Source organism: Enterobacter sp. DSM 30060 (genome assembly GCF_013375955.1).
Lineage (GTDB): Bacteria > Pseudomonadota > Gammaproteobacteria > Enterobacterales > Enterobacteriaceae > Enterobacter > Enterobacter intestinihominis.
Window position 1 is genome coordinate 629,733 of sequence record NZ_CP056118.1, and the last position, 229,446, is coordinate 859,178.

The 229,446-nt window shown below is 56.4% G+C and carries 213 protein-coding genes, 4 tRNA genes, 1 other RNA gene and 3 pseudogenes (2 of these 221 running past the window's edge); 79 read left to right on the plus strand and 142 right to left on the minus strand.

Going from position 1 to position 229,446, the window contains the following annotated elements; genetic code table 11:
* The 6 genes from recA to mltB all read right to left on the minus strand — a co-directional run.
* Positions 1-511, minus strand: partial view of a recombinase RecA gene (gene recA / locus HWQ15_RS02950; protein ID WP_022649140.1) — the beginning only. The gene continues 548 nt to the left of window position 1, outside the view; the window shows 511 of its 1,059 coding nt (coding positions 1-511); it begins with the start codon at positions 509-511; its stop codon lies beyond the left edge, outside the window.
* A gap of 89 nt (positions 512-600) precedes the next feature.
* The gene (pncC, locus tag HWQ15_RS02955) at positions 601-1,098 is read right to left on the minus strand and encodes a nicotinamide-nucleotide amidase (protein ID WP_003862172.1); all 498 of its coding nucleotides are present in this window, start codon (positions 1,096-1,098) and stop codon (positions 601-603) included.
* 130 nt (positions 1,099-1,228) lie between these two features.
* On the minus strand, positions 1,229-2,107 hold the full coding sequence (locus tag HWQ15_RS02960) for a metal ABC transporter substrate-binding protein (RefSeq protein ID WP_045308762.1): 879 nt from the start codon (positions 2,105-2,107) through the stop codon (positions 1,229-1,231).
* A 14-nt stretch (positions 2,108-2,121) separates the two neighbouring features.
* Positions 2,122-2,982, minus strand: a complete 861-nt coding sequence (locus tag HWQ15_RS02965) for a metal ABC transporter permease (RefSeq protein WP_022649142.1) — start codon at positions 2,980-2,982, stop codon at positions 2,122-2,124.
* Positions 2,979-3,632, minus strand: coding sequence for a metal ABC transporter ATP-binding protein (locus HWQ15_RS02970; protein WP_063148640.1), 654 nt, complete (start codon positions 3,630-3,632; stop codon positions 2,979-2,981). Before HWQ15_RS02970 ends, HWQ15_RS02965 begins: the two co-directional genes overlap by 4 nt.
* A gap of 266 nt (positions 3,633-3,898) precedes the next feature.
* Positions 3,899-4,999 (minus strand): lytic murein transglycosylase B, encoded by a 1,101-nt coding sequence (mltB, locus tag HWQ15_RS02975; RefSeq protein ID WP_022649145.1) that lies wholly within the window; start codon positions 4,997-4,999, stop codon positions 3,899-3,901.
* Positions 5,000-5,250: 251 nt separating this feature from the next.
* Between mltB and srlA the strand changes: the two genes are divergently transcribed.
* From srlA to gutQ, 7 genes are all read left to right on the plus strand, one after another.
* Positions 5,251-5,814: a PTS glucitol/sorbitol transporter subunit IIC gene (srlA, locus tag HWQ15_RS02980; RefSeq protein ID WP_003862164.1), complete on the plus strand. Its 564-nt coding sequence runs from the start codon at positions 5,251-5,253 to the stop codon at positions 5,812-5,814.
* Complete coding sequence (locus tag HWQ15_RS02985; protein WP_022649146.1) at positions 5,811-6,770, plus strand: PTS glucitol/sorbitol transporter subunit IIB; 960 nt, start codon at positions 5,811-5,813, stop codon at positions 6,768-6,770. The genes srlA and HWQ15_RS02985 overlap by 4 nt, the downstream gene beginning before the upstream one ends.
* A gap of 12 nt (positions 6,771-6,782) precedes the next feature.
* Positions 6,783-7,145, plus strand: coding sequence for a PTS glucitol/sorbitol transporter subunit IIA (gene srlB, locus HWQ15_RS02990; RefSeq protein WP_063148641.1), 363 nt, complete (start codon positions 6,783-6,785; stop codon positions 7,143-7,145).
* Between the two features lie 14 nt (positions 7,146-7,159).
* Positions 7,160-7,939 (plus strand): sorbitol-6-phosphate dehydrogenase, encoded by a 780-nt coding sequence (gene srlD / locus HWQ15_RS02995; RefSeq protein WP_023306810.1) that lies wholly within the window; start codon positions 7,160-7,162, stop codon positions 7,937-7,939.
* A gap of 67 nt (positions 7,940-8,006) precedes the next feature.
* Positions 8,007-8,366 carry a transcriptional regulator GutM gene (gene gutM / locus HWQ15_RS03000; protein ID WP_063148642.1) on the plus strand — a complete coding sequence of 120 codons (360 nt, stop codon included), beginning with the start codon at positions 8,007-8,009 and terminating at the stop codon, positions 8,364-8,366.
* 63 nt (positions 8,367-8,429) lie between these two features.
* On the plus strand, positions 8,430-9,203 hold the full coding sequence (locus HWQ15_RS03005; protein WP_015571676.1) for a DNA-binding transcriptional repressor: 774 nt from the start codon (positions 8,430-8,432) through the stop codon (positions 9,201-9,203).
* The gene (gene gutQ, locus HWQ15_RS03010; RefSeq protein ID WP_023298458.1) at positions 9,196-10,161 is read left to right on the plus strand and encodes an arabinose-5-phosphate isomerase GutQ; all 966 of its coding nucleotides are present in this window, start codon (positions 9,196-9,198) and stop codon (positions 10,159-10,161) included. The genes HWQ15_RS03005 and gutQ overlap by 8 nt, the downstream gene beginning before the upstream one ends.
* Here gutQ and norR read toward each other — a convergent pair.
* Positions 10,158-11,672, minus strand: coding sequence for a nitric oxide reductase transcriptional regulator NorR (gene norR, locus HWQ15_RS03015; RefSeq protein WP_032625943.1), 1,515 nt, complete (start codon positions 11,670-11,672; stop codon positions 10,158-10,160). The two genes, gutQ and norR, sit on opposite strands and share 4 nt — an antisense overlap.
* A gap of 187 nt (positions 11,673-11,859) precedes the next feature.
* Here norR and norV point away from each other — a divergent pair, with 187 nt between their 5' ends.
* Positions 11,860-13,308: an anaerobic nitric oxide reductase flavorubredoxin gene (gene norV, locus HWQ15_RS03020; RefSeq protein ID WP_022649152.1), complete on the plus strand. Its 1,449-nt coding sequence runs from the start codon at positions 11,860-11,862 to the stop codon at positions 13,306-13,308.
* Positions 13,305-14,438 (plus strand): NADH:flavorubredoxin reductase NorW, encoded by a 1,134-nt coding sequence (gene norW, locus HWQ15_RS03025; RefSeq protein WP_058646237.1) that lies wholly within the window; start codon positions 13,305-13,307, stop codon positions 14,436-14,438. Before norV ends, norW begins: the two co-directional genes overlap by 4 nt.
* A 113-nt stretch (positions 14,439-14,551) precedes the next feature.
* On the opposite strand, the gene HWQ15_RS03030 is transcribed toward norW, so the two are convergent.
* From HWQ15_RS03030 to HWQ15_RS03045, 4 genes are all read right to left on the minus strand, one after another.
* Complete coding sequence (locus HWQ15_RS03030) at positions 14,552-15,574, minus strand: HoxN/HupN/NixA family nickel/cobalt transporter (protein ID WP_022649154.1); 1,023 nt, start codon at positions 15,572-15,574, stop codon at positions 14,552-14,554.
* A 1-nt stretch (position 15,575) separates the two neighbouring features.
* Entirely contained in the window at positions 15,576-17,792 is a 2,217-nt protein-coding gene (gene hypF / locus HWQ15_RS03035; protein ID WP_176587377.1) for a carbamoyltransferase HypF, read from the minus strand.
* Positions 17,793-17,798: 6 nt separating this feature from the next.
* Positions 17,799-18,344, minus strand: coding sequence for an electron transport protein HydN (gene hydN, locus HWQ15_RS03040; RefSeq protein WP_017382793.1), 546 nt, complete (start codon positions 18,342-18,344; stop codon positions 17,799-17,801).
* Between the two features lie 133 nt (positions 18,345-18,477).
* Positions 18,478-19,491: a LacI family DNA-binding transcriptional regulator gene (locus HWQ15_RS03045; protein ID WP_063148645.1), complete on the minus strand. Its 1,014-nt coding sequence runs from the start codon at positions 19,489-19,491 to the stop codon at positions 18,478-18,480.
* Between the two features lie 213 nt (positions 19,492-19,704).
* Here HWQ15_RS03045 and ascF point away from each other — a divergent pair, with 213 nt between their 5' ends.
* Positions 19,705-21,156 carry a PTS cellobiose/arbutin/salicin transporter subunit IIBC gene (gene ascF, locus HWQ15_RS03050; protein ID WP_022649157.1) on the plus strand — a complete coding sequence of 484 codons (1,452 nt, stop codon included), beginning with the start codon at positions 19,705-19,707 and terminating at the stop codon, positions 21,154-21,156.
* Between the two features lie 18 nt (positions 21,157-21,174).
* Positions 21,175-22,599, plus strand: a complete 1,425-nt coding sequence (locus HWQ15_RS03055) for a 6-phospho-beta-glucosidase (protein ID WP_063148647.1) — start codon at positions 21,175-21,177, stop codon at positions 22,597-22,599.
* 59 nt (positions 22,600-22,658) lie between these two features.
* Here the strand turns inward: HWQ15_RS03055 and hycI are convergent, their stop codons facing one another.
* From hycI to hycA, 9 genes are all read right to left on the minus strand, one after another.
* A complete protein-coding gene (gene hycI / locus HWQ15_RS03060; RefSeq protein WP_022649159.1) occupies positions 22,659-23,144 on the minus strand; it encodes a hydrogenase maturation peptidase HycI in 486 nt (161 codons plus the stop codon).
* A complete protein-coding gene (locus tag HWQ15_RS03065; protein ID WP_058676739.1) occupies positions 23,137-23,547 on the minus strand; it encodes a formate hydrogenlyase maturation HycH family protein in 411 nt (136 codons plus the stop codon). Before HWQ15_RS03065 ends, hycI begins: the two co-directional genes overlap by 8 nt.
* The gene (locus HWQ15_RS03070; RefSeq protein WP_022649161.1) at positions 23,544-24,311 is read right to left on the minus strand and encodes an NADH-quinone oxidoreductase subunit B family protein; all 768 of its coding nucleotides are present in this window, start codon (positions 24,309-24,311) and stop codon (positions 23,544-23,546) included. Before HWQ15_RS03070 ends, HWQ15_RS03065 begins: the two co-directional genes overlap by 4 nt.
* Positions 24,311-24,853 carry a formate hydrogenlyase complex iron-sulfur subunit gene (locus HWQ15_RS03075; RefSeq protein WP_003862138.1) on the minus strand — a complete coding sequence of 181 codons (543 nt, stop codon included), beginning with the start codon at positions 24,851-24,853 and terminating at the stop codon, positions 24,311-24,313. The genes HWQ15_RS03070 and HWQ15_RS03075 overlap by 1 nt, the downstream gene beginning before the upstream one ends.
* Positions 24,854-24,862: 9 nt before the next feature.
* Positions 24,863-26,572, minus strand: a complete 1,710-nt coding sequence (gene hycE / locus HWQ15_RS03080; protein ID WP_032660327.1) for a formate hydrogenlyase subunit HycE — start codon at positions 26,570-26,572, stop codon at positions 24,863-24,865.
* Between the two features lie 15 nt (positions 26,573-26,587).
* Positions 26,588-27,511 carry a respiratory chain complex I subunit 1 family protein gene (locus tag HWQ15_RS03085; protein WP_032625965.1) on the minus strand — a complete coding sequence of 308 codons (924 nt, stop codon included), beginning with the start codon at positions 27,509-27,511 and terminating at the stop codon, positions 26,588-26,590.
* 1 nt (position 27,512) lies between these two features.
* Positions 27,513-29,327, minus strand: a complete 1,815-nt coding sequence (hycC, locus tag HWQ15_RS03090) for a formate hydrogenlyase subunit 3 (RefSeq protein ID WP_063148648.1) — start codon at positions 29,325-29,327, stop codon at positions 27,513-27,515.
* Positions 29,324-29,932 (minus strand): 4Fe-4S dicluster domain-containing protein, encoded by a 609-nt coding sequence (locus HWQ15_RS03095; protein ID WP_022649166.1) that lies wholly within the window; start codon positions 29,930-29,932, stop codon positions 29,324-29,326. Before HWQ15_RS03095 ends, hycC begins: the two co-directional genes overlap by 4 nt.
* Positions 29,933-30,005: 73 nt before the next feature.
* Positions 30,006-30,470, minus strand: coding sequence for a formate hydrogenlyase regulator HycA (gene hycA / locus HWQ15_RS03100; RefSeq protein ID WP_022649167.1), 465 nt, complete (start codon positions 30,468-30,470; stop codon positions 30,006-30,008).
* A gap of 210 nt (positions 30,471-30,680) precedes the next feature.
* Here hycA and hypA point away from each other — a divergent pair, with 210 nt between their 5' ends.
* From hypA to flhA, 6 genes are all read left to right on the plus strand, one after another.
* The gene (gene hypA / locus HWQ15_RS03105; RefSeq protein WP_022649168.1) at positions 30,681-31,031 is read left to right on the plus strand and encodes a hydrogenase maturation nickel metallochaperone HypA; all 351 of its coding nucleotides are present in this window, start codon (positions 30,681-30,683) and stop codon (positions 31,029-31,031) included.
* A gap of 3 nt (positions 31,032-31,034) precedes the next feature.
* Positions 31,035-31,898 carry a hydrogenase nickel incorporation protein HypB gene (hypB, locus tag HWQ15_RS03110; RefSeq protein WP_023298470.1) on the plus strand — a complete coding sequence of 288 codons (864 nt, stop codon included), beginning with the start codon at positions 31,035-31,037 and terminating at the stop codon, positions 31,896-31,898.
* On the plus strand, positions 31,889-32,161 hold the full coding sequence (locus HWQ15_RS03115) for a HypC/HybG/HupF family hydrogenase formation chaperone (RefSeq protein WP_003862132.1): 273 nt from the start codon (positions 31,889-31,891) through the stop codon (positions 32,159-32,161). Before hypB ends, HWQ15_RS03115 begins: the two co-directional genes overlap by 10 nt.
* A gap of 3 nt (positions 32,162-32,164) precedes the next feature.
* Positions 32,165-33,286 (plus strand): hydrogenase formation protein HypD, encoded by a 1,122-nt coding sequence (gene hypD / locus HWQ15_RS03120; RefSeq protein ID WP_045620860.1) that lies wholly within the window; start codon positions 32,165-32,167, stop codon positions 33,284-33,286.
* On the plus strand, positions 33,283-34,293 hold the full coding sequence (hypE, locus tag HWQ15_RS03125; protein ID WP_063148649.1) for a hydrogenase expression/formation protein HypE: 1,011 nt from the start codon (positions 33,283-33,285) through the stop codon (positions 34,291-34,293). The genes hypD and hypE overlap by 4 nt, the downstream gene beginning before the upstream one ends.
* A 63-nt stretch (positions 34,294-34,356) precedes the next feature.
* Positions 34,357-36,429, plus strand: coding sequence for a formate hydrogenlyase transcriptional activator FlhA (gene flhA, locus HWQ15_RS03130; RefSeq protein WP_023330179.1), 2,073 nt, complete (start codon positions 34,357-34,359; stop codon positions 36,427-36,429).
* A gap of 130 nt (positions 36,430-36,559) precedes the next feature.
* On the opposite strand, the gene HWQ15_RS03135 is transcribed toward flhA, so the two are convergent.
* Complete coding sequence (locus HWQ15_RS03135; protein ID WP_022649174.1) at positions 36,560-36,904, minus strand: nitrous oxide-stimulated promoter family protein; 345 nt, start codon at positions 36,902-36,904, stop codon at positions 36,560-36,562.
* Positions 36,905-37,069: 165 nt separating this feature from the next.
* Between HWQ15_RS03135 and HWQ15_RS03140 the strand changes: the two are divergent.
* A pseudogene (locus tag HWQ15_RS03140) lies at positions 37,070-37,301 on the plus strand (SymE family type I addiction module toxin).
* Between the two features lie 113 nt (positions 37,302-37,414).
* Positions 37,415-39,976, plus strand: coding sequence for a DNA mismatch repair protein MutS (mutS, locus tag HWQ15_RS03145; RefSeq protein WP_022649176.1), 2,562 nt, complete (start codon positions 37,415-37,417; stop codon positions 39,974-39,976).
* Positions 39,977-40,116: 140 nt separating this feature from the next.
* On the opposite strand, the gene HWQ15_RS03150 is transcribed toward mutS, so the two are convergent.
* The 3 genes from HWQ15_RS03150 to HWQ15_RS03160 are packed head-to-tail and all read right to left on the minus strand — an operon-like array spanning position 40,117 to position 42,368.
* Positions 40,117-40,338 (minus strand): non-oxidative hydroxyarylic acid decarboxylases subunit D, encoded by a 222-nt coding sequence (locus HWQ15_RS03150; protein ID WP_003862116.1) that lies wholly within the window; start codon positions 40,336-40,338, stop codon positions 40,117-40,119.
* Positions 40,339-40,348: 10 nt separating this feature from the next.
* Positions 40,349-41,776 (minus strand): non-oxidative hydroxyarylic acid decarboxylases subunit C, encoded by a 1,428-nt coding sequence (locus HWQ15_RS03155; protein WP_022649178.1) that lies wholly within the window; start codon positions 41,774-41,776, stop codon positions 40,349-40,351.
* Entirely contained in the window at positions 41,766-42,368 is a 603-nt protein-coding gene (locus tag HWQ15_RS03160) for a non-oxidative hydroxyarylic acid decarboxylases subunit B (RefSeq protein ID WP_003862111.1), read from the minus strand. The genes HWQ15_RS03155 and HWQ15_RS03160 overlap by 11 nt, the downstream gene beginning before the upstream one ends.
* A 174-nt stretch (positions 42,369-42,542) precedes the next feature.
* On the opposite strand from HWQ15_RS03160, the gene HWQ15_RS03165 reads away from it, so the two are divergent.
* Positions 42,543-42,950 carry a MarR family winged helix-turn-helix transcriptional regulator gene (locus HWQ15_RS03165; protein ID WP_022651767.1) on the plus strand — a complete coding sequence of 136 codons (408 nt, stop codon included), beginning with the start codon at positions 42,543-42,545 and terminating at the stop codon, positions 42,948-42,950.
* Here the strand turns inward: HWQ15_RS03165 and HWQ15_RS03170 are convergent.
* Positions 42,947-43,834 carry a LysR family transcriptional regulator gene (locus HWQ15_RS03170; RefSeq protein WP_063148650.1) on the minus strand — a complete coding sequence of 296 codons (888 nt, stop codon included), beginning with the start codon at positions 43,832-43,834 and terminating at the stop codon, positions 42,947-42,949. The two genes, HWQ15_RS03165 and HWQ15_RS03170, sit on opposite strands and share 4 nt — an antisense overlap.
* Positions 43,835-43,943: 109 nt before the next feature.
* On the opposite strand from HWQ15_RS03170, the gene HWQ15_RS03175 reads away from it, so the two are divergent.
* Together HWQ15_RS03175 and HWQ15_RS03180 are read left to right on the plus strand one after the other, a co-directional pair.
* The gene (locus tag HWQ15_RS03175) at positions 43,944-45,146 is read left to right on the plus strand and encodes an MFS transporter (RefSeq protein WP_063148651.1); all 1,203 of its coding nucleotides are present in this window, start codon (positions 43,944-43,946) and stop codon (positions 45,144-45,146) included.
* A complete protein-coding gene (locus HWQ15_RS03180; protein WP_023306830.1) occupies positions 45,143-45,520 on the plus strand; it encodes a DUF4440 domain-containing protein in 378 nt (125 codons plus the stop codon). Before HWQ15_RS03175 ends, HWQ15_RS03180 begins: the two co-directional genes overlap by 4 nt.
* Before the next feature lie 50 nt (positions 45,521-45,570).
* Here HWQ15_RS03180 and rpoS read toward each other — a convergent pair whose 3' ends face one another.
* Both rpoS and nlpD read right to left on the minus strand, forming a co-directional pair.
* On the minus strand, positions 45,571-46,563 hold the full coding sequence (rpoS, locus tag HWQ15_RS03185; protein WP_022649182.1) for an RNA polymerase sigma factor RpoS: 993 nt from the start codon (positions 46,561-46,563) through the stop codon (positions 45,571-45,573).
* A 60-nt stretch (positions 46,564-46,623) separates the two neighbouring features.
* Positions 46,624-47,697, minus strand: a complete 1,074-nt coding sequence (gene nlpD, locus HWQ15_RS03190; protein ID WP_306307778.1) for a murein hydrolase activator NlpD — start codon at positions 47,695-47,697, stop codon at positions 46,624-46,626.
* Between nlpD and HWQ15_RS23435 the strand changes: the two genes are divergently transcribed.
* Entirely contained in the window at positions 47,639-47,770 is a 132-nt protein-coding gene (locus tag HWQ15_RS23435) for a peptidase (RefSeq protein ID WP_306173474.1), read from the plus strand. The genes nlpD and HWQ15_RS23435 overlap by 59 nt on opposite strands.
* Positions 47,771-47,864: 94 nt before the next feature.
* Here HWQ15_RS23435 and HWQ15_RS03195 read toward each other — a convergent pair whose 3' ends face one another.
* From HWQ15_RS03195 to cysG, 11 genes are all read right to left on the minus strand, one after another.
* Positions 47,865-48,491: a protein-L-isoaspartate(D-aspartate) O-methyltransferase gene (locus HWQ15_RS03195; protein ID WP_022649184.1), complete on the minus strand. Its 627-nt coding sequence runs from the start codon at positions 48,489-48,491 to the stop codon at positions 47,865-47,867.
* A complete protein-coding gene (surE, locus tag HWQ15_RS03200) occupies positions 48,485-49,246 on the minus strand; it encodes a 5'/3'-nucleotidase SurE (RefSeq protein ID WP_023298480.1) in 762 nt (253 codons plus the stop codon). The genes HWQ15_RS03195 and surE overlap by 7 nt, the downstream gene beginning before the upstream one ends.
* A complete protein-coding gene (gene truD, locus HWQ15_RS03205) occupies positions 49,227-50,276 on the minus strand; it encodes a tRNA pseudouridine(13) synthase TruD (RefSeq protein ID WP_063148652.1) in 1,050 nt (349 codons plus the stop codon). Before truD ends, surE begins: the two co-directional genes overlap by 20 nt.
* A complete protein-coding gene (gene ispF, locus HWQ15_RS03210) occupies positions 50,273-50,752 on the minus strand; it encodes a 2-C-methyl-D-erythritol 2,4-cyclodiphosphate synthase (RefSeq protein WP_003862097.1) in 480 nt (159 codons plus the stop codon). Before ispF ends, truD begins: the two co-directional genes overlap by 4 nt.
* Positions 50,752-51,462, minus strand: a complete 711-nt coding sequence (ispD, locus tag HWQ15_RS03215) for a 2-C-methyl-D-erythritol 4-phosphate cytidylyltransferase (RefSeq protein ID WP_000741569.1) — start codon at positions 51,460-51,462, stop codon at positions 50,752-50,754. Before ispD ends, ispF begins: the two co-directional genes overlap by 1 nt.
* A 19-nt stretch (positions 51,463-51,481) precedes the next feature.
* Complete coding sequence (gene ftsB / locus HWQ15_RS03220; protein ID WP_003862095.1) at positions 51,482-51,793, minus strand: cell division protein FtsB; 312 nt, start codon at positions 51,791-51,793, stop codon at positions 51,482-51,484.
* Positions 51,794-51,872: 79 nt separating this feature from the next.
* A complete protein-coding gene (locus HWQ15_RS03225; protein ID WP_006811767.1) occupies positions 51,873-52,199 on the minus strand; it encodes a DUF3561 family protein in 327 nt (108 codons plus the stop codon).
* A 58-nt stretch (positions 52,200-52,257) separates the two neighbouring features.
* Entirely contained in the window at positions 52,258-52,863 is a 606-nt protein-coding gene (gene cysC / locus HWQ15_RS03230; RefSeq protein ID WP_063148653.1) for an adenylyl-sulfate kinase, read from the minus strand.
* On the minus strand, positions 52,863-54,287 hold the full coding sequence (gene cysN, locus HWQ15_RS03235; protein WP_063148654.1) for a sulfate adenylyltransferase subunit CysN: 1,425 nt from the start codon (positions 54,285-54,287) through the stop codon (positions 52,863-52,865). The genes cysC and cysN overlap by 1 nt, the downstream gene beginning before the upstream one ends.
* A gap of 9 nt (positions 54,288-54,296) precedes the next feature.
* Complete coding sequence (cysD, locus tag HWQ15_RS03240; protein WP_006811770.1) at positions 54,297-55,205, minus strand: sulfate adenylyltransferase subunit CysD; 909 nt, start codon at positions 55,203-55,205, stop codon at positions 54,297-54,299.
* Positions 55,206-55,214: 9 nt separating this feature from the next.
* Complete coding sequence (gene cysG, locus HWQ15_RS03245) at positions 55,215-56,573, minus strand: siroheme synthase CysG (protein WP_045308744.1); 1,359 nt, start codon at positions 56,571-56,573, stop codon at positions 55,215-55,217.
* Between the two features lie 237 nt (positions 56,574-56,810).
* On the opposite strand from cysG, the gene HWQ15_RS03250 reads away from it, so the two are divergent.
* On the plus strand, positions 56,811-57,854 hold the full coding sequence (locus tag HWQ15_RS03250) for an aminopeptidase (RefSeq protein WP_023298484.1): 1,044 nt from the start codon (positions 56,811-56,813) through the stop codon (positions 57,852-57,854).
* A 93-nt stretch (positions 57,855-57,947) separates the two neighbouring features.
* Here the strand turns inward: HWQ15_RS03250 and cysH are convergent, their stop codons facing one another.
* From cysH to cysJ, 3 genes are all read right to left on the minus strand, one after another.
* A complete protein-coding gene (gene cysH, locus HWQ15_RS03255; RefSeq protein ID WP_023298485.1) occupies positions 57,948-58,682 on the minus strand; it encodes a phosphoadenosine phosphosulfate reductase in 735 nt (244 codons plus the stop codon).
* Between the two features lie 99 nt (positions 58,683-58,781).
* Positions 58,782-60,494 (minus strand): assimilatory sulfite reductase (NADPH) hemoprotein subunit, encoded by a 1,713-nt coding sequence (gene cysI, locus HWQ15_RS03260; protein ID WP_063148656.1) that lies wholly within the window; start codon positions 60,492-60,494, stop codon positions 58,782-58,784.
* Entirely contained in the window at positions 60,494-62,299 is a 1,806-nt protein-coding gene (gene cysJ, locus HWQ15_RS03265; protein ID WP_063148657.1) for an NADPH-dependent assimilatory sulfite reductase flavoprotein subunit, read from the minus strand. Before cysJ ends, cysI begins: the two co-directional genes overlap by 1 nt.
* A 303-nt stretch (positions 62,300-62,602) precedes the next feature.
* Between cysJ and queD the strand changes: the two genes are divergently transcribed.
* Positions 62,603-62,968: a 6-carboxytetrahydropterin synthase QueD gene (gene queD / locus HWQ15_RS03270; RefSeq protein WP_006811776.1), complete on the plus strand. Its 366-nt coding sequence runs from the start codon at positions 62,603-62,605 to the stop codon at positions 62,966-62,968.
* On the opposite strand, the gene HWQ15_RS03275 is transcribed toward queD, so the two are convergent.
* Positions 62,953-65,307 (minus strand): helix-turn-helix domain-containing protein, encoded by a 2,355-nt coding sequence (locus HWQ15_RS03275; protein WP_063148658.1) that lies wholly within the window; start codon positions 65,305-65,307, stop codon positions 62,953-62,955. The two genes, queD and HWQ15_RS03275, sit on opposite strands and share 16 nt — an antisense overlap.
* A 171-nt stretch (positions 65,308-65,478) precedes the next feature.
* On the opposite strand from HWQ15_RS03275, the gene HWQ15_RS03280 reads away from it, so the two are divergent.
* Positions 65,479-66,648, plus strand: a complete 1,170-nt coding sequence (locus HWQ15_RS03280) for a M20 aminoacylase family protein (RefSeq protein ID WP_023306836.1) — start codon at positions 65,479-65,481, stop codon at positions 66,646-66,648.
* A gap of 27 nt (positions 66,649-66,675) precedes the next feature.
* A complete protein-coding gene (locus tag HWQ15_RS03285) occupies positions 66,676-68,073 on the plus strand; it encodes an MFS transporter (RefSeq protein ID WP_032626005.1) in 1,398 nt (465 codons plus the stop codon).
* Positions 68,074-68,090: 17 nt separating this feature from the next.
* Here HWQ15_RS03285 and queE read toward each other — a convergent pair whose 3' ends face one another.
* Genes queE through HWQ15_RS03300 form a run of 3 tightly spaced genes read right to left on the minus strand, consistent with a single transcriptional unit; the run spans position 68,091 to position 71,083 of the window.
* A complete protein-coding gene (gene queE, locus HWQ15_RS03290) occupies positions 68,091-68,762 on the minus strand; it encodes a 7-carboxy-7-deazaguanine synthase QueE (protein ID WP_006811780.1) in 672 nt (223 codons plus the stop codon).
* A 54-nt stretch (positions 68,763-68,816) separates the two neighbouring features.
* A complete protein-coding gene (locus tag HWQ15_RS03295) occupies positions 68,817-69,524 on the minus strand; it encodes an N-acetylmannosamine-6-phosphate 2-epimerase (RefSeq protein ID WP_023298492.1) in 708 nt (235 codons plus the stop codon).
* Positions 69,524-71,083, minus strand: a complete 1,560-nt coding sequence (locus tag HWQ15_RS03300; protein WP_063148718.1) for a PTS transporter subunit EIIC — start codon at positions 71,081-71,083, stop codon at positions 69,524-69,526. The genes HWQ15_RS03295 and HWQ15_RS03300 overlap by 1 nt, the downstream gene beginning before the upstream one ends.
* A 166-nt stretch (positions 71,084-71,249) precedes the next feature.
* Between HWQ15_RS03300 and HWQ15_RS03305 the strand changes: the two genes are divergently transcribed.
* On the plus strand, positions 71,250-72,074 hold the full coding sequence (locus tag HWQ15_RS03305) for a MurR/RpiR family transcriptional regulator (RefSeq protein WP_015571725.1): 825 nt from the start codon (positions 71,250-71,252) through the stop codon (positions 72,072-72,074).
* A gap of 52 nt (positions 72,075-72,126) precedes the next feature.
* On the opposite strand, the gene eno is transcribed toward HWQ15_RS03305, so the two are convergent.
* The 5 genes from eno to rlmD form a co-directional block, all read right to left on the minus strand.
* A complete protein-coding gene (gene eno, locus HWQ15_RS03310; RefSeq protein WP_022649201.1) occupies positions 72,127-73,425 on the minus strand; it encodes a phosphopyruvate hydratase in 1,299 nt (432 codons plus the stop codon).
* Between the two features lie 82 nt (positions 73,426-73,507).
* Positions 73,508-75,145: a glutamine hydrolyzing CTP synthase gene (gene pyrG / locus HWQ15_RS03315; RefSeq protein WP_022649202.1), complete on the minus strand. Its 1,638-nt coding sequence runs from the start codon at positions 75,143-75,145 to the stop codon at positions 73,508-73,510.
* A 223-nt stretch (positions 75,146-75,368) separates the two neighbouring features.
* Positions 75,369-76,160 carry a nucleoside triphosphate pyrophosphohydrolase gene (gene mazG / locus HWQ15_RS03320; protein ID WP_022649203.1) on the minus strand — a complete coding sequence of 264 codons (792 nt, stop codon included), beginning with the start codon at positions 76,158-76,160 and terminating at the stop codon, positions 75,369-75,371.
* 66 nt (positions 76,161-76,226) lie between these two features.
* Positions 76,227-78,458 (minus strand): GTP diphosphokinase, encoded by a 2,232-nt coding sequence (gene relA / locus HWQ15_RS03325; protein WP_022649204.1) that lies wholly within the window; start codon positions 78,456-78,458, stop codon positions 76,227-76,229.
* A gap of 51 nt (positions 78,459-78,509) precedes the next feature.
* A complete protein-coding gene (gene rlmD / locus HWQ15_RS03330) occupies positions 78,510-79,808 on the minus strand; it encodes a 23S rRNA (uracil(1939)-C(5))-methyltransferase RlmD (protein ID WP_022649205.1) in 1,299 nt (432 codons plus the stop codon).
* 57 nt (positions 79,809-79,865) lie between these two features.
* Here rlmD and barA point away from each other — a divergent pair, with 57 nt between their 5' ends.
* Positions 79,866-82,625 (plus strand): two-component sensor histidine kinase BarA, encoded by a 2,760-nt coding sequence (gene barA / locus HWQ15_RS03335; RefSeq protein ID WP_063148660.1) that lies wholly within the window; start codon positions 79,866-79,868, stop codon positions 82,623-82,625.
* Between the two features lie 50 nt (positions 82,626-82,675).
* Here the strand turns inward: barA and HWQ15_RS03340 are convergent, their stop codons facing one another.
* The 8 genes and pseudogenes from HWQ15_RS03340 to syd form a co-directional block, all read right to left on the minus strand.
* Positions 82,676-83,821: a glycerate kinase gene (locus tag HWQ15_RS03340; RefSeq protein ID WP_063148661.1), complete on the minus strand. Its 1,146-nt coding sequence runs from the start codon at positions 83,819-83,821 to the stop codon at positions 82,676-82,678.
* Positions 83,822-83,898: 77 nt separating this feature from the next.
* Positions 83,899-85,235 (minus strand): annotated as a pseudogene (gene gudD / locus HWQ15_RS03345) (glucarate dehydratase).
* A gap of 15 nt (positions 85,236-85,250) precedes the next feature.
* A complete protein-coding gene (locus tag HWQ15_RS03350; RefSeq protein WP_045308765.1) occupies positions 85,251-86,591 on the minus strand; it encodes an enolase C-terminal domain-like protein in 1,341 nt (446 codons plus the stop codon).
* Entirely contained in the window at positions 86,591-87,946 is a 1,356-nt protein-coding gene (gene gudP / locus HWQ15_RS03355) for a galactarate/glucarate/glycerate transporter GudP (protein WP_003862734.1), read from the minus strand. The genes HWQ15_RS03350 and gudP overlap by 1 nt, the downstream gene beginning before the upstream one ends.
* A gap of 308 nt (positions 87,947-88,254) precedes the next feature.
* A complete protein-coding gene (locus tag HWQ15_RS03360; protein WP_045308738.1) occupies positions 88,255-88,704 on the minus strand; it encodes a flavodoxin in 450 nt (149 codons plus the stop codon).
* A 15-nt stretch (positions 88,705-88,719) separates the two neighbouring features.
* The gene (truC, locus tag HWQ15_RS03365) at positions 88,720-89,505 is read right to left on the minus strand and encodes a tRNA pseudouridine(65) synthase TruC (RefSeq protein ID WP_045308737.1); all 786 of its coding nucleotides are present in this window, start codon (positions 89,503-89,505) and stop codon (positions 88,720-88,722) included.
* Positions 89,502-89,831: a YqcC family protein gene (locus tag HWQ15_RS03370; protein ID WP_063148719.1), complete on the minus strand. Its 330-nt coding sequence runs from the start codon at positions 89,829-89,831 to the stop codon at positions 89,502-89,504. The genes truC and HWQ15_RS03370 overlap by 4 nt, the downstream gene beginning before the upstream one ends.
* A 632-nt stretch (positions 89,832-90,463) precedes the next feature.
* Entirely contained in the window at positions 90,464-91,009 is a 546-nt protein-coding gene (gene syd, locus HWQ15_RS03375) for a SecY-interacting protein (RefSeq protein WP_022649215.1), read from the minus strand.
* A gap of 69 nt (positions 91,010-91,078) precedes the next feature.
* On the opposite strand from syd, the gene queF reads away from it, so the two are divergent.
* The 5 genes from queF (at position 91,079) to xni (ending at position 97,494) form a co-directional block, all read left to right on the plus strand.
* Positions 91,079-91,921 carry an NADPH-dependent 7-cyano-7-deazaguanine reductase QueF gene (queF, locus tag HWQ15_RS03380; protein WP_023298501.1) on the plus strand — a complete coding sequence of 281 codons (843 nt, stop codon included), beginning with the start codon at positions 91,079-91,081 and terminating at the stop codon, positions 91,919-91,921.
* A 116-nt stretch (positions 91,922-92,037) separates the two neighbouring features.
* Positions 92,038-93,402 (plus strand): nucleotide 5'-monophosphate nucleosidase PpnN, encoded by a 1,365-nt coding sequence (gene ppnN, locus HWQ15_RS03385; RefSeq protein WP_023298502.1) that lies wholly within the window; start codon positions 92,038-92,040, stop codon positions 93,400-93,402.
* A gap of 504 nt (positions 93,403-93,906) precedes the next feature.
* A complete protein-coding gene (locus HWQ15_RS03390; RefSeq protein WP_063148662.1) occupies positions 93,907-95,196 on the plus strand; it encodes an HAAAP family serine/threonine permease in 1,290 nt (429 codons plus the stop codon).
* 62 nt (positions 95,197-95,258) lie between these two features.
* Positions 95,259-96,626 carry an L-serine ammonia-lyase gene (locus HWQ15_RS03395; protein WP_022649219.1) on the plus strand — a complete coding sequence of 456 codons (1,368 nt, stop codon included), beginning with the start codon at positions 95,259-95,261 and terminating at the stop codon, positions 96,624-96,626.
* 112 nt (positions 96,627-96,738) lie between these two features.
* Positions 96,739-97,494 (plus strand): flap endonuclease Xni, encoded by a 756-nt coding sequence (gene xni, locus HWQ15_RS03400; protein ID WP_063147436.1) that lies wholly within the window; start codon positions 96,739-96,741, stop codon positions 97,492-97,494.
* Between the two features lie 57 nt (positions 97,495-97,551).
* On the opposite strand, the gene rlmM is transcribed toward xni, so the two are convergent.
* The 4 genes from rlmM to HWQ15_RS03420 all read right to left on the minus strand — a co-directional run bounded on the left by rlmM (position 97,552) and on the right by HWQ15_RS03420 (position 100,575).
* Positions 97,552-98,652 carry a 23S rRNA (cytidine(2498)-2'-O)-methyltransferase RlmM gene (gene rlmM, locus HWQ15_RS03405; RefSeq protein ID WP_022649221.1) on the minus strand — a complete coding sequence of 367 codons (1,101 nt, stop codon included), beginning with the start codon at positions 98,650-98,652 and terminating at the stop codon, positions 97,552-97,554.
* Positions 98,645-99,040 (minus strand): DUF423 domain-containing protein, encoded by a 396-nt coding sequence (locus HWQ15_RS03410; protein ID WP_003862756.1) that lies wholly within the window; start codon positions 99,038-99,040, stop codon positions 98,645-98,647. Before HWQ15_RS03410 ends, rlmM begins: the two co-directional genes overlap by 8 nt.
* 39 nt (positions 99,041-99,079) lie before the next feature.
* Positions 99,080-99,997, minus strand: a complete 918-nt coding sequence (gene gcvA / locus HWQ15_RS03415) for a glycine cleavage system transcriptional regulator GcvA (RefSeq protein WP_022649222.1) — start codon at positions 99,995-99,997, stop codon at positions 99,080-99,082.
* Between the two features lie 350 nt (positions 99,998-100,347).
* A complete protein-coding gene (locus HWQ15_RS03420; protein WP_015571738.1) occupies positions 100,348-100,575 on the minus strand; it encodes a YgdI/YgdR family lipoprotein in 228 nt (75 codons plus the stop codon).
* Positions 100,576-100,767: 192 nt separating this feature from the next.
* On the opposite strand from HWQ15_RS03420, the gene csdA reads away from it, so the two are divergent.
* Together csdA and csdE are read left to right on the plus strand one after the other, a co-directional pair.
* Entirely contained in the window at positions 100,768-101,973 is a 1,206-nt protein-coding gene (gene csdA / locus HWQ15_RS03425) for a cysteine desulfurase CsdA (RefSeq protein WP_063215951.1), read from the plus strand.
* The gene (csdE, locus tag HWQ15_RS03430; protein ID WP_023306844.1) at positions 101,973-102,419 is read left to right on the plus strand and encodes a cysteine desulfurase sulfur acceptor subunit CsdE; all 447 of its coding nucleotides are present in this window, start codon (positions 101,973-101,975) and stop codon (positions 102,417-102,419) included. Before csdA ends, csdE begins: the two co-directional genes overlap by 1 nt.
* On the opposite strand, the gene tcdA is transcribed toward csdE, so the two are convergent.
* Both tcdA and mltA read right to left on the minus strand, forming a co-directional pair.
* On the minus strand, positions 102,410-103,216 hold the full coding sequence (tcdA, locus tag HWQ15_RS03435; protein ID WP_006811804.1) for a tRNA cyclic N6-threonylcarbamoyladenosine(37) synthase TcdA: 807 nt from the start codon (positions 103,214-103,216) through the stop codon (positions 102,410-102,412). The two genes, csdE and tcdA, sit on opposite strands and share 10 nt — an antisense overlap.
* Before the next feature lie 75 nt (positions 103,217-103,291).
* A complete protein-coding gene (gene mltA / locus HWQ15_RS03440; protein WP_022649225.1) occupies positions 103,292-104,389 on the minus strand; it encodes a murein transglycosylase A in 1,098 nt (365 codons plus the stop codon).
* A 208-nt stretch (positions 104,390-104,597) separates the two neighbouring features.
* Here mltA and HWQ15_RS03445 point away from each other — a divergent pair.
* The 3 genes from HWQ15_RS03445 (at position 104,598) to HWQ15_RS03455 (ending at position 104,916) form a co-directional block, all read left to right on the plus strand.
* Positions 104,598-104,674, plus strand: a tRNA-Met gene (locus HWQ15_RS03445).
* A 44-nt stretch (positions 104,675-104,718) separates the two neighbouring features.
* Positions 104,719-104,795, plus strand: a tRNA-Met gene (locus tag HWQ15_RS03450).
* Positions 104,796-104,839: 44 nt separating this feature from the next.
* Positions 104,840-104,916: transfer RNA gene (locus HWQ15_RS03455), tRNA-Met, on the plus strand.
* Between the two features lie 89 nt (positions 104,917-105,005).
* Here the strand turns inward: HWQ15_RS03455 and amiC are convergent.
* Positions 105,006-106,259 carry an N-acetylmuramoyl-L-alanine amidase AmiC gene (gene amiC / locus HWQ15_RS03460; protein ID WP_022649226.1) on the minus strand — a complete coding sequence of 418 codons (1,254 nt, stop codon included), beginning with the start codon at positions 106,257-106,259 and terminating at the stop codon, positions 105,006-105,008.
* Positions 106,260-106,486: 227 nt separating this feature from the next.
* Here amiC and argA point away from each other — a divergent pair, with 227 nt between their 5' ends.
* Entirely contained in the window at positions 106,487-107,818 is a 1,332-nt protein-coding gene (gene argA / locus HWQ15_RS03465) for an amino-acid N-acetyltransferase (protein ID WP_022649227.1), read from the plus strand.
* A gap of 33 nt (positions 107,819-107,851) precedes the next feature.
* Here the strand turns inward: argA and recD are convergent, their stop codons facing one another.
* The 12 genes from recD to rppH all read right to left on the minus strand — a co-directional run bounded on the left by recD (position 107,852) and on the right by rppH (position 126,214).
* Positions 107,852-109,672, minus strand: coding sequence for an exodeoxyribonuclease V subunit alpha (recD, locus tag HWQ15_RS03470; protein ID WP_045308829.1), 1,821 nt, complete (start codon positions 109,670-109,672; stop codon positions 107,852-107,854).
* Positions 109,669-113,211, minus strand: coding sequence for an exodeoxyribonuclease V subunit beta (recB, locus tag HWQ15_RS03475; RefSeq protein WP_063215952.1), 3,543 nt, complete (start codon positions 113,209-113,211; stop codon positions 109,669-109,671). The genes recD and recB overlap by 4 nt, the downstream gene beginning before the upstream one ends.
* Entirely contained in the window at positions 113,208-116,090 is a 2,883-nt protein-coding gene (gene ptrA / locus HWQ15_RS03480) for a pitrilysin (protein WP_023298507.1), read from the minus strand. The genes recB and ptrA overlap by 4 nt, the downstream gene beginning before the upstream one ends.
* A gap of 139 nt (positions 116,091-116,229) precedes the next feature.
* Positions 116,230-119,604: an exodeoxyribonuclease V subunit gamma gene (gene recC / locus HWQ15_RS03485; RefSeq protein ID WP_063148665.1), complete on the minus strand. Its 3,375-nt coding sequence runs from the start codon at positions 119,602-119,604 to the stop codon at positions 116,230-116,232.
* A 12-nt stretch (positions 119,605-119,616) separates the two neighbouring features.
* Positions 119,617-119,940, minus strand: coding sequence for a prepilin-type N-terminal cleavage/methylation domain-containing protein (locus tag HWQ15_RS03490; protein ID WP_023298509.1), 324 nt, complete (start codon positions 119,938-119,940; stop codon positions 119,617-119,619).
* Positions 119,925-120,323: a DUF2509 family protein gene (locus HWQ15_RS03495; protein ID WP_058676760.1), complete on the minus strand. Its 399-nt coding sequence runs from the start codon at positions 120,321-120,323 to the stop codon at positions 119,925-119,927. Before HWQ15_RS03495 ends, HWQ15_RS03490 begins: the two co-directional genes overlap by 16 nt.
* On the minus strand, positions 120,320-120,880 hold the full coding sequence (locus HWQ15_RS03500) for a prepilin peptidase-dependent protein (protein ID WP_063148666.1): 561 nt from the start codon (positions 120,878-120,880) through the stop codon (positions 120,320-120,322). The genes HWQ15_RS03495 and HWQ15_RS03500 overlap by 4 nt, the downstream gene beginning before the upstream one ends.
* A complete protein-coding gene (locus HWQ15_RS03505; protein WP_023298512.1) occupies positions 120,871-121,335 on the minus strand; it encodes a prepilin peptidase-dependent protein in 465 nt (154 codons plus the stop codon). Before HWQ15_RS03505 ends, HWQ15_RS03500 begins: the two co-directional genes overlap by 10 nt.
* 184 nt (positions 121,336-121,519) lie before the next feature.
* Positions 121,520-122,314 (minus strand): thymidylate synthase, encoded by a 795-nt coding sequence (thyA, locus tag HWQ15_RS03510; protein WP_006811817.1) that lies wholly within the window; start codon positions 122,312-122,314, stop codon positions 121,520-121,522.
* A 6-nt stretch (positions 122,315-122,320) separates the two neighbouring features.
* Complete coding sequence (gene lgt / locus HWQ15_RS03515; protein ID WP_022649236.1) at positions 122,321-123,196, minus strand: prolipoprotein diacylglyceryl transferase; 876 nt, start codon at positions 123,194-123,196, stop codon at positions 122,321-122,323.
* 228 nt (positions 123,197-123,424) lie between these two features.
* Positions 123,425-125,671, minus strand: a complete 2,247-nt coding sequence (gene ptsP / locus HWQ15_RS03520; RefSeq protein ID WP_023306854.1) for a phosphoenolpyruvate--protein phosphotransferase — start codon at positions 125,669-125,671, stop codon at positions 123,425-123,427.
* Positions 125,672-125,683: 12 nt separating this feature from the next.
* Positions 125,684-126,214, minus strand: coding sequence for an RNA pyrophosphohydrolase (gene rppH / locus HWQ15_RS03525; RefSeq protein WP_032622373.1), 531 nt, complete (start codon positions 126,212-126,214; stop codon positions 125,684-125,686).
* A gap of 684 nt (positions 126,215-126,898) precedes the next feature.
* Between rppH and mutH the strand changes: the two genes are divergently transcribed.
* The 3 genes from mutH to HWQ15_RS03540 all read left to right on the plus strand — a co-directional run bounded on the left by mutH (position 126,899) and on the right by HWQ15_RS03540 (position 129,111).
* Entirely contained in the window at positions 126,899-127,591 is a 693-nt protein-coding gene (mutH, locus tag HWQ15_RS03530) for a DNA mismatch repair endonuclease MutH (RefSeq protein ID WP_022649239.1), read from the plus strand.
* A gap of 128 nt (positions 127,592-127,719) precedes the next feature.
* A complete protein-coding gene (locus tag HWQ15_RS03535) occupies positions 127,720-127,938 on the plus strand; it encodes a YgdI/YgdR family lipoprotein (protein WP_003862794.1) in 219 nt (72 codons plus the stop codon).
* A 132-nt stretch (positions 127,939-128,070) separates the two neighbouring features.
* Entirely contained in the window at positions 128,071-129,111 is a 1,041-nt protein-coding gene (locus HWQ15_RS03540; RefSeq protein ID WP_015571754.1) for an NADP(H)-dependent aldo-keto reductase, read from the plus strand.
* A 105-nt stretch (positions 129,112-129,216) separates the two neighbouring features.
* Here the strand turns inward: HWQ15_RS03540 and lplT are convergent, their stop codons facing one another.
* Entirely contained in the window at positions 129,217-130,410 is a 1,194-nt protein-coding gene (gene lplT / locus HWQ15_RS03545; RefSeq protein WP_022649240.1) for a lysophospholipid transporter LplT, read from the minus strand.
* Positions 130,403-132,562, minus strand: a complete 2,160-nt coding sequence (gene aas, locus HWQ15_RS03550; RefSeq protein ID WP_063148667.1) for a bifunctional acyl-ACP--phospholipid O-acyltransferase/long-chain-fatty-acid--ACP ligase — start codon at positions 132,560-132,562, stop codon at positions 130,403-130,405. The genes lplT and aas overlap by 8 nt, the downstream gene beginning before the upstream one ends.
* A gap of 617 nt (positions 132,563-133,179) precedes the next feature.
* Between aas and galR the strand changes: the two genes are divergently transcribed.
* Positions 133,180-134,202, plus strand: a complete 1,023-nt coding sequence (gene galR / locus HWQ15_RS03555) for an HTH-type transcriptional regulator GalR (protein ID WP_003862806.1) — start codon at positions 133,180-133,182, stop codon at positions 134,200-134,202.
* Here galR and HWQ15_RS03560 read toward each other — a convergent pair.
* From HWQ15_RS03560 to HWQ15_RS03575, 4 genes are all read right to left on the minus strand, one after another.
* On the minus strand, positions 134,157-134,633 hold the full coding sequence (locus tag HWQ15_RS03560) for a GNAT family N-acetyltransferase (RefSeq protein ID WP_038416627.1): 477 nt from the start codon (positions 134,631-134,633) through the stop codon (positions 134,157-134,159). The genes galR and HWQ15_RS03560 overlap by 46 nt on opposite strands.
* Positions 134,630-135,403, minus strand: a complete 774-nt coding sequence (locus tag HWQ15_RS03565) for a GntR family transcriptional regulator (protein WP_022649243.1) — start codon at positions 135,401-135,403, stop codon at positions 134,630-134,632. The genes HWQ15_RS03560 and HWQ15_RS03565 overlap by 4 nt, the downstream gene beginning before the upstream one ends.
* A 78-nt stretch (positions 135,404-135,481) precedes the next feature.
* The gene (locus HWQ15_RS03570; protein ID WP_048965690.1) at positions 135,482-136,909 is read right to left on the minus strand and encodes a glycoside hydrolase family 1 protein; all 1,428 of its coding nucleotides are present in this window, start codon (positions 136,907-136,909) and stop codon (positions 135,482-135,484) included.
* Between the two features lie 7 nt (positions 136,910-136,916).
* Positions 136,917-138,242 carry a PTS sugar transporter subunit IIC gene (locus HWQ15_RS03575; protein ID WP_006811828.1) on the minus strand — a complete coding sequence of 442 codons (1,326 nt, stop codon included), beginning with the start codon at positions 138,240-138,242 and terminating at the stop codon, positions 136,917-136,919.
* A gap of 299 nt (positions 138,243-138,541) precedes the next feature.
* Here HWQ15_RS03575 and HWQ15_RS03580 point away from each other — a divergent pair, with 299 nt between their 5' ends.
* Entirely contained in the window at positions 138,542-139,579 is a 1,038-nt protein-coding gene (locus HWQ15_RS03580; RefSeq protein ID WP_022649245.1) for a LacI family DNA-binding transcriptional regulator, read from the plus strand.
* On the opposite strand, the gene lysA is transcribed toward HWQ15_RS03580, so the two are convergent.
* Entirely contained in the window at positions 139,549-140,811 is a 1,263-nt protein-coding gene (gene lysA / locus HWQ15_RS03585) for a diaminopimelate decarboxylase (RefSeq protein ID WP_063148668.1), read from the minus strand. The genes HWQ15_RS03580 and lysA overlap by 31 nt on opposite strands.
* 120 nt (positions 140,812-140,931) lie before the next feature.
* On the opposite strand from lysA, the gene HWQ15_RS03590 reads away from it, so the two are divergent.
* Positions 140,932-141,858: a LysR family transcriptional regulator gene (locus HWQ15_RS03590; RefSeq protein ID WP_022649247.1), complete on the plus strand. Its 927-nt coding sequence runs from the start codon at positions 140,932-140,934 to the stop codon at positions 141,856-141,858.
* On the opposite strand, the gene HWQ15_RS03595 is transcribed toward HWQ15_RS03590, so the two are convergent.
* The gene (locus tag HWQ15_RS03595; RefSeq protein ID WP_023306862.1) at positions 141,853-142,545 is read right to left on the minus strand and encodes an aspartate/glutamate racemase; all 693 of its coding nucleotides are present in this window, start codon (positions 142,543-142,545) and stop codon (positions 141,853-141,855) included. The genes HWQ15_RS03590 and HWQ15_RS03595 overlap by 6 nt on opposite strands.
* 135 nt (positions 142,546-142,680) lie before the next feature.
* On the opposite strand from HWQ15_RS03595, the gene HWQ15_RS03600 reads away from it, so the two are divergent.
* On the plus strand, positions 142,681-143,004 hold the full coding sequence (locus HWQ15_RS03600; protein WP_022649249.1) for a cupin domain-containing protein: 324 nt from the start codon (positions 142,681-142,683) through the stop codon (positions 143,002-143,004).
* A gap of 33 nt (positions 143,005-143,037) precedes the next feature.
* Here HWQ15_RS03600 and wzz(fepE) read toward each other — a convergent pair whose 3' ends face one another.
* Positions 143,038-144,174 (minus strand): LPS O-antigen length regulator Wzz(fepE), encoded by a 1,137-nt coding sequence (gene wzz(fepE) / locus HWQ15_RS03605; RefSeq protein WP_023298520.1) that lies wholly within the window; start codon positions 144,172-144,174, stop codon positions 143,038-143,040.
* A gap of 542 nt (positions 144,175-144,716) precedes the next feature.
* On the opposite strand from wzz(fepE), the gene HWQ15_RS03610 reads away from it, so the two are divergent.
* From HWQ15_RS03610 to HWQ15_RS03625, 4 genes are read left to right on the plus strand one after another with little or no spacing between them, the layout of a single operon-like run.
* Positions 144,717-145,607, plus strand: coding sequence for a carbohydrate ABC transporter permease (locus HWQ15_RS03610; RefSeq protein ID WP_003862825.1), 891 nt, complete (start codon positions 144,717-144,719; stop codon positions 145,605-145,607).
* On the plus strand, positions 145,600-146,502 hold the full coding sequence (locus HWQ15_RS03615) for a carbohydrate ABC transporter permease (protein WP_022649251.1): 903 nt from the start codon (positions 145,600-145,602) through the stop codon (positions 146,500-146,502). Before HWQ15_RS03610 ends, HWQ15_RS03615 begins: the two co-directional genes overlap by 8 nt.
* Before the next feature lie 12 nt (positions 146,503-146,514).
* The gene (locus HWQ15_RS03620; protein WP_045308820.1) at positions 146,515-147,642 is read left to right on the plus strand and encodes an ABC transporter ATP-binding protein; all 1,128 of its coding nucleotides are present in this window, start codon (positions 146,515-146,517) and stop codon (positions 147,640-147,642) included.
* A gap of 13 nt (positions 147,643-147,655) precedes the next feature.
* Positions 147,656-148,942: an ABC transporter substrate-binding protein gene (locus tag HWQ15_RS03625; protein ID WP_023298522.1), complete on the plus strand. Its 1,287-nt coding sequence runs from the start codon at positions 147,656-147,658 to the stop codon at positions 148,940-148,942.
* Positions 148,943-149,012: 70 nt separating this feature from the next.
* On the opposite strand, the gene HWQ15_RS03630 is transcribed toward HWQ15_RS03625, so the two are convergent.
* The 3 genes from HWQ15_RS03630 to kduI all read right to left on the minus strand — a co-directional run bounded on the left by HWQ15_RS03630 (position 149,013) and on the right by kduI (position 152,402).
* Positions 149,013-150,428 carry a sugar porter family MFS transporter gene (locus HWQ15_RS03630; protein ID WP_176587378.1) on the minus strand — a complete coding sequence of 472 codons (1,416 nt, stop codon included), beginning with the start codon at positions 150,426-150,428 and terminating at the stop codon, positions 149,013-149,015.
* A 312-nt stretch (positions 150,429-150,740) separates the two neighbouring features.
* On the minus strand, positions 150,741-151,502 hold the full coding sequence (gene kduD / locus HWQ15_RS03635) for a 2-dehydro-3-deoxy-D-gluconate 5-dehydrogenase KduD (protein ID WP_003862835.1): 762 nt from the start codon (positions 151,500-151,502) through the stop codon (positions 150,741-150,743).
* Positions 151,503-151,565: 63 nt separating this feature from the next.
* Positions 151,566-152,402 (minus strand): 5-dehydro-4-deoxy-D-glucuronate isomerase, encoded by an 837-nt coding sequence (gene kduI / locus HWQ15_RS03640; RefSeq protein ID WP_017382863.1) that lies wholly within the window; start codon positions 152,400-152,402, stop codon positions 151,566-151,568.
* Between the two features lie 300 nt (positions 152,403-152,702).
* On the opposite strand from kduI, the gene HWQ15_RS03645 reads away from it, so the two are divergent.
* Entirely contained in the window at positions 152,703-153,878 is a 1,176-nt protein-coding gene (locus tag HWQ15_RS03645) for an oligogalacturonate lyase family protein (RefSeq protein ID WP_023298524.1), read from the plus strand.
* Positions 153,879-154,294: 416 nt separating this feature from the next.
* Here HWQ15_RS03645 and HWQ15_RS03650 read toward each other — a convergent pair whose 3' ends face one another.
* The 3 genes from HWQ15_RS03650 to HWQ15_RS03660 form a co-directional block, all read right to left on the minus strand.
* A complete protein-coding gene (locus tag HWQ15_RS03650) occupies positions 154,295-154,978 on the minus strand; it encodes an oligogalacturonate-specific porin KdgM family protein (protein ID WP_063148669.1) in 684 nt (227 codons plus the stop codon).
* A gap of 317 nt (positions 154,979-155,295) precedes the next feature.
* Positions 155,296-156,474 carry an acetyl-CoA C-acetyltransferase gene (locus tag HWQ15_RS03655; protein ID WP_022649256.1) on the minus strand — a complete coding sequence of 393 codons (1,179 nt, stop codon included), beginning with the start codon at positions 156,472-156,474 and terminating at the stop codon, positions 155,296-155,298.
* 92 nt (positions 156,475-156,566) lie between these two features.
* Positions 156,567-157,433, minus strand: a complete 867-nt coding sequence (locus tag HWQ15_RS03660; RefSeq protein ID WP_038416634.1) for a LysR family transcriptional regulator — start codon at positions 157,431-157,433, stop codon at positions 156,567-156,569.
* Between the two features lie 101 nt (positions 157,434-157,534).
* On the opposite strand from HWQ15_RS03660, the gene HWQ15_RS03665 reads away from it, so the two are divergent.
* Entirely contained in the window at positions 157,535-157,999 is a 465-nt protein-coding gene (locus tag HWQ15_RS03665; protein WP_063148670.1) for a multidrug/biocide efflux PACE transporter, read from the plus strand.
* 116 nt (positions 158,000-158,115) lie between these two features.
* On the plus strand, positions 158,116-159,345 hold the full coding sequence (locus HWQ15_RS03670; RefSeq protein WP_063148671.1) for an amino acid permease: 1,230 nt from the start codon (positions 158,116-158,118) through the stop codon (positions 159,343-159,345).
* 33 nt (positions 159,346-159,378) lie between these two features.
* Here the strand turns inward: HWQ15_RS03670 and HWQ15_RS03675 are convergent, their stop codons facing one another.
* Together HWQ15_RS03675 and yjdI are read right to left on the minus strand one after the other, a co-directional pair.
* Positions 159,379-159,651 (minus strand): GNAT family N-acetyltransferase, encoded by a 273-nt coding sequence (locus tag HWQ15_RS03675; RefSeq protein ID WP_006811846.1) that lies wholly within the window; start codon positions 159,649-159,651, stop codon positions 159,379-159,381.
* 10 nt (positions 159,652-159,661) lie between these two features.
* Positions 159,662-159,892: a 4Fe-4S mono-cluster protein YjdI gene (gene yjdI, locus HWQ15_RS03680; RefSeq protein ID WP_022649260.1), complete on the minus strand. Its 231-nt coding sequence runs from the start codon at positions 159,890-159,892 to the stop codon at positions 159,662-159,664.
* Positions 159,893-160,344: 452 nt separating this feature from the next.
* Here yjdI and HWQ15_RS03685 point away from each other — a divergent pair, with 452 nt between their 5' ends.
* The 7 genes from HWQ15_RS03685 to HWQ15_RS03715 all read left to right on the plus strand — a co-directional run bounded on the left by HWQ15_RS03685 (position 160,345) and on the right by HWQ15_RS03715 (position 166,698).
* Positions 160,345-160,533, plus strand: coding sequence for a general stress protein (locus HWQ15_RS03685; protein ID WP_022649261.1), 189 nt, complete (start codon positions 160,345-160,347; stop codon positions 160,531-160,533).
* A 90-nt stretch (positions 160,534-160,623) separates the two neighbouring features.
* On the plus strand, positions 160,624-161,121 hold the full coding sequence (locus HWQ15_RS03690) for a ferritin-like domain-containing protein (protein ID WP_003862851.1): 498 nt from the start codon (positions 160,624-160,626) through the stop codon (positions 161,119-161,121).
* 62 nt (positions 161,122-161,183) lie between these two features.
* Complete coding sequence (locus HWQ15_RS03695) at positions 161,184-161,690, plus strand: ferritin-like domain-containing protein (protein WP_022649262.1); 507 nt, start codon at positions 161,184-161,186, stop codon at positions 161,688-161,690.
* A 17-nt stretch (positions 161,691-161,707) separates the two neighbouring features.
* The gene (locus tag HWQ15_RS03700) at positions 161,708-162,580 is read left to right on the plus strand and encodes a manganese catalase family protein (protein WP_022649263.1); all 873 of its coding nucleotides are present in this window, start codon (positions 161,708-161,710) and stop codon (positions 162,578-162,580) included.
* A gap of 70 nt (positions 162,581-162,650) precedes the next feature.
* Positions 162,651-164,054, plus strand: a complete 1,404-nt coding sequence (locus tag HWQ15_RS03705) for a cytochrome ubiquinol oxidase subunit I (protein ID WP_063147423.1) — start codon at positions 162,651-162,653, stop codon at positions 164,052-164,054.
* Positions 164,054-165,064 (plus strand): cytochrome d ubiquinol oxidase subunit II, encoded by a 1,011-nt coding sequence (gene cydB, locus HWQ15_RS03710; RefSeq protein WP_022649265.1) that lies wholly within the window; start codon positions 164,054-164,056, stop codon positions 165,062-165,064. Before HWQ15_RS03705 ends, cydB begins: the two co-directional genes overlap by 1 nt.
* Positions 165,065-165,072: 8 nt before the next feature.
* Positions 165,073-166,698, plus strand: coding sequence for an alpha-amylase family protein (locus tag HWQ15_RS03715; RefSeq protein WP_063148673.1), 1,626 nt, complete (start codon positions 165,073-165,075; stop codon positions 166,696-166,698).
* Here the strand turns inward: HWQ15_RS03715 and HWQ15_RS03720 are convergent, their stop codons facing one another.
* Genes HWQ15_RS03720 through HWQ15_RS03735 form a run of 4 tightly spaced genes read right to left on the minus strand, consistent with a single transcriptional unit; the run spans position 166,699 to position 169,195 of the window.
* Entirely contained in the window at positions 166,699-167,685 is a 987-nt protein-coding gene (locus HWQ15_RS03720) for an SDR family oxidoreductase (RefSeq protein ID WP_023298529.1), read from the minus strand.
* A gap of 16 nt (positions 167,686-167,701) precedes the next feature.
* On the minus strand, positions 167,702-168,220 hold the full coding sequence (locus HWQ15_RS03725; RefSeq protein WP_058646267.1) for a 2-oxo-tetronate isomerase: 519 nt from the start codon (positions 168,218-168,220) through the stop codon (positions 167,702-167,704).
* Positions 168,221-168,235: 15 nt separating this feature from the next.
* Positions 168,236-168,682, minus strand: coding sequence for a DUF421 domain-containing protein (locus HWQ15_RS03730; protein ID WP_022649269.1), 447 nt, complete (start codon positions 168,680-168,682; stop codon positions 168,236-168,238).
* 9 nt (positions 168,683-168,691) lie between these two features.
* Positions 168,692-169,195 carry a hypothetical protein gene (locus tag HWQ15_RS03735; RefSeq protein ID WP_023298530.1) on the minus strand — a complete coding sequence of 168 codons (504 nt, stop codon included), beginning with the start codon at positions 169,193-169,195 and terminating at the stop codon, positions 168,692-168,694.
* Positions 169,196-169,334: 139 nt separating this feature from the next.
* Here HWQ15_RS03735 and HWQ15_RS03740 point away from each other — a divergent pair, with 139 nt between their 5' ends.
* A complete protein-coding gene (locus tag HWQ15_RS03740; RefSeq protein WP_022649271.1) occupies positions 169,335-169,724 on the plus strand; it encodes a YdeI family stress tolerance OB fold protein in 390 nt (129 codons plus the stop codon).
* A 61-nt stretch (positions 169,725-169,785) separates the two neighbouring features.
* On the plus strand, positions 169,786-170,670 hold the full coding sequence (locus tag HWQ15_RS03745) for an SDR family oxidoreductase (RefSeq protein ID WP_022649272.1): 885 nt from the start codon (positions 169,786-169,788) through the stop codon (positions 170,668-170,670).
* Between the two features lie 102 nt (positions 170,671-170,772).
* On the opposite strand, the gene HWQ15_RS03750 is transcribed toward HWQ15_RS03745, so the two are convergent.
* A complete protein-coding gene (locus HWQ15_RS03750; protein WP_176587379.1) occupies positions 170,773-172,755 on the minus strand; it encodes an alkyl/aryl-sulfatase in 1,983 nt (660 codons plus the stop codon).
* A 171-nt stretch (positions 172,756-172,926) separates the two neighbouring features.
* On the opposite strand from HWQ15_RS03750, the gene HWQ15_RS03755 reads away from it, so the two are divergent.
* On the plus strand, positions 172,927-173,325 hold the full coding sequence (locus HWQ15_RS03755) for a hypothetical protein (RefSeq protein WP_022649275.1): 399 nt from the start codon (positions 172,927-172,929) through the stop codon (positions 173,323-173,325).
* A gap of 58 nt (positions 173,326-173,383) precedes the next feature.
* Here HWQ15_RS03755 and HWQ15_RS03760 read toward each other — a convergent pair whose 3' ends face one another.
* From HWQ15_RS03760 to HWQ15_RS03790, 7 genes and pseudogenes are all read right to left on the minus strand, one after another.
* Positions 173,384-173,995: an outer membrane beta-barrel protein gene (locus tag HWQ15_RS03760; RefSeq protein WP_022649276.1), complete on the minus strand. Its 612-nt coding sequence runs from the start codon at positions 173,993-173,995 to the stop codon at positions 173,384-173,386.
* A gap of 100 nt (positions 173,996-174,095) precedes the next feature.
* Positions 174,096-174,725 (minus strand): winged helix-turn-helix transcriptional regulator, encoded by a 630-nt coding sequence (locus tag HWQ15_RS03765; RefSeq protein ID WP_022649277.1) that lies wholly within the window; start codon positions 174,723-174,725, stop codon positions 174,096-174,098.
* Between the two features lie 63 nt (positions 174,726-174,788).
* Complete coding sequence (locus HWQ15_RS03770) at positions 174,789-175,964, minus strand: OmpP1/FadL family transporter (protein ID WP_023298534.1); 1,176 nt, start codon at positions 175,962-175,964, stop codon at positions 174,789-174,791.
* A gap of 519 nt (positions 175,965-176,483) precedes the next feature.
* Positions 176,484-177,639 (minus strand): annotated as a pseudogene (locus HWQ15_RS03775) (IS3 family transposase).
* Between the two features lie 77 nt (positions 177,640-177,716).
* Entirely contained in the window at positions 177,717-178,142 is a 426-nt protein-coding gene (locus HWQ15_RS03780; protein WP_045308812.1) for a hypothetical protein, read from the minus strand.
* 2 nt (positions 178,143-178,144) lie between these two features.
* Positions 178,145-178,843 carry a hypothetical protein gene (locus HWQ15_RS03785; RefSeq protein WP_046618721.1) on the minus strand — a complete coding sequence of 233 codons (699 nt, stop codon included), beginning with the start codon at positions 178,841-178,843 and terminating at the stop codon, positions 178,145-178,147.
* 113 nt (positions 178,844-178,956) lie between these two features.
* Complete coding sequence (locus HWQ15_RS03790) at positions 178,957-179,322, minus strand: recombinase family protein (RefSeq protein ID WP_223861998.1); 366 nt, start codon at positions 179,320-179,322, stop codon at positions 178,957-178,959.
* Between the two features lie 240 nt (positions 179,323-179,562).
* Here HWQ15_RS03790 and HWQ15_RS03795 point away from each other — a divergent pair, with 240 nt between their 5' ends.
* The gene (locus tag HWQ15_RS03795; protein ID WP_063148675.1) at positions 179,563-180,369 is read left to right on the plus strand and encodes a DUF4225 domain-containing protein; all 807 of its coding nucleotides are present in this window, start codon (positions 179,563-179,565) and stop codon (positions 180,367-180,369) included.
* Here HWQ15_RS03795 and HWQ15_RS03800 read toward each other — a convergent pair.
* From HWQ15_RS03800 to actS, 3 genes are all read right to left on the minus strand, one after another.
* Positions 180,366-180,680 (minus strand): hypothetical protein, encoded by a 315-nt coding sequence (locus tag HWQ15_RS03800; protein ID WP_045308808.1) that lies wholly within the window; start codon positions 180,678-180,680, stop codon positions 180,366-180,368. The two genes, HWQ15_RS03795 and HWQ15_RS03800, sit on opposite strands and share 4 nt — an antisense overlap.
* Positions 180,681-180,953: 273 nt before the next feature.
* Positions 180,954-181,027, minus strand: a tRNA-Gly gene (locus HWQ15_RS03805).
* Between the two features lie 80 nt (positions 181,028-181,107).
* Positions 181,108-181,848, minus strand: a complete 741-nt coding sequence (actS, locus tag HWQ15_RS03810; RefSeq protein ID WP_048965622.1) for an amidase activator ActS — start codon at positions 181,846-181,848, stop codon at positions 181,108-181,110.
* A gap of 163 nt (positions 181,849-182,011) precedes the next feature.
* Between actS and idi the strand changes: the two genes are divergently transcribed.
* Positions 182,012-182,554 carry an isopentenyl-diphosphate Delta-isomerase gene (idi, locus tag HWQ15_RS03815; RefSeq protein ID WP_063137625.1) on the plus strand — a complete coding sequence of 181 codons (543 nt, stop codon included), beginning with the start codon at positions 182,012-182,014 and terminating at the stop codon, positions 182,552-182,554.
* 48 nt (positions 182,555-182,602) lie between these two features.
* Here idi and lysS read toward each other — a convergent pair whose 3' ends face one another.
* The 5 genes from lysS to xerD all read right to left on the minus strand — a co-directional run bounded on the left by lysS (position 182,603) and on the right by xerD (position 188,696).
* Positions 182,603-184,120: a lysine--tRNA ligase gene (gene lysS / locus HWQ15_RS03820; protein ID WP_022649302.1), complete on the minus strand. Its 1,518-nt coding sequence runs from the start codon at positions 184,118-184,120 to the stop codon at positions 182,603-182,605.
* Between the two features lie 9 nt (positions 184,121-184,129).
* Positions 184,130-185,228, minus strand: a protein-coding gene (gene prfB, locus HWQ15_RS03825; protein WP_096147815.1) for a peptide chain release factor 2 whose coding sequence is annotated in 2 segments (ribosomal slippage) — positions 184,130-185,152 and positions 185,154-185,228 — 1,098 coding nt in all. Because the reading frame shifts where the segments join, the coding sequence is not laid out codon by codon here.
* Between the two features lie 90 nt (positions 185,229-185,318).
* Positions 185,319-187,052, minus strand: a complete 1,734-nt coding sequence (recJ, locus tag HWQ15_RS03830) for a single-stranded-DNA-specific exonuclease RecJ (protein WP_063148682.1) — start codon at positions 187,050-187,052, stop codon at positions 185,319-185,321.
* A gap of 5 nt (positions 187,053-187,057) precedes the next feature.
* Entirely contained in the window at positions 187,058-187,771 is a 714-nt protein-coding gene (dsbC, locus tag HWQ15_RS03835; RefSeq protein WP_022649304.1) for a bifunctional protein-disulfide isomerase/oxidoreductase DsbC, read from the minus strand.
* Between the two features lie 28 nt (positions 187,772-187,799).
* Positions 187,800-188,696 carry a site-specific tyrosine recombinase XerD gene (gene xerD, locus HWQ15_RS03840; RefSeq protein ID WP_003863442.1) on the minus strand — a complete coding sequence of 299 codons (897 nt, stop codon included), beginning with the start codon at positions 188,694-188,696 and terminating at the stop codon, positions 187,800-187,802.
* Positions 188,697-188,797: 101 nt separating this feature from the next.
* On the opposite strand from xerD, the gene fldB reads away from it, so the two are divergent.
* Positions 188,798-189,319, plus strand: a complete 522-nt coding sequence (gene fldB, locus HWQ15_RS03845; RefSeq protein ID WP_015571793.1) for a flavodoxin FldB — start codon at positions 188,798-188,800, stop codon at positions 189,317-189,319.
* Between the two features lies 1 nt (position 189,320).
* On the opposite strand, the gene HWQ15_RS03850 is transcribed toward fldB, so the two are convergent.
* On the minus strand, positions 189,321-189,731 hold the full coding sequence (locus tag HWQ15_RS03850) for a protein YgfX (RefSeq protein ID WP_022649305.1): 411 nt from the start codon (positions 189,729-189,731) through the stop codon (positions 189,321-189,323).
* Positions 189,712-189,978 (minus strand): FAD assembly factor SdhE, encoded by a 267-nt coding sequence (gene sdhE, locus HWQ15_RS03855; protein WP_003863437.1) that lies wholly within the window; start codon positions 189,976-189,978, stop codon positions 189,712-189,714. Before sdhE ends, HWQ15_RS03850 begins: the two co-directional genes overlap by 20 nt.
* A 294-nt stretch (positions 189,979-190,272) precedes the next feature.
* Between sdhE and ygfZ the strand changes: the two genes are divergently transcribed.
* Positions 190,273-191,253 carry a tRNA-modifying protein YgfZ gene (gene ygfZ / locus HWQ15_RS03860; protein WP_032626101.1) on the plus strand — a complete coding sequence of 327 codons (981 nt, stop codon included), beginning with the start codon at positions 190,273-190,275 and terminating at the stop codon, positions 191,251-191,253.
* Between the two features lie 520 nt (positions 191,254-191,773).
* Here the strand turns inward: ygfZ and HWQ15_RS03865 are convergent.
* Positions 191,774-192,433, minus strand: a complete 660-nt coding sequence (locus tag HWQ15_RS03865) for a hemolysin III family protein (protein WP_022649307.1) — start codon at positions 192,431-192,433, stop codon at positions 191,774-191,776.
* Between the two features lie 266 nt (positions 192,434-192,699).
* On the opposite strand from HWQ15_RS03865, the gene HWQ15_RS03870 reads away from it, so the two are divergent.
* The 6 genes from HWQ15_RS03870 (at position 192,700) to HWQ15_RS03895 (ending at position 198,617) form a co-directional block, all read left to right on the plus strand.
* Positions 192,700-193,431 carry a MurR/RpiR family transcriptional regulator gene (locus HWQ15_RS03870; RefSeq protein ID WP_022649308.1) on the plus strand — a complete coding sequence of 244 codons (732 nt, stop codon included), beginning with the start codon at positions 192,700-192,702 and terminating at the stop codon, positions 193,429-193,431.
* Positions 193,432-193,547: 116 nt separating this feature from the next.
* Complete coding sequence (gene bglA, locus HWQ15_RS03875) at positions 193,548-194,981, plus strand: 6-phospho-beta-glucosidase BglA (protein WP_022649309.1); 1,434 nt, start codon at positions 193,548-193,550, stop codon at positions 194,979-194,981.
* 124 nt (positions 194,982-195,105) lie between these two features.
* A complete protein-coding gene (locus tag HWQ15_RS03880) occupies positions 195,106-195,465 on the plus strand; it encodes a hypothetical protein (RefSeq protein ID WP_022649310.1) in 360 nt (119 codons plus the stop codon).
* A 48-nt stretch (positions 195,466-195,513) separates the two neighbouring features.
* Positions 195,514-197,523: a protein-disulfide reductase DsbD gene (locus HWQ15_RS03885; RefSeq protein ID WP_063148683.1), complete on the plus strand. Its 2,010-nt coding sequence runs from the start codon at positions 195,514-195,516 to the stop codon at positions 197,521-197,523.
* Between the two features lies 1 nt (position 197,524).
* Entirely contained in the window at positions 197,525-198,127 is a 603-nt protein-coding gene (locus HWQ15_RS03890) for a DsbA family protein (protein WP_038416687.1), read from the plus strand.
* Positions 198,117-198,617: a protein disulfide oxidoreductase gene (locus HWQ15_RS03895; protein ID WP_063148684.1), complete on the plus strand. Its 501-nt coding sequence runs from the start codon at positions 198,117-198,119 to the stop codon at positions 198,615-198,617. Before HWQ15_RS03890 ends, HWQ15_RS03895 begins: the two co-directional genes overlap by 11 nt.
* 2 nt (positions 198,618-198,619) lie before the next feature.
* Here HWQ15_RS03895 and HWQ15_RS03900 read toward each other — a convergent pair whose 3' ends face one another.
* The 8 genes from HWQ15_RS03900 to HWQ15_RS03935 form a co-directional block, all read right to left on the minus strand.
* Positions 198,620-199,363: an SDR family oxidoreductase gene (locus tag HWQ15_RS03900; protein WP_063148685.1), complete on the minus strand. Its 744-nt coding sequence runs from the start codon at positions 199,361-199,363 to the stop codon at positions 198,620-198,622.
* 70 nt (positions 199,364-199,433) lie between these two features.
* On the minus strand, positions 199,434-202,307 hold the full coding sequence (gcvP, locus tag HWQ15_RS03905; RefSeq protein WP_045308801.1) for an aminomethyl-transferring glycine dehydrogenase: 2,874 nt from the start codon (positions 202,305-202,307) through the stop codon (positions 199,434-199,436).
* Positions 202,308-202,434: 127 nt separating this feature from the next.
* Positions 202,435-202,824, minus strand: coding sequence for a glycine cleavage system protein GcvH (gene gcvH / locus HWQ15_RS03910; protein WP_058646291.1), 390 nt, complete (start codon positions 202,822-202,824; stop codon positions 202,435-202,437).
* Positions 202,825-202,847: 23 nt separating this feature from the next.
* Positions 202,848-203,942, minus strand: a complete 1,095-nt coding sequence (gcvT, locus tag HWQ15_RS03915; RefSeq protein WP_003860107.1) for a glycine cleavage system aminomethyltransferase GcvT — start codon at positions 203,940-203,942, stop codon at positions 202,848-202,850.
* A 397-nt stretch (positions 203,943-204,339) separates the two neighbouring features.
* Positions 204,340-205,542, minus strand: a complete 1,203-nt coding sequence (gene ubiI, locus HWQ15_RS03920) for an FAD-dependent 2-octaprenylphenol hydroxylase (RefSeq protein ID WP_045308800.1) — start codon at positions 205,540-205,542, stop codon at positions 204,340-204,342.
* 12 nt (positions 205,543-205,554) lie between these two features.
* The gene (gene ubiH / locus HWQ15_RS03925; protein ID WP_063148687.1) at positions 205,555-206,733 is read right to left on the minus strand and encodes a 2-octaprenyl-6-methoxyphenyl hydroxylase; all 1,179 of its coding nucleotides are present in this window, start codon (positions 206,731-206,733) and stop codon (positions 205,555-205,557) included.
* Positions 206,730-208,043: a Xaa-Pro aminopeptidase gene (pepP, locus tag HWQ15_RS03930; protein WP_139153375.1), complete on the minus strand. Its 1,314-nt coding sequence runs from the start codon at positions 208,041-208,043 to the stop codon at positions 206,730-206,732. The genes ubiH and pepP overlap by 4 nt, the downstream gene beginning before the upstream one ends.
* A gap of 31 nt (positions 208,044-208,074) precedes the next feature.
* On the minus strand, positions 208,075-208,653 hold the full coding sequence (locus HWQ15_RS03935; protein ID WP_072201010.1) for a YecA family protein: 579 nt from the start codon (positions 208,651-208,653) through the stop codon (positions 208,075-208,077).
* A 167-nt stretch (positions 208,654-208,820) separates the two neighbouring features.
* Here HWQ15_RS03935 and zapA point away from each other — a divergent pair, with 167 nt between their 5' ends.
* The 3 genes from zapA to HWQ15_RS03950 all read left to right on the plus strand — a co-directional run bounded on the left by zapA (position 208,821) and on the right by HWQ15_RS03950 (position 209,996).
* On the plus strand, positions 208,821-209,150 hold the full coding sequence (gene zapA, locus HWQ15_RS03940; protein WP_003860096.1) for a cell division protein ZapA: 330 nt from the start codon (positions 208,821-208,823) through the stop codon (positions 209,148-209,150).
* Positions 209,151-209,191: 41 nt separating this feature from the next.
* Positions 209,192-209,375: non-coding RNA, 6S RNA (ssrS, locus tag HWQ15_RS03945), on the plus strand.
* 24 nt (positions 209,376-209,399) lie between these two features.
* Complete coding sequence (locus HWQ15_RS03950) at positions 209,400-209,996, plus strand: 5-formyltetrahydrofolate cyclo-ligase (RefSeq protein ID WP_063216172.1); 597 nt, start codon at positions 209,400-209,402, stop codon at positions 209,994-209,996.
* 34 nt (positions 209,997-210,030) lie between these two features.
* Here HWQ15_RS03950 and HWQ15_RS03955 read toward each other — a convergent pair whose 3' ends face one another.
* The 3 genes from HWQ15_RS03955 to rpiA all read right to left on the minus strand — a co-directional run bounded on the left by HWQ15_RS03955 (position 210,031) and on the right by rpiA (position 212,868).
* Positions 210,031-210,696 carry a hypothetical protein gene (locus HWQ15_RS03955; protein ID WP_139153374.1) on the minus strand — a complete coding sequence of 222 codons (666 nt, stop codon included), beginning with the start codon at positions 210,694-210,696 and terminating at the stop codon, positions 210,031-210,033.
* A gap of 14 nt (positions 210,697-210,710) precedes the next feature.
* On the minus strand, positions 210,711-211,943 hold the full coding sequence (gene serA / locus HWQ15_RS03960) for a phosphoglycerate dehydrogenase (RefSeq protein ID WP_022649321.1): 1,233 nt from the start codon (positions 211,941-211,943) through the stop codon (positions 210,711-210,713).
* A gap of 265 nt (positions 211,944-212,208) precedes the next feature.
* The gene (rpiA, locus tag HWQ15_RS03965; RefSeq protein WP_022649322.1) at positions 212,209-212,868 is read right to left on the minus strand and encodes a ribose-5-phosphate isomerase RpiA; all 660 of its coding nucleotides are present in this window, start codon (positions 212,866-212,868) and stop codon (positions 212,209-212,211) included.
* 127 nt (positions 212,869-212,995) lie between these two features.
* Here rpiA and argP point away from each other — a divergent pair, with 127 nt between their 5' ends.
* Positions 212,996-213,889 carry a DNA-binding transcriptional regulator ArgP gene (gene argP / locus HWQ15_RS03970; RefSeq protein WP_003860089.1) on the plus strand — a complete coding sequence of 298 codons (894 nt, stop codon included), beginning with the start codon at positions 212,996-212,998 and terminating at the stop codon, positions 213,887-213,889.
* A gap of 42 nt (positions 213,890-213,931) precedes the next feature.
* Here the strand turns inward: argP and HWQ15_RS03975 are convergent, their stop codons facing one another.
* The 7 genes from HWQ15_RS03975 to tkt form a co-directional block, all read right to left on the minus strand.
* Positions 213,932-214,654: an oxidative stress defense protein gene (locus tag HWQ15_RS03975; protein WP_022649323.1), complete on the minus strand. Its 723-nt coding sequence runs from the start codon at positions 214,652-214,654 to the stop codon at positions 213,932-213,934.
* A gap of 92 nt (positions 214,655-214,746) precedes the next feature.
* A complete protein-coding gene (argO, locus tag HWQ15_RS03980) occupies positions 214,747-215,382 on the minus strand; it encodes an arginine exporter ArgO (protein WP_003860085.1) in 636 nt (211 codons plus the stop codon).
* 143 nt (positions 215,383-215,525) lie between these two features.
* Positions 215,526-216,380 carry a small-conductance mechanosensitive channel MscS gene (locus HWQ15_RS03985; RefSeq protein ID WP_022649325.1) on the minus strand — a complete coding sequence of 285 codons (855 nt, stop codon included), beginning with the start codon at positions 216,378-216,380 and terminating at the stop codon, positions 215,526-215,528.
* Positions 216,381-216,568: 188 nt separating this feature from the next.
* Positions 216,569-217,648: a class II fructose-bisphosphate aldolase gene (fbaA, locus tag HWQ15_RS03990; protein ID WP_017692704.1), complete on the minus strand. Its 1,080-nt coding sequence runs from the start codon at positions 217,646-217,648 to the stop codon at positions 216,569-216,571.
* 92 nt (positions 217,649-217,740) lie between these two features.
* The gene (gene pgk, locus HWQ15_RS03995; protein ID WP_023298554.1) at positions 217,741-218,904 is read right to left on the minus strand and encodes a phosphoglycerate kinase; all 1,164 of its coding nucleotides are present in this window, start codon (positions 218,902-218,904) and stop codon (positions 217,741-217,743) included.
* A 49-nt stretch (positions 218,905-218,953) separates the two neighbouring features.
* Positions 218,954-219,973 (minus strand): erythrose-4-phosphate dehydrogenase, encoded by a 1,020-nt coding sequence (gene epd / locus HWQ15_RS04000; protein WP_022649326.1) that lies wholly within the window; start codon positions 219,971-219,973, stop codon positions 218,954-218,956.
* 356 nt (positions 219,974-220,329) lie between these two features.
* Complete coding sequence (tkt, locus tag HWQ15_RS04005) at positions 220,330-222,321, minus strand: transketolase (protein ID WP_022649333.1); 1,992 nt, start codon at positions 222,319-222,321, stop codon at positions 220,330-220,332.
* Between the two features lie 272 nt (positions 222,322-222,593).
* Between tkt and HWQ15_RS04010 the strand changes: the two genes are divergently transcribed.
* Entirely contained in the window at positions 222,594-223,352 is a 759-nt protein-coding gene (locus HWQ15_RS04010; RefSeq protein ID WP_003860073.1) for a M48 family metallopeptidase, read from the plus strand.
* A 45-nt stretch (positions 223,353-223,397) separates the two neighbouring features.
* Here HWQ15_RS04010 and HWQ15_RS04015 read toward each other — a convergent pair whose 3' ends face one another.
* The 7 genes in view from HWQ15_RS04015 to HWQ15_RS04045 are tightly spaced (at most 13 nt apart) and all read right to left on the minus strand, a layout consistent with a single transcriptional unit that may run on beyond the window.
* Complete coding sequence (locus HWQ15_RS04015) at positions 223,398-225,038, minus strand: thiamine pyrophosphate-binding protein (RefSeq protein WP_063148691.1); 1,641 nt, start codon at positions 225,036-225,038, stop codon at positions 223,398-223,400.
* 13 nt (positions 225,039-225,051) lie between these two features.
* Positions 225,052-226,521 carry an aldehyde dehydrogenase gene (locus HWQ15_RS04020; RefSeq protein WP_063148692.1) on the minus strand — a complete coding sequence of 490 codons (1,470 nt, stop codon included), beginning with the start codon at positions 226,519-226,521 and terminating at the stop codon, positions 225,052-225,054.
* A gap of 9 nt (positions 226,522-226,530) precedes the next feature.
* Positions 226,531-227,301, minus strand: coding sequence for an aspartate dehydrogenase (locus HWQ15_RS04025; RefSeq protein WP_023306904.1), 771 nt, complete (start codon positions 227,299-227,301; stop codon positions 226,531-226,533).
* 9 nt (positions 227,302-227,310) lie between these two features.
* Positions 227,311-228,105 (minus strand): SDR family oxidoreductase, encoded by a 795-nt coding sequence (locus HWQ15_RS04030; protein ID WP_063148693.1) that lies wholly within the window; start codon positions 228,103-228,105, stop codon positions 227,311-227,313.
* On the minus strand, positions 228,089-228,859 hold the full coding sequence (locus tag HWQ15_RS04035) for an alpha/beta fold hydrolase (protein ID WP_176587380.1): 771 nt from the start codon (positions 228,857-228,859) through the stop codon (positions 228,089-228,091). Before HWQ15_RS04035 ends, HWQ15_RS04030 begins: the two co-directional genes overlap by 17 nt.
* 9 nt (positions 228,860-228,868) lie before the next feature.
* Positions 228,869-229,399, minus strand: coding sequence for a cupin domain-containing protein (locus HWQ15_RS04040; RefSeq protein ID WP_022649339.1), 531 nt, complete (start codon positions 229,397-229,399; stop codon positions 228,869-228,871).
* 10 nt (positions 229,400-229,409) lie between these two features.
* On the minus strand, positions 229,410-229,446 hold the final stretch of the coding sequence (locus HWQ15_RS04045; protein ID WP_063148694.1) for an MFS transporter. It continues 1,220 nt past the right edge of the window; the window shows 37 of its 1,257 coding nt (coding positions 1,221-1,257); the start codon falls outside the window, past its right edge; it ends in the stop codon at positions 229,410-229,412.

The window sequence follows — 229,446 nt, forward strand, 5'->3', positions numbered from 1 at the left end:
TACGTGCCGCGAGGCCCATGTGAGAGTCACCGATTTCACCTTCAATTTCCGCTTTTGGCGTCAGCGCCGCAACGGAGTCGACGATGATCACGTCAACCGCACCTGAGCGCGCCAGCGCGTCACAAATTTCCAGGGCCTGCTCGCCGGTGTCCGGCTGTGAGCACAGCAGGTTGTCGATATCAACGCCCAGTTTACGGGCATAGACCGGGTCCAGCGCGTGCTCGGCATCGATAAACGCACAGGTTTTACCTTCGCGCTGTGCCGCCGCAACAACCTGCAACGTCAGGGTGGTTTTACCCGAGGATTCCGGACCGTAGATTTCTACGATACGGCCCATCGGCAAACCGCCAGCGCCCAGTGCGATATCAAGAGAAAGCGAACCAGTGGAGATAGTTTCCACGTCCATGGAACGGTCTTCACCCAGGCGCATGATGGAGCCTTTACCGAATTGCTTTTCGATCTGGCCCAGTGCTGCCGCCAACGCTTTCTGTTTGTTTTCGTCGATAGCCATTATTACTCCTGTCATGCCGGGAGAAGCAACTGCGCTTCACCATGGACTTCTGTTCTGTTGAGGCAATTATACTGTATAATCATACAGTATCAAGTATTTTGTAGAAATTGTTGCCAGAGCGTTTTTAACGCGTATTCCGTTGCCTGACGACGCACGCTTTCGCGATCGCCGCTGAAGCATTCCCGGCGGGTGATCCCTTCACCTTTTGAGGTGGCAAAGCCAAACCAGACGGTGCCGACAGGCTTCACGTCGCTGCCGCCGTCCGGCCCCGCGATACCGCTGATGGAGATAGCGTAATCTGCGCGCGCCTCTTTCAGCGCGCCAATCGCCATTTCGATCACCACCGGCTCGCTGACCGCGCCATGCTGCTCAAGCGTGGCTTCACGCACGCCAATCATCTGCGCTTTAGCCTCGTTACTGTAGGTCACAAAGCCGCGTTCAAACCAGGCGGAACTGCCAGCAATATCGGTAATTGCTTTCGCCACCCAGCCGCCGGTGCAGGATTCTGCGGTCGTAAGAGTCGCGCCGCGCTGTTTCAGCGCCAGCCCCACCACTTCGCTTAGCTGCATCAATTCATGGTCAGTCATTCTCGCTCCAGGCCTTAGAAAAACATGCAGCACAAGATAGCACTTTCTCATCAAATATGGGGATGCGCGTCGGGTTTTACGAGGGGGCTTCAGAAAAAAGCCGATGCGGGCGCATCGGCCAGAGAGACGCTTATTTCATGCTGTTAGCGAGGGTATCCACATTGTGGCGAAACGCCTTGACGTAGGTGTCCGCCACGCCGCCCTTCGCGGACAGCGCTTCCGGGTAAAGTTCACCGCCCGGCTGGGCGCCCGTGGCGGTCGCAATCTGCTTCACCAGGCGCGGATCAAGCTGGTTTTCCATAAACCAGGTTTTCACACCGTCAGCTTTAATCTGATTGATGATCTCCGCTACCTGCGCCGCGCTGGCTTCACTCTCAGACGTCAGCCCCTGCGGCGCCATAAACGTCACGCCGTAGGCGCGGCTGAAATAGCCGAAGGCGTCGTGGCTGGTCAGCACTTTGCGCTTCGCCTGTGGGATGTCGCTGAAACGCTTTTTAGCCCAACCGTCCAGCTGAGAGAGCTGCGCAATATAGGGTTTACCGGTAGCTTCAAGCGCCGCCGTATCTTCAGGATCGGCCTTCACCAGCCCAGAGAGAATATTTTGCGCATACAGCGCGCCGTTCGCCGCGCTGTTCCACGCGTGCGGATCGGTCACGGTTTTACCGTCCTCTTCCAGCGTGTGCGTTTTCACGCCGTCCGAAGCAACCACCAGCTGGCCTTTGAATCCGGAGGCTTTCACCAGACGATCGAGCCAGCCCTCCAGCCCCAGCCCATTGACCACCACCACGTCAGCTTTACTCAACGCCGCGCTGTCTTTGGGCGAGGGTTCGAAAGTATGGGGATCACCGTCCGGCCCCACCAGCGTCGTCACCTTCACACGATCGCCGCCAACCTGCTGCGTGATGTCTCCCAGGATGGAAAAGCTGGTCACCACATTAAGCGTTTTCGCCATTACGCCGTGCGTCATCATGCCGAGCGCGAGCGCCACGGCTAACCCTGTACGTTTCATCGTTTCCCCTTGCGTTAAAAAAGCGCCCGCAGGCTATCCGCCAGCCTGCTGCGCGTGCCAAATAAAACGGAAATAAAGAACAATGCGCTGGCGGTCAGCACAATGGAGGGCCCGGCGGGCAGACTCACTGCCCAGGAAAGGCTTAAGCCCAGCCACGCGCAAAAAATACCGCTGATACCCGCCATCAGAAGTAACCCTGGCAGGGTGCGCACCCAGCAGCGTGCCGCCACGGCGGGTAACATCATCAGCCCGACGGCCATCAACGTGCCGAGCACCTGAAAACCGGCCACCAGGTTGAGCACCAGCAGCGCCAGAAACAGACCGTGTAACATCCCGGGCAGCCAGCGCGCGTTCACCTGCAACCACGCGGTATCGAACGCTTCGCTGACCAGCCCACGATAAAACATCGCCAGCGTGAGGAGCGTGAACATGCAAACGCCCGTCACGAACAGGGCTGACGCGCTATCCACGGCGAGAATGGAGCCAAACAGAAGATGAAGCAGATCGACATTTGAACCGCGCAGCGACACCAGCGTGACGCCCAGCGCCAGGGAACCCAGGTAAAACCCCGCGAAGCTGGCATCCTCTTTAAGGGGCGTGCGGCGGCTGACCAGCCCGGCCACCAGCGCAACGGCGATCCCGGCAATAAACCCGCCGACAGTCATTGCCAGCAGCGACATACCGCTGAGCAGATAGCCCACCGCGACACCCGGCAAAATGGCATGAGAAAGGGCGTCCCCCATCAGGCTCATCCGACGCAGTTGAAGGAATACGCCCAGCGCCGTGGTGCTGACGGAGAGCGCCAGGCAAACCACCAGTGCACGGCGCATAAAGCCGTACTCAATAAACGGCTGGAAGAATGTATGCCAGATCATGCCACCCTCACCCGCTCGGTTTTCCATTGGGGAATATCAGCGTCCAGACGTAACGTCTGCGGGAAGTGACGTGCTACGCGCTCGCTGTCATGCAGAACCGCCAGCAGGGTCTGCCCCTGCATATACATCTCCAGCATCAGATCCATCAGCACGTTGCAGGTCGCTTCATCAACGCCGGTGAAGGGTTCGTCCAGCATCACCAGCGGCGCCTGCTGCACTAAAACGCGGGCAAACAGCATGCGCTGGAATTGCCCGCCGGAGAGTTCATCGATGGTGGATAACGCCATGGACGCCAGCCCCACGCGCTCAAGCGCGCCGGCAATGCGCATGCGGGTATCCCGACGAAAACTGGCAAATAGCGAGACTGCTGGCCAGCAGCCCATGCTCACCACGTCCTGCACGGTCAGAGGAAATTGCGCCTCCAGCGCGTGACGCTGCGCCAGCCAGCCCACCACCGGACGTCTCCCCTGCCAGCGAAACGTACCGCTGACGGGCGGAAGAAAGCCAGCGAGCGTTTTCAGCAGCGTGGATTTGCCGCAGCCGTTGGCCCCGACGATGGCGGTCATGCTCCCGCGTTCAATCACGCCGGACAGTGCGCGCGTAACGGGCTGGCGATCGTAACCCGCCACCAGGTCGTTCATCACGATCATGGCAACGCCACCGCCCAGCGCAAGGCCAGGCCGAGAAACAGAATGAGCACCAGCGCCAGCAGCAGCCGAAGCGAGGATGAGAGAGAAAACAGGGACATGGATATCTCAATTCAATAATGTTATAACATAACAATAATGAAAGGCGATTGAGATGTAAACGGCGGGAGTAAAATGGGAGTGTGGCGAAATGTTTCTGCGGGAAACAGGTGCGGGCGGGTGCCCTCACCCCAGCCCTCTCCCACAGGGAGAGGGAGGCATAAGGGGACTTACTGGCTAAACGGTGACGCTGCCGGCACACGCGCCTGAGACACCGCCAGCCCCAGTTGCCACACCGCCATCGCATAGTGCGTGCTGTGGTTGTAGCGGGTAATGGTGTAGAAGTTCGGCAGTCCGAACCAGTACTGATAACCGGTTCCGACATCCAGGCGCAGCAGGCTCACCTGGTCAACATTGCCCAGCGGCTGCGACGGCGTTAAGCCTGCCGCTGCAAGCTGCGCAACGCTGTATTTGGTTTTAAATCCGTTTTCCAGACCAAACGCCTCACCGTTCGCCTGCACCGCCACCTGGCCGCCCGGCGTCCAGCCGTGCGCTTTGAAGTAGTTGGCCACGCTGCCAATGGCGTCTTCGGGATCCCACAGGTTGATGTGACCATCCCCGTTAAAATCTACCGCGTACTGCTTATAGGAGGACGGCATAAACTGGCCGTAGCCCATCGCACCGGCGAACGACCCTTTCAGATCTAACGGATCGTCCTGTTCGTCTCGCGCCATCAGCAGGAAGGTTTCCAGTTCAGAGGAGAAATACTCGGCGCGGCGCGGGTAGTTGAAGGAGAGCGTCGCCAGCGCATCGAGGATGCGGGTTTTACCCATAATGCGTCCCCAGCGAGTCTCGACCCCAATAATACCGACGATGATCTCCGGCGGCACGCCATAGACCTGCCACGCACGATTCAGGGCGTCTTCATACTGATTCCAGAACACCACGCCATTTTGCACGTTGTCCGGGGTAATAAACTGTTTGCGATAGCGCAGCCACGCCCCGTTTGGCCCGGTCGGCACCTGGGCCGTCGGCGCCTGCCTGTCCATCAGGCGCAGCACGTAGTCCAGACGCTTCGCCTGAGACAAAATGGCATGCAGCTGCTGGCGATCAAAACCGTGCTTGCTCACCATTTTATCGATGAACTGTTCGGCCGCAGGGTTATTCGCGAAGTCGCCGCCCATCTGCATCATATTGTGCTGCGGCTCAAGCAGAAACCCGCCGGAAGGCGCGCCCGCCGTTTGTTGAACAGCTTCAGTCCTGGGTTTGCTACTACAGGCGGACAGGAGAATAAGCGCAGGTAACAGCGCTGCATAACGACGCTTGAACATGTGGCATCCATTTAACGAGTTCGGTAAGAACCCAGTATGGTAAAGCATCCGCAACACCTCAAGGAAGCGGTACACACCTCCCCAACGCAAATCCGCGCTTTTTTCCATCGAAAATCATTCGCCCCACCAATTATCTTTCAAATTAATCCATTTTTCTTTCATTGTGAGATCTAATTAACACTTTAAAAGCTTTCAATTTGATTATTATTAGCCCCGAACAGACAAAAACAAACGCCCTACAGGAGAGAAGAATGATAGAAACCATCACCCACGGCGCCGAGTGGTTCATCGGGCTTTTTCAGAAAGGCGGCGAGGTATTCACCGGCATGGTGACCGGGATCCTGCCCCTGCTGATCAGCCTGCTGGTGATCATGAACGCGCTGATTAACTTTATCGGCCAGCAGCGTATTGAACGCTTCGCCCAGCGCTGCGCCGGAAACCCGCTGTCCCGCTACCTGATCCTGCCCTTCATCGGCACCTTTGTGTTCTGCAACCCGATGACCTTAAGCCTCGGCCGCTTTATGCCAGAGAAGTACAAGCCGAGCTATTACGCCGCCGCCTCCTACAGCTGCCATTCCATGAACGGCCTGTTCCCGCACATCAACCCCGGCGAGCTGTTCGTTTATCTCGGGATCGCCAGCGGCCTTACCACGCTTGGCCTGCCGCTCGGCCCGCTGGCGGTGAGCTACCTGCTGGTCGGTCTGGTCACCAACTTCTTCCGCGGCTGGGTGACGGATCTCACCACCGCCATTTTTGAGAAAAAAATGGGCATCCAGCTTGAACAGAAAGTCCATCTTTCAGGAGCCACAGCATGAACCGGATCCGCATTGAGAAAGGCACGGGCGGCTGGGGCGGCCCGCTGGAGTTCGACGCCACCGAAGGCAAAAAGATTGTGTACATCACCGCAGGCACGCGCCCGGCGATCGTCGACAGGCTGCACGAGCTGACGGGCTGGGAAGCGGTCGACGGCTTCAAGGAAGGCGAACCGCCGGAAGCGGAAATCGGCGTGGCGGTGATCGACTGCGGCGGCACGCTGCGCTGCGGCATCTATCCGAAGCGCCGCATTCCGACGGTAAATATTCACTCCACCGGGAAATCCGGCCCGCTGGCGCAGTACATCCTTGAGGATATTTATGTCTCTGGGGTGAAGGAGGACAACATCACGCTGGTGAATGGCACATCCGCGCCGCAAAAAGCGGCCCCGCGCGAGTACGACACCAGCAAAAAAATCACCGAGCAGAGCGATGGCCTGCTGGCGAAGGTCGGGATGGGGATGGGGTCCGCCGTGGCGGTGCTGTTCCAGTCCGGGCGCGACACCATCGACACGGTGCTGAAAACCATTCTGCCGTTTATGGCGTTCGTCTCGGCGCTGATCGGTATCATCATGGCCTCCGGCCTCGGCGACTGGATTGCCCACGGCCTCGCCCCGCTCGCCAGCCACCCGCTCGGCCTGGTGACGCTGGCGCTGATCTGCTCCTTCCCGCTGCTGTCGCCGTTTCTCGGCCCGGGCGCGGTGATTGCCCAGGTCATCGGCGTGCTGATTGGCGTACAGATTGGTCTGGGCAACATTCCCCCGCACCTCGCTCTGCCAGCCCTTTTCGCCATTAACGCTCAGGCGGCGTGCGACTTCATCCCCGTCGGGCTGTCGCTGGCGGAAGCACGTCAGGACACCGTGCGCGTGGGCGTCCCCTCCGTGCTGGTGAGCCGCTTCCTGACGGGCGCGCCCACGGTGCTGATTGCCTGGTTTGTCTCCGGCTTTATTTATCAATAAGAGGTTCCTGCCATGACCGTGATTTACCAGACCACCATTACCCGCATCGGCCAGAGCGCAGCCGATGCGCTGAGCGACCAGATGCTGATCACCTTCCGCGAAGGGGCGCCTGCGGATATCGAAGAGTTTTGCTTTATCCACTGCCACGGCGAGCTAAACGGCGAGCTGAAGGCCGGGAGCCAGCTTGAGCTGGGCGAGGCGCGCTATGCCGTGACTGCCGTCGGCGACGTCGCTGAACAAAACCTGCGCGAGCTGGGGCACATCACCCTGCGTTTTGACGGGCAACCGCAGGCGGAGTATCCCGGCACGGTTCACGTTGAGGGGCCGGTTCCGCAGGCTGTCACACCAGGCAGTACGTTAAAATTTGTTGCGTAATTAAGGAGAAACACATGAGTCAGGTTGCCGTTGTCATTGGTGGGGGACAAACCTTAGGCGAGTTCCTCTGCCGTGGGCTTGCCGCAGAGGGTTACCGCGTGGCGGTTGTGGACATTCAGAGTGAAAAAGCCGCCCGCGTGGCGGACGCCATCAACACCGAGTTTGGCGAAGGGATGGCGTACGGATTTGGTGCCGACGCCACCAGCGAGCAGAGCGTGGTGGCGCTGGCCCGCGGCGTAGATGAGATATTTGGGCGTATCGACCTGCTGGTCTACAGCGCGGGGATCGCGAAAGCGGCCTTTATCAGCGATTTCGAACTGGGGGATTTTGACCGCTCGTTGCAGGTGAATCTGGTGGGCTATTTCCTCTGCGCCCGTGAGTTTTCCCGGCTGATGATCCGCGATGGTATTCAGGGGCGCATCATTCAGATCAACTCGAAATCCGGGAAAGTGGGCAGCAAGCACAACTCCGGCTACAGCGCGGCGAAGTTTGGCGGCGTGGGGCTGACGCAGTCTCTGGCGCTGGATCTGGCCGAATACGGCATCACCGTTCACTCGCTGATGCTGGGTAACCTGTTGAAATCGCCGATGTTCCAGTCCCTGCTGCCGCAGTACGCCTCCAAGCTCGGCATCAAAGCTGAAGAAGTGGAGCAGTACTACATCGACAAAGTGCCGCTCAAGCGCGGATGTGATTATCAGGACGTGCTGAACATGCTGCTGTTTTACGCCAGCCCGAAAGCTTCGTACTGCACCGGGCAGTCGATTAACGTCACCGGTGGGCAGGTGATGTTCTGATCGAGCGGCCTGATGCCCTCACCCTAACCCTCTCCCACCGGGAGAGGGAACAAAACAAGGAGTCGATATGGTAACCGCACTCATCACCGTCGCCGCCCTCGCCTGGATCTGCCAGATGGCGTTTGGCGGCTGGCAAATCCATCAGTTTAACCGCGCCTTTGACGCCCTGTGCCAGAAAGGTCGTGTGGGCGTCGGGCGTTCCGGTGGACGCTTCAAACCGCGGGTTGTCGTCGCTGTTGCGCTGGATGAAAACAATAAGGTCTGCGATTCCCTCGTCATGCGCGGCATGACCGTCTTTGCCCGCCCGGTGAAAATCCAGGCGATCAACGGCATTTTGCTGCATGAATTACAACCTGATGTGATCTTCCCCCATGATTCACTCTGTCAGAATGCACTATCATTAGCGCTTAATCTGAAACATGGATAATTTCGTTGTGAAAGTTATAAACTTGCGGAATTATCATTTCGCAACGTAAGGAACGAAGCGCCTATGAAACCACGTCAGCGGCAGGCGGCCATACTTGAGCATCTGCAAAAGCAGGGAAAGTGCTCAGTAGAAGATCTGGCCCACTACTTTGACACCACCGGCACGACAATACGCAAGGACCTGGTGTTGCTCGAAAACTCCGGCGCCGTCATTCGTACCTACGGCGGCGTGGTGCTCAATAAAGACGAAGCCGACCCGCCTATCGATCACAAGACGCTGATTAATACGCACCAGAAAGCGCTGATTGCCGAAGCTGCGGTCAAATTTATCCAGGACGGCGATTCCATCATCCTCGACGCTGGCAGTACCGTCCTGCAGATGATCCCGCTGCTCAGCCGCTTTAATAACATCACCGTGATGACCAACAGCCTGCACATCGTCAATGCCCTGTCAGAGTTCGACAGCGAGCAGACCATCCTGATGCCCGGTGGCACATTCCGTAAAAAATCCGCGTCGTTTCACGGGCAGCTGGCGGAGAATGCCTTCGACCACTTCAGCTTCGATAAGCTGTTTATGGGCACGGACGGCATCGACCTCAACGCGGGCGTGACCACCTTCAACGAGGTGTTCAGCGTCAGCAAAGCGATGTGCAACGCCGCGCGGGAAGTGATTTTGATGGCGGACTCGTCGAAGTTTGGCCGTAAAAGCCCCAACATTGTCTGTAGCCTTGAAAGCGTCGATAAGCTGATTACCGACGCAGGTATCGATCCGGCATTTAAAAAAGCGCTGGAAGCGAAGGGCATCGACGTGATCGTAACCGGAGAAAAAAATGAGTGATTTTCTGTTAAACGCAGGCCGCCAGACTCTGCTGCTGGAGCTCCAGGAAGCCAGCCGCCTGCCGGAGCGTCTGGGTGAGGATTTTGTGCGTGCAGCCAACACCATTATCCACTGCGAGGGCAAAGTGATCGTGGCGGGTATCGGTAAATCCGGTCATATCGGCAAGAAGATTGCCGCGACGCTTGCCAGCACCGGCACACCGGCGTTCTTCGTGCATCCTGCCGAAGCGCTGCATGGCGATCTGGGGATGATCGAAAGCCGCGACGTGATGCTGTTTATCTCCTACTCCGGTTCAGCCAAAGAGCTGGATCTCATCATCCCTCGCCTGCAAGAAAAATCGGTGGCCCTGTTAGCGATGACCGGCAAATCCCGTTCGCCGCTGGCGCTGGCCGCGAAAGCAACGCTGGATATTTCCGTTGAGCGCGAAGCCTGCCCGATGCACCTGGCACCGACCTCCAGCACCGTCAACACGCTGATGATGGGCGACGCGCTGGCGATGGCGGTGATGCAGGCGCGCGGTTTTAATGAGGAAGATTTCGCCCGTTCCCATCCTGCTGGCGCGCTTGGGGCACGTCTGCTCAACAAGGTTCACCACCTGATGCGCACGGACGATGCCATTCCTCAGGTCAAACTCGACACCAGCGTGATGGACGCCATGCTGGAGCTGAGCCGCACCGGTCTGGGGCTGGTTGCGGTATGCGACAACGACCGCCAGGTGAAGGGCGTCTTCACCGACGGCGACCTGCGCCGCTGGCTGGTGGGCGGCGGCAAGCTGGAGGCGCGGGTATCCGAAGCAATGACCCGGGGCGGGCTGACGCTGAATGCCGACAGCCGCGCCATTGAAGCCAAAGAGGTGCTGATGAAGCGCAAAATCACCGCTGCGCCGGTGGTGGACGAGCACGGCAGGCTGTGCGGCGCGATCAACCTGCAAGACTTCTACCAGGCGGGGATTATTTAACCCTTAAGCCCCAGACGTTTCGCCAGCCTGTGAAGGTTGGCGACGTCCATCTCCAGCGCCCGCGCGCATGCCGCCCAGCTGCGGTTATTCTGCTCCAGGGCGCGGGTGATCATCTGACGCTGGAACGCATCCGTCGCCTCGCGCAGGTTTTCGTTCACGCTCTCAGGTATCACTGGCTTCACGGACGGCGTCGTTTCCTCATGCAGCGCGAAATGGCGCGCATGGATAACCACTTCATCCCCCGAACGCGTAGCCCGCGCCAGCACCACCGCGCGGTGAATCGCATGTTCCAGTTCACGCACGTTACCCGGCCAGCCGTAGCTCAGCAGGTGCGTCCTCGCGCCGGGGCTTAGCACCACGCGGGAAAGCCCCATTTTGTGCCGACACTGTTCGCAGAAAAAGCCCGCCAGCAGCACCACATCATCGCCCCGCTCGCGCAGCGGCGGCACCGTGAGCGGGAACACGCTCAGACGGTGGAACAGATCGGCGCGGAAATTGCCCGCCAGCACCTCTTCGCGCAGATCGCGGTTCGTCGCCGCCAGCACGCGAACATCCACGCGTAAGCTGCGATCGTCACCCACGCGTTGAATATCGCCATACTGCAACACCCGCAGCAGTTTGGCCTGGAGCGAAAGGGAGAGTTCGCCAATTTCATCGAGGAACAGCGTGCCGTTATCAGCCATTTCGAACTTGCCGCTGCGGTTGCTGATCGCCCCGGTAAAGGCTCCTTTGACGTGTCCGAACAGCTCGCTTTCCGCCACGCTTTCCGGCAGCGCCGCGCAGTTGAGATACACCAGCGGGTTCACCGCACGGGGCGAGGCTTCGTGGATCGCTTTCGCCACCAGCTCTTTACCGGTGCCGGTCTCCCCGAAGATCAGCACGTTCAAATCAGACGCGGCGACAATCTCAATCTCTTTTTTAAGCTGCGCCATGCCCGGCGAAAGGCCAATCATTTCGGTGTGCGCCACCTGCTCAAACGCCGTCGGGCTACCCGGAAGAATATTCTGGCTCTCCAGCTGTTCTATCAGCAGGGCGTTGTTCAGCGCCCCGGCCGCCAGCGCGGCAATCAGCCGTAGCTCTTCGTCGCTGAAGGTATCGAACTGATCCGGCGACATGCCGTCGAGGGTTAACGCGCCAATCAGGTTCTGCCCGGCAAACAGCGGCAGGCCGATACAGGCGTGAACCTTCAGGCTCTCCTGGCCGGGGATCAGGCCGTCGTACGGATCGGGCAGATCGCTGTCTGCCGGGAAACGCACCACGTCACCCGCACGGGCGATGGTTTCCAGACGCGGGTGGCCCTCCAGGGTAAAGCGCCGCCCGAGTACGTCCTTCGCCAGACCGTCGATAGCCAGCGGAATAAACTGCCGCCCTTCGTAACGCAGCAGCGCCGAGGCATCGCAATCCAGCACGTGGCGCAACGTGGAGATCAGCCGTTGAAAGCGGTCCTGATGACCAATACCGGTTTGCAGTTCTATGGCGATCTTCGCCAGCACATCTACGGAAAAGCTCATCTCTGCCTCACTGTCATTTTGACAACACATAGTGTCATATTGACAATTTTCAAGATAGTCAAAATGACTACCCATTAGGGAGAATCAAAACACAAATATATTATTTTCAATAAGTTAAAAAACTGGCACGCAACTTGATATATGACAGTCATCTTATTTGAAAACGCCGTATTAAGTTGAGGTTGCTATGTCTATTCTGGTTAAAAATAACATTCATTGGGTGGGTCAACGTGACTGGGAAGTACGTGATTTTCACGGGACGGAATACAAAACGCTGCGCGGCAGCAGCTACAACAGCTATCTGATTCGTGAAGGTAAAAACGTTCTGATCGATACCGTCGATCACAAATTCAGCCGCGAGTTCGTGCAGAACCTGCGCAGCGAAATCGATTTGAATGACATCGACTACATCATCATCAACCACGCGGAAGAGGATCACGCCGGGGCGCTGACCGAGCTGATGTCCCACATTCCGGATACCCCGATCTACTGCACCACCAACGCCATTGACTCCATCAACGGCCACCACCACCATCCAGAGTGGAACTTCCACACTGTAAAAACCGGCGACACGCTGGATATCGGCAACGGCAAACAGCTGATCTTCGTGGAAACCCCAATGCTGCACTGGCCGGACAGCATGATGACCTACATGACCGGTGACGCGGTGCTGTTCAGCAACGACGCCTTCGGCCAGCACTACTGCGACGAACGTCTGTTCAACGACGAAGTGGATCAGACCGAGCTGTTCGAACAGTGCCAGCGCTACTACGCCAACATCCTGACGCCGTTCAGCCGTCTGGTCACGCCAAAAATCACCGAGATCCTCGGCTTCAACCTGCCGGTGGATATGATTGCCACCTCCCACGGCGTGGTATGGCGTGAAAATCCAACCCAGATCGTCGAGCTGTACCTGAAGTGGGCGGCGGACTATCAGGAAGACCGCATCACCATCTTCTACGACACCATGTCCAACAACACCCGCATGATGGCGGACGCCATTGCCCAGGGCATCAACGAAGTGGACCCGAACGTGGCAGTGAAAATCTTCAACGTGGCGCGCAGCGATAAGAATGAGGTATTGACCAACGTCTTCCGCTCCAAAGGCGTGCTGGTGGGTACCTCCACCATGAATAACGTGATGATGCCGAAAATTGCCGGACTGGTGGAAGAGATGACCGGCCTGCGCTTCCGTAACAAACGCGCCAGCGCCTTTGGTTCACACGGCTGGAGCGGCGGCGCGGTAGACCGTCTCTCCACCCGTTTACAGGATGCCGGTTTTGAGATGTCCCTGAGCCTGAAGGCGAAATGGCGTCCGGATCTCGACGCGCTGGAAATCTGTCGCCAGCACGGTCGCGACATTGCCCGCCAGTGGGCGCTTGCGCCGCTGCCGGAAACCGCACCCGCCGCGGCTGCTGCGCCGGAAGCCGTAGCAGAAGCCGCTCCTGCCGCTGCCGACCTCGGCCCCTGCATGCAGTGCAGCGTCTGCCAGTGGATTTACGATCCCGAGCTGGGCGAGCCGTTGCAGGATGTCGCGCCGGGTACACCGTGGAGCGAGGTGCCGGACAACTTCCTCTGCCCGGAATGTTCCCTCGGAAAAGACGTCTTTGATGAACTGGCAACGGAGGCAAAATGAGCCACGGCATCGTCATTATCGGCTCGGGCTTTGCCGCCCGCCAGCTGGTGAAAAATATCCGCAAACAGGATGCTAACGTGCCGTTGACGGTGATCGCCGCCGACAGCATGGATGAGTACAACAAGCCTGATTTAAGCCACGTCATTAGCCAAAATCAGCGCGCCGACGATCTCACCCGCCAGACGGCGGGGGAGTTTGCAGAACAATTTAATCTGCGTCTGTTTCCGTACACCTGGGTCACCGATATCGACGCCGACGCCCACGTGGTGAACGCGAAAGATAAAACCTGGCAGTACGACAAGCTGGTGCTGGCGACGGGGGCATCTGCGTTTGTGCCGCCGGTTGAGGGCCGCGAGCTGATGGTCACGCTCAACAGTCAGCAGGAGTATCAGGCCAGCGAGACCCTGTTACGCGACGCCATGCGGGTGATGATTGTCGGCGGCGGGCTGATTGGCACCGAGCTGGCGATGGACTTCTGCCGGGCGGGAAAATCCGTCACCCTGGTTGACCACGCGGCCAGCATTCTGTCAGCGCTGATGCCGGCAGAAGTAAGCAGTCGCTTACAGCATCGTTTGACCGACATGGGCGTGCATCTGCTGCTGAAATCGCAGTTGCAGAGCCTGAGCAAAACCGAAACCGGCATTTGTGCGACGCTCGACCACAACCGCAGGGTGGAAGTGGATGTGGTTATTGCGGCGACGGGGCTGCGCCCGGAAACCGCGCTGGCGCACCGCGCAGGCGCAGAGATCAATCGCGGCGTGAAGGTAGACAGCTACCTGCAAACCACCCAGCCGGACATTTATGCCCTGGGCGACTGCGCGGAAATTAACGGCCAGGTGCTGCCGTTCCTGCAACCGATTCAGTTAAGCGCCATGTTCCTGGCGAAAAACCTGCTCGGCGGCAACGCCCCGGTGAGATTACCCGCCATGCTGGTGAAGGTAAAAACGCCAGAACTACCGCTGCATCTCGCAGGTGAAACGCAGCGTCAGGATCTGGACTGGGAGATTGTCCTTTCGCCTCAGGGCATGGTGGCGCGCGGCACCGATACTGTCGGTCAGATGCGCGCCTTTGTGGTCAGCGAAGACAAAATGAAGGAGGCCTTTGCACTGCTGAAATCGTTACCTGCTTAACCCTCGTCATGCCGGGTGGCGCTCCGCTTACCCGGCCTACTTAACACCATAACGGTAAACCTTGTAGGCCCGCGCAAGCGTAGCGCCGCCGGGCAAAAACAGGGCTGCGTGGTTCAGGACCGCACCACCAGCGCGTCATAACCGCGCCAGCGGTAGTTCGCCATTGAGATCAGCCAGCAGGCGACAAACAGCCCGACCACCACAAACCCGGCGTCGCCCAGGTTATCGTTCACCGCACCAATCAGATCCCACACGCCGCCGCTGAGGGAGAACTTGTCCATCAGCAGACCCAGCGCTTCCAGCCCGCCGATAAACAGCGCCACCACCACCGAAGTGCCGGTGATGGTCATGTTGTAGTACAGCTTGCGCTGCGGCTTGTTGAATGCCCAGCCGTAGGCACCCACCATCAGCAGGTTATCGAGCGTATCCACCAGCGCCATGCCGCTGGCGAAGAGCGCCGGGAAGATCATGATCGACCACACCGACATCCCGCTGGAGGCGCTGGCGGCGGAGATCCCCAGCACGCCGATTTCGGTGGCCGTGTCAAAGCCGAGGCCAAACAGGAAGCCCACCAGATACATCTGCCAGCTTTTATTGACGAGGCGGAAGGTTTTGCCGAACAGCCAGTTCATGACGCCACCCTGGGCAGGCAGCGTGATGTCGCCCTGCACGGGCCTGCCGTGTTTCAGTGCCTGAAAACTGCGCCAGACGCCGCGCAGGATCACCATATTCACCAGCGCCATCGCCAGCAGGAAGGTGGCGGAGACGGCGGTGCCAATCAGGCTGCCGGTTTCGTGGAACCATTCCATATTTTTCTGAAACGCCGTGGCGGTGGCGGCGATGGCAATGGAGGCCAGCACCACGATGGTGGAGTGTCCGAGGGAAAACCATGCGCCCACGCCGGACGGGCGCTTGCCCTGCTGCATCATCTTACGCGTCACGGTATCAATCGCGGCGATATGGTCGGCATCCACCGCATGACGCAGTCCGTAACACCAGGCCAGCAGGCTGGCCGCCATCAGCGCCGTACTGCCGCTAAAGGTGTGCCACGCCAGCCCCCAGGCCAGCAGGTTAGCCATCACCAGAGCCAGCAGCAGGCACGCTGCACGAGGTTCATTGCGTAAAAGTCGTAACATTTTAAATCCTTTGTGAACATGATCGGGCGGCAGCAACCACCGCCTGCCCGAAGGAGATCGCTCCGTCGCCTGCGGGCAGGCGCGAAGGAAAAAGAAGCGTGAAATCAGAAAGGTAATGACGAAGGCGCGCGCGTAGCAGGCGGTTGTGAAGGACACCTCCGCTGAAGCACACCGTAGAGAGCGACCGTCGGCGGGCATGCGTTGCCGCCAGTTCGCTCAGCCCTTTTGCCAGCGCATCATGAAAGGCCCAGGCGCGCTCGCCGGGCTCCGCCCGCCAGGCCAGCCACTGCTGCCAGAACAGCGCAAGGTTATCCGTCTTGAGCGTCACCGGATGATCAACCCCTGCACAGCGTTCGGCCAGCGCCTCCAGCCGGCACGCGGCTTCGCCCTCATAGCGTTGCGTTTCAATACCCAGCGCACAGGCCACGGCGTCAAACAGACGACCACAGGAGGAGGCCCGCGGCGCATTGATACCGCGCGACACTGCCGTTGCCAGCAGCGGCCAGTTTTGACACTGTACCGCCTCTGTTTCCGGGTACTGCTGCCAGTCAGGTACGAACGCCAGACAGTGGGCGAGCAAATTGCGCCACGGCTGTTTTGCCGCCAGATCGCCCCCCGGCAGCGCAACGGCTGGCAGACCGCCCAGCCGTTCGCAGTCGCGATAGTTCACCCGCAGGCACTCGCCGCCCCACATCGCGCCATTCTCACCCATACCGATCCCATCCAGCGTCAGGGCAATAACATCCCCGCCGTCGAGCGGCCAGCCATTCTCCGCCAGACACGCTGCTGCATGCGCATGATGATGCAGCACGGTCTCAACGGGCAGCGCCTGCGCCCGGGCCCACTGTCGGGCGTGATATCCCGGATGGGCATCGCACACCACGCGCTCTGGCTGGAAGGCGTAGATGTCCTGCATCGTCGAGAGCGCACTGCGCCACTGCGCCTCTACGCCCTCGTCGCTCAGATCGCCAAAATGCTGGCTCGGCACCGCCTGGTTGCCACGTACCAGGCAGAAGGTATTTTTCATCTCCGCGCCGGTGCATAACATGGGCGAGATGTCGCGGAATCCGGCGGGCAATGTGATGGCATCCGGCACAAAACCGCGTGCGCGACGCAGCATCGCACCGTCCCGATCCATTACTGAATCATCCATCCGTTGAAGAATATCGCGGTTGTGCAGCAGGAAGCCGTCAGCGATGTCACTGAGTTCTTCCAGCGCCTGCTGGTTGCTTATGGCGGGTGGATGGCCGCTGAGGTTGCCGGAGGTCATCACCAGCGGGCGCTGGCAGTCCAACATCAGCAAATGCTGGAGCGGGTTCGCAGGTAGCATCACGCCAATTGTATTCAGCCCCGGCGCAATCTCCTCAGGAAACGCAGGAAGGCAGGCTTTTGGCGTCAGCACAATCGGCGCAGCGGGTGAACCTAACAGCGTCTGGATGGCCTCCGGCAGATCGTTCGCATGCGGGATCATCACCGCCAGCGGCTTGGTCGGGCGCTGCTTGCGTGCCCGCAATTTCCGAATCGCCTGTGGGTTAAGCGCGTCGCAGACCAGGTGAAATCCGCCCAGCCCTTTGACCGCCACAATCCCGCCGTTTTTCAATCTCTCCACCGCCGCGCTTAACGCCGATTCGCGGGTGGCAGCAGCATCCCCGGCTTGCCACTCCAGCTGCGGCCCGCAGTCCGGGCAGGCCACCGGCTGAGCGTGAAAACGCCGGTCAGCCGGGTTGCGGTACTCCGTTTCACAGGGCACACAGAGCGGGAAAGGCGCCATTGACGTGGCCGGGCGGTCATAGGGCATGGCGCGGATAATGGTAAACCGCGGTCCGCAGTGGGTGCAGTTGATAAACGGGTAGCGATAACGGCGCTCGCGCGGATCGCGCATCTCCGCCAGGCACGCGGGACAGGTGGCGGCATCCGGGACGATTTGCGTGTCCATCGCCCCGCTCTCGCTGTGGCGGATGACAAACTCGTCCGGCAGCGTATTCCAGCTGTACGGCTGCGTTTCAACGCGATCGATGCGCGCCAGCGGTGGGCAGTCCTGGCGCAGTCTCGCGGTAAAGTCACCCCCACTACCCGCGAGACGCACCAGGACACCCTCTCCGTCGTTGCACACGTCGCCCGCCAGCCCCAGATGGTGTGCAAGCTGCCAGACGAAGGGACGAAATCCTACCCCCAGCACCTTGCCGCGCACCCGAAGCTGTACGCCGTTAACGCGCATTGCAGCTTAAAACAGCAGCGATGACGAGGTGTCGAACGCCGCACGGCGGCGTTTTTCGGCACTCATCTGTTCGAGCTTGTCGCGATCGACGCAGACCAGCGCATGCGTCGGACAGGCTTCCATACACGCCGGACCGGCGTCGCGGTGGTAGCAGAGGTCACATTTATTGGCTTCGGCTTTCTCCGCGCGCACACTCAGCCCGATACCGCTGTTGCGCACCACCGGGCGAACGACCACCTCCATCGCGCCATACGGACACGCCACCACACAGGTTTTGCACCCGATGCAGCGCTCCTGCATCACATGCACGAAGCCTTTCTCGCGCTTAATCGCCCCGTTCGGACAGACGTTGGCGCACGGCGCGTCTTCGCACTGGCGACAGATAGCGGCAGTGGAAATATTCACGCCTTTAATGACGTGGATGCGCGGCAGGAAGGTATCGGGGGTCAGGGAGGCGCAATCCTGCTCCGCCTGATGGGAAACCACGCACGCCACTTCACAGGTACGGCAACCAATGCATTTGCTGGCATCGGCCATAATAAAACGGTTCATCTGCTTCTCCGGCATAACTGTTATGCGCGAAGCTATTCATAAACCGTGCCAATATTTAATGCATTGATTTTGAAGATAAATAAAAAAGAAGAGGATCTGTCATCGTCATTTGTGACGATGACAGATGTCGACGTCAGCGATGCGGGCCGTCAATGACGGAGCCGCGCAGGATAAGCTCGCCGGAAAAAGTTTGCTGAGGCTTAAACTCACCGCCGTCGAGCATGAAGAGCAGGCGGCTGATGGTCTCCTGGATCATCTCCGTTACCGGAATACGCACGCTGGAGAGGGACGGCACGATATAGGGCGCGATTGCCACGTCGTCAAAGCCGATGACGGACACCGCGCCCGGCGTGGCGACGCCGCTCTCGTGCAACTGCCTGATGGCACCAATCGCCATATCGTCGTTACTCGCCACCAGCGCGGTAAACGTTTCGCCGCGGGTGAGCAGCTGAGAGACCGCCGCCGCGCCGCTGGCCGGGCTCCACTTCCCTTCGGCGATCAGCGCGTCACGCAGGGCAATGCCGTGTTGCGCCAGCGCGTCCTTGTAGCCGGAAAGACGCTCCACCCCGGTGGGGGAATCCAGCGAACCGGTGATAAACGCAATCTCCCGGTGGCCTTTCGCGATCAACTGCGATACTGCGTCCTGACACGACGCTTTATGATCGGACCAGACGCTGTGGCTGCTGTTTTTCCGCAAACGGCGGTTGAGCACCATAATCGGCTGCTCGCATTTCTCAATAATTTCGTCCAGCGCTTCCACGCTCAGAAAACGCGGGTAGATGATCACCGCGTCGCAGCGCATGTCGAGCAGGTACTGGATCGCCTCGCGCTCCTCTTCGGCGCTGTGCTTGCCGTCCGCCAGGATCAGCTGACGCCCCTTCTCTTCCGTCATCCGCGCGGCGTTAAACAGCAGCTCGCTAAAGTAGACCCCATGGTACAGGGTGTTTGTCACCACCAGCCCCAGGGTCTGGGTGCGTTTGGTCGCCAGGTTTCGCGCCAGCAGATTGGGGCGATACCCGCTCTCTTCGATGGCCTGAAACACGCGGTCTTTCGTCTCCTGGCTGACGTAACCGTTCCCCGACAGCACCCGGGAGACCGTCGCTTTCGACACGCCTGCCCGCTTCGCCACTTCCAGCATCGTGGTCATAGTGTTATTCCATTCAAAACCGATGAGCCGCAGTGTACTTCACCGCAGAAAAATTGTCGCAGCGGCGTTATCACGCTTTTTACGGCCACGAGTGATCGTCATCACGAAACGAAAAAATGCATAAAAGTGGTCTTGTTTCATTAAAAGAAACTCATGATGATTATGTGAAACCGGTTTCCTACACTTCTCACAACGATAACAGGATCACATCCGATGGCAAAAAATTACGCTGCGCTGGCAAATGACGTGGTTAGCGCGCTGGGCGGTAAAGAGAACATCGTCGCCGTCACCCACTGCATGACGCGCCTGCGCTTCGTTCTGAAAGACGAAAGCCTTACCGACGCCGCGCGTCTGAAAAGCATCAGCGGCGTGCTCGGCGTGGTGCGCAACGACAATCAGTGCCAGGTGATCATCGGCAACACCGTGTCCCAGGCATACCGTGAAGTGGTGAGCCTGCTGCCCGCCAACCTGCAACCTGCCGTAGCGGAAGGTCCACAGAAGCTTACGCTGCGCCGGATTGGCGCCGGGATCCTCGACGCGCTGATCGGCACCATGTCTCCGCTGATCCCGGCGATCATCGGCGGGTCGATGGTCAAGCTGCTGGCGATGATCCTTGAGATGACCGGCGTGCTGGGCAAAGGTGACCCGACGCTGACGATCCTGACCGTTATTGGCGACGGCGCGTTCTTCTTCCTGCCGCTGATGGTGGCGGCTTCCGCAGCGGTGAAGTTCAAAACCAACATGTCCCTGGCGATAGCCATTGCGGGCGTACTGGTTCACCCGAGCTTTATCGAGCTGATGGCGAAAGCGGCGCAGGGCGAGCATGTAGAATTTGCCTTAATTCCGGTTACGGCGGTGAAATACACCTATACCGTTATCCCGGCCCTGGTGATGACCTGGTGCCTGTCGTATATCGAACGCTGGGTGGATCGCATCACCCCGGCGGTGACCAAAAACTTCCTCAAGCCGATGCTGATCGTGCTGATTGCCGCCCCGCTCGCCATCGTGCTGATTGGCCCGCTTGGGATCTGGATCGGTAGCGCCATCTCCGCGCTGGTCTACACCATTCACGGCTATCTGGGCTGGCTCTCCGTTGCCATTATGGGCGCGCTGTGGCCGCTGCTGGTAATGACCGGGATGCACCGCGTGTTTACGCCGACCATCATCCAGACCATTGCCGAAACGGGCAAAGAAGGGATGGTGATGCCGTCGGAAATCGGCGCTAACCTGTCGCTCGGCGGTTCGTCGCTGGCGGTGGCGTGGAAAACCAAAAACCCGGAGCTGCGCCAGACGGCGCTGGCGGCTGCGGCCTCCGCCATCATGGCGGGGATCTCTGAACCGGCGCTGTACGGCGTGGCGGTACGCCTGAAGCGTCCGCTGATTGCGAGCCTGATCAGCGGCTTTATCTGCGGCGCGGTGGCCGGCATGGCCGGTCTTGCCAGCCACTCCATGGCGGCGCCGGGGCTGTTCACCAGCGTGCAGTTCTTCGACCCGGCCAACCCGATGACCATCGTCTGGGTGTTTGGTGTGATGGGTCTGGCGGTGGTGCTGTCGTTCGTGCTGACCCTGCTGTTAGGGTTTGAAGATATCCCGGTAGAAGACGAAGCCGAAAAAGCACGCGCCCTGCAAACCGCACCGGTACAGAACAAAGCAGCAGAAGCATAAACTGAAAGCGAGGTAAGAATGTCTGTTTTTCCACAAGGATTTTTATGGGGCGGCGCGCTTGCCGCCAACCAGAGTGAAGGGGCTTACCGTGAAGGAGGCAAAGGACTGACAACGGTCGATATGATCCCCCATGGCGCAAACCGTCTGGCGGTAAAAGTCGGCAAGGAAAAACGGTTTTCGTTGCGTGACGACGAATTTTACCCGAGCCACCAGGCGATTGATTTTTACCATCGTTACAAAGAAGACATTGCCCTGATGGCGGAGATGGGCTTTACGGTGTTCCGCACCTCGATTGCCTGGAGCCGCCTCTACCCGAACGGCGACGAACCGTTGCCAAATCGGGAGGGCATTGCCTTCTACCGCGCGGTGTTCGAGGAGTGCAAAAAGTACAACATCGAGCCGCTGGTGACGCTCTGCCATTTCGACGTGCCGATGCACCTGGTGACGGAGTACGGCTCCTGGCGCAACCGTAAGATGGTGGATTTCTTCGCCCGCTACGCCCGCACCTGCTTCGAGGCGTTTAACGGGCTGGTGAAATACTGGCTGACCTTCAACGAAATCAACATTATGCTGCACAGCCCGTTCTCCGGCGCGGGGCTGGTGTTTGAGGAAGGGGAAAACGAAGACCAGGTGAAATACCAGGCCGCGCACCACGAGCTGGTGGCGAGCGCGCTGGCGACCAAAATCGCCCACGAGGTGAACCCGGAAAACCAGGTCGGCTGCATGCTGGCGGGCGGCAATTTTTACCCCTACTCCTGCAAGCCGGAAGACGTGTGGATGGCACTGGAGAAAGACCGCGAGAACCTGTTCTTTATCGACGTGCAGGCGCGCGGCAGCTATCCGGCCTACTCCGCCCGCGTGTTCCGCGAGAAAGGGGTGGTGATTGTGAAAGACCCCGGCGACGACGACCTGCTGAAAAACACTGTCGACTTTGTCTCGTTCAGTTATTACGCCTCGCGCTGCGCGTCGGCGGATATGAACGCGGGCAACACCAGCGCGGCGAACATCGTGAAGTCCCTGCGCAACCCGCACATTCAGGTGAGCGAGTGGGGCTGGGGCATCGACCCGCTCGGGCTGCGCATCACCATGAACATGATGTATGACCGCTACCAGAAGCCGCTGTTCCTGGTGGAAAACGGCCTCGGGGCGAAGGACGTCATTGATGAAAACGGCGAGATCAACGACGACTACCGCATCAGCTACCTGCGCGAGCATATCCGTGCGATGGGTGACGCGATTGAGGACGGCGTCCCGCTGATGGGCTACACCACCTGGGGCTGCATTGACCTGGTCTCGGCCTCAACCGGGGAGATGAGTAAGCGCTACGGGTTTGTCTACGTCGACCGCGACGACGCCGGGAACGGCACGCTGGACCGCAAGCGCAAGAAATCGTTCTGGTGGTATAAGAAGGTGATTGCGAGTAACGGGGCGGATCTGGAGTAGCCTGTTTTGCCGGGTGGCGGCGTTGCCTTACCCGGCCTACAAACTGCTCGATGCGGTTTTCACCCTCTCCCCTCTGGGGAGAGGGCCGGGGTGAGGGGCTGAAATCCCCCGTCCCCAACCCACCCGGCAAGCCGTGAATACACCACGTCCACCGCCTCTTTCACCGGCGGCGTCATCGGATAATAAAACCCGACGATGTCCGGCTGAATGCCCAGAAACAGCACCTCACCCACGTCGTCTTTAATCTGATCCACCAGGTAGTTCAGCGGCATGTTGTGGGTGGTCATCATAAACATCTCGGCGATGTCGTCCGGGTCAATCAGGCGGATCTCGCCGGGGTTGAGCCCCATATCGGTGGCATCGACGATTAACAACCTGTCCGGGCGCAGCTCGCGAATGGCCACCACGTCGTTTTCCGGCGCGCTGCCGCCGTCAATCACCACCCAGTTGCCCGGCGGGTTCGCGGCGCACATCTCCGCCAGCAGCGGGCCCGCGCCGTCGTCGCCCATCATGCTGTTGCCGACACACAGTAAAACGTCAGTCACGTAATCTCCTCACCATCAGGTAGATGGCGCTCTCCTGATGAATATCGTGCAGCATGCCGAGCAGCGTTTTGCTCCACGCCTGCTGCGCCGGGTTTTGCCTGCTCAGCGCCGCGTCAAAGGCGTTGGCGAGCATCGCAATGTGGTTGGCGTCGATAACGATCTCACCGTACTTCGGCACGCCCTCCATTTTGCGCCGCGCCGTGCTGCCCTCCTCCAGCGTGGCGATCCACGCCAGGTACTCGGGCCACGGGCAGCTTAGCGCCGTTTCAAGGCAGTCGATCACCCCGAGGTGGTGCCCAATCGCCAGGCTGTAATAGACCACCTGCTGCGCCGCATCCGGCGTGGCATCGTTCTCATCAATAAACTTACGGCTCAGCTGGCTGAACACCACCGTTTCACTCATCGGATACGCGCCTCATCCACAATACTGTTCAGGTTTGCCACGATCTCATTGAGACGCGGATCGTTCTCGGCCTCCAGCCAGCGCGCCACCTGATGGTCGCCCTGGCTCAGCAGACGCAGATAATCGTCGGCAATCTGACGGCCATAGCGGTAACCCGCCAGCCTGCGCGCCGTGCGATCGATCTTCACCCGCAGCGGCTGCACCATATCCGGGTGCAGGAGAGTGGCTGGCTGGTTGTCCAGCTCGCCCGGCTCGCGGGCGTGGATCTTCTGCTCCAGCAGGCCGAGCGCCATGGCAAAACCGTACAGCGTGGCGGCGGGCGTCGGCGGGCAGCCCGGAATGTAAACGTCCACCGGCACGATTTTGTCGGTGCCGCCCCAGACGCAGTAAAGATCGTGGAAGATGCCGCCGCTGTTGCCGCAGGCGCCGTAGGAGATGCAGATTTTCGGATCCGGCGCAGACTGCCAGGCGCGCAGCGCAGGCGAGCGCATCGCGCGGGTGACCGCGCCGGTGAACAGCAGGATATCCGCGTGGCGCGGGGACGGCACCACTTTGATGCCGAAGCGTTCGGCGTCAAACAGCGGCGACAGGGTGGCGAAGATTTCGATCTCACAGCCGTTGCAGCCGCCGCAGTCCACGCGATAGACGTAGGCCGAGCGTTTGATTTTTTTCAGCAGCGACGCCTTCATGCTGGCGATGGACTCCTCCACCGTCAGCGGTACCGGAATGCCGTTAGCGTCGCGCGGGCCGAGTAAGTTTTCCATCAGCTGGCCTCTCTCATATGACGGGTTAAATCGATGCGGTCAGACGGCAGCAGGCATTTCTGACGTTTGCACTCCGGGCAGGTTTCGAAGCTTTCACGGTGATGCTCCGCACGCACGTCGCCGTTGTGCTTCAGCAGCGCGATGGCGTAGTCGATCTCTTTTTGCACGGCGAACGGACGCTTGCAGACGCGGCAGTTGCACAGCGCAAAGCGCGACTGCTGGAGGAAATCCTCTTTTTTCCACACCGCCAGCTCGTACTCCTGAGACAGGCGAATGGCTACCGTCGGGCAGACCTCCTCGCAGCGGCCGCAGAAGATGCAGCGCCCGAGGTTAAACTGCCAGGCCAGCTCGCCGGTTTTCAGGTCCGTTTCCACCGTTAAGGCATTCGACGGGCAGGCGTTGACGCAGGCCGCGCAGCCGATGCACTGCTGCGGGTTGTGCTCCGGCTTGCCGCGAAAGTTTTTATCCACCGGGATCGGCTCCAGCGGATAACTGCTGGTCTGCGCGCCGGTTTTGATCACTTTTTTGATAAAGGTAAACATGACGAGTCCTTATTTCAGCGGCGAGTTCTTACGCTCGATGCTGTAGCGCTCAAGCTCTTTGTACGGCACCACCTGGCTTTTCTTCTTGCGCACGTCCACGACGGTCATGCGGTCGGTGCAGGAGTAGCACGGGTCGAGGCTGCCGATAATCAGCGGCGCGTCAGAGACGGTGTTACCGCGCAGCATGTAGCGCAGGGTTGGCCAGTTGGCGTAGGTCGCCGCACGGCAGCGCCAGCGGTAGAGCTTCTGGTTGTCGCCGGTCATGCTCCAGTGAATGTCATCCCCGCGCGGCGCTTCGGCGAATCCGAGGGCAAAGCGGTTTGGAATGTAGGTGAAGCCTTCCACCATCAGCGGGCCGCCCGGCAGGTTATCAAGGCCGTAGTCGATCATGTTCAGCGCGGTAAACACCTCGTTGATGCGCACCTTCAGGCGGGAGATGACGTCGCAGCCCTGCTCGCTGTGCACGGTCATCGGCAGCAGGCCGTAGCCGACGAACGGGTGATCGGCGCGGGTGTCGCGGGCGTGGCCGCTGGCGCGCACCATCGGGCCGACGTTGCTGAAGTCGCGGGCGATTTCAGGGTCAAGACGACCAATCCCGACGGTGCGCTGCTCGATGTTGGGCGTGCTGAGCAGCATGTCCACCAGTTCCTGCACGTCGCGGCGCATCTGCTGCGCCAGCTGGCGGGTCTGGATCATGTCGTCTTTCAGCAGGTCGCGGCGGATCCCGCCGATCAGGTTCAGGCCGTAGGTTTTACGTGCCCCGGTGAGGATCTCCGCCATCTTCATTGATGCCTCACGCACGCGGAAGAACTGCATAAACCCGGAGTCAAAGCCGACGAAGTGGCAGGCCAGGCCGAGGTTCAGCAGGTGTGAGTGCAGGCGTTCCACCTCCAGCAGAATGGCGCGGATCATCTGCGCGCGTTCCGGCACCACGATCCCCATGCCGTTCTCCACCGAGGTGGTGTAGGCGGTGCTGTGGGCAAAGCCGCAGATGCCGCACACGCGGTCAGAAAGAAACGTGACTTCGTTGTAGCCCATGCGGGTCTCCGCCAGCTTCTCCATGCCGCGGTGGACGTAGAACAGGCGGTAGTCGGCGTCGATAATGTTTTCGCCGTCGACGAACAGGCGGAAGTGGCCCGGTTCGTCAGAGGTGACGTGCAGCGGGCCGATCGGCACCACATTATTCTTCTTGCTGCCCAGCTCGTTGATGAACTCGTAGGTTTCGCTGTCGGTTGTCGGGGCCGGACGCTGGCGGTAGTCCATGCTGTCCTTGCGCAGCGGATAGAGTTCATCCGGCCAGTCGTCCGGCAGCACCAGGCGACGCTCGTCAGGCAGACCAACCGGCACCAGGCCGTACATGTCGCGCACTTCGCGCTCGCCCCAGACGGCGGCGGGTACGCGCGGCGTGACGGACGGGTACTCCGGCTTGTTCGGGTCAACTTCGACGCGCACGGTGAGCCAGCACTTCTCGCCCTGCTCCATCGACATCACGTAGTACACCGCATAGTTGCCGCACAGCTGACGCTCGTCGTTGCCGAACAGCACCGACAGCCAGCCGCCCTGCTGGTAGTAAAGAAACTCCACCACTTCCGGCAGGTAGTTCACCTTAATGGTGACGGTTATCTGGTCTTTGGTTTGCCAGGACTCCTCCAGCACCACGCCCGGGAAAGCCTGATGCAACGCGGCGAGATACTGCTGACCTTTCTTTTCTTCAGACATAAACACTCTCTTTAATCACGCCACCAGCAAGGAGACGAACGCTAAAAATGCAAAACCAAAACCAGCCCAGGTAATGCGTGACGTTTCGACAAAACGCAGGCGCGCCATGCTGTTTTCAAACAGGGCAATCACCAGCACGCCGATAAGCAGCTTGAGCGCAGCCACCACAACGGCCAGCAGCAGGCCGCCCGCAGAGAAGTGCGTCATCTGCCCCCACGGGAAGAAAACGCCGACGAACATCTGCAACACCACCAGCTGCTTGAGGCTGATGCCCCACTTCAGCACCGCAAAGCCGTAGCCGCTGTACTCGGTGAGTGGCCCCTCCTGCAATTCCTGCTCCGCTTCCGCGAGATCGAACGGCAGCTTGCCCATCTCGATAAAGGTGGCGAACGCGCAGGCGCAGAGCGCCAGCACCAGCGGGAGCGAACGTGAAACCGGCCAGTGGTAAACGGTGTCGGTGATGAAACTGATGTGGGTCGAGCCAGCAACCTGCGCGGCGACCCACAGCCCCAGCAGCAGAATTGGCTCAACCAGCACGCCGAGCATCGCCTCACGACTGGCGCCGATACCCGTAAACGGGCTGCCGGTGTCCAGGCCCGCAATCGCAAAGAAGAAACGCGCGATGGCGAAGAGGTAGATCAGCGTAATCAGATCGCCAAGCACGGGCAGCGGCGAGCCCACCGTCACTACCGGCAGCGCGGTGGCGATGGTCAGCATCACGCCGACCATCACGAACGGCGTCAGGCGGAACACCCAACCTGCGGCATCCGGCGCGACGCTCTGACGGGAGAGCAGCTTGAAGAGATCGCGGTACTCCTGGAGCACGCCAGGCCCGCGACGGTTGTGTAGCCGGGCGCGCGCCACGCGCGTGATGCCCGACAGCAGCGGCGCGGCGGCGAACAGCACCAGCGCCTGAAGTATTGCCAGTAACAAACTCATGTCAGGCTCCTCGTGAAATGACAATCACCACCAGCACCGCCAGCTCGATCAGCGCCAGGCGACGGAACAGCACGGGCACGGCAGCACTCTGCCAGCCCGGCACCCAGCCCACCGGGTTCAGCCAGTGGCGCAGCTTCAGCACGGCGGCGAAGTTCTCCTTCACCGGCATGGCGAAACCGTGGGCGGTGATGACCATCGACTGCTCGTGTTCGTAGCCGCAGGCCCACGCCGCGCCGCGCGAGCGGGAGGCGAGACGGTCGCGTCTGAAAAACAGCATCAGCACGAACGGCAGGAGCGGCGCAGCAATCAGCAGCAGCGCCATCATCGGCTGGGACACGACGGTATGCGCCGTAGCCAGCGGCAGCGGAATGGCGTGGCCCAGAAGCGGCAGCAGCCACGGCGCGGCAACCCCACCTGCGATACAGCACAGCGCCAGCGCGACCACGCTGGTGGCCATCAGCACCGGGGCGCAACAGGCGTTTTCCGCTTCGCGGGTGCGCGGCGCGCCCAGGAAGGTGACGCCGTAAACCTTCGCCATACACATCACCGCCAGCGCCCCGGTAATCGCCAGCCCAACCGCCAGCAGCGGGCCGAGCAGCCGCGCGATAAACGCGTCGCTCTGGCCGAGCGCGAAGAAGGATTGATAGATCACCCACTCCCCGGCAAAGCCGTTCAGCGGTGGAAGCGCGGCCATCGCCATCAGCCCGACCAGCATCGCCAGCGAAATGACGGGCATTTTTTTGCCAATCCCGCCGAGCTTTTCAATATCGCGGTGCCCGGTGCGGAACCAGATGCTGCCCGCCCCGAGGAACAGGGTGCTTTTAAACAGGCTGTGGTTGATAAGGTGATACAGACCGCCAATAAACCCGGCGGCAATCAGCGCCGGCTGGTTGAGCGCCAGCCCGCTGACGCCCGCGCCCATGCCGAGCAGGATGATGCCGATATTCTCCAGGGTGTGGTACGCCAGCAGGCGCTGGATGTTATGCTCCATCAGGGCGTACAGCCCGCCGACAAATGCGGTGATCATCCCCGCAATCAGCAGCGCCACGCCCCACCACAGCGGCGGCTGGCCGCCCGTCAGGGTTATCGTCAGGATGCCGAACAGACCGACCTTCATTACCACGGTGGAGAACAGCGCGGCAGCCGGGGCCGAGGCATTGGCATGCGCCTGCGGCACCCAGCCGTGCAGCGGGATAATCCCGGCCAGCAGGCCAAAACCGACTACGCCCAACAGCCAGACGTCATTCCCCAGCGGCTGGCCGTTAAGCACGGCAAAGTCCAGCGTGCCGAAACGCTGCCACACCAGCCAGCAGGCCAGCGCCAGCAGCAGCGTGCCGAGTCGTCCGAGCGCAAACCACAGCTTGCCGGAGGCGCTGCATCCGCTCAGGAACACGCCGCACAGGGCCATGATTTCAGCCATCACCACCAGCGCGCCGAGATTGCTGGCGACAACAGTGCAGACCGCGGCGGCCATCAACAGGTTGACCAGCAGGCCGTTGGCGTTGGTGTGCTGATGGCGGTGCCAGTCGATATTAAACAGGCTGATAAACAGCCCACACAGACCAAAGGTGACCAGCCAGATGGCATTTAGCGGCGTAAGCTCAACGGCGTGGTGAATCAGCGGGATGAGGGTGTCGACGGATTGGCCGTCGATCAGGACAACGCCGCCCGCCGCCAGCGTCATCAGGCTGCCGACCGCCCCGCCGATACCGGCGATCCAGCCGCTCAGCGTTTTATGGAAGGAGAGGAGCAGTGCCAGGACAGCGGCGGCGGCAAACCAGGCCACGCCGCTGGTCATCATAACTATCGCGTTCATTTCGCCCCCTCGTTAAGCGCCCGCAGCAGCGAAAGATCGCCGACGTCAGTATTGATGGTCAGCTCGCGCTTGCGTTTGCTGGTGCGGGCGATGTCGCGAATATTAACCAGAATTAACGCTTTGGTCGGACAGGTGCGCACGCAGGCCGGACCCTGTTCATCGAAGCTGCACAGGTCGCACTTCACCGCAACGGCACGAATGCCCGGCACCCAGTCCAGCAGCGTGCTCACGCGTGCCGGAGCCGGTGGCGCAGGCGGCGCTTTCGGGGTGTTGGCATTCGCCGGAATATGCAGCGGACGGCTGCCGGAAAACTCAATGGCGCCAAACGGACAGGCGATGCCGCACAGCTTGCAGCTCACGCACAGGCTTTCGTTCAGCTGTACCGCGCCGTCAACGCGGGTGATGGCATTGACGGGACAGACGCCCGCGCATGGCGCGTCTTCACAGTGGTGACAGAGCTGCGGGGCAGACTCTTTCTCATTACGCATGACGCGCAGGCGCGGCATGGACTGTAGCCCGTGCAGGCGGTGTGTTTCCGAGCACGCCGCCTCACAGGTTCGACAGCCAATACAGACCGTCGAGTCAGCAATTACAAAACGGTTCACCGGGTCATCCTCTGGTGATGGTCATTTTTGACGAAAAAAAACTGTCTTATCGACACTTCTCGACACTCGCTTTTCAGGCCACGTTCGCGGAGGATTTTCCGTCGATCAGCTGTTTCAGGTTGATCGGCTGATCGTGCTCAACGGCAGCGTAGAGGCCGTTATAAACCGGCGCGATTTTCTCCAGATAGTGCTCCAGCACCTGCTGGCGATCGCGGGTGCTAACGTGACCGTCCACCATGCCGTCGGCCATCAGTTGGGCTTTCGCAATACACTGTTTTTCACCCTCTTTTGTCTCAACGTAATACTCAATGGTGTGGCTGTTGAAGCTCTCCGCCAGGGTGACAAAAATCGTGAAGTGACCAAACAACACAAAGCGCATATCCCCCTGCGCCGCGCAGCTCATGGCATGGTGCAGACGGGCTTTTGACAGGGTGATCCCCTGAATCAGAGAGTTGCAGTAGAGGTGCCACTGGTCCTGAAGCTGCTGATGACGTTGTGCGATGTAATCCGCTTTTTCGCTAATTTCCCAAATAGTCATAAAAGGTATCCGGTTAATGGAGTTAGCGGCTGTTAAGCAGATTTCGTGCCAGTTTTTAATTTATTGATTTAAATGGATTTTAAAGAGATGCGCACTGTCACCGCCGCGGTGTCGACGTGTCATTTCGACAGCGTTGACATCGTCACGCCGTAACGCAAATCAAGCTGGCACTGTTATTGCATTGAAGGGGCAATTCATTAAGGAGGCGTCATGCACGAAATCACCCTCTGCCAGCGGGCACTGGAACTTATCGAACAGCAGGCTGTGCAGAACCATGCGAAGCGCGTGACCGGCGTCTGGCTGAAGGTCGGGGCGTTTTCCTGCGTCGAGACCAGCGCCCTCACCTTCTGTTTTGAGCTGGTGTGCCGCGGCACGCTGGCGGAGGGTTGCGCACTGCATATCGAGGAGCAGCAGGCGGAGTGCTGGTGCGAGCAGTGTCAGCAGTACGTCACGCTGCTGTCATCGAAGGTACAGCGCTGTCCGCAGTGCCAGAGCAGCGGGCTGCGCATCGTGGCGGATGACGGTATGCAGATCCAACGCCTCGAAATCGAGAAGGAGTAATGTATGTGTAGTACCTGCGGTTGCGCTGAAGGCAACCTGTATATAGAAGGGGATGAACACCGTCCCCACTCCGCGTTTCGCTCCGCGCCCTTTTCCCCTGCCCCGCGTCCCGCGGCGGCACTGACCGGCATCACCTTTGCGCCGCAGCGTTCAGACGCGGGCGACCTGCATTACGGCCACGGCGAAGCGGGCACCCACGCGCCGGGCATCAGCCAGCGCGAGATGCTGGAGGTGGAGATTAACGTGCTGGACAAAAATAACCAGCTCGCCGCCCGCAATCGCGCCCGCTTTGCCGCCCGTCAACAGCTGGTACTGAACCTGGTCTCCAGCCCCGGCTCCGGTAAAACCACCCTGCTGACCGAAACCCTCAAACGACTGAATAAACGTGTCTCCTGCGCCGTTATCGAAGGCGATCAGCAAACGGTAAACGACGCGGCGCGCATCCGCGAAACCGGTACGCCCGCGATTCAGGTCAACACCGGCAAGGGCTGCCACCTGGACGCGCAGATGATTGCCGACGCCGCCCCGCGCCTGCCGCTGGCGAACAACGGCATCCTGTTTATTGAAAACGTCGGCAACCTGGTCTGCCCGGCAAGCTTCGACCTCGGCGAGCGGCATAAAGTGGCGGTGCTCTCCGTGACCGAAGGGGAAGACAAGCCGCTGAAGTATCCACATATGTTTGCCGCCGCCTCCCTCATGCTGCTGAACAAAGTCGACCTGCTGCCGTACCTGAATTTCGACGTGGATAAGTGCCTGGCTTACGCCCGGGAAGTGAACCCGGACATTGAGATCCTGCTGGTTTCCGCCACGCGCGGCGACGGGATGGATGCCTGGCTGAACTGGCTGGAGAGCGAACGATGTGCATAGGCGTCCCCGGACAAATTCATTCGATCGACGGCAATCAGGCCAAAGTGGAGGTCTGCGGCATCCTGCGCGATGTCGATCTGACGCTGGTGGGCAGCCACGATGAGACCGGCGCATCGCGTCTCGGCCAGTGGGTGCTGGTCCACGTGGGGTTTGCCATGAGCGTGATTAATGAGGAAGAAGCACGCGACACGCTGGACGCGCTACAGAATATGTTCGACGTTGAGCCGGACGTGGGTGCCCTGCTGTATGGTGAGGAACGATAACACATGCGTTACGTTGATGAATATCGCGCGCCTGAGCAGGTGTTGCAGCTTATCGATCGCCTGAAAACCCGCGCGTCCCTGCTGGACTACACGAAAGAAAAACCGCTGCGGATCATGGAGGTGTGTGGCGGACACACCCACGCCATCTTTAAATTTGGCCTCGACCAGCTGCTGCCGGAGAACATCGAATTTATCCACGGCCCCGGCTGCCCGGTGTGCGTGCTGCCGATGGGGCGCATCGACAGCTGTCTCGACATCGCCAGCCGCCCCGGTGTGATTTTTTGCACCTTTGGCGACGCCATGCGCGTACCGGGAAAAAATGGCTCGCTGCTCCAGGCGAAGGCGCGCGGCGCGGACGTGCGAATCGTCTACTCACCGATGGATGCCCTTACGCTGGCGATGGCTAATCCTGAGCGTAAGGTGGTCTTTTTCGGGCTGGGTTTTGAAACCACCATGCCCGCCACCGCTATCACTCTCCAGCAGGCGAAAGCCCGCAACGTCACTAACTTTTACTTTTTCTGCCAGCACATCACGCTTATTCCCACGCTGCGTAGCCTGCTTGAAGCGCCGGACAACGGCATCGACGCCTTCCTGGCACCAGGACACGTCAGCATGGTGATCGGCACAGAAGCCTACGGTTTTATCGCTGAACAGTACAATCGTCCGTTAGTGGTGGCTGGTTTCGAGCCACTTGATCTACTGCAAGGCGTGACCATGCTGGTTGAGCAGAAAATAGCGGCCCTGAGTGTGGTGGAAAATCAGTATCGCCGCGTGGTGCCCGATGCAGGTAACAGACGGGCACAGCAGGCGATAGCCGACGTGTTTAGCGTCGAAGGCGACAGCGAGTGGCGCGGACTGGGGCTGATTGCCGAATCCGGCGTACACCTGACGCCCGCGTATCGCGCCTTCGACGCCGAAGCGCATTTCCGCCCGCAGCCGCAGAAGGTGTGCGACGATCCCCGCGCCCGCTGTGGCGACGTACTCACCGGCAAATGCAAACCTCATCACTGCCCGTTATTTGGCAACGCCTGTAACCCGCAAACCGCGTTTGGCGCGCTGATGGTCTCTTCCGAAGGGGCATGCGCCGCGTGGTATCACTATCGCAACCAGGAGTGTGAAGCATGAACACGGTGGAAATGGCGCACGGAAGCGGTGGACAGGCGATGCAGCAGTTGATTAACAGGCTGTTCATGGAAGCCTTTAACAACCCCTGGCTCGCCGAGCAGGAAGATCAGGCGCGTATTGACCTCGCGGCCCTGACCGCCCACGGCGACAGGCTGGCGTTCTCTACCGACAGCTACGTGATTGACCCGCTGTTCTTCCCGGGCGGCGATATCGGCAAGCTCGCCGTCTGCGGCACGGCAAACGACGTGGCCGTCAGCGGCGCGATCCCCCGCTACCTCTCCTGCGGGTTTATCCTCGAAGAAGGGTTACCCATGGAGACGCTCACGGCGGTGGTCAACAGCATGGCGCACACCGCCCGCGAGGCGGGGATCGCCATCGTGACCGGGGATACCAAGGTGGTGCAGCGCGGCGCGGCGGATAAGCTCTTCATTAACACCGCCGGAATGGGGGCGATCCCCGCCGACATTCACTGGGGCGCGCAGCAGCTTTGTGCAGGCGACGTGCTGATTGTCAGCGGCACGCTGGGCTGCCACGGGGCAACCATCCTGAACCTGCGCGAAGGCTTAGGGCTGGATGGCGAGCTGCACAGTGACTGCGCGGTACTCACGCCGCTGATCCAGACGCTGCGCGACATGCCGGGTGTAAAAGCCCTGCGCGACGCCACGCGAGGCGGCGTGAATGCCGTCGTACACGAATTTGCCGCAAGCAGCGGCTGCGGAATTGAACTGACCGAGCGCGGCATGCCCGTTAAGCCTGCTGTACGCGGGCTGTGCGAGCTATTAGGGCTAGACCCGCTTAACTTTGCCAACGAAGGCAAGCTGGTGATCGGCGTGGAACGCACGGCGGCGGAAGCCGTACTTGAACAACTGCGCGCACATCCCTTAGGGAAAGACGCGGCCATCATCGGCGACGTGGTTGAGCGCAAAGGGGTGCGCCTGACCGGGCTTTACGGCGTGAAGCGCACGCTGGATCTGCCGCACGCTGAACCGTTACCCCGAATTTGCTAGACCGCGCCAAAAGCGGTCAGCGCTGAATGTCTCTTTTTTGCCAGTTTCTATTGGAAAGCAATAATGCCGTATACACCGATGAGCGATCTTGGACAGCAGGGCCTGTTTGACATCACGCGCACACTTTTACAACAGCCCGACCTCGGCGCGCTGAGCGATGCCCTGACGCGGCTGGTCAGGCAATCAGCGCTGGCGGACAGCGCCGCCATTGTGCTCTGGCATAGCGCAACCCACCGCGCGAGCTATTTCTCAACGCGTGATAACGGCAAAATCTTCGAATATGAAGATGAAACGTTTCTGGCCCATGGTCCGGTGCGACGTATTCTCTCCCGCCCGGAAGCGCTGCACTGCAATTTTGACCAGTTTCGCCAGGCCTGGCCGAAGCTGGCAGAGAGCAACCTTTACCACCCGTTCGGCCACTACAGCATGCTGCCGCTGGCGGTGGAAGGGCAAATTTTTGGCGGCTGCGAGTTTATCCGTAATAACGACCAGCCCTGGACCGAGGCGGAGTACGAGCGGTTGCATACCTTCACGCAGATTGTGGCCGTCGTGGCAGAGCAGATCCAAAGCCGCGTCACCAATAACGTGGATTACGACCTGTTGAGCCGCGAGCGCGATAATTTCCGCATTCTGGTCGCCATCACCAATGCCGTGCTGTCGCGTCTCGATATGGACGAACTGGTGAGCGAAGTCGCCAAAGAGATCCATCACTATTTCAGGATCGATGCTATCAGCATTGCGCTGCGCGGCAACCGTAAGGGCAAGCTGAACATCTACTCCACCCACTACCTCGACGAAGCTAACCCGGCGCACGAGCAAAGCGAAGTGGACGAAGCGGGAACCCTGTCTGAACGGGTATTTAAAAGCAAAGAGATCCTGCTGTTAAACCTCAGCGAGCAGGATCCGGTAGCGCCCTACGAGCGGATGCTGTTTAACACCTGGGGCAACAAGATCCAGACCCTGTGCCTGCTGCCGCTGATGTCCGGCAACACCATGCTCGGCGTGCTTAAACTGGCGCAGTGCGATGAAGCCGTATTTACCACCGCCAACCTGAAGCTACTGCGCCAGATCGCCGAACGTATCTCCATTGCGCTGGATAATGCCCTCGCCTATCAGGAGATCCACCGTCTGAAAGAACGGCTGGTGGACGAAAACCTGGCGCTGACCGAGCAGCTCAACAATGTGGACAGCGAGTTTGGCGAAATCATCGGACGCAGCGATGCCATGTACAATATCCTCAAGCAGGTGGAGATGGTGGCGCAGAGCGACAGCACGGTGCTGATCCTCGGTGAAACCGGCACAGGGAAAGAGCTGATTGCCCGGGCGATCCACAACCTGAGCAACCGCAACAGCCGCCGGATGGTGAAGATGAACTGCGCGGCGATGCCTGCGGGCTTACTGGAAAGCGACCTGTTCGGCCACGAGCGCGGCGCGTTTACCGGCGCCAGCAGCCAGCGGCTGGGCCGTTTTGAACTGGCGGATAAAAGCTCATTGTTCCTCGACGAAGTGGGCGATATGCCGCTGGAGCTTCAGCCTAAGCTGCTGCGCGTTTTGCAGGAGCAGGAGTTCGAGCGTCTCGGCAGCAACAAGCTGATCCAGACCGACGTGCGTCTGATTGCCGCCACCAACCGCGATCTGAAAAAAATGGTAGCCGACCGCGAGTTTCGCAGCGATCTTTACTATCGTCTGAACGTCTTCCCGATCTGCCTGCCGCCGCTGCGCGAACGCCCGGAAGATATCCCGCTGCTGGTGAAAGCCTTTACCGCGAAGATTGCCCGCCGGATGGGGCGAAATATCGACAGTATTCCTGCCGAAACGCTACGCACCCTTTCGGCGATGGAGTGGCCGGGGAACGTGCGCGAGCTGGAAAACGTCATTGAGCGCGCGGTCCTGCTGACGCGCGGGAACGTGCTCCAGCTCTCCCTGCCAGAGGTTACTCTCTCTGAAACGACCGTGGCCGCAAGCGAGCTTGCGAAAGAGGGAGAAGATGAATATCAGCTCATTATGCGAGTGCTGAAGGAGACCAACGGCGTGGTAGCCGGACCGAAAGGTGCGGCGCAACGGCTGGGGCTGAAGCGTACCACCCTGCTCTCGCGCATGAAGCGTCTGGGAATCGATAAAGAGAGCCTGAAATAACCCGTCATTCCGTCAGCGGGTACATATCGCTCCCGCGCTGGCGCAGGGATATTTGGTGCTCTTTTTCTGTCTGCCTGCGCCGCACCGTCGCCCTGAGCGTGATTTGTCGTCCACTGCGGCGCTGAGCCGGTTATTTTTTGGGCCGATACTTTTCCGGTAATTCAGGAACCGGACGACGATCGTCGATCAGATGTCGGATGGTCAGAATCGGATGACGCCATAACATACGTGGCCCTGCCCAGCGCATTACCTGCTTCATCTCTTCCCGTCGGGCGGGCTGATAACAGTGCACCGGGCACTGTTTGCAGGCAGGTTTTTCCTCACCAAACACGCATTTATCCAGCCGCTTATCGGCATAAGCCTTAAGCGCCGAATAGTGCCCCTCTTCTTTTATGGCGTGCGGACACCTGTTTTCGTACAGGGCGATCATTCTGGCGATCGTCTTTTTTTCTCGTGAAATACGTTTACCGGACATAACGTCGTCCTCAACAATAAAGTGCATTTATAATACCTTTTTATCCGCACATTTTCAGTTATTGCATTCCGTTTTCTGAAGCGTCCTTCCAGAATTACCCCTCCCTTCGCTGCGTTTTACTGGTATTTTATACAGGTGTAAATAACCGCATTCACCGGAGAGCCTATGCAACAGATCGCGATCGCCAAACCCTATCGGCACTTAAAAAGTGGGTTACTTCAGAAAACGTCATGAAGACCGTAAAACGAAAATTCCAAAACGCTACAGCGTACACGCAGCGCTAAGCCTGAAAGGCGACTGGCTTGAACAAGCGGGATTTACCACCAACTCGCAGGTTCGGGTGGGCGTCGAGCACGGAAAAATCATCATTGAATTAATAGCGGAAGATGCCTCGTAAAGTCGTGACTTTTTTCTGCGCCGCACCTTTTTTTCATGCGACAATAGAAGGAACAATCGGCCATTGAGCCGCTCAAAGCGTAATATTTTCAAAGAAATGGATATCATAACTCCATGAGCACAATCGACAATTTCGACGCGCATACGCCAATGATGCAGCAGTACCTGAAGCTGAAGGCACAGCATCCGGAAATTCTGCTGTTTTACCGTATGGGCGATTTTTACGAGCTTTTTTATGACGATGCGAAACGTGCGTCTCAGCTGCTCGACATTTCTCTGACGAAACGTGGCGCGTCGGCAGGCGAGCCCATCCCGATGGCGGGTATCCCGCATCACGCGGTTGAAAACTATCTGGCGAAGCTGGTGAACCAGGGCGAATCTGTCGCTATCTGCGAACAAATTGGCGACCCGGCCACGTCGAAAGGCCCCGTTGAGCGCAAGGTCGTACGCATCGTGACGCCGGGAACCATCAGCGATGAAGCCCTGCTTCAGGAGCGCCAGGATAACCTGCTGGCGGCGATCTGGCAGGACGGTAAAGGGTTTGGCTACGCCACGCTGGATATCAGCTCCGGTCGTTTTCGCCTGAGTGAACCGGCTGACCGTGAAACCATGGCGGCTGAACTACAGCGTACTAATCCGGCAGAACTGCTTTATGCAGAAGATTTCGCCGAGATGGCGCTGATTGAAGGTCGCCGCGGCCTGCGTCGTCGTCCACTGTGGGAGTTCGAAATTGATACCGCGCGCCAGCAGCTGAACCTGCAATTTGGCACGCGCGATTTGATTGGCTTTGGTGTGGAAAATGCCCCGCGCGGGCTATGTGCCGCAGGCTGCCTGTTGCAGTACGTGAAGGATACGCAGCGTACCGCCCTGCCCCATATCCGTTCAATTACCATGGAGCGTCAGCAGGACAGCATCATCATGGATGCCGCCACGCGCCGCAACCTGGAGATCACGCAGAACCTCGCTGGCGGCATGGAAAATACGCTGGCGTCGGTTCTTGACAGCACGGTTACCCCCATGGGCAGCCGTATGCTCAAACGCTGGCTGCATATGCCGATCCGCAACACCGAAACGCTGATTGGCCGTCAGCAAACCATTGCCGCATTGCAGGATCGTTACACCGAATTGCAGCCGGTGCTGCGTCAGGTGGGTGACCTTGAGCGTATCCTGGCGCGCCTGGCATTGCGTACCGCGCGTCCACGCGATCTCGCCCGTATGCGTCACGCTTTCCAGCAGTTGCCGGAACTGCGCGCTCAGCTGGGAGAGATCGACAGCGCGCCAGTGCAAAAGCTGCGCGAAACCATGGGCGAATTTACCGAGCTTCGCGAACTGCTGGAACGCGCCATCATTGATGCGCCGCCTGTTCTGGTGCGGGATGGCGGGGTTATTGCTCCGGGTTATAACGAAGAGCTGGACGAATGGCGTGCGCTGGCCGATGGCGCGACGGATTATCTGGATAAGCTGGAAATCCGCGAGCGTGAACGTCTGGGGCTCGACACCCTGAAAGTCGGCTACAACGCCGTACACGGTTACTATATCCAGATCAGTCGTGGGCAGAGCCACCTGGCACCGATTCACTACGTTCGCCGCCAGACGCTGAAAAATGCCGAGCGCTACATTATTCCCGAGCTGAAAGAGTACGAAGACAAAGTGCTCACGTCGAAAGGTAAAGCGCTGGCGCTGGAGAAACAGCTGTATGACGAGCTGTTCGACATCCTGATGCCGCATCTGGCTGACCTTCAAATGAGCGCCGCTGCGCTGGCCGAGCTGGATGTGCTGGTAAACCTGGCCGAGCGCGCCGAAACGCTGAACTACACCTGTCCTACCTTTACTGACAAGCCCGGCATTCGCATTACCGAAGGTCGCCATCCGGTGGTTGAGCAGGTGCTGAACGAGCCGTTTATTGCCAACCCGTTGAATCTGTCACCGCAGCGAAGAATGCTGATCATTACCGGCCCCAATATGGGCGGTAAAAGTACCTATATGCGCCAGACAGCCCTTATCGCGCTGCTCGCCTACATCGGCAGCTACGTTCCGGCGCAGAAGGTTGAGATTGGCCCTGTCGACCGTATCTTCACCCGTGTGGGTGCGGCTGACGATCTGGCGAGCGGTCGCTCTACCTTTATGGTCGAGATGACCGAAACCGCCAACATTCTGCATAACGCGACAGAGAACAGTCTGGTGTTGATGGACGAAGTAGGACGCGGTACCTCCACCTATGACGGCCTGTCCCTGGCCTGGGCGTGCGCGGAAAGTCTGGCGAATAAAATCAAGGCGCTGACGCTGTTCGCGACGCACTATTTCGAACTGACACAGCTGCCAGAGAAAATGGAAGGCGTGGCTAACGTCCACCTTGATGCGCTTGAGCACGGCGACACCATCGCCTTTATGCACACGGTGCAGGACGGCGCGGCAAGCAAGAGCTATGGCCTGGCCGTCGCCGCGCTGGCGGGTGTGCCGAAAGAGGTGATTAAGCGCGCGCGTCAGAAATTGCGTGAGCTGGAAAGTTTGTCACCGAATGCGGCAGCTACGCAGATAGATGGTACGCAGATGTCACTGCTGGCGGTGCCGGAAGAGACATCTCCGGCTGTAGAAGCGCTGGAAAATCTCGATCCGGATTCGCTGACGCCGCGTCAGGCGCTGGAGTGGATTTATCGGTTGAAGAGTCTGGTTTAGTTCTCTGCGGTCTTTTTTGCCGGGTGGCGGCTTCGCCTTACCCGGCCTACAAAACCCGTAGGCTCGGTAAGCGTAGCGCCACCGGGCAAAAGACCGCACAATATTATCGCCCGGTAAGCGCAGCGCCTCCGGGCTTTTTATTACAGCAGCGGCGGGATCGTCGGCACCTGCGGTGCTTCATCAATATCCTTCTGCGTCATGCGGAACGCTTCCGGGTAATGCTCGCGGCTGGTACGGCGCAGCGGTTCGGTATCGCGCCAGGTATACAGACAGTGCTGACACTGGTATACCGTCCAGACACCTTTCACCGGTGATGTTGCCATCACCTCAATATGTTCATCGGCACAACGTGGACAAATCATTTTTTCCTCCTTATTGACGTGCCGCCAGCATCGCGGTCAGTTTTTCGGCCCAGGCTTTGGTTTCAGGGAGATCCTGTACCGGCTGGCTGTAGTGACCACGGTTGTCCGGAGCGACTGGGGTGGTGGCATCAATGATCAGCTTGTCAGTGATCCCCGCCGGGCTGGAGCCGGGGTCAAGCTCCAGCACAGACATATTCGGTAGCTGCACCAGATCGCCTGCCGGATTGACCTTAGATGACAGCGCCCACATCACCTGCGGCAGGTTAAACGGATCGACGTCCTCATCCACCATAATCACCATTTTCACGTAACCCAGACCGTGTGGCGTGGTCATGGCGCGGAGCCCGACTGCACGGGCAAAACCGCCGTATCGTTTTTTGGTGGAGATAATCGCCAGCAGGCCGTGGGTGTACATGGCGTTTACCGCCTGCACTTCCGGGAATTCCGCCTTCAGCTGCTGATAGAGCGGCACGCAGGTAGCGGGCCCCATAAGATAATCAATCTCGGTCCACGGCATCCCCAGGTAGAGAGATTCGAAAATGGGTTTTGTGCGGTAAGAGACTTTATCAATGCGCACGACCGTCATGTTGCGCCCGCCGGAGTAGTGTCCGGTAAACTCACCGAATGGCCCTTCAATTTCACGTTTTCGGCCTTCAATCACCCCTTCGAGGATCACTTCCGACCCCCACGGCACATCGAAACCGGTCAGCGGAGCCGTCGCAATCGGATACGGGCTTTCGCGTAGCGCACCGGCCATCTCATACTCGGATTGATCGTATTTCAGCGGCGTGGCGCCCATCAGGGTGATGATCGGATCGTTACCCAGCGTAATGGCAATAGGCAGGTCTTCGCCGCGCTCTTCTGCCTTATGCAGATGCAGCGCGATATCATGCATCGGCACCGGTTGCAGGCCGAGCTTACGCTTGCCCTTCACTTCCATACGGTAAATCCCGACGTTCTGCTTGCCGAAGTGTTCGGGGTCGAGCGGATCGCGGGAGACAACGCACGCTTTATCGAGATAAAAGCCCCCGTCACCGTCGTTCAGGCGGAACAGCGGCAGAATGTCGAACAGGTTGATGTCTTCCCCGTCCACCGTGTTCTGCGCCCAGGCCGGATTTGCACGACGCTCTGGCGAGACGGGGAATTTGTCCCAGCGACGAATAAACTCGTCGATCTGTTTTTTCACCGGGGTATTTGCTGGCAGCCCCATCGAAATAGCGTGGTTTTGCCACGAGCCGATAGTGTTCATCACCACACGGGCATCGGTGAAGCCGCGAATATTATCGAACCACAGCGCAGGCGCACCATCGCCAATGCGTCCGGTAGCGTTGGCGGCGGCCGCTAAATCCGGCTCAGCGTTTACCTCTTCCTCAATTTTCAGCAGCTGCCCTTGCTCATCGAGCGCCTGCAAGAAGCTTCTCAAATCATCAAATGCCATCTTTATTCTCCTGTGAAAAATGTTTCGCTGCCTGCAAACCTTCCCAGCGTCGGGCTTTTTTATGCTCCAGACCAAACTGGTCGAGAACGCGGGTCACGATATGCTGGGTTATGTCATCGGCGGTTTGCGGGTGGTTGTAGTACGCAGGCATAGGTGGCACCATCGCCACGCCCATGCGGGAAAGGGCAAGCATGTTCTCAAGATGGATGGTGCTGAGCGGCGTCTCACGCGGAACCAGCACCAGCTTGCGTCCCTCTTTCAGCACCACGTCTGCCGCACGCCCTACCAGCCCTTCGGCGTAGCCCGCGCGGATACCCGCCAGCGTTTTCATGCTGCACGGAATGACGATCATGCCGTCGGTGCGAAACGAGCCGGAGGAGATGGTGGCAGCCTGATCGGCCGGGCTATGGACGACATCCGCCAGTGCAGCAACGTCATGCGCAGTGAAGGGCGTTTCCAGCTCAATCGTGGTTTTTGCCCACTTCGACATCACCAGATGCGTTTCCACCTCCGGCATTTCCCGCAGCGCCTGCAACAACGCCACGCCTAATGGCGCACCCGTCGCGCCCGTCATTCCCACAATCAATCTCATTCAGCACCTCAATTAGTTTGTTCGTATACGAACATATTAACTAAACTACGCCTCGATCCTGCTGCTGACAAGATCGTTCGCATACGATCACACTATTCGCTAAAAAAACTCTCGCGTTAAAATTCAGCCCGAGAGCGGCTATCATAGAGGGAGTATTTTTCCGTCGGAGTGTCCATGGAGTTAAGACAAGAAGCGTTTCACCTGCTACGTCAGCTTTTTCAACAGCATACCGCCCAGTGGCAACACGCATTGCCCGAACTGACCAAACCACAATATGCGGTGATGCGGTCAATTGCTGAAAATCCTGGCATTGAGCAGGTTGCCCTGACTGAAGTCGCGGTGAGCACCAAAGCGACGCTGGCAGAAATGCTGAGCCGCATGGAAGCACGCGGCCTGGTCAGGCGCGAGCACGATCCGGCAGACAAGCGCCGTCGGTTTGTCTTTCTGACGGCCGAAGGTGAGGCCCTGCTTGAGAGCAGTAAACCGATTGGAAATGAGGTGGATGAGGCGTTTTTAGGGCGCCTTAACGGCGCGGAACGAGAGCAATTTTCAGCGCTCATTAAAAAGATGATGCAGGGTTAAGTAACCCTGACGCGCATAAAATCAATAAATGTTCGCACTTTCGCGGGCACATGCCGGGCATCAGGATAAACGGCATAGATGCCCTGCTGAGCGAACGTGTACGCCGGTAACAGCGAGACCAGCGTCCCTGTATCCAGTGCGTTACGCACCAGCCACTCCGGCAACAGCGCCACGCCACATCCCGCGAGGGCAAAAGCCATCAACGCCTGGGCACTGTCTGCATACAGGCGCGGCGCTTTTCTGATCTCAAAGGAAACCGGATGCCGATCAACGCCTCTCACCTGCCAGCGCAGCGGCGACGTTAAACGCTCGTGAATGATCCAGTCCGCTTCCGCCAGCTGCTCCAGCGAGTCAACCGGATGGTTTGCCAGCCAGCATGGCGTCGCCACGGGCAGGATGGTGAAGGAGGTCATCAACGCGGCGTGGTAGCGCGAATCTGCAAGCGTGCCGAGCCGGATAGCGACATCGAAGCGCTCGGCGATAAGATCGGCATGCAAAGAGGACGAGACATGCCGCACGCGAAGGTCCGGGTGCAACTGGCTAAATTCAGCCAGCAAAGGCACCACCACCTGCGAGCCATATTCGGGCGTGGTGGTGATCCGCAGTTCTCCCGTCAGCCCGGCGTGGTTGGCGCGAACATCATCCTGCAATCGCTCTGCATCCCGTAACAGCATCACGCTTCGTTGATGAAAGAGCTTCCCCGCCTCGGTCAGCGTCAGGCGTCGGGTGGTTCGCAGCAACAGGGTGACGCCCAGCTCCTCTTCAAGCTGACGAATATGAAAGCTGACCACCGCTTTTGTCAGCCCCATCGCCTCCGCCGCGGCGGTGAAACTGCCGGTGTCCGCTACGGCGATAAACATCGCCGTACGCTGTAAATTAAGCATCGCTTGCCTGATTAACTGTCAAAATAATGTTGACAGTATATCGTCCTTTGTCGCGTTTATCCGTAACGCGCGGGCCGATACGATACGCCACCTCACCGGAGGAACTTCCATGACGTATCGCAGCAAAATCGCCGTCGTCTTTCTGCTCGGCTTTTTCCTTGATTTGATAAACATGTTTATTGCCAGCGTCGCCTTTCCGGCGATGGCTCACGCATTCAATACCACACCTTCCGCGCTTGCCTGGGTAAGTAACGGATACATTGCCGGGCTGACGTTAGTCATCCCATTCAGCAGTATTCTGACGCGCCGCGTCGGGCCGAAGCGCGTTATTCTGCTCTCACTGCTTCTCTTTAGCGCGGCCTCCGTTGCGGCGGGTCTCTCATCTTCGCTGGAAAGTTTGATTGCCTGGCGCGTCGTGCAGGGCGCCGGAGGGGGTTTACTGATCCCGGTTGGTCAGGCGCTGACCTGGCAACAGTTTAAGCCTCATGAGCGGGCCAGACTCACCTCGGCGGTGATGCTGGTCGCGCTGCTTGCCCCCGCCTGCTCACCGGCTGTGGGCGGTATGCTGGTTCAGACATTCAGCTGGCGCTGGATATTTTTTGCCACCCTGCCCGTCACCATTGTCACCTTTGTTTTGGCCTGCGCGTGGCTTAAAACAGAACCGTCACCGATAAACACCACCAGAATAGTAAACCTGTCTTTGCTGACGGATCCGCTGTTGCGCTTATCCATGCTTATCTATGTATGCGTACCCGGCATCTTTATTGGCGTGAACGTAACGGGCATGTATTACCTTCAGAGCGAGGCCAATATGACGCCCACCGCAACGGGCATGCTTATGCTGCCGTGGTCTGTGGCATCGTTTTTGGCTATCACCGCGACAGGACGCTATTTCAACCGTATCGGCCCGCGGCCGCTGGTGGTCATCGGTTGCCTTTTGCAGGCAACGGGCATTCTGCTTTTAATTAACGTCGGCCCGGCTATGCTGTTACCTGCCGTTGCGTTTGCGTTAATGGGTGCGGGGGGAAGCCTTTGCAGCAGTACGGCTCAGAGCAGCGCGTTTTTGACAATGCGGCGGGAAGATATGCCTGATGCCAGTGCGCTATGGAATCTGAATCGTCAGTTGAGCTTTTTTGCGGGTACCCTGCTGCTGGCGCAGGCGCTGAGCTTCATGCAAGCTTATCTTACGCCGCTGGTCGCCTGGCACGGTATGTTTATTTTTGCCGCAGTTATCACTCTGCTGCCCGTACTGTACGTCTACCGTCTTAATAACACGCAGTTACTTGCGCAACTGCAACAGGAGCACCCATGACTCATTTCGAACAAGAGATCCTCGACATCCACGTCGCCCTTGAAAACTGGTTAGGTGCAGGCGAAGGCGAACAGGACGCCCTGCTCGCCCGTTTCCGTCCGGATTTTCTGATGGTTCCACCGAGTGGCGCCCATTTAGATCATCACGCTCTGGCCAAATTTTTATATGCGCAGCGGGGAACCCGACCCGGGCTCAGGATCGGTATTGATGCGTTAACAACGCTTCAGACATGGGACAACGGCGCGGTGCTCCATTACCGGGAGACGCAAACCCGGCCAGGCCAGCCCGTCAACGTGCGCTGGTCAACCGCGGTGCTTAATCAGGAAGGGGATAACATCACCTGGCGTTTGCTGCACGAAACGGCGCAATCGTAAGGCATAAAAAAGGCCCGTCTCACGACGGGCCTTTTCTGACGAATGGTTGCTTACTCGCGGAACAGCGCTTCGATATTCAGACCTTGCCCTTGCAGGATTTCACGCAGGCGGCGTAGCCCTTCAACCTGAATCTGACGAACACGTTCACGGGTCAGGCCAATCTCACGGCCGACATCTTCCAGTGTCGCAGCTTCATACCCCAGTAAACCGAAACGACGTGCCAGCACTTCACGCTGTTTGGCGTTCAGTTCGAACAGCCATTTGACGATGCTCTGTTTCATGTCATCGTCCTGCGTGGTGTCTTCCGGGCCGTTGTCTTTTTCATCGGCCAGGATGTCCAGCAGCGCTTTTTCAGAGTCACCACCCAGCGGGGTGTCAACCGAGGTAATGCGCTCGTTGAGACGCAGCATACGGCTTACGTCATCAACCGGTTTGTCGAGTTGCTCTGCAATCTCTTCCGCACTTGGCTCGTGGTCCAGTTTATGGGACAACTCGCGCGCGGTACGCAGATAAACATTCAACTCTTTGACGATGTGGATCGGCAGTCGAATCGTACGGGTCTGGTTCATAATAGCCCGTTCGATGGTCTGACGAATCCACCAGGTCGCGTAGGTTGAGAAACGGAACCCGCGTTCCGGGTCAAACTTCTCAACTGCGCGGATGAGACCTAAGTTGCCCTCTTCAATCAGATCCAGCAGAGCCAGACCACGATTGCCGTAACGGCGGGCAATTTTCACGACCAGTCGCAGGTTACTTTCGATCATGCGACGACGCGAGGCAACATCACCACGCAAAGCACGACGTGCGAAATAGACTTCTTCTTCGGCCGTTAGCAGTGGGGAGTAACCAATCTCCCCAAGGTAAAGCTGAGTCGCGTCCAGCACACGCTGTGTGGCACCCTGCGATAACAGCTCTTCTTCAGCCAAATCGTTATCACTGGGTTCCTCTTCTACTAAGGCTTTTTCGTCAAAAGCCTCTGATCCGTTCTCATCAAATTCCGCGTCTTCATTTAAATCATGAACTTTCAGCGTATTCTGACTCATAAAGGTGGCTCCTACCCGTGATCCCTGGACGAGACACCCTGGCTGGCATGCCCCGTCAATTTATCGCTGCGGTAAATATTGCAGCGGGTTTACGGATTTCCCCTTGTAACGAATTTCAAAATGCAAGCGTGTAGAACTGGTTCCGGTGCTACCCATGGTAGCGATTTTTTGCCCCGCCTTAACTTCTTGTTGTTCCCGGACCAGCATAGTGTCGTTATGGGCGTAGGCACTCAGGTAATCATCGTTATGTTTGATGATAATAAGATTACCGTAACCGCGCAGTGCGTTACCGGCATAGACAACGCGTCCGTCTGCGGTCGCGATGATTGCCTGTCCTTTACTGCCTGCGATATCGATCCCTTTGTTGCCCCCCTCAGAGGTAGCGAAGTTCTCGATAATCTTGCCGTCAGTTGGCCAGCGCCAGGTGGTGATTGACGAGCTGGCATTCTGACTGCTTGCAGTCGGTACAGTAGAGCTAACCACAGGTGCCGTAGTCGGTGCTGTGACAACAGTCGCAGTACCTTTATTATTCGGCAACATTTTGTTAGCACTCTGATCACCTGAATCCTCAGAATACGTAATTACAGGTTGTGAAGCAACCACCGTGGTGGTTTTTTGTGCAGGAGTAACGCTGTTATTTTGCGCAGTTACGTCGGCCGCTGAAACGGTGTTGCCTGGTGTAAGCGGTGTCCCCGTCGCGTTGCCAACCTGAAGCGTTTGCCCGACTTCCAGAGCATACGGGGCCTGGACGTTGTTTCGCTGTGCCAGATCGCGGAAATCGTTCCCGGTGATCCAGGCAATATAGAACAGCGTATCGCCGCGCTTCACGGTATAGGTGCTGCCGCCGGTATAGCTACCTTTCGGAATGTTCCCATACTTACGGTTATACACTATGCGGCCATTTTCAGTCTGAACAGGCTGTTCCACTGCCTGAATCTGCGTAGGCTGCGTAACTGGACGCTGAACCGGCTGGATCTGCGGAGTTTGCTGCGCCGTTGAGGTGCCCATTTTAGGCGGAGGGGTGATCAACATTCCGCTGGACGTGTTACCCGAGCCGCTGGTTCCATTAACGGAACTGACGGGCGCAGGCGCGTTATTTGAACTTGTACAGCCTGCCAGCCAGAGCGAAACCAGTGATAATGCCGCAACACGGCTGATGGTGAATTTTGGGCTTCCCGCGCTCATTTATCCCCCAGGAATGTGTTAACTACCAGTGACTTAAAAATAACCGTGATGGCACGAATCTATCGCGCCACACCATACGCTGAATTTGCCTTAATAACCCTGGAAAAATCCGAGTCTCAGGCCAGTTCGCCCTTAACCAGGGGCACAAAGCGCACGGCTTCCACGGTATCGATAATAAACTCGCCGCCGCGTCGACGAACGCGCTTCAAAAGCTGCTGCTCATCGCCGACGGGCAATACAAGAATGCCACCCTCGTCCAGCTGCGAAAGAAGCGCAGTGGGGATTTCAGGTGGCGCTGCCGTGACAATGATGGCGTCAAACGGGGCGCGAGCCTGCCAACCCTGCCATCCATCGCCGTGGCGTGTCGATACATTATGTAAATCAAGCTGTTTCAGGCGACGGCGCGCCTGCCACTGCAACCCTTTAATCCGTTCCACCGAACAGACATGGTGCACAAGGTGAGCCAGGATCGCGGTTTGATACCCTGAACCGGTGCCAATTTCCAGCACCCGGGACTCTGGCGTTAGCTCCAGAAGCTCCGTCATACGCGCCACCATGTAGGGCTGCGAAATCGTCTGGCCTTGCCCAATGGGCAGCGCCACGTTTTCCCACGCTTTGTGTTCAAACGCCTCATCTACAAACTTCTCACGGGGAACCTGGGCAAGCGCGTTCAGCACCTGCTCGTTGGCGATCCCCTGTGCGCGTAATTGTTCCAGAAGAGTTTGTACACGTTTACTTACCATTGCGCGTTCACTCCGACCCGATCTAACCAGTCCGACACCACATCATGCGCGCTATAAGCGGTTAAATCTACGTGCAACGGCGTAACGGAAACGTACCCTTCATCCACCGCAGCGAAGTCGGTGTCTGGTCCGGCATCGCATTTAGCTCCCGGCGGGCCGATCCAGTACAGGGTATTGCCGCGCGGATCCTGCTGGGGAATAACCTGATCGGCAGGATGGCGACTGCCACAGCGCGTCACGCGGATCCCTTTGATCTCGTCCAGCGGGAGGTCCGGCACGTTAATATTGAGGATACGTCCGGTACGCAGCGGCTCGCGGCCAAGCGCACGGAGAATGGAGCAGGTCACCGCGGCGGCTGTGTCATAGTGGGTGTGACCGTTTAACGAGACCGCCAGCGCCGGAAACCCCAGGTGACGCCCTTCCATCGCCGCGGCCACGGTGCCGGAGTAAATCACATCATCGCCAAGATTTGGCCCGGCATTGATGCCGGAGACCACAACGTCCGGCCGCGGGCGCATCAGCGCGTTCACGCCCAGAAACACGCAGTCGGTCGGCGTCCCCATCTGGACGGCAATATCGCCATTCTCAAAGGTAAAGGTGCGAAGTGAAGACTCCAGCGTCAATGAGTTAGACGCGCCACTGCGGTTACGATCGGGAGCCACGACCTGCACATCCGCAAATTCGCGGAGGTGTTTCGCCAGCGTCTGAATACCTGGCGCATGGATCCCGTCATCGTTACTCAGCAATATTCGCATAATCACCCGACGTGTTGATAAGTTCCCTGACAACACTGGTGGCAAAGCTACCTGCCGGCAGCCAGAAGCGTAACTCGACGGTTACGTCATCCCACCAGTTCCAGCTCAGCTGTTGCGGGTAGAGGAGCATCGCACGACGTGCCGCCTCGACCTTTTCCCGCACCAGCAACGATTGTAATTCTGGCGCATCCGCCACCGCTGACTGCTCAGCGGCCAGCGCCTCGCCCTGGGTTCCCCAGTCGCCTGAACCCGGCAAGGCGGCGGTAATCATCAGCGTTTTAGCGTCCACGCGCGACTGGACATCGGCCATCTCTTCGGCCGTTGCCACAAACCAGCTTCCGCGTCCCGCTAATTGTAGCGCATCGCCGACAACAACTTGATTCGCGTCCGGTTTTTTCAGCCGTTCGCTCACAATCTGATTAAACAACGCACTGCGGGCCGCCGACAACCAAAAACTGCGTTTATTACGATCGCGCACCGGTGCACCGCTTTGCGCCCAGCGCAGCGCGCCCAGCAGGTTGCTACCACCGATACCAAAGCGCTGAGCGCCGAAATAGTTTGGTACGCCGCGTTCGTTAATGGCCTTCAGGCGTTTTTCAACGTCCTCGCGTTCGGTCACTTCGCGCAACACCAGGGTAAAGGCATTACCTTTCAGTGCGCCCAGACGCAGTTTGCGTTTATGGCGGGCGTACTCCAGTACCTTACAGCCCTCAAGCTCAAATTTGCTTAAATCGGGCATGGCATTACCGGGCACGCGGGCGCAAAGCCACTGTTCGGTCACGGCATGTTTATCTTTTTGACCGGCAAAGCTCACTTCGCGGGCGTGAATATTGAGGAATTTTGCCAGCGCGTCCGCCACGAAGCGGGTATTGCAGCCGTTTTTCAGAATGCGCACCAGGATGTGCTCGCCTTCGCCGTCCGGCTCAAAACCCAGATCTTCCACTACCACGAAATCTTCAGGGTTGGCTTTCAGCAGACCCTTGCCCTCCGGTTTATCGTGCAGATACGTCAGGTTGTCGAAATCCGTCATTTGGCCGCCTTCACCAGCAGTGCCACGGCTTCACAGGCAATGCCTTCGCCACGGCCGGTAAAGCCCAGCTTCTCCGTGGTGGTCGCTTTGACGTTGACGTCGTCCATATGGCAGCCCAGATCTTCAGCGATAAACACGCGCATCTGAGGGATATGCGGCAGCATCTTCGGTGCCTGGGCAATGATCGTCACATCAACGTTGCCGAGGGTGTAGCCTTTGGCCTGAATACGACGCCAGGCTTCGCGCAGCAGTTCGCGGCTGTCTGCGCCTTTGAAAGCAGGATCGGTATCCGGGAACAGTTTGCCAATGTCGCCCAGCGCGGCGGCACCCAGCAGCGCGTCGGTCAGCGCATGCAGCGCCACGTCGCCATCAGAATGCGCCAGCAGACCTTTTTCGTAAGGAATGCGCACGCCGCCAATGATAATTGGGCCAACGCCACCAAAGGCGTGTACATCAAAACCGTGTCCAATACGCATTATGCCTTCTCCTGAGGGGTCGTACGGGTAAGATAAAATTCCGCGAGCTGTAAGTCTTCCGGGCGCGTCACTTTTATATTATCAGCGCGTCCTTCAACAAGCGTGGGGTGGAAACCGCAATACTCCAGCGCCGAGGCTTCGTCCGTAATGGTCGCACCTTCTTTAAGCGCTCGCGTTAAGCAGTCGTGGAGTAATTCGCGGGGAAAAAATTGTGGCGTCAGCGCGTGCCATAGATCGACGCGCTCGACGGTGTGGGCAATCGCCGGTTTACCCGGTTCGGCACGCTTCATGGTGTCACGCACCGGGGCGGCCAGAATGCCGCCCACTTTACTGGTTTCACTCAGGGCCAGCAGACGCGACAGATCGTCGTGATGCAGACAGGGACGCGCGGCATCGTGCACCAGCACCCACTGCGCGTTCCCGGCAGCCTGAATGCCCGCCAGAACGGAGTCAGCCCGCTCTGCGCCGCCGTCAACGACGGTAATCTGAGGATGATTCGCCAGCGGGAGCTGCGCAAAACGTGCATCGCCGGGGCTGATGGCAATAACAACGCGTTTCACCCGGGCATGCGCCAGCAGCGCCGCCACGGCGTGCTCGAGGATCGTTTTATCGCCAATTGAGAGATACTGCTTAGGACATTCTGTCTGCATACGCCGGCCAAAACCTGCGGCCGGCACCACGGCACAGACGTCCGAAAAAGTTGCTGCCATGTCGTAATCCTGGGCCTGATTATCGATTGTTTTGTGCGGAGCCCTGATTGCGTTTAGACGCATCCGGAACCAGGCGATAAAACGTTTCGCCCGGCTTAGTCATACTAAGTTCATTGCGTGCGCGCTCCTCAATCGCCTCCTGGCCGCCATTGAGGTCATCAATTTCAGCAAAAAGTTGATCGTTACGCGCTTTAAGTTTGGCGTTTGTCGCCTGCTGTGCCGCGACGTCATCGCTCACCCGGCTGTAGTCGTGCAGTCCGTTTTTGCCGAACCACAGCGAATATTGCAGCCAGACCAGCAAAGCCAGCAACAGCAGCGTTAGTTTACCCATCCTGCCCCCTGAAAAAACGGCATCATCATCCCATAACTTTCCGCTGGACTCTACTGCGGGGTTTTAATTATGCCGTAAGTTAGCCCATCAGCCATAAAAACAGCAGGCCAAAGATGACCACAACGGTGGCGATAGTGATGAGCGTACTATACAGGAGCTTGCCGTTGAAAAGGGAGTGCAGCGCCACGCCCACCACAACCGCAACGGGCATCAGCGCCAGGAAGAAAGGCCAGGTATAGAGGAAGAAAAAGAGGGTGTTTCCACCGTAGATCAAAAACGGGATACCCAGCGCCAGTAGCCACGACACAAAGCCGACAATCGCCCCAGGGAAGGACCAGGTCGTCTCGTCGTCGGTCGTTAACGGTTCCGACCCGGTGGTAATCATGTAGTTTTCACTGTTGCGCATAGCTAATCCTGTGACCGTGACTCATCGCTCGGGAAGACAGCTCCCGAACGATACCGTCTCAGGATCTGATAATATCGTCCCGTCTGAGCAGGTCTAATAATTGGCTTACTAAATTTGTTACCAATTGTTGACCTTCCAGATGAATCTCAGGGGATTCAGGCGCTTCGTAAACCGAGTCAATACCGGTGAAGTTTCGCAGCTCTCCCGCGCGGGCTTTTTTATATAGCCCTTTCGGATCGCGCGCTTCGCAGATTGCCAGCGGCGTATCCACAAACACTTCAATGAAGCGATTCCGGCCCACGCGCTCACGCACCATCTGACGTTCGGCGCGGTGCGGTGAGATAAACGCCGTCAGCACCACCAGCCCGGCATCCGCCATCAGGCTGGCGACTTCTCCCACCCGGCGAATGTTCTCTTTACGGTCTTCATCGCTGAACCCTAAATCGCTGCACAGGCCGTGACGCACGTTGTCGCCGTCCAGCAGGTAGGTGTTCACTCCCTGCTGATGCAGCGCCTCTTCCAGCGCGCCTGCCACCGTGGATTTACCGGAGCCAGACAGCCCGGTAAACCACAGCACAACCCCACGGTGACCGTGGAGCTGTTCGCGCTGGGCGACGGTGACCGGATGAGGATGCCAGACGACGTTCTCATCATGGGCAGCCATTACTTGCCTCCCAGCAAATCGCGTGCGCCCCAGTGCGGGAAGTGTTTACGCACCAGCGCATTCAGCTCAAGTTCAAACGCGCTGAACTCAGAGGCCACGGTAGCCTGCGTGTTTGGTTCACGGACCATCCCGGCGCCGACGGTGACGTTGGTCAGGCGGTCGATAAAGATCAGCCCGCCCGTCACCGGATTCTGCTGATACGGATCCAGCACCAGCGGCTCGTCGAAGGTCAGATCCACCAGACCGATGCCGTTCAGCGGTAGCTCGCTCACGTCACGGTGGGTCAGGTTGTTGATGTCCACCTGGAACTGAATGCCGTCCACGCGGGCGCGGGTTTTCTTGCCGGCAATTTTAATGTCATAGCTCTGGCCTGCGGTCAGGGGCTGTTCCGCCATCCACACCACGTCCACGGATGCGCCCTGCACCGCCGCCAGCGTTTCCTGCGCGTCGACCAGCAGATCGCCGCGGCTGATGTCAATCTCGTCTTTTAGCACCAGGGTTACTGCTTCACCTGCCCCTGCTTCGTCCAGATCGCCATCAAAGGTGACGATACGGGCAATGGTCGATTCCACGCCGGACGGCAGCACCTTCACGCGCTGGCCCACGTTGACCGAGCCGGACGCAAGGGTGCCGGAGAAGCCGCGGAAATCGAGGTTCGGACGGTTTACGTACTGCACCGGGAAGCGCATCGGCTGGGTCTCAACCACGCGCTGAATTTCAACGGTTTCCAGCACCTCCAGCAGCGTCGGGCCGCTGTACCACGGCATGTTCGCGCTCTGAGAGGCGACGTTATCCCCTTCCAGCGCCGACAGCGGCACAAAGCGAATATCGAGGTTGCCCGGCAGCTGTTCAGCAAAGGTCAGGTAGCTCTGGCGGATCTCGTCGAATCGCGCTTCGCCGTAGTCCACCAGATCCATTTTGTTCACCGCCACCACCAGGTGTTTGATCCCCAGCAGCGTAGAGATAAAGCTGTGACGACGCGTCTGATCCAGCACGCCTTTACGGGCGTCCATCAGCAGGATCGCCAGGTCACAGGTGGACGCGCCGGTCGCCATGTTACGGGTGTACTGCTCATGCCCCGGGGTGTCGGCGATAATAAATTTGCGCTTTTCGGTAGAGAAGTAGCGATAGGCGACATCAATGGTAATGCCCTGCTCGCGCTCCGCCTGCAAGCCGTCCACCAGCAGCGCCAGGTCGAGTTTTTCGCCCTGGGTGCCGTGGCGTTTACTGTCATTGTGCAGGGAAGAGAGCTGATCTTCGTAAATTTGTCGCGTGTCGTGCAGTAGACGACCAATCAGGGTACTTTTCCCGTCATCAACGCTGCCGCAGGTCAGGAATCGCAGCAGACTTTTGTACTGTTGGGCGTGCAGATAAGCTTCTACGCCGCCTTCATCGGCAATTTGTTGGGCAATAGTCGTATTCATGGCGGCTCCTTAGAAATAACCCTGACGTTTCTTCAGCTCCATGGAGCCTGCCTGGTCGCGGTCAATCACGCGGCCCTGTCGCTCACTGGTGGTCGACACCAGCATCTCCTCGATAATCTCCGGCAGCGTCTGCGCACTGGATTCCACCGCGCCGGTCAACGGCCAGCAGCCGAGAGTACGGAAACGGACCATCTGTTTTTTGATCACTTCACCCGGCTGTAAATCAATGCGATCGTCGTCGATCATCATCAGCATGCCGTCGCGCTCCAGGACCGGGCGCTCTGCTGCCAGATACAGCGGAACGATCTCAATATTTTCCAGATAGATGTACTGCCAGATATCCAGCTCGGTCCAGTTGGAGAGCGGGAAGACGCGAATGCTTTCGCCCTTGTTGATCTGGCCGTTGTAGTTGTGCCACAGCTCCGGACGCTGGTTTTTCGGGTCCCAGCGGTGGAAGCGGTCGCGGAAAGAGTAGATACGCTCTTTGGCGCGGGATTTCTCTTCGTCACGCCGCGCGCCGCCGAAGGCCGCATCAAAACCGTATTTATTCAGCGCCTGCTTCAGCCCTTCGGTTTTCATTATATCGGTATGCTTGGCGCTGCCGTGCACGAACGGGTTGATGCCCATCGCCACCCCTTCCGGGTTTTTGTGCACCAGCAGCTCGCAGCCGTAGGCTTTGGCGGTACGGTCACGAAACTCGTACATCTCGCGGAATTTCCAGCCGGTATCCACATGCAGCAGCGGGAACGGCAGCGTCCCCGGATAAAACGCTTTACGCGCCAGGTGCAGCATGACGCTGGAATCTTTACCGATGGAGTACATCATCACCGGGTTAGAGAACTCGGCGGCCACTTCGCGGATAATGTGGATACTTTCCGCTTCGAGCTGCCGCAGGTGAGTAAGTCGTTTTTGGTCCATAACCGTTCCTTAAGCCAAATTTACAACAGAAGCGCCGAAGCCTTCTGTGTCGGTTGTGTGTTGGAACCAGGCGAGCGAGCTGTGCAACTGCACCACTTCTCCCACCACGATCAGGGCGGGCATCGGGGCGTCTTTCGCCAGGGTTGCAAGGTCTTGTAAAGTGCCGATGGCGACATGCTGATCGACGCGTGTCCCGCGGGAGATAACTGCTACCGGCGTCGTCGCATCGCGACCGTGCTGAATAAGCTGTTCGCTGATGTCTGCCGCTTTCATCGTGCCCATATAAATCGCCAGCGTTTGTCGGCTCTGGGCGAGATGCGACCAGTCAAACGGCGTGCTGTCGGCTTTATAATGCCCGGTCACAAAGGTCACGCTCTGGGCGTAATCACGATGGGTCAGCGGAATACCGGCGTAGGCCGTGACGGCAGACGCCGCCGTAATACCGGGGACCACCTGGAACGGGACGCCCGCTTCGGCTGCCGCCTGCAACTCCTCGCCACCACGGCCGAAGATAAACGGGTCGCCCCCTTTCAGACGCACCACGCTCTTGCCCGCTTTCGCGGCGGCAATCAGCATTTGATTGGTGTCGTGCTGCGGCACGGAGTGCTCGCCGGCACGTTTGCCGACGCAAATTTGCTCCGCGTCACGGCGGATCAGTTCGCGAATACCGTCGGTGACCAGATGGTCGTAGAACACGACATCCGCATCCTGAAGAACCTGGAGGCCACGCAGCGTGAGCAGCCCGGCATCGCCCGGCCCGGCGCCCACCAGAATGATCTCCCCGCCCGTACTGCCGGGGTTATCCAGTTCGTCTTCGAGTATTTGTTGCGCCGCCGTCTCGTTACCGGCATGCATCAGGCTGGCAAAGCGGCCGCGAAACACACGCTCCCAGAAGCGACGGCGTTCCGTCACGCTGGTCAGACGCGTTTTAAGGTGGTTGCGCCAGTAGCTGGCCTTCTCCGCCATGCGCCCGAGGCTGGTCGGCAGCAGCGCTTCGATTTTTTCCCGCAGCACGCGCGCCAGCACCGGCGCGGTGCCGCCGGAGGAGATCGCCACCAGCAGCGGCGAGCGGTCAACAATCGACGGGAAGATAAACGAGCACAGCGGCTGGTCGTCTACCACGTTCACCAGACGGTGACGGTCCTGAGCTGCGTCGGAGATTCGGCGGTTGAGCGCCCGATCTTCGGTTGCCGCAATCACCAGCACCACGCTGTCGATCTGAGACTCTTCAAAATCCGCCTCTGCAACGACCTGCACCTGCGCCCCGGCGCGTTGCAGGAACGCGATTTTGCGATCGGCAATTTCACCCGTCCCGACAACCAGTACCGGTCGGTCTTTCAAGGCGGCAAAAAGGGGGAGATAGTCCACAGGCAACAACTCACTAACAACCAGGAATAAAGGGACTATAGGGGGCGGCTTAGATCGAATGAAATTACGAATTGGAATGAGTAGTTACTCAATGGAATAACGCCGTGGAAAAGCAAATATCAAAAAGTGCTTAACACGCGAAATTTCGGGCATTTAAGCGCAATTCAAATTGTGTCTACCCGATCACAGTTTCATACTATGCGGGTTAAAATTTTGCTCTGTTTTTAAGGACTCACTATGTTTTCCGCAATGCGCCACCGATTCGTTGCCCTGGCGCTCGGCGTTTGCTTTATCCTTCCGGCTCAGGCAAAAAATCAATCTTACGGTGAAATAGCCAGTATGCAGGCGCGGCATATTGCGACGGTCTTTCCGGGCCGCATGACCGGAACCCCAGCCGAAATGCTCTCGGCAGACTATATTCGTCAGCAGTTTGCGGATATGGGCTATGAGAGCGACATTCGCGCTTTCCACAGCCGCTACATCTATACCTCACGCAATAAAACGCAGAACTGGCATAACGTAACCGGCAGCACGGTCATTGCGGCGCACGAAGGAAAGGCGGCTGAGCAGATTATTATTATGGCGCACCTTGATACCTACACGCCGATGAGCGACGCCGATGTCGATAATAACCTCGGCGGGCTGACGCTTCAGGGACTGGATGACAATGCGGCGGGGCTGGGCGTCATGCTTGAGCTGGCCGAACGCCTGAAGAATATTCCGACGAAATACAGCATTCGCTTTGTTGCGACCAGCGGTGAAGAAGAAGGAAAACTCGGCGCTGAGAATCTCCTTAAGCGCATGACCGCTGAGGAGAAGAAAAATACGTTGCTGGTGATTAACCTCGATAATCTGATCGTGGGAGATAAGCTCTATTTTAATAGCGGACAGAGCACGCCGAGCAGCGTACGTAAACTCACCCGCGACCGCGCGCTGGCGCTTGCCCGCACGCATGGCGTCTATGCCGCGACAAATCCGGGCGGTAACCCCGATTATCCCAAAGGCACGGGCTGCTGTAATGACGGTGAAGTGTTTGATAAGGCGGGCATTCCGGTGCTGTACGTCGAGGCAACTAACTGGGCGCTGGGCAAAAAAGATGGCTATCAGCAGCGCGCTAAATCGAAGGCGTTCCCAAACGGGACCAGCTGGCATGACGTGCGGCTGGATAATCAGCAGCACATTGATAAAACGCTGCCGCAGCGGATTGAGCACCGCAGCCGGGATGTCGTGAAAGTGATGCTGCCGCTGGTGAAGGAGCTGGCGAAAGCGGGGAAAGCCTGATGCAATTAAGCCCGGTTGCGCTGCGCTTACCGGGCCTACAACGGCACGAAACGTAGGCCCGGTAAGGCGTAGCCGCCACCGGGCGAAAAAACATTACCCTTCGTGCAGCCCGCACTCGCGCTTCAGCCCAAAGAATCGCGTCTCTTCTTCCGCCATTCCCGGTTCCCATTTACGCGTGGTATGGGTGTCGCCTACCGACAGGTAGCCCTGATCCCACAGCGGATGGTACTTCAGCCCGTGCTTTTGCAGATACTGGTACACCGTGCGGTTATCCCAGTCGATGATCGGCAGCACTTTGAACACGCCACGCTGCACCGCCAGCACCGGCAGCGTTGCCCGGCTCCCGGACTGCTCGCGGCGGAGCCCAGCAAACCACGTCTGCGCATGAAGATCTTTCAGCGCGCGGTTCATCGGCTCGACCTTGTTGATCTCATTGTATTTCTCGATGCCCTCAACGCCCTGCTCCCACAGCTTGCCGTAACGCGCCTCCTGCCAGGCCGCGCTTTCGGTTGCGCGATAAACCTTCAGGTTCAGCTTGAGCTTGTCCGTCAGCTCGTCGATAAACTGATAGGTCTCCGGGAACAGATAGCCGGTATCGGTGAGGATCACCGGAATGTCCGGACGGATCTGATTCACCAGATGCAGACTGACCGCCGCCTGAATGCCAAAGCTCGACGAAAGCACATAGTCTCCCGGCAGGTTTTCCAGCGCCCACGCCACGCGCCCTTCGGCATCGAGCTTTTCCAGTTGGGCGTTAGTTTCTGCCAGGGCCAGAATGCGTTCAACTTTTGGCAGGTCATTAAGGGCGTTTAGATCGAGTACGGACATAAGAACCTCGTTTGCCTGTTTCGCCGGGCGGCACTGCGTTTGCCCGGCCTACAAAACCCGTAGGCCCGGTAAGCGAAGCGCCACCGGGCAAAGGATGGATTACTCCCAGAAATCCCTTGCGGGATCGAGCACCGGGCGAATGATGCCCGCACGTACCGTAAAGTCGCCGAAGCCTTCACCCGCTTCGCGCTCTTTCGCCCAGCGTCCGATAAGCACGTCGAGGGAATCGAGAATTTCCGGCTCGGTGATGTTCTCGCGGAACATACGCGGAATACGTGTCCCGATACGGTTACCGCCCAGGTGCAGGTTATAGCGACCCGGCGCTTTCCCTACCAGACCGAGTTCGGCCAGCATCGCGCGGCCGCAGCCGTTCGGACAGCCCGTCACGCGCATAACAATATGCTCGTCCGGAATACCGTGTTTTTCCAGAATCGCCTCCACTTTATCAGTGAAGGACGGCAGGAATCGCTCGGCTTCGGCCATCGCCAGCGGACAGGTCGGGAACGACACGCAGGCCATTGAGTTTTCACGCTGCGGCTTCACCGCGTTCATCAACCCGTGCTCGCGGGCCAGCTCTTCAATTCTCGCCTTATCGCTTTCCGGCACGCTGGCGACGATCAGGTTCTGGTTGGCGGTAATACGGAACTCGCCTTTGTGGATCTTTGCGATTTCCAGCAGGCCGGTTTTCAGCGGACGGCCCGGATAATCAAGAATACGGCCGTTTTCGATAAACAGCGTCAGGTGCCAGTTATTGTCGATGCCTTTCACCCAGCCGATGCGATCGCCGCGACCGGTGAATTCGTAAGGGCGGATCGGCTCAAACTTGATGCCCGCGCGACGCTCCACTTCTTCTTTGAACGTCTCGACGCCTACGCGCTCAAGGGTATATTTGGTTTTCGCGTTTTTACGATCGGTACGGTTACCCCAGTCGCGCTGGGTCGTAACCACCGCCTCTGCCACGGCCAGCGTGTGCTCCAGCGGCAGGAAGCCGAACTCGCTCGCGGTGCGGGCGTAAGTTTTCTTGTTACCGTGCTCAATGGACAAACCGCCGCCCACCAGCAGGTTAAAGCCGACCAGCTTGCCGTTTTCGGCAATCGCCACGAAGTTCATGTCGTTGGCGTGCAGGTCGATATCGTTCTGCGGCGGGATCACCACCGTGGTTTTAAACTTACGCGGCAGATAGGTCTGGCCAAGGATCGGTTCTTCATCGGTGGTGGCGACTTTCTCCTGATCGAGCCAGATCTCCGCATAGGCGCGGGTACGTGGCAGCAGATGTTCAGAGATTTTTTTCGCCCACTCGTACGCTTCGGCGTGCAGCTCAGATTCGTACGGGTTCGAGGTGCAGAGCACGTTACGGTTCATGTCGTTGGCAGTCGCCAGCGCGTCCAGACCCACGGAGTGCAGCATCTGGTGCACCGGCTTGACGTTCTTCTTCAGAATGCCGTGGAACTGGAAGGTCTGACGGTTGGTCAGACGAATGCTGCCGTAGATTGTGTTTTCACCGGCAAACTTGTCGATCGCCTGCCACTGTTTCGTGGTGATTACCCCGCCCGGCAGACGACAGCGCAGCAGCATCGCGTGACGCGGCTCCAGCTTCTGTTCGGCACGCTCGGCGCGGATATCGCGGTCGTCCTGTTGGTACATACCGTGGAAACGGATCAGCAGGAAGTTGTCGCCTTTGAAACCGCCGGTCAGGCCGTCATTTAAATCTTCGGCAATGGTACCGCGCAGGTAGTTGCTCTCTACCTTCATGCGCTCGGCATCAGTCAGTTTGCCTTCGACCACCAGTGGGCCAGGATGTTTTTCGCTCATTAGTAGACATCTCGCTGATAACGGCGCTCTACGCGCAGCTCACTTAAAAATTCATCCGCCGTTTCGGCATCCATACCGCCGAATTCGGCAATCACTTCCAGCAGTGCCTGCTCAACGTCTTTCGCCATACGATTGGCGTCGCCGCAGACATAAATGTGGGCGCCGTCATTGATCCAGCGCCACAGCTCTGCGCCCTGTTCGCGCAGTTTGTCTTGTACGTATACTTTTTCTTTCTGATCGCGGGACCAGGCCAGATCGATGCGGGTCAGCACGCCCTCTTTGACGTAGCGCTGCCACTCAACCTGGTAGAGGAAATCTTCAGTAAAGTGCGGGTTGCCGAAGAACAGCCAGTTTTTACCCGGCGCGTCGTCTGCCGCACGCTGCTGCATAAAGGCGCGGAATGGCGCAATACCGGTGCCCGGGCCAATCATAATCACCGGCGTTTCGGGGTTCGCCGGCAGGCGGAAGTTGTCGTTGTGCTCGATAAAGACGCGAACTTCACCCTCTTCTTCCACGCGGTCTGCCAGGAAGCCTGACGCCCCACCCGCGCGCGCGCGGCCTTCGATGTCGTAACGCACCACGCCAACGGTGATGTGGACTTCGTTTTCCACTTCCGCCTGCGAGGAGGCGATGGAGTACAGGCGCGGGATCAGCGGACGCAGCAGGCCGACCAGCGCGTCAGCATCCAGCTGTGCCGGAGAGAAACGCACCATATCGACAATCGGCGTTGTCGCCGCGTATTGCTGTAACTTCGCCTTGTCCCCGACCAGCGGAAGGAGCGATTCGCTGCGGGTTAAGGTGGCGTAGTTTTCAACGATGTTGGCGGTGTTGACCGTCAGTTCGAAATGCCACTGGAGCGCCTCGGAGATCGAGAGCGTTTTGCCGTCCACGGTAACCGGTTCATCGCCTTTCAGCCACAGCAGCTCGACCAGCTCTTTCACCAGCGCCGGATCGTTCTGATACCAGACGCCCAGCGCATCGCCAGGCTGGTAACGCAGGCCAGAGTCACCGAGATCGATTTCGATATGGCGCACGTCTTTTTCTGAATCACGGCCCGTGATTTTCTGGTTTACCGACAGGCTCGCCGTCAGTGGCGCCTCTTTCGTGTAAGGGCTGGTGTGGATTTCGTTAACGGTGCCGGCTACGGTAACGGCGGCCTGCGCTGGCGTCTCTTTCGGGACGCGGGCCTTCAGCACCTCAACGATGCGCGCCCGCCATTCGGCGGCGGCAGCCTGGTATTCCACGTCAGCGTCTACGCGATCCAGCAGGCGCTCTGCGCCCAGCTCCGCCAGCTTGCTGTCGAAATCTTTACCGGACTGGCAGAAAAATTCATAGGACGTATCACCGAGGCCGAAGACGGCAAAGGCGGTGCCCTCGAGCTTTGGCGCTTTTTTCGAGAACAGGAACTTGTGCAGCGCGACGGCTTCTTCAGCAGGCTCACCTTCCCCCTGCGTTGACGCCACCACCACCAGCAGTTTTTCTGACGCGATCTGTTTGAATTTATAATCCCCGGCGTTGACCAGGTTAACGTTCAGCTTCGCGGCGAGCAGGTCATCACGCAGCGCTTCGGCCACACGACGGGCATTACCCGTTTGCGAAGCGGAGATAAGCGTGATGGCAGGAATTTCAACGGCCGTTGGCGGTACGCCTGCCACAGCACCCGGCTGCTGGTTCAGCATTCCCCAGAAATAGCCGGAGACCCAGGCAAGCTGGATGGGTGAAAAATCGGAAGTCGCGGCCTGGAGGCGCGCCAGTTGCTCCGGGTTAAGGGGAAGCAAATTTGAAGGTGGGGCCTGTGTTGTCATGCGTCGTTATGTTCCAGTAGCAAAGCGGACTTTAAGCGAATAAATCCAAACTGAAGATAAGGTTAACGGCGGGGATAATAACAATTAAAGAAGGGATGGAAATAATTAATAACCAAATGGACTAACCTGTTTTAGTTATCGTTCTTAACGATAAAAGCGATTAAATAACCATATGAAATAAAACAATAAAAGTCGATATACACCATGAATACGAGGCGGTGACCGTTCAGAGCCGTTTTAGTTAATGATAAAAATTGTGCTTTCCGGTACTATGCGGCGGTTTTTTCCGCATTCCTGAGAGCTATGATGTCCACCACACTGTTTAAAGATTTCACCTTCGAAGCCGCACACCACCTTCCACACGTTCCTGCCGGGCACAAATGTGGCCGCCTGCATGGACACTCGTTTATGGTGCGTCTTGAAATCACCGGTGAAGTCGATCCCCATACGGGCTGGATCATGGACTTTGCCGAACTGAAGGCCGCGTTTAAGCCGACCTACGATCGTCTCGATCACTACTATCTGAATGATATTCCGGGCCTTGAAAACCCGACCAGCGAAGTGCTGGCGAAATGGATTTGGGATCAGATGAAACCGCTTGTGCCGCTGCTGAGCGCGGTGATGATCAAAGAGACCTGCACGGCAGGCTGCGTCTACCGCGGGGAGTGAATCTCCTCCGTTTCGGCCTCAAGAGGCACGAGCGGCGTAAACTCATAGAGCACCAGCGCATTACTCTCCAGTGATTCTGTCAGTTGCCAGCCGTCATCAATGCGTTCATCGTATAGGGAAAACGTTGGACGCGCTTTGTGCGCTATCCAGCGCCACATCTCTTCGTCAGGGCCGCTTTCGCTGCCTACCCCTTCAAGCAACGGATAGAGCGCGCCGTTATGCTGATCGAAAAGATGGCGTTTAATTCGCCAAATACCGCGCATTCCCTTCAGGTGTAAATGATACTGCTGGCGAAAACGCTGGATGAATGCTTCTTCACTGGAAAGGAGCGGATTAAAAACCACCACATTACGCAGCAGCAACTGGTAACCATTGTGATGGCGCGTGAGCAGAACACGTCCGTCGTTTACCAGCACCTCGCCCCGCAGGCGTTGCCAGAGCCAGAGTACCCAATAAACCGGCCGTGGAAGACCATGGTTGTACTGTAGCGCAAGGCTTGACGTATCGATGGTGTTGTTCGCACGGGCTTCACCCTGAAGGCCCGAATTGAGCCAGAATCCCCCTAGCCAGACCTGTTCCGATAGCCCGAGCAGGCTCTGCATCAGCAGCGCCCCACGAAAAAACCAGCCGTTTGTCGCCCGCGTGTTCCCGGTGAGGGTATTCCAGGAGAGAAGCCAGACGGGAAGCGAACATTTGCGCAGACGAAGGGCGGCGATAATCTGGCGGATCTTCTGTACCGGATAATTTTCTGTAGAAGAGAGTTGGGCTGGCTCCCGCTGCGCAGGATCGAGAAGTTCATTGGCATCGGCTGAACAGGCAAGAAAATCGGCCTGCATCAGGATGGCTGAGCTGAACAGGGTATTGTCGCTCACGCCCGCGCTGTCGGGTGAAAATCGATGCCATAAACCAAACTTTGCCTGTGGCAGATAGTTGCGTATGACGTTTTGCTGCGCCAGCCAGACCTGCTCCCGGGTCTCCTCACTCGCCTGTGTTGACCAGTGCATGACAAAGTGCCAGCCCGCGGTGATCACGGGCGAAAAATGATTGACCGACCGTTGTAAAAAACGGGCAAGTAGATCGCGACGGGTCGTTACGCCGGTGTGCAGCAGCACCGTCCATTGCTTTTTTGCCAGCCAGGTGAAGAGCTGATGCAGATTGTACCAGCAGGCGTAGCCCGCCATCTGGGGGTCATCCCACCCGGTGGCAAACAGACGGCTGCTGAGAAAAGGTTCGGCGATATCAATTCCCTCTATGGGAATGGCCTCATTTATCGCTTCAAGATTCTGACGAACGTCCTCACGCAGTAAATCGTCAAGCTCACGCAGAGTAATGACTACCCGCATACGGCGCAGCGAGGTGGAGAGAGGATTAAGCTGCTCAAGATCCAGTGTCTGCTCCTGCTGCGGTCGATCGATAAGCGGGGAGGCTCCCCAGCCGCGCGCCACCGGTTCATTGAGCAGGCTAAACAGCTTATCCATGGCCACCGGATAGCGCTGCTCACACCTGTCCGTACGAACACGTGTGGCCTCCGGGTGCTGGCGTCGGGACTTACGAAACTCACCCGGGGACATATTGTGAACACGCCGAAACCGATCGGTCATCATACGCGTGCTGGCGAAACCCTGCTCAAGCGCAATCTGATGCAGCGGTCGGTTCGTCAGACGGAGCGCGTCAGCCGCCTTTTCCAGCCGCAGGGTGGTGATGTACTGCATGAAACTGATCCCCACCTCCTTTCTAAAGAGACGAGAGAGCCAGGCTTCAGAGACATATTCACTCGCGGCGATTTCCGCAAGCGTAATACGGCGAGAATAACTGGCATTGATCCGCTCTATCACCCGGGCAATGCGTTTGCTGTGCGCTGGGGAAAGTTCACGGGACAAAAACCGGGCGGGCTGCTGAAAGCGGCTGGTCAGCAACAGCAATATCTCGCTCAGCCAGCGGTACGCCTCCAGCCGGTAGCGGTGTGGATCGTTGATGAGGGTGACCACAAGAAGCTGGCGCAGCAGATCGCGAAGCGCATCGCATTGGGGCCAGACGCCTCCGGCTTCTGCCGGTATAGCGTAATCATGGACAAAAAAATCATTGCAGAGCTGGACCACCCAGCGCCCGGAAAGGGACACGCGCAGGGTGATATTTGCCGTTTCGCTCGTGAACTGCCAGCGCCGATGACGGTTGATGATGGCAAGGGTATTGGCCTCCAGGATGTCACGTCCCACATCGGTATTCAGCTCAGCCCGCCCTTCCAGCACCCAGAGCAACGTTAGCGTATCGCCTTCATCCTCCACGCAGTGGCGAATGTCCTGGATCTCCACCCAAAATTCATCTCCCCGCTGATTCATCTTTCCCCTCATCAAAGACAAATAATGACCGGCTCTTTTTTGTCATAACGGAATTGTATGAAAAACAATCAAAACAAAACCGTCGCTTTACAACAAAAAAATGCATTTTCTGGCAGTGCGATCGTCATAGACTCGAAATTATCACCGTTTGGCATAAAAAGGATAACAAAAATGACACATCCAATTATCGAAGCTCTGCGCGGCAAAGAGGCCCAGTTCACTGAATTACGTCGCTATTTTCATCAGCATCCTGAAATTGGTTTTGAGGAGCACAATACGAGCGATCGCGTTGCGGCGTTGCTTGAGGAATGGGGATATGAGGTTCATCGCGGCCTGGCGAAAACCGGTGTGGTCGGCACGCTGAAGGTGGGTAACGGGCCTAAACGCCTGGGTCTGCGCGCCGACATGGATGCGCTGCCTATGCAGGAAAACAGCGGCAAGGCCTGGAGCAGTACCGTTGAGGGTAAATTCCACGGCTGCGGTCATGACGGCCACACCACAACGCTCCTGTATGCAGCGGAGTACCTGGCACGCACCCGCAATTTTAACGGCACGCTGCACCTTATTTTTCAGCCTGCGGAAGAACTTCTGTATGGCGGACGCGTTATGGTAGAGGACGGTTTGTTTGACCTGTTCCCCTGCGACCACATTTTTGGTCTGCACAATATGCCGTCACAGCCCGTCGGAAAAATTGGTCTGCGCGATGGCGCCATGATGGCCTCTTCGGACACCCTTCATATTGAGGTTAACGGCGTGGGGGGGCACGGCGCGGTGCCAGAACATACCGTAGATGCCACCCTGGTTGCCTGTCATATCACTATCGCTTTGCAGTCCATTGTTTCGCGCAATATCACTCCTTTTCAGCCTGCCGTCGTTACCGTAGGCAGCATTCAGGCTGGACATGCCCCCAACATCATCAACGACAAAGTATTGATGAAACTTACCGTGCGCACGCTGGATGAAAGCGTGCGGCAAACCGTGCTACAGCGCATCCATGATATCGCCGTTGCGCAGGCGGAAAGTTTCAATGCCACGGCTACCATTCGACACATTAATGGCAGCCCGGTACTGAAAAACAATCCGCAAGCCAATGAGATGGTGCGCAACGTCGCCACCGATCTGTTCGGTCAGGATTCCGTCGCGGAGGTGAATGCGTTTATGGGCAGCGAGGACTTTGCGTTCATGCTCGAGAAAAATCCCAATGGCTGTTATTTCACCCTTGGCGCTGGCGATGAGCCTGACCGCTGCATGGTGCATAACCCGGGCTACGACTTTAACGACACTATTCTCCTCACCGGCGCGGCGCTGTGGGCCGCACTGACCGAACACTATCTGCGCTGATTCGCACCTTCCCGGGAGGGCTGCATTATGAGTACCGTTTCCCTGACAGACGCATCCGCCTACGCCGGTAACGATCGGCTGCTGGCGGGTATCGTCATGAGCGTTCTGACCTTCTGGCTGTTTGCCCAGTCGGTTATCAACGTGGTTCCGGCCATGCAGAATAGCCTCGACATTGCCCTCGAAACCCTTACGCTGGCCGTCAGCCTGAGCGCGTTGTTTAGCGGCTGTTTTGTCGTAGCCTGCGGTGGGTTTGCCGATAAGTTTGGGCGCATGCGCCTGACCATGACAGGCCTGATTTTGAGCATGATCGGAAGCGGTCTGCTGTTCATTTCATGGGAGCCCGTCCTGTTTCTGTTGGGAAGAGCGATACAGGGGCTATCCGCGGCCTGCATCATGCCCGCCACGCTGGCGCTGATTAAGACCTGGTATGAAGGGAAAGCACGCCAGCGCGCAATCAGCTTCTGGGTTATTGGTTCATGGGGCGGGAGTGGCCTGAGCTCGTTTGTGGGAGGCGCCATCGCCACCACGCTGGGCTGGCGCTGGATTTTTATTTTGTCGATAGTGGTGGCTCTGGTCGCGCTATTGCTTATCCGCGCCACGCCGGAAAGCCGCAGCCCTGATGCGTGTCGACACAAGCTGGATATCAGCGGCCTGGTGAGTTTTGTCCTTATGCTGGTGCTGTTTAATCTGTTTATCAGCAAAGGACACAGCTGGGGCTGGAGCAGCAGTTTATCGCTTCTTGTACTGTGTGGAGCCGTGATTGCACTGATGTGCTTTGTCGTTACCGGGCGGCGGAAGGGCGATGCGGCGTTGATCGATTTCGCCCTGTTTAAAAACAGGGCCTATAGCGCCTCGGTATTCTCAAATTTCCTGCTCAACGGCTGCATTGGCACCATGATGATCGCCAGCATCTGGTTGCAGCAAGGCCATCATCTGTCACCGCTACAGACCGGTATGATGACGCTGGGGTATCTGGTTACCGTACTGGCGATGATCCGGGTGGGTGAAAAACTGCTTCAGCGCTATGGCGCCAGGCTGCCGATGATGACCGGCCCGCTACTGACCGCAACAGGTATTACGCTGATTTCATGCACCTTCTTAAGCAAAGAGGTCTACATTGTTACCGTTTTTCTGAGCAATATTTTATTCGGGCTGGGGCTCGGATGTTATGCCACGCCCTCAACGGACACGGCAGTAATGAATGCCCCTGAAAACAAAGTGGGGGTGGCTTCAGGGATCTATAAGATGGGCAGTTCCCTGGGCGGCGCAATGGGGATCGCGGTCACCGCATCGCTGTACGCCCTATGGCTGCCGATGGGAACGGCCAGTGCCGCGCAGTATGCCTTGCTGTTCAACAGTGCGATTTGCCTTGGGTCGGCAGTCGTGACCTGGGCTTTACTGCCAACAACAAAAGCCCCGCGTTAAGCGGGGCCACAAAAGTATCAGGCAATGTTCAGATATTTGTGCGTCTGCATCGACAGGCGCCAGTTGCGGGCGATACAGGTTTCAATGCACAGACGGGTTGCATCGTCTTTCTGGCTGATAGGCTGTAGCGCGATCACGCGCTGCTTCTCATCCGTCAGCGTCGCCAGCAGTTCGTCCAGCGCTTCGATGTCACGCACGCGCCCCACCGGATGTTTGATCTCATCCGCACGCTCAAGCGCCTGCGACAGTACGTCATAACCGCCGCGCATATTCACTTTCGGTGAAACCGTTACCCACGTTGAATGGGAGCAGCGCACTTCATGGGTACCGCTGGTTTCGATCTGACAGCTATAGCCATTCTTCTCGAGCAGTTCGGTGAGGGGCATCAAATCGTGAATGCAGGGTTCCCCGCCGGTGATCACCACATGCCGCGCCGTCCAGCCCTGACGACCAATAATGGCAAGCAGATCTTCCGCGCTGCCCGCGCCCCATTTATCGCTCTCTTTGGTTTTCGCCAGAATGCTGAACAGCGACACTTCCCGATCTGCGAGCTTATCCCACGTATGTTTGGTATCACACCAGGCGCAGCCAACCGGGCATCCCTGTAAACGAATAAAGATAGCGGGAACGCCGGTAAAGTAACCCTCGCCTTGCAGGGTCTGGAACATCTCGTTAATCGGGTACTGCATAGTCAACTCTGTTAAGGGAATAAACGATAAGTATCGCAGATCCCCGTCAGATGATCATGCTCCATCGGTGCTTTGCGCGCCAATTGCCGCCATAAACCGTTCCGTAATTTGCTGCGGTCGGGTGATCGCCCCGCCGACGACAACCGTATGCGCCCCCAACTCCAGACACCTGGCCGCGCGATCGGGGGTATCCACGTTACCTTCGGCAATCACGGGGATCGTGACGGCAGACAGCACCTCTTTCAAAAACGCGCAGTCATTTTCCGGTAGCGAATGGCCCGCGGTCTCTGCCGTATAACCGTAAAGGGTGGTTCCGACACAATCAAACCCCAGCGCCTGCGCGGTCACGGCCTCCTGCACGGTGGCAATATCCGCCATCAGCAGCAGCGAAGGGTAACGGGTGCGGATCTGCGCGATCAGCATGTCCAGCGATACGCCACCGGGCCGTTTCCGGGCGGTCGCATCCAGCGCAACGATGTCCGGGGCGACCGCCATCAGCTCATCCACTTCTTTGAGCGTCGCGGTGATAAACACCTCGCTATCCGGATAGTCCCGTTTGATGATGCCGATGACCGGCAGTGAGACCAGCCCTTTGATAGCCTTGATATCCACCACGCTATTGGCGCGGATCGCAGCGGCACCGCCCTGGGCTGCTGCCAGCGCCATTCGCGACATAATAAACGGGCTGTGCAGCGGTTCATTTTCCAGCGCCTGGCAGGAGACGACCAGTTTTCCTTTCAGGTTATCCAGTACAGTTTTCATTACGATAAGATCTCTTCCACTTCGTTTTTGATAAGGGTGACGTGCGGGCCATAGATGACCTGGACACCGTTGCCGCGGACGATAACGCCGCGCGCGCCGGTCGCTTTCAGTGCTGCTTCATTGACTTTGCTACCGTCTTTCACCGTGACGCGAAGACGCGTGGCGCAGCAGTCAACGTCATCCAGATTGTCTCTTCCACCCAATCCGGCGACCACCGCCGCGGCACGCTCGCTTTGCGGCAGGGTAGCCTCGTCAGCCAACGCCTCCTTTTCACGGCCCGGCGTGGCAAAATCAAAACGTTTAATCAGATAGCGGAAAGTACAGTAGTAAAGGAAGAACCACGGTACGCCTACCAGCGGGACGAACATCCAGTTAGTTTTCGCTTCACCCTGCAAAATGCCGAACAGCACGAAATCAATAAACCCGCCGGAGAAAGTTTGCCCGATGGTGATATGCAGCATGTGCGCGAGCATAAACGCCAGCCCGTCAAACAGCGCATGAATGACGTACAGCACCGGCGCAATAAACAGGAATGAGAACTCGATGGGCTCGGTAATGCCCGTCAGGAAAGAGGTTAACGCCGCTGACAGCAGCAGCCCGGCTACGCGCTTCTTGTTCTCGGGTTTAGCCGTGTGGTACATCGCCAGGCAGGCGCCGAGCAGGCCAAACATCATCGTGATAAAGCGCCCGGACATGAAGCGCGACGTGCCCTCATAGAAGTGCTGGGTGTTCGGGTCCGCGAGCTGAGCGAAGAAGATCCGCTGCGTGCCCTCAACCAGGTGACCGTTAACAATTTCACTGCCGCCAAGCGCGGTGGTCCAGAACGGCAGATAAAAGATGTGGTGCAGGCCAAACGGGCCAAGCATGCGCAGGATGAAGCCGTACAGCAATGTCCCCAGATAGCCGGTGGCATCCACCAACCCGCCAAGGCCAAAGATCAGCTTCTGAAAATGCGGCCAGACCACGGTCATCAGCGCGCCGACGAGTATCGCCGCCAGCGAGCTGATAATGGGAACGAAGCGCGAGCCGCCAAAAAAGCCCAGAAATTGCGGAAGCGCGATTTTATTAAACCGATGATGCAGTGCGCAGGTCACAAGCCCAATAACGCCCCCACCAAACACGCCCGTTTCCAGCGTCTGAATACCCAGCGTCATGCCCTGCCCTACGGTGCCCGGGTTCTCATACGCCAGTTTTCCGGTCAGGATCAGCAGCGCATTGATAGTGGCATTCATCACCAGATAAGCGAGTAATGCCGCCAGCCCTGCCGTACCTTTATCATTTTTTGCCAGCCCAACGGCGACCCCAACAGCAAACAGTACCGACAGGTTTGCGAACACAATCGAGCCTGCACTGCTCATGATGGTAAAGATGGCCTGTAGCCAGCCAACGTCTAAAAATGGATACGCGGTAAGCGTATTCGGATTCGATAGCGCCCCGCCGATCCCCAACAACAGACCTGCTGCGGGCAGTATGGCGATGGGTAACATAAAGGATTTGCCAAAGCGCTGCGCTTTTTCAAACCATCCGCCGGAAGACGCTCCGCTGAACATTTGCATCATTTTTTTATCCCCCTGGTTGTTGATGAAAATTTTTACCACATATAATTTTAATTGTGAAAATTACCACCAAAAACCAGGACGCCGATCATACTTTTTCGAAATGACTGGCATCTCTCCCCCGCTTTCCGCCACACTAGTTGGCAGAGAAACGCATTAAGGATCTAGCATGTCGGACCATGAAAACCTGCTGCTGAAGCTACGCCAGGAGGCTTCCGGGTACAGCCCAACGCAACAAAAACTGGGGGAGTTTGTTCTCAACGATCCTGCCAGGGTGCTCTACCTGACGATCACCGAGCTGGCGCGTGAAAGCGGCACCAGCGAGGCCAGCGTCACACGCCTTTGCCGCACGCTGGGCTGTAAGGGATATAACGAATTTAAAATGGCGCTTGCGCTGGATATTCAGCAGGGTTTGCCAGAGCGTCAGGCAGGAGATGCGATAGATAACGTGGTGGATGAGTCTGTCCAGGCGCTGCAAGATACCGCAAAACTCCTCGACCGGGCCCAGCTTGAACAGGCGACACTGGCCCTGCATCAGGCGCAATCAGTGCAAATTTACGGGGTGGCAGCCAGCGCGATTCTGGGGGAGTATTTGCATTACAAGCTGCTGCGACTCGGCAAACCTGCACAGCTGTTTAGCGATATGCATCGCGCCGCCATGAATGCGACGACGCTCTCAAAAGAGACGCTGGTGGTGGCCATCTCAAGTTCTGGCTCTACACGGGATCTGCTTCACGTGGTGAAACTCGCCCGCAAGCGTGGCGTTAAGGTACTGGCGCTCAGCAATACGCCCCGCAGCCCGCTGGCCTCCCTGAGCGATTTACAGCTGGTTGCAGCCAAGCCCGAGGGACCGCTGAGCGCGGGTGCGCTCAATGCCAAGGTTGGCGTGATGCTGCTGGTTGAACTGCTTACCACTTCCCTTATTGCAGTAGACAGCCATTACGGTGACGTAAGCCAGCAAACGGCCAGCGCCACGCTGCCGCTTCTGCTATAGAAAACAAAAAACCCGCCGAAGCGGGTTTTTTCATAAGAACGAAAGTTCAGGCTTATGCCTGGCCTTTGATCTCTTTACGACCGTTGTAAGGTGCTTTTTCGCCCAGCGCTTCTTCGATACGAATCAGCTGGTTGTATTTAGCAACACGGTCAGAACGGCTCATAGAACCGGTTTTGATCTGGCCAGCAGCGGTACCCACAGCCAGGTCAGCGATGGTAGCGTCTTCAGTTTCGCCAGAACGGTGAGAGATAACAGCGGTGTAGCCAGCGTCTTTCGCCATTTTGATCGCAGCCAGCGTTTCGGTCAGAGAACCGATCTGGTTGAATTTGATCAGGATGGAGTTAACGATGCCTTTCTCGATGCCTTCTTTCAGGATCTTGGTGTTGGTTACGAACAGATCGTCACCAACCAGCTGGATTTTGTCGCCCAGTACTTTGGTCTGGTATGCGAAACCATCCCAGTCAGACTCGTCCAGACCGTCTTCGATAGAAACGATTGGGTACTGTTTGGTCAGGTCTTCCAGGAAGTGGGTGAACTCTTCGGAGGTGAATGCTTTGTTGCCTTCGCCAGCCAGAACGTATTTACCGTCTTTGTAGAATTCAGATGCTGCACAGTCCATCGCCAGGGTGATGTCTTTGCCCAGCTCGTAGCCTGCTGCTTTAACCGCTTCAGCGATAACAGCCAGCGCTTCTGCGTTAGAACCCAGGTTTGGCGCGTAGCCACCTTCGTCACCAACAGCAGTGTTCATACCTTTAGCTTTCAGAACTTTAGCCAGGTTGTGGAACACTTCAGAACCCATACGCACCGCTTCTTTCAGGGATTTCGCGCCAACAGGCTGAATCATGAATTCCTGAATATCAACGTTGTTGTCTGCGTGCTCACCACCGTTGATGATGTTCATCATTGGTACAGGCATGGAGTATTTGCCTGGGGTGCCGTTCAGTTCAGCGATGTGCTCGAACAGTGGCATACCTTTAGCAGCAGCTGCTGCTTTGGCGTTCGCCAGGGAAACTGCCAGGATTGCGTTCGCACCGAAGTTAGATTTGTTTTCAGTACCGTCCAGATCGATCATGATCTTGTCGATGCCAGCCTGATCTTTGGCATCTTTGCCAACGATAGCCTGAGCAATAGGACCGTTAACAGCGCCAACCGCTTTCAGTACGCCTTTGCCCATGAAACGGGATTTGTCGCCATCACGCAGTTCCAGCGCTTCGCGGGAACCTGTAGATGCGCCTGATGGAGCAGCAGCCATACCGACGAAACCACCTTCCAGATGAACTTCGGCTTCAACGGTCGGGTTACCACGGGAGTCGATGATTTCACGACCGATGACTTTAACGATTTTGGACATTAGATTTTCCTCAGTACAAGTTAAACTAAAACTCCAGACAAACAACGCGTACCAGGGGTACGCGTTGCCGTTCTAACTTTTTTTACTTCGCCTGACGCTTCTGGTACTCGCTGGCGGCTTTCACGAAGCCTGCAAACAGCGGATGCCCGTCACGCGGCGTTGAAGTAAATTCCGGGTGGAATTGGCAGGCCACGAACCACGGATGGTTTGGCACTTCGATGATCTCGACTAACTGATCATCCCCGGAACGGCCCGCAACACGCAGACCCGCAGCTTCAATTTGTTTCAACAACATGTTGTTGACTTCATAGCGGTGACGATGGCGCTCGGTAATCACCGGCTCGCCGTACAGCTTGCGAACCACGCTATCGTCTGACAGCTGGCAGGCCTGTGCGCCAAGACGCATGGTGCCACCCAGATCGCTCTTCTCGGTACGGACTTCGACGTTACCGTCTTCGTCGCGCCATTCCGTAATCAGCGCCACGACAGGGTACTTACAGTCTGGCACAAATTCCGTAGAGTTCGCGTTTTCCATTCCCGCTACGTTGCGCGCAAATTCAATCAGCGCAACCTGCATACCCAGGCAGATGCCGAGGTATGGAATATTGTTTTCACGCGCATAGCGTGCAGTGGCGATCTTGCCTTCAACACCACGGTAGCCGAAGCCGCCAGGGATGAGAATCGCATCCAGATCTTTGAGAATTTCGACGCCGCGCGTTTCAACATCCTGCGAATCAATCAGCTTGATGTTGACGGAGACGCGATTCTTCAGACCACCGTGCTTCAGCGCCTCGATAACTGACTTATAGGCATCCGGCAGTTCAATATACTTGCCGACCATACCGATAGTCACTTCGCCGCCCGGATTGGCTTCTTCGTAAATAACCTGCTCCCATTCAGACAGGTTAGCTTCCGGACAGTTCAAGCTGAATCGTTTACAAATATAATCGTCCAGACCCTGTGATTTCAACAGGCCCGGGATTTTATAAATGGAATCGACGTCTTTCATTGAAATAACGGCTTTTTCAGGCACGTTACAGAACAATGCAATTTTCGCGCGTTCGTTCGCTGGAATCGCGCGATCGGAACGGCAAACCAGGATATCAGGCTGAATACCGATGGAGAGCAGCTCTTTAACAGAGTGCTGAGTCGGTTTGGTTTTCACTTCACCTGCCGCCGCCATGTAAGGCACCAGCGTCAGGTGCATGAACAGCGCGTTCTCACGACCAATATCTACCGCCAGCTGACGAATCGCTTCGAGGAACGGCAGGGATTCGATATCCCCTACGGTACCGCCGATTTCAACCAGCACAACGTCATGCCCTTCGCCACCGGCAAGGACACGCTCTTTGATGGCGTTAGTGATGTGTGGGATGACCTGCACGGTCGCGCCCAGGTAGTCACCACGGCGCTCTTTACGCAGAACGTCAGAGTAGATACGGCCAGTCGTAAAGTTGTTACGACGGGTCATTTTGGTACGGATGAAACGCTCGTAGTGGCCAAGATCCAGATCGGTTTCAGCGCCGTCTTCAGTAACGAACACTTCCCCGTGTTGGGTTGGGCTCATGGTGCCTGGATCGACGTTGATGTACGGATCCAGTTTCATCATGGTCACATTGAGGCCACGGGCTTCAAGAATGGCTGCGAGGGAGGCTGCGGCAATGCCTTTACCCAGAGAGGATACGACCCCGCCGGTCACAAAAATATAGTTCGTTGTCATGCTGAACCTGAGAAGTTAGGGTGAAACGATGGAATAACCAGGACGGGAAAGTAGTATACCCGAACACGACGAGCGCCACAAACTTTCATTCTCCGTCTCCTTCCCAGGCCATGACAAACATAAGGAGTGAGAAAATAGCCCCTTTTGGGTAAATGTTTTTGACACAAATCAAGCGCTTGTCATTTAAAAAATCACACAAATTGCGCTTGATCGCAAAATTTCGTTAGAGATCATGTTCCTGGCGTTTTACTTCCTGCCAGACTTCTTCCATCGCCTCGAGGTCAATGCCGCTCATTTCCAGGCCGCGCGAGGCCACAATGCGCTCAACTTCGCGGAAGCGACGTTCGAATTTAATGTTCGCTTTTTGCAGGGCGGTTTCCGCTTTTACACCGAGGTGGCGAGAAAGGTTGACGGTCGCGAACAGCAGATCGCCCATCTCCTCTTCCAGCTTTGCTTCATCCACAACGGCCTGCTGCGCTTCATGCATCACTTCGTCGATCTCTTCGTGCACTTTTTCCAGCACCGGGCCGAGAGAGGTCCAGTCAAACCCTACCGCCGAGCAGCGCTTTTGAATTTTGTGCGCGCGCATCAGCGCAGGAAGGTTCAGGGGAATGTCGTCCAGCGCCGAGTGCTGGGATTTTTCAGCGCGTTCGGCGCTTTTGATCTGCTCCCAGCGCGCCAGCACTTCCGCACTGTTGCCTGCGGAGGCATCGCCAAAGATATGCGGATGACGGCGCTCCAGCTTGTCGCTGATAGCGGCGCAGATGTCGTCAAAGTTAAAGCGCCCCTCTTCCTGCGCCATCTGTGCGTAGAACACCACCTGGAACAGCAGGTCGCCCAGCTCACCGCGCAGGTCGTCGAAATCTTCGCGCGAAATCGCGTCCAGCACTTCGTAGGTCTCTTCCAGCGTGTAAGGCGCAATGGTGGCGAAAGTCTGCTCTTTATCCCACGGGCAGCCGTTTTCCGGGTCGCGCAGGCGTTTCATGATGCCAAGCAGGCGGTCGATTTGAGTCATAGTTCTGTCCTGATGTCAAAATGCCGGGTGGCAGCGTTGCCTTACCCGGCCTACAGAAGAGGATGTTCAGCCGCCGTGCAGACGACGCGCGTCAATCACATCCGGCACCTGGTTCAGTTTACCGAGCACCCGGCCCAGCACCTGCAGGTTATAGATTTCGATGGTCATATCGATGGTGGCAAGCTGCTCGCGGGTATCGCTGCGGCTGGCAACGCCCAGCACGTTGACCTTCTCGTTGGCGAGAATGGTGGTGATGTCGCGCAGCAGGCCACTGCGGTCGTTGGCAGTTACGCGCACCACCAGCGAGTAGCCAGCGGAGTAGCTTTCACCCCAGACGGCTTCCACGATACGTTCCGGCGCATGCGATTGCAGCTCAGCAAGCTGATCACAGTCGGAGCGGTGAATTGAGATCCCGCGCCCCTGGGTGATAAAGCCGACAATATCGTCACCCGGTATCGGCTGGCAGCAGCGGGCAATATGGTGCATGAGGTTACCCACCCCTTCAACCACCACGCGGCCATTGTCCTTGCTGCGCTGCTGCGGAGCGTAGGTTTTCTGCTGGAGCTGTTTCAGCGCTGCCGCATCCTGCTCTGCCGCGCTTGGCTTGTTGAACTGCGCTTGCAGGAAGTTCACCATCTGGTTCAGGCGGATATCGCCGCCGCCAATCGCCGCTAACAGTTCGTCGAGCTCGTTGAAGTTGTAGCGCGGCAGCAGGAACTTCTCCGCCTCTTTCAGGTTTATCCCGATATGCTCCAGCTCGTCGTCAAGGATCTGACGACCGGCAAGGATATTCTTGTCACGATCCTGCTTGCGGAACCAGGCGTGAATTTTAGAGCGCCCGCGGCTGGTGGTCACGTAACCGAGGTTTGGATTCAGCCAGTCGCGGCTTGGGTTTGGCTGCTTCTGGGTGATGATTTCAATCTGGTCACCCATCTGTAGCTGATAGGTAAACGGTACGATACGTCCGCCGATCTTCGCCCCGATGCAACGGTGCCCCACGTCGCTGTGAATGTGGTAGGCGAAATCGAGCGGCGTAGAGCCTGCCGGCAGATCAACCACATCCCCTTTCGGGGTAAAGACGTAGACGCGATCGTCGAAGACCTGACTGCGCACTTCGTCGAGCATTTCGCCGGAGTCGGCCATCTCCTCCTGCCACGCAATCAGCTTACGCAGCCAGGCGATACGGTCCTCGTGACCGGAGCGCGCGCCGCCGGAAGTGCCTTCTTTGTACTTCCAGTGCGCGGCGACGCCCAGCTCGGCGTCTTCGTGCATCTGTTTAGTACGGATCTGAATTTCCACAGTTTTGCCGCCGGGGCCGAGCACCACAGTGTGGATGGACTGATAGCCATTCGGTTTGGGGTTCGCGACGTAGTCATCGAACTCATCCGGCAGATGGCGGAAGTGAGTATGTACTATCCCCAGCGCGGCGTAGCAGTCCTGGAGACGCTCCGCCACGATACGCACGGCGCGCACGTCAAACAGCTCGTCAAAGGCGAGGTGTTTCTTCTGCATTTTGCGCCAGATGCTGTAGATGTGCTTCGGACGCCCGTAGACCTCGGCGCGCACATTCTCCTCTTTCATCGACTGGCGCAGCCCGCTGACAAATTCCTCGATATAGTGTTCGCGGTCGATGCGGCGTTCGTGCAGCAATTTTGCAATGCGTTTGTATTCCGCCGGATGCAGATAGCGGAAGCAGTAATCTTCCAGCTCCCACTTCAGTTGCCCGATACCCAGACGGTTCGCCAGCGGCGCATAGATATTCGTACACTCTTTGGCGGCCAGGACGCGCTCGTCTTCCGGCGCATCCTTCACTTCGCGCAGATGGGCAACCCGTTCGGCCAGCTTGATCACCACGCAGCGAAAATCATCCACCATCGCCAGCAGCATGCGGCGGACGTTATCCACCTGCTCGGAAGAGACAGAATCCGTTTGCGCGGCTTTCAGTTGACGGATGGCGGCCATATCACGCACGCCGTGGATGAGCGCCACGACGGACTGGCCGACGCTTTCACGCAGCACGTCTTCCGTCACCACGTTAGCATCTGCCAGTGGGAACAGCAGTGCGGCCTGTAGCGTTTCGATATCCATGTTAAGCATGGAGAGAATTTCAACCATCTCCACGCCGCGCCACAACAGCAGTTCAGCGTCCGGATGCCCCTGCGTTGTGCGTAAACAATAGGCCCAGGTTTCGGTTAAGCGTTCACACGACTGCTGGCTGGAAATCCCCAGACTTGCGATCCATTTTTGAGGGTCAAACTCACCAGCTTTATTTAAATGTGCACTTCTTACCGCAACCATCGTCCTCTCCTTTAGGGACAAGGGCCTGTCGAAGTCGACAAGCCAAACTCATTAGATGTGCTCGAACAACACCATTGATTCCAGATGTCCAGTGTGCGGGAACATGTCCAGCATTGCCAGACGCCGAATCTGGTAACCCCCGCTCAATAATGCTTCGCTGTCACGGGCCAGCGTCGCCGGGTTACAGGAAACATAGACGACGCGTTCAGGCGCGAGTTTAATTATATGCTGCATCACGCCCGGCGCACCTGCGCGCGCCGGATCGAGCAGGATCTTATCAAAGCCCTGCTTAGCCCACGGTTGCTGAGTAACATCATCCTCAAGATTTTGATGAAAGAATGTCACATTTTGCAAGCCGTTCTGTTGGGCGTTCTCTTGGCCTTTCGCCACCAACGCCTCAACGCCTTCCACCCCGACCACGCTTGCGGCTTTGCGGGCCAGCGGCAGGGTAAAGTTACCCATACCGCAGAACAGATCGAGCACCCGATCGGTGGGCTGGACGTCAAGCCACGCCAGCGCGTTCGCCACCATCTGCTGGTTCACGCCGTCATTGACCTGGATAAAATCCCGCGGGCTAAACGTTAAGCGTAGCCCGTCTGACGCATACCAGGGCGCGTCTCCGCTAACCTGCTCAAGTATCTCGCTTTGCGGCGCGAGGAAAAGCGCAAGCTCATGAGAATGCGAAAAGCGTTCCAGTTTTTCGCGATCTGCCCTGGACAGCGGTGCGGTGTGGCGCAGCACCATCAGCGGGCCGCCGTTGGCCAGCACCAGTTCGACATGGCCCAGCGAACGCACACCATCCAGCGATGCAAGACAGTGGTGCACGGCCGGGAGCAGTGCCTCAAGTTGGGGCACCAAAACAGGGCATTGCGTGATGGAGACGATATCGCTGGAGCTGGCTTTGCGAAAACCCATCTCCAGCCTTTCAGTTTTTGGCTGGTAGCTTAGACTCAGGCGAGCGCGGCGACGGTAGCCCCACGGCTGGTCAGCAACGATGTCACTGACGTCATGTTTTAGCAGGCGGGCCAGCGCGTTGCTTTTACTTTTTTGCTGTAATTCTGTGCTGGCATGCTGTTGCTGACAGCCTCCGCAAACGCCAAAATGGGGGCAGCGAGGCGTCACGCGCTCCGGGCTATCATTAAGACGGCGCTTGACCTGGCCGCGCGCATACTGGCGTTTGTCTTCCGTCAGCGTAATATCTGCGCGTTCTCCTGGCAGCAAACCTGTGATAAACAGTGTCTTACCCTTGTGACGCGCTACCCCCTGTCCAAAAGGATCGAGGTCAGAGGCTTCAACAGTTATGATCTGACGCGTCGTCACGCGTCGTTTTGCAGAGTAGAATTGCGCCATCGCCGAGATTGTTCTCAAATAAACATAATTAGCCTGATTGTCCCATAACGGAACTCCATGACCAACTACAGCCTGCGCGCGCGCATGATGATTTTGATCCTCGCTCCTACCGTTCTCATCGGTTTGCTGCTGAGCATTTTCTTTGTGGTGCATCGCTATAACGATTTGCAGAGACAGCTTGAAGATGCCGGGGCCAGCATTATCGAACCGCTGGCCGTCTCCAGCGAGTACGGTATGAACCTGCAAAACCGTGAATCCATTGGTCAGTTAATCAGCGTGCTGCACCGCCGTCATTCAGAGATTGTGCGCGCCATTTCCGTTTACGATGAGCATAACCGTCTTTTCGTCACCTCGAATTTCCATCTGGATCCCACGTCGCTGAAAATCCCGGAAGGTACCCCTTTCCCGCGTCATCTCACGGTCCTGCGGCGCGGCGATATCATGATCCTGCGCACGCCGATTATCTCAGAAAGCTATTCACCCGACGAATCCGCCCAGTCCGATGCGAAGTCCAGCAATAATATGCTGGGATATGTGGCGCTGGAGCTGGATCTCAAGTCGGTGCGGCTCCAGCAGTACAAAGAAATATTCATCTCCGGCGTGATGATGCTGTTCTGTATCGGCATCGCGTTGATCTTCGGCTGGCGGCTGATGCGCGACGTCACGGGGCCTATCCGTAACATGGTGAATACCGTTGACCGGATCCGCCGGGGTCAGCTGGACAGCCGCGTGGAAGGCTTCATGCTCGGCGAGCTGGATATGCTGAAAAACGGCATCAACTCAATGGCGATGTCGCTGGCGGCTTATCACGAAGAGATGCAGCACAACGTTGACCAGGCCACCTCTGACCTGCGCGAAACGCTGGAGCAGATGGAGATCCAGAACGTGGAGCTGGATCTGGCGAAAAAACGCGCTCAGGAGGCGGCCCGTATTAAGTCTGAGTTCCTGGCAAACATGTCACATGAGCTGCGCACGCCGCTGAACGGGGTGATTGGCTTCACCCGTCTGACGCTCAAAAGCGAGCTCAACCCGACCCAGCGTGACCACCTGCATACCATTGAACGCTCAGCCAACAACCTGCTGACCATTATTAACGACGTACTGGACTTCTCGAAGCTGGAAGCGGGCAAGCTGATTCTGGAGAGTATCCCCTTCCCGCTGCGCAGCACACTGGATGACGTGGTCACGCTTCTCGCCCACTCCTCGCATGATAAGGGGCTGGAACTGACGCTCAATATCAAAAATGACGTACCGGATAACGTCATTGGCGACCCGCTGCGCCTGCAACAGGTCATCACCAATCTGGTGGGCAACGCGATTAAGTTCACCGAGAGCGGCAACATCGACATTCTGGTCGAAAAAAGGGCGCTCAGTAATAATAAGGTCCAGATTGAAGTTCAGATCCGGGATACCGGCATCGGCATTCCGGAGCGCGATCAGTCGCGTCTGTTCCAGGCGTTCCGCCAGGCCGATGCGAGCATTTCCCGTCGTCACGGCGGAACGGGCCTGGGTCTGGTGATCACCCAAAAGCTGGTGAAAGAGATGGGAGGCGATATCTCCTTCCACAGCCAGCCTAACCGGGGCTCGACCTTCTGGTTCCATATCAATCTTGATCTTAATCCGAACGTGCAAACCGACGGTCCGGTCACCGACTGCCTGAAAGGGATGCGTCTGGCCTATGTGGAACCGAACGCCGCCGCGGCGCAGTGTACGCTGGATGTATTAAGCAGCACGCCGCTGGAGGTGGTCTACAGCCCGACCTTCTCCGCGCTGGCGAACGATCATTACGATATTCTTTTGCTGGGGATTCCGGTGACGTTTACCGGAGAACTGACCATGCAGCAGGAACGGCTGGCGAAGGCGGCCTCAATGACGGACTACCTGCTGCTGGCTCTGCCGTGCCACGCCCAAATCAACGCCGAAGAGCTTAAAAACGACGGGGCGGCGGCATGTCTGCTGAAACCCCTCACCGCCACACGGCTGTTACCTGCGTTGACCGAATATTGCCGTCTGACGCATCAGTCCCTGCCGCTGGAAAACGACGAACATAAGCTGCCGATGACGGTGATGGCCGTGGATGATAACCCGGCAAACCTTAAGCTGATTGGCGTGCTGCTTGAGGATCAGGTTCAGCACGTTGAGCTGTGTACCAGCGGCGCCGAAGCCGTAGAACAAGCCAAACAGATGCAGTTTGACCTGATCCTGATGGATATTCAGATGCCGGGCATGGATGGCATCCGCGCCTGCGAATTAATTCGTCAGCTTCCGCACCAGCAGCAGACGCCGGTGATTGCCGTGACGGCGCACGCGATGGCGGGACAAAAAGAGAAACTGCTGGGTGCGGGCATGAACGATTATCTGGCGAAACCGATTGATGAAGAGAAGCTGCACAGCCTGCTGCTGCGCTACAAACCGGGTCACATTGGCGGGACGTACACCATTTCAGCTGAATCGCCGGAAATCAGCGTTAACCAGAATGCCACGTTTGACTGGCAACTGGCGCTGCGCCAGGCAGCAGGCAAAGCCGATCTGGCCCGCGATATGCTGCAAATGCTGGTGGACTTCCTGCCTGAGATCCGTAACAAGGTTGAAGAACAGCTGGTGGGCGAAAACTCTGAAGGGCTGCTGGAGGCCATCCATAAACTGCACGGTAGCTGCGGCTACAGCGGCGTGCCGCGGTTGAAAAATCTCTGCCAGCTGCTTGAACAGCAGCTCCGCGCGGGTACGCCAGAATCCGATCTTGAGCCGGAGTTTCTGGAGCTACTGGACGAGATGGACAACGTGACGCGGGAAGCGATGAAGGTGTTAGGAAGCTAAGACAAAAGCCCGGTGGCGCTTCGCTTACCGGGCCTACAGGAGCACGAACGTTAACTCGACATCCCCTGCCCCACCTTTATGGTCGCCGCAATATTCCTTGCGGCCATCTGTACATTCTGTTGCGCATTTTCCAGCGCATCCTCCAGCGAGCAGATGGTGTAAATCACGCTGAATACCGCATCCAGTCCGTGCTCGTGCACCACGCCAACATCCGCCGTCAGGCTGCCGGCAATGCCGATAACCGGTTTGTTATAGCGTTTCGCGACTCTCGCCACGCCAACGGGCACTTTGCCGTGGATCGTCTGGCTGTCGATACGCCCTTCGCCCGTGATCACCAGATCGGCGTCCGCGACCTGTTCATCGAGATGCAGGGCATCGGTGACAATCTCAATCCCCCGACGAAGCTGTGCCCCGCAAAATGCATACAGCGCCGCCCCCATTCCGCCAGCTGCTCCGCCCCCCGCCAGGTTTAAGACGTCAATGTCCAGATCCCTGGCGATAATGTTTGCGTAATGCGCAAGCGCGTTGTCCAGCGTCCTGACCATCTCCGGCGTCGCCCCTTTCTGCGGACCGAATACCGCAGAAGCGCCAGTCTCGCCGATCAGGGGGTTGGTCACATCGCAGGCCACTTCAATTCGACAGTCTGCCAGCCGCTCATCCAGCCCACTAAGATCGATATGCGCAAGGCTTGCCAGTTCGCCGCCGCCCGGCCCAACGGGCTGTGCTTTCGCATCCAGCAGTTTTACGCCCAGCGCCTGCACCATGCCTGCGCCACCGTCATTGGTCGCGCTGCCTCCAATGCCAATAATGATATGCTTAACGCCCGCATCCAGCGCATGACGGATCAGTTCCCCGGTCCCCCACGAGGTGGTGATTAACGGGTTACGCTTTGCAGGAGCAACAAGCTCCAGACCGCTCGCGGCCGCCATCTCGATAAACGCGCTTTTCCCGTCTCCGGATAACCCGAAAAACCCTTCCACGCGTTCTCCCAAAGGCCCGGTAACGGGAACATGGACAAGACGCCCATGGGTGGCTGCAACCATAGCTTCCACCGTCCCTTCGCCACCATCGGCAACCGGTAATTTGACGTACTCCGCTGAGGGGAAAATTTCGCGAAAACCGATCTCTATCGCTGTCGCCACCTCCAGCGCGCTCAAGCTTTCCTTATACGAGTCCGGAGCGATAACAATTTTCATAAGCCATCCTTACGCATGTTAGTTACGTTAAGCATACACCACGTAAGGGACCGCTCATGGGAGCGGTCCCAGTTGGCTTATCGTACCATGCACGGACGTTTATTGTCGAATGACCACTCTGGGATCAGGTACTGCATCGCCAGCGCATCATCACGTGCGCCCAGCCCGTGTTTCTGGTAAAGCTCGTGCGCTTTCATGACCTGATCCATATCCAGTTCAACGCCCAGCCCCGGCGTAGCTGGAACCTGCACCATCCCCCCTTGATCTCAAACGGCTGTTTAGTCAGGCGCTGATTGCCCTCCTGCCAGATCCAGTGGGTGTCGATAGCGGTAATGTTGCCCGGCGCAGCAGCCGCTACGTGGGTGAACATCGCCAGCGAGATGTCGAAGTGGTTGTTGGAGTGCGAGCCCCAGGTCAGGCCGAACTCATGGCACATCTGCGCCACGCGAACCGAGCCCTGCATCGTCCAGAAGTGCGGGTCTGCCAGCGGAATATCCACCGATTGCAGCGAGAGCGTGTGCCCCATCTGGCGCCAGTCGGTCGCGATCATGTTGGTGGCGGTTGGCAGCCCGGTGGCGCGACGGAACTCCGCCATCACTTCACGTCCAGAGAACCCCTGCTCTGCGCCGCACGGATCTTCCGCGTAGGCCAGCACGCCTTTGAGCTGCTTACCAATTTTGATCGCCTCTTCAAGCGACCAGGCACCGTTCGGATCCAGCGTGACGCGCGCCTGCGGGAAGCGCTTCGCCAGCGCGGCAATCGCCTCAGCTTCTTCTTCACCCGCCAGTACGCCGCCTTTCAGCTTGAAGTCATTAAAGCCATATTTTTCATACGCGGCTTCAGCCAGGCGCACCACCGCATCCGGGGTCATCGCTTCATCGTGACGCACACGATACCAGTCGCATTTTTCGTCCGGCTGGCTCTGGTACGCCAGCGGGGTGAGTTTGCGGTTGCCGATAAAGAACAGGTAGCCGAGCATTTCCACTTCGCTGCGCTGTTGGCCGTCGCCCAGCAGGGAGGCGACATTGACGCCCAGATGCTGGCCTAGCAGATCCAGCATCGCAGCTTCAATGCCCGTGACCACATGGATAGTGGTACGCAGATCAAACGTTTGCAGACCACGGCCACCCGCATCACGATCGGCAAAGGTCGTACGCACGCTGGTCAGCACATTTTTGTACTCGCCCAGCGTTTTACCTACCACCAGCGGAATGGCGTCCTCCAGCGTTTTACGGATCTTCTCCCCGCCCGGGATTTCACCGACACCGGTATGCCCTGAGTTGTCCTTGATCACCACAATATTACGGGTGAAGAACGGCGCATGGGCGCCGCTCAGGTTCATCAGCATGCTGTCATGTCCCGCGACAGGAATGATCTGCATGGAGGTGACTACAGGGGTAGAAAATGTGCTCATCGTTCGATCCTTTTATCAGTGACGTCCAAATACAGGGCGCTTACGGTCAAATGTCCAGCCGGGGATAAGGTACTGCATCGGGCCTGCGTCGTTGCGCGCGCCGCCCGGCAGTTTTTTATACGCTTCATGCGCCTTGTGGATCTGATCCCAGTCAAGCTCCACGCCCAGCCCCGGCGCATCCGGTACGGCAATGGTGCCGTTTTTGATTTCAAGTGGATTTTTGGTCAGGCGCGCTTCGCCTTCCTGCCAGATCCAGTGCGTATCGATGGCGGTCGGGTTACCCGGCGCCGCCGCGCCAACGTGGGTAAACATCGCCAGCGAAATGTCGAAATGGTTATTGGAGTGGCAGCCCCAGGTGAGCCCCCAGTCATCGCACAGCTGCGCCACGCGCACCGCGCCGGAAAGGGTCCAGAAGTGCGGATCAGCCAGCGGTATGTCCACCGCATTCAGCATCACCGCGTGGCCCATTTCGCGCCAGTTAGTGGCGATCATGTTGGTCGCAACCGGCAGCCCGGTAGCGCGGCGGAATTCGGCCATCACCTCGCGACCAGAAAAGCCCTGCTCGGCGCCGCACGGATCTTCCGCGTAGGTCAGCACGTCGCCCAGTCCTTTGCACAGCGCGATAGCTTCATCCAGCCGCCAGGCGCCGTTCGGATCGACGGTGATGCGTGCCTCCGGGAAGCGTTTTTTCAACGCGCGCACGCTGTCAATCTCCTGTTCGCCCGGCAGAACGCCGCCTTTCAGCTTGAAGTCTTTAAAGCCGTAGCGATCCTGCGCCGCCTCTGCCAGGCGTACCACCGCCTCGCCAGAGAGCGCTTCCTGATGACGCAGGTGATACCACTCGTGGCTGCCCGGCGAGCGCTCCAGATACGGCAGATCGGTTTTCGTCCGGTCGCCAACGTAGAACAGATAGCCTAGCACCGTTACTGCATCACGCTGTTTGCCTGGCCCCAGCAGTTCGCAGACCGGCACATTCAGCGCCTTGCCCAGTAAATCAAGGAGAGCCGCCTCCAGCGCCGCCACCGCGTTAACGCGCAGTTCAAACGTCCAGGCGCCTTTGCCGAAGGTATCAAAATCAGCCGACTGGTTGCCCTTATGCACCCGCTGAACCACCTTGTTCAGGCGGGCGACCTCCTGCCCAACCACCTGCGGGATGGCGTCGACCAGCGTCTGGTAAATCACCTCTCCGCCAGGCGCTTCCCCGACGCCGGTATTCCCTGCGCTGTCGGTCAGCACCACGATGTTGCGGGTGAACCAGGCGTTATGCGCGCCGCCAATGTTGAGCAGCATGCTGTCCTGACCCGCCACCGGGATGACTTTCATCTCCGTCACGATCGGGCTTGATTGCGTTGTCATCATCCGCGCTCCCCAACAGGTTTCAGTTCGATTCGTTTGATGTCCCCCACCAGCACCAGGTAACTGAGTACCGCCACCAGCGCATGGACGCCTACATAAATCAGCGCACCATTGAAGGAGCCGGTGGTGCCGACGATGTAACCGATAGCGATTGGGGTGACAATGCCGGAAATGTTGCCAAACATGTTGAACAGACCGCCGCTCAGGCCGCTGATCTCTTTCGGCGCGGTATCTGCCATCACCGCCCAGCCCAGCGCGCCGATGCCTTTACCGAAGAAGGCCATCGCCATAAAGCCGATAATCATCCACTCCGCGCTGACGTAGTTACAGAACACCATGGTCATGGAGAGCAGCATGCCGAGCACGATTGGCGTTTTACGCGCAATATTCAGCGAACCGGTGCGACGCATCAGCCAGTCGGAGATGACCCCGCCGAGCACCCCGCCCACGAAGCCGCAGATGGCTGGCACGGAGGCGACAAAACCCGCCTTCAGAATCGACATCCCGCGCGCCTGCACCAGGTAAACCGGGAACCAGGTGATGAAGAAGTAGGTTAAGGCGTTAATGCAGTACTGGCCGAGATAGATACCGATCATCATCCGTGAGCCGACGAGCTGTTTGATCTGCCCCCATTTCTGGCTGAACGGGACTTTTGCTTTCTGGGTTTTCTGATCCATGTTGATCAGCGCCCCGCCTTCAGCAATGTAGTCCAGCTCTTTCTTGTTCACGCCCGGATGCTGGTTTGGTTCGTGGATCACTTTCAGCCAGATAAAGCTGATGACGATCCCCAGCCCGCCCATGAAGAAGAAGACGTGCGACCAGCCCACTTCGTGCGTCAGCCAGCCCATAATTGGCGCGAAAATAACCGTCGCAAAGTATTGCGCCGAGTTAAAGATTGCTACCGCCGTTCCCCTCTCCTGCGCCGGGAACCAGGCGGCCACAATGCGGCTGTTGCCCGGGAAAGATGGCGCTTCCGCTAAACCCACCAGGAAGCGGAGGGTAAAGAGCGCAATGATAATGCCGAAGCCGCTGAAGATATCCACGAAGCCCTGTAACAGGGTAAACATCGACCAGATGAAAATGGACCAGAAATAGACCCGTTTTGAGCCAAAGCGGTCCAGCAGCCAGCCGCCAGGGATTTGGCCGATTACGTAGGCCCATGAAAATGCGGAGAAAACATAACCCATACCCACCGGATCAAGTCCGATGTCCTTTGCCATCTCAGAGCCGGCAATGGATAACGTGGCACGGTCGCCGTAGTTGAAAGAGGTGACGATAAACAGCATCACCACTATCCAGTATCGGGCGTTGGTGCGCTTCTCAGCGCTGCTCGCCGCGTGGCTTAATGTACTCATTGTTGCACTCCTGAAACATAGCTTTCGCCTGGTTCATTCTGTACAGCACCTGTAGGGTAATCAGAATGAGAGATTTGTGTTTGGTTTTGGTACGGCCCGAAGCCGTTTTATAGTGACGGGAAAAGTATATGAAGGAGTGACCGGTTCTCTCACCGTGCAGAAACACAACATTGACGGGCGTGGGGAACGTGGATTGGGGCATAAGCCCAAAGTGGTGGAAGATACTTCACGGAATTGAGGATATGGTGCAGCTTCGTTGCCGGGTGGCGGCTACGCCCTACCCGGCCTACAGCTCGTATAGTACAGGGTTAGTTCAGGAGCGTGGCCCAATGTTCAACCCAGGGATTTGACTCGCTTTCCGGTTCGGGGTGCTCGCCAGCATCAATCAGTAACATCTCGCCGACCCGCTGAGCGTGCTGTTCCTGCAACAGCGCGTCGAACTTCTTACCGCCGCCGCAGAAATTGGCGTAAGAGCTATCGCCGAGGGCGATGATGCCATAGTGAACATCTGGCTGATAGCCAAGCTGGTCTTTAATGCCCTGGAAAAGCGGGACGATGCTGTCCGGGAGATCGCCCTGCCCGGTGGTGGAGGTCACCACCAGAATGTATTTATCTTTATACTTTTCCCAGTCCGCCAGCTCCGGGTCTTCATAGACCGTTGCTTTATGGCCCTGATTGACGAGGATTGCTTCTGCTTCCTCCGCAACCAGCAGCGAGTTGCCGTACATCGTGCCGACAAAAATACCTACTTCAGCCATGCTTTGCTCCCGTAATTATTGCGCTTGCTGTTCATCCTGAACGTTGCCTGCGGCAAACTCAACCCTTTCATTTTCGGGGAGTTGTCCCAGCCAGCCAAACTGTGACACCGCCTGCATCCAGACCTCGTCCAGCCCCGCGCGAATAGTCAGCGGTTCGCCGGTAAACGGGTGCGTCAGGCTTAGCTCGCTGGCGTGCAGCATCAGTCGGTTACAGCCAAAGTGCTCTGCCGCGCTGCGGTTCTGCCGCAGATCGCCGTGCTTGCTGTCGCCGATAATTGGGTGGCGCAGATGTGCAAGGTGGCGGCGAAGCTGGTGCTTGCGCCCGGTTTTGGGCAAAAGCTCAACCAGACTGTATCGCGTAGTGGGAAATTTGCTGGTCGCCACCGGCAGTTCTGTGGTCGCCATACCGCGATAGTCGGTCACCGCAGGCTGCGGACCTTTATCTTCGCGGGCAAATTTATCGGCGATTTTATCCAGTTCCTCCACTAGCGGATAATCCAGCGTGGCGGAATCCGTCAGCCAGCCGCGCACAATGGCGTGGTAGCGCTTCTGGATCTGGTGCTGTTCAAACTGCTGCGACAGCAGGCGCCCGGCCTCACTGGAAAGCCCCATCAGCAGAACGCCAGAGGTTGGCCGATCCAGACGGTGGGCAGTAAAGACGTGCTGACCGATTTGGTCGCGCACGGTTTGCATAACAACCACTTTCTCATCGCGATCGAGCCAGCTTCGGTGTACCAGCCAGCCGGACGGTTTATTCACCGCCACCAGCCACTCATCCTGATACAGGATCTCAAGCGTCATGCATCGTCACCGGCGAAAAGCGTATCCAGCTTTTCCAGCTCAACCAACATAACGTCGCGCGCCGGGTGAGTCGCCTCCAGCGCCATTTCGTAATAGGGAGAGACGGCAAACGGCTGGGGCAACGCGTGTCCCCCTTCCAGCAGCGCGTGCATGCGCGGAATTAATACCCACTGGAGCCATTCGAATGGAGACAGCGTATCCAGACAAAACGGCTGGGTGCTGGCGAACGCGTCTGGCTGCGGCGCACTTTCCTGCCACAGCTGATGCTGGCGCATAAGGGCTTCGATGGCGTGCAACTGCGCACGAACGCTATCGTGATGCGTCATAGTAACCTCAACTGAAAAACGGAATGGCGCGAAGCATAGCATTGCGGAAGACAGAAATAAAAAAAGGGAGCACTGTAAAAACAGTGCTCCCGGTTCGTTTCGCAGCATTCCAGCTACAATACGTGCTCCCTGCTCATCCGTGACAACTTTTCCTGATGCCCGAAGGCCTGGTCATCCCTTTACCTTTTGCTTCCTGCTCACATCATCCTGACGTGTAGGTTTCGTCCTGAAACGTCCTGGCCATCCTGACCCACCGACCATCCTGACCGGCTCACGTTCTCCTTCCTGGAGGTGTCCCTTACGCATCCTGCGTGATCCACTTTGCTTCATCCTGAAGCCTTCCTGCGGCGTCGTCCTGACGTGTTCCTGGTGAGAAACGCCATCATCCTGATGTTCGTTTCTCGCGTCGGCATCCTGTCGACACAGATAGAATCCGCTATTCTGCCTCGTCTTACAACCCACCCTGTAAGCAAGGTAAGCCTGGCGAAACGGGGATAATCGTTTCAGGAAATCGCTAACCCGTTGAAAGGGAAGTTGATATTAATCTGAAATCCCTAAGACAATGCTAATTGTTTCGGCGATGTCTCACAGTGCGTGTAAGAGATCTCTCACACGTCCAGTAGCATCATGGATTACAGAAGCGGCTCAAGTCGGGTAAGAAAATCCGCAAGAGAAGGCGCGAGAACGTCGCGATTGCGGGTGCCGAGCGTCTCTTTAATGACCTCGCCAGACAGGTTGCAGACTGAAATGACGTCCAGTTCACTGTCGAGCGTCGCAATAAAGAGAGTCGGGGAGAGCTTAAGGCGTTTTTGCGTGACCAGGTGACCAATGAGGTTTTCCTGAACGCGTTGAAGATCGTCTTCGCTCCAGGTTTGCAGCAGCGTCAGCGGCTGTCCTGCAAAACATGCAGTCATATCCCCGGCAAACTGCGTGGTATAAATTGCATGAAGCGCAGGTTGTATCACAATGTCCATTGCGCGTTCAACCGCATTTACATTCTGCTCGCCCGTGAACGGTTTCGGTTGCCAGATAACGTAATCATCCTGCGAAGCGATAATGCACGGTGACGGCACGCCATATAAGTCAGTACTTTGCGGCCACGTCCCCCGCTTTTCATGCCAGGCATCGCAATAGCGGGTCGTGAAGGACGTCAGGGCATTTGCAGTTTCGATATCCACCGATTTCTCTCTTCTTGTAAGACAGGATAAACTCAGCCCCTAAGTGTACCTGTAAAGTGGCTATGAAACATGTCTTACGAAAATCATCAGGCGTTAACGGGCTTAACGCTGGGTAAATCGACCGATTACCGCGACACCTACGACGCAAGCCTGCTTCAGGGTGTGCCGCGCAGCCTGAACCGCGATCCGCTTGGCCTTCATGCCGACGCGCTGCCGTTCGTCGGCGGCGACATCTGGACGCTGTACGAACTCTCCTGGCTGAATGCGCGCGGTCTGCCGCAGGTGGCCGTGGGCCATGTCGAGCTGGATTACGCCAGCGTAAACCTGGTTGAATCCAAGAGCTTTAAGCTCTATCTCAACAGCTTTAACCAGACCAAATTTAACAGCTGGGACGAGGTACAACAGACGCTTGAACGTGATTTAAGCGCGTGCGCGCAGGGGAACGTAACCGTCTCGTTATACCGTCTGCATGAGCTGGAAGGTCAGCCCATCGCCCATTTCCACGGCACCTGCATCGACGATCAGGACATTGATGTGGAGAGCTACGAATTTAGCACCGACTATCTGGAAAACGCGGCGGGCGGAAAAGTGGTCGACGAAACGCTGGTAAGCCATCTGCTGAAATCCAACTGCCTTATCACCCATCAGCCGGACTGGGGCTCGGTACAGATCCAGTATCGCGGCCCGCAGATTGACCGGGAAAAGCTGCTTCGTTACCTGGTGTCATTCCGTCATCACAACGAATTCCACGAGCAGTGCGTGGAACGCATCTTCAATGACATCCAGCGTTTCTGCCAGCCCGAAAAGCTGAGCGTTTATGCCCGCTATACCCGTCGCGGCGGCCTGGACATTAACCCATGGCGCACCAATACCGATTTTGTGCCTGCCACCGGACGGCTGGTGCGCCAGTAAGATAAATATTTTCACAATATGCGGGCGGTATTCCGCCCGAAGTGTTGTGAAACGTCATAAGCCAGGGCTATTGTAATCAACAGGGAAAGACGATAATCGTCCCATAAGGAGCTCACTTGATTACACATATTAGCCCGCTTGGCTCTATGGATATGTTGTCGCAACTGGAAGTGGACATGCTTAAACGCACCGCCAGTAGCGACCTGTATCAACTGTTTCGTAACTGTTCACTTGCTGTACTGAACTCCGGAAGCCTGACCGACAACAGTAAAGAGCTGCTGTCCCGCTTCGAAAGTTTTGATATCAATGTGCTGCGCCGCGAGCGCGGGGTGAAGCTGGAAGTGATCAACCCGCCGGAAGAGGCGTTTGTCGATGGGCGTATTATTCGCTCACTTCAGGCCAACCTTTTTGCCGTGCTGCGCGACATCCTGTTTGTTAACGGACAGATCAGCAACGCCGGTCGTTTCCAGCATCTCGATCTGGAAAGCTCCGTTCATATCACCAACCTGGTTTTCTCCATTCTGCGTAACGCCCGCGCCCTGCACGTTGGCGAAGCGCCGAACATGGTCGTCTGCTGGGGTGGTCACTCCATTAACGAAACCGAATACCTGTACGCCCGCCGCGTGGGTAATCAGCTCGGCCTGCGCGAGCTGAACATCTGTACCGGCTGCGGTCCTGGCGCGATGGAAGCGCCGATGAAAGGCGCGGCAGTAGGACACGCGCAGCAACGCTATAAAGAAGGCCGTTTTATCGGCATGACCGAGCCGTCGATCATCGCCGCTGAGCCGCCTAACCCGCTAGTTAACGAACTGATTATTATGCCGGATATCGAAAAACGTCTTGAGGCGTTTGTCCGTATCGCGCACGGCATTATCATCTTCCCAGGCGGCGTAGGTACGGCGGAAGAACTGCTTTATCTGCTCGGGATCCTGATGAACCCGGCCAACAAAAATCAGGTTCTGCCGCTGATCCTGACCGGCCCGAAAGAGAGCGCCGACTACTTCCGCGTGCTGGACGAGTTTATCGTGCATACGCTGGGGGAAGACGCGCGCCGTCACTACCGCATTATTATTGACGATGCCGCAGAAGTGGCCCGTCAGATGAAAAAAGCGATGCCGCTGGTGAAAGAGAACCGTCGTGATACCGGGGATGCCTACAGCTTTAACTGGTCCATCCGTATCGCACCGGATCTCCAGATCCCCTTCGAGCCGTCGCATGAGAACATGGCGAACCTCAAACTCTATCCGGATCAGCCGGTGGAAGTACTGGCAGCTGACCTGCGTCGCGCCTTCTCTGGCATCGTGGCGGGGAACGTGAAGGAGGTGGGGATCCGCGCGATTGAGGAGTTCGGGCCGTATAAAATCCACGGTGACCCGGAGATGATGCGCCGCATGGATGACATGCTGCAGGGCTTTGTGGCTCAGCACCGCATGAAACTTCCGGGTTCTGCCTATATTCCCTGTTACGAAATCATCAAATAAAGCGTCCTTTCCCTCCTCTCAAGCCGGATTGTCATCCGGCTTTTTTATTAGTGATGTAATTCATAGCGATCTTCAATGTTATTAACAAATCTGGTGCCCGCGCAAACGATTACCTCGTTTTTGAAACCGTAAATAATCAGCCTTAATCGAAATTACCTGCCAGAAAATCCTAAAATCCTATTTCTTTACAGCGAAAGACACCTATCTCGCGGGTCAGCCTTTTCGAAAACATGTCGTTAATGGTAGCCTTCGCGCCCGTAAATCCTCTTTGATGTTTTTTTAACAGATAAATGGTCTAAATATGCCCACATCATAAGTGGATTATTGCATTTGGGATCGCGATCACTGATAGATTCATAACGAGAATGTATCTTTCCGCCCGCCAATAGTTACGGGCAAAAATTATTAAAAAACCGTCACTGAACGAATTTCATATTACCGTCAGGCACTTTTTCATCGGATTTGACTAAAAACCTGACAATTTGCTTCCTCCAGGAGATACAGATGGAAACCACTCAAACCAGCACCGTTGCTTCGATTGAATCCCGAAGCGGTTGGCGCAAAACGGATACCATGTGGATGCTTGGCCTGTACGGCACGGCAATCGGCGCTGGTGTACTGTTCCTTCCTATCAACGCAGGTGTCGGCGGTCTGATCCCGCTGATCATCATGGCCATCATCGCCTTTCCGATGACCTTCTTTGCACACCGCGGCCTGACCCGCTTCGTGCTGTCCGGTAAAAACCCGGGCGAAGACATTACTGAAGTCGTTGAAGAACACTTCGGCGTCGGCGCAGGTAAGCTGATTACCCTGCTCTACTTCTTCGCGATTTACCCGATTCTGCTGGTGTATAGCGTCGCTATCACCAACACCGTTGAAAGCTTCATGATGCACCAGCTGCAGATGACCCCGCCGCCGCGTGCGATCCTGTCCCTGATCCTGATCGTCAGTATGATGACCATCGTGCGCTTTGGCGAGCAGATGATTGTCAAAGCGATGAGCGTGCTGGTATTCCCGTTTGTTGCAGCCCTGATGGTGCTGGCGCTGTACCTGATCCCACAGTGGAACGGCGCTGCGCTGGAAACTCTGTCTCTGAGCAGCGCATCCGCAACCGGTAACGGCCTGCTACTGACCCTGTGGCTGGCGATCCCGGTAATGGTGTTCTCCTTCAACCACTCGCCAATCATCTCCTCCTTCGCGGTGGCGAAGCGTGAAGAGTACGGCAATGGTGCAGAGAAGAAGTGCTCCAGCATCCTGGCTCGCGCACACATCATGATGGTACTGACAGTTATGTTCTTCGTGTTCAGCTGCGTGCTGAGCCTTTCCCCGGCGGATCTGGCGGCGGCGAAAGAGCAGAACATCTCTATTCTGTCCTATCTGGCAAACCACTTTAACGCACCGCTGATTGCGTGGATGGCACCGATCATCGCGATTATCGCCATCACCAAATCCTTCCTGGGCCACTACCTGGGCGCACGTGAAGGCTTCAACGGTATGGTGATTAAATCTCTGCGCGGTAAAGGCAAGAGCATTGAAATCAACCGTCTGAACAAAATCACCGCGCTGTTCATGCTGGTGACCACCTGGGCGGTAGCCACCCTGAACCCAAGCATTCTGGGCATGATTGAAACCCTGGGCGGCCCGATTATCGCGATGATTCTGTTCCTGATGCCGATGTACGCGATTCAGAAAGTGCCAGCGATGCGTAAATACAGCGGCCATATCAGCAACGTGTTCGTTGTTGTGATGGGTCTGATTGCCATCTCCGCTATTTTCTACTCGCTGTTCAGCTAATACCTCCTGCGCCGTCTTCGGATGGCGCACTCCTCCCCTCTGACTGAAGCAATGGACGCATCATGATTAGCGTATTCGATATCTTCAAAATCGGTATTGGTCCTTCCAGCTCTCACACCGTCGGACCAATGAAAGCCGGTAAACAATTCACGGATGACTTGATTGCACGCGGCATTTTGCACGACATCACCCGCGTGGTTGTCGATGTATACGGTTCCCTTTCCCTGACCGGTAAAGGCCACCATACCGATATTGCCATTATCATGGGGCTGGCGGGTAACCTGCCGGATACCGTTGATATTGACTCCATTCCTGGCTTTATCCAGGACGTGAACACCCATGGTCGTTTGCTGCTGGCCAACGGCGAGCATGAGGTTGAATTTCCGGTTGACCACTGCATGAATTTCCATGCGGATAACCTGTCGCTGCACGAAAACGGCATGCGCATTACCGCGCTGGTCGGCGATAAAGCGGTTTACAGCCAGACGTATTACTCCATCGGCGGCGGGTTTATCGTCGACGAAGACCATTTTGGTCAAACCAACGGCTCCGCCGTTGAGGTGCCGTACCCGTACAAAAACGCGGCCGATTTACAGCGTCACTGCCAGGAGACAGGCCTATCTCTCTCCGGCCTGATGATGAAAAATGAGCTGGCCCTGCACAGCAAAGAGGAGCTGGAACAGCACTTCGCAAACGTCTGGGAAGTGATGCGCAGCGGCATTGAGCGCGGGATCACCACCGAAGGCGTGCTGCCGGGGAAACTGCGTGTTCCACGTCGTGCGGCTGCGCTGCGCCGCATGCTGGTCAGCACCGACAAAACCACCACCGACCCGATGGCCGTTGTCGACTGGATCAACATGTTCGCGCTGGCGGTGAACGAAGAGAACGCCGCGGGTGGCCGCGTCGTCACCGCGCCAACCAACGGGGCGTGCGGCATTGTTCCGGCGGTCCTGGCGTATTACGACAAGTTTATCCGTGAAGTGAATGCAAACTCACTCGCGCGGTATATGCTGGTCGCCAGTGCGATTGGCTCACTGTACAAGATGAACGCCTCGATTTCCGGCGCGGAAGTGGGCTGTCAGGGTGAAGTGGGCGTAGCCTGCTCTATGGCGGCGGCGGGTCTGGCCGAACTGCTTGGCGCAAGTCCTGCGCAGGTTTGTATTGCGGCGGAAATCGGCATGGAACATAACCTGGGGCTGACCTGCGATCCGGTCGGCGGACAGGTCCAGGTGCCATGCATTGAGCGTAACGCCATCGCCTCTGTGAAAGCGGTGAACGCGGCCCGTATGGCGCTGCGCCGCACCAGTGAACCGCGCGTGTGTCTCGACAAGGTTATCGAAACCATGTACGAAACCGGTAAAGATATGAACGCCAAATACCGCGAAACCTCCCGCGGTGGCCTGGCGATGAAGATCGTTACCTGCGATTAAGCCTCTCAGGAAGCCTCGTTTTGCGAGGCTTCTTCCTGTTTTCCCCACCGTTCATAGTTTCATGCTGCGCTCAGTGTTACCCTTCCCCCATTAGACAGAAGGGAGATTATCTGTGGCCGTTCATTTGCTTATCGTCGATGCACTTAACCTGATTCGCCGTATTCACGCGGTACAGGGCACCCCCTGCAAGGACACCTGTTTACACGCGCTGGAGCAGCTCATTCGCCATAGCGAACCCACCCACGCTGTTGCCGTATTCGACGATGAAGCACGCAATACCGGCTGGCGGCACCAGCGCCTGCCGGACTACAAAGCCGGGCGTGCGCCGATGCCGGACGATCTGCACGCCGAAATGCCCGTTATACGCACGGCCTTTGAACAGCGCGGCGTTCCGTGCTGGGGCGCACACGGTAATGAGGCTGACGATTTAGCCGCAACGCTGGCGGTTAAAGTCGCGAGCGCCGGGCATCAGGCGACTATCGTTTCAACCGACAAAGGCTACTGCCAGCTGCTCTCTCCAACGGTCCGCATCCGCGACTACTTCCAGAAACGCTGGCTGGACGCGCCATTTATTGCCAGCGAGTTTGGCGTATCGCCTGAGCAATTGCCGGATTACTGGGGGCTGGCGGGGATCAGCAGCTCCAGAGTGCCGGGTGTCGCCGGTATTGGACCCAAAAGTGCCGCACAGCTGCTGACGGAGTTTCAGAATCTGGAAGGGATTTACGCAAGGCTTGAGGAAGTGCCGGAAAAATGGCGCAAGAAGCTGGAGGCGAATAAAGAGATGGCGTTTATCTGCCGGGAAATCGCAACGCTACAGACGGATTTACAGCTGGACGGGAATTTACAGCAGTTAAGGTTAGAACGTTAAAACAACTACACGATTTTGTAGGCCCGGTAAGCGCAGCGCCACCGGGCGTTACAAACGTTATCGCTCGTCGCGACGCCCACCCACGGCCGCCCACCAGCGACGGATATGCACCGTCACTTCTTCACGGTCGTGATACAGCTGACGCGCCTGGATTTCCGCGTTAATCCCGTGTTCGTCCAGTTGCTGCTGAATATAAGCCAGGTTCTGCGACACCTCTTCGTAACGCTTTTTCATCGGCAGCTTGAGGTTGAAAATCGTCTCACGACACCAGCCGTTCACCAGCCAGGAGGCCATCAGCGCCGCGACTTTCGCCGGTTTTTCTACCATGTCGCACACCATCCAGGAGATGTTGTTACGGGTAGGACGGTAGCGGAAACCATCTTCACGCAGCCAGGTGACCTGCCCGGTGTCCATCAGGCTTTGCGCCATCGGGCCGTTATCCACAGACGAAACCCACATGTTGCGTTTCACCAGCTGATAGGTCCAGCCGCCGGGGCACGCGCCAAGATCGACGGCATACATGCCGTTTGCCAGACGTTCGTCCCACTCGTCCGCCGGGATAAAGACGTGGAACGCCTCTTCCAGCTTCAGGGTTGAACGGCTCGGCGCGTCTGACGGGAAGCGCAGACGCGGGATCCCCATAAAGAACGGCGAGTTATTGGTGGTATACGAGTAGCCGGTGTAGCAACATCCTGGCGCAATAAAGAAGATATGCACGACTGGACGCTTTGGCGTTTCGTAGTTTGTCAGCACTCCCGCATCACGCAGTGCCGCGCGGAGCGGCACGGTAAACTTACGGCAGAACTTCATCAGCTCTTTGCTTTCATTGGTGTCAGCCACTTCCACGCGCAAATCGCCGCCCTTCTCCACCACGCCCTGCAACAGGCCAACAATCGGCGTGATGCGATCTTCCGGCGGAAGATCTTTCAGCAGTTCGCCCGCGACAAACATCTGACGGGCGAAAATCAGCGAGCTGAACGGCAGTTCGCGCGCCAGCTTGTCGGCATCATCAGGCTGATAGCATTCAAATACCACATAGCCCGCGTTCTCTTTGACGCGAGCGAATCCGAAGACTTCACGCTTCGCCGCTTTATCGGTGATTTCCGCGGCGCACTCTTTCTCAAACCCCGGGCGACAATATAAAACAACCTTATTCATGAACAACGCCCTTGCGTTTCAGACGGATAGCTCCGATAAACATTAAAACCCAACCCGCCAGGAAGCTGACGCCGCCGACAGGTGTAACAAACGCCCACAGGCGTAAATGCGACAGCGCCAGACAGTAGAGACTGCCGCTGAACAGTACGGTACCCAGCGCCAGAAAGACGCTGCTCCAGTAAAACCAAATGCTGATACGGCGCTGCATCGCCACCGCCAGCCCAAAAATTGCCAGCGTGTGGAACGCCTGATATTCAAGGCCGGTCTGGATCCAGCCCATCTCCACAACGCCCAAAGACTTGCTTAAGACATGCGCGCCAAACGCGCCCAGAGCTACAAAAATAAAGCCACTCACCGCGGCGAAAATCAGCATGAATCGGCTGGTCATATTTAAGTCCTGAATTAATGCGTGCCCGGCACACAAACGTTATTGTTCATACCTGAAGCGGAATTTTTCTTGCTCGCTTGCCGCTTTCGCCAGTATCCACTGCCGGAAAGCGGCTATTTTACCCAGTTCTGCCTGACTGTCATGACAAACCAGATAAAATGCATTCTTGCTGACCAGTACGTCGTTAAATGGGCAAACCAGACGGCCTGCCTCAATTTCGGACTGCGCCATGACGTTATTCGCTAATGCCACGCCCTGCCCGTGAATGGCAGCCTGTAACACCATCGCGCTGTGGCTAAAAATGGGCCCCTGCTGCACGTTTATATGATTAAGACCTAACTGGCGGGTATAAGTTTGCCAGTCGCGACGCGACGCATCGTGCAAAAGCGTGTGTTGCGCCAGATCGGCGGGCGTTTTGAGCGCTTTCTCCCCCGTCAGCAGCAGCGGTGAACAGACCGGCAGCAGATATTCTGCGTATAATTTTTCAACACGCAAGCCCGGCCAGTTACCACGACCGTAAAAAATCGCGACATCCACATCGTCTGCAAGCTTGTCTTCCTGACGGTCCACCGCCTGGATTCGGACATCGATTCCCGGATAAGTTGAGTTAAAGCTTGAGAGTCGCGGCACCAGCCACTGAATGGCAAAACTGGGCAATAAACTCACAGTCAGGGCGCCTTTTGCGCTCCGTGCCTGAAGCTTACGGGTGGCTTCCGTCAGCTGGGAGAAAATCTCTTTAATATCCTGAAAATAGCTCTGCCCTTCTTCGGTCAACAGCAACGAACGGTTGCGTCGACGGAACAGCTTAAGCCCCAGAAAATCCTCCAGAGACTTGATTTGATGACTTACTGCGGCCTGTGTCACAAAAAGCTCATCGGCTGCGCGGGTGAAGCTGAGGTGGCGTGCTGCTGCATCAAAAACACGTAATGCATTTAGGGGTGGCAATCGCTTGGACATGGTTATCTGGCTTAGACGTTAACGAGATTTAACATATAGGAAACAACGTTTAACCTATTAGTTTTTTTTATCTGAGCCATTATAATTTGTCCGTTGAGGAACTACCAGCAAATACCTATAGTGGCGGCACTTCCTGAGCCGGAACGAAAAGCTTTTTTTGGAATGCGTGTTCTGAAGGGCTTTTGGCTTACGGTTGTGATGTTGTGTTGTTGTGTTTGCAATTGGTCTGCGATTCAGACCACGGTAGCAACGCTACCAATTTTTCACTTCCTGTACATTTACCCTGTCTGTCCATAGTGATTAATGTAGCACCGCCAACTTGCGGTGCTTTTTTTTCGCTTATCTAACTGTTAATGCTCGATTTCCTTCATCTCTTTCACGTCACTGCGATTGATCTGCTGTTTGTTCCCGTTAGCATCTTTGTATGAAATCATCCCGGTATCATTATCGGTTGTCGGTTTCCCTTCAGAGACGATAGATCGACCATCGTTGGTATGCATTACGTAGTTATTACCAGAACATGCGCTCAGGGCAAAGGTCAACGCACAGGCAGAAATGATTGCAGCTGTCTTTTTCATGATTATTCTCCTTTAGCAATTAATGCTATTCAAACCTCGATTTATAACAGGCTAAAACATCCGCCTAACACTATTTAGCATAACCTGCTTTTTCAGACTCGCCAGGATAAGCAGACAAATCTGATAGATATCAACTTCCTTGCCCTGCCGATGAATTTGCGCGACGATCGTAGAATCGATATGAGGAATTCCATGAACGCTTTCAGTCCTGCGCAGTTTCGCGCACAGTTTCCTGCGCTGGCCGATGCCGGCATTTATCTTGATAGCGCCGCCACGGCCCTTAAGCCGCAAGCGGTGATTGAGGCAACCCGCCAGTTTTACAGCCTGAGCGCCGGGAACGTGCATCGCAGCCAGTATGCCGACGCGCAGCGCTTAACGGCGCAATACGAAGCCGCACGGGATCAGGTCGCGCGCCTGACCAATGCTGACAGCGGTAAGAACATCGTCTGGACGCGGGGCACTACCGAGGCCATTAACATGGTGGCGCAATGTTACGCGCGTCCGCTGTTGCAGCCCGGGGATGAGATCATCGTCAGCGAGGCGGAACACCACGCCAACCTGGTGCCCTGGCTGATGGTGGCCGAACAAACCGGGGCACGGGTTGTAAAACTCCCGTTGGGTACAGACTTCCTGCCTGACGTGGCGCGTCTGCCTGAGCTGATTACGCCGCGCAGCCGTATTCTGGCGCTGGGGCAGATGTCCAACGTCACCGGCGGCTGTCCGGATCTGGCGCGCGCCATTGAGATTGCCCATGCCAGCGGCGTGGTGGTAATGGTCGACGGCGCGCAGGGTGTGGTGCATTTTCCGGCTGACGTTCAGGCGCTGGATATCGACTTCTATGCCTTCTCAGGGCATAAATTGTACGGGCCAACCGGTATCGGCGCGCTGTACGGCAAACCTGAACTGCTGGCCCGGATGACGCCGTGGCTCGGCGGCGGCAAGATGATTACCGAAGTCACCTTCGACGGTTTCAAAACGCAGGATGTGCCTTACCGCCTGGAAGCCGGTACGCCGAACGTGGCAGGGGTTATCGGTCTGAGCGCAGCGCTCGAATTTCTCGCAGATACGGACGTGGCTCAGGCTGAAAGCTGGAGCCGGGGCCTGGCGACGCTGGCAGAAGAAGAGCTTAAGAAACGCCCCGGGTTTCGCTCGTTCCGCGTCCAGGACTCCAGCCTGCTCGCCTTTGATTTTGCGGGCGTACACCATAGCGACATGGTGACGCTGCTTGCCGGATACGGCATTGCCCTGCGCGCAGGACAGCACTGCGCCCAGCCGCTGCTGGCGGCCATGGGGGTGAGCGGTACCCTGCGCGCCTCGTTTGCACCGTACAACACAAAAAGTGACGTCGACGCGCTGGTTTCCGCCGTCGACCGCGCCCTGGAATTACTGGTGGATTAATGACAAGTTCAGCCTTAGCCGGGCATCCGTTCGGCACCGTTATCACTGAAGAGACGTTAAAACAGACCTTCGTCCCGCTCACGCAGTGGGAAGATAAATATCGTCAGCTGATCCTGCTGGGCAAACAGTTGCCCACGCTGTCAGACGAACTGAAATCACAGGCGAAGGAGATAGCTGGCTGCGAGAACCGCGTCTGGCTTGGGTTTAGCATATCCGGTGAGAAACTGCATTTCTTCGGCGACAGCGAGGGACGCATTGTTCGCGGTCTGCTGGCGGTGCTGTTGACCGCAATCGAAGGGAAAAGCGCCGCAGAGCTGCTGGCGCATTCTCCGCTGGCGCTGTTTGATGAGCTGGGACTTCGCACGCAGCTTAGCGCCTCGCGCGGTCAGGGACTGATTGCGCTAAACGACGCGGTGCTGGATGCCGCCCGTCAGGCTCAGGCCTGACGTTCCGCCTTCGCCATCATCTTCTTCAGGGCGTGAGAGACCGCCACAAAGCCGAAGGAGGCGGTCACCATGGTGGCCGCTCCAAACCCTGAGGCACAATCCATCCGCTTTGGCCCTTCCGCTGTGCTTTTCATTGCACAGACCGAACCATCCGCCTGCGGATAAACCAGCGCTTCTGTCGAGAACACACAGTCCACGCCCAGCTTGCCTTTACTGTTCTTCACCACGTTGAAGTCGCTTTTTAAGCGCTCGCGCAGCTTAGCAGCCAGTGGATCCTGAATGGTTTTCGCCAGATCTGCCACCTGGATCTGCGTCGGATCAATTTGTCCACCCGCGCCGCCCGTTGTCACCAGCGGCACCTTGTAACGACGACAGTAAGCGATCAGCGCCGCTTTTGGCCGCACGCTGTCGATGGCGTCAATCACATAGCTGTAGCCTTTGCTCATGTACTCCGCGACGTTATCTGCCGTCACAAAGTCGTCAATCACCGTTACGCGGCACTCCGGGTTGATGAGACGAATACGCTCCGCCATCACCTCGGACTTCGCCAGACCGACGTTATCACGCAGGGCGTGGATCTGACGGTTAGTGTTAGTGACGCAGACGTCATCCATATCAATCAACGTAATTGCGCCAATGCCGGTTCTCGCCAGCGCTTCTGCCGCCCACGAACCCACGCCACCAATGCCCACCACGCAGACATGCGCATCCGCGAACAGTTGCAGGGCTTTTTCACCGTATAACCGTGCCGTGCCGCCGAAACGCTGGCGCCAGGCATCGCTGATTACCACAGACATAAAACCTCAGATGTAAAAAGGGTGAGGTATTCCTCACCCTGAACCGTAATCCGTCTTGCGCTCAGAATACCACACTCAGCCGCTAAATACGTTCCCGGTACCCGGCGCTGTCTTCAGCACCCACACGCGCCCGTAGTGGTTATACCAGCCTGCACGGTGGCCGGCATCCGGACCGATGCCCTGATAAATGTCGAAGTGCTGGCCTTTAATCGCCCCGCCCACGTCCAGCGCCACCATCAGGCGTAATTCATACTTGCCGTTGAATTTGCCGTTGTTGTCGAGGAGAGGAACTTCCGCCAGCAGCGTGGTACCCGCCGGGATAATCGAACGATCCGATGCCACAGAAGCGCGGCCAATCAGCGGGACGGCGCTCGCCCCTTTCACCGGCGCAAAGTTCTGCGGTTTGAAGAAGACAAACGATGGATTCTGCTCAAGCAGCTCACGCACTTCCGCTTCGCTGTGTTTTTCGCCCCACTCGCGGATCGCCTGCATCGACATATCTTCTCGTTTCACTTCACCACGGTCGATGAGCACCTTACCGATGCTGCGATAGGCATGGCCGTTTTTCCCGGCATAGCTAAAGAAGTTCAGCGGCGAGCCGTCGCCAAAATCAATATAGCCGCTGCCCTGCACGTCCATGATGAAGTTATCCATCAGCGAGTTGCTGTAGGCCAGCACGTAATTTTCGCTAAGCGCACCGGCATAGATTTCAGCGCGGGACGGGAGACGACCGCGTTTTGGCGGCATGCGGTAAATCGGATACTGGAATTCGCCCTGACGCGTGTGTCGTGCCTGGACAACCGGGGTGTAGTAGCCGGTAAACTGAACGTTACCGTAGTTATCTGCCCCTTCCATCTGCCACGCATCGATACCAAACTGGCGCATATTGCGCGTATCACCGCCAGCGCGCAGCCAGTCCTGCACTGCACTATAAACGTTGTTCTGTGAGCCATACAGGCGCGGCGACGCTTTGCGGATCTGGTATACCTGCTCGGAGAAATCCCCGGCATTGATTGGAGCACCCACGGCATCTGGCTGGTTAACTAAAGAGAAAGGCTGGGATAACTTCCCGTCTTTATACTGTTGACCGCGATCGGTCGGTTTGGAAGAGCAGGCCGCAAGAATCGCTACCATTGCGCCTGTCATCAGATACTTCACCCAACGTCCTTTCATTATATCTCGTCTTTTAGTTGCCCAATTCCGCGTGATGAAGATAACAAACCCACCGTGGTAATGAAATGCGATCGCCTTCCCTTTGGCAAATTCTGGACAAAAAATAGTCCAAAGTGGCTATTCCCGTTCATTTTGCATACAAAATAATGAATTATGCGAAAAAGGGGTTGCATCACAAACCTATCCGAGTATAGTGCGCTTCCACGGACGCGGGGTGGAGCAGCCTGGTAGCTCGTCGGGCTCATAACCCGAAGGTCGTCGGTTCAAATCCGGCCCCCGCAACCAATTAAAATTTGATGAAGTATCTTCTACGACTGTAGAAAGACGGACGCGGGGTGGAGCAGCCTGGTAGCTCGTCGGGCTCATAACCCGAAGGTCGTCGGTTCAAATCCGGCCCCCGCAACCAATCAAATTTGAAGAAGTAAGTTTCTACAAGTGTAGAAAGACGGACGCGGGGTGGAGCAGCCTGGTAGCTCGTCGGGCTCATAACCCGAAGGTCGTCGGTTCAAATCCGGCCCCCGCAACCAACACTTCTTAAAACAATAAACACCCTTAAGGGTGTTTTTTTGTATCTGCCGTTTGTGAAAGTGCCGGGCGAGATACCCGGCGTAATACCCTATCCCCGCCGCGCCAGCGTTTCCCCGTCTGAGAAATAGGCCCGAATACCCGCCAGAATCGACTCCGCCACTTCCTGCTGGAATTTAGCCGTCTTGAGCTTGCGTTCCTCTTGCACGTTACTGATAAACGCGGTTTCGACCAGAATGGACGGAATATCTGGCGCTTTCAGTACCGCAAATCCGGCCTGCTCGACGCTGTTTTTGTGCAGCTTGTTGACCCGGCCCAGTTTGCCCAGCACCGCTTTACCAAACTTCAGACTGTCGGTAATGGTCAGCGACTGCACCATATCAAACAGCGTATGGTCGACGTAACGATCCCCGCTTTTGCTCACGCCACCGATTAAATCCGAGGCGTTCTGCGTGTCCGCCAGGTATCTCGCGGCGGTACTGGTCGCCCCTTTCGTTGACAGGGCAAACACCGACGATCCGCTCGGCTGGCGGCTGGTGAAGGCATCCGCATGAATAGAGACAAACAGATCCGCGCGCTGCTTCTGCGCTTTCGCCACGCGGACCTTCAGCGGGATAAAGACATCTTCGTTGCGCGTCATGTAGGCGCGCATATTGCCCTCTTTGTCGATTAACGCCTTCAGACGACGGGCAATTTGCAGCACCACATCTTTTTCACGGGTGTGATATTTCCCAACGGCGCCGGAATCTTCTCCGCCGTGGCCAGGATCGAGCATGATCACAATCGGACGATCGCGCCCCGCCCTGCCCGGCTTAGGACCACTTTGCGCAGGTGGGACCTGCCGCTGGAGATCGCCTTTGTTGTAATCTTCAAGTAACGCCAGGAGCGGATCCTGAATATCCGTTGCATTCGCCGGATAGAGATCCATTACCAGGCGCTCCTTAAAGGCGGCAACAGGCGCAAGGGCAAAGAGCTGCGGTTTCACGTTCTGCTTCAGCTCAAACACCATGCGCACGGTTTGCGGATCGAACTGCCCGACGCGCGCCGATTTGATAAAAGGATCGTCGCCACGGATCTGCGCCGCCATGCCTTTAAGCACGGAGTTGAGATTCACACCTTCGAGATCAACCACCACACGTTCAGGATTGCTGAGGGCAAATTGTTTGTATTTCAGCACGCGGTTGGACTCGACCGTCACGCGCGTATAGGTCGACGACGGCCAGACGCGCACCGCGACTACCTGGCTTGTGGCGGCAAGACCCACCTGGCTGACGCTAAGCAACCACATCGCCCCGGCCCCTTTTAACAGGCGGCGGCGGCTTATTGCTGAATTGGATCCCGACATGCTTCTCCCGAGCAAGAAATCTGATTGATGAACAAAACGCCCAAATTGACCGAAAACTTTAACGAATGACGCATAAACTGTCATCTATAAAAGGGTAAACAATCATACGTTAACGCACGGATTACTTATTATTTTCTGTGGATCGCAGAAAATTTTGGCTTGCACACGCGGCCACAATCGAATAAAAATACATAAATAACGAATAAACATTCATTAAGGGTTGTGTCATGGTTAAGGAACGCAGAACCGAACTGGTCCAGGGATTCCGCCATTCTGTTCCCTATATCAACACCCATCGGGGGAAAACCTTTGTCATCATGCTTGGCGGCGAAGCCATTGAGCATGAGAACTTTTCCAGTATCGTCAATGATATCGGCCTGCTGCACAGCCTCGGCATCCGTCTGGTGGTGGTGTATGGCGCACGTCCGCAAATCGAAGCCAACCTGGCCGCCCATCACCATGAGCCGATCTACCACAAACATACCCGCGTGACGGATGCGAAAACCCTCGAACTGGTCAAACAGGCGGCGGGTCTGTTGCAGCTCGATATCACCGCCCGCCTGTCGATGAGCCTGAGTAATACGCCGCTGCAGGGCGCGCACATCAACGTGGTGAGCGGCAACTTTATCATCGCTCAGCCGCTCGGCGTGGACGATGGCGTGGATTACTGCCACAGCGGCCGCATCCGGCGCATTGATGAAGAAGCCATTCACCGCCAGTTAGACAATGGCGCGATCGTCCTGATGGGACCCGTTGCCGTTTCCGTAACGGGTGAAAGTTTTAATCTGACCTCGGAAGAGATTGCCACCCAGCTGGCCATCAAGCTGAAAGCGGAAAAAATGATCGGCTTTTGCTCCTCACAGGGTGTCGTGAACGATGAGGGCGTGATTGTGCCAGAACTTTTTCCGAATGAAGCCCAGGCGCGCGTCGAAGCGCTGGAAGCACAAGGCGATTACTATTCCGGTACCGTGCGTTTTCTGCGCGGCGCCGTCAAAGCGTGCCGCAGCGGGGTACGCCGCAGCCACCTGATCAGCTATCAGGAAGACGGCGCGCTGTTGCAGGAACTGTTCTCCCGGGACGGGATCGGTACGCAGATCGTAATGGAGAGCGCCGAGCAGATCCGCCGTGCTACCATCAATGACATCGGCGGCATTCTGGAGCTGATCCGTCCGCTGGAACAACAGGGCATTCTGGTTCGCCGCTCCCGCGAGCAGCTGGAGATGGAGATCGACAAGTTCACCATCATCCAGCGAGATAACCTGACCATTGCCTGTGCGGCGCTTTATCCGTTCCCGGAAGAGCAGATTGGCGAAATGGCGTGCGTTGCCGTGCACCCGGATTACCGTAGCTCCTCGCGGGGGGAACTGCTGCTTGAACGCGTGGCGGCACAGGCGCGCCAGATGGGTCTGAGCAAGCTGTTCGTGCTCACCACGCGCAGCATTCACTGGTTCCAGGAGCGCGGCTTCACGCCGGTGGATATTGATTCTCTGCCGGAAAGTAAGAAAGAGATGTACAACTACCAGCGCCGCTCGAAGGTGTTAATGGCGGACCTGGGATAACAATCACCCTCTCCTGTCGGAGAGGGTGATTACTCAGACAGATTCAAAAATCGCGCTTAATCCGCTTCTGCGCTCGGTGCGAGTGGCAATCGCCTGTCCCAGCACGCGTTCATCCGCATACAGCGACAGACGCTGGCGCGCACGGGTAACGGCGGTGTAGACCAACTCACGGGTTACGACCGGCGAAAGCTGTGTCGGCAGGATCAGCGCCGCATGGTTGAACTCTGAGCCCTGAGACTTGTGTACCGTCATCGCCCATGCCGTTTCATGCTCTGGCAGACGGCTGGGCTGGACGGACTTCACGCTGCCGTCCGGTAGCTGGAACCAGACGCGCAAACCGTTACCGCGATCGAGCGCAATACCGATATCCCCGTTGAACAGCCCCAGCGTACTGTCGTTGCGGGAGATCATCACTGGCCGGCCTTCATACCATCGCGAATGCTGCTGACGGTTAATTTTGCGTTTCTGCACGAGCAGCTGCTCCAGCCTGTCGTTCAGGCCCGCAACGCCGAACGGCCCTTCCCGCAATGCGCACAGAAGCTGGTATTCGCCAAATGCGGCAATGACCTGCCCGGGCTGACTGCGCTGCTGCACGCAGCTCAGAAAACGCTGGTATCCCTGGAGAGCCTCCTCAAGCATAGCCTGATACTCTTCCCCGCTTTGCAGCGATTTCTTTTCAATGTCAGTGAAAGAGCCGTCAAACACCGTGCGCGTGGCATGCCGATCGCCACGGTTGACCGCCGCAGCCAGCTGGCCGATGCCGGAGTCGCTACCGAAACGGTAGCTTTTTTGCAGCAGGCACAGGCTGTCACGCAGTGCGCCTGCGACCGGCGAGTGATCGGGTTCAAGCGAGCAGCCGGTCAGGCGGGCAAGCTCCTGCGCCCGCGCGGCGGTATAACCGTAGCTGGCGTAGGTACATATATCCCCCAGTACCGCCCCGGCTTCCACGGAGGCGAGCTGGTCGCGATCGCCCAGGAAAACCACGCGCGCATGCGGCGGCAGAGCATCGATCAGGCGCGACATCATGGTCAGGTCAATCATGGAGGCTTCATCCACCACCAGCACGTCCAGATGCAGCGGATTACCCGCATGGTAGCGCAGCCGCTGGCTACCCGGCTGCGCGCCGAGCAGACGGTGCAGGGTACTCGCTTCACCCGGGAAAAGCGCAAGCTGCTCCTGAGTGAGCGGCAGCTGTTGCATCGCACCGCCCAGTGATTCGGTCAGTCGCGCCGCTGCTTTCCCGGTGGGCGCCGCCAGACGAATACGACATCGCTGCTCGCCTGATAGCTGGATCAGGGCTGCCAGCAGCTTTGCGACGGTCGTGGTTTTCCCGGTCCCCGGGCCACCTGAAATCACCGAAATCCGCCGCGTCAGGGCGACGGCCGCCGCCACTTTCTGCCAGTCTGTAGGCTCACCGGAGTCAAACAGCCTGTCCAGTGTCTGGCGAAGCTGCGCTTCGTCGCAGGGAAGCGGCGCGTTGGTCTCACTAAAGAAACGCGCTACCGTCAGTTCGTTTCGCCACAGACGGTTCAGATATAAGCGCTCCCCCGTCAGGATCAGCGGCGCCTGGTTTTCTCCCGGCCCGACGGCCGACGATTCGCGCAAAATTTTCTGCCAGTCCACCCTCTCCCCCAGCAGCGCAAAGCAGGACTGGAGGACAGGCGACATTTTCTCGTCAACAACCAGACGCGAGAGCGGCAGACACACATGCCCCTCTCCGGCGTCTTTACTCAATAGGGCAGCGGCAAGCATCACGGCGGGCTGGTCAGCGGCAATCATCATGGCAAACTGCACATCCAGCTGACGCAGCACGCGTTGCTCTACCGCTTCCAGCAATAAGTCCTGCATCGTCATGCCATCTCCTCCGTGTTTGCTGCAAACAGGTTATCCATTTTATTAATCAATTCCGCATCCGGACGGGTGCTGAAGATCCCGGAGCGCGGATCGGCAGCGTCGACCCCGCGCAAGAAGAGGTAGATGACGCCACCAAAATGATCGTCGTAGCGGTAATCCGCAATACGGTGGCGCAAATAGCGGTGCAGCGCTAGCGTGTAGAGCTGATATTGCAGATCGTAGCGATGCATTTGCATGGCTGCCGCCATCGCCTGCTGGGTATAGGCTTCGCTGTTCTCGCCCAGCCAGTTCGATTTGTAATCCAGCAGGTAGTACCGTCCTTCGTGACGGAAAACCAGGTCGATAAAGCCTTTCAGCATGCCCTGCACTTGACGGAAGTTCAGCGGCGGGCAACCGGCTGAGAGCGGATCGTACTGACGGATAAGCGCATCGAGCGCGTCGGCCTTAAGCGGGCCTGCGACAGGCAGATAAAACTCCATCTCAACCTGCTTATTTCTGGCCGTTAGCTGACGAAGAGCGAAGCCCTGCTCAGTCAGCGGTGCCTGCAAAATGGCGTTGATCCAGTCAGTGAGAACGGGCTGCCAGTGCGCGTCATAGCCCCCGCTCTGTAGCATCTTCAGCACCCACTCCTCACTGACAGGCTGAGTAAAATCAAGCTCTTCAAAGAGGCTGTGCAAAAAGGTGCCCGGAGACGCGCCGCGTGGGAACTGATGCGGAGTTAACGTCGGTTCAACCGGAATATCACCCACCCCTGCGGCATCCACGTCCAGCTTCGGCATGAGATCCAGCGCAATACTTTGCCCATGCTGTTGCAGGCCAGAATAGCTGGTGACGCGCCAGTCGTCGGCAAGCACCCGCGTGATCTGGCGCGCATTAAGATCGGTCGCGGGCTCTTGCGCCATTTGCCAGCGGCTATTGTCTGGCAGAGACGGGATATGCAGCGCGATATCGTCACCGCAGAGCGACTCAATGCAGAGGCGCAACCCCGCCGCATCTTTCGGCTCGCCACGCTGAATAAGCCGCCCTAACGCGCTTAAATGGAAATCGCTTTCCCCTGTTTTCTCCCCGCGACGGCGGAAAACCGGGGCGACGCCCAGGCTGCAATGCCAGACAGAACGGGTCAGCGCCACGTAAAGCAGGCGCAAATCCTCCGCCAGACGCTCCGCTTCTGCCAGTTCAACGCTGGTCTCCGCCTTGCTGAGATCGAGCACCGCATCGAAAGTCTCGCGGTCATGGTAAAAGGCCTGATCCTGAACCCGGTAGTTCGCGATGAAAGGCAGCCAGACCAGCGGATATTCGAGACCTTTGGATTTGTGAATGGTGACGATTTGCACCAGATGCTTATCGCTCTCAAGACGCATCTGCTGGCTTGAAGAGTTACTGTTTGGATCCGCGATTTGCTGCGCCAGCCAACGCACAAGGGCATGTTCACTTTCAAGCTGGGTACCCGCTTCCTGTAACAGTTCGCTGATGTGTAAAATATCGGTCAGACGCCTTTCACCGCCGGATGTCGCCAGCATATTTTCGGCAATCTGACGCCGTGTCATCAGCTCGCGCAGCATCGCCATGACGCCGCGCTTTTGCCAGCGTTCACGGTAATGGACAAACTCTTCTACCACCGCATCCCATGCGTTTTCGTCATGGTTGAGTTCATCAATATCCCGTGCGTTCAACCCCAGCATAGAACTGGCCAGCGCGCTTCGAAGCGTATTTTCGCGCTCCGGCGCCAGCACCGCCTGAAGCAACCAGAGCATTTCCTGGGCTTCCAGCGTGTCGAACACGCTGTCGCGGTTAGAGAGATACACTGACGGAATATCCAGCAACGTTAGCGCATCGCGGATTAACGCCGCTTCCTGACGACTGCGCACCAGCACGGTAATATCAGAGGCCTTTACAGGATATGCCTGTTCCCCCTTCCACAGTAGTGCCTCGCCGCGCGCGCCTGCGCTTAGCCAGTCACGGATTTGCGCGGCGCAGTGCTGGGCCATCGCCGCCTGATAATCGGCAACGCCATAGCCTTCCCCCTCAAGCAGCCAGAAGGTCATGGCGGGTTGTACCGCACCGCTGACTTCGAAGCGCAGGGATGCGTTTTTTGGGGCGGATTTCACCGGCAGGAAAGGGATTTCATTGAACATAAACGCCGTCTCCATACGGCTGAACAGCGCATTGACGCTCTCAACCATCCCCGGAGCGGAGCGCCAGTTGGTATCTAACGTGTAATGCGCGACCACCTCACTACGGGCTTTCATATAGGTGAAGATATCTGCCCCACGGAAGGCGTAAATGGCCTGTTTAGGGTCGCCTATCAGCAGCAGGGCAGTGTCGGGCTGCTGTCGCCAGATGCGGCGAAAAATGCGGTACTGCTGGGGGTCGGTGTCCTGAAATTCGTCAATCATCGCCACCGGAAAACGGGTACGGATCGCGCTGGCGAGCGCTTCACCATTCTCGCTGGACAGGGCTTCGTCCAGGCGGCTCAGCATGTCATCAAACCCCAGCTCGCCCCGGCGACGTTTTTCGCGCGCGACTGCCTGGCGGATCTCCGTCATGGCGCGGGTGATCATCAGGTCATTGAGCGTTAATGGCTCCGCAAGCAACGCTTCAATCGCCACAAACAGGGGATGCTCAGGCACAATACCGTCGGCTTTGGTTCGCTCGGTCAAAAAGCGCTGCGAAAATTTTTCCAGTGCGTCCGGAAGCTGGTAACCCCGCGTCTCCTCCTGGGCCCAGGCGCTGATCTTTTCGATCCACTTCCCCTGGTTCCCACGGTTGAACTTGCGTCTGTCGATGCCTGAGTTTTCGATGATTGCATCAATTTCACCAACCGACTCATTCCACTTCTGCTTAAGCGCGGTAATTTTGGCGACGATCTTTTCATGGCGCGAGGCCAGCGTTTCATCGGCAGGCGGAGGAGATTTAATGACCGGCGCTTCGCCTTGCAGGTAACGGTCGATGGCGCGAAGAAGCTCTTCCGGACCTTTCCACAGGGCGTGAACCGCTTCAGCAATGTCGCGCTGCAACGGATAACAGTGACGACGCCAGAAATCCGCACAGGCCTGATAGCGAAGCTCGAATTCATCTTCAATAAGCTGCTGCTCAAAGAGCATGCCGGATTCAAACGCATTCAGGCTCAGCATGCGCTGACAAAAACCGTGAATGGTGAAGACGGACGCTTCATCCATTTGCCGTTCGGCCAGCAGCAGCCATTGCGCAGCCTGTTGCTTATCCGCAATCTCGTCCAGCAGGCACGCGTAGAGGGGGTTATCCGTCGTCTGACGCAGACAGGCGATGCGCAGCTCATGAATGTTGCTGCGAATACGGCCACGCAGCTCGGCAGTGGCCGCTTCGGTGAAGGTTACCACCAGCAGCTCTTCCACGCTTAACGGGCGCGAAAAAGCGGCGTTGCCGCCGAGCCCCAACAGCAGACGCAGATAGAGCGCGGCGATGGTATAGGTTTTTCCCGTTCCCGCTGAGGCTTCAATCAGTCGCTCACCCTGTAGAGGTAAACTTAGGGGATCAAGCGGCTCAGCGGTATGGGTCATTCTTTCTTACTCCAGGGCATAGTTTGTTGCAGCGCGCTGACGCTCTTCCAGACGGTCCACTCTTTTGATTTTACGTAGTCCGTTTTCCCGTTCTGGCTGCCAGAAACCTGAGACAGGATGGCCATACCCTGCGGTTTAACTACCGCCTGATGGAAGAAATCGGCAACTTTTTGTGGCGTCAGCTGTTTTATTTCGGCCACTATTTTATCACGCGAATCAAATTTCATATTACCGCGATCAAAATCTTTGCTCAGCTGCGAGGCCTCTTCACCCAGCGTCTGCGGCGGTTGCATCACCTGGGCGATAACCGCCTGCTGGATCTGGGCAAACTCTTCCGGCTTCATGGCGCGCAGTTTTGCTTCCGCCTGCGGGAAGAATGCCTGATAACGTTGCCACAGGTAAGCAGGTTGTTTGTCGCTGCTTTGCAGAAGGAAGCCCAACCCCCACTGACGGCCCACATTCATCGAGAAAGCGAATACCGCATAACCCAGCTGCTCTTCGGTGCGCAGCTGGTTGTAAAACCACGGCTGAATAATTTGACCGAGCACCGCACTCTGGGCAGAGCTGGTAAATTCGTCATATCCGACAGGGACAAACACCGCGGCCAGCGCGGAATCCGTGCTGCTTCCCGCTTTTTCGAAGATCGCATTCTGCTTTTTCTCTACCAGCACATCCTGGTTACGGCACCACTCATCGCCTTTTGAACCCAGTTGCGCACGCACGTTTTGTGCCAGCGTTTTAGCCTGATCTTCGCTCATGTTCCCTACAACCAGGAACTCCGGACGAGTATTGGTTTTCAGCGAATCACGGTAAGCCAGCACCTCTTTTAAGGTGACTGAGGGCAATAACGCGCGGCGATCTTCGCGCTGGAAATAAGGAATTTGGGACAACATCTGTGCTGGCATAATCGCCTGATCGTAGGCTTTACCCTTCTCGGCAGAATCCATCATCTGGGCATACCAGGACTTAGCCTGCTCGAGCTGTTCTTCCGTAGGCGTATAGCTGAAATAACCGTCCAGCAGCGCCTGGAACAGCTGCGGCAAACGCTGGGTATAGCCGTTGGCATTCACCATCAGACCGTTATTGGCATTGGTGGAGAAACTGATACCGCCAACGGCAGCCTGGTTGCTGAGCTGATCGAGGGCAATACCGGCCAGATAATCGTTAAGCGCAAACAGCACCTGGTTTCTGGCGCTGTCCATTGCTTTAGGATTACGCAGCACTACGCTGACATCCGCTTTTGGCTCGTCGCCGAAATAGCGGCTTGGGGTGTAGACCACGCGCAGCGTCGGCTCATCAACAATCAGCTCCGGATGCGGATAGGCCTTTGCGGGTTTGATCAGCGAGAAATCGTCCGGGATGTAGGGGTTAAGCTCCGGTAACTTCAGCGCAATTTCCCCCGCCTTTTTCTGCCAGCCCGCGAAGGTCTGTTCGCTGATTTTTTCAACCTGATACGGGGCATCAACGAAGTAGGCCATTTTGTTATGCGGTTCGTTCGGGCTGATATACCAGACGCGGGCATTCTGCGGAGTCATCATCGCCAGACGCGCTTTGAGCGCCCCGGCGTCATACTGATCGGCAATATTTACCGCATCCAGCGTATGTTCCACCGGCACGCGGATCATGGTATCTGCCAGCCACTCGACGTAGTCCATATCACGCGTAATAGAGGGATAGCGGAAATCGAGATCCAGCACGTGCGCCAGCTCGTCGAAGTAGCGTTTATCGACGCCTTTGTCGCGCAGCAGAGAGAGATAACTGAAAATGGCCGCAACGACGTCGTCACGGTGAGCCAGCCCTTTATCGGTCAGCGTCGCGGAGATGGCCAGCACGCCGCTATTCCCGTTTACGACGGGATCGGAGTCAGCGCGAATACCTTCCACCAGCCCCTGCTTTTGCAGCCAGTCGGAGAGCGTACCCGGGCTGCGGTTACCGATAAGATAAGTCACCAGCTCGTCGGTTTTGCTGCGGAACTGCGCCGTGTTGTTATCAATACGGAATTCAACGCGTAACACCTTGCGCGGCAAGGCCGGCACATAGTGAATAACAATGCCTTTTTGCGCGTCCGTGACAACCGGCACGTTAATCTGCGGCAGATCGATATTTTTATTTGGCACCCTGCCATAGGTCTGCGCAGCCATGTTTGCCAGCGTCGGCAACGGTTTATTGCTGTAGATAACCGCTTTCATCAGATTGGCGGAATAGTATTTTTCACGAAACGCATGCAGCGCATCGAGCACCGGGCTACCCGGCTTGTCGCTCAGCGTTTCAAGGTTGCCGCCTGAGAAGCGCGAACCCGGGTGCGCCGGATTGATGGTTTCAGCGCTAACCTGCGCCATGCGCATACCGTCTCGCGTGCGCGCCATCGTCAGTTCGGCGTTTACGGCGTTGCGTTCCCGGTCAGCATATTTTTTATCCAGCAGCGGTGCGGCTATGGCATCCGCCAGACGGTCCACCGCCCCGTCAAGCGCATCATTTTCCACTTCCAGGTAAAACGCGGTACGATACGGCGCAGTGCTGGCGTTGTGGCTGCCGCCATGCATTTTCAGAAATTCGGACAGGCTGTCAGGCTGTGGGTATTTTTTAGACCCCATCAGCGTCATGTGCTCAAGGTAGTGCGCCAGTCCCGGATGGGCGTCAGGATCTTCCAGCGATCCGACCGGCACAACCAGTGCGGAGAGCGATTTAACCGCCTGAGGATCGGAAACCAGCAGCACGGTCATCCCGTTATCAAGACGAATCGCCTGATACTGACGGGTGTCCTTATCGCTCTTACGGATTGTTTCCTGGACAGGTTGCCAACCGGAATCGGCCTGAGTGACGGGAGCCCAAAGGGCGATAAACAAAACAAACGCTTTGAACAAGGTGCTGCCTGGCATTACGACCTCTTTATCACGGCTACATCATTAACAACGTGCGTGCTGGACACGCCAGCATCTCTTTCTCTGGGTACATCAGTCCGTGATAAGAGGTGCATCATAAATGAACACCCCGTGCTGTGCAATTTTTATACAGCACTCAGGACTGCTTAAATTTGAACAACGGTAACAGGTAGCGTTGCGCCTCTTCCGTGATAATGTCGAAATATTCTGGCTCCAGCGTTCGCCATAAACGTTGATACCAGACATCGTCGCCCTCGCCACGTACCATCATGTTCCCTTCGTAGGCCTGCAAAAACTTGCTGCGCGCTTTCTGGAGCGAAGCCTCATCCGTTAACATGGCATCATTCTGCGCGTCGTAACAGGCTTTTATCCATGCCCCCCCACTTTCAGGCAGCAAAAGCAGAGGCTTGTTCATGCCCTGACGATAACCTTCAATATAAAGCGACAGATACGTCAACGCCTGCTCAGGCTCCATCGGCGGGAAGCGCCACTCGCCGTCCTTACGTACAAACAACCGGCTTTCACCTTCGTGACCACTCGCACTGTAGACAAGATGTTCGAGCCAGAGTTGCAGGCCATGTGAAACGCTGATCATAGATGGGCGCCAGCGCAGCAGCCCGTCAGACTGCACGTGCGTGAGCCAGCCGCTGAGGTGCATACCGTTACAATCGAGATCAATTTCAATGCTGCTCGCCGGTTGCCGACACGCGATAACCCGGTCAGCAAGCGCTTGCATCTCCTCACACTGGGCATCCCAGACGATTTCGCCGAACGCACCATACGGCAGTAATCCCGACGCCCTGTAACGTCGGAACAGTTTACTGGCGTCTTCTTCGTCAACCAGCGCATTCAAAAGCTGGGAATTAAGCTTAAAACGCTCCAGTCCATCAAGAATAAACGGTTCCGCATCAGGGATTTCGCTCTCTTCCGAGCGGAAGTTCACCTGCAAGCGTTGCTGGAAAAAAGCCCGAACCGGATGGGCCCAAAAGCGCTGCAGCTGCTCAAACGTAAGGGTGTCTATGGCGCGCGGTTCGAGCGCCTGAATGAAATCGGTTTGCGGTGTGCCCGCGTTCTTCGCAGCGGGAAGCCACTCGCGGGCGTAGCTTTGCAGTTCATCAGGAACGTAATTGACAGGATCAAACGGCATACGGCTATGGTGACAGGTAATATGCGCTTTCACCCGACGTTCGCTTTCGTCGCAGTTACAGGCCTCATCGCCCGGCAGATAGTGACTCTGCCCGATGTAGTCCACCAGCTCCTGCACCAGCACGGACGGGAAACGCTCGCTGTTGTCCTGAATTGAACGGCCGATATAGCTGATATAAAGCCTGCTTTGCGCAGACATCAGCGCCTCAAGGAAGAGATAACGGTCATCATCGCGGCGGCTGCGGTCGCCCCGCTTCGGCTGTGCGCTCATGAGATCAAAGCCCAGGGGTGGCAGCGCACGTGGATAAATACCGTCGTTCATGCCAAGCAGACAGACTACTTTGAACGGGATTGAACGCATCGGCATCAGGGTGCAGATATTCACCGGCCCAGCAAGGAAGCGCTGGCTGATGCGCTCCTGATCGAGACGTTGCGTCAGCTCATCACGCAGAAGCGAAAGGGGAACCGCCTCGTGATAGTGCGAATTAACCCCCTCATCAACGATGGCCTGCCACTGCTTCTCGATAAGCGCCATGGCGGCTTCCGTTTCGCTGTCCGGCAGGAAGAAGTCATTTAGCATTTCGCGGCAAATCGGCAGCCACTCTTCGAGTGGACGGGGCTGCATCAATGCACGGCGCCAGCGGTTGAGCTGCATCAGCAGCGAGGCTAAGTGACCAACCAGTTCCGCAATTAACCCACTGGACTCATCGTACGGCAGCACGTCATTCCATTCGCCGTGGATGCTCTCCATCGCATACCCCAGCAGCATACGCGTCAGGCCAAACTGCCAGGTATGCTGGCCAGTCGCGGGCAGCTCAAACTCCTGGACGTTATCATCGTCGATTCCCCAGCGGACGCCGGATTCGTTGACCCACTGGCGCAGGTAGCGCAAGCCCTCTTCGTTAATGCTGAAGCGTGCGGCCAGAACAGGCACATCCAGTAATGCCAGCACATCCTCAGAGATAAACCGGCTATCAGGCAGCGAAAGCAGGCTGATAAAGGCCTGTAGCGCCGGGTGTGACTGACGAGCACGGCGGTCAGAGATCGCGTAGGGAAGATAGCGGTCGCCCGTTGCGCTGCCAAATACAGCCTGAATAAACGGGCTGTAGCTGTCGATATCCGCCACCATCACCACGATATCGCGGGGTGTCAGGGTTGGGTCGTCCTGCAACATGGCCAACAGGCGGTCATGAAGAATTTCAACTTCACGCTGTGGGCTGTGGCAAACGTGGATCGCGATACTGCGATCGTCAGGATCCAGTTTTCGCTTCTTATCGCTTCGCGCAAACTCCTCGGCAGTGATCCCGGCCACGGCACGGTTTTCTAAATCCAGAATATCAAGCTGAATATTGTGCAGCAGGCTGTCCGGCGTAATATCCGCAAACGCGTCCACGTCCCCCTCTCCCGAGGAGGTGATATCTGAAAGCAGATAAATATAGTCGCGCCCCAGCTTGCCCCACGAGGCAAGTAGCGGGTTCGGCAGGTTCTGAATCCCCTCTTCATCGAAAAGCTGCGCCGCGTTTTCACTGTCTTTAAACAGCGGCACGGCGCGTTCCTCAAAGAGGCGTTTACGCTGGCGGGTGACCAGCCGTGAAAGCCAGCGCGGATCCTGAATATCTCCCCAATAGTGCCGACATGGGTTGGTAAAGAGGATATGGATATCAATGTGCTTACCGAGCGCTTTTAGCGCGTTCAGGTAGACAGGCGGCAGCGCGGAGATACCGCAAATGAACACGCGTGACGGCAAACGGGCTGGCCGTTCTGCAGTGTTCTCGAGTATTGAGATAAAGCGATCGTACAAGTTAGCACGGTGCCATTTAGGCTGACCGAGCTGCCCGGTATGCTCGACCAGCGCTTTCCAGAGCGGCGCCTGCCAGATTTGCGCTTCCGGTAACCCATCGACTAATTCTCCCGCTTCCCAGCGAATCAGCCATTCTGCGCGGTAAACCAGATACTGGTCATAGAGGTCAGCAGTGCGTGAGGCCAGCTGAAAAAGTTTGCGCTTGTCGGTGTCGTCATTCAGATAGTGGCGCAGCATGGCGAACTCATCATGCTCCAGCATGTCCGGCAGCAGCGTCATCAGTTTCCAGGCCATGCTTTGTTTGTTGAAGGCACTCTGCTCAGGAATATCCGGCAGGACGCGTACAAACATCTCCCAGATAAAGCTCGCGGGCAGCGGAAAATCGATATTCGCCGCAATGCCAAACTTCTGCGAAAGGGACATTTGTAGCCACTGCGCCATACCGGTGCTCTGCACCAGCACCATTTCTGGCTCAAACGGATCGTCAAGACGCTCTTGCTCAACGATATACTCCATCAGTGCTTCCAGCACATCCAGACGATTTGAGTGGTAAACCCTTAGCATAAACGCTCCCGACTAGCGGCTAACCGGGCAATGCAGACGCGTCAACGCGCCCTGCCGCCCCAGAGGAGAAATAAGTGTGACCGTGATGCTGACACATCCGGACTGTGTTGTCTGCCCCCGACTGACCTGCCAGCCCGGCGGGAGCGTTAATGTTGAGATCTGCGACTGATTCCACGCATGATGCCATAGCTGACGATACTGGCTAAGCGCCGCATACCGGGCTGCCAGCGCGCGATGATATCCGGATAACGCCGTCACAACTACAACCAGCAACATCATTGCCAGCAAAACCTCAACCATGCTAAATCCTTTTTGTCTGCTCAGGGTAACTGACATAGCGCACTTTCCTTAAGGGGGCAGAAGTCGCTCCAGCCGTGGGCAGAAAAGCGTATTTGTCCTTCCGCGATATCCCCGCCTCGCCATAGCAACAGATCGTCATTTCCGGCAACAAGCAAAACACGCTCCTCAAACAGCCTTACACAGACCCGCAGACCTTGTGTCTGCTTGCACTGAACCTCTGGCTGTAAAGCCCAGTCTTGAACGCGTCCCCACTCCAGTGCAGATTGCAAGGCAGCCTGCTGGCGAACAGACAAACTCTCGCCATTCACCAACGTACTAAAGGTTTGCAACTGCTGGTTTAATCCGGTGAGGATCAGCGTGCCGAGCACCAGCAATAGCAGGACCAGCGCCAGCGATGACATGCCCCGCTGACGATTCACAGATTAAACCCCGTTACGGTGTGGCGAGCCGAAAAGGGTGCGGTCAGTTCACCTTTGCGGCGGGCACGCAGCTCGATACTGATGACCGGCGCAAAGCCAGCACGATCGGTTTTAGTGACCATAAACTGCTCTATCAGGACCCGATCCGGGTCAGTGAGCTTATCCCATCCCTTACCTTCACAGGATGTCGCGCCCCGCAGCGTTTCGAGCGTTCCGGACTCAAGCCGGAATCCCGTGCTGTCATTTTCTGACGCGGTGCTATCCCACTGGCCGTTGCTGTTTGCATCCCACTGCACAATTGCACATCGTCCTTGCCTGCCGATGATCACCCCCTGCCCCTGGCAATGCCCTGCACAATATCCTGCTCGCTGGAACTGTTTACCCATCGCAAGCAGGCGTTGCCACACCTCATCTTCCAGCTCCCGTTGCCCGGATTGCAGTAAAACACCCCGCTGTAGCTCCGGTAAAAAACGTGACGTGCTGAGTAACAGAATGCTGCTTATCGTCATCGCAATCAGGACCTCCAGCAGGGAAAACCCTTTTTGTTTTACTGGCATAGACTTTCTCCTGCGGCATTACACAGCCTGATACGCCCACCATTTGAGACAATAACCCACCACGCACCGGCGCGGCTCTGCACGCGAATATGTCCGGCCCATGCGGTATCCCTTAAGCCGTAAAATCCCAGCGCAGGCGTTACGTCGCTCAGCGTGACCTCCGGCCATAACGGTTTCATCACGAACGGGCCGCCGCTGTCGCAGCCCGGGACCACAGCGCTGACAAGGCAGGCCTGATTCCCGTCAGCGTGAAGCGCGATCCTGTGCTCGCTGTTGTGACGATTTGCGTCGTTTCGTAAGAACGCCAGGTAATCCCGCACCTGACAGGCTGTCTGCCAGAGCCGCTGCCGCTGTTGCCAGCTGTCCCAGCCATAAAGACCCGTCGCGCTGAGGATCACAACCAGCGAGATGGCGAAAAGGGTTTCGATAAGCGTAAAGCCATGTTCGTTTTTCATGGCGGAAGTGTGGCGGAATGGCAGAAAAGGCACGAGCGTTAAACCAGAACATTACGAGCCGCTTTCCGGAGATTTTCACCCGTTGCAACGCGTTACATCGTCTCTGGAAACAGGCTCGAAGAACAAAACGAGCGCGAAAAAAAACCGGCGCTAAAGAGCACCGGTTGTGTCAGGATTCGCCGTATCAGATGGCGACAGGGGCTTTGATGCCAGGATGCGGGTCGTAGCCTTCAATCTCGAAGTCATCAAAACGGTAATCGAAGATCGAGTCCGGTTTGCGTTTGATCACAAGCTTCGGCAATGCACGCGGTTCGCGCGTCAGCTGGAGATGCGTCTGTTCCATATGATTGCTGTAGAGGTGGGTATCACCGCCCGTCCAGACAAAATCGCCCACTTCAAGATCGCACTGCTGCGCCATCATGTGCACTAACAGCGCGTAGCTGGCGATGTTAAACGGCAGGCCGAGGAACACGTCGCAGGAGCGTTGATACAGCTGGCAGGAGAGTTTGCCGTCCGCCACGTAGAACTGGAAAAACGCGTGGCAAGGCGCCAGCGCCATTTTATCCAGTTCACCCACGTTCCAGGCAGAAACAATGATACGGCGCGAGTCCGGGTCATTTTTCAGCTGGTTCATGACGGTCGTGATCTGGTCGATATGGCGGCCGTCCGGGGTAGGCCACGCGCGCCATTGCTTGCCGTAAACCGGCCCCAGGTCGCCGTTCTCATCTGCCCACTCGTCCCAGATGGAGACATTGTTTTCATGCAGATAAGCAACGTTGGTATCGCCTTGCAGGAACCAGAGCAGTTCATGAATGATCGAGCGCAGATGGCAGCGCTTCGTCGTCACCAGAGGGAAGCCTTCTTGCAGATTGAAGCGCATCTGGTGGCCAAAAATGGAGAGCGTACCGGTGCCGGTGCGGTCGTTTTTCGGCGTGCCCTCGTCGAGCACTTTTTTCATCAATTCAAGATACTGTTTCATGATTCCTCAGGAAAGTTGTTGCTGTGGACGACGACGATACGCCCAAATCATCATAATGGCACCCGCGACAATCATCGGAATGGAGAGGATCTGCCCCATGCTGATGTACTGTACCCACTCGCCGGTAAACTGTGCATCCGGCTGGCGGAAGAACTCGACGATGATACGAAACGCGCCGTAGCCAATCAGGAACAGACCAGAGACTGCCCCCATTGGGCGCGGTTTGCGGATATACAGATTCAGGATGATAAACAGCACCACACCTTCCAGCGCCAGCTCATAAAGCTGAGACATATGACGCGGCAGAACGCCGTAGGTATCGAAAATGGACTGCCACTCAGGATGCGAAGGCAGCAGCGCGATATCCTCTGCGCGGGAGCCCGGGAACAGCATGGTAAACGGCACGCTCGGATCGACACGCCCCCAGAGTTCGCCGTTGATGAAGTTGCCCAGACGCCCTGCACCCAGCCCAAACGGGATTAATGGCGCAATAAAATCAGCCACCTGGAAGAAGTTACGTTTGGTGCGTTTGGCGAAGATAACCATCACGAGGATCACACCAATCAGTCCGCCGTGGAAGGACATGCCGCCGTCCCAGACGCGGAACAGATAGAGCGGGTCGTTCAGGAATACCGGGAAGTTGTAGAACAGGACATAGCCGATGCGCCCGCCCAGGAATACGCCAAGAAAGCCAGCATAAAGCAGGTTTTCCACTTCGTTCTTCGTCCAGCCGCTGCCCGGACGACTGGCGCGACGACCAGCAAGCCACATGGCAAAGACGAAGCCCACCAGGTACATCAGTCCGTACCAGTGAAGCGCTACAGGTCCTATTGAGAAAATAACCGGATCGAATTCCGGAAAATGCAGATAACCACTGTTCATCTGTCACCACAAGATGTTGTTATTCCGCTGAAAGTGGACAGCGGCTGAATTGCATTCCCGCCGTTGGCAGGTGCTCCAAAGTTGCGAATCATAGCATAAGGCAGGCGCGGAGGATGCGCCTGAGATGTAAAAGATGTGTATAGGGTTTTATGCGCGCTGTTCCCCCTCACCCCATTCCTCTTCCTCAAGGGAGAGGGGGTCGTCCGAGCAGTCATTATTTTGTGGGGATCAGCGGCCGCCGCGGATCAAACCGCCCATGCCGCGTCGCTCCATAAACGCCGCCACCTGATGGCGCACTTCGGCTGCCAGCTGTGCTTCCAGGCTACGCGCGGCCAGCTCATGCGCCTCATCTTGTTCGATGTGACGTAACAGGTATTTCACGCGCGCAACGGAACGTCCGTTCATTGACAGGTGACGGAAACCGAGGCCAATCAGGATCGCCACGCACATCGGATCGCCGGCCATTTCACCGCACAGGCGCAGGTCGATATTATGCTGCTCGGCTTCGCGGGCGATCATCGCCAGGGCACGAAGCATCGCCGGATGCAGGCTGTCGTAGATACTGGCCACGCGGGTATTGTTGCGATCGACCGCCAGAATGTATTGCGTTAAGTCGTTGGTGCCAACGGAGATAAAATCAACGCGGGTCGCCAGCTGCGGCAACATAAAGACCATCGAAGGCACTTCCAGCATCACGCCAATACGGGGTTTAGGGATCGCGTAGCCGATCATCTCTTCCACTTCGCGCCCTGCACGTTCAATCAACCGCCGCGCTTCGTCGATCTCGTCAATACTGGTGACCATCGGCAGCAAAATGCTGAGATTCCCCGTGGCCGCGTTGGCACGCAGCATCGCACGAACCTGGATAAGGAAAATTTCCGGCTGATCGAGGGTAATGCGGATCCCACGCCAGCCGAGGCAGGGATTCTCTTCACTGATGGGCATATAGGGCAGTTGCTTATCCGCGCCGACGTCGAGGGTGCGCAACGTGACGGGTTTGTCGTTAAACATCTGCAACATGCCCTGATACTGCGCAACCTGCTCCTCTTCTGACGGGAAGCCGCTTTGCAGCATGAACGGTATTTCGGTGCGGTAGAGACCAATGCCATCGATGCGGCTGCCGAGCTTCTCTTCATGCTCGGGGCTTAATCCCGCGTTGAGCATCACCTTCACCCGCTCACCGCTCTTGAGCTGCGCGGGCAGGTTGACGTCATCTTCCGCCAGCTTGCTTAATTCATTCTCTTCGCTGATAAGACGCTGGTACTCCTGAAGGAGAACCGGCTCAGGATCCACCAGCAACTCACCGCGATATCCGTCCACCACCAGCGTACGGCGATGCAGTACGGAGGGCTGAATATCCGCCCCCATCACGGTCGGAATACCGAGCGCACGCACCATAATGGCGGCATGAGAGTTAGCTGCGCCATCGCGCACCACCACGCCCGCCAGCCTGTCCTGCGGTAATTCCGCCAGCGTCGTCGCCGAGAGTTCATCGGCCACCAGCACAAACCGGTTCGGCCAGGCATTCGCCCCCTGAATAGTATCATCGAGGTGGAACAGCAGACGTTGCCCAAGCGCGCGTAAATCGCCGGCGCGCTCTTTCAGATAGCCGTCAGTCAGTACCGCAAACTGCTCGGCAAATTTTTCAATGACCTTTTTAACCGCCCACTCTGCCACCGACCCCTTATCGACCTCGGCAAATAACTCACGACGCAAACGCGCATCGGAAAGCAGGTGTGAGTAGAGATCGAAAATGGCCGCCGTCTCTTTTTGCGCGCCAGCGGCAAAGCGTTTGCTGTAGCGACGAAACTCATTCGCCGCCTCTTCCAGCGCAGCGGTGAGCCGTTCGCGCTCAAGCGCCTCATCCAGCGTAGAGGCTTCGTAGACCTGCTCCATCAGCGGGAGCGTGGCATCCATCCAGCCTTCGGCAATAGCGACCCCCGGCGAGGCCGGAAGCGCGCGAATACGCGTATGACGATACTGACCAAAAAGGGCTGTCAGTTGGGACTGAGAGAGGATCGCCGCCATCTGCGTTGCCAGCGTGACGAGGAAGGACTCCTCGCTTTCATCGTACTGGCGCAGCTCGCGCTGCTGAACAACAAGCACGCCAAGCAGCTGGCGGCGCTGAATAATCGGTACGCCAAGAAACGCGCGGAAACGCTCTTCTTTGACGGAAGGGATATATTTGAAGCTGGGGTGTTTTTGCGCATCGGCAAGGTTGATTGGCTCCGCCAGTCGCCCGACCAGGCCAACAATACCTTCATCAAACGCGAGCGTGACGGTACGTCCCCGTGGTTTTTTTAAACCGCGGGTTGCCATAAGGTAGTAGCAACGTCGGTCATGGTCGGCCAGGTAGACCGAACAGACCTCGGTTTCCATCGCAAGACAGATGTCCGTCACCAGAATATTCAGCGCCTCGTTGAGGCGAGGCGCACTGGCGACCTTTTCAACTATTTCTCGCAAGCGGGTGAGCATGATTTGCGTAGCTTAACCTCTTTTACGTCGCCAGGCAGGTGCGCTCTGTGGCTTCGGAGTCGTCTCCTGAAGCTGCATCACAACACTTGCGAACTCTTTCATCACCCTACGGTATACATCGCGCTTGAATGACACGACCTGACGAACCGGATACCAGTAGCTTACCCAGCGCCAGCCATCAAACTCTGGCGTGCTGCTGGTTTGCATATTGATATCTGAATCGTTGCCCACCAACTGCAAAAGAAACCACTTCTGTTTCTGGCCGATACAAACCGGCTTTGTGTCCCAACGCACCAAACGTTTCGGTAACTTGTAACGCAACCAGTTGCGGGTCGAAGCCAGGATGCGAACATCTTTTCGGCTTAAACCAACCTCTTCAAACAGCTCCCGGTACATCGCTTGTTCTGGGGACTCTCCAGGATTGATCCCGCCTTGCGGGAACTGCCAGGAGTGCTGACCATATCGCCGGGCCCACATCACCTGGCCCTGACGATTACAAATTACTATTCCTACGTTTGGGCGGTAGCCATCGTCATCAATCACCGGACTACCCCAAACTAAATCTGATATATGAATGATTGTTTCACACTACAGGGAGGCGGTAAACCACTCTCTTACAGGCCTGCAACCTAATAACATTTGAATAACTCACAATTTTGTGAGGAGTTATAAACAGATGAGGGCGACTGAGACCATTTTTATTCACCTTTTCTGTGGATATAGTTGTGAAGAAGTATGGAATTACCGATGAACAACCTTGTGGCCCGGCGAATCGGCAATTTTCATCACTTAAAATAAATTATTTAAATTCATCTAGTTAAACGTAAATTTAGGGTATCAAAGGCGATTAACGTGACGATCGTCACATCAAAGATCTTCCTGGTGATGAAAGATCGAACAGCGTCGGTTTTACCCACAGATTGTGCCAATAAGTTAGGCACAATTTGTGTGAAAATTCGATTTTCATCGCACGTCAAGGCTGTAAATTGAAACAGTAGTGGCGGTTATTCGCAGTTATCCCATTTTTCTGTGGATAACATGGTGTAAGATCCTGTTTATTGTCAGTGACCAGAATTGCACAACCTGTTTTTTAGCCATGGCGCGACGGGATACATTCGTAAAAAACATAATATAAATCATCCACATGGAATATATACTCAGAAAAAAGTAAACTCTATCCACAAGGGATAAAATATCAGTTCATTTTTTAACCAAAAGGTTGTCAGCATGCATTCTCTCGCCCCACTGCTCTCTCCTCCCGTCAGTGAAGCCCAGTTGCTCCAGCAGGCACAACGTCTGGCAGGCTATGCACTGGGCGAGCTGGCCGTGATGGCGGGGTTGACGATACCCAACGATCTGAAGCGCGATAAAGGCTGGATCGGCGTGTTGCTTGAACGTTGGCTGGGCGCAAGCGCGGGCAGTAAACCCGAGCAAGATTTTGCGGCGCTGGGGGTGGAACTGAAGACGATCCCCATTGATAGCCTGGGGCGGCCGCTGGAAACTACCTTTGTCTGCGTTGCGCCGCTAACGGGTAATAGCGGAGTGACATGGGAAACCAGCCACGTCAGGCATAAGCTGAAGCGGGTGTTGTGGGTACCCGTTGAGGGTGACAGGCAGATCCCGCTGGCAGAGCGTCGCGTTGGCGCCCCGCTGCTCTGGAGCCCGGATGAAGAAGAAGAGAGACAGCTTTCCCAGGACTGGGAAGAGCTGATGGACATGATTGTGCTGGGACAGGTTGAGCAGATCACCGCCCGGCATGGCGAAGTGCTGCAACTCCGTCCCAAAGCCGCCAACAGCAAAGCGCTCACTGAAGCGGTAGGTGCACAGGGCGAACCGATCCTGACGCTGCCGCGCGGCTTCTATCTTAAAAAGAATTTCACCGGTGCACTGCTGGCACGACACTTCCTGTTGAAAACATAGTTTTTTACCAATTTTGCGCTCCGGCTAACATAATCTCCTCCTTTTTAAGATTTCCCCCCTTTCACCTGTCGTAATATCAGGTTATTACTACACTATGATTTGATACGAGCCAGGTGAGGATGAGAACGATGAAAAAATGGGCAGTAATTATCTCAGCAGTCGGTTTAGCGTTTGCGGTATCGGGTTGTAGCAGCGACTATGTCATGTCAACGAAAGATGGTCGTATGATCCTGACCGATGGCAAACCCGAAGTCGACGACGATACCGGTCTGGTGAGTTACCGCGATCGCGAAGGCAATCAAATGCAAATTAATCGCGACGAAGTCTCCCAGATCATCGAGCGTTAAACAGATAAAGGTCAGTAGCTTGCTGGCCTTTTTGAATTTTTCCTTCCCCTTTTGCCTTCCCTCTGCCATGTTTATATTCCTTTGTCGGGAGGTTCCTGACGCGGTCTGTATGTCTAAAAAAGGAAACCGGCTATGCATTATCACCGTATCCCCCATAGCGCTCTGGAGATCAGCCAGCTGGGGTTAGGCACCATGACATTTGGTGAACAAAACAGCGAAGCCGATGCCCATGCACAACTCGATTACGCCGTCAGCCAGGGCATTAACCTGATTGACGTGGCGGAGATGTACCCAGTTCCTCCCCGCCCGGAAACTCAAGGTCTTACCGAAACGTATGTCGGCAACTGGCTGGCGAAACGCGGCAATCGCGAAAAGCTGGTCATCGCTTCTAAGGTTAGCGGCCCTTCCCGTAATAACGATGCCGGGATCCGCCCTAACCAGATCCTCGATCGCAAGAATATCCGTGCTGCGCTGGATGCCAGCCTCAAGCGCCTGCAAACCGACTATCTCGATCTTTATCAGGTGCACTGGCCGCAGCGTCCGACGAACTGCTTCGGTAAGCTTGGCTACACCTGGAACGAGAGTGCTCCGGCCGTCACCCTGCTGGAAACACTGGAGGCGCTTACGGAATGCCAGCGCGCGGGTAAGATCCGCTACATCGGCGTTTCCAACGAGACGGCGTTTGGCGTAATGCGCTATCTGCATCTGGCTGATAAACACGACCTGCCGCGGATCGTGACCATCCAGAATCCGTACAGCCTGCTGAACCGCAGTTATGAAGTGGGTCTCGCGGAAGTGACGCAGTACGAAGAGGTGGAGCTGCTAGCCTACTCTTGCCTGGGCTTCGGAACCCTGACGGGCAAATACCTGAACGGCGCGAAACCGGCTGGCGCGCGTAACACGCTTTTCAGCCGCTTCACCCGCTATAGCGGCGAGCAGACGCAAAAAGCCGTGGCGGCCTATGTGGATATCGCGAAGCGTCACGGACTCGATCCGGCGCAGATGGCGCTGGCCTTCGTGCGTCGTCAGCCGTTTGTGGCAAGTACCCTGCTCGGCGCAACGACAATGGATCAGTTAAAAACCAATATTGAGAGTTTCCACCTGAACCTGAGTGAAGAGGTCTTAGCGGAGATTGAAGCGGTGCATCAGGTTTATACTTACCCGGCACCTTAAGTTGACGATTTGCCCGGTGGCGGCGTTGCCTTACCGGGCCTACAAAATCCGCCAACATCACGAAACGTAGGCCGGGTCAGGCGGAGCCGCCACCCGGCAAAGATATCACCGCCGACGCTGCCAGACCCACAGCCCGGTAATCGCCAGCGCAAACAGTGCGCCAAACCCCACCCCGATTGCCACAACCGGCGCACCTGCTTTTACCGCCAGCGAGTAAATCCCCAGCATCAGCAGCATCGCCATGTTTTCGCCAAGGTTTTGCACCGCAATGGCGTTGCCAGCCCCGACGGTCTGCTTGCCGCGCTCCTGCAAAAGCGCGTTGAGCGGTACCACAAAGAAACCGCCTAATACGCCGATCAGTAACAACAGGGCATAGGCAGGCAATATGGCATGTTGCAGGGAGAAGAACAGAACGCCGACGCCGATCAGGATCCCTGCAGGCATGCAGCGCGCAACGGTTTCAAGCGTTACCAGTTTGGCCGCAGCCCCGGCCCCGACCACAATCCCGACGGCGACCATGGCATTCAGGTAGGTCGGCGTGGCGTTGTCTGTTATACCCAGCGCCACCGGCACCCACAGCACCAGCAGGAAACGCAGCGTAACGCCGGCCCCCCAGAACATGCTGGTGCCCATCAGCGAGAAGCGTGTTTCACCGTTACGCCACAGTACGCGGCAGGCGTTGAAGAAGCTGCCGGTCATTGGCCCGAAGCGCCAGGATTGTCCTGGACGCGCCACGGCCAGTTTGGGGATAAACAGGTTGGCGATCACCGCGCCACCGTACATCAGTGCGCAGATGCCAAGCGCGGCGAGTACATGCCAGTCTGCCAGTACACCTCCCGCCACCGAACCCAGGAGAATCGCCGCAATGGTGGAGGACTCCATCAGGCCGTTGGCCTTCACCAGCTTATCGCCGGTGGTGAGCTCACCCAGAATGCCGTACTTCGCCGGGGAGTAAGCTGCCGCGCCAATGCCTACCAGCGTGTAGCCAACAAACGGGTTGATACCAAAGCAGATGCTTGCCGCGCCCAGAAGCTTAAGACTGTTGGCAAACATCATGACCCGACCTTTGGGGAAGCTGTCCGCCACCTGGCCAACAAACGGCGCAAATACAATGTAAGCACCCACAAACACCATCTGTAGGATCGGCTGGCTCCAGTCGGGATAAAACTCAGCTTTCAGCAACGCCAGCGTAGCAAACAGCAACGCGTTATCGCCGAACGCGGAAAGAAACTGGGCGGCGATAACCGCCATCATGCCTTTCGACCAGATTGAAGTGTTAGTGTGTACTGACTCACGCATTATGCTGTTCCGCCTCTTCAACCATGCCCTTCAGGGTCACAAAATCGGGTTTACCGCTGCCCAGCACCGGTAACTGTTTGAGGTAACGAATATCACGGGGGACCGCCAGCTCGGGGATACCATGTTCGCGCGCATACCTGAGAAGCGCATCACGCTTCAGTTCACCGTCGGTAGTAAAGAGCACCAGCGCCTCGCCTTTACTGGCATCACTTTTCACCACGGTCGCATGCATTTTCTCCGCCGAGACTGCGGTCGCCAGCGTCTCGACCATTTCAAGAGAGACCATTTCCCCGGCGATCTTGGCGAAGCGTTTTGCACGTCCCTGGATCTGCACGAAGCCCTGATTGTCGAAGCGCACGATATCGCCCGTGTCGTACCAGCCCGTTTCAACCTCGCCATTGACGTTCTCGGCCGTCGGCGCCTCAAGCACGCCCGGGTTTTCCACACGCAGATAGCCGTTCATGACGTTCGGCCCTTTCAGCTGAAGACGTCCGCCGTCTTCAATACCCGGTACCGCCAGCAGACGCGCGTCCAGCCCCGGCAGAATGCGGCCAACCGTTCCCGGTTTTGCCGCCATCGGAACGTTGATGGAGACCACCGGCGCGCACTCCGTCACACCATAGCCTTCAAGAATCCGCAGGCCAAACTTGTCCTGCCAGATCTGGCGCGTACTTTCCTGGAGTTTTTCCGCCCCCGCCACCACGTAGCGCACGCGGAAGAAATCATACGGGTTGGCGAAGCGCGCGTAATTTCCGAGGAAGGTGGACGTCCCGAACAGCACAGTGCAGTTACGGTCATAAACCAGCTCCGGCACAATGCGGTAGTGCAGCGGGCTTGGGTAGAAGAACACCTCGGCACCGGTCAGCAGCGGCGTAAAGAGACCCACGGTCAAACCAAATGAGTGGAACAGCGGCAGCGCCGACATAAAGCGATCGTTGGCGGTAAAGTCAGCGATGGTTTTAATCTGTTCGACGTTTGCCAGAATACTTTTGTGGCTATGAACCACACCTTTCGGGTTGCCTTCAGAGCCGGAGGTAAAGAGGATAATGGCATCATCCTCCGGCTGCTGCTTAACCTGCGCCAGACGCGGCATCAGCAGGTGCGCGAAAATCCACAGCTTGTCGGCGGTCGTGACGTCTGCTTTCAGATCTTCCAGGAACACCCAGCGCACCTGCGTCAGCTGTTCCGGCAGGTGCCACAGCTTGCCTTTGTCCAGGAACTGGCGGGAGGTAAAGATGGTGTTGATTTGTGCTGCGGTAATCGCGCTGGAGAGCCCTTTCACGCCCGCCGTGTAGTTCATCATCGCCGGAATGCGGCCCCGGGAGACGGCACCAAAGATCACCGCCGCGCTGATACCCGCGTTTGGCAGCATCAGGCCGATCTTTTCGCCCTGTTTGCTGTACTTTTCCAGGATACGCCCGACAAACAGCGTTTTGGTCAACAGCTTACGGTAGGTATCCGGCGTAAAGTTGATGTCTTCGATGCAGTTTTTCTTTGCACCGTAGCGATACTGCGCCGACAGCAACGATTCATACAGCGTTTCGCGCGGGCGTACGGCCATGCGCGCTTCCATCATAATCTGGTGCAGCATTTCCCCGGCGATTTTACGGCGGTCACGCGCGCGCGGCGCCTCGGGCATCGGCAGTGACGTCGGCGGTAATATATGCAGCGTAATTTTCGGGAACAGACGCTGCTTCACCAGCCCTTTCAGACGGCTGAAAAAGGTCAGCTCAGCCCCGTCGATGCGTAGCGGCACGACGGTGGCCTGAGACTTCGCCGCGACAAAACCGGCGCCGTCGTAAATTTTCATCAGGGAGCCCGTCACTGAAATCCGCCCTTCCGGGAAGATAACCACCGGACGCCCCTGCCCAATCAGACGCACCAGATGTTTAATCATCATCGGTTTGGTAGGGTCGAGCGGGACAAAATCAATCAGCGGCCTGAGCCAGCGCATGTACCATTTTTCACTGATGGAGCTGTACACCGCAAAGACGGGCCGCACGGGCAAAAAAAGCGCCAGCAATACGCCATCAAGAAAAGAGACGTGATTCGGTGTGATAAGAACACGCTCGCCATAGAGTGCCTGCGTATCGCCAGTCACGCGAATGCGAAACAGGACACGAAACAGTGTGCGGAAGAACCCAAAAAGCATTTCAACTCCCTTTGCCAGCCAGTGTGAAAGGTATAAATGGTGGCAGATTACACGAGAAGTAGTGAGGGAGCGATAGCAAAAACAGAGGCGAAAAAAAACCTGCGCATCCGCGCAGGTTGGTGCAAGTGAAGAGTACGAAAACGTACCAGGAATTCTCACCAATCAATACCTCTGGGATCTTGATTGTGGCCTCCGGCGACAGGCTTCGCCAGCAGGAAAACGCAAGGGAATGAGCCGAAGTGCAACCAGGTGTGAATAATCTCTTTTGCTGTTACAGGTTGAACTTACAGGCAAAAAAAAACCTGCGTAAAACGCAGGTTGGTGTAAATCGTGTTAATCAACCGAAGTTGATTCCACCTATCAATACCTCTGGGATCTCGACTCTAGCAATTCACAACGCATCGTTGCCAACGGACAATCGCAACAGCCTGAGGCAAAGTGTAACTAAAGGTTCAGATTGACATTATTCAGACATGACTGGCCGTGTAACGATTACACCACGAGGGATGTTCTGCTTCACGTTTGCAGAGGACGCTCACCCGCTCCCCTTGAATGCACGCCGCTTTTCCGCAACACTAGTTAGTGTGTAAACGCTTACCCCTATAAGAAGGTATTGAATGGCGACAATTAAGGATGTGGCTCGTCTGGCCGGTGTTTCCGTCGCGACCGTCTCCCGCGTGATCAACAACTCCCCAAAAGCGAGTGATGCATCACGCCAGGCCGTGCAAGACGCCATGGAAAACCTGAATTATCACCCTAACGCCAACGCACGCGCCCTTGCCCAACAGTCGACAGAAACCATCGGGCTGGTGGTCGGGGATGTATCCGATCCGTTTTTCGGTGCGATGGTCAAAGCCGTAGAACAAGTTTCTTATCACACCGGTAATTTCCTGCTGATTGGTAATGGCTACCACAATGAACAGAAAGAACGCCAGGCCATTGAGCAGTTGATCCGTCATCGCTGTGCGGCGCTGGTGGTCCATGCCAAAATGATCCCCGACGCCGAACTGATCCATCTGATGAAACAGATGCCGGGGATGGTGATTATCAACCGTATTATTCCCGGATTTGAAACCCGCTGCGTGGCGCTCGACGACCGTTACGGCGCATGGCTCGCAACCCGTCACCTGATCCAGCAGGGCCATACCCGAATTGGTTATCTGTGCTCCAACCACCCAATTTCCGATGCGGAAGATCGCCTTCAGGGCTATTACGACGCGCTGCGCGAAGCCGGTTTGCCGTGCAACGATCGTCTTGTGGCGTACGGAGAACCGGATGAGAGTGGCGGCGAGCAGGCGATGACGGAGCTGCTGGGCCGCGGGCGGAATTTCACCGCCGTAGCCAGCTATAACGACTCCATGGCCGCCGGCGCAATGGGCGTGCTGAATGATAACGGAATCGACGTCCCGGCAGAAATTTCGCTGATTGGCTTTGATGATGTGCTGGTGTCGCGCTACGTGCGCCCTCGCCTGACCACCGTGCGCTACCCGATTGTGACCATGGCAACGCAGGCGGCAGAACTGGCGTTAGCGCTGGCCGAGCATCGCCCGCCACCGGAAATTACCCACCTGTTCAGCCCAACCTTAGTGCGCCGTCACTCGGTGGTATCGCCCGCGGAAGCCGTGAGCGAACAGCGATAGAGATGGACGGTTTTATCCGGGTATTCCAGGGCATCACCGATGTAGTGCCAGCCGTAACGTTCGTAGAAGTCGCGGCAGGCAGACCAGAGATGAAGCTCGTGATACCCGGCGCGTCGCGCGTAGCCGATAACATGCTGCTGAAGTTTTCCCGCCAGCCCGTTTCCCCGCGCGGCTTCATCGACATACAGCGCAGCCAGCCAGGGATGAAGATCCTGCCGGGAAATTAAATCGCAACGCCACAACCCAATGGTGCCCAGCAGCTGGTCATCCTCAACGGCAATAAAGGTGAGCGGTAACTCGCCTGGCGTCAGGCTGTGCTCGACAATGCTCTGGAAAAAGGCACGCGGCATACCTTCACCAAACGCGTTCCAGATCCAGTCGATCACCTGCTGTGTAAACTGCGGCGCAGCGTGAAGCGGCAGTATATTCACACCAGCTTCCCCTGGAAAAGAGGGACCGATTCGAAGAGATAGCCGTCAAAATCGGGCGCGTCTTCGTCTGACAGCTCGAGCAGGCTCTTTTTGACGTTTTCAAGATGCTGGAACATCGCCTGCCACGCCCCCATCACGTCGCGGCGGCGGAGCGCAGCGAGAATGGTTTGCCTGTCTCCGAGCCACTTCAGGCGCCAGGCGCGGCTGGCGATATGGCCATTGAACTGCTGCCACAGCGGACTGCTGTCCATGTGATGCCAGACGCTCTCAACCGTCGCCAGCAGCATCTGGTTTTGTGTGGCCCCAGCCAGCACCAGGTGGAACATTTTGTTGTTGTCCTGGCTGCGATCGTCGACGGCAATCGCCCGTTGCTCTTGCTCGATAATGCGGCGCAGGTTGTCGATGTCCGCCCGTGTCGCCATTTTTGCGGCAAAGGCAGCGATGTTGCTTTCAAGCAGTTGACGCGCCTGGAGAATTTCAAACGGCCCAACGTCACTGTTCAGAAAACGCTCTTCCTCGTTTTCATGCTCTTCCGGAATGCGCATCACGTACACGCCTGACCCCTGGCGAATATCCACCGTTCCCTGAAGCTCAAGCATCAGCAGCGCCTCGCGCACGATAGTGCGGCTGACGCCATACGTCTCGGCGATGTTGCGCTCCGGCGGCAGACGCGATCCCACGGGATAATGCCCCTGGATAATCTGCGCCCGTAAATCCTCGCCAATCTCCTGGTACTGTTTTTTTTCCGGCAGGATGACAGCCTTATCCACGTTTTCACCTGTGTTTTTCAGTTAATGCGCGGGCCGGACGTCCTCCCGGCCAGTTTGTGCGCTATTTTACCAGAAGGCTTACTTCCATTCATCGTCTACCCTGAGCGTCAGCACACGCTCATCGCGCAGCTGGCGGAACCAGGACGCTGATTTCTTTGCCCGCCGTGCGCGTTGATTTTCAAGGTCGATCTCAATCAGCCCGTAGCGGTTTTTAAACGCGTTCATCGGGGAGACATTGTCGGTGAAGGCCCACAGCATATAACCGTGACAGTTCGCCCCCGCCTCCCGCGCCAGCAGCGTGTAGTAGAGATGTTCGCTGATAAACGCGATGCGGTACGTGTCGTCAATGACACCGTCACGATTGCGATACTGCACTTCGTTCTCCACGCCCATCCCGCTTTCCGCCACAAACCAGTCAATGTTGCGATAGTCGTTTTTAATCCGCATCGCCATGTCGTAAATAATGCGCGGAAAGATCTCCCAGCCGCGGGAGGTGTTCATACGCCGTCCGGGCAGCTCAAACGGCTCGTAGTAGTACGCCGGATGGAACGGCGTCTCCGGGTGCCAGGCGCGGGACGGGGCTTTGACGCGATGCGGGTAATAGAGGTTAATGCCCAGCTCATCGACGGTGTTGTCGGCAATCAGCGCCAGCTCGTCAGCCGTGTAGTCCCACTGCACCTGATGCTGCGCCAGCAGGGTAAAGAGCGCCTGCGGATAGCGCCCGTGCACCAGCGGGTCGAGAAAGACGCGGTTGTAGAACAGATCGTACATCTCTGCCGCTCGCACGTCATGCGGCGCGCGGGAGCGCGGATAGGTCACTTCCGGGTTAAGAATACAGCCCACCGTGCCGTCATACCCTTTCTCGCGAAACAGCTTCACCACTTTCGCCGTCGCCAGCACCTTATGGTGGTTCCACTGCATCCAGGTGCTGGTGCTCTGCTCATAGGGCCAGCGCAGCGCGTCAAGGTAGACGCGCGTCTGGACCACAATCGGTTCGTTGAAGGTAAACCAGCGGGTGACTTTGCCGTGAAAGCGCTCAAATACCTTTTCTGCATAGCGAACGAACAGCTCGACGACGTGCTTTGACGCCCAGCCGCCGTAGGTCTCCAGCAGCACGCCCGGCAATTCGTAGTGTTCCAGGCAGATCATCGGCTCAATGCCCTGACGGTGCATTTCATCGAACAGCGCGTCGTAATACGCGGCGTACTCTTCATCTACCGTCGCATTTTCATAGTCGGTTAAAAAGCGCGACCAGTTGATCGAGGTGCGATAGTGCGTCAGTCCCGCCTGTTTCATCAGCGCTACATCTTCGCGGAAGCGATTGATAAAGTCGGTTGCCACCGCCGGACCATAGCCGTTATGCCAGACGTGACGATCGTTCATGTACCAGAGATCGATCCACGAATCCTGCCCCGGCTTTTTGCCGCTCCAGCCCTCGGTCTGCCAGGCCGATGCCGCCGCGCCCAGAATAAAATCTTGCGGTATGGCTATCTGTTTTGTGCTCATCGTATCCTCATGCGTTATCGGTGGCTTGTTGCAGTGCGGCCTGCTCTGCGCGGCGTGAAGCAATTTTCACAAACGGCAGATAGATAATCACCGCGGTCACGATGCAGATAAACTGGGTGATGACCGCCCCCATGGAGCCCGCCGTTGACAGCCAGGCGTTGATCAGCGGCGGCGTGGTCCAGGGCACCATTACCACGGCTTTCCCGGCAAATCCGGTCACGGTGGCAAAGTAGCCAATCGAGCCCGTCACCAGCGGCGTGATGATGAAGGGGATAGCCAGGATCGGGTTGAGCATGATTGGCATACCGAAGATCACCGGCTCATTGATATTAAAAATACCCGGCCCGATGGAGAGCTTGGCTATCTCCTTCATCTCTTTACGTTTGGTGGCAATCATGACGGCTATCAGCAGGCCGATGGTCAGGCCGGAGCCGCCGATGCTCATATAGACGTCCCAGAACGGCATGGTGATGATGTTTGGCACCTCTTTGCCCTGCTCGAACGCGCTCATGTTAACGGTGATTGCCCCCAGCAGCAGCGGCTCGCGGATCGGCTTGATCATCTGGTTGCCGTGAATACCAATCACCCAGAACAGCTGGGCGACAAACATCAGCAGCAGGATCCCCGGCAGGCTTTGCACCACGCGCTCCAGCGGCTGTTGCACCACCTGGTATACCGCGTCGTAGAGATACATGCCGGTAACCTGATGAAACACGAAGCCAAAGGTGGCGATGGCGGTGGTGGTGATAATGGCCGGGATCAGCGCAGAGAACGACGCGGCAACGTTCGGCGGCACCGTGTCCGGCATCCTGATTTTCAGCCCCTTGCGGTTTTCCAGCCAGCAGTAGATCTCCACCGACAGGATGGCGATAAACATACCGAGGAACAGGCTGCGGGTATCTGAGAACTGGCGCAGCAGCACATCTTTCACCACGTGCATCTCACCGTCCACCAGCATTTCCACCGTGGTCGGCGTCACGCAGATAAAGCAGATCACCGCCAGCAGGCCGGGGAACAGGGACTTAATGCCGTTAATACGCCCCAGCTCAATGCCGATTAAAAACACCGCGCCGATGTTGAGAAAGTTCAGCGTAGCGTAGTTGAGCGCGCTGGTGATCGGCTTTAAGGCCGCGAGAAACGACAGCGACTGAAAGCTCGCCAGACCGTTTTTCGGATCCAGCACCATATTGGAGATCAATACCGAGAACGCCCCCACTATTATGACTGGCATTAAGGTAATAAACGCAGACTTGATCGCCTGGATATAGCGATAGCTGTTGAAGGTAGTGGCAAAACTGCCCAGAGCGTCGATCAGTTTTTCCTGAAATGCCATAGGGTAATACCTCAGTAAAAGGGCTTTTATTGAATAAGGTGTACAGCCGGATACTATTGGTATGCCAAAAATAGCGTCCACAGGCGATTTGTTCTGTGATTAAGCTCCCAACGCCGTTAGAGGTATTCCAGATTATGATTTATCACCATTTTGGTATACCAATGACAGGCATTTATTCCGCGGGCGAGGATCGTTACTGAAAAGCGTGATCGTTATGGGGTTTTGTCCTTCCCACGTCGCTTATGCGCCGGATGGTCTGTGTTAAACTGCAAACCATTACGTGGAAACAGGAATTTCGAATGGCAACAATGCTGGATGTCTCACTGCGTGCGGGCGTGTCGAAGGCCACCGTTTCGCGCGTGCTGAACGGCACAGGTCAGGTTAAAGAGAGCACGCGCCAGCAGGTATTTCGCGCGATGGAGGAGCTGGGCTATCGTCCGAACTTTCTCGCGCGCTCGCTGGCTAACCAGACCAGCAACAGCATCGGTCTGGTCGTCTCGACGTTCGACGGTTTTTACTTTGGTCGTTTGCTACAGCAGGCGTCACGGCAGACCGAAACGCACGGTAAACAGCTGATTGTTACCGACGGTCACGATGCCCCTGAACAGGAAGAACTGGCGGTGCAGATGCTCGCCGACCGCAAGTGCGACGCCATCGTGCTTTACACGCGATACATGAGCGAAAAGACGATCCTGAAGCTGATCAACAGCGTGCAGACGCCGCTGGTGATCATTAACCGCGAAGTGAGCCAGGCGGCGGATCGCTGCGTCTTCTTTGAACAGCAGGACGCAGCCTTCAAAGCGGTGGATTACCTGATAAGCCAGGGCCATCGGGAGATCGCCTGTATCACCGTCCCGATCCACACCCCAACGGGTAAAGCGCGGCTGATGGGCTACCGTAAGGCGCTGGAGAAGCACGGTATTCGTCTCGATGAGCGGCGGATTAAATACGGCGATGCAGGCATGACGCGGGGTTACGAGCTGTGCAAAGAGCTGATTGCGGAAAAGACATCGTTCAGCGCCCTGTTTGCCTGTAACGATGACATGGCCCTGGGCGCCTCCAAAGCATTACACCAGGCCGGGCTGAAGATCCCGCAGGATATTTCGCTGTTTGGTTTTGACGATGCCCCCAGCGCAAAGTGGCTGGAGCCTGCCCTGTCGTCGGTGTATTTGCCGATCGACAACATGATCGTGACGGCGATCGACCAGGCGATCCGGCTGGCAAAAAACCAGCCGGTTGAAGCGATCCCACCGTTCACCGGCACGCTGGTGTTACGCGATTCGGTGACAACAGGGCCCTGGTTTAATCAGACCAGCTCTAACGCCAGCAATTCCTGAATGGTCTGGCGACGGCGAATCAGCCGCGCCACGCCATTATCAAACAGCACTTCCGGCAGCAGCGGACGGCTATTGTAGTTCGAAGACATAGACGCCCCGTATGCACCGGTATCATGCAGCACCAGATAATCTCCCGGTTTTACCTCTGGCAGCGAACGGGTTTCGACTTTCCCGCCTTCCTGCTGAGTAAAGACGTCACCGGATTCACACAGCGGGCCGGCAACAACGGTCTCGATGCGCGGGGCGTTGACCAGATCGCGGCCATCGGCGGCAAGCGCGGTGATGTGATGATAGCTGCCGTACATGGACGGGCGCATCAGGTCGTTGAAGCCAGCATCAATCAGCACAAAGTGACGGCTTCCCATCTCCTTCACGCTCCGCACCTGCGCCACCAGCACGCCAGCTTCGGCGACCAGGAAACGACCCGGCTCAATCTCCAGCTTCACCGCATGGCCCAGATGAGCGGCGATGCTGTCACACGCGGCGCTCCACAGGCCGTAATAGTGATCCGTGTCGATCGCCTCTTCCCCTTCGCGGTAAGGGATCGAAAGCCCTCCCCCGGCGGAGATCGCCTCCAGATCCTGACCAAAATCGATAACCTGACGCACCATCGCGCCACAGACCTGCTCAAGATGGCCATAATCCACGCCGGATCCGATATGCATGTGAATACCCACCAGCTTAAGGTTGTAACGTTGTAAAACCTCCAGCGCCGCAGGCATATCGGCATACCAAATCCCGTGCTTGCTGTTTTCGCCCCCGGTGTTGGTTTTCTGACTGTGACCGTGACCAAAGCCCGGGTTGATGCGCAGCCAGACGCGATGGCCCGGGGAAACCTGCCCAAGCTGTTCCAGCATATCCACCGAACCGGCATTCACCGGGATTTGCAGCTCGTGCACGCGCGCCAGCGTGGCGTCGTCTATCAGGTCAGCGGTGAAGACGATCGCGTCGCTATCGGCCTTTGGATCAAACCCGGCCGCCAGCGCACGTTCGATTTCACCCAGCGATACGGAGTCAACCTTCACGCCCTGCTCGCGCATCAGGCGCAGGATATGAATATTGGAGCAGGCCTTCTGCGCAAAACGCACCACGTCAAACTGATGCAGCGCGGCGATTTTCTCGCGAACAATCTGCGCATCGTAGACCCACACCGGACAGCCGAATTCGGCAGGCAGGCGCAGCAGGTTATCGGCGTTTAAATCGGTTTCGGTCTGGTTGAGCGGGCGTGGCATGGTCGTCTCCGGTATTCTGTTTTTTATCATTACGCCATAGCCTGAAGAGAATAAAAAATATCGTTTTATCGTGAGTCTATGCAAAAATGATATGGACCACGCTCAGCCATCAGGTGCCCTATGCCCGCCGTTAACCTACGCCATATCGAGATTTTTCATGCGGTGATGACCACCGGCAATCTCACTGAAGCCGCGCAGATGCTGCACACCTCGCAGCCGACGGTCAGCCGCGAGCTGGCGCGTTTTGAGAAAGTGCTGGGGCTGAAGCTGTTTGAACGCACCCGCGGCAGGCTGCATCCAACGGTGCAGGGTTTACGTCTTTTTGAGGAGGTTCAGCGCTCCTGGTACGGGCTGGACAGGATCGTGAGCGCGGCGGAGAGCCTGAGGGAGTTTCGCCAGGGCGAGCTGTCCATCGTCTGCCTGCCGGTCTTTTCTCAGTCATTCCTGCCGGTACTGCTACAGCCGTTTCTGGCCCGCTATCCGGAGGTCAGCCTGACCATCGTGCCGCAGGAGTCGCCGCTGCTGGAGGAGTGGCTTTCGGCCCAGCGCCACGATCTGGGTCTGACCGAAACCCTCGTCACGCCAGCGGGAACGGAACGCACGGAGCTGCTCTCGCTGGATGAGGTCTGCGTGCTGCCTGCCAGCCACCCGCTTGCTTTCAAAGCAGTTCTGACCCCGGCAGATTTTCACGGTGAGAACTATATCAGCCTGTCGCAGACCGACAGCTACCGGCAGCTTCTGGATGGCCTGTTTGCCGAACATCAGGTGAAGCGGCGGATGGTGATGGAAACGCACAGTGCGGCATCAATTTGCGCGATGGTGCGCGCGGGCGTGGGTATTTCGGTGGTGAACCCGCTCACGGCTATGGACTACGCCAGCAGCGGCGTGGTTCTGCGCCGTTTTAGCGTTTCCGTTCCCTTTACCGTAAGCCTGATCCGCCCGCTGCACCGGCCCGCCTCAGCGCTGGTTGATGCCTTTAGTGAACACCTGATTGCGCACGCGCGTCAGGTGGCGCTTCGCTTACCTGACCTGCAAAAACCTTTATGACAGCATAAACTCCACCGCATCCGCGGCATGGATGGCGGCGGTATCAAAGACCGGTATCGGGCTTTGGTCTGCCGGCACCAGCAGGCCAATTTCGGTACAGCCGAAGATGACTCCTTCCGCCCCCTGCTGCGCCAGTTTCTCAATCACGCTGACGTACCAGGCGCGCGAAGCTTCGCTGAAGGTGCCGAGGCACAGTTCATCAAAAATAATCTGGTTAATGCGCGCCCGGTCTGCCTCCTCCGGGATCAGGCTTTCAATCCCGAACTGGCTACTCAGCCGCCCGCGGTAAAAATCCTGCTCCATGGTGTAGCGCGTCCCCAGCAGCGCCACGCGCGTCATGCCGGCGGCACGTATGGCACGCCCGGTGGCATCCGCGATATGTAAGAACGGCAGCGAACAGCGGTCTTCAATATGCGACGCCACCTTATGCATGGTGTTGGTACACAGCAGAATACCCTGCGCGCCCGCACGCTCCAGGCCAAGTGCGGCGTCTGCCAGCATTTGCCCGGCTTTGTCCCACTCCCCGCTCGACTGGCAGGCTTCTATTTCATGGAAATCCACGCTGTGCAGCAGCAGGCTGGCCGAATGCAGACCGCCCAGACGCTGTTTGACGCCTTCATTAATCAGGCGGTAGTACGGGATCGTTGATTCCCAGCTCATGCCCCCTAACAGACCGATCGTTTTCATCTTTCCTCCTGTACGTTTCACCCAGTGAAGCAAACTTGTGATCGCCTTTCCAGTTATTTGGCTAAACGTTTTCTTTTCGCTGCGGCTGAGATAAGTTAAATGAAACAATGTTTCATTACATGACAGGGCGAAAATATGTTTATTTTCCATAAAGAGACCACGCTTGAGGATTTGGGCAACGGCGTGACGCGTCGTATTCTGGCGCACGACGGCAGGATGATGGCGGTGGAAGTGAATTTCGAGCAAGGTGCGATTGGCCCGCTGCATAACCACCCGCATGAGCAGCTCACCTACGTTCTCTCGGGGGAATTTGAGTTCACCATTGGCGAGGAAAAGCATGTGGTGACGGCGGGCGACACTCTCTATAAAAAGCCGCACGTGATGCACGGCTGCGTTTGCCTCAAACCCGGCACCTTGCTGGATACCTTTACGCCGGTACGCGAGGATTTCCTGAAATAAAAAAAGGCGCTCATCAGAGCGCCTTTTTTCATGTTATTCCGTAACCGGCTCAGGAAGTTGTTCCGGCAGCGGGTTGCGGGAGCGCATTGCTTCGCGCAGCAGCACGCTGCCACAGGCGAACAGCCCACCCAGAATACCCGCCAGCAGCACGATCAGTGCTTTGCCCGGGCCATCTTTTTTCACCGGCATAGAAGGAGAGAGCTGGTATTTGAACGGCTCCAGGCTCACGTCTTCGAAGGAGAGTTTTTGCAGCTGCGCCAGATAGTATTCGCGGTTCTGGAAATCGGCGTTCAGCTCAGAAACATCCTTCAGATTTTTTTCAATCTGCAATTTCTGCGCAATCCCGTCCGCGCCAAGCGCGACGGAGTAATCCGGATCGTCTTTCACCGCTTGTCCGTTACTGTAAACCGGCTTTTTGATCCCTGCCGCGTTCGCCACTTCCAGCGAGTAGTTAAGGCGTTGCAGGTTGGTATTGTGGATATTGGTCAGTCGAACCCGATCCAGCTCCAGCTGCTGCTGAACCGTTTTGGTTCTCAGGATCAGCTGATCGCGGATGTTTTGCATGGTCTCCTGCTCGACGATGCGGGAAATGTACTGAATGTAACCATTCAACACTTTCTGCGCGTCCTCTGCCGTTGGGGCAGTGAAGCTTAACGTCCAGGAGAGATACGGTGCTTTATCAGCATTTTTTTCCTGGGTGTTATCAATAGCCTTCATCTTTTCGGCGATATTGACCACCGCGCGGTGCAGCTCCAGCGGGTCAACCTCGGCGCCATCGAGCTGAGCCATCACGTAAGGAGAGCTCTTCATGTACTCTTCAAGCAGGGACTGAGACTGAAACTTTTTGATAAACAGATTAAATACATCCGCACGGGTAACTTTAACGTCCACATCAAGCACCTGCAGCGTCACCATCATCTGGCGCAGCGAACTCCACTGCGTCTGTTCCGCTGGCGTAATGACCGCTTTACTGGTCCATTTTTGCGGTATCAGGAAGGCGATTGCCAGGCCGACCAGTGCAAATGCAAACACAATGGTAATGATGCGTTTTTTTGCTGCCAGCAGGACGTCCAGCAGACCCAGGAGATCTATTTCTTTAGCGCTCACCGCCGGGGGAGCATAGTGAGGAAAGTTGAGATCCGTATGTTGTTTGAAATCCATTGCTGACATAACTGTTCTTCTTTTAAGGATGCAGTGAAATTCTGCCTGACTGGTTCCGGTTTGAGAAATCATACAAGAATGTAAGAATTATCTGAATGCCGAATTGGTACATCTGTAGACCTGCTATCAGATCTGGTAGTTAGCCACGCTGCGTGACTATTGTTTTTCCCGTTTCCACTTGTGCTTCGTCTCGCCTCCTCGCAGTCCCGACGAACGTCCGTGAAAGTCAAAAATGCCACCTCCCTCACTATATTGAAACAGCGTTTCGACGCTGATCACATTTCCATCATTAAGCGAATGACGCAGAAATAAATCGCAATAATATAAAATAAAACGATGTTTTAGTATCCAAGAACGGCGGTTCAGCTCTTTTGAAACCCAACGCATTTAGCGCAAAGAGGAAGGCAAAAAAGCGTTAATAAACAATTTTATATTTAGCCGACGCCAGATATTGCACCCTAAAATTCAGCTCTCATGCCGCGCGATGCTGGCCTGGGAAGATGTAACAAAGCAGATTCCGTTTTAAACCATTGATCGCCAGGTAGGTATGTATGAATGAAAACAAGCTGCTGGGGCTCGCATGGATATCACCCTACATCATCGGGTTGATACTCTTTACGGCATTCCCCTTCGTCTCATCATTTTTCCTCAGCTTTACGGATTACGATTTGATGAGTCCGCCGGTGTTTAACGGCATCGAAAACTATCGCTACATGTTTACCGAAGACACGCTCTTCTGGAAATCCATGGGCGTGACCTTTGCATACGTATTTTTAACCATTCCGTTAAAGCTCGCCTTCGCATTAGGGATTGCCTTTGTCCTGAACTTTAAATTACGCGGCATCGGATTTTTCCGTACTGCCTACTATATTCCGTCGATCCTCGGCAGTTCCGTCGCCATTGCCGTATTGTGGCGCGCCTTATTTGCGATCGATGGCCTGCTGAACAGCTTTATCGGCGTATTTGGTTTTGACCCGGTGAACTGGCTGGGTGAACCGTCACTGGCGCTAATGTCCGTTACCCTGCTGCGCGTCTGGCAGTTCGGTTCCGCGATGGTCATCTTCCTGGCCGCGCTGCAAAACGTACCGCAGTCCCAGTATGAAGCGGCGATGATCGATGGCGCATCGAAATGGCAGATGTTCATGAAGGTGACCGTGCCGCTGATTACGCCGGTGATCTTCTTCAACTTCATCATGCAGACCACGCAGGCGTTCCAGGAATTTACCGGGCCGTACGTGATCACCGGCGGCGGGCCGACCTATTCGACCTACCTGTTCTCGCTCTACATCTACGACACCGCGTTTAAGTATTTCGATATGGGTTATGGCGCGGCGCTGGCGTGGATCCTGTTCCTGGTGGTGGCCGTCTTCGCCGGTATCGCCTTTAAATCGTCGAAATACTGGGTGTTCTACTCCGCCGATAAAGGAGGCAAAAATGGCTGATATTCAACAACTCTCCACGGCAAGAAGCATCGCCGAACGCGAAGTAGCCCGCACGCTGCGCAGAGAGAAAATCAATGCCACCGTTCGCTATGCGATCCTGCTGTTTGTCGGCCTGCTGATGCTTTACCCGCTGGTGTGGATGTTCTCCGCGTCGTTCAAACCGAACCACGAGATCTTCACCACCCTGAGCCTGTGGCCTGCACATGCCACCTGGGACGGCTTCATCAACGGCTGGAAAACCGGCACCGAGTACAACTTCGGCCACTACATGCTGAACACCTTTAAGTATGTGATCCCGAAAGTGATCCTGACCATTATCTCCTCCACCATCGTGGCGTATGGCTTTGCCCGCTTCGAGATCCCGTGGAAGAAGTTCTGGTTCGCCACGCTCATTACCACCATGCTGCTACCCAGCACCGTGCTGCTGATCCCGCAGTACCTGATGTTCCGTGAAATGGGCATGCTGAACAGCTATATGCCGCTGTACCTGCCGCTGGCCTTCGCCACCCAGGGGTTCTTCGTCTTCATGCTGATCCAGTTCCTGCGCGGCGTCCCGCGTGACATGGAAGAGGCGGCGCAGATTGACGGCTGTAACTCCCTTCAGGTGCTGTGGTACGTGGTTGTGCCGATCCTTAAACCGGCCATTATCTCCGTCGCCCTGTTCCAGTTCATGTGGTCCATGAACGACTTTATCGGGCCGCTGATTTATGTCTACAGCGTGGATAAATACCCGATTGCACTGGCGCTGAAAATGTCCATCGACGTCACCGAAGGGGCGCCGTGGAACGAAATTCTGGCAATGGCGAGCATCTCCATTCTGCCATCCATCATTGTCTTCTTCCTGGCACAGCGCTACTTCGTACAGGGCGTCACCAGCAGCGGAATTAAAGGTTAAGAGGGAAATACCATGGCTGAAGTTATTTTCAACAAGCTGGAAAAGGTCTACTCCAACGGTTTTAAAGCGGTACACGCTATCGATCTTAAAATCGCCGAAGGGGAATTTATGGTGATCGTCGGCCCATCCGGCTGCGCCAAATCCACTACTCTGCGCATGCTGGCGGGACTAGAAACCATCAGCGGCGGCGAGGTGCGTATCGGCGACAAGATCGTGAACAACCTCGCGCCGAAAGAGCGCGGGATTGCGATGGTGTTCCAGAACTACGCCCTCTATCCACACATGACGGTGCGCGAGAATCTGGCCTTTGGCCTCAAGTTGAGCAAGCTGCCGAAAGATCAGATTGAGTCCCAGGTGAATGAAGCCGCCAAAATTCTCGAGCTGGAAGAGCTGCTCGACCGCCTGCCGCGCCAGCTTTCCGGCGGCCAGGCGCAGCGCGTGGCGGTAGGCCGTGCGATTGTGAAAAAACCGGATGTGTTCCTGTTCGATGAGCCGCTTTCAAACCTCGACGCCAAACTGCGCGCCTCGATGCGTATCCGTATTTCCGACCTGCACAAGCAGCTGAAGAAATCTGGAAAACCGGCCACCACCGTTTACGTGACCCACGACCAGACCGAAGCGATGACCATGGGCGACCGCATCTGCGTGATGAAGCTTGGCCATATCATGCAGGTGGATACGCCGGACAATCTCTACCACAAGCCGAAAAACATGTTCGTGGCGGGCTTTATCGGCGCGCCGGAGATGAATATACGCAAAAGCGTGCTGGTCGAAAAAGCGGGACAGCTGCACATCGCCATTGGTGATGAAACCATGCCGCTGAACGCGGAGAAGCAGGAGAAAGTCGCCGCTTACGCGGGTCAGGAGATCTTCTTCGGCGTGCGCCCGGAATTTGTGTCGCTCTCTGATGAGCCCTTCCCGAACGGCGGCTGTAGCGGGGAGATGGTGCGCGTTGAGAACATGGGCCACGAATTCTTTGTGTACCTGAAGGTCGCGGACTACGAACTGACCGCCAGAATCCCGTCCGATGAAGCTAAACCAATGATTGATAAGGGACTTCATCGTAAGGTGTATTTCACGTTTGATATGAATAAGTGTCATATTTTTGACGCAAAAACTGAACAGAACCTCTCTCTCTGATGGAGTGATAAAAATGAAAAAAGTGCTTTTAAGCGCAGCTATCTCCGCGACCCTGGGCCTTACCGCTTTGCCATCGATGGCGCAGAATGTGGATTTACGGATGTCCTGGTGGGGCGGCAACGGCCGTCACCAGGTCACCCTGAAAGCGCTGGAGGAGTTCCATAAGCAGAACCCGGACATCAACGTGAAAGCGGAATACACCGGCTGGGACGGTCACCTCTCCCGTCTGACCACCCAGATTGCGGGTGGAACCGAGCCAGACGTAATGCAGACGAACTGGAACTGGCTGCCGATCTTCTCCAAAACCGGTGACGGCTTCTACGATCTGAACAAGTTGAAGGAGGTGATCGACCTGTCGCAGTTCGATCCCAAAGAGCTGCAAACCACCACCGTGGATGGCAAGCTGAACGGCATTCCGATCTCGGTGACGGCGCGGGTGTTCTACTTCAATGACGAAACCTGGAAAAAAGCGGGTATTGCGTACCCGAAAACCTGGGACGAGCTGATGGCGGCCGGTAAAACCTTCGAGAGCAAGCTCGGTAAGCAATACTACCCGGTGATCCTCGAGCACCAGGATACGCTGGCGCTGCTGAATTCGTACATGATCCAGAAGTACAACATTCCTGCGGTGGATGAGAAAACCAAAAAGTTCAGCTACACAAAGGAACAGTGGGTGGAGTTCTTCCAGACCTACAAAAAGCTGATCGACAGCCACGTCATGCCGGACACAAAATACTATGCCTCGTTTGGTAAGAGCAACATGTATGAGATGAAGCCGTGGATCCAGGGAGAATGGGGCGGCACCTATATGTGGAACTCCACCATCAACAAATATTCCGACAACCTGAAGCCACCGGCGAAACTGGAGCTGGGCAGCTACCCAATGCTGCCGGGCGCCACCGACGCGGGCCTGTTCTTCAAACCGGCGCAAATGCTGTCGATTGGTAAGTCGACCAAAAACCCGGAAGCGGCGGCGAAGCTGATTAATTTCCTGCTCAACAGCAAAGAAGGGGTCGATACGCTGGGCCTTGAGCGTGGCGTACCGCTGAGCAAAGTAGCGGTGCAGTATCTGACTGAAGACGGCACCATTAAAGAGGACGATCCTTCCGTGGCAGGCCTGCGTCTGGCGCAGTCGCTGCCGGCGAAACTCACCGTCTCGCCATACTTTGACGACCCACAGATTGTGGCGCAGTTCGGTACTTCTTTGCAGTATATCGACTACGGGCAGAAAACCGTGGAAGAGACGGCCGCTGACTTCCAGCGTCAGGCGGAGCGTATTTTGAGACGTGCGATGCGGTAAACACTAAGCCGCTTACCCGGCCTACACGGTATCGTAGGCCCGGTAAGCGAAGCGCCACCGGGCAATTACATTACACGCCGATATTACGTAGTTTCTCCCCTCTCATCAGCTTGCGTTCAATATGCTCCAGGGTCACGCCCTTGGTTTCGGGGATCAGCCAGAAGGTCACACCGATAAACGCCACGTTCAGCACCGTATAGAGCCAGAAGGTGCCTGCCGCGCCAATCGCATCCAGCAGCGTCAGGAAGGTCGCGCCAATGATCATGTTCGACACCCAGTTGGTGGTGGTGGAACAGGTGATACCAAAGTCGCGGCATTTCAGCGGCTGTATTTCAGAGCACAGGATCCACACCACCGGCGCGGCGCTCATCGCGTAACCGGCGATACACATCATGGTCATGCCCACGGAGAGCCAGGAGAGGCCGCTTGACGCCGTGCCGTTATCGAACTGCATCAGGCAGTAGCCAAGGATTAAGGTGCCGAGCGCCATCACGCTAAAGCCAATTTTCAGGGCGGGTTTACGTCCGGCCTTATCAACGGTGAACACCGCGATAAAGGTGGCGAACATAAAGGTCAGCCCCACCACCAGCGTGGCGATCATCTGCTGTTCGGTGGTGGTAAAACCGGCCATTTTAAAAATGCGCGGGGCGTAATACATAATGATGTTCATCCCCGTAAACTGCTGCATCGCCTGTAACAGCATGCCGAGGAACACTGCGCGGCGCACGTTGCGGTTCGCCTTAAACAGGGACCAGCCGCCCTGCTTCAGCTTCAGGCTTTCGCGGATTTCGTTCAGCTCTTCACGCGCTTTTTCAGACGTGTCGCGCAACATGCGCAGCACCTCTTCCGCCTCCACGTGACGCCCTTTTTGCGCCAGCCAGCGCGGGCTGTTCGGCAGGAAAATGACTAACACAATCAGCAGCAGCGCAGGCAGCGCCAACACGCCAAGCATTGCCCGCCAGTTGCCGCTGTAGCTGAAGTACGTATCCGACAGAAACGCCAGCACGATACCGAGCGTCACCATCAGCTGATACATACTGATCATCTTCCCGCGCACGTTCTCACTTGCCATTTCAGAGAGATAAAGCGGCGCGGTGTAGGACGCGATACCCACCGCTACGCCAAGCAGCACGCGTGAAAGCAGCAGCACTTCTATGTTTGTCGCAAACGCGGAGCCGATGGAGCCTGCGACGAACAGGATCGCCCCAACCATCAGGCTGTATTTGCGCCCGAGACGGAACGACAGCCAGCCGTTAAACAACGCGCCGATGGCCGCGCCCAGCATCATGCCGCTCACCACCCACTCTTGCAGGCGGTTGCTTAACGTAAAGTGGTCGGTAATAAAGGGCAGTGCGCCAGCGATAACGCCGATATCCAGACCAAACAGTAGACCGGCTACGGCGGCCGCAACAGAAACAAACTGGTTCATGCGTCGGGTATCGCGCAGCGCAGCGGGCATAAGGGTAGAGTCATTTATAGATGTCATAGTTTCCTGCCTCAACAGCGAAATTCGTTAAGTGAAATTACGAGATACCGGAAGAAAGTGTCAGGTCGGAACTGGTGAAGATATGGATTATTTCGCTACGACATACCGTTCTGTGATGGACATTACAATTTCAAATCAGGGTGGTTTAACCTTATTTTTTATTAATTAGTTAATATTTAAGCAATAAATGTGTGATACCCGTCATTTATTCCTTTTTAGTATGGATTTTTCATCTTTAAGGATATGGATAAAGCCAATTTTAGCGCAAAAAAAACCTCCACCCGAGGGCAGAGGTTCTTTATTAAGGCTGAATTAACGTGCCAGCCAGCCGCCGTCAACGGCGACGGTATAGCCGTTAATGTAATCCGAAGCCGGAGAAGCCAGGAACACAACCGGGCCCATCAGATCGCTCGGCAGACCCCAGCGACCCGCTGGAATACGTTCCAGAATTGCCGCGCTGCGCTCTTCATCAGCACGCAGCTGCTGGGTATTGTTGGTGGCCATGTAGCCCGGCGCAATCGCGTTGACGTTGATATTGTGCTGCGCCCACTCGTTCGCCAGCAGACGGGTCACGCCCATCACGGCGCTCTTCGATGCGGTGTAAGACGGTACGCGGATGCCGCCCTGGAAAGAGAGCATGGAGGCAATATTAATGATCTTCCCGCCTTTCCCCTGCGCGATGAAGTGCTTCGCAGCCGCCTGGGACATAAAGAACACGCTCTTGATGTTCAGGTTCATCACGTCGTCCCAGTCCGTTTCGCTGAAGTTAATCGCATCTTCACGGCGAATCAGGCCCGCATTGTTGACCAGAATATCGATATGCCCGAACTCCGCCACCGCGCGATCCAGCAGTTCAGGGATCGCATCGATTTTGCGCAGGTCCGCAGTCAGGCTCAGGAAACGACGGCCCAGCGCGGTGACGCGCTCGATGGTTTCCGTTGGCTCTACGATGTTAATCCCGACGATATCACAGCCCGCTTCCGCCAGACCTAACGCCATACCCTGCCCCAGCCCGGTGTCACACCCGGAAACCACAGCCACTTTACCCTGCAGAGAAAATGCATCCAGAATCATGTTTGTTCCTTAATCGTTCAGCGCCTGTCACCAACAGGCAGATGTATGCTTAACTGCCTGCGACTAGCGCAGATCCTTAACAGCGACGTGGTCCATGTCATCGAAGACCTGGTTTTCACCGACCATACCCCAGATAAAGGTATAAGCTTTCGTTCCCACGCCAGAGTGGATGGACCAGCTTGGCGAAATGACCGCCTGCTCGTTGTGCATCACGATATGGCGAGTTTCCTGCGGCTGTCCCATCATGTGGAACACGCAGGCATCTTCATCCATGTTGAAGTAGAAATAGACTTCCATGCGGCGCTCGTGGGTATGGCACGGCATGGTGTTCCACAGGTTGCCCGGCGCAAGCTCGGTCAGCCCCATGCTGAGCTGGCAAGTTTCCAGCACATCCGGTACGAAGTATTTATTGATGGTGCGGCGGTTGCTGGTGAGGTTGTCACCAAGGGTCACCGGGGCAACGTCCGCTGGCGTGACTTTTTTGGTTGGGTAAGTCGTATGAGCCGGGGCGCAGTTGTAGTAGAACTTCGCCGGTTTGCTGCCATCGATGCTGGCGAACACCACTTCTTTCGCGCCTTTTCCGACGTACAGCGCGTCACGGTGACCTATTTCGTAGCACTGGCCATCGACGGTTATGGTGCCCGGCCCGCCAATGTTAATCACGCCCAGTTCACGGCGTTCGAGGAAGTAGCTCACGCCCAGCTGTTTGCCCACTTCACCGCCCACGGAGACGGTTTTCGCCACCGGCATAATCCCGCCCACAATAATGCGGTCAATATGGCTGTAGACCATGGTGTACTTGTCGGCTTCGAACACTTGCTCAACTAAAAACTCACTGCGCAGCCCCTGAGTATCCAGCGTTTTTGCGTGCGCACTGTGGATGCTTTGTCTGACGTCCACGTAAACCTCCAGAATTGATCGTGCCCGAAGGCAAAGATGAATAACGAAACAATGTTCCGTTTTCGTGATGAACACATATTATCCCCTGTACATGGGGTTTTCAATTACATTTAAAACAACGTTTCATTTTTTCTGTATGTTTATGCCAGAAATGGTGTTTCGATCACGATAAATCTTTAAGCCCCTCAATCTGGTTAAAGAAACTGAGAATTTGCGCTGTCAGTCACACATAATGAAACGATGTTTTGATAATTTAACACCTAGTTTTCAACCTACATTACGCGTTCAAAGGAGTGCATTATGGCTAAAGGTATGCGGGTCAAGCTGAACTACGAGGTCAGCCGCGATCCGGATACAGGCGTGGAAGTTACCCGCCTGACCCCACCGGAAGTAACCTGTCATCGCAACTACTTTTACCAGAAGTGCTTCTTTAACGATGGCAGCCACCTGCTGTTCGCCGGGGAGTTCGACGGTCACTGGAACTATTACCTGCTGGATCTGAAAAACGCCGAAGCGGTGCAGCTGACCGAAGGCGCGGGCGATAACACCTTTGGCGGGTTCCTCTCTCCGGACGATCAATCCCTCTACTATGTGAAGAACGATCGCACCCTGCTTGAGGTGGATTTACAGACGCTGGCAGAGCGCGAAGTGTACCGTGTCCCGGAAGAGTGGGTTGGCTACGGCACCTGGGTCGCGAACAGCGACTGCACAAAACTGGTGGGTATTGAGATTGCCAGACGTGACTGGACGCCACTCAACGACTGGAAAATTTTCCACGACTTCTTCCACAAAGGGCCGCACTGCCGCCTGCTGCGCGTTGATCTAAAAACGGGTGAAAGCACCACCATCCATGACGAGAAGATCTGGCTGGGACATCCGATTTATCGCCCGTTCGATGACAATACCGTGGCCTTCTGTCATGAAGGGCCACACGACCTGGTTGACGCCCGCATGTGGCTGGTCAACGAAGATGGCAGCAACGTGCGGAAAGTGAAAACGCACGCGGAAGGGGAAAGCTGCACGCATGAATTTTGGGTGCCGGACGGGTCCGCGCTGATCTACGTCTCTTACCTGAAAGGTCAGCAAGGGCGCACCATCTCCCGCTTCAATCCGGACACCGGCGTGAATGAAGCGGTAATGAACATGCCCGCCTGTTCGCACCTGATGAGCAATGTTGACGGCACCATGCTGGTTGGCGACGGTTCCGGCACGCCTGTCGATGTGAAAGACACCGGCGGCTACACCATTGATAACGATCCTTATCTGTATGCCTTTGACGTGGCGAAGAAAGCCTATTACCGCATTGCCCGTCATGACACTTCCTGGGCTACGGTGGCGAACAGCCGCCAGGTAACCCACCCGCATCCGTCCTTCACGCCGGACGAAAAAGCGGTGCTGTACAGTTCCGATAAAGACGGCAAACCGGCCCTCTATATCGCGAAACTCCCCGAGCAACCTGAAATGTTGCATGCCTGAATGAGTTAGTGTTTCTGTAACTGGCCTTGCCCTCCGATTCGGAGGGCTTTTTTTTGGGTGATTGCGGCGCTTTTTGCCGGGTGGCGCTAACGCTTACCCGGCCTACGAAACGACTGATTGGAGAGAAAGTGTAGCCGGGTAAGCGCATCGCCATCCGGCATACGAAACGACGGAGTGGAAGGAAAGTGTAGGCCGGGTAAGCGCAGGGCCACCCGGCATACGAAACGACGGAGTGGAAGGAAAGTGTAGGCCGGGTAAGCGCAGGGCCACCCGGCATACGAAACGACGGAGTAGAAGGAAAGTGTATGCCGGGTAAGCGCAGGGCCACCCGGCATACGAAACGACGGAGTGGAAGGAAAGTGTAGGCCGGGTAAGCGAAGCGCCACCCGGCGGTTTTTAGCGAAGAAGCCGGATTATCAGAAGGAGTACGCCACGCCTAAACGGAAACGGGTCTGGCGTTCGTCAGTGTCTTTAACCCCCACGTTGCCCACCTCAACATACGGTGCCCAGTTTTTATCCCATTTGTAGGCCAGCTTGGCGTTATATTCATTGGAATAATCTTTATTGTTATTTCGGGCCACGCCTTCAGAGCTTTTCGCGTAAACATAGTTCAGCTCGGTACGCCAGTCACCTAATACCCAACCGACCCACGCATCACCACGGTTAACTTTATCATCGTCCTTATTTGAGCTTGACGGGTAGCGGGTATATTCATAACGGTAACGCGCGGCCACGTAGAAGCCATTATCGAAACTATATTGCACATGCAGATTCGGTTTATAAATGGTACGACTGTCTGTGCTTTCAATCGTAAACGCAGGCGTCAGGGCGATATTGTCTGTCGCTTTCCAGCGCCAGCTAATCTGATCTTCGTGACCGTTCCCCACCACATCCGCGAATGGCTGATCTGCCTTGTCCCCGCCTGATTTCCACTTCGCCTCGACTGAAAAACCGAAGCCATTGTCAAAGCGGTGCGAGACGGCAACACGGTCGGCATTCGAGCCGCTGTCAATATATTCGTGACGCAGATCGACGGTAACGGCGCTAGCCGCAAAAGAGGCACTAATAATGGAAGCAAGGAGCAGAGATTTCTTAAACATGAAAAAACCCTCAATTAAAATAACGTTTCGTTTTTATGAAACTTGAGTTTATTTTTTATGCACCGTTATTTTAGTGACAAGGATCGAAATTATTTGTTTCATTTTTTTTGGCAAAGATCGACGTGAACCTCATCAACAAAAAAGGCGTATAACGCATAAATTCCAGGCGTGAGATCACACTAAGAACTTCACAAAGCGAATAATTCACCGCGCAATAATTATTTTGGGCTTAAGAAAGAACGCAGAAGTGTTAAAAAAGGATTCTGCGGACATAAAAAAACCTCCCGAGGGAGGCTTTCTGTGCGCAGAGGGGGAAATTACCGTTCGATAGCCAGGGCTACCCCCTGCCCTCCGCCAATGCAGAGCGTTGCGATCCCTTTTCGGGCGTTACGCTTTTTCATTTCGTGGACTAGCGACACCAGAATGCGGCAGCCGGAAGCGCCAATAGGATGACCGAGCGCGATCGCACCGCCGTTGACGTTGACCCGCAGCGGATCCCATTCCAGCATTTTCCCGACCGAGATCGCCTGTGCAGCAAAGGCTTCATTGACTTCAATCAGATCTACATCGTTCAGCTGCCAGCCCGCCCGCTCAAGACAGCGGCGCGTGGCATAGACCGGGGCGATCCCCATTAACGCAGGATCAACACCCACGCTGGCAAACGCTTTGATGCGCGCCAGCACCGGCAGCGCCAGCTCCTGGGCTTTGCTTTCACTCATCATCATCACCGCCGCCGCACCGTCGTTAATGGATGATGCGTTACCTGCCGTTACAGAACCGAGCGTTTCGAAGGCCGGATCGAGTTTTGCCAGCCCTTCTGCGCTGGCATCGGTGCGAGGCTGCTCGTCGGTATCAACGATGAGCGCTTCGCCGTTCTGGCGTTGGGTACTGACCGGGACAATTTCATCGCGAAAACGGCCGGAGTCGATCGCTGCACGCGCTTTTTGCTGCGAGCTAAGCGCATACGCATCCTGAAGCTCGCGGCTGATGCCGTATTCCCGCGCCAGGTTTTCCGCCGTTACGCCCATATGGTAGTCGTTGAAGGCGTCCCACAGCCCGTCATGAACCAGGCTGTCAAGCAGCTGACTGTTCCCGAGCTGCGCGCCGGTCCGGCTGTCGGTCAGGACATGCGGGGCGCGGCTCATGTTTTCCTGCCCTCCGGCAATGACCACGTCCGCTTCACCGCACTGGATGGCCTGCGTCGCAAGATGGAGCGCTTTCAAACCTGAACCACAGACGTCGTTGATGGTAATCGCCGAAACGGTATTAGGCAGGCCGCCCTTCAGCGCCGCCTGGCGCGCAGGGTTTTGTCCCGCGCCAGCGGTCAGCACCTGGCCGAGGATCACCTCATCAATTTCATGTGCGGCAACCCCGCTGCGTTCCACCAGCGCTCTTACCACCACGCTGCCGAGATCAACCGCAGAGTGACGCGCAAGCGCTCCCTGAAAACAGCCGATAGCCGTACGTAACGCACCCACTATAACGACATCTTTCATCACGACCTCTGTGCAAAATGACATGACGATAGTAGAGGATTGTTATCAACAATTGACGCAAATGTTTAAAATTAGTGAGTTTAGTCACAGGATTATCGTGCGTCCTGCAAGTACTGGCGCAGCCAGCTTCCGGCGACGCCGGGCGGGGTTCTTTTGTTCCATACCAGATCGATGGCAATCGACCTCGGCCAACCCGGCACGTTCAGCTGCACCAGCGATTTCGATGCGGCAAATTCGTCGACCAGCGCGCAGGGTAACGCGCACCAGCCAAAGCCCTGTACCGCCATGCTCAGCAGCAGCAGATAGTTCGGCGCAGACCAGACCGGCCCGCGCGCAAGGGGCGCTTCCCGTTCAAGATAGGTACTCAGCCGCAGCTCGCGCCAGCCATGCAGCTCGTCCGCCTGCGTCTCATGTTGCCCTGCCAGAGGATGTCCGGCAGAAACGTAAATAGCCATCCGCGTCTGCATAGGCAGACGGGTCGCGCCAATATCGGTCGGGTAGCTGTCGCGTGCTTCCGTCAGGCCAATTTGCGCCCGCTCCTTTTGCAGCAGATCGATCACGTCCTCCTCTTCCCCAATCAGACACTCAAATTCGGTGTGCGGAAAACGCTGGTCGAACTGGCTCATCATCTCTTCCAGCACGGCCGGGTTAAGCGTATCGGAGAGAACAAAGGTAAAACGCGCCTCCGTTTGCGCCGTTAAGGATACGGCCAGCTCATCAAGGCGCGCGCTGGCGGCGAGGATTGACTGGACATAGCCCAGCACCTGTTCACCCTGGGCGGTTAACACCGGGTGACGCGCCGAGCGATCAAACAGTTCAAAGCCAAGGTCAGCTTCAAGGTTGGCGATGGAGGTGCTGATGGTGGACTGGCTTTTACGCAGCCGTCGTGCCGCAGCTGAAAACGAACCTGCGGCGACAGTTTCAACAAACGCGGTCAGTGCTTCGGGAGAATAACGCATGATGTATCTACTTTATCGATGGATACCATCTTTTATATATCACCTTAAGCGATAAGAATAGGCCGCATCAACGCCCATACTGGCGTCTATATGAGGTAAATATGCAACATCAGGATGCACTCCAACGTAAATTGCCGGAGCGGATCTTCCATGCCGTCTGTTTTGAAGGTATTGCTACGGCGATCCTCGCCCCTACGGCCGCGTGGCTAATGCAGCGCTCGGTGGTTGAAATGGGGGGTCTCACTATTATTCTGGCGACCACGGCAATGCTCTGGAACATTATCTATAACTTTGGCTTCGACCGTTTCTGGCCCGTTCAGCGGGTGAAGCGCACGGCAAAAGTGCGCGCCCTACATGCGCTGGGTTTTGAATGCGGCTTTATTGTGATTGGCATAACCATCGTTGCCGCCGTGCTGGGCGTGACGCTGCTCCAGGCCTTCACGCTGGAGATTGGCTTCTTCCTGTTCTTCCTGCCGTACACCATGCTCTACAACTGGGCGTATGACACCCTGCGGGAGAAAATTATCAAGCGCCGCCAGCAACGTCGCGCCCTGGCAAGCGAATGACCTTCCGGCCGGAGACCTTCTCCGGCCCAACCCCAGCGAAGCAACGGCGACCTCAACGCATAATTATGGTAAATTGCACTCCTTTTTGTTCGTTTTATAGTTGATACGTTGCTCTAATGTCGAAAATTTGGTCAAAAGAAGAGACTCTCTGGAGTTTCGCCCTCTACGGCACTGCCGTGGGCGCAGGAACCCTGTTCTTGCCCATTCAGCTCGGCTCTGCTGGCGCGATTGTCCTGCTGATCACCGCCCTTGTGGCGTATCCCTTAACCTACTGGCCGCATAAAGCGCTGGCGCAATTTATTCTGTCGTCGAAGACGAAAGGCAACGAAGGGATCACCGGTGCCGTTTCCCATTACTACGGCAAAAAGATCGGCAACCTCATCACCACGCTCTATTTCGTGGCCTTCTTTGTGGTGGTTCTGATTTACGCGGTGGCGATAACCAACTCACTTACTGAACAGCTGGCGAAACGGATGACGGTGGATACCAGCGTGCGGATGCTGGTGAGTTTTGGCGTGGTGCTGATTTTGAATCTGATCTTCCTGATGGGGCGGCACATCACCATTAAGGTGATGGGTTTCCTTGTCTTTCCGCTGATCGCCTATTTCCTGTTTGTCTCGCTGTATCTGACGGGCAGCTGGCAGCCGTCGCTGCTGACCAGCCAGATGGCCTTCGACCAGCATACGCTGCACCAGGTGTGGATATCGATCCCGGTGATGGTTTTCGCTTTTAGCCATACCCCGATCATCTCGACCTTCGCCGTAGATCGTCGCGAGAAATACGGTGAAGAGGCTATGGGTAAATGCAAAAAAATCATGAAAGTGGCGTACCTGATCATCTGCCTCAGCGTGCTGTTCTTTGTGTTCAGCTGCCTGCTTTCGATTCCACCGTCCTATATCGTGGCGGCAAAAGAGGAAGGGGTGACGATCCTGTCCGCGCTGTCGATGATGCCTTCGTCCCCGGCATGGCTGGGCATTTCCGGCATTATCGTGGCAATTATAGCGATGTCGAAATCGTTCCTCGGCACCTATTTTGGCGTGATTGAAGGGGCAACGGAAATTGTGAAATCGTCGCTGAATCAGGTGGGGGTGAAGAAAAGTCGCGCCTTTAACCGCGCGGTTTCGATTCTCGGCGTGTCGCTGATTACCTTTGCGGTCTGCTGCATCAACCCGAATGCGATCTCGATGATTTACGCCATCAGCGGTCCGCTTATCGCCATGATCCTGTTCATCATGCCGACGCTGTCGACGTACCTGATCCCGTCGTTAAAACCGTACCGCTCCATCGGTAACATGCTGACGCTGATTGTGGGTGTGCTGTGTGTGTCGGTGATGTTTGTCGGTTGAGTGTGCTGCCCGGCGCAATGCCGGGCATCTGTTTTACGCCCGAATATCGTCATACTCCCGCGTATTATCAAACTCATGCTTCGCAAACGGACACAGCGGGATAATTTTACGGTTCTCCCCGCGCATCTTCTCTACCACCTTCGCCACCAGCTGCTTACCCACACCCTGCCCTTTCAGGCTCGGATCCACATCGGTGTGCTCGATGATGCTCAGATGCTCGCCGGTCGGGACAAAGACGATCTCCGCAACCTGATTGCCTTCGGCGTCGTTGACATAAAACTTGTTATGGCCTTCAAGAATATCCATGGTTCCTCACTTATTTTAGGCGGTACTTCAGCGCACCGCTCGGGCAGGTATCAATTACGCGCGCAACAGTTTCTGCATCCACTTCATCCGGTGCGATCCAGGGTTTACGCTTCAGGTCGAACAGCGCCGCGCTGCCGCGTACGCAGTTGCCCGAGTGTTTGCAGATCCCTGTGTTGAAGTAGACATCGATTTTCTCACCGGTATAGGCCCGGTACCCTGCATCCAGTAGCTCCTGATCCATGACATTGCCTCTGTAATTATTGTGGTGACAAATGCAGCATACCCTCACCCGATCCGCCTGACCACGTCAAAAACGACGATCGGATACACTGTTTCGGCTCGTTATTTTACTTCTCGTTTAAGACTATTCCGATTATAAAGACTCAGGTCGGTAAGATATATTTTTGCGCTACGTCAATTCTTGTAATCATTTCCGCCGCGTTCACATTAAGATTATTAGCTAAGCGGAATCCTAACGACACAATTTATTTCCCCCTAAGCAATGGATTTACTTCCGATTTTCAAAAATCGTAACGAAGCGGTATTTCCCCCGCATCTCTGGAAATGGTGCAAAACAACCCAGACAGGAAATTTGACTCTTCTCACATAACGACTAATGTTAATTTCTGAACGACAACTGATACGAATTACTTATCGTATCACCTGACATAAACGCAACATGAGGGTTGATATATGGCAGAGCAACATCGTGGTGGTTCCGGTAATTTCGCGCAAGACCGTGAAAAAGCATCAGAAGCTGGACGTAAAGGCGGCCAGCACAGCGGCGGTAATTTCAAAAACGATCCGCAACGCGCATCTGAAGCGGGTAAGAAAGGGGGACAGAACAGTCACGGCGGGGGCCGTAAATCTGATAACTCCTGATCTTATTTAAAGCTCTTATAAATATACCGAGAGCATGCTGCGGGCCTGTCGGCTCGCAGTACCTTCCCTTTATTTCACTGGAGCGAATATATGAATATGAAAACTGTTGAAGATGTATTTATTCACCTGTTATCCGATACCTACAGCGCTGAGAAGCAGCTGACCCGCGCGCTAAGCAAGTTAGCCCGTGCCGCATCAAGCGAGAAGCTGAGCGCTGCCTTCACGGCTCACCTTGAGGAGACGCAGGGACAGATCGAACGTATCGATCAGATTATTGAGCAGGAATCCGGCCTCAAGCTGAAGCGCATGAAATGCGTTGCAATGGAAGGCTTAATTGAAGAAGCCAACGAAGTTATTGAGAGCACTGAGAAAAACGAAGTGCGTGACGCTGCATTAATTGCCGCCGCACAGAAAGTCGAGCACTACGAAATTGCCAGCTACGGCACCCTGGCCACCCTGGCTGAACAATTAGGCTATAAAAAAGCCGTTAAACTTCTTGCAGAAACACTGGAAGAAGAAAAAGAAACCGATCTCAAATTAACCGATCTGGCTGTCGGCAATATTAATCAAAAAGCCCAGAAAGGATAAATAAAAATTTGATGAGCATCAGCACCAACAATTAACCAGAAAATAAATCACAGGAGTTAATTATGAATCATGTAGAACACTACCATGATTGGCTACGCGATGCCCATGCGATGGAAAAGCAAGCCGAATCCATGCTGGAATCAATGGCCAGCCGTATTGATAATTATCCCGACTTACGTGCACGAATTGAACAACACGTTAATGAAACTAAACACCAAATTACCGTGCTGGAAGAAATTCTCGACCGCAATAATATTTCCCGTTCGGTCATAAAAGATTCCATGAGCAAAATGGCGGCGCTCGGCCAGTCCATTGGCGGCATGTTCCCTTCCGACGAAATTGTTAAAGGCTCCATCAGCGGCTACGTTTTTGAGCAGTTTGAAATTGCCTGCTACACCTCTCTGCTGGCCGCGGCCAAACAAGCGGGCGATACCGCCTCCATTCCAGCCATTGAATCCATTCTGGAAGAAGAGCGCCAGATGGCGGACTGGCTGATTCAACATATTCCACAGACGACGGAACAGTTCCTGCTGCGCTCCGACGCGGACGGCGTTGAAGCGAAAAAATAACGGAAGAGGGAGAAACTATGTTTCGACACGTAAAACAGCTGCAATACACGGTACGCGTAGCCGAACCGAATCCGGGTCTGGCTAATCTTCTGCTTGAGCAGTTTGGCGGGCCACAGGGCGAACTTGCCGCGGCATGTCGTTACTTTACGCAAGGATTGAGCGACGACGATCCCGGTCGTAAAGATATGCTGATGGATATCGCGACCGAGGAGTTAAGTCACCTGGAAATTATCGGCACCCTGGTGGGTATGCTTAATAAGGGTGCGAAAGGTGAACTGGCGGAAGGCGTTGAAAATGAAGCGGAGCTGTACCGGTCCATGACCGAAAACGGCAACGACAGTCATATCACTTCCCTGCTCTACGGGGGCGGTACTCCGCTCACTAACTCCGCAGGCGTACCGTGGACGGCGGCGTACGTGGATACCATTGGCGAACCCACCGCGGATCTGCGCTCTAACATTGCGGCCGAGGCGCGCGCCAAAATTATCTACGAACGGCTTATTAACGTAACGGACGATCCAGGTGTTAAAGATGCGCTGGCGTTTTTAATGACGCGTGAGGCAGCACACCAGCTTTCGTTTGAGAAGGCGCTCCAGTCGATTCGTAACAACTTCCCACCGGGTAAATTGCCGCCAATCGAAGAGTACACCAACAAGTACTACAATATGTCTGAGGGGGGAGAAGTTCGCGGAAGCTGGAACAGCGACAAGCACTTCGACTACGTGGAATCTCCTCAGCCAGCGGTCGATGGCGGTGACGGCGGCGCAAGCGTAACGCTTACAACAGAGCAGGCTACGCTGGTCAAAGCAATGTGCGCACGTACGAAATCCGATCCTAAAGCCGATCCGCTTACCGGTGCCGAGCTTGGCGCGGGTAAGAAAAAACCGTAACCGGTTTTGCCAGGCAGCCTGAGGCTGTCTGGCAATGCCTTGTGGGCTATCAGTTCCAGAGGTACGGAGCATGTTCGAGCTTGATGCGTTTCATCTGGCCAGGATACAGTTCGCCTTTACCGTCTCTTTCCATATTCTCTTTCCGGCAATCACCATCGGGCTTGCGAGCTATCTGGTGGTTCTCGAGGGCATGTGGCTTCGCACAAAAAATGATGTCTGGCGCTCGCTTTACCATTTCTGGCTGAAAATTTTCGCCGTTAACTTTGGTATGGGCGTGGTTTCCGGGCTGGTAATGGCTTACCAGTTTGGGACTAACTGGAGCGGATTTTCCCAGTTCGCAGGCAGCATAACCGGCCCTCTGCTCACTTATGAAGTCTTAACCGCCTTCTTCCTCGAAGCCGGTTTCCTGGGCGTGATGTTGTTCGGCTGGAACAAGGTCGGCCCCGGCCTGCACTTCTTTGCCACCTGCATGGTGGCGCTGGGCACGCTGATGTCCACCTTCTGGATCCTCGCCTCCAACAGTTGGATGCATACCCCGCAGGGCTTCAGTATTCAGAACGGTCAGGTCATTCCCGAAGACTGGCTGGCCATTATTTTTAACCCCTCATTCCCTTACCGTCTGATCCATATGTCCATCGCCGCCTTCCTGTGCAGCGCCTTGTTTGTGGGCGCGTCCGGGGCATGGCATCTGCTGCGCGGCAACGACACGCCCGCTATTCGCAAAATGTTCTCCATGGCCATGTGGATGGCGCTGCTGGTCGCGCCCATCCAGGCAGTCGTTGGGGATATGCACGGCCTGAATACGCTTGAGCATCAGCCTGCCAAAATCGCCGCGATTGAAGGCCACTGGGAAAATCCGCCCGGCGAGGCTACCCCGCTGCTGCTGTTCGGCGTACCGGATATGGAGGAGGAGCGCACCAAATACGGGCTTGAAATTCCGGCGCTCGGCAGCCTGATCCTGACGCATAGCCTGGATAAACAGGTCCCGGCGCTGAAAGATTTCCCGAAAGAGGACCGCCCGAACTCGCTCATCGTCTTCTGGTCTTTCCGCATTATGGTCGGCATGGGGCTGCTGATGATTACGCTTGGTGTGCTGAGCGTCTGGCTGCGCTATCGCCGCCGACTCTATCACTCGCGACCATTCCACTGGTTTGCCCTGTTCATGGGGCCAGCCGGACTGCTTGCGCTGCTCGCCGGGTGGGTCACCACCGAAGTGGGCCGCCAGCCGTGGGTCGTCTACGGCTATCTGCGCACGATAGATGCGGTGTCTCTGCACAGCACGTTGCAGATGAGCATCAGCCTGCTGGCCTTTATCGTGGTCTACTGTTCGGTATTTGGCGTGGGTTATGTGTATCTCGCCCGGTTGATAAAGAAAGGGCCGCAGCCTGTCGGCACGCTAACGTCTAATACGTCGGGCACCCCTGCCCGTCCGCTGTCCGCCGCCGAGTCTGTTCCGGAAGAGGAGAAGATCTGATGGGCGTCGATATCCCGGTCATCTGGTTTGCCATTATTGTCTTCGCCACGCTGATGTACATCATCATGGACGGTTTCGATCTTGGTATCGGCATGCTGTTCAGCTTTGTGGGCGATGCCAAAGAACGCGACGTGATGGTGAACAGCGTCGCACCGGTCTGGGACGGAAATGAAACCTGGCTGGTTCTCGGCGGCGCAGGGTTGTTCGGCGCGTTTCCGCTGGCCTACGCGGTGATTATCGATGCCCTGACCATCCCGCTCACGGCCATGCTGATCGGGCTTATTTTCCGCGGCGTGGCATTTGAGTTTCGCTTTAAGGCGACCCCTTCCCACCGCAAATTCTGGGACTATTCTTTTGCTGGCGGTTCCCTGCTGGCAACCTTCAGCCAGGGGATCGTGGTCGGCGCGATGATCAACGGCTTTGACGTGGAAGGGCGACGCTTTGTGGGCTCCTCGCTGGACTGGTTAACCCCGTTTAACCTGTTCTGCGGGCTGGGTTTGATTGTCGCCTATACCCTGCTGGCTACCACATGGCTGATCATGAAAAGCGAAGGCGCGCTGCAAAACCGGATGCGTGAGCTGACCCGCCACGTGCTGCTGGCACTGATCGCCGTCATTGCGGTGGTGAGTATCTGGACCCCGCTCGGCTGGCAGTTTGTCGCCGAGCGCTGGTTTACACTGCCTAACTTCTTCTGGTTCCTGCCGGTTCCGGTTCTGGTGGCGGTATTCAGCCTGTGGATCTGGCGGCTGACGCGCAATCCCGACAGCCATGCCCGTCCGTTCCTGTTAACGCTGGGCCTGATTTTCCTCGGCTTTAGCGGACTGGGCATCAGCCTGTGGCCACACATTATCCCGCCGCACATCACCCTGTGGGAAGCCGCCGCGCCGCCTGCCAGCCAGCTGTTTATGCTGATCGGCACGCTGTTAATCATCCCGGTGATCCTGGTTTACACCGCCTGGAGCTACTACGTCTTCCGGGGCAAAGTGTCTGATACCGAAGGTTATCACTAAGGATTGCTATGGCAGGCTGGCATACACGCGCCATTATTTACCAGATTGATACCGCCCTGTTTTACGATCTTAACGGCGATGGTTGTGGCGACATCGCCGGGATCGCCGCGAAGTTGCGCTACATCCGCCGGATGGGCGCGACGGTTATCTGGATCACCCCGTTTTACCTCACCCCTTTTCTCGATGAAGGCTATGACGTAAGCGACCATTTGCAGGTCGATCCCCGCTTCGGCAAGCTCAACGATATCATCGCCTTTATTGAACAGGCGCGGGAGCTGGGGATGAAGGTCATTATTGAGCTGCTGATCCAGCACACCTCGGATGCGCATCCCTGGTTTCAGCAAGCCCGCCGCAACCCGCAGTCACCCTACCGTGACTATTATCTCTGGTCTGACACGGACGAGGACGATACGCCACCGATGTTCCCCGGCGTGGAAAAGAGCGTCTGGACATGGGACGACGAAGCGGGGCAATACTACCGGCATATGTTTTATCACCACGAGCCGGATCTCAATCTGGCCTCCCCGGCGGTGCTGAAGGAGGTTGAGAACATCATCATCTTCTGGCTAAAGCTCGGGGTGTCGGGCTTTCGCCTGGATGCAGCGTCGCACCTGACAAAACAGGCCGGGCGTGGAGATCAAAAACGCGGCCTGTGGATCCTGGAGCATCTGCGCCGTCTTATCGAACAGCGCAATCCGGACGCGATCCTGCTCGGCGAAGTCGACGTGGAGGTCGACGCCTACAAAGATTATTTTGGTCAGAATGACCGGCTCAACCTGGTGCTGAATTTCTGGCTCAATAAGTACTTTTACGTCAGCCTTGCAGAGAAGAGCGCACGACCGCTGCGCAACGCGGTGAAAAAGATGATTGTGCCGCCGGACTCCTGCTGCTTCGCCAACTGGCTGCGCAATCATGATGAGCTGGATCTGGAAGGGATAGGCAAAAAAGCGAAGAAGACCGTCATTGATGCCTTCGCCCCTGATGAAGAGATGAGCGTGTATCAGCGAGGGATCCGCCGCCGTCTGGCGCCGATGCTTAAGGGCGATCGAAAGCGGCTGGCCTTTTGCCATGCGGTCTTGTTTTCGCTGCCGGGCGTACCGGTCATGCGCTACGGGGATGAAATTGGAATGGGCGATGATTTAGATCTGGAGGAGCGTTACGCCGTACGCACCCCGATGCAGTGGGCCGGATCGCAGGGCGGCGGTTTCTCAGATGCCGACCCGGAAACCTTTATCGCCCCAATGATAGACCATGGTCCGTACCGCTATCAAAAAATCAACGTGGCGGATTCGCTGTTGCACCGCAACTCACTCCTGCACTGCATTATCGATATCGCCAATACGCGCTCGGAGTTTCCTGAGATCGGCGTCGCGCCGTTTCGTCTTATTACTATCGACAACGATGCGGTACTGGGGATCTATTACGAAACCGACACGCGCAGCATTCTGACCTTCGTTAACTTCAGCGATAAGCCCGTTAATTTTACCGCCAGAGGGATCCGGCATGCGACCTGGACCGCATGCCTGGCGGACAAACGCTACGTCGACGCGCTGGTATGCGGCAAAACCGTCGCGCTTAACCTCAGCGGCTATGGCTACCGCTGGTTCTGGACCGATCGTACCGCACTGCGCTGATTATCGTCTCCGCGAGAGCAGCAGACGCGCCACGATCGCGCCCGTGACGGCGAGGGAGCCGAGCAGCACTTTCCCCGGCATGCCGGAGGTAACGCTGGTGGCGCGCTCTTTTGCTTCGTCGGTGAAGTGCCCGTGGATTTTATGCAGGTCGTTAACCGGCTGATCCAGATAGTCCTGACGGTCATCCGCATTTAGCGTATCGGTCATCTGCCCTTCCCAGGCCTTTTTAACCATCAGCCGGTCCAGAAAACCGGGGAAAAGAAACTGCCCGACAATCGACTGGACGGTGCTGCTGCCCACCCACAGCTCCCGCACCGGTTTCTGCGCCACCTTAAAAATAGCGCTGGCGGCCACTTCCGGCTGAAACACGGGAGGAACCGGGCGCATCGCCCAGGCAAATTTATTCCTCGCCCACTCGAACTGCGGCGTATTGAGGCCCGGCATCTGTACCATTGCGATCTGCACCCGGCTGTTTTCATGCATCAGCTCGGTGCGTACGGCATCGGTAAATCCGCGGATCGCGGCCTTCGCGCCACAGTAGGCTGACTGCAAGGGAATGGAACGGTAGGCCAGCGCGGAGCCAACCTGAATAATCGTTCCGCGATCGCGAGGGGTCATTAACTCCAGCGCGGCGCGGGTGCCGTTAACATAGCCCAGATAGGTCACCTCGGTGACGCGGCGAAACTCCTCCGGGGACATGGTGCGAAACGGCGCCAGCATCCCGCCCATAGCGTTATTCACCCACACATCGATGGCTCCAAGCCGGTATTCAATTTCGTTAGCAGCATCGGTCACCGCCTTGCTGTCCGCCACGTCGGCCTGAACGGCACACGCGTTGATCCCGAAACGGCGCAACTCCTCTTCTGTGGAGCGCAGGCTCTGCTCATCGCGGGCAATAATGCCTACATCGTAGCCCGCTTTAGCAAAGTGCAGCGCCGTGGCTTTCCCCACGCCCGCCGTACCGCCGGTAATAACGATAACAGCCATAGCCTTTCCCCTTGTCTCAGACGTTATCCCATCCGGAGAGTATTTCGATCAGTTCAGACAGCGAATAACGCACCGCTTTTTCCACCACATCCTGACATTCACCGGAAAACAGCACGGTGCGGGTTTCCGTCTGTCCGCGAATATTCCAGCCGAAGCAGACCGTACCGGCTGCCGTGCCATCGTCTCCGCCTTCCGGTCCCGCATAGCCGCTGATGGCAACACCAATATCCGCCTCGGCAATATCGCGAATTTTAGCGGCCATCTCAGTAACCGTTTGTTCACTGACGGCGGTGAAGCGCTCAATCGTTTCGTGCCGCACGCCGAGGATCCTCTCCTTCGCCGCATCGCTGAACACCACCATGCCAACGTCATAAAATTCCGCCGTGTTCTCTTCGGCACAAAGCGCAACCGCGAGATTACCGCCGGTGCAGGACTCCGCCGTGGTTAGACGCAGTCCTCTTTCTGTGAGCGTCATGGCAAGCTTTTTCGTCAGCTCGCTGATGGTCGTATTATTATCGTGAATAAGGTTGCTCATGGATGTGCCCCTTAGTTAATTTTCTTCAGGAATAATTGAAATATGGCCGTTACGCTCAAGGATCGCGTACTTAATATCCTTTAATTCCGTTATGCCGTGGTTCTGGCGTGCTGAAACCAATATATCATCGCAGGATACATCGACTTTTTTCAGTTTATCCGCAATGGGAATACCATTCTCTACCAATATCACCGGGGTGCCATCAAGAACATTCTCAACAGAAGAAGAATATTTTTTAATCAGGCCAAAAATAATATCCACCACCACCAGCGTTGTTATTGTAATCATCGCACCGGTGACGGAAAAATCTTCGCCCAGTAGCGCCTGCTGTGTCGCCTCACTGATAATTAAGAGCAAAATAAGGTCAAAGCTGGTCATTTGCAGCAGGGCGCGCCGTCCGGCGACTTTAAACACGATCACCAGAAACAGGTATATTGCCAGGGCACGAAAAACCATGTCCATATTCGACTCCTAGGGGTAAATAAACTGCCAGAAGCGGATATCTGGCCCGTTGTTTACGCGGATGCTGTTTGTCCATTTCCCTGCTTTTGTCGGCGTGATGAACAGCAGGACGGTGAACTTATCGCTCTGTTTCAGATTGTCGTAAACGAGAAACAAGGTGTTCCCCCGGCTATACATGCTGTCCGGCTGCGGCCAGACGCTGCCCGGCTCATATACGTCGCTGCTTTCGCTGGTCAGGCTGAGAATATATTTACCCTCAGACGTCACCGGAAACGTCAGCGTCATCCGCGATTCGGTCTGGCGGCGGCCGAAGCGCTCATAGCTCAGGTTCAGGGATTTTGCTTCGTTTGTTTTCTCCACGTCGCTAACCGCACCGCTGGAAAACAGGCCGGCTAATGCGGCCACGATAATACCTAACAGTACAATAAAACCCACCTGACGAAATGCATACTCAAACGTCAGTAAACGATAACTCTCTTTTATCCCAGGCACTTTTTCATTTTTTGGTTCCATGGCTTTTGTCACCGTTTCGCTTAATTGCCGAAATTTTTGATTTTTCTACGCAAATGCTTTTAAGACTTATCACATTTGCCACATAAAGGAATAGCAACAATACTTAATAAGTCAAGACATCCAAAATGAAGGATATCAGATGAAATTATCAGTGATTTCAGCCTTGTTAATATTAATTATCCCTTCCGCATGGGCAGATAATAACGGCGGGTTACAAAAGGGTGAAGCGCCGCCACCGCCGCATGCCCTGGACAGTGGTTATCGTGGTACCGATGATGCGCGCATTATGACCATTACTCAGGCAAAAGAGATGCATGATGGCGCCTCTATTTCATTGCGCGGCAATCTTATTGATGGCAATGGCGATAAATACGTATTCCAGGATAAAACCGGGAAAATCGACGTTATTATCCCGAAAGCCGTATTTGACGACAGAACCGTGGAACCTGACAACATGATCAGTATTAGCGGCTCGCTCGATAAAAAATCATCCCCACCCGTAGTGCGGGTCAGCCACTTGCAAAAATAATTCAGCGAAGCGTTAACGCTGTAACTATCCATCAAATCTCACCCCTAACAAGGAGTTAGCTATGAGTGATAATGAACAACGTACGAACGCTTACCCAACGCCACCTTTCCCGGAGCAGCCCCAGACGCCACCGGGCCTGGCCTCTGAAATGGACCCTGTTCCCGATCACGGCGAGACAAGCTACAAAGGGCATGGCCGGCTTACCGGTAAGAAGGCGCTAATTACCGGGGGCGATTCTGGCATCGGACGCGCGGTAGCCATTGCCTATGCCCGCGAAGGGGCAGATGTCGCCATTAACTATTTGCCGGAAGAGGAAGAAGACGCTGCGGAAGTGATCGCCCTGATTAAAGCGGAAGGACGGAATGCCGTCGCGCTACCGGGCGATGTGCGGGACGAAACTTTTTGTCAGAACCTGGTGGAACAGGCCGTCGGAAAACTGGGCGGGCTGGACATCCTGGTGAATAACGCAGGCCGACAGCAGTACCGTGAGACGCTGGAAGAACTGACCACTGAAGATTTTGACGCGACCTTTAAAACAAACGTCTATGCGCCTTTCTGGATCACAAAGGCGGCGTTGCGCCACATGAAAGCTCCCGCTTCCATCATTAACACCTCATCTGTACAGGCGGTAAAACCGAGCGCCGTACTGCTTGACTATGCGCAGACCAAAGCCTGTCTCGCGGTATTTACCAAAGCGCTGGCGAAACAGCTGGGTCCGAAAGGGATCCGCGTGAACGCGGTAGCGCCCGGACCTTACTGGACCGTGCTCCAGCCCAGCGGTGGGCAGCCACAGGAAAAAGTGAAACATTTTGGCGAGAGTACCCCTCTGGGACGCCCGGGACAGCCCGTGGAGATCGCACCGCTGTATGTCACTCTGGCCTCGGATGAGTGTTCATACACCTCCGGGCAGGTCTGGTGTTCAGACGGCGGCGACGGCGTCATCTAGCGCTCAAGCAGCGCAGAGTGTAGGCCGGGTAAGGCGAAGCCGCCACCCGGCAAATTGTTGTTGGCTAATGCTAAAAGGCTGCGAAAGCAGCCTTTTTTACTTTTAAGGGGTGACGACAGGAAACCAGAAACTGAAGCTCTCCATGCAGCGCAGCATTTCGTCTACCTTCGCGGCGTTGCCGACGATCGTCACCTCTCCTGCCTGTTGCGCCTTTTTCAGCGTGGTCTCCTTAAGGATCATTTTGTTCAGCGTTTCGCGGCTGAGCGTAATGGTTGCATCCGGATCTTCTGCCTGGATATTGGCACTGTGGTTTAGCACGCCATTCTCCAGCTCCAGCTTATACCTGCCGCCCTCGCGGCCTAAATCAACGTTAAAAATGCCTCTGGCATTCGCCGCTCTGACGCCGTTAAGGTGAACGCCGAAGTAGTCAAAAATCATCTCAGTTGACATGGCACGGACCGCATCCGGGCTGGCGGTTTTGGGCGTCGGCTTTATCTTCACGCCGTTACGCAACTCTTGCGCACCGGTGAGGTAGGCGTTACGCCACGGCCCTGACTCCGCATGGTATCCCAGCTGTTCAAACGCATCGGCTTCCAGTTCGCACGCCGCCTTATTATTCGGATCGGCAAAAACGACTTTACTGACCACCTGAGCCACCCAGCGATAATTCCCCCGGGCATAATCGACACGGGCTTTTTCAAGGATCGCGCGGGCTCCGCCCATGTAATCGACATACTTTTTCGCCGCCTCGACCGGAGGCAGTTCATCGAGCGTCGCCGGATTGCCGTCGAACCAGCCAAGATAGTAGACATAGGTGGCTTTGACGTTGTTGCTTACCGAGCCGTAATAGCCACGGCCTGCCCAGGATTTAGCCAGCCCGTAAGGCAGGGCGAAATTAGCGGCTATTTCATCCCTCGTCAGCCCCTTATTCGCCAGTCTGAGCGTCTGGTCGTTGATATAGCGGTAGATATCACGCTGGCTTTTCATCAGCTTCACCACTTTTTTGTTACCCCACGTGGGCCAGTGGTGCTGCGCGATAATGATTTCCGCTTTATCACCCCAACGATCAATGGCGTTATTGATGTACTTTGACCATGCCAGCGGATCGTGTATTTTAGCCCCGCGCAGCGAGTAGGTATTGTGCAGGGTGTGAGTGACGTTCTCTGCTGCTTCGATCAGCTTTTTCTCTTCCACATACCAGAGCATTTCAGACGGTGCTTCCGATTCCGGCGTCAGCATAAAGTCATAGGTGAGACCGTCAATGACCTCTTTCTGCTCCTCTTCGGTAATAGAGTGAGTGGGCGCGATGAGCGTGACCGTTCCGGCTGAGGTGGTAGTCCCCAGACCTGCCCCCACCTGCCCCTTCACACCGGGTTTCAGCAGGTTTCCGTGGATATAGCTGGCACGGCGGCTCATGGCGTTTCCGGCCATGATATTTTCCGATACCGCCTCTTCCATAAAACCGGCTGGCGCATAGACTTTCACTTTGCCGGACATTACCCCGGCTTCATCAATTACGCCACGCACGCCGCCATAATGATCGACGTGGCTATGGGTATAAATAACGGCAACAACCGGACGTTTGCCGCGATGCTTAACGTAAAGATCCATGCCCGCTTTAGCCGTTTCCGCAGACACCAGCGGATCGATAACCGTGATCCCCTCTTTGCCCTCTATGATTGTCATATTCGACAGATCGAGGTTGCGGATCTGGTAGACGCCTTCCGTGACTTCAAACAGACCGCCGATATTATTCAGCTGCGCCTGACGCCACAGGCTCGGGTTGACGGTATCCGGCGCTTTTTGCCCTTCTTTGATTAAAGCGTATTTCTGGGGATTCCAGATAACGGCGCCTTTTTCACCTTTAATCACCGCAGGTGGCAGCGGGGCAATAAAGCCTTTATGCGCATTTCGGAAATCGGTTTTATCAAAGAAGGGCAGTTGACCATAAAGTGCATCATTCATTTGTTTCGTATGGGCAGTGGCTTCCTTCACCTCCTTTTGTGCCAGGACAGGCAATGAGATCAACGAGGCCAATAGCAGACCAGCAACGGCCATCGCACTAACGAGAGTTTTAAATTTCATACATCCTCGAGGCGTCATATTCACGCTGGCGGTACAAGGGGGGAAAGGAGGCTATCACCGGGCTTTTCTTTTACCTATGGAAATAACGTTTATAAATAAATAAGTTTATTCTTTCGTCGCTGCGGCCTTCAGGGATAATGCTGAGTCCAATTATTTCCCCGGAGTGATTCGATGAAGAGCCTGCCGTTCTTTTTCGCTATATTAAGTCTGAGCACATTAACAGCATGTAGCTCTCCACCACCAGACAACGTTGAAAAGATTAATCATCTGCAAATTCCGCTGGTATTACCGGGGGAAAAACCGCCGCAGGCACAGATATCTCATATCGCGTCTCTTTATCAGGAAAATAAACAGCAGATCGATAACTTAACGCGCAGCGTAAAATCACAGTATCTTCAGGACACTACCGCAAAAGAAATTTTTGTTGCGGACAGCGCTGTTCAACGCGTTTACGCCTCGCTGACCAAACTGGAACAGTTAGATATGGTTAATCAGCAATACCTGAAAGACAATAATGTCACGGGCCTGCAAAATATTCATATTATGCTTGAACCGTTATTCGCCAGCTGACAACAAAAAACCCGGCAACATAGCAGCCGGGTTTTTCTTAATCGCCATATCACATGCATCAGTCGTACTGACCAAAGCGATAGCTAAGCCCTGCGGTGACGGAACTCAGGTCGCTGCTCACACCGATCTGGTTTGCATTACCCACATTGCTTACCCACTGATATTCCAGGCGGCCAGCCCAGTTTTTATTGAAGGCGTATTCAGTACCCACAGCTGCAAGCGGGCGCACACCGGTTTCAAAACGATTGTGACCACTTACATCGGATTCAGCGCGATAGCCCATCGCACCGGCACGGCCGTAGATATCCCAGTCATTGGTCAAGGCATAGCTGGCCTTCAGGGACATTTGCAGACCCTGCGTCTTCATTTGCGCCCCTGCGCCATGCTGACCCTTGATCTGCATGTTGCCTAAATAATCATAACCGCCTTCTACCGCAAGCCATGGGGTAATCTGGTAACCCGTATAAACACCCCCACCGACATTATCATGGTCAAAATCGAAGTGGTCGGAATTATTGTTATCAAACGCTTTTGAACCCATATTGGTATCAAAATAGTGTGACCAGCCGAATTTCGCTCCGCCATACCAGGTGCCCGCATCAGCGGCGGCGAACGCGGAAGTGGCGGTAAACGCATTAACCATAATCAAAGCGAGAACTGTCTTTTTCATAAATATACCGTTTACTTAATAAAGATAAAACTTAGAAAGCAAACGATATAGAAAATTAACAGCCTCGTTAATTCCATTTCTGTTTAATTTTAAACTTCCCCTAGAATGATTCAGGTAAGTGTCTGACTTCAAGCAAATACCCACCGCGCTTAAAGGAGATATATTCCCCCTGTTTAAGGGCGGATAATACATTGAGTATACTACTGCGAGAAAGCAGCGTACGATCCTGAATATATTCCAGTATCGTGGTACGCAAACGCGTCTCCTCCGGGAGCAAAATCATTTCCTGAAGGTGGTTACGAATAACGGAATAGGTACGCTGCTGGAGTACCTGCGCATCACGGAATATCAAATAGGCCGTATGGTATGAGAGCAGCGCTGCGACATCCTCCCAGACGCCCTCGGCACGGAATAACTCGGCCGCCTTGTCCGCATCGAGACGTAAAATGGTCGACTCCCTTTCCGCACGGAGAAAATGGCCTTGCGTAGGCTGGATCATCTCAGCAATACCAAACAAATGCGGCTCGTAAACGGTCACGACCACCAGTCCATCCGATGTCCGCAGCAGGGACAGCTCCCCTTCCAGAAAGAGGTACATCTGCTGTTTCCCCTTCCGTAACCAGGTGAGTCGCTTACGTGGAACAACGTGCACTTTCTCCGCTATCGGCTCAAGGATAGCGGTCAGTCGTTCGATGGATTTTTCGGGTCGAACAGGCGGTAAAATATGCATGGTACAACCTTCTGACATTCAGTATCTGCCATTATAGACCATATATTTTAAGCGGTTAGGCGATCAAAACTGATAGCTGTAGTTGACGCTGGCAAACCAAAGATAAGGATGGTCGTAACTTCCGGCAAACGCCACCGGCGATTTCACATGCGACGACTGCATATGAAGATACGACACGGCAATACCAATATTGCTGGCCGGGGTGATTTGATACTGGGCTCCCGTACCAAATCGCCACTCATCGCCGGTAGGTAAGGTTAAGGCCACATCGCTCTGGCTTTCATACGGCGAGCTGTCGAACGCCACACCGGCATTCAGTCGCCACTGAGGCGTTGGACGATACTGCACGCCCACCGCACCGTGCCACGTGTCCTTCAGGCGGCTGACGTTGTTAAGCTGCTGGTCCCCGACGACGATTTGCGGCGCGCCGAACTGGCTCCAGTCCTGCCAGCCGAGATCGCCCATAACCGACCACTGCGGGTTAATGTCATGCACAAGGCTGAGCATAATTTGCTGCGGCGCGCTGATTTGTGCTGACACCGGCAGGTCGTAGGTACCGTTCTGTAGACGCGCGTTGCCGTCAATATTGAAGCTGTAGTCCGTTTCGCTGTTCCAGGTAATACCAGCTCGGGTCTGGTCAGTTAGCTGCATCAGCAGCCCAAGCCGATAGCTCATGGCCAGGTCTTCATCGCGTCGCCGGTAGTCATCATCGTTAACGCTGCGAGTCAGCGAGAAGTAACCGTAGTTAACGTTGGCGGACGCGCCAATCGAAAGACGGTCGTTAAGCTTATAGGCCAGCGAGGGGCTGAGCGTCATGGCTACCATGGTACTCTTTTTAATCAGCCTGTCGCCCGCCCAGCTGCCGTAGTCGATCCCCAGGCCGTAATTACCGTAAAGCCCGACCCCGGCATAAAGATTATCGGTCACCTTCTGGCTATAAAAGGCGCTGGCATTCGGGATGGTTTTCATCACATCGCCGGGGCTTTGATGGGCATCGTTATCCAGCTGGTTGTCGATGGAGCCATCCATAACCTGTAACCCACCGGTGACCATATGATCCGGTAAGCGCGTCATGCCAGCCGGGTTGGTCATAATTGTAGAGGCATCCTGCGCACGAGCCGCCTGCCCTGCTCCGGCAAGCGCGGTATCTTCGGTGCCAGCTTCATAAAAATAGAGGGCGCTGGCATGGGCACTGGAGGCAGCTAATAAGCCAGCGCACAGGAGGAGTCGTGTTTTCATCTGCGATCCGGGAAATAAAAAATTTGCCGACAGATATAACAGGGGCGATTGATTACGTAAAAAGAAAGAGGGTTTAATTTTAAATTATGCGCGCGCGTAATTATATTTATGACACTCCAGCGACAGCCGGAACAAAGGCACCGTGATTCTGCATGCACCAGGAGAGGAATTTCTTACAATGCCGTTTGTACTCGTTCGGCTTAAGACAAGCGTTACTCACTACTGGGATCGCCCTTATCCTCTCGCATGGATTCGATAAACTCCCGTTGCTCCGGTGTGAGTTCAAGCTCATCCAGCAGGCGATCTAACTCTTCTTCAGGCGATTCCTTTTGATTCTTTCTCTTCCCGCTAGCCATACTCACCCTTGAGTTATTAGGATTAATCTCAGGGTATCCAGGGTACAGGAAATGTGCAACTTAACGTGTTACGTTGAAAACCAGAAGCAGCAGATAGCCGATGCTGGTTATAGCGTTATTCGCTGGTTCAGCGATGAAGCAGTGAGCGGTGCAGTTGTAGTGGTCAACAAAAACTGGCCACAGTGTTAGAGTTTTTCCAGTATCGGTTTTCCGATTCGTTTGGTGGTAACCCACCATTATATTCGTGCGGTCTGAGCACGAATATCCAACGATATAGTCCGTTATTGCGTGAGCTGTATCGCTGAAGCTTACGTAACCCGTCACCGGCACCCATTCGTTCTTCAGACTCCTGAAGAAGCGCTCCATTGGACTGTTATCCCAGCAGTTTCCACACCGGCTCATACTCTGCTTAATCTGATATCGCCACAGTAACTGCCGGAACTGCCTGCTCGTATAATGACTACCCAGGTCACTGTGGAACCTCACCCCGACGGGCTTACCGCGCGTTTCCCATGCCATTTCCAGCGCTTTTATGGTGAGTCTGCTGTCCGGTGAGAACGACATTGCCCAGCCCATTGGTTTTCTTGCAAACATGTCGAGTACAACGGCGAGGTACGCCCAGCGTTTACCTGTCCAGATATAGGCCACATCACCGCACCACACCTGGTTGGGCTCCGTTACGGCGAACTGTCGCTCAAGATGATTCGGGATAGCAACGTGCTCATGACCGCCACGCTTATACTGGTGAGTCGGTTGCTGGCAACTGACCAGCCCCAGCTCTTTCATTAGCCTGCCAGCGCCCCATCTGGTAGCCTCTCTGGGTTGCCATTGTGGCGATGCTTCTTGTTCCGGCCGAACCACGGCTAATGCCATGCAGCTCAAGTACCTGACTTCGTAATACAGCTCGTCTGCCGTCAGGCTTTTCAGGACGGTTTTTCCAGTATTTATAGCTGCTGCGATGAACCCCGAACACCTGGCAGAGAGTGACCACAGGATAACGCGTCCTGAGTATCCCGATTATCGAGAACTGTTCAGGGAGTCTGACATCAAGAGCGCGGTAGCCTTTTTAGAATTTCGTTTTCCATTTCAATACGTTGTAGCTTTTTCTCAAGCTCACGTATTTCGATTTATTCCGGCGTTATCGGGGAGGCTTTTGGCGTTTTGCCCTGATGCTCATCACGCAGTTGTTTGAACCATTTTGTCATCGTGGAAAGACCAACATCCATTGCCCTGGCAGCGTCAGAGATGGTGTAATTTTGGTCGACAACCAGCTGAGCGGATTCGCGTTTGAATTCAGGACTAAAATTTCTTCTTTTCATTAAAGCACCTGTGTTGTTCTGAGGTGAGCATATCACCTCAGTTCAGGTGGCCAAATTCAGTGTGCCACTACGGACATTCAGTTATTCAGTTCCTTAGTTAGTTCTGCTTCGCCAGTAGCAGCATCAAAGCGCAGGTAAAAGAGAGCACTATTCATCTGCTCTGGCTTCGTCCATATTTCCGCCTCCCTCGAACCGCCTTTCTGTTTGGTATAGCCCAGCTTAGACAAATAAGCCCTCATCGGCTCGACGTTAGATACTCCCCTAAAAATGATTGTGTTTGAGGGGGCGTATCCATCTCCGGGATGTGATTCAAAGTAATAATTATTCGATATACGCGGAGCCTTCTCAATATCTTTATCAGTCAGGGAGTGATAATTGAAAAAATCATTTTCAGTGTATGTGGTAGCTTCATTGATACCGGATGCAACAAGATAGACAAATAGCCAGCATAGGATAACACCCGTAATTAATATCAGGATGCTCCATTTAAAGAATTTACGCATTATCACTTCACCCCTGTGTACCCAAGTGACGTCCCATTGTCTGTAATAACTTTGACATTACCAGAGCTGAAATCGTCCCACGGCTTCAGCCATGTCATAAAATGCGGGAGGTTCACCGTGTACGGCTGGTGACGCACACACGGATCTTCCGGGTCAGGGAACAGAATCGGACGGAAACCACGGTTTTTATGGGAACCAATAGCACCGTAATGATCCCAGCGACGAACGGCGGCATCATAACTGACAGGTTTTAGGCGGTATCCGTACCGTCCTGGCATGATAGCTCGATGGAATCCGAACAGATCAGAAACCAAGTCTTCACCACTAAAGCCACTATCAGTGTACCAGGAGAAAGCCCGCAGGCTTTGCAAGCCTTCAAATCGAGCTGCTGTGTTCATCATCATCGCCAGCATGATTCTGTTAATATCTTCGGTACTCCGGCCACGTTTAATCTCCCAGCGAGAGAACTTGCCTACACCGAATTGTGAGTTGAATTTCACAAAGTGCATGTCCTGCCGATACATCACCATGTAGGAAGGTTTGCCGCTAAGCTCCCCCGCGATAAACTGGCTTTTAAGCTCCATGATATCACTACCCCGAGCGTGCCCCATGTCAACCCAGCCAAGCACCTCAGTATAAACGACACCCCTTCGCAAAACGTCAAACTGCGCACCATCCTTTATCTCCGCTCTGGTGCTCATCCTTTCATCTCCTTGAAAGATTTATGTTGCCAATGTTATAGCCTATTTTTAAGCAGAATTGTTCAGGCTTCGGCCTTAATGTTTATGACTGTTCTGGTGCTGACGTTGTGGCTTTATGCGATTGCAGGAATGGTTTTACCTGCTGCGAGTTCTGCTTTAATGGCTTCACGATCAATAGAGCGACCTTTGCCCCGTCCGGTGATCCTGCCTGCGGCTTTTGCTGCTTCGTAACCTTCACGCTGGCGCTCCAGCATCGTTTCACGTTCCATCTGTGCGACTGCTGCCAGTACGGTCAGCATCATATTACCTGCTGGAGAGTTCTTCCCGGTCTTAAAATCCTCTTTGTGGAACTGAACAACTACACCCCGTTCTGTTAACCGCTCAACCATTGCCTGCAAGTCAGCAGTGTTACGGCAAAGGCACAGGAAGACAGCGTTTCGCCTGTTGTAATAAAGCGAGGCAAATTGCAACGCAAGCAAAGTAGTGTAACGCAGTGATAACACCAGGATATTTTATGCAGATTCAGTGAAATTATTAGGCGGCTAATCGATCCACTCAGCGGATCTATAATAGAGCCGGGGATATTTTAAGCAGGAGGATGTAAACTGGGAGGATAAAGAGACGGGACACCTACGGGGGCGGGTTGTGTAAGTATTTCCTGTTGTCTTCGACCTTATTGCACGTAAAATGACCAGACACATTTTGGAAAGGAGTCTTTAATGGATATTGCGTTGCTTAACAGGGGCTGGAACAGAACATGGTCAGATACCATGGTAAATCTGGAAGCCCGGAAACTCGTCGAAACTGCAAATCGGCTATCAGCATTCTATTTGCAAGATGGGATAACACGTATCAAGTTTGTCGAAGAGATAAAACAGGTTGTAGATAAAGAATTTGAAACTGCACGACGGGCCAAAACCGATGAAGAATGCATTGCATGCATCAAAAATCTGCGTGCTGAAACAGATAATCTACAAGAACAAGAGCGCCTGTTAAGAACCAGAGCCGCACAGCTTTACGCGAAGGTCGAATTTGTTAAGGAAAATAATAAAATCGTCGGCTACATAATTTCAGCTATTCACATTGTGGTTTCTGGAATGGCAATTGCTGGCGGTGCGTTGATGGTCGCTACGATGACACCTTTAGGTATGCTGGCAGGGGCTATCCTTGTAACAGATGGCATTAACGGTCTGGCAAAAGAAATTATTCCTGGTATATATGGAAAACAATATAAAACAGAGGGGCTTGTGGCTGATGGCACTTTGGAAGCGGCCCAGTTTATGGGTTTCAAGCCTGAAACAGGACTTGCGATTTATAACGCTATTACGTTAACTGCAAGTGTATATAGCATCTTTGGATTAGCCAGAAGACCCGAGGCATGGAGGCTATTTAAATGGATGCCCCGTGATTTCTATCGCAGGGTCGATACGATGAGCCGTCCAAAATTAATAATGAAAATAGTAGGTTATGGACTTAAGGCCAAAGTAATATTTGACCTGCTTGCTACTGACACATCGAACCATTAGTCTCTGAATTTTCTCCAGAACCGCCAGGATTTATAAGAAAGGACTGGCGGCTGAATAAATGCAACGATGACTATTGCGATCAGAATTGATATCCCACCACCCACGACGGTTTCTTTCGCAGAAAACAATACTAAAATGATAAAAACCATCAGACATGCCGATGTTATCCATAAAACAACCCTGAATCGATTAGCCAGATCCTGAATCGCTTCCCCCAAGGTTCCGCCATAGCTTTCAACGTTGTTTTTTATCTTCTGCAAATCCGATGGTGTAAACCCTGAACGTAACAAAGCCTCGTCAGTCACTTTCATATCGTCTCGTCCCTAATCTTCCAGAAGTGTTTTCCCAATCGCTGATTGTGCAAGCAATCATACTGATGAACTTTACAGCAATCCACATGATGTTTAAGCAATGTATCAGATTTCAGACAATAGAAGCCATAAAGCCCCGTTGGTGATACAGCAACAAGTGGAGCCGTTAGGCGACAGGTACGGGTATAGAACAGTGGGTAGTTTTAGTTGTACCTGCTAAAGCAGAGCAACGTAACTAACTGATAAATATAACTTCTTGATTTATGAGGAGACTGGAGCGGGCGAAGGGAATCGAACCCTCGTATAGAGCTTGGGAAGCTCTCGTTCTACCATTGAACTACGCCCGCTTTGAGGTGCGTAAGGCATTATAGACCTTACGCCTCTTCATACAAGCCTTTACCCCACTAAGTGGCGATTAAATAATCACTTAGCACTTCGGTTTACTGCCCTGCACCGGAAGATAACGCTGCGGATCGATGGCCGTGGCCTTATAGCGGATCTGGAAATGCAGCTTCACCGTATCCGTCCCGGTACTGCCCATGGTCGCAATCTTCTGCCCCGCCTTCACGTTCTGGCCATTATTCACCAACATCGTGTCGTTATGCGCATATGCCGTAATGTAGTCCTCACCATGCTTAATCATGATCAGGTTACCGTATCCACGAAGCTGGTTACCGACATAGACCACCTTCCCGGCCCCTGAAGCGTAAACCGGCGTGCCGCGTGCGGCAGCGATATCAATTCCTTTATTGCCCCCTTCCGAGAGCGAGTACGGCGCAACCACTTTTCCGCTTGCAGGCCAGATCCAGCAGCGCTGACCGACCGGCGGCCAGGATGATTTAGGCACCTGATAGGATGGCGTCACTTTGGCTGTTTTACGCGTTGAGGACTTATTCCCTGAGGAGGAACCGCCGTTAACCTTGAGCTTTTGCCCTATCTCAATGGTATAGGGTGGAGAAATATTATTCAGGCGCGCCAGCTCCTTCACGCTGGTCCCCGTGGCACGTGAGATGCGGTAGAGCGTGTCCCCGCGCTTAACGGTATAGACGGCACCGGAATAACTGCCCATATCCGAAGATTTACTCCCCGAGCATCCTGCTACAAGTAGCGTCAGCGTCAGGCAGAAAACGGCAATGATCGGGTTTCTCGTCAGGCTTCCTGCAAACAAAACTGCTCCTCGGTCAGCGTGAATGGCGCACTATGATAGCAGCCCAAACTGATGCGGGTCATGCCCTTTTCCGCTCTGTGGGCCAAACCGTTCGCATAAGAATGCAGTATAATAATTCCGCTGATGGTGCTGAACCATTAAGCATTATGGCACTGGAGCATCAATGAGTATTCAAGAACACGTTATTTTGGTAAATGACCAGGGAAAGGTGATTGGCACTCAGGAGAAGTACGCCGCGCACACGTCACACACCCCGCTTCACCTGGCCTTCTCTTCATGGCTGTTTAACGCTAAGGGAGAATGTCTGATTACCCGGCGCGCCTTAAGTAAAAAAGCCTGGCCCGGCGTGTGGACCAACTCCGTTTGCGGACATCCACAGGCCGACGAAGCGACAGAGCAGGCGATTATCCGCCGCTGCCGCTTTGAAGTCGGCGCCGAAATCATAGACATCACTCCCGTTGCCCCGGAGTTCCGCTACCGTGAAGCCGACCCTTCAGGGATCGTTGAAAACGAAATCTGCCCGGTCTATGCCGCACGCGTAACGAATACCCTCGCAATCAATAGCGACGAAGTGATGGAGTATCAGTGGGTGGAGCTGGACGCGCTCTTCCGCGCGCTGGACGCCACACCGTGGGCATTTAGTCCGTGGATGGTGCAGGAAGCGAACACTGCGCGCGAAAAACTCAGCGCTTTTGCGGCGCAATAAAAAAGCCCCGGCGATGAACGCACGGGGCTTTTTTTACGACTTAACGGCTTATTTCACCGGACGCATCGCCGGGAACAGGATCACGTCGCGGATGGTGTGGCTGTTGGTAAACAGCATCACCATACGGTCGATACCAATACCCAGGCCAGCCGTCGGCGGCAGGCCGTGTTCCAGCGCGGTTACGTAGTCTTCGTCGAAGAACATCGCTTCGTCGTCGCCTGCCGCTTTCGCGTTAACCTGATCCTGGAAACGCTGCGCCTGATCTTCTGCATCGTTCAGCTCGCTAAAACCGTTACCGATTTCGCGGCCACCGATGAAGAATTCGAAGCGGTCAGTGATTTCCGGGTTCTCGTCATTACGACGCGCCAGCGGAGACACTTCCGCCGGGTATTCGGTGATGAAGGTCGGCTGAATCAGGTGCGCTTCGGCCACTTCTTCGAAGATCTCGGTCACGATACGGCCCAGACCCCAGCTCTTCTCAACCTTAATACCGATGCTTTCAGCGATCGCTTTCGCAGAGTCGAAGTTATCCAGATCCGCCATATTGGTTTCCGGACGGTATTTCTTGATCGCTTCGCGCATGGTCAGTTTTTCGAACGGCTTGCCGAAGTCGAACACTTCTTCACCGTAAGGGACCTGCGTGGTGCCCAGAATATCCTGCGCCAGGGTACGGAACAGGGATTCGGTCAGCTCGATCAGATCTTTGTAATCCGCATACGCCATATAAAGTTCCATCATGGTGAACTCTGGGTTATGACGTACGGAGATGCCTTCGTTACGGAAGTTACGGTTGATCTCGAACACGCGGTCGAAACCACCGACCACCAGACGCTTCAGGTACAGTTCCGGCGCGATACGCAGGTACATGTCCAGGTCCAGGGCGTTGTGATGGGTGATGAACGGACGGGCAGAGGCACCGCCTGGGATCACCTGCATCATCGGGGTTTCTACTTCCATAAAGTCGCGGTTAACCATGAACTGGCGAATACCGGCCATGATCTGGGAGCGAATTTTGAAGGTCTTACGGGATTCATCATTAGAGATGAGATCCAGGTAGCGCTGACGATAGCGCGCTTCCTGATCCTGCAAACCGTGGAACTTGTCCGGCAGCGGGCGCAGGGCTTTGGTCAGCAGACGCAGTTCGGTACAGTGGATAGACAGTTCACCGGTCTTGGTTTTGAACAGTTTACCTTTTGCGCCCAGGATGTCGCCCAGGTCCCACTTCTTGAACTGCTCGTTGTAGATGCCTTCCGGCAGGTCGTCACGAGAGACATACAGCTGAATGCGGCCGCCAACGTCCTGTAAGGTCACGAAGGAGGCTTTACCCATGATACGACGGGTCATCATGCGGCCCGCCACGGACACTTCAACGTTCAGCGCTTCAAGCTCTTCGTTCTCTTTACCGTCGAAGTCTGCGTGCAGTTGGTCTGAGGTGTGGTCACGACGAAAATCGTTCGGGAACGGCACGCCCTGCTCGCGCAGCGCTGCCAGCTTCTCGCGGCGGGTTTTCAGTTCGTTATTAAGATCGACTACCGCGTCAGCGCCCTGTGATTGTTGTTCAGACATGTTGGTTCCTCATAACCCTGCTTTCAAACTTGCTTCGATAAATTGATCCAGGCTGCCGTCCAGCACCGCCTGCGTGTTACGGGTTTCAACCCCGGTACGCAGGTCTTTGATGCGGGAGTCATCAAGGACGTAAGAACGGATCTGGCTGCCCCAGCCGATGTCGGACTTGTTGTCTTCCATCGCCTGCTTCTCAGCATTTTTCTTCTGCATCTCCAGCTCATAAAGCTTCGCTTTCATCTGCTTCATGGCCTGGTCTTTGTTCTTATGCTGGGAACGGTCGTTCTGGCACTGTGTTACCAGCCCGGTTGGAATGTGGGTAATACGCACCGCAGATTCCGTACGGTTAACGTGCTGACCGCCCGCGCCGGATGCGCGGTAAACGTCAATACGCAGGTCCGCCGGGTTGATGTCGATATCGATATCTTCATCCACTTCCGGGTAGACAAACGCGGAGCTGAAGGAGGTGTGGCGACGGCCACCGGAATCGAACGGGCTCTTACGCACCAGGCGGTGAACGCCGGTTTCAGTACGCAGCCAACCGTAGGCGTAATCGCCAATAATCTTAATGGTGACGGACTTGATACCCGCCACTTCACCTTCGGACTCTTCGATAATCTCGGTTTTGAAACCGCGCGCTTCAGCCCAGCGCAGGTACATGCGCATCAGCATGCTGGCCCAGTCCTGCGCTTCGGTACCGCCAGAGCCTGCCTGAATATCGAGATAGCAGTCAGCGCTGTCGTATTCGCCGGAGAACATGCGACGGAATTCCAGCTGCGCCAGCTTCTCTTCCAGCACGTCGAGCTCTGCCACGGCTTCGTTAAAGGTTTCTTCGTCGTCGGCTTCGACAGCCAGCTCCAGCAGCCCAGAAACATCTTCCAGACCCTGCGCCATTTGATCCAGCGTATCTACGATGGCTTCGAGGGAGGAACGTTCTTTACCCAGCGCCTGCGCGCGTTCAGGTTCGTTCCAGACGTCCGGCTGTTCCAGCTCGGCGTTTACTTCTTCGAGACGCTCTTTCTTGGCATCGTAGTCAAAGATACCCCCTAAGAACGTCAGAGCGCTCCGTGAGGTCCTGAATGCGGTTTTTTACCGGATTAATTTCAAACATGGTCTGTTTTCTTTTATGAGCTTGTCAAAATGCGGTGATAAGAGCGGGATTGTACCGAATCCACGCCCTTTTTTATAGAGATTACTGACGCTAAATTGGCCAGATATTGTCGATGATGATCTGAAGGGTGCGGTTACCGCGGAACTCGTTAATATCCAGCTTATAGGCCAGCTCAGCCTCGCGCACGCCGTTGTCCGGCCAGATGGAGGTATCAACGTTAAAGGCGATGCCGTCGAGCAGCGGCCCGCCGCCGACCGGTTCCACCATCACTTTGAGATGGCGTTCGCCCACGATGCGCTGTTGCAGCAAACGAAAACGTCCGTCGAAAAGCGGCTCCGGGAACATCTGCCCCCACGGGCCGGCATCGCGCAGCATCTGCGCCACCTCCATGGTCATTTCAGCCGGAGAAAGCTCGCCGTCAGAAACCACTTCACCCTGCAACAGAGACGGATCGATCCACTCGGTGACCAGTTCGCCAAACAGACGCTGGAACTCCTCGAACTTCGCCTCTTCCAGCGACAGGCCTGCCGCCATCGCGTGACCGCCGAACTTAATCATCAGGTTCGGATGAAGCGTGTCGAGACGCTCCAGCGCATCGCGCATATGCAGCCCCTGAATGGAACGACCGGAGCCTTTCAGCGTGCCGTCCCCGGCGGGGGCGAACGCGATCACCGGGCGGTGGAAACGCTCTTTAATACGCGACGCCAGAATGCCCACCACGCCCTGGTGCCATTCGGGGTGATACATCGCCAGCCCGCCCGGCAGGGTGTCACCGCTGCGCTCCAGCTTTTCGCACAGGGTCAGCGCTTCGGCCTGCATCCCCTGCTCAATCTCTTTACGGGTCTGGTTGAGTGCGTCCAGCTCACTGGCCAGCACGCGCGCTTCGCCGATGTTGTCGCACAGGAGCAGCGCAACGCCAACCGACATATCGTCCAGCCGCCCCGCCGCGTTCAGGCGCGGGCCGAGGGCAAAACCCAAATCGCTTGCCGCAAGCTTCAGCGGATCGCGGTTGGCAATTTCCAGCAGCGCCTTGATCCCCGGACGGCATTTGCCCGCCCGAATGCGGCTCAAGCCCTGCCAGGTGAGAATACGGTTATTGGTATCGAGCGGCACCACGTCCGCCACGGTTCCCAGCGCCACCAGATCGAGATACTCCGCAAGATTCGGCACGGCAATCCCGCGCGATTCGAACCAGCCCTTATCACGCAGCAACGTGCGTAACGCCAGCATCAGATAAAACGCCACCCCTACTCCGGCCAGCGATTTCGACGGGAAATCGCAGTCGCGCAGGTTCGGGTTAATGATGGCTTCGGCGTCTGGCAGGGTTTCTCCTGGCAGGTGGTGATCGGTGACCAGTACCGGGATCCCCAGCGCATGGGCATGATCGACCCCCGCATGAGAAGAGATCCCGTTATCCACGGTCATGATCATCTGTGCACCACGGGCATGGGCCTGATCGACCACTTCCGGGCTGAGGCCGTAGCCGTCTTCAAACCGGTTCGGCACCAGGTAAGCCACGTTATCGCAGCCCAGCGCACGCAGGCTGAGTACGCTCAGCGCGGTACTGGTTGCGCCGTCGGCATCGAAATCGCCCACCACGACAATCCGCGTCCCGTCACGGAACGCGTCGTAGAGCATTTCAGTCGCTTTTTCGATGCCACTCAGCGCTTGCCAGGGCAGCATGCCTTTAACGCTGCGCTCAAGATCGCTTGCCGTACGCACGCCACGGCTGGCGTACAACCGCTTTAACAGCAGCGGAAGCGTATCTGGTAAATCCGCGGTTTCAACCGCATCGCGGCGGCGCAGTTTTATCGGGGCTTTCACGCGAATTATTTACCACCCGTCTGTTTCTGGTGTTCGTCGAGGAACGCTTTCATCTCTTTTGGACCCTGGTAGCCCGGCACCACATAGCCGTTGCTCAGCACAATGGCTGGCGTACCGCTCACGCCAAACTGTACGCCCAGCGCGTAGTGGTTAGCGATGTCGATATCGCAGGAGGCGGGCTTCACGCCTTTGCCGTTCATCGCGTCATCAAAGGCCTTGTTGCGGTCTTTCGCACACCAGATCGCTTTCATATCCTGCTCAGGCTGACTCTGCACGCCAGCGCGTGGGAAGGCCAGGTAACGCACGGTAATGCCCAGCGCGTTGTAGTCTTTCATCTCTTCATGCAGCTTGTGGCAGTAGCCGCAGGTGATGTCGGTGAAGACGGTAATGACGTGCTTTTCCTGCGCCGCTTTGTAGACAATCATCTCTTTTTCGAGCGCATTCAGGTTTTTCATCAGTAGCTGGTTGGTGACGTTCACCGGCTGCGCACCGCTCACGTCGTACATTGGCCCCTGAATGATGTGCTTTCCGTCTTCGGTCACGTACAGCACGCCGCTGTTGGTCAGCACCGTTTTCATGCCAGCCACCGGCGCTGGTTGGATCTCGCTGCTGGCGACGCCGAGTTTCGTCAGAGACTGTTTAATGGCGGCATCATCCGCATGGGCAAAACCGGAAACCGAAGCTGCCAGCAGGGTGAACAGCGCTAAAGACTTTTTCATATATGATCCTGTAACAATTCGTCGGCACTCACGCGCGAGGGTGGTGCTGTTGGTGTAGCTGCCGCAGGCGTTCCGTCGCGACATGGGTGTATATTTGCGTCGTTGAAAGATCGCTGTGTCCAAGCAACATCTGCACCACGCGTAAATCCGCGCCGTGGTTTAACAGATGCGTCGCGAAGGCGTGACGCAAAACGTGCGGCGACAGCTTCTCACTGTCAATACCCGCCAGTGTGGCGTAATGTTTAATGCGATGCCAGAACGTTTGTCGCGTCATCTGCTGCGCGCGCTGGCTCGGGAATAATACATCTATGGAGACGCCGTTCAGCAGCCACGGACGCCCGTGTTCCAGATACGTCTCCAGCCAGTAGACCGCCTCTTCACCCAGCGGCACCAGCCGTTCTTTGTTCCCTTTACCGATAACGCGCACCACGCCCTGACGCAGGCTGATATCGCTCATCGTCAGGCCCACCAGTTCAGAAACGCGCAAGCCCGTGGCATACAATAGTTCAAGCATGGCTTTATCGCGTAACTCCAGCGGAAGGTCAACTGCGGGCGACTGTAATAATCTCTCAACTTGCGCTTCGCTGAGATCTTTTGGCAGCCGCTGAGGCAGTTTAGGCGATGCCAGCAGTGCGCTCGGATCATCCGCGCGGATCTTCTCGCGGTAAAGGTGCTGGAACAGGCGGCGCATGGCGCTCAGCAGACGTGCGGAGCTGGTGGCTTTGTACCCCCCTTCCATCCGCTCAGCCAGTAACCCTTGCAGGTCATCGCTTTGCGCGCTTTCAAGCGTCAGCCCACGATGTGCCAGCCACTCGACCAGCAGCGTGAGATCCCGACGATAGGCGCTGAGCGTATTTTCAGCGAGGTTTTTCTCCAGCCACAGCGCGTCGAGAAACTGTTCGATGAGTGCGAGATCCTTTTCCACATCAGCCCCTTTGGTTCTGCAATCTGGCCATTATGCCTGATTGCCATCGGTTTCTGGTACACTACGCGCAAAGTCATAGCAAGAATTGAGATAGTTACGCGATGAATATTGGTCTGTTCTATGGTTCCAGCACCTGCTACACCGAAATGGCGGCGGAGAAAATTCGTGACATCATTGGCCCGGAACTGGTGACGCTGCATAACCTGAAAGATGACGCGGTTGCCTTGATGGAGCAGTACGATGTGCTCATTCTGGGTATCCCTACCTGGGACTTTGGTGAGATTCAGGAAGACTGGGAAGCCATCTGGGATCAGCTCGATTCAGTCAATTTTGAAGGCAAAATCATTGCGATGTACGGCATGGGCGACCAGCTGGGCTACGGGGAGTGGTTCCTTGACGCACTCGGCATGCTGCACGACAAACTGGCGCCAAAGGGCGCGACCTTTATCGGCTACTGGCCTACGGAAGGCTATGAGTTCACCAGTCAAAAACCGATAATTGCCGACGGTCAGCTGTTTGTCGGGCTCGCGCTGGATGAAACCAACCAGTACGATCTTAGCGACGAGCGCCTCCAGAGCTGGTGCGAGCAGATTCTGGGTGAGATGGCCGAGCAGTTCAGCTGATTTACTCCTGCGTCGGCTGTTGCACGATCAACCGGCGCAGATCTCGCCACTCCGCAGGATCCATACTGTCAGCTGCCAGCCACAGGTGCTGGCGACGATTGTCCTCGACCCGACGCAGCCGTAGCATCATCCCGGTGTTGAGCATCCACGGCGTCCCTATCATTTCCCACTCTTTTCCCTGCCAGCGCAGGCGAGAATCCATCAGCAGCTTAATTTCACCCTGACGGGCGTTGATTCGACGCTGGCTGCGCACGCTGTCAAACACTACAAACGACAGCAAAAGCAGCCACAGAGGGGTATAGCTTAGCGGCCACGGCACCAATAACACCATTGCCGCGACCAGACCGTGGAGCAGTAAGGACATCCACTGTGAGCGCCACGAGACGCGAAGATCAGATTGCCACAGGACCACGTTCCTGATTCCGTGTTTGAATTAATTGCACCATCCGTTGCAACTCGGTGTCGGCGGGCTTGCCGTGATTCATCAGCCAGTTGAATAAATCCGGATCGTCGGACTCAAGCAGACGGACAAACAGGCGCTTATCGTCATCGCTTAAGCTGTCGTACTCATACTCGAAGAAAGGCATGATGGAGATATCAAGTTCACGCATGCCGCGACGGCACGCCCAGTGAATACGGGCCTTGTTGTTAATATCCATGTTCTGTTTCCTGCATTACGTTTGGCACAGTCGGTATCCCGTTCGGTATTCATTATTGCTCTCCGGGAACACCTGCTAGTGTAACGTGTTTTTGACCGTTTCTTTACTGGAATATTGCGAACCTCGAGCAGGCTTCCTGAATAATCCTTATAAAGACAGCGGATTACACTATTTTGCGTAGCGCCACGCATAACCGCGTAATGGCACGAATGGCCTGCTGAAAGCGCTTGCATTGAATACAGTCTCTTTTACCATTAGGTATTATCAAAGCGTTAAGCAATTCAGGACATCACTATGGCATTTACACCATTTTCTCCTCGCCAGCCCGCCGCCTCTGCGCGTCTGCCGCTGACGCTGATTACTCTTGATGACTGGGCACTGGCGACACTGACCGGTGCAGACAGCGAAAAATACCTGCAAGGCCAGGTCACGGCGGACGTGGCGCAGTTGACTGAGCACCAGCATCTGCTGGCCGCGCATTGCGATCCAAAAGGCAAAATGTGGAGCAACCTGCGTCTGTTCCGCCGTCAGGACGGATTCGCCTTCATTGAGCGTCGCAGCCTGCGTGACGCCCAGCTTAAAGAGCTGAAAAAATACGCGGTCTTTTCTAAAGTCACCATCGCCCCGGACGATGAACACGTTCTGCTGGGGGTAGCGGGTTTCCAGGCGCGTGCAGCACTGAAAAACCTGTTTGCCGAGCTACCGGATGCCGGAAAACAGCTGATCAGCGAGGGAGAAACCTCCATTCTGTGGTTCGAACACCCTGCGGAGCGCTTCCTGCTGGTAACCGACGAAGCAACGGCGGAACGCGTCACTGACGCCCTGCGCGGTGAAGCACAGCTCAACAACAGCCAGCAGTGGCTGGCGCTGAACATCGAAGCGGGCCTGCCGGTGATTGACGCGGCAAACAGCGCGCAGTTTATCCCGCAGGCGACAAACATCCAGGCGCTGGGTGGTATCAGCTTTAAGAAGGGCTGCTACACCGGACAGGAAATGGTGGCGCGTGCGAAATTCCGCGGCGCGAACAAACGTGCCCTGTGGACGCTGGCTGGTCACGCCAGCCGTGTGCCGGAAGCGGGTGAAGATCTCGAGATGAAGATGGGCGAAAACTGGCGCCGTACCGGCACCGTGTTAGCCGCCGTCCAGCTCGATGATGGCCGCCTGCTGGTGCAGGTTGTCATGAATAATGATATGGAGCCCGACAGCGTGTTCCGCGTGCGGGACGATGCAAACACGCTCAGCATTGAGCCGCTGCCGTATTCACTGGAAGATTGATGCTGTATCGCCCGGTGTTGATATTCTCCCTCTCCCTGTGGGCTGAGGGATCCCCAGTAATTTGAAAGCAAAAGCGATAACGTTGCCTCAGAATAACTGAGGGCTTTCAGCGATGCCTCGGTCCGGCTGTAAATCGCTGAGGCGTTTCCTGTAGGCCGGGGCGAGGCGCAGGGATGCGCCGAGAGGGCGGGCTTTACAGGGATGTTACCTCCGCCCGTCCCCGATAAGCCGGAAGGAATAAGCCGAAGGCACCGCGAAGCGGCGATTTTCCGCCGGAAGCCCGGGTCGCCAGGGTGGTGGCGACTGAGCCACCCTGGCACGTTCACCGGTCATGTCGTGACAGAGTAGCAAGGAACATAAAGTGAACGGAATGACCACCACCGCCGTATGTTCCCCTCACCCTAACCCTCTCCCCGGAGGGGCGAGGGGATTGCTCAGTGCTCGCATTAATTTGTGGGGAACCCTCAGCCCTGTGGGAGAGGGTCGGGGTGAGGGCATCAGACCGCACCTTACAAAAAAACTACACCTGACCAACATACAGATAAATTGCCAGAAAGTGGCACACGCTGCCGCCCAGCACAAAGCCGTGCCAGATGGCATGGTTGTACGGGATACGCTTGCAGACGTAGAAAATCACGCCCAGCGAGTAGATCACTCCGCCCACCGCCAGAAGCGTCACGCCTCCCACCGCCAGCTTAATGGCTAACTGATACACCACAATCAGCGACAGCCAGCCCATTGTCAGATAGGTGACCAGCGACAACACTTTGAACCGGTGCGCGATGGTCAGCTTGAACAGGATCCCCAGCAGCGCCAGGCTCCAGATCACAATCATCAGGCCACGCGACAGCGGTGAGTTGAGCCCCACCAGCAAAAATGGCGTGTAGGTGCCTGCAATGAGAAGATAGATTGCGCAGTGGTCAAATTTCTTGAGCCATATCTTCGCCCGTTGATGCGGAATAGCGTGATACAGCGTTGAGGCAAGGAAAAGCAGGATCATACTCCCGCCATACAGGCTGTAGCTGGTAATGGCCATCGCGCTGGCGTTGGTATCTACCGCCTGCACCAACAGCAATACTAAGCCGACAATCCCAAACACCAGGCCGATGCCATGGCTTATACTGTTGGCTACTTCCTCAGCCAGCGAATATCCCTGTGCGATTAATGGTCTGCTCACCATACTTAACTCCGGGAAAACAAAAGATGATTATTCATCGCCAGTCTATGCTAACTGAGAATGATTCCAGTGAACACCTGTTAGCTAAAATAAATCCCCAATAAGAATTTATCTTTATAAATCAAACAAATACAAACCAAACCCACCGCACAGATGTAAATAATTTCATTAACACCTGAGTAATCAAGGAGATAAATCCGTCTCTCACCCTTCGTCATCATGGTATGCTTCAGGGATAGTGTCCGACAGCGAGTTTAGCCATTGTGAGTATGTTCAGCCATTCCGCCATTGCCAGCCTCAACAATCTGGAAATGATGGTCTACAACTATGTCATTAAGAACCGTGACAAAGTGATGTACATGACCATCCGCGAGCTGGCGGATGCGGCGGGAGTCTCTACCACTACTATCCTGCGCTTCTGCCGAAAGCTCAACTGCGAAGGCTACTCGGAATTTCGGGTGCGCTTTAAACTCTATCTGGAGCAGAACGAGCCGCAGCAGGCGAATTTTGGTGCCAGTGAAATTATCAGCTTCTTTAAAAGCGTAAATAACGAAGAGTTCGATGCGTTATTAGATAAAGCCGTCGATATTATTTTATCATCTGAACGAATTATTTTTGTTGGCGCAGGCACGTCCGGATCGCTGGCAAAATATGGCGCACGTTTCTTTTCAAATATCGGGAAATTCAGCAACCATATCGACGATCCTTATTTCCCGGTCACTAACGATATGGCTAAAAATGCACTGGCCATTGTACTTTCCGTCTCCGGAGAAACCGAGGAAATCCTGCGCTTCGCCAGCCAGTTCAGCCTGCATCGCTGCAAGGTGCTCTCTGTCACCAGCCACGAACATTCTCGTCTCGCGAAACTGGCGGACTTTAATCTCTCCTGGCATGTCCCCCAAACGCGCATAGGCGGCGTTTACGATATAACCACCCAAATCCCCGTCATCTATATTCTGGAATCATTAGGCCGGAAACTGGCGAAGAAATTAACAGAATAAAACATCCTGTTTTTTTGATGTGACAAATTACAATTTCCGCAAAATGTTATATCGTGACATTTATTTCCGCTTTGCTAGACTCGAAATCAATAAGTCCTAAATTGAGAATAGCAAAGATGAAAAAACTCACTTTACCGAAAGATTTTTTATGGGGCGGCGCGGTGGCGGCGCACCAGGTTGAAGGCGGCTGGAACAAAGGCGGCAAAGGGCCAAGCATTTGCGACGTGCTCACCGGCGGCGCACACGGCGTTCCGCGTGAAATCACGCAGGAAGTGATTGAAGGCAAATATTACCCGAACCACGAAGCCGTCGACTTTTACGGCCATTACAAAGAAGACATCAAGCTGTTTGCCGAGATGGGCTTCAAATGTTTCCGTACCTCTATCGCCTGGACGCGCATCTTCCCGAAAGGCGACGAAACTCAGCCAAACGAAGAGGGGCTGAAGTTTTACGACGACATGTTCGATGAACTGCTGAAGTACAACATCGAGCCGGTGATCACCCTCTCCCACTTTGAAATGCCGCTGCACCTCGTTCAGGAATACGGCGGATGGACCAACCGTAAAGTAGTCGATTTCTTTGTACGCTTCTCGGAAGTGGTATTTGAGCGCTACAAAAATAAGGTCAAATACTGGATGACCTTCAACGAAATCAACAACCAGCGCAACTGGCGTGCGCCGCTGTTCGGCTACTGCTGCTCTGGCGTGGTCTATACCGAGCACGACAACCCGGAAGAGACCATGTACCAGGTGCTGCACCACCAGTTCGTGGCCAGCGCGTTGGCGGTGAAAGCCGCCCGCCGCATTAACCCGGAGATGAAAGTCGGCTGCATGCTGGCGATGGTGGCGCTCTATCCGTACTCCTGCAAGCCAGAAGATGTGATGTTCGCTCAGGAATCCATGCGCGAGCGCTACGTCTTTACCGACGTACAGCTGCGCGGCTACTACCCGTCTTACGTGCTGAACGAGTGGGAACGCCGTGGCTTCTCCATCAAAATGGAAGCAGGCGACGAGCAGATCCTGCGTGAAGGCACCTGCGATTACTTAGGTTTCAGCTACTACATGACCAACGCGGTCAAAGCGGAAGGCGGCACCGGTGATGCCATTTCCGGCTTCGAGGGCAGCGTGCCGAACCCACACGTCAAGGCGTCCGACTGGGGCTGGCAGATTGACCCTGTGGGCCTGCGTTATTCACTGTGTGAACTGTACGAGCGCTACCAGAAGCCGCTGTTTATCGTGGAAAATGGTTTCGGCGCCTACGACAAGGTGGAAGAGGACGGCAGCATCAACGATGACTACCGCATCGACTACCTGCGCGCCCATGTGGAAGAGATGATGAAGGCGGTGACCTGGGACGGTGTGGATCTGATGGGCTACACCCCGTGGGGCTGCATCGACTGCGTCTCCTTCACCACCGGCCAGTACAGCAAGCGCTACGGCTTTATCTACGTCAACAAGCACGACGACGGCACCGGTGACATGTCCCGCTCCCGTAAGAAGAGCTTTGAGTGGTATAAAACCGTCATTGCCAGCAACGGCGAAACGCTGTAATGGCTTGCCCTCTCTGCAAGCGGAGAGGGCAAACTGCTTATCTTCCAGACACTTCTTTACAGCTTTTGCGTTGCCAAAATATGTTCGCCCGATAATATAGGCATCCTGAATATTTGAGGCGAACATGATTAAGCGACAACGCAACGCTATCCTGCTTGTAGCCCTGGCCTGCCTGGTGGTACTGATATGTACCGCCCAGCGGATGGCCGGGATGCACGCGCTTGTCATGAACGTCACCGCCACGAGCCAGTCTGTTCAGCAGGGGCAGGAGAGTGCCGACGCACCGGTAACCCCGTGTGAGCTAAGCGCCAAGTCGCTGATGTCGGTCCCGCCTGTTTTGTTTGAAGGCGCCCTGATTGCCGTCACCCTGCTGCTTGCGTTGCTGGCAGCCAGTCCACCGCGCCGCGAACGGCAGTGGCCTCCCCGCGTTATCTCCCCGCCCCGGTTAAGGGTGCATCTGCGATTATGCGTCTTCCGTGAATGAGCCTTCGCCTGTTACTTCAGGTTAATTCATCATTTACGGAGAAAATTTATGTTTACTGTATTCAGGCGACTGCTGGTCTGCCTGCTTTGGCTATGGCTGCCCCTCAGCCAGGCTGCCGACAGCGGCTGGCTGCGCGCCGCCGATAATCAGCACGCCAGCGTCAGGCTGCGTGCGCAACCTGAAAGCACTGGCGAAACCCGCCTGCTGCTGGACGTCGCCCTGCAAAAAGGCTGGAAAACCTACTGGCGCTCGCCGGGCGAAGGCGGCGTCGCACCCGCGATTAAATGGCATCAGCCCGTCGAGGCGATCTGGCGCTGGCCTGTGCCGCAGCGTTTCGACGTCGCGGGCATCACCACGCAGGGCTATCACGGCGATGTCAGCTTTCCCCTCACTCTGCGGGGCGACGTCCCGACGATCCTGAACGGCGTGCTGACGCTCTCCACCTGTAGCAACGTCTGTATTCTTACCGACTACCCGTTTTCACTGAACATGACCGCATCCGCAGGTGCCGGTTTTGATTACGATTTCAGTCGGGCCATGGGCACCCTTCCGCTCAGCGGCGGGTTGACCTCAACGCTTAACGCCACCTATGCCCCCGGCAAGCTGACCGTAACGGCGCAGCGTGACGCAGGCTGGCAGGAGCCGTCGCTGTTTATCGACGGTATGGATGATGTTGATTTCGGCAAACCGGCCCTCACCATGCGCGGTGATTCGCTGGTTGCCACCGTGCCCGTGACGGACAGCTGGGGCGAGGCCGCGCCCAACCTCAGCGGCAAAACCCTGTCACTGGTTCTGGCCGATAGCGGGCAGGCGCAGGAGTCCAGCCTGAGCATTCAGCCGGGGAACGCCGCGCCGACGCTCCCGTTAGGCTGGGTGCTGCTGATGGCGCTTGCTGGCGGTCTGATCCTTAACGTCATGCCCTGCGTACTGCCCGTGCTGGCCATGAAGCTGGGCACGCTGATGCAAACCGAACGGCAGGCGCGCGGTCAGGTACGCCGACAGTTTCTTGCATCGGTAGCCGGGATCGTGATCTCGTTCCTCGCACTGGCGCTGATGATGACGGTATTACGTTTAGGCAATCAGGCGCTCGGCTGGGGGATCCAGTTCCAGAACCCGTGGTTTATTGCCGCGATGGCGCTGGTAATGGTGCTCTTCAGCGCCAGCCTGCTGGGGTTGTTTGAAATCCGTCTCCCTTCCGGCGCCAGCACCTTCCTCGCCACGCGCGGCGGCAACGGGCTTGCGGGTCATTTCTGGCAAGGCGCGTTTGCCACGCTGCTGGCGACACCCTGCACCGCGCCGTTCCTGGGGACGGCGGCCTCGGTCGCGCTGGCGGCACCGCTTCCCCTGCTGTGGGGGATCTTCCTGGCGATGGGTATCGGCATGAGCCTGCCGTGGCTGCTGGTGGCGGCCTGGCCGGGGCTGGCCCAGCGGTTGCCGCGTCCGGGGCGCTGGATGAACGTTGTACGCGTAGTGCTGGGGATGATGATGCTCGGCTCATCGCTGTGGCTGCTGAGCCTGCTGACGGTGCACATTGGCAGCCTGCCGGTCATTACGCTGGGCGTGCTACTGATCCTTGCGCTGCTGCTGGTCACCGCCTGGCGCTACCGCTGGCAAACGGCACTGCGCGCCGGGGTATTAGCTGTACTGGTGGCCGGGGTAGTCGCGTTTGTTTCCGGCTCCGGCGGCGAGGGCTCCCGCCGCGATCGTATTCACTGGCAGCCGCTCAGCGAGCAGGCCATTGTCCGCGCGCTGGCGGAGAACAAACGGGTGTTCGTCGACGTGACCGCCGACTGGTGCGTGACCTGTAAAGCCAATAAATACAACGTGCTGCTGCGCGACGACGTGCAGGATGCGCTCTCCGCCCCGGACGTTGTCGCCCTGCGCGGCGACTGGAGTCGTCCCTCAGATACCATCAGCCAGTTTTTAACCACGCGCGGCAGCGCCGCCGTGCCGTTTAACCAGATCTACGGACCGGGATTATCTCAGGGCCACGTGCTGCCTGCGTTGTTAAGCCGCGAAGCGGTGCTGAGCACCCTATCCGATGCAAAAGGAAAATAACATGAGAACCTTCGTTGCCTTACTTCTGCTGTCGTTATCAACGTTCGGTTTCGCCGCACCGTCAGATGACGCTTCCAACGACCAGCTGGCAAAACTGCTGTTTAACGACCCCAACAGCCCGCGAACCGGCGCGACATCGCCGAAGCTCACCATCGTCTCCTTCACGGACTACAACTGCCCGTATTGCAAGCAGTTCGACCCAATGCTGGAGAAAATCGTGCAGGAAAATCCCGACGTGCAGCTCATCATCAAACTGCTGCCGTTCAAGGGGCAAAGCTCGGTAAATGCCGCGAAAGCGGCGCTCTCAACGTGGCAGCAGGCGCCGGATCAATTCTGGGCACTACACCAGCGGCTGATGATGAAAAAGGGCTATCACGATGACGCCAGCATCGCCGCCGCGCAGGTGAAGACCGGGACGGACAGCATTAAAACCGATGATAAAACCATGGACAGCGTAAAGATGAACCTGATCCTGGCGCAGGTGCTGAATATTCAGGGCACCCCGGCGACCATCATCGGTGACCAGATGGTGGCGGGCGCAATCCCGTATGACGATCTGGAGGGGTTGGTCAAAGAACAGCTGGCAAACGCCCGTGGCAAGTAAGCTTCCGCGCCTGCTGCGCGAGCTGGCCGTGTGGCTGCTGATTGGCGTAGCCGTGAGCCTGGCGGTGGACTATTTCCGCCAGCCCGCGCTGCCGCAGAATTTCTCCGCGACGGCACTGCACACCCTCGACGGTCAGCCCGTCGATCTTATCGCCATGAGTAAGGAGCGACCGCTGCTGGTCTACGTCTGGGCGACATGGTGCGGCGTCTGCCGCTACACCACGCCGTCGGTGGCGGCGATTGCCGCGGACGGGGGTAACGTGATGTCGGTTGCGCTGCGCTCGGGCGATAACGCGACGCTCGAAACATGGATGAGAAAGAAGAAGGCGATGATGCCCACGGTCAACGACGCCAGCGGAGAACTGGCGCGTCAGTGGGACGTTCAGGTGACGCCAACGCTTGTGGTGATCTCTCACGGTGAAGTGAAGTCGATCACCACCGGCTGGACCAGCGGCTGGGGAATGCGCCTGCGCCTGTGGCTGGCGACGTAACGTTACTTCCCGCCAGCCAGCTCCAGGAAGCTACCGGTGACATAGGAGGCTTTGTCGCTCAGCAGCCAGGTAATGGCCTGGGCGACCTCCTCCGGCTGACCGCCACGCTGCATCGGTAACATCGACTTCACCCGATCCACACGCCCCGGCTCGCCGCCGGAGGCGTGAATATCGGTATAAATCAGGCCTGGCCGCACGCAGTTAACGCGAATGCCCTGCGCCGCCACCTCCAGCGCGAGGCCGGTTGTCAGGGAATCCACGGCCCCTTTGGAGGCAGCATAATCCACATACTCCCCCGGTGCGCCCAGTCGTGAGGCCGCCGAGGAGACATTCACAATCGCGCCGCCCTTGCCGCCGTGTTTATGCGACATGCGCTTCACCGCCTCACGGCAGCAGAGAAAATAGCCAGTGACGTTGGTGGACAGCACGCGGTTAATACGTTCAGCTGAGAGGTGTTCGATGGAGGATTGTTCAAACAAAATCCCGGCGTTGTTCACCAGCGCGGCGAGCGGCTCACCTTCGCGATCGATGCTGTCGAACATCGCCATCACCTGCGATTCATCGCTGATATCCGCGCGCACGGCAAAGGCCTTACCACCCGCGTCCACGATCTGATTAATGACCTCTGTCGCGGCTTTGATGTTGTGATGAAAATTCACCGCAACGGTGTAGCCTTCGCTTGCCAGCTGTAGCGCGGTGGCTTTACCAATACCCCGGCTGGCGCCGGTGACCAATGCAATTGCCATTCTTTTCTCCCAATAAAAAAGCCGGGTGGCGGCTTCGCCTTACCCGGCCTACGTTACTACAGGAACAACGTTACTGGTATTCGCTCATCGGTACGCAGGAGCAGAACAGGTTACGGTCGCCGTAAACATCATCAAGACGTTTCACGGTTGGCCAATATTTGTTTGCCACACCTGCCGGGAAGACAGCCAGCTCGCGGGTATAACCGTGGTTCCACTCTGCCACCAGTTCGTTCTGGGTATGCGGGGCGTTGACCAGCGGGTTATCTTCCAGCGTCCATTCCCCGCCTTTCACGCGGTCGATTTCGCTGCGGATCGCCAGCATCGCGTCGATAAAGCGATCCAGCTCCACCTTGCTTTCAGACTCGGTCGGCTCAACCATCAGCGTTCCTGCAACCGGGAAGGACATGGTTGGCGCGTGGAAGCCATAGTCGATCAGGCGCTTGGCAATATCCAGCTCGCTGATGCCCGTCTCTTCTTTCAGAGGACGAATATCGAGGATGCATTCGTGCGCCACGCGACCATCGCGGCCGGTGTAGAGCACCGGATAGGCGTCTTTCAGACGTGTTGCGATGTAGTTGGCGTTGAGGATCGCCACCTGGCTGGCCTGCTTGAGCCCTTCCGCGCCCATCATGCGGATGTACATCCAGCTGATTGGCAGGATAGAGGCGCTGCCGAACGGTGCCGCGGAGACCGCGCCCTGACGGGTCAGCATGCCTTCAATCTGTACCACGCTATGGCCTGGCACAAACGGTGCCAGGTGCGCTTTGACGCCGATTGGGCCCATGCCCGGGCCGCCGCCGCCGTGCGGAATGCAGAACGTTTTATGCAGGTTGAGGTGCGACACGTCCGCGCCAATAAAGCCCGGAGAGGTGATGCCCACCTGGGCGTTCATGTTCGCGCCGTCGAGGTAAACCTGGCCGCCGAACTGATGCACCACTTCACATACTTCACGGATCGTTTCTTCGTACACGCCGTGGGTGGACGGGTAGGTCACCATGATGCAGGAGAGTTTGTCGCCTGCCTGCTCGGCTTTCGCGCGCAGGTCGGCCAGATCGATGTTGCCGTTTTTGTCGCACGCCACAACCACCACTTCCATTCCTGCCATCTGGGCAGAGGCCGGGTTGGTGCCGTGGGCAGAGCTTGGGATCAGACAGATATCGCGGTGGCCTTCGTTGCGGCTTTCGTGATAGTGACGGATCGCCAGCAGACCGGCGTATTCACCCTGCGCACCGGAGTTCGGCTGCATGCAGAGCGCGTCGTACCCGGTCAGCTTCACCAGCCAGTCGGAGAGCTGGTTGATCATCATGTGATAACCTTCCGCCTGCTCAGCCGGGCAGAACGGGTGCAGCTCGGAGAATTCAGGCCAGGTGATTGGGATCATCTCAGCCGCGGCGTTCAGCTTCATGGTGCAGGAGCCCAGCGGGATCATCGCCTGGTTCAGCGCCAGATCTTTACGTTCCAGAGAGTGCATGTAACGCATCATCTCGGTTTCGCTGTGATAGCGGTTGAACACCGGGTGAGTCAGGATCGCGTCGTCGCGCAGCATGCTTTCCTGAATGGAGCGGCTGTCGAGCGCAACCTCTTTGTCGAGCGTATCAACGTCCAGACCCTGTGCGTCACCCAGCAATACGTTGAACAGGGTCAGGATATCGTCACGGGTGGTGCTTTCGTCCAGCGTAATGCCGACCGCATTGTGAATGTCGCTGCGCAGGTTGATTTGTGCTGCCTCGGCGCGTGCCAGCACGGCCGCTTTGTCTGCCACCTCGACGCACAGGGTGTCGAAGTAGTGCTCATGACGCAGCCTGAGACCTTTCTGTTGCAGACCGCAGGCCAGGATATCGGCCAGACGGTGGATGCGGCTGGCAATGCGTTTCAGACCTGCCGGACCGTGGAACACCGCGTATAAGCTGGCAATGTTAGCCAGCAGCACCTGCGAGGTACAGATGTTGGAGTTCGCTTTCTCGCGGCGGATATGCTGCTCGCGGGTCTGCATCGCCATGCGCAGCGCGGTGTTACCGGCGGCATCTTTCGATACGCCGATAATACGGCCTGGCATGGAACGTTTAAATTCATCTTTCGCGCCAAAGAACGCCGCGTGCGGGCCGCCGTAGCCCATCGGCACGCCGAAGCGTTGCGCTGAGCCGAAGACAATATCCGCGCCCTGTTTACCTGGCGCCGTCAGCAGCACCAGCGCCATAAAATCAGCGGCGACGCTAACAATAACCTTACGGGATTTGAGCTCGGCGATCAGCGCGCTGTAATCATGCACTTCCCCGGTGGTGCCCACCTGCTGTAACAGCACGCCGAAGACGTCCTGGTGATCCAGCACTTTGTCAGCGTCGTCGACAATCACCTCAAAGCCGAAGGTTTCCGCACGGGTGCGCACCACGTCCAGCGTCTGGGGATGCACGTCCGCCGCGACGAAGAAGCGGTTGGCGTTTTTCAGCTTGCTCACGCGCTTCGCCATCGCCATCGCTTCAGCGGCGGCAGTGGCTTCATCCAGCAGCGAGGCAGAGGCGATATCCATACCGGTCAGATCCAGCGTCACCTGCTGGAAGTTCAGCAGCGCTTCCAGACGGCCCTGGGAGACTTCTGGCTGATACGGGGTGTAAGCGGTGTACCAGCCCGGGTTTTCCAGCATGTTACGCAGGATCACCGGCGGTAACTGCACGTTGGTGTAGCCCATGCCGATGTAAGACTTATAGCGCTTGTTAAGGCCGGCGATGGCCTTCAGCTCCGCCAGCGCGGCGAACTCCGTCGTGGACTCGCCTACCTGCGGCGGTGTGGCAAGCTGGATGTCTTTTGGCACGATCTGGCCGATCAGTGCGTTTAATGAATCCGCGCCAACTGTCTTCAGCATCTCCTGCTGTTGCTGAGCATCCGGCCCAATGTGACGTTCAATGAAGGCGCCACGGTTTTCAAGCTGGCTTAAAGTCTGTGTCATGAGCGATGGTTCCTGAAACGTGCAGTGAATCGTAATTATCTGTAACGCTGTTGCCCGGTGGCGCTAACGCTTACCGGGCCTACGTAGATCTGTAGGCCGGATAAGCGCAGCGCCATCCGGCACAACGTTATTCGTCTTCCAGTAGTGCTTCGTACGCGGTCGCATCCAGCAGCGCGGCAACCTGCGCTTCGTCGCTGGCTTTGATCTTAAAGATCCAGCCGCTTTCATAAGGCTCGCTGTTCACCAGCTCCGGGGAGTCGCTCAGCGCGTCGTTCACGGCAACAATTTCACCGCTCACCGGAGCGTAGATGTCAGAGGCCGCTTTAACGGATTCCGCCACCGCACAGTCGTCGCCTGCGCTCACGGTTGCGCCCACTTCCGGCAGGTCAACAAACACCATGTCGCCCAGCAGTTCCTGCGCGTGCTCGGTGATCCCAACGGTGTAAGTGCCGTCCGCCTCTTTGCGCAGCCACTCGTGTTCTTTGCTGTATTTCAGTTCTGCTGGCACATTGCTCATTGAAGTTCTCCTGATAAAAATAGTTAGGCGACCGGCTTACCGGCGCGAACAAAAATCGGTTTGGTCACGTTGACCGGCATTTCGCGGTTGCGGATCTGCACCACCGCCGTTTCGCCAATCCCCGCTGGCACGCGTGCCAGTGCAATGCTGTAGCCGAGCGTCGGGGAGAACGTTCCGCTGGTGATCACGCCTTCGCGATGATTGCCATCGGCATCGGTGAAGCGCACCGGCAGCTCGCCGCGCAGAACGCCTTTTTCTTTCATCACCAGGCCAACCAGCTGTTCAGTGCCCTTCTCGCGCTGCATCTCCAGCGCTTCACGGCCAATAAAATCACGGTCAGCCGGTTCCCACGCGATGGTCCAGCCCATGTTGGCCGCCAGCGGTGAGACGCCTTCGTCCATCTCCTGACCGTAGAGGTTCATCCCCGCTTCCAGACGCAGCGTATCGCGCGCGCCCAGGCCCGCAGGCTTCACACCCGCCTCCACCAGCGCACGCCAGAAATCGGCGGCCTTTTCGTTTGGCATTGCAATTTCGTAGCCCGCTTCACCGGTGTAGCCGGTGGTGGCGATAAACAGATCCCCCGCCTGCACGCCGAAGAACGGCTTCATGCCTTCGGTTGCTTTGCGCTGCTCGTCGCTGAACAGAGACGCGGCTTTCGCCTGGGCGTTTGGCCCCTGCACCGCAATCAGCGACAGATCGTCACGAACGGTGATGTCGATGGCGTAAGGTTCAGCGTGTTGGGAAATCCAGGAAAGGTCTTTTTCGCGGGTGGCGGAGTTTACAACGAGGCGGAAGAAATCTTCGGTGAAGTAGTAGACGATGAGGTCGTCAATCACGCCGCCAGAGGCATTGAGCATGCCGGTATAGAGCGCTTTGCCCGGCGTTTTTAGTTTGGCGACGTCGTTTGCCAGCAGATAACGCAAAAACTCCCGGGTGCGGCTACCGCGCAGGTCGACAATCGTCATATGAGACACGTCGAACATACCGGCATCGGTGCGCACCGCGTGGTGCTCATCAATCTGCGAGCCGTAGTGCAGCGGCATCATCCAGCCGTGGAAGTCCACCATGCGGGCGCCGCATAACACGTGCTGTTCGTACAAAGGAGTCTGTTGAGCCATCTTTTCCTCGTTGAAAAATTCACCGTGAAACCCGGTGTCGACCTCGCGATCGAGGGCCGACGCAAACGTTCTCTTTTACCTGAACTTACCACCGAAACCGGCGGTTAACCATAAGGTAAAACGGGTCATCACATTAGCTTATGACCAAAAATCGCTGAAAAGCCTACAGAGTTATTCACTGGTAAAATGCGATTAAACCCGCATAAAATTAACATCGAGCTAACAGGATTTAGCAGATGGTGATATTTCGTGCGGAAAAACGGGCCGAATTTCCGTAACATAAAAATAGTAAGATTAGATTTTCTAATGCGAAAAATGACGTGAAATTAGATTATTTCAAACGAGGAGATTTCCCCGGCGCGAAGGCCGGGAAAATAAAGTGTGACGGGGATCGAGATTAACGTAACCAGTCGGGAAGATCGTTAAGACCCATTGCCTGACGAAGAAGCTGCGGTTTGACGCCGGGAAGGGTGTCGGCCAGTTTGAGGCCGATATCGCGTAGCAGTTTTTTCGCCGGGTTCGCTCCGGCAAATAGCTCGCGGAAGCCCTGCATACCCGCCAGCATCATCGCCGCACTGTGTTTGCGGCTGCGCTCGTAGCGACGCAGATACAGATGCTGACCAATATCTTTACCTTCCCGATGCAGACGACGCAGCTCTTCAACCAGCTCGGCCGTGTCCATAAAGCCGAGGTTCACCCCCTGCCCGGCCAGCGGATGAATCGTATGCGCCGCATCCCCTACCAACGCCAGACGGTGCGCCGCAAACTGACGCGCGTAGCGACCGGTTAACGGAAACGCCTGGCGTTCGCTTTCAAGCGTGCACAGGCCCAGACGGTTATCAAACGCCACGCATAGCGCCTGATTAAAGGCGTCCGGCGTCGCCTCCTGCATCTGCTGCGCTTTCTCCGGCTCTAAAGACCAGACGATGGAGCAGAGATGCGGATCGGCAAGCGGCAGGAAGGCCAGAATGCCATCATTGTGGAAAATCTGGCGCGCCACGCCGCCATGCGGCTCTTCGGTGCGGATTGTGGCAACCAGGGCGTGATGACGGTAATCCCAGAAGGTCAGCGGAATATCCGCTTTGTTACGCAGCCAGGAATTGGCGCCGTCGGCACCCACTACCAGCCGCGCGGTCAGCATGTCGCCGCTTTCAAGAGTTATAAACGCGTCGTTTTCGCCCCACGCCACCTGCTGAAGTTTCGCCGGTGCGATCAGCGTGACGTCGCTGCACTGCTGCGCTTTTTGCCACAGCGCGTGGTGGATCACCGCGTTTTCAACGATGTGCCCAAGGTGGCTGTAGCCCATGCTTTCATCGTCAAACGCGATATGGCCGAAGCTGTCTTTATCCCACACTTCCATGCCATGGTAACAGCTGGCACGCAGCGCCACGATTTCAGACCAGACGCCAAGGTGCGTCAGTAGCTTTTCGCTGGCGGCATTGATCGCCGAGACGCGCAGCTCCGGCGGTGCATCCTGCGCCACAGGCTGCGGCGCATTTTGCTCAAGCACCGCCACGCGCAGGCCGCTGCCCTGTAAACCACAGGCCAGCGCCAGTCCTACCATTCCGCCGCCGACAATGGCGACATCAACATTTTGCACGGTGATTACTCCTTAACGCGCGACCCAACCCAGGGTCCGCTGCGCCAGCACGTCACGTGCCGGAATGAACAGTTCCATCGCCATCAGCCCAAGGTTGCGACCCGCAACCAGCGGTGCCCAGCGATTGGCAAACAGGTGGACTAAACCGTCGGTAACGCCAATGGTCGCCGCTTTGTCCGCCTGACGTCGTTTCTGGTAATGGCTCAGCACTGAGTATGCGCCACAATCCTGTTGTTCGCTCCACGTCCGCGCCAGTAGCTCAGCCAGGCTCATCACGTCGCGCAGGCCAAGGTTAAAGCCTTGCCCGGCGATGGGGTGCAGCGTCTGCGCGGCGTTGCCGACCAGGGCGACGCGATGGGAGACAGTCTGCGATGCGGTCGTCAGCGCGAGCGGATAGGCCACGCGTTTTCCGGCCTGGGTGATACGCCCAAGCCGCCAGCCGAAGGCTTTTTGCAGCTCGGAACTAAAACGTTCGTCGGACCAGGAGAGAACCTCATCGGCCCGGTCCTGCGCATGGCACCACACCAGCGAGCAGCGCCCGTTCGACATCGGCAGCATGGCCAGCGGGCCGTGCTCCGTGAAGCGCTCAAATGCCCTGCCGTTATGCGTGCCAGCCGTAGAGACGTTAGCGATGACCGCCACCTGCCCATAGGGTTCAGAGCGCAATTCGACGCCGCACTGCGTGGCGATCGCGGAGCGTGAACCATCCGCCGCCACCAGCAGTTCCCCCTCCAGCGTGGTGCCGTTGTCCAGCGTCACGCTGACGGCTTCGTCACGGCGGCTAAAGCTGGCGACGCGCGCCGGACAGTGCAGCGTGACGCCAGGCGCGTCCTGTAACAGACGGAACAGCCGCAGCCCTACGTCATGCAGCTCGACAACCTGCCCCAGCGCCTCGATCCGGTAATCGTGGGCATCCAGCGTTACGAACCCGGCGTGCCCGCGATCGCTGACGTGAACGGTGCCGATCGCCGTCGCGCAATCCGCTATCGCCTGCCAGATCCCAATACGCGCAAGCTGCTGACAGGTTCCCTGCGCCAGCGCGATAGCGCGGGCGTCGAAACCGGGATGATCGGCCGCCTGCGGCGCGACCGCCTCAACCAGATGCACCGGAAGCTGGCCCTGGGTTAACTGCGAAATAGCCAACGCCAGAGTAGCGCCGGTCATGCCTCCGCCAACGATGATCACGCTCATCCGCGTGCCGCCGCCATCAGCGCCTCGATGTCGTCGGCTTTTTTCACCACGGTCGCGGTCAGGTTTTCGTTACCGGTTTCGGTGATGACGATGTCATCTTCAATACGAATGCCGATCCCGCGGTACTGTTCCGGCACCTCGGCATCCGGCGCGATGTACAGCCCCGGCTCAACGGTCAGCACCATGCCTGGCTCCAGCACGCGCGAACGTTCCGGACCGTATGCCCCCACGTCATGCACATCCAGCCCCAGCCAGTGGCTCAGGCCGTGCATAAAGTACGGGCGATGGGCGTTTTCGGTTATAAGGGTATCCACATCGCCTTTCAGAATGCCAAGCTTCACCAGCCCGGTAATCATGATGCGCACCACCTCGCCCGTAACCTCCTGGATGGAGGTGCCAGGGCGGAACAGCGTCAGCGCGGTCTCCAGAGACTCAAGCACGATGTCATAGATTTCACGCTGCGCTGGGGTGAATTTACCGTTCACCGGGAAGGTACGGGTGATGTCGCCCGCGTAACCCTGATATTCACAGCCGGCGTCAATCAGCACCAGATCGCCGTCGCGCAGTTCACTTTCGTTTTCGGTGTAGTGCAGAATGCAGCCATTTTCCCCGCCGCCTACGATGGTGTTATAGGACGGGAAGCGCGCGCCGTGACGGTTAAATTCATGGTGAATTTCCCCTTCAAGCTGGTACTCGAACATACCGGGACGGCACTTTTCCATGGCGCGGGTATGCGCCAGGGCGCTGATTTCGCCCGCGCGGCGCATCACATTCAGCTCTTCTTCAGACTTAAACAGGCGCATCTCATGCACCACCGGTCGCCAGTCTGTCAGGGTTGCGGGTGCAGACAAATTCTGACGTGAGCCTTTACGCAGCTTATCCAGCGCAGTGAAAACAATCTCATCCGCATAGGCGTATTCACCCTGCGCGTGGTACAGCACGTCCAGGCCGTTGAGCAGTTGATAGAGCTGCTGGTTGATTTCGCTGTAGGCCAGCGCGCGGTCCACGCCCAGTTTTTCCGGCGCCGCCTCCTGACCTAAGCGGCGGCCAAACCAGATTTCCGCGGTCAGATCGCGCACGCGGTTGAAAATCACGCTGTGGTTGTGGGTGTCATTGCTTTTAATCAGCACCAGTACCGCTTCCGGCTCGTTAAACCCGGTGAAGTACCAGAAATCACTGCTCTGGCGATAGGGGTATTCGCTGTCGGCGCTGCGCGTCACTTCCGGCGCGGCGAAAATCAGGGCAGCGCTTCCCGGCTGCATTTTTGCCAGCAGCGCCTGACGACGGCGAGAATACTCTTGACTGGAGATAACCATGACACCCTCCTGTGCGTTATTTTTCTTAGTGTAATGTTGGCTTGCGAACTTCCGGCGCGGTCGGCTGCGAGCGCGTAAAGTTGTCGTGGCACAGCAGAGACGCCACGCGCACGTACTCGATGATCTCTTCGAGAGACATCTCCAGCTCTTCCTGGTCTTCGTCTTCATCGTAGCCGAGCTGGGCGATGTTACGCAGATCGTCGATCGCTTCACCCGCTTCGCCGGTCACTTTATCCAGTTTAGGCTGGGTTACGCCCAGGCCAAGCAGATAGTGGTTTACCCAACCCGCGAGCGCATCAGCGCGATCGAAGACGCTGACATCGTCGCCTTCAGGCAGATAAAGCTGAAAAAGAAAGCCATCGTCTTCCAGGGAATCGCTGGTTGCGGCGTGCATTTTACGCAGCGCTTCCGCCAGTTCGTGGCCAAATGCCAGCCCTTCGTTGGTGAGGTCGTGGATCAGCGGCAGCCATGAGCTGTCGCTGTTTCCGCCGCACAGTATGCCGCTGATCAGACCGTGCATTTCGGCAGGGGTTAGACCGACTCCCTGCTGGTTCAGTAACTGGTTTAAATCCTTGTAACCAGGCATTTCGTTCTGTATAGACATACGCATTCGTCATCAAAGGGAGGATATTCATGATATGCTACCACTTTGGACCCTGGTGATACCAGAAAAGGGCTTGTATCTTCACATCAGGGTAGCTATAGTGTCGCCCCTTCGCAGCCCCCGGGGCAGTAAGCGAAGGCAGCGCAGTCAATCAGCAGGAAGGTGGCATGTCTGCACAACCCGTCGATCTCCAGATTTTTGGCCGTTCACTGCGAGTGAATTGTCCGCCTGAACAAAGGGATGCTTTGAATCAGGCTGCGGACGATTTGAATCAGCGGTTGCAAGATCTAAAAGAACGCACTAGAGTCACAAATACTGAGCAGCTGGTTTTCATCGCCGCGTTGAACATCAGCTATGAACTGACTCAGGAAAAAGCGAAGACCCGCGATTACGCGGCAAGCATGGAGCAGCGCATTAAAATGCTCCAGCAGACCATTGAACAGGCATTGCTTGATCAAGGTCGCAGTCCTGAAAGACCGGGACCAAAGTTTGAATAACACTTCTCAGTTGACTATGGTAGAGTAACTGTGAAGACAAAATTTCTCTGAGATGTTTGCAAGCGGGCCAGTCCCCTGAGCCGATATTTCATACCACAAGAATGTGGCGCTCCATGGTTGGTGAGCATGCTCGGTCCGTCCGAGAAGCCTTAAAACTATGACGACACATTCACCTTGAACCAAGGGTTCAAGGGTTACAGCCTGCGGCGGCATCTCGGAGATTCCCTCTCTCTTCTTCTACCAACTACCATGACTCAATTCCCTGAAGTTTCTGCTTCACGCCAGGATATCCGTCAGCTCATTCGCCAGCGTCGTCGTGCCTTAAGCGCCGAACAACAGGCACAGTTTGCCCAGCAGGCCGCCGCCCGTATGATGGCCTATCCGCCTGTGGTGATGGCAAACACCGTCGCCCTGTTTCTTTCGTTTGATGGTGAGCTGGATACCCAACCGCTTATCGACCACCTCTGGCGCGCCGGGAAAAAAGTTTATCTGCCGGTGCTGCATCCCTTTAGCCGGGGCAATCTGCTGTTTCTGCACTACCATCCGCACAGCGAGCTGGTGGTGAATCGTCTGAAAATCACCGAACCCAAACTCGACGTGCGCGATGTGCTGCCGCTATCTGAACTGGATGTGCTGATTACGCCGCTGGTGGCGTTTGACGAGCAGGGACAGCGCCTGGGAATGGGCGGTGGTTTTTACGACAGAACGCTACAAAACTGGCAGCAGTACGGATTGCAGCCGGTGGGCTATGCGCATGATTGTCAGGGCGTGGAGGCATTACCCGTAGAGAAATGGGATGTGCCGTTACCGGCGGTGGTGACGCCCAGTAAAACCTGGACCTGGTAGAACAAAGCCGGGTGGCGGCTACGCCTTACCCGGCCTACATAAATCCTCGAACATTGTAGGTCGGGTAAGCGTAAGCGCCACCCGACACACAGACCGCACGAACATTGTAGGTCGGGTATGCGTAAGCGCCACCCGACACACAGACCTCACGAACATTGTAGGTCGGGTAAGCGTAAGCGCCACCCGACACACAGACCGCACGAACATTGCAGGTCGGGTATGCGTAAGCGCCACCCGACACACAGACCTCACGAACATTGTAGGTCGGGTAAGCGTAAGCGCCACCCGACACACAGACCGCACGAACATTGTAGGTCGGGTAAGCGTAAGCGCCACCCGACACACAGACCGCACGAACATTGTAGGTCGGGTAAGCGTAAGCGCCACCCGACACACAGACCGCACGAACATTGAAGGTCGGGTAAGCGTAAGCGCCACCCGATACACAGACCGCACGAACATTGTAGGTCGGGTAAGCGTAAGCGCCACCCGATACACAGACCGCACGAACATTGTAGGTCGGGTAAGCGTAAGCGCCATCCGATACACAGACCGCACGAACATTGTAGGTCGGGTATGCGTAAGCGCCACCCGACACACAGACCGCACGACCGTTGTAGGTCGGGTAAGCGTAAGCGCCACCCGACACACAGACCGCACGAACATTGTAGGTCGGGTAAGCGTAAGCGCCACCCGACACCACAGACCGCACTATCAGTACAGCAGACGCGCGCGAATCGTCCCCGGAATGGCCTTCATGCTCTGCAATGCTTTCTCGGCAATGTCTTCATCCGCTTCAATATCAATCACCACATAACCCATCTGCGCGTTCGTTTGCAGATACTGCGCGGCAATGTTGACGCCCTGTTCGGCAAAGATCTGGTTGATAGCAGTCAGCACGCCCGGACGGTTTTCGTGAATGTGCAGCAGACGACGCCCGCCGTGTAGCGGCAGAGACACTTCCGGGAAGTTCACCGCAGAGAGCGTTGAACCGTTGTCGGAATATTTGCTCAGCTTGCCCGCCACTTCCAGGCCGATATTCTCCTGCGCTTCCTGAGTAGAACCGCCGATGTGCGGCGTCAGGATCACGTTGTCGAACTCGCACAGTGGAGAGGTGAACGGATCGCTGTTGGTGGCCGGTTCCGTCGGGAACACGTCAATCGCCGCACCCGCCAGATGCTTACGCTTCAGCGCATCGCACAGCGCAGGAATATCGACCACTGTACCGCGCGCGGCGTTGATCAGCAGTGAGCCCGGCTTCATCAGCGCCAGCTCTTCCGCTCCCATCATGTTTTTTGTGGACGCATTTTCCGGCACGTGCAGGCTGACCACGTCGCTCATGTTCAGCAGGTCAGAAAGATGCTGCACCTGCGTCGCGTTACCCAGCGGCAGTTTGTTTTCGATATCGTAGAAAAACACGTGCATGCCAAGGGATTCCGCCAGAATACCGAGCTGCGTACCGATGTGGCCGTAACCAATAATCCCGAGTTTTTTACCACGCGCTTCGTAGGAGCCCGCGGCCAGTTTATTCCACACGCCGCGGTGCGCTTTGGCGTTAGCTTCCGGAATACCGCGAAGGAGTAGCAGCAGCTCGCCAATCACCAGCTCCGCCACGGAACGGGTGTTGGAGAACGGGGCGTTAAAAACCGGGATACCGCGTTTTGCGGCGGCATTCAGATCAACCTGATTGGTACCGATACAGAAACAGCCAATCGCCACCAGCTTTTCCGCCGCAGCAATAACGTCTTCAGTCAGTTGGGTACGGGATCGCAGGCCAATGAAATGGGCATCACGGATGGACGCTTTCAGCTCTTCAGTATCCAGCGCGCCTTTGTGAAATTCGATGTTGGTGTAACCTGCAGCGCGAAGGCTATCGAGCGCTTTCTGGTGCACGCCTTCAACCAGCAGGAATTTAATCTTGTCTTTCTCCAGTGATACCTTTGCCATTTACCCGACCCTGTTTTTATCTGAACTGATGTTGTGCTGGATATAAATCCCATGCAGCCAACATATCAAAAAAAACTATTGCAGCAATATGAACGTTTGCGTCGGCACTCTGAAGAAAAGTCATACAGAGCAAAATGACAGAGGAAAATGCTATGGAAATTTACAAACGCGGAAGGATCGGCAAAAGAGGCGGAAAAACGTGACACAAGTCACCGAATTTAGCTTTTCAAAATTTTTTAGCGGGGGGAGCGCTCCCCCCGTCAGATCATTTTACGATGGTTTTTACACCGTCAGCCGTGCCGATCAGCGCCACATCCGCGCCACGGTTGGCAAATAACCCTACTGTAACGACGCCCGGAATGCCGTTGATCGCATTTTCCAGCGCAATGGCATCGAGGATCTCAAGGCCGTGAACGTCGAGGATCACGTTGCCGTTGTCGGTCACCACACCCTGACGGTATTCCGGACGACCACCCAGCTTCACCAGTTGACGTGCCACGGCACTGCGCGCCATCGGGATCACTTCGACCGGCAGCGGGAAACTCCCCAGAATGTCGACCTGCTTGGAGGCGTCCGCGATGCAGATGAACTTATCCGCCACGGAGGCAATGATTTTTTCACGGGTCAGCGCCGCGCCACCGCCTTTGATCATCTGCATGTGGCCGTTGATTTCATCCGCGCCATCAACGTAAATGCCCAGACGGTCCACTTCGTTGAGGTCGAAAACAGTGATGCCGAGGCTTTTCAGCTTTTCCGTGGAAGCATCGGAGCTCGAAACCGCGCCCTCGATTTGCCCCTTCATCGTGCCCAGCGCATCGATAAAGTGCGCCGCCGTCGATCCCGTACCAACACCGACAATGGTACCCGGCTGTACGTACTGGAGAGCGGCCCATCCTACTGCTTTTTTCAGTTCATCCTGCGTCATGATCGTTTTGCCTGTGGTGTGAAAACTCAGGGCGCATTATAGAACACGTCGAATGGATTTCGTCTGCCACGAAGGGAAAATTGTGTCATAGTGCAGATTAAGCAAAATTAAGGAGTCAGCCAGAGCAATGAAACGTCCGGACTACAGAACACTACAGGCACTTGATGCAGTTATTCGTGAACGCGGTTTTGAGCGCGCGGCGCAAAAGCTGTGCATCACCCAGTCCGCCGTATCACAGCGTATCAAACAGCTTGAAAACATGTTCGGGCAGCCGCTGCTGGTGCGTACCGTACCGCCGCGTCCAACGGAGCAAGGACAAAAGCTCCTCGCCCTGCTGCGCCAGGTTGAACTGCTGGAAGACGAGTGGCTGGGCGATGAACAGACCGGCTCCACGCCGCTGCTGCTGTCGCTGGCGGTGAACGCCGACAGTCTGGCAACCTGGCTGCTGCCGGCCCTTGCGCCGGTGCTGGCCGACTCCCCTATCCGCCTGAATCTCCAGGTTGAAGATGAAACCCGCACCCAGGAACGTCTGCGTCGCGGCGAAGTGGTTGGTGCCGTCAGTATTCAGCCTCAGGCGCTGCCAAGCTGTCTGGTGGATCAGTTGGGCGCGCTGGATTACCTCTTCGTCGGTTCAAAAGCCTTTGCCGAGCGCTATTTCCCGAACGGTGTGACCCGCGCCGCGCTGCTGAAAGCGCCTGCCGTCGCGTTCGACCATCTGGACGATATGCATCAGGCCTTCCTGCAGCAAAACTTCGATCTGCCGCCGGGCAGCGTGCCGTGTCATATCGTTAACTCGTCCGAAGCCTTCGTGCAGCTTGCACGTCAGGGAACCACCTGCTGCATGATCCCGCATCTGCAGATTGAGAAAGAGTTGAAAAGCGGTGAGCTGATTGATTTAACTCCGGGGCTGTATCAGCGCCGGATGTTGTACTGGCACCGTTTTGCGCCGGAAAGCCGCATGATGCGCAACGTCACCGACGCGCTGCTGGCGTTTGGGCATAAGGTGTTAAGACAGGATTGAAAAACAAGCCGGGTGGCGGCTTCGCCTTACCCGGCCTACGGGTTACTGAGCTGGCTTTTCAGTCGGCTCCAGCTGGAACACCACATCAACCTGATCGTCGAACTGAATGGTTGGCTGCTCGTAGGTTTCCTGAGCAGAAACCGGCGCGGCATCCGCTTTCATCATCCGCACCATCGGGCTTGGCTGGTAGTTTGAAACGTGGTAACGCACGCTGTAAACCGGACCGAGCTTGCTCTTGAAGCCGGATGCCAGCTGCTGTGCCTGATGAATGGCATCATCAATCGCCGCTTTACGCGCTTCGTCTTTATACTTCTCCGGTTGCGCAACGCCCAGCGAGACGGAACGAATTTCGTTCAGCCCTGCCTTCAGCGCACCATCCAGCAATCCGTTGAGCTTATCAAGCTGGCGCACGGTCACTTCTACAGTACGCACGGCGCGATAGCCTTTCAGGATGCTTTTGCCGTTCTGGTAATCGTAATCCGGTTGAGTACGCAGGTTCGCAGAGCTGATGTCTTTTTTCGCGACACCGTTCTGTTCCAGGAAAGAGAGGTATTGCGCAACACGATCGTCTGCCTGTTTCTTAGCGGAAGCAGCATCTTTCGCCGCCACGTTCACTTCAATTGCCAGGGTTGCAACATCCGGTACCGCATCCACGCTTGCCGTACCTGAAGTGACAATGTGCGGGCCGTTTGGCAGTTCATTCGCCTGCACCGACACCGCACCTAAACTTACTAATGCCGCCAGGGCCATCACCTTAAACTTCACTGTCATTCCTCCATGTTGCGAAGAGTGCCCTGTTAACAGGGCTCATGCCGGCAAGCTTAGCGGGTCTTGTTCAGATGTCCATAAGACAACGCTTAGTTGAACAATCCCTGTACGTGATGAATGCCCTCTTTCGCCAGCTGGAAGGCAATAAACCACATCACCAGCCCCACCAGGGTATTGATAATGCGCTGCGCTTTGGCGGTACGCAGTCGTGGCGCCAGCCACGCCGCCAGGATCGCAAGACCAAAGAACCAGAGGAAGGAGGCGCTGACCGTACCGAGCGCAAACCAGCGTTTGGGCTCAACGTCCAGCTGTCCACCCAGGCTGCCGAGCACCACGAACGTATCAAGATAAACGTGCGGGTTAAGCCATGTCACGGCGAGCATGGTGACGATAATCTTCCAGCGCCCTTGCTTCATCACTTCGGCGCTCGCCAGCTCAAGATTGCTGCTCATGGCCGTTTTCAGGGCGCCAAACCCGTACCACAGCAGAAACGCTACGCCGCCCCAGGTAACCAGCGCCAGCAGCCACGGCGACTGCATCAACAGGGCGCTGCCGCCAAAAATCCCGGCGCAAATCAGCAGCAGATCGCTCACCGCGCACAGCAGGGCAATCATCAGATGGTACTGACGGCGAATGCCCTGATTCATCACGAACGCATTTTGTGGACCAAGGGGAAGGATCATGGCCGCACCTAACGCAAGCCCTTGAAAATAGTAAGATAACATAACGTAATTCTCGCAGAGTTGTCCTTGGGCAGACTATACTGCGGGAACGACATTAGAGGAAATGGATAATATTAATTGGGGATTAGCGAGGCTAATAAAAGAAAAGCCCGGTGTCGCTGACGCTTACCGGGCCTACGGAGACGTTACTCTGCTTCTTTGACTTTTTTGACGTTTACGTCCATCTGCGGGTACGGGAAGCTGATGCCGTTAGCATCGAAGTCACGCTTAATGCGCTCCAGCACATCCCAGTATACGTTTTGCAGATCGCTGCTTTTGCTCCAGATGCGCACCACAAAATTAATGGATGATGCGCCCAGTTCATTCAGACGAACGGTCTGCTCGCGGTCCTTCAGAATACGGTCATCTGAAGCAATGATGTTGGTAATCAGAGACTTCACCTGATCGATATCGGAATCGTACGCCACGCTGATGATCAGCTCGTTACGACGCACCGGCTCGCGGGAGAAGTTAATGATATTGCCGGCAATGATTTTCCCGTTCGGTACCACCACAATACGACCGTCGACAGTACGCAGAGTGGTAGAGAAAATCTGTACCTGCAACACGGTACCCGCGATCCCGCCTAAATCCACGTATTCACCGGAACGGAACGGACGGAAGGTTACCAGCAGTACGCCCGCCGCCAGGTTCGACAGCGAACCTTGTAATGCCAGACCAATGGCCAGACCGGCAGCACCGAGCACAGCGATGACGGATGCCGTCTGCACGCCGACACGCCCCAGCGCCGCAATCAGCGTAAAGGCGATGATGCCGTAACGCACCAGCGCGGAGAGGAAATCGGCGACCGTGGCGTCAATGTGACGTGCAACCATCACCCGGTTGACCGCGTTCGATACGATACGCGCCACGATCATCCCGACAATGATGATGGCAATAGCGGCAACAATATTCACAGCGTAGCTCAGCAGTAGCGCCTGGTTGCGCACCAGCCAGTTACCCGCGTGATTGATGCTGTCTACAACATCAAGTTGTTCCATTTATTCTTCCTTTTGCTAAACCAAAACACAAAATCTATCCCTTAAGGGGACAGGCAGGTCAGTAAAGGGTAAACAAAAAGAGCGGGTAATGCCAAACAGATCACAAAATCAGGTATTGCAGGATATTGAAAAAGCATAAAAAAAGGCCCGCATTTGCGGGCCTTCTGATGTGCTGTCAGCAGTACAAATTACAGAACGTCAACCGCGTTCAGTTCTTTGAATGCCTGCTCCAGACGAGTAATCATAGAAGTCTGGGCAGCGCGCAGCCATACGCGTGGATCGTAGTATTTCTTGTTCGGCTGGTCTTCGCCTTTCGGGTTGCCCAGCTGACCTTGCAGGTAAGCTTCGTTGGTTTTGTAGTATTGCAGGATACCGTCCCAGGTTGCCCACTGGGTGTCGGTATCGATGTTCATTTTCACTACGCCGTAGCTTACGGAATCTTTGATTTCCTGAGCAGAAGAACCGGAACCGCCGTGGAAGACGAAGTTCAGGCTGTTGTGCGGCAGGTTGTGTTTCTTAGACACATATTCCTGAGAATCACGCAGGATGGTCGGGGTCAGAACCACGTTACCTGGCTTGTACACGCCGTGCACGTTACCGAAGGATGCTGCGATGGTGAAGCGTGGGCTGATTTTGCTCAGCTCGGTGTAAGCGTAATCAACGTCTTCTGGCTGAGTGTACAGAGCAGAAGCGTCCATGTGGCTGTTGTCCACACCGTCTTCTTCACCGCCGGTGCAACCCAGTTCGATTTCCAGGGTCATGCCCATTTTGGACATACGCGCCAGGTACTTAGAGCAGATCTCGATGTTTTCTTCCAGAGACTCTTCGGACAGGTCGATCATGTGAGAAGAGAACAGTGGCTTACCGGTTGCTGCGAAGTGTTTTTCACCTGCGTCCAGCAGACCGTCGATCCATGGCAGCAGTTTTTTCGCGCAGTGGTCAGTGTGCAGGATAACCGGAACACCGTAGTGCTCAGCCATCTGGTGAACATGATGTGCGCCAGAGATAGCACCCAGGATAGCAGCGCCCTGAGGAACGTCAGTTTTCACGCCTTTACCTGCGATGAACGCAGCGCCGCCGTTAGAGAACTGAACGATAACCGGTGCTTTAACTTTTGCAGCGGTTTCCAGTACGGCGTTGATGGAGTCGGTACCTACGCAGTTAACTGCTGGCAGAGCGAAGTTGTTTTCTTTAGCTACCTGGAACACTTTCTGTACGTCATCACCAGTGATAACGCCAGGTTTTACGAAATCAAAAATTTTAGACATGTTGCTTAGTCCTGTATCTTCGGCCGTTAGAAAAGGTGCGAGCTCTGATAAGCGCGCTGAAAATTGGGCAGGTTTCCCTGCCCCTGAATGGCTTACTTCTTAGCGCGCTCTTCGAGCATTGCTACTGCTGGCAGGACTTTGCCTTCCACGAATTCGAGGAATGCGCCGCCACCAGTGGAGATGTAGGAGATCTTGTCAGCGATACCGAACAGGTCGATAGCTGCCAGGGTGTCACCACCGCCTGCGATAGAGAACGCTTCGCTGTCTGCGATAGCGTTAGCCACGATTTCAGTCCCTTTGCGGAAGTTCGGGAATTCGAACACGCCGACAGGACCGTTCCACAGGATAGTTTTTGCGTTTTTCAGGATTTCAGCCAGTTTCTGTGCAGAAACGTCGCCCAGGTCCAGAATCTGCTCTTCATCTTTGATGTCATTAACAGATTTAAGGGTTGCGGTAGCAGTTTCGGAGAACTCGGTCGCCACGCGAACGTCAGTTGGAACCGGGATATCACAGGTGCTCAGTAGACGTTTGGCTTCGTCAACCAGATCCGCTTCGTACAGGGATTTACCCACGTTGTGGCCTTGCGCAGCAACGAAGGTGTTCGCGATACCACCGCCAACGATCAGCTGGTCAGCAATTTTGGACAGAGAATCCAGAACGGTCAGTTTGGTAGAAACTTTAGAACCACCAACGATAGCGACCATCGGACGAGCAGGTTCTTTCAGTGCTTTACCCAGAGCTTCCAGTTCGTCAGCCAGCAGTGGACCTGCACAGGCGACGTCTGCGAATTTACCGATACCGTGGGTAGAAGCCTGCGCACGGTGAGCCGTACCGAATGCATCCATCACGAATACGTCGCACAGCGCAGCGTATTTTTTGGACAGGGTTTCGTCGTCTTTCTTTTCACCTTTGTTGAAGCGAACGTTTTCCAGAACAACCAGCTCACCTTCGGCAACTTCCACGCCGTCCAGGTAATCTTTCACCAGGCGAACCGGGTTGGACAGTTTGTCTTTCAGGTAATTAACAACCGGCAGCAGAGAGAACTCTTCGTTGTACTCGCCTTCAGTTGGACGGCCCAGGTGGGAGGTGACCATCACTTTAGCGCCCTGCTTCAGAGCCAGTTCAATGGTTGGCAGAGATGCACGGATACGCGCGTCGCTGGTCACTTTGCCATCTTTAACCGGTACGTTCAGATCGGCACGGATGAAAACGCGTTTACCTGCCAGATCCAGATCGGTCATCTTAATTACAGACATGGTGAATCCTCTCGTTGATTCTTAAAGTTTTGCAAGCGCAAGGTGCGCTCTACCTGAAACCTTTTGCGGCCATGGCTAACGTGGTGTCGAGCATTCGGTTAGCAAAGCCCCATTCGTTATCACACCAGACCAGCGTCTTGATGAGGTGCGCACCACTGACTCGCGTCTGCGTGCCATCCACGATGGCGCTGTGCGGGTCGTGGTTAAAATCTACTGAGACCAACGGTAATTCCGTATAGTCAACTATACCATGAAATGCTCCCTGTGCCGCTTTTTGCAGCAACAGGTTGACTTCACAAGCTTTTACCGGTTTTTTCACCGTCACGCTAAGATCGATTGCGGTGACGTTTATCGTCGGGACGCGCACGGCAATCGCTTCGAAACGGTCGTTAAACTGCGGGAAAATACGCGTGATCCCGGCAGCCAGTTTCGTATCCACCGGAATGATGGACTGGCTCGCCGCGCGAGTGCGTCGTAAATCCGGATGGTAGGCGTCGATAACCTGCTGATCATGCATGGCGGAGTGAATCGTGGTCACGGTACCGGATTCAATGCCATACGCATCGTCTAACAGTTTAATGACCGGAATAATGCAGTTGGTGGTACAGGAGGCGTTGGAGACAATGCGGTGTTCAGCCTGCAGCTCGTGCTGGTTAACACCAAACACGACGGTGGCGTCGAGGTCGTGACTGCCGGGATGGGAGAACAGCACTTTTTTCGCGCCAGCATTCAGATGCGCTTCGCCATGTTCACGGTTACCGTACACGCCGGTACAGTCCAGCACCACATCCACACCCAGTTCGCGCCAGGGCAGCTCTTCAATACTGTTCTCATGCAGCACGCGGATGGCATCGTCACCGACGAACAGCTGTTCCCTTTCCTGGCGAACGTCCCAGGCAAAGCGACCGTGGCTGGTGTCATATTTCAACAAATGCGCCATGCCCGCAGCATCCGCCAGTTCATTGATTGCCACCACGGTGATTTCCGCACGACGCCCGGATTCATATAAAGCACGAACCACGTTGCGCCCGATGCGACCGAAGCCATTAATCGCTACGCGTACGGTCATAGATCTCCTGCAAAGCTATCCCTGAGTTTGAGGTGGCTGAAAGAGTAATCCAGCGACGCCCGAAGGGGAATCCTTGCTGTCACAAACTGCGATTGATTGGTCAATTGTCGAACATTTAATCGACTGAAACGCTTCAGCAAGAATAAGCGAATCGGGGAATAAAAGGAATCTCTGTCCAGATGAATAAGCGAGCTATATGACTTGCATCACATTTTCGGTGGAATAATTTACAGAGCAGTTACATGTCTGAGGAATCGTGCATACAAAAAAGCCGGGCGGCGCTAACGCTTACCCGGCCTACATTTTATGCCATTTGTAGGCCCGGTAAGCGTTAGCGCCACCGGGCAAAACGGCAATTACAGCAGTTCTTTCGCTTTAGCGACAACGTTCTCAACGGTGAAGCCGAACTCTTCGAACAGCAGCTCTGCCGGAGCAGATTCACCGAAGGTGGTCATACCGACGATAGCGCCGTTCAGGCCCACGTATTTGAACCAGTAATCAGCGATACCCGCTTCCACTGCCACGCGAGCGGAGACCGCTTTAGGCAGTACAGATTCCCGGTACGCGGCATCCTGCTTGTCGAACGCATCGGTAGACGGCATGGAAACCACGCGCGCTTTCACGCCTTCAGCAGTCAGTTTTTCCCATGCGGCAACGGCCAGTTCAACTTCAGAACCGGTCGCGATAAAGATCAGCTCAGGCTGGCCCGCGCAATCTTTCAGCACGTAACCACCGCGGGCGATGTTTGCCAGCTGCTCTGGGGTACGTTCCTGCTGCGCCAGGTTCTGACGGGAGAGGATCAGCGCAGTCGGGCCGTCCTGACGCTCAACGCCGTATTTCCACGCCACCGCAGATTCAACCTGGTCACATGGACGCCATGTGCTCATGTTCGGGGTCACGCGCAGGGAAGCCACCTGCTCTACCGGCTGGTGAGTTGGACCATCTTCGCCCAGACCGATGGAGTCGTGGGTGTAGACCATCACCTGACGCTGTTTCATCAGCGCGGCCATACGCACGGCGTTACGTGCATACTCTACGAACATCAGGAAGGTAGAGGTGTACGGCAGGAAACCACCGTGCAGAGCGATACCGTTGGCAATCGCGGTCATACCGAATTCACGTACACCATAATGGATGTAGTTACCGGCAGTGTCTTCGTTGATTGGCTTAGAGCCAGACCACAGGGTCAGGTTAGATGGCGCCAGGTCAGCGGAACCGCCGAGGAATTCTGGAAGCAGAGGACCAAACGCTTCGATCGCATTCTGAGATGCTTTACGGCTGGCGATTTTAGACGGGTTCGCCTGCAACTTCGCGATGAACTCGTTCGCTTTCGCGTCGAAGTCAGACGGCATGTCGCCTTTCATACGACGGGTGAATTCAGCCGCTTCCTGTGGGAAGGCTTTCGCGTAAGCCGCGAACTTCTCGTTCCAGGCTGCTTCTTTCGCCTGGCCCACTTCTTTCGCATCCCACTGCGCGTAGATTTCAGATGGGATTTCGAAGGCAGGGTGTTTCCAGCCAAGCGCTTCACGGGTCAGTGCGATTTCCGCGTCGCCCAGTGGTGCGCCGTGGGAGTCGTGAGTGCCCGCTTTGTTCGGAGAACCGAAGCCGATGATGGTTTTGCACATCAGCAGGGACGGTTTGTCGGTCACGGCGCGCGCTTCTTCTACGGCACGTTTAATCGAGTCAGCATCGTGGCCATCAACGCCGCGCACAACGTGCCAGCCGTAGGCTTCGAAACGTGCGGCGGTGTCGTCAGTGAACCAGCCTTCAACGTGACCGTCGATGGAGATGCCGTTGTCGTCGTAGAACGCAACCAGTTTACCCAGCTTCAGAGTGCCTGCCAGGGAACACACTTCGTGAGAAATGCCTTCCATCATGCAGCCGTCGCCCAGGAACGCATAGGTGAAGTGGTCAACGATGTCGTGGCCAGGACGGTTGAACTGTGCCGCCAGGGTCTTCTCAGCAATCGCCATACCCACGGCATTCGCAATGCCCTGACCCAGCGGACCGGTAGTGGTTTCAACGCCAGCGGTGTAGCCCACTTCCGGGTGACCTGGAGTTTTGGAGTGCAGCTGACGGAAATTTTTCAGCTCTTCGATTGGCAGATCGTAGCCAGTGAGGTGCAGCAGGCTGTAGATCAGCATAGAGCCATGGCCGTTAGACAGCACGAAACGGTCGCGGTCTGCCCATGCCGGGTTCTGCGGGTTGTGGTTAAGGAAATCACGCCACAGGACTTCGGCGATGTCAGCCATGCCCATAGGGGCGCCCGGGTGGCCGGATTTGGCTTTCTGTACTGCGTCCATGCTCAGCGCACGAATAGCATTAGCAAGCTCTTTACGTGAGGACATTTTAACTCCAGATCGGACTGTTAAAGGCCATGCCCTTGACGACAGCGCGTTTTGGGCTACGCCGGAAAAAAGTGCCAACAATGTAACCCAAGCCGCAGGGCATGTACATGGACCATTCTTTTGCAGCTTAAGAAATCTCTGGATCATGCTCGCATGTTGCGCAATCTACTCGCCCGCCCCTGTAGATATTCCTTATACTTAGCCCGACACCGGCTTCGTTGACGGTGCATTTTTCGGAATTAATTCAGATTAACGAGTACGGAAGCAACATCATGAAAATGCGTGCAATTGGGCTGGCTGTGGGAACAACGCTCCTGCTAAGCGGCTGTCAGAATATGGATTCTAACGGCCTGATGACCTCAGGCGCAGAAGCTTTTCAGGCCTACTCATTGAGCGATGCGCAGGTGAAAGCGCTGAGCGACGAGGCCTGTAAGGATATGGATGGAAAAGCTACGCTTGCCCCGGCAAACAGCACCTACACGCAGCGTCTGAACAAGATTGCTTCCGCGCTGGGCGACAACATTAACGGTCAGCCGGTGAACTACAAGGTGTATATGGCGAAAGACGTCAACGCCTTCGCGATGGCTAACGGCTGTATCCGCGTTTACAGCGGCCTGATGGACATGATGACCGACAACGAAGTGGAAGCGGTGATCGGCCATGAAATGGGTCACGTTGCTCTCGGTCACGTGAAGAAAGGGATGCAGGTTGCGCTGGGCACCAATGCCGTGCGTGCTGCGGCGGCCTCTGCGGGCGGCATTGTCGGCAGCCTGTCCCAGTCGCAGCTGGGCGACGTGGGTGAGAAACTGGTTAACTCCCAGTTCTCCCAACGTCAGGAGTCGGAAGCGGATGACTACTCTTACGATCTGTTGCGCAAACGCGGCATCAATCCATCGGGTTTAGCCACCAGCTTCGAAAAACTGGCGAAACTGGAGGAAGGCCGTCAAAGCTCCATGTTTGACGATCACCCGGCCTCCGTTGAACGCGCGCAGCATATCCGTGACCGCATGGCGGCAGACGGAATTAAATAAAACTTCGGCCCGGTGCGCGCCGCGCTACCGGGCAACAAGGCTCAATCAGTACAGCGTTTTCTGTGGCGGCCCGGCAAACTTCAGGGCGCCAATCTGCCCCATCCGCACTTCCACCACCGACGGCCCCGGCATCGCCAGCGCTTCCGTTATCACCGCATCAAAGTCCTCAGCCCGCTCAACGCTCCAGGCCTGTAGGCCAATCGCCTGCGCCAGCAGGGTAAAATCCGGTGTATGCAGCGCGTTATAATACTGACGCCCGCCAAAATATTTATCCTGAATACCGCGCATTACGCCGTAGCCCCCGTCGTTCATGATGAGCAGCGTCACGTTGGCTTTCTCCTGCGCCAGCGTCGCCAGCTCGCCTAAATTGAGGCTCAGGCCGCCGTCGCCCACCAGTCCCACCACCTTACGCTGCGGGTTGGCAATCGCGGTGCCGATGGCCATCGGCAGCCCCATACCAATCGCCCCGGCGAGGGAGTGGATGTTCAGCAGCGGACCGTTAGCCCTGAACAGACGGCTACCCCACAGGCTGCCGGACACGGTGATATCGCGCACCAGCAGGCCGTCTTTCGGCAGGGCTTTTTCTATGGCGTCGTTAAGCTTCGCATAGGCGCCGCACTGCTCGCGCAGCCCCTGCTCAGCTTGCCCGACCGCCTGCTGCACCTGCATATCCCACTGGGCGTTGCCCCACTCGCGGCCCTGCACTTTTTTAGCCAGCGCGCCAAGCAGCGCTGAACAATCTGCTATCAACGTGCTATCCATCAGGTAGTTACGGCTGGCCGCCGCCGGGTCGATATCAATCTGCACGCGCGGGGACGGCAGCTCAAGCGTCCAGGAGCGGGTTTCGTTGCTGCGCAGACGTGAACCGGCCACCAGCGTAAAATCACACTGCGCAATCAGCGCCTCCACCGACGGCGAGTTGTGGAACGCCCGCAGGCTGGCGCGGTGGTCGTCCGGCAGCACGCCGCGCGCGTGGGTGCTGGAAATCACGGTGATGCCCGCATCCGCCAGTTTTTTCACCGCCTCAGCGCTTCCCAGCGCCCCGCCGCCCAGCCACAGCAGCGGCTGTTTCGCCTGTTTGAGCTGCGCCCACAGCGCGTCAACCATCCCGGTATCCACGGCTGGAACCGATGCCGGTTTTACCGGGGCGGTTACCAGCGACAGCGGAATTTTGGCGCCCTGAATATCAATCGGGATTTCCACCGAGACCGGTCCGCACGGTGGGGTCTGCGCGTCCTGGATGGCTTTATGCAGAATGGCTATCGCCTGATTCGCATTGCTGATACGGTACGCCCGTTTTGAGCTGGCCTTCAGGAAGGTCAGCTGATCGCGGGTTTCATGGATAAACCCGGTGTCGGCGTCCAGCCAGGCTTTCTCTACCTGCCCGGTTAAATGCAGCAGCGGCGTGCAGGCATTCATCGCTTCCACCAGCGCGCCTACCGCGTTCCCGGCCCCCGCGCCGGTGCTGGTCAGCGCCACGCCGAGGCCGGAAAAGCGCCCGTGAGCATCGGCCATGGTGACGGAACCGGCTTCACCGCGCGCGGGTACAAAGCGGATATTGCCCCGCTGCCCAACCGCATCCGCTATCGGCAGGTTGTGAATGGAGATGACGCCGTAGATGGCCTCAACCTGATACTGCTCCAGCGTTCTGGCGATGGCGTCGCCGACGGTTATCATTTCGCTCATTGCTCACCCTTTCTCAGTCGCACCAGTGGTTGACGCTGTTACCCGTCGCCAGATAAATGCTCTTTTGTTGCATCCAGGCTTTCAGCCCCTGGATACCCTTCTCGCGGCCCAGACCGCTCTCTTTAAAGCCCCCGAACGGGGTCGAAATCGCAAAAACTTTGTAGGTGTTGATCCACACCGTGCCTGCCTCCAGCTGCTCGCTGAGACGCAGGGCGCGCCCGGTATCGCGCGTCCAGATCCCCGCCGCCAGGCCGTAAACCGAGTCGTTCGCCTCGCGAATAAGCGCCGCTTCATCGCGAAACGGCATCGCCACCAGCACCGGGCCGAAGATCTCTTCCTGACAGGCGCGGGCGCTGTTGTGTAGCCCTTCGATAATGGTTGGCTGGAAGAAGCTGCCGTTTGCCAGAGCGGGATCGGCGGGGATCTCGCCGCCGCACAGCACGCGGCCCCCTTCCCGCTTCGCAAGTTCGACGTACTCGATCACGCTCTGGCGATGTTTCTCGCCGATCAGCGGTCCGACATGCACGCCGTCGGTAAACGGATGCCCGACGCGCAGCCCGCGAGTTAATTCCAGCAGCCTCGCCATCAGCGGGGCGTAAATACTCTCGTGGATAAACAGCCGCGATCCGGCGATGCACGCCTGCCCCGCCGAGCTGAAAATGCCGTAGCAGATCCCGCGCGCCGCCTGTTCGATATCGGCATCCTCCAGCACGATGGTCGGCGATTTGCCGCCCAGCTCCAGCGAGGCCGGGATCAGTTTTTCCGCCGCCACGTGCGCCAGATGACGGCCCGTAGTGGTTCCGCCGGTAAAGGAAATTTTGCGCACGCGAGGATGACGCGCCAGCGCATCGCCAATCACCGAGCCTTTGCCCGGCAGCACGCTCAGCAGCCCGGCGGGCAGCCCGGCCTGTTCAAAAATCCGCGCCAGCTCCAGCGCCATCAGCGGCGTGGCTTCGGCGGGCTTGAGGATCACCGCGTTCCCGGCGGCAATCGCCGGTGCGACCTTCTGCATTTCGCTGGCAATCGGCGAGTTCCACGGCGTGATGGCCGCCACCACGCCAAGGGGCTCGTAGCGGCTCAGCGTCAGCAGATCCGGCTGGCGCGGTGTCGGAAGTTCACCCTCCAGCAGCTCGCAGGCGGCGGCAAAGTAGCGCGCCGTTCCCGCCGCGCTCATCACCAGCCCGCACGCTTCCGCCAGCGGCTTGCCGTTATCCCGGCTCTGCATCTGCGCCAGTTCATCCACACGGGATTTAATAAGATCCGCCACCTTGTGCAGGATCTTCGCCCGCACGTGCGGCAGGCTGTTACGCCAGGCGGGATCGCGCCAGGCGCGCTCTCCGGCGTCTACCGCCTCCTCCAGGTCATCCAGACTGGCGGCGTTCAGCGTCGCGTTGATCGACCCGTCTGCCGGGAAGTGGCTCTGCATCGGGTTACCTCCGCCGTGTCGCCACTGGCCGCCGATAAAAATCTTCAGATCGTCCATCGTCACTCCTCAGCTCAGGGCCAGCTCGCGGCAGGCGCGCACCGCGCTCAGTGCCGCCAGGGTGGAGGTTTTAGGGTTAGACGCCAGCGGCAGCCCGCTCAGCTCCAGATGGAATTCGCCAAACAGCCCTTCGACGTGCAGCGTGTGGGTGTTACGTTTCGTTGCCGGGTCAACCATCAGCTGCACGCGGGTGTCATCCATCCCGACGCCGCCGAGCGCCACGGTCGCCGCTACGTTGGCGTTCGCCGGGAACAGCCGCGCCGCCTCGCGAGCGCTGCCTTCAAAAAAGACCTTTGCCTCAGCCACTGAATTCAGATCGATAAGCTGCTCGGCATAGCTGCCGCGCCAGCTGGCCGGGCTTTTGCGCGACTGATAGGTGACGCGTTCAAGCCCACCCTCTTTCGCTGCCGCCAGCCCGTCGATACCGGCCACTGCACCGGAAAGCAGAGTCAGTTTTCCGCCCGCGGCGAGCAGACGCTGCTCCAGCGCGCTGTCCGCCAGCGCGCCGGTGGAAATGACGGCCAGATGCCAGCCGCGACGCAGGATCTCTTCCCCGTACTGGGCCACCGCCTGCTGGCTGGCGCATTCCAGCACCAGATCCGGCGTTTGCGCGCACGCCATTGGCGACGTCAGCGCCTCGACCGCATCGCCAAACTGGTCGTGAATGGCGGCATGGTGAGACGCGCGCGCCACGATCCAGCCGATAGCCACACCGGCGGGCAGGCGCTCAATCACCGCCTGCGCCATGGCACCAAAACCAATCAACATTACCTTTTTCATGATGCGTCCTTACAGATGGCGACAGAAGCCGCCGGAAACGTCCAGCGCGGCGCCGGTGGTAAACGAGGCCAGCGGCGAGGCGAGGAACAGCAGCGCCTGCGCGGGCTCCTGCGGCTTGCCGAGGCGCGCCATTGGAATGCCGCGCTTGCGCGCGATATCCGCCGTCCACTCCGGCCAGCTCTGGCTTTTGTCCGCCCGGTTTTCAAAGCGGCGCTGCCACTGGCCGGACTCCACCATGCCGAGCAAAATGGAATTGACGCGAATGCCTTTACCCACCAGCTCTTTCGAGAGCGTCAGCGTCATGTTCAGCAGCGCGGCACGAGCAGCGGAGGTAGCGATCATGTGCTCCTCCGGCTGTAGCGCCAGCAGGGAGTTGACGCAGGTAACAGAGGCAATGTCTGACTGCTCCAGCAGCGGCTGAAACGCCTGCACCGGATTGATGACGCCAAACAGCTTCAGCTCTGCCTCGTGCAGCCACGCCTCGCGCGGGGTGTCATGGAAGTGCGCCACGTAGCCCTGCCCGGCGTTGTTGATCAGCAGATCAGCCGCGCCAAAGCGCGCCTGCACCGCATCCGCAAAGGCCTGAACCTCGTCGGCGTTCAGCACGTCGCAGCGGTAAGAAAAAATCTCCCCGTGGGGGAATTCGTTTTGCAGCGTCGCATGGGCGCTGGCGAGCCGGTCCGGGTCACGGCCGCAGAAGGCGACTTTCGCCCCTTCCCCCAGCAGCAGGCGCAGCGTTTCAAAGCCAATGCCAGAAGAACCGCCGGTGACTACCGCTACGCGCCCGTCAATTTGTGCATTCATCGCGCACCTCTTCGTTAATGCGTAAAAGCTGTTGGTTGAAAAACACGTCGTTATCGAGATAGCTGGCGTGCCCGGCCTGCGGAATGGCGGTAAACGGCATGCCGTAGCGCAGCGCCAGCCCCTGCACCAGTTCGGGCTGCGTTATCGCGTCCTGCTCGCCGCACCAGATTTCAAACGTGCCGGAGTATCGTTTAAGCCAGCCGTGAATGTCGTCATGCGCCAGCATCCACGCGGCGGCAAGGTAGCCTTCCGGGCGCAGCGTGCGCATGCCCGCCGCGACGGTGGCGATATCTTCCGCGCGCGCGCCGGGGCGCAGCAGTTTCGCGGCACGGGTCTGGGCGAGGATTTCGCCGCCCAACGCCATCTGCTGCTCGCGGTTGCGCCAGACCTGCTCCCGCTGCTCCGGCGCGGCATTGCCGTAGCCCTGCGCAGCGTCGGCCAGTACAAGATGAATGACGCGATCCGGGAACTTCGCCGCAAAGGCACTTGCGACCAGTGCCCCCAGGGAATGGCCCACCAGCACCGCCTGCCAGACACCGGCGCGATCCAGCATCGCCGCCAGCACGTCGGCGTAATCCCCCGCGTTTGCCCGCGCGACGGCCAGCATCGGGCTTTCGCCATAACCGGGCATGTCCCACGCCAGCACGCGAAAACCGTTCAGCGCCATCTGCTTGTGCCAGGACGCAGCGCCAGAGCTGATCCCGTGTAGCAGCATCAGCGGAATGCCGCTTCCCTGTTCACGAAAACCCGTCATGGTGCCCCCTTAGTTCCGCTTCACTTTCGAGAGCGGATGGTCGGACGGATAGGTCGGGATTTCCGGCTTGTTGGTCCCCAGCATGACGCACATCAGCGCCTCTTCTTCCCCGTGGTTAAACAGGCCGCGATAGATGCCCGGCGGGACGGAGATCAGGTCACGCTCGCGCAGCACGGTTTCGGTGTAGTTGTCGCCGTCCTGGATCATCAGCGTGATCTGCCCCTTGAGCATGAAGAACACCTCTTCCACGTCGTCGTGCAGGTGCAGCGGCCCTTCGCACTTCGACGGCAGTACCATGGTGGAGAAGGTGAAATGGTCCGCCTGCACGGTGTTGGTGTCGTTCGCCACGCCGGTTGCGCCGGTGCCGATGTAGCGCATCTGCGCCCGGCGGTATTTTGGGTCAAAATCGGCCTGGAACTTCAGCGCGTTCCAGTCGTATTTACGGCCTTCGAAGCGCGCGATGCGCGACTCGACCCACTCCTCCATCGTCAGATGGTCAGGTTTGATGCCCGTTTTGTGGGTTACGGTTGAATCAGTCATGACACTCTCCTCAGTAACGTCTCAGCAGCGGCAGTAACAGGACGCAG

What these genes read in the sequence shown, in the direction of transcription:
- pncC (WP_003862172.1), bottom strand. Translation starts at nt 1,098, where the DNA reads ATGACTGACCATGAATTGATGCAGCTAAGCGAAGTGGTGGGGCTGGCG.
- HWQ15_RS02960 (WP_045308762.1), bottom strand. Translation starts at nt 2,107, where the DNA reads ATGAAACGTACAGGGTTAGCCGTGGCGCTCGCGCTCGGCATGATGACG.
- HWQ15_RS02965 (WP_022649142.1), bottom strand. Translation starts at nt 2,982, where the DNA reads ATGATCTGGCATACATTCTTCCAGCCGTTTATTGAGTACGGCTTTATG.
- HWQ15_RS02970 (WP_063148640.1), bottom strand. Translation starts at nt 3,632, where the DNA reads ATGATCGTGATGAACGACCTGGTGGCGGGTTACGATCGCCAGCCCGTT.
- mltB (WP_022649145.1), bottom strand. Translation starts at nt 4,999, where the DNA reads ATGTTCAAGCGTCGTTATGCAGCGCTGTTACCTGCGCTTATTCTCCTG.
- srlA (WP_003862164.1), top strand. Translation starts at nt 5,251, where the DNA reads ATGATAGAAACCATCACCCACGGCGCCGAGTGGTTCATCGGGCTTTTT.
- HWQ15_RS02985 (WP_022649146.1), top strand. Translation starts at nt 5,811, where the DNA reads ATGAACCGGATCCGCATTGAGAAAGGCACGGGCGGCTGGGGCGGCCCG.
- srlB (WP_063148641.1), top strand. Translation starts at nt 6,783, where the DNA reads ATGACCGTGATTTACCAGACCACCATTACCCGCATCGGCCAGAGCGCA.
- srlD (WP_023306810.1), top strand. Translation starts at nt 7,160, where the DNA reads ATGAGTCAGGTTGCCGTTGTCATTGGTGGGGGACAAACCTTAGGCGAG.
- gutM (WP_063148642.1), top strand. Translation starts at nt 8,007, where the DNA reads ATGGTAACCGCACTCATCACCGTCGCCGCCCTCGCCTGGATCTGCCAG.
- HWQ15_RS03005 (WP_015571676.1), top strand. Translation starts at nt 8,430, where the DNA reads ATGAAACCACGTCAGCGGCAGGCGGCCATACTTGAGCATCTGCAAAAG.
- gutQ (WP_023298458.1), top strand. Translation starts at nt 9,196, where the DNA reads ATGAGTGATTTTCTGTTAAACGCAGGCCGCCAGACTCTGCTGCTGGAG.
- norR (WP_032625943.1), bottom strand. Translation starts at nt 11,672, where the DNA reads ATGAGCTTTTCCGTAGATGTGCTGGCGAAGATCGCCATAGAACTGCAA.
- norV (WP_022649152.1), top strand. Translation starts at nt 11,860, where the DNA reads ATGTCTATTCTGGTTAAAAATAACATTCATTGGGTGGGTCAACGTGAC.
- norW (WP_058646237.1), top strand. Translation starts at nt 13,305, where the DNA reads ATGAGCCACGGCATCGTCATTATCGGCTCGGGCTTTGCCGCCCGCCAG.
- HWQ15_RS03030 (WP_022649154.1), bottom strand. Translation starts at nt 15,574, where the DNA reads ATGTTACGACTTTTACGCAATGAACCTCGTGCAGCGTGCCTGCTGCTG.
- hypF (WP_176587377.1), bottom strand. Translation starts at nt 17,792, where the DNA reads ATGCGCGTTAACGGCGTACAGCTTCGGGTGCGCGGCAAGGTGCTGGGG.
- hydN (WP_017382793.1), bottom strand. Translation starts at nt 18,344, where the DNA reads ATGAACCGTTTTATTATGGCCGATGCCAGCAAATGCATTGGTTGCCGT.
- HWQ15_RS03045 (WP_063148645.1), bottom strand. Translation starts at nt 19,491, where the DNA reads ATGACCACGATGCTGGAAGTGGCGAAGCGGGCAGGCGTGTCGAAAGCG.
- ascF (WP_022649157.1), top strand. Translation starts at nt 19,705, where the DNA reads ATGGCAAAAAATTACGCTGCGCTGGCAAATGACGTGGTTAGCGCGCTG.
- HWQ15_RS03055 (WP_063148647.1), top strand. Translation starts at nt 21,175, where the DNA reads ATGTCTGTTTTTCCACAAGGATTTTTATGGGGCGGCGCGCTTGCCGCC.
- HWQ15_RS03065 (WP_058676739.1), bottom strand. Translation starts at nt 23,547, where the DNA reads ATGAGTGAAACGGTGGTGTTCAGCCAGCTGAGCCGTAAGTTTATTGAT.
- HWQ15_RS03070 (WP_022649161.1), bottom strand. Translation starts at nt 24,311, where the DNA reads ATGGAAAACTTACTCGGCCCGCGCGACGCTAACGGCATTCCGGTACCG.
- HWQ15_RS03075 (WP_003862138.1), bottom strand. Translation starts at nt 24,853, where the DNA reads ATGTTTACCTTTATCAAAAAAGTGATCAAAACCGGCGCGCAGACCAGC.
- hycE (WP_032660327.1), bottom strand. Translation starts at nt 26,572, where the DNA reads ATGTCTGAAGAAAAGAAAGGTCAGCAGTATCTCGCCGCGTTGCATCAG.
- HWQ15_RS03085 (WP_032625965.1), bottom strand. Translation starts at nt 27,511, where the DNA reads ATGAGTTTGTTACTGGCAATACTTCAGGCGCTGGTGCTGTTCGCCGCC.
- hycC (WP_063148648.1), bottom strand. Translation starts at nt 29,327, where the DNA reads ATGAACGCGATAGTTATGATGACCAGCGGCGTGGCCTGGTTTGCCGCC.
- hycA (WP_022649167.1), bottom strand. Translation starts at nt 30,470, where the DNA reads ATGACTATTTGGGAAATTAGCGAAAAAGCGGATTACATCGCACAACGT.
- hypA (WP_022649168.1), top strand. Translation starts at nt 30,681, where the DNA reads ATGCACGAAATCACCCTCTGCCAGCGGGCACTGGAACTTATCGAACAG.
- hypB (WP_023298470.1), top strand. Translation starts at nt 31,035, where the DNA reads ATGTGTAGTACCTGCGGTTGCGCTGAAGGCAACCTGTATATAGAAGGG.
- HWQ15_RS03115 (WP_003862132.1), top strand. Translation starts at nt 31,889, where the DNA reads ATGTGCATAGGCGTCCCCGGACAAATTCATTCGATCGACGGCAATCAG.
- hypD (WP_045620860.1), top strand. Translation starts at nt 32,165, where the DNA reads ATGCGTTACGTTGATGAATATCGCGCGCCTGAGCAGGTGTTGCAGCTT.
- hypE (WP_063148649.1), top strand. Translation starts at nt 33,283, where the DNA reads ATGAACACGGTGGAAATGGCGCACGGAAGCGGTGGACAGGCGATGCAG.
- flhA (WP_023330179.1), top strand. Translation starts at nt 34,357, where the DNA reads ATGCCGTATACACCGATGAGCGATCTTGGACAGCAGGGCCTGTTTGAC.
- HWQ15_RS03135 (WP_022649174.1), bottom strand. Translation starts at nt 36,904, where the DNA reads ATGTCCGGTAAACGTATTTCACGAGAAAAAAAGACGATCGCCAGAATG.
- mutS (WP_022649176.1), top strand. Translation starts at nt 37,415, where the DNA reads ATGAGCACAATCGACAATTTCGACGCGCATACGCCAATGATGCAGCAG.
- HWQ15_RS03150 (WP_003862116.1), bottom strand. Translation starts at nt 40,338, where the DNA reads ATGATTTGTCCACGTTGTGCCGATGAACATATTGAGGTGATGGCAACA.
- HWQ15_RS03155 (WP_022649178.1), bottom strand. Translation starts at nt 41,776, where the DNA reads ATGGCATTTGATGATTTGAGAAGCTTCTTGCAGGCGCTCGATGAGCAA.
- HWQ15_RS03160 (WP_003862111.1), bottom strand. Translation starts at nt 42,368, where the DNA reads ATGAGATTGATTGTGGGAATGACGGGCGCGACGGGTGCGCCATTAGGC.
- HWQ15_RS03165 (WP_022651767.1), top strand. Translation starts at nt 42,543, where the DNA reads ATGGAGTTAAGACAAGAAGCGTTTCACCTGCTACGTCAGCTTTTTCAA.
- HWQ15_RS03170 (WP_063148650.1), bottom strand. Translation starts at nt 43,834, where the DNA reads ATGCTTAATTTACAGCGTACGGCGATGTTTATCGCCGTAGCGGACACC.
- HWQ15_RS03175 (WP_063148651.1), top strand. Translation starts at nt 43,944, where the DNA reads ATGACGTATCGCAGCAAAATCGCCGTCGTCTTTCTGCTCGGCTTTTTC.
- HWQ15_RS03180 (WP_023306830.1), top strand. Translation starts at nt 45,143, where the DNA reads ATGACTCATTTCGAACAAGAGATCCTCGACATCCACGTCGCCCTTGAA.
- rpoS (WP_022649182.1), bottom strand. Translation starts at nt 46,563, where the DNA reads ATGAGTCAGAATACGCTGAAAGTTCATGATTTAAATGAAGACGCGGAA.
- HWQ15_RS03195 (WP_022649184.1), bottom strand. Translation starts at nt 48,491, where the DNA reads ATGGTAAGTAAACGTGTACAAACTCTTCTGGAACAATTACGCGCACAG.
- surE (WP_023298480.1), bottom strand. Translation starts at nt 49,246, where the DNA reads ATGCGAATATTGCTGAGTAACGATGACGGGATCCATGCGCCAGGTATT.
- truD (WP_063148652.1), bottom strand. Translation starts at nt 50,276, where the DNA reads ATGACGGATTTCGACAACCTGACGTATCTGCACGATAAACCGGAGGGC.
- ispF (WP_003862097.1), bottom strand. Translation starts at nt 50,752, where the DNA reads ATGCGTATTGGACACGGTTTTGATGTACACGCCTTTGGTGGCGTTGGC.
- ispD (WP_000741569.1), bottom strand. Translation starts at nt 51,462, where the DNA reads ATGGCAGCAACTTTTTCGGACGTCTGTGCCGTGGTGCCGGCCGCAGGT.
- ftsB (WP_003862095.1), bottom strand. Translation starts at nt 51,793, where the DNA reads ATGGGTAAACTAACGCTGCTGTTGCTGGCTTTGCTGGTCTGGCTGCAA.
- HWQ15_RS03225 (WP_006811767.1), bottom strand. Translation starts at nt 52,199, where the DNA reads ATGCGCAACAGTGAAAACTACATGATTACCACCGGGTCGGAACCGTTA.
- cysC (WP_063148653.1), bottom strand. Translation starts at nt 52,863, where the DNA reads ATGGCTGCCCATGATGAGAACGTCGTCTGGCATCCTCATCCGGTCACC.
- cysN (WP_063148654.1), bottom strand. Translation starts at nt 54,287, where the DNA reads ATGAATACGACTATTGCCCAACAAATTGCCGATGAAGGCGGCGTAGAA.
- cysD (WP_006811770.1), bottom strand. Translation starts at nt 55,205, where the DNA reads ATGGACCAAAAACGACTTACTCACCTGCGGCAGCTCGAAGCGGAAAGT.
- HWQ15_RS03250 (WP_023298484.1), top strand. Translation starts at nt 56,811, where the DNA reads ATGTTTTCCGCAATGCGCCACCGATTCGTTGCCCTGGCGCTCGGCGTT.
- cysH (WP_023298485.1), bottom strand. Translation starts at nt 58,682, where the DNA reads ATGTCCGTACTCGATCTAAACGCCCTTAATGACCTGCCAAAAGTTGAA.
- cysI (WP_063148656.1), bottom strand. Translation starts at nt 60,494, where the DNA reads ATGAGCGAAAAACATCCTGGCCCACTGGTGGTCGAAGGCAAACTGACT.
- cysJ (WP_063148657.1), bottom strand. Translation starts at nt 62,299, where the DNA reads ATGACAACACAGGCCCCACCTTCAAATTTGCTTCCCCTTAACCCGGAG.
- queD (WP_006811776.1), top strand. Translation starts at nt 62,603, where the DNA reads ATGATGTCCACCACACTGTTTAAAGATTTCACCTTCGAAGCCGCACAC.
- HWQ15_RS03275 (WP_063148658.1), bottom strand. Translation starts at nt 65,307, where the DNA reads ATGAATCAGCGGGGAGATGAATTTTGGGTGGAGATCCAGGACATTCGC.
- HWQ15_RS03280 (WP_023306836.1), top strand. Translation starts at nt 65,479, where the DNA reads ATGACACATCCAATTATCGAAGCTCTGCGCGGCAAAGAGGCCCAGTTC.
- HWQ15_RS03285 (WP_032626005.1), top strand. Translation starts at nt 66,676, where the DNA reads ATGAGTACCGTTTCCCTGACAGACGCATCCGCCTACGCCGGTAACGAT.
- queE (WP_006811780.1), bottom strand. Translation starts at nt 68,762, where the DNA reads ATGCAGTACCCGATTAACGAGATGTTCCAGACCCTGCAAGGCGAGGGT.
- HWQ15_RS03295 (WP_023298492.1), bottom strand. Translation starts at nt 69,524, where the DNA reads ATGAAAACTGTACTGGATAACCTGAAAGGAAAACTGGTCGTCTCCTGC.
- HWQ15_RS03300 (WP_063148718.1), bottom strand. Translation starts at nt 71,083, where the DNA reads ATGATGCAAATGTTCAGCGGAGCGTCTTCCGGCGGATGGTTTGAAAAA.
- HWQ15_RS03305 (WP_015571725.1), top strand. Translation starts at nt 71,250, where the DNA reads ATGTCGGACCATGAAAACCTGCTGCTGAAGCTACGCCAGGAGGCTTCC.
- eno (WP_022649201.1), bottom strand. Translation starts at nt 73,425, where the DNA reads ATGTCCAAAATCGTTAAAGTCATCGGTCGTGAAATCATCGACTCCCGT.
- pyrG (WP_022649202.1), bottom strand. Translation starts at nt 75,145, where the DNA reads ATGACAACGAACTATATTTTTGTGACCGGCGGGGTCGTATCCTCTCTG.
- mazG (WP_022649203.1), bottom strand. Translation starts at nt 76,160, where the DNA reads ATGACTCAAATCGACCGCCTGCTTGGCATCATGAAACGCCTGCGCGAC.
- relA (WP_022649204.1), bottom strand. Translation starts at nt 78,458, where the DNA reads ATGGTTGCGGTAAGAAGTGCACATTTAAATAAAGCTGGTGAGTTTGAC.
- rlmD (WP_022649205.1), bottom strand. Translation starts at nt 79,808, where the DNA reads ATGGCGCAATTCTACTCTGCAAAACGACGCGTGACGACGCGTCAGATC.
- barA (WP_063148660.1), top strand. Translation starts at nt 79,866, where the DNA reads ATGACCAACTACAGCCTGCGCGCGCGCATGATGATTTTGATCCTCGCT.
- HWQ15_RS03340 (WP_063148661.1), bottom strand. Translation starts at nt 83,821, where the DNA reads ATGAAAATTGTTATCGCTCCGGACTCGTATAAGGAAAGCTTGAGCGCG.
- HWQ15_RS03350 (WP_045308765.1), bottom strand. Translation starts at nt 86,591, where the DNA reads ATGACAACGCAATCAAGCCCGATCGTGACGGAGATGAAAGTCATCCCG.
- gudP (WP_003862734.1), bottom strand. Translation starts at nt 87,946, where the DNA reads ATGAGTACATTAAGCCACGCGGCGAGCAGCGCTGAGAAGCGCACCAAC.
- HWQ15_RS03360 (WP_045308738.1), bottom strand. Translation starts at nt 88,704, where the DNA reads ATGGCTGAAGTAGGTATTTTTGTCGGCACGATGTACGGCAACTCGCTG.
- truC (WP_045308737.1), bottom strand. Translation starts at nt 89,505, where the DNA reads ATGACGCTTGAGATCCTGTATCAGGATGAGTGGCTGGTGGCGGTGAAT.
- HWQ15_RS03370 (WP_063148719.1), bottom strand. Translation starts at nt 89,831, where the DNA reads ATGACGCATCACGATAGCGTTCGTGCGCAGTTGCACGCCATCGAAGCC.
- queF (WP_023298501.1), top strand. Translation starts at nt 91,079, where the DNA reads ATGTCTTACGAAAATCATCAGGCGTTAACGGGCTTAACGCTGGGTAAA.
- HWQ15_RS03390 (WP_063148662.1), top strand. Translation starts at nt 93,907, where the DNA reads ATGGAAACCACTCAAACCAGCACCGTTGCTTCGATTGAATCCCGAAGC.
- HWQ15_RS03395 (WP_022649219.1), top strand. Translation starts at nt 95,259, where the DNA reads ATGATTAGCGTATTCGATATCTTCAAAATCGGTATTGGTCCTTCCAGC.
- rlmM (WP_022649221.1), bottom strand. Translation starts at nt 98,652, where the DNA reads ATGAATAAGGTTGTTTTATATTGTCGCCCGGGGTTTGAGAAAGAGTGC.
- HWQ15_RS03410 (WP_003862756.1), bottom strand. Translation starts at nt 99,040, where the DNA reads ATGACCAGCCGATTCATGCTGATTTTCGCCGCGGTGAGTGGCTTTATT.
- gcvA (WP_022649222.1), bottom strand. Translation starts at nt 99,997, where the DNA reads ATGTCCAAGCGATTGCCACCCCTAAATGCATTACGTGTTTTTGATGCA.
- HWQ15_RS03420 (WP_015571738.1), bottom strand. Translation starts at nt 100,575, where the DNA reads ATGAAAAAGACAGCTGCAATCATTTCTGCCTGTGCGTTGACCTTTGCC.
- csdA (WP_063215951.1), top strand. Translation starts at nt 100,768, where the DNA reads ATGAACGCTTTCAGTCCTGCGCAGTTTCGCGCACAGTTTCCTGCGCTG.
- csdE (WP_023306844.1), top strand. Translation starts at nt 101,973, where the DNA reads ATGACAAGTTCAGCCTTAGCCGGGCATCCGTTCGGCACCGTTATCACT.
- tcdA (WP_006811804.1), bottom strand. Translation starts at nt 103,216, where the DNA reads ATGTCTGTGGTAATCAGCGATGCCTGGCGCCAGCGTTTCGGCGGCACG.
- mltA (WP_022649225.1), bottom strand. Translation starts at nt 104,389, where the DNA reads ATGAAAGGACGTTGGGTGAAGTATCTGATGACAGGCGCAATGGTAGCG.
- amiC (WP_022649226.1), bottom strand. Translation starts at nt 106,259, where the DNA reads ATGTCGGGATCCAATTCAGCAATAAGCCGCCGCCGCCTGTTAAAAGGG.
- argA (WP_022649227.1), top strand. Translation starts at nt 106,487, where the DNA reads ATGGTTAAGGAACGCAGAACCGAACTGGTCCAGGGATTCCGCCATTCT.
- recD (WP_045308829.1), bottom strand. Translation starts at nt 109,672, where the DNA reads ATGACGATGCAGGACTTATTGCTGGAAGCGGTAGAGCAACGCGTGCTG.
- recB (WP_063215952.1), bottom strand. Translation starts at nt 113,211, where the DNA reads ATGACCCATACCGCTGAGCCGCTTGATCCCCTAAGTTTACCTCTACAG.
- ptrA (WP_023298507.1), bottom strand. Translation starts at nt 116,090, where the DNA reads ATGCCAGGCAGCACCTTGTTCAAAGCGTTTGTTTTGTTTATCGCCCTT.
- recC (WP_063148665.1), bottom strand. Translation starts at nt 119,604, where the DNA reads ATGCTAAGGGTTTACCACTCAAATCGTCTGGATGTGCTGGAAGCACTG.
- HWQ15_RS03490 (WP_023298509.1), bottom strand. Translation starts at nt 119,940, where the DNA reads ATGTCAGTTACCCTGAGCAGACAAAAAGGATTTAGCATGGTTGAGGTT.
- HWQ15_RS03500 (WP_063148666.1), bottom strand. Translation starts at nt 120,880, where the DNA reads ATGCCAGTAAAACAAAAAGGGTTTTCCCTGCTGGAGGTCCTGATTGCG.
- HWQ15_RS03505 (WP_023298512.1), bottom strand. Translation starts at nt 121,335, where the DNA reads ATGAAAAACGAACATGGCTTTACGCTTATCGAAACCCTTTTCGCCATC.
- thyA (WP_006811817.1), bottom strand. Translation starts at nt 122,314, where the DNA reads ATGAAACAGTATCTTGAATTGATGAAAAAAGTGCTCGACGAGGGCACG.
- lgt (WP_022649236.1), bottom strand. Translation starts at nt 123,196, where the DNA reads ATGAACAGTGGTTATCTGCATTTTCCGGAATTCGATCCGGTTATTTTC.
- ptsP (WP_023306854.1), bottom strand. Translation starts at nt 125,671, where the DNA reads ATGCTCACCCGCTTGCGAGAAATAGTTGAAAAGGTCGCCAGTGCGCCT.
- mutH (WP_022649239.1), top strand. Translation starts at nt 126,899, where the DNA reads ATGCATTCTCTCGCCCCACTGCTCTCTCCTCCCGTCAGTGAAGCCCAG.
- HWQ15_RS03535 (WP_003862794.1), top strand. Translation starts at nt 127,720, where the DNA reads ATGAAAAAATGGGCAGTAATTATCTCAGCAGTCGGTTTAGCGTTTGCG.
- HWQ15_RS03540 (WP_015571754.1), top strand. Translation starts at nt 128,071, where the DNA reads ATGCATTATCACCGTATCCCCCATAGCGCTCTGGAGATCAGCCAGCTG.
- lplT (WP_022649240.1), bottom strand. Translation starts at nt 130,410, where the DNA reads ATGCGTGAGTCAGTACACACTAACACTTCAATCTGGTCGAAAGGCATG.
- aas (WP_063148667.1), bottom strand. Translation starts at nt 132,562, where the DNA reads ATGCTTTTTGGGTTCTTCCGCACACTGTTTCGTGTCCTGTTTCGCATT.
- galR (WP_003862806.1), top strand. Translation starts at nt 133,180, where the DNA reads ATGGCGACAATTAAGGATGTGGCTCGTCTGGCCGGTGTTTCCGTCGCG.
- HWQ15_RS03570 (WP_048965690.1), bottom strand. Translation starts at nt 136,909, where the DNA reads ATGAGCACAAAACAGATAGCCATACCGCAAGATTTTATTCTGGGCGCG.
- HWQ15_RS03575 (WP_006811828.1), bottom strand. Translation starts at nt 138,242, where the DNA reads ATGGCATTTCAGGAAAAACTGATCGACGCTCTGGGCAGTTTTGCCACT.
- HWQ15_RS03580 (WP_022649245.1), top strand. Translation starts at nt 138,542, where the DNA reads ATGGCAACAATGCTGGATGTCTCACTGCGTGCGGGCGTGTCGAAGGCC.
- lysA (WP_063148668.1), bottom strand. Translation starts at nt 140,811, where the DNA reads ATGCCACGCCCGCTCAACCAGACCGAAACCGATTTAAACGCCGATAAC.
- HWQ15_RS03590 (WP_022649247.1), top strand. Translation starts at nt 140,932, where the DNA reads ATGCCCGCCGTTAACCTACGCCATATCGAGATTTTTCATGCGGTGATG.
- HWQ15_RS03595 (WP_023306862.1), bottom strand. Translation starts at nt 142,545, where the DNA reads ATGAAAACGATCGGTCTGTTAGGGGGCATGAGCTGGGAATCAACGATC.
- HWQ15_RS03600 (WP_022649249.1), top strand. Translation starts at nt 142,681, where the DNA reads ATGTTTATTTTCCATAAAGAGACCACGCTTGAGGATTTGGGCAACGGC.
- HWQ15_RS03610 (WP_003862825.1), top strand. Translation starts at nt 144,717, where the DNA reads ATGAATGAAAACAAGCTGCTGGGGCTCGCATGGATATCACCCTACATC.
- HWQ15_RS03615 (WP_022649251.1), top strand. Translation starts at nt 145,600, where the DNA reads ATGGCTGATATTCAACAACTCTCCACGGCAAGAAGCATCGCCGAACGC.
- HWQ15_RS03620 (WP_045308820.1), top strand. Translation starts at nt 146,515, where the DNA reads ATGGCTGAAGTTATTTTCAACAAGCTGGAAAAGGTCTACTCCAACGGT.
- HWQ15_RS03625 (WP_023298522.1), top strand. Translation starts at nt 147,656, where the DNA reads ATGAAAAAAGTGCTTTTAAGCGCAGCTATCTCCGCGACCCTGGGCCTT.
- HWQ15_RS03630 (WP_176587378.1), bottom strand. Translation starts at nt 150,428, where the DNA reads ATGACATCTATAAATGACTCTACCCTTATGCCCGCTGCGCTGCGCGAT.
- kduD (WP_003862835.1), bottom strand. Translation starts at nt 151,502, where the DNA reads ATGATTCTGGATGCATTTTCTCTGCAGGGTAAAGTGGCTGTGGTTTCC.
- HWQ15_RS03645 (WP_023298524.1), top strand. Translation starts at nt 152,703, where the DNA reads ATGGCTAAAGGTATGCGGGTCAAGCTGAACTACGAGGTCAGCCGCGAT.
- HWQ15_RS03650 (WP_063148669.1), bottom strand. Translation starts at nt 154,978, where the DNA reads ATGTTTAAGAAATCTCTGCTCCTTGCTTCCATTATTAGTGCCTCTTTT.
- HWQ15_RS03655 (WP_022649256.1), bottom strand. Translation starts at nt 156,474, where the DNA reads ATGAAAGATGTCGTTATAGTGGGTGCGTTACGTACGGCTATCGGCTGT.
- HWQ15_RS03660 (WP_038416634.1), bottom strand. Translation starts at nt 157,433, where the DNA reads ATGCGTTATTCTCCCGAAGCACTGACCGCGTTTGTTGAAACTGTCGCC.
- HWQ15_RS03665 (WP_063148670.1), top strand. Translation starts at nt 157,535, where the DNA reads ATGCAACATCAGGATGCACTCCAACGTAAATTGCCGGAGCGGATCTTC.
- HWQ15_RS03670 (WP_063148671.1), top strand. Translation starts at nt 158,116, where the DNA reads ATGTCGAAAATTTGGTCAAAAGAAGAGACTCTCTGGAGTTTCGCCCTC.
- HWQ15_RS03675 (WP_006811846.1), bottom strand. Translation starts at nt 159,651, where the DNA reads ATGGATATTCTTGAAGGCCATAACAAGTTTTATGTCAACGACGCCGAA.
- yjdI (WP_022649260.1), bottom strand. Translation starts at nt 159,892, where the DNA reads ATGGATCAGGAGCTACTGGATGCAGGGTACCGGGCCTATACCGGTGAG.
- HWQ15_RS03685 (WP_022649261.1), top strand. Translation starts at nt 160,345, where the DNA reads ATGGCAGAGCAACATCGTGGTGGTTCCGGTAATTTCGCGCAAGACCGT.
- HWQ15_RS03690 (WP_003862851.1), top strand. Translation starts at nt 160,624, where the DNA reads ATGAATATGAAAACTGTTGAAGATGTATTTATTCACCTGTTATCCGAT.
- HWQ15_RS03695 (WP_022649262.1), top strand. Translation starts at nt 161,184, where the DNA reads ATGAATCATGTAGAACACTACCATGATTGGCTACGCGATGCCCATGCG.
- HWQ15_RS03700 (WP_022649263.1), top strand. Translation starts at nt 161,708, where the DNA reads ATGTTTCGACACGTAAAACAGCTGCAATACACGGTACGCGTAGCCGAA.
- HWQ15_RS03705 (WP_063147423.1), top strand. Translation starts at nt 162,651, where the DNA reads ATGTTCGAGCTTGATGCGTTTCATCTGGCCAGGATACAGTTCGCCTTT.
- cydB (WP_022649265.1), top strand. Translation starts at nt 164,054, where the DNA reads ATGGGCGTCGATATCCCGGTCATCTGGTTTGCCATTATTGTCTTCGCC.
- HWQ15_RS03715 (WP_063148673.1), top strand. Translation starts at nt 165,073, where the DNA reads ATGGCAGGCTGGCATACACGCGCCATTATTTACCAGATTGATACCGCC.
- HWQ15_RS03720 (WP_023298529.1), bottom strand. Translation starts at nt 167,685, where the DNA reads ATGGCTGTTATCGTTATTACCGGCGGTACGGCGGGCGTGGGGAAAGCC.
- HWQ15_RS03725 (WP_058646267.1), bottom strand. Translation starts at nt 168,220, where the DNA reads ATGAGCAACCTTATTCACGATAATAATACGACCATCAGCGAGCTGACG.
- HWQ15_RS03730 (WP_022649269.1), bottom strand. Translation starts at nt 168,682, where the DNA reads ATGGACATGGTTTTTCGTGCCCTGGCAATATACCTGTTTCTGGTGATC.
- HWQ15_RS03735 (WP_023298530.1), bottom strand. Translation starts at nt 169,195, where the DNA reads ATGGAACCAAAAAATGAAAAAGTGCCTGGGATAAAAGAGAGTTATCGT.
- HWQ15_RS03740 (WP_022649271.1), top strand. Translation starts at nt 169,335, where the DNA reads ATGAAATTATCAGTGATTTCAGCCTTGTTAATATTAATTATCCCTTCC.
- HWQ15_RS03745 (WP_022649272.1), top strand. Translation starts at nt 169,786, where the DNA reads ATGAGTGATAATGAACAACGTACGAACGCTTACCCAACGCCACCTTTC.
- HWQ15_RS03750 (WP_176587379.1), bottom strand. Translation starts at nt 172,755, where the DNA reads ATGAAATTTAAAACTCTCGTTAGTGCGATGGCCGTTGCTGGTCTGCTA.
- HWQ15_RS03755 (WP_022649275.1), top strand. Translation starts at nt 172,927, where the DNA reads ATGAAGAGCCTGCCGTTCTTTTTCGCTATATTAAGTCTGAGCACATTA.
- HWQ15_RS03760 (WP_022649276.1), bottom strand. Translation starts at nt 173,995, where the DNA reads ATGAAAAAGACAGTTCTCGCTTTGATTATGGTTAATGCGTTTACCGCC.
- HWQ15_RS03765 (WP_022649277.1), bottom strand. Translation starts at nt 174,725, where the DNA reads ATGCATATTTTACCGCCTGTTCGACCCGAAAAATCCATCGAACGACTG.
- HWQ15_RS03770 (WP_023298534.1), bottom strand. Translation starts at nt 175,964, where the DNA reads ATGAAAACACGACTCCTCCTGTGCGCTGGCTTATTAGCTGCCTCCAGT.
- HWQ15_RS03780 (WP_045308812.1), bottom strand. Translation starts at nt 178,142, where the DNA reads ATGCGTAAATTCTTTAAATGGAGCATCCTGATATTAATTACGGGTGTT.
- HWQ15_RS03785 (WP_046618721.1), bottom strand. Translation starts at nt 178,843, where the DNA reads ATGAGCACCAGAGCGGAGATAAAGGATGGTGCGCAGTTTGACGTTTTG.
- HWQ15_RS03795 (WP_063148675.1), top strand. Translation starts at nt 179,563, where the DNA reads ATGGATATTGCGTTGCTTAACAGGGGCTGGAACAGAACATGGTCAGAT.
- HWQ15_RS03800 (WP_045308808.1), bottom strand. Translation starts at nt 180,680, where the DNA reads ATGAAAGTGACTGACGAGGCTTTGTTACGTTCAGGGTTTACACCATCG.
- idi (WP_063137625.1), top strand. Translation starts at nt 182,012, where the DNA reads ATGAGTATTCAAGAACACGTTATTTTGGTAAATGACCAGGGAAAGGTG.
- lysS (WP_022649302.1), bottom strand. Translation starts at nt 184,120, where the DNA reads ATGTCTGAACAACAATCACAGGGCGCTGACGCGGTAGTCGATCTTAAT.
- dsbC (WP_022649304.1), bottom strand. Translation starts at nt 187,771, where the DNA reads ATGAAAAAGTCTTTAGCGCTGTTCACCCTGCTGGCAGCTTCGGTTTCC.
- fldB (WP_015571793.1), top strand. Translation starts at nt 188,798, where the DNA reads ATGAATATTGGTCTGTTCTATGGTTCCAGCACCTGCTACACCGAAATG.
- sdhE (WP_003863437.1), bottom strand. Translation starts at nt 189,978, where the DNA reads ATGGATATTAACAACAAGGCCCGTATTCACTGGGCGTGCCGTCGCGGC.
- ygfZ (WP_032626101.1), top strand. Translation starts at nt 190,273, where the DNA reads ATGGCATTTACACCATTTTCTCCTCGCCAGCCCGCCGCCTCTGCGCGT.
- HWQ15_RS03865 (WP_022649307.1), bottom strand. Translation starts at nt 192,433, where the DNA reads ATGGTGAGCAGACCATTAATCGCACAGGGATATTCGCTGGCTGAGGAA.
- HWQ15_RS03870 (WP_022649308.1), top strand. Translation starts at nt 192,700, where the DNA reads ATGTTCAGCCATTCCGCCATTGCCAGCCTCAACAATCTGGAAATGATG.
- bglA (WP_022649309.1), top strand. Translation starts at nt 193,548, where the DNA reads ATGAAAAAACTCACTTTACCGAAAGATTTTTTATGGGGCGGCGCGGTG.
- HWQ15_RS03880 (WP_022649310.1), top strand. Translation starts at nt 195,106, where the DNA reads ATGATTAAGCGACAACGCAACGCTATCCTGCTTGTAGCCCTGGCCTGC.
- HWQ15_RS03885 (WP_063148683.1), top strand. Translation starts at nt 195,514, where the DNA reads ATGTTTACTGTATTCAGGCGACTGCTGGTCTGCCTGCTTTGGCTATGG.
- HWQ15_RS03890 (WP_038416687.1), top strand. Translation starts at nt 197,525, where the DNA reads ATGAGAACCTTCGTTGCCTTACTTCTGCTGTCGTTATCAACGTTCGGT.
- HWQ15_RS03900 (WP_063148685.1), bottom strand. Translation starts at nt 199,363, where the DNA reads ATGGCAATTGCATTGGTCACCGGCGCCAGCCGGGGTATTGGTAAAGCC.
- gcvP (WP_045308801.1), bottom strand. Translation starts at nt 202,307, where the DNA reads ATGACACAGACTTTAAGCCAGCTTGAAAACCGTGGCGCCTTCATTGAA.
- gcvH (WP_058646291.1), bottom strand. Translation starts at nt 202,824, where the DNA reads ATGAGCAATGTGCCAGCAGAACTGAAATACAGCAAAGAACACGAGTGG.
- gcvT (WP_003860107.1), bottom strand. Translation starts at nt 203,942, where the DNA reads ATGGCTCAACAGACTCCTTTGTACGAACAGCACGTGTTATGCGGCGCC.
- ubiH (WP_063148687.1), bottom strand. Translation starts at nt 206,733, where the DNA reads ATGAGCGTGATCATCGTTGGCGGAGGCATGACCGGCGCTACTCTGGCG.
- HWQ15_RS03935 (WP_072201010.1), bottom strand. Translation starts at nt 208,653, where the DNA reads ATGTCTATACAGAACGAAATGCCTGGTTACAAGGATTTAAACCAGTTA.
- zapA (WP_003860096.1), top strand. Translation starts at nt 208,821, where the DNA reads ATGTCTGCACAACCCGTCGATCTCCAGATTTTTGGCCGTTCACTGCGA.
- HWQ15_RS03950 (WP_063216172.1), top strand. Translation starts at nt 209,400, where the DNA reads ATGACTCAATTCCCTGAAGTTTCTGCTTCACGCCAGGATATCCGTCAG.
- serA (WP_022649321.1), bottom strand. Translation starts at nt 211,943, where the DNA reads ATGGCAAAGGTATCACTGGAGAAAGACAAGATTAAATTCCTGCTGGTT.
- rpiA (WP_022649322.1), bottom strand. Translation starts at nt 212,868, where the DNA reads ATGACGCAGGATGAACTGAAAAAAGCAGTAGGATGGGCCGCTCTCCAG.
- argP (WP_003860089.1), top strand. Translation starts at nt 212,996, where the DNA reads ATGAAACGTCCGGACTACAGAACACTACAGGCACTTGATGCAGTTATT.
- argO (WP_003860085.1), bottom strand. Translation starts at nt 215,382, where the DNA reads ATGTTATCTTACTATTTTCAAGGGCTTGCGTTAGGTGCGGCCATGATC.
- HWQ15_RS03985 (WP_022649325.1), bottom strand. Translation starts at nt 216,380, where the DNA reads ATGGAACAACTTGATGTTGTAGACAGCATCAATCACGCGGGTAACTGG.
- fbaA (WP_017692704.1), bottom strand. Translation starts at nt 217,648, where the DNA reads ATGTCTAAAATTTTTGATTTCGTAAAACCTGGCGTTATCACTGGTGAT.
- pgk (WP_023298554.1), bottom strand. Translation starts at nt 218,904, where the DNA reads ATGTCTGTAATTAAGATGACCGATCTGGATCTGGCAGGTAAACGCGTT.
- epd (WP_022649326.1), bottom strand. Translation starts at nt 219,973, where the DNA reads ATGACCGTACGCGTAGCGATTAATGGCTTCGGTCGCATCGGGCGCAAC.
- tkt (WP_022649333.1), bottom strand. Translation starts at nt 222,321, where the DNA reads ATGTCCTCACGTAAAGAGCTTGCTAATGCTATTCGTGCGCTGAGCATG.
- HWQ15_RS04010 (WP_003860073.1), top strand. Translation starts at nt 222,594, where the DNA reads ATGAAAATGCGTGCAATTGGGCTGGCTGTGGGAACAACGCTCCTGCTA.
- HWQ15_RS04015 (WP_063148691.1), bottom strand. Translation starts at nt 225,038, where the DNA reads ATGAGCGAAATGATAACCGTCGGCGACGCCATCGCCAGAACGCTGGAG.
- HWQ15_RS04020 (WP_063148692.1), bottom strand. Translation starts at nt 226,521, where the DNA reads ATGGACGATCTGAAGATTTTTATCGGCGGCCAGTGGCGACACGGCGGA.
- HWQ15_RS04025 (WP_023306904.1), bottom strand. Translation starts at nt 227,301, where the DNA reads ATGAAAAAGGTAATGTTGATTGGTTTTGGTGCCATGGCGCAGGCGGTG.
- HWQ15_RS04030 (WP_063148693.1), bottom strand. Translation starts at nt 228,105, where the DNA reads ATGAATGCACAAATTGACGGGCGCGTAGCGGTAGTCACCGGCGGTTCT.
- HWQ15_RS04035 (WP_176587380.1), bottom strand. Translation starts at nt 228,859, where the DNA reads ATGACGGGTTTTCGTGAACAGGGAAGCGGCATTCCGCTGATGCTGCTA.
- HWQ15_RS04040 (WP_022649339.1), bottom strand. Translation starts at nt 229,399, where the DNA reads ATGACTGATTCAACCGTAACCCACAAAACGGGCATCAAACCTGACCAT.